Here is a 230,686-nt window from a genome sequence, read left to right on the forward strand (position 1 = left end):
CGCATATTACCTGCCCCAGCGTGCTTAATATGTGCCCGCCTGTCATTCGTGTGCCGGTCGCGCTGCTAGCCGAGGCTATCACCATCGGTTTCTTTATCTTCCTTGGCTTAGCAAGCTATCAGGTGATGCTGATTCTTGATGGCGTCAATATGGTCAGCCTCCCCGCCATCTCAATGCAGATAACTCAGTCGGCTATTCCCGTTGCTTCCGTACTGTTCATTATTGCTGAACTGCTGCGGCTCCCCGACGTGATCAAAAGTGCTCGAGGTAAAGGCTTTATTGATCATGAACTTGAAGAAGCAGGCCTTGACGCAGATGCCGTCGAAGCCGTCAGCACACAGCAGCGAGGGTAAGCAGACACCATGGTCATACTGTATATCTTTATCGCATTAATTCTGCTGATTCTTATCAATGTGCCTGTTGCGGTGGCATTAGCATTGGTGGGAACCGTTGCAACGTTCATGTCGTATGGCAGCTTGGCAATGCCGACGGTCGGCATGACGATGTTTGAGGGCGCCACCAACTTTCCGCTGATTGCGATTCCGCTGTTTATTCTCGCCGGTGCCATTATGAACGCCTCGAGTATATCGCGGCGCTTGATTGACTTAGCCATGGCAATGGTAGGGTTTATTAAAGGCGGTTTAGCGATGGTTACCATCGGCGCTTCGGTGTTTTTCGCTGAAATTTCAGGATCTTCCGTTGCAGGCGTATCGGCCATAGGCAGTATTTTGATTCCCGCGATGCGCAAGCGGGGCTACACCAAAGAATTTGCCGCTTCAATTTCCTCTTCGGCTGCCAGCCTGGCCATCATCCTGCCGCCTTCTATTCCGATGATTCTGTATGCGGTCATGTCGGGTGAATCGGTGGTACAAATGTTTGTTGCCGGTATCTTCCCAGGACTTTTAGGTGCAATGGGCTTGGCGGGGATGTGCTACTACCTGGCACGCAAATATAACTTCCCCTCTGAAGGGCGCTTTCGGGTCTCGCAGCTATGGATCGCTTTCAAAGAAGCGATCTGGGCACTGTTGATTCCGATCATCATTCTAGGCGGTATCTTTGGTGGGTTCGTTACTGCGACCGAAGGCGCAGCGCTGGCGGTATGTGTCGCTATCTTTATCAGTGCGGTGATCTATCGCGAATTCACCTTTAGAAATTTCATCGACTCTTGTAAGAGTGCCGGCGTGCAAACCGCGGTGGTGATGCTACTGGTGGCAGCGTCAGCGGTCGTCGGTGGGTATCTGACTGAAACGCGTATTCCCCAGCAGATTGCGATGCAGATTAGCGAGCTTACCAGCAACAAGTACATGATTTTGGCACTACTCAACATCATCTTCTTGATTTTGGGTATTTTCCTGCACTCTGCCGCGGCGATTATTTTGGTCGTGCCCATTGTTTTACCGCTAGTGCTTGAAGTGGGTATCGATCCGCTGCACTTCGGCCTGATCGTGACGTTAAACTTAGCGATCGGCCAGCAAACACCTCCGGTGGCCAGCGTGCTCATTGCGGCGTGCTCCATTGCTAAATCGGACATATGGGCAACCTCGAAAACCAACCTGTGGTTCATTGCCGTGCTGTTTACGATCCTGATGATTAATACCTATATTCCGGCGTTTGCGCTGGCATTAGTGAATTTTGTCTACGGATAACGTGACCGTTGGTCGAGAGCTGAAAGGTAATACTCGAACACGACATGCCTAACAGGAGTAGCAGATGAGCAACGTAAACGAACCCAATCACGTCGATAGCGTTCGCTTTGAGCAGCGTAACGGGGTGGCTTGGATTGGCTTTAATCGGCCCCAGAGCCGCAATGCCATGACCTGGGAGATGTACGACGCCCTGGAAAAGCACTGCGATCAGCTGGTCGACAACGACGATATTCATGCGATTGTCTTGCACGGCGTAGGCGGTGAAGCGTTTGTAGCCGGCACCGATATCGGTCAGTTTGCAACCTTTAACAAGGCGAGCGATGCCATTGACTACGAGCGGCGTATTGATCGTGTTGTCGGCAAACTTGAGGCCTTTCCCAAGCCCACGCTGGCGCTGATAGAAGGTGCCTGTGTGGGGGGCGGGGCGGCACTGGCGCTAGTGTGCGATTTTCGCTACGCCACCTCGACGCTCAAGTTTGGCGTACCCATTGCTAAAACGCTGGGCAATACGCTGTCGATTAATAACGTTTCGCGCATGATCGATATGCTCGGCGTTGCGCGGACAAAAGAGGCGCTGATGATGGCGCGCCTGTTTGGTGCCGATGAGGCACTCGCGACGGGATTAATCAATCAGCAGTTCGGCGCAGGCACCATCTATGCCGACGTGGCGATACTCGCAGAGGCCTTTGCTCAGCGTGCGCCGCTAACGCTTAAGGCCAGTAAGGCGTTGATTGGACGTGCGCTGGAGCAGCGACGTCTTCCCGCCGACGCGAGTGATGACTGGGTAACCACCTGCTATATGAGCCAAGATTTTGCCTCGGCAGTGGATAAATTCGTCAATAAAACGCCGTTTAAGTGGTCTGGCCATTAGTTTTCGGCCAGAGCTTACATCGACTAACTAGGAGGAAAGCCCGTGCTTCCCCTACAAGACATAAAAGTGCTGGATGTATCGCAAATTATGGCCGGTCCCTACTGCACCATGGTGTTGGCTGACATGGGCGCTGAGGTGATTAAGGTGGAGAAGCTCAATGGCGGTGATGACAGCCGCCAAATGGGGCCTTACGTCAACGGCGAATCGACCTGCTTTTCACAGATTAATCGTAATAAAAAGAGCATATCGCTTAATCTAAAAGATGAACGCGCTAGAGAAATTTTCTATCGCTTAGCCGCTGATGCCGATGTGATTGTCGAAAACTACCGGCCTGGCGTCACAAAATCGCTGGCCATTGATTACGACACGATTAAGGCCATCAACCCTGGCATCGTGTACTGCTCCATTTCAGGCTACGGACAAACCGGGCCGTATAGCCACAAAGGTGGATTCGACCTGGTGGCGCAAGGCATGACGGGATTGATGTCGATGACCGGTGAGCAGGGCAAACGCCCGCTGAAAACCGGCATTGCTGTTTACGACATTGGGGCGGGACTCACCGCGATTTATTCAATCCTGGCGGCATGCATTCACAAGATGAAGACGGGCGCCGGCCAGTATATTGATATCGCCATTACCGAGTGTGGCTTGCCCTGGTTTACCTGGGAGGCGGCAGCGTATTTTTCTGAAGGCACCGTGCCTAAGCCAACGGGGTGGCGCCATCGCGTGTCTGCGCCTTATCAGGCCGTCAAAGCCAGCGATGGCTATTTGATGCTCGGCTGTGCCAATCAACGAACCTGGGAACGCTTTTGTCAGGATGTCTTAAAACGCGAGGAGTTAATGGCAGACCCGCGTTTTATCACTAACCAGACGCGCGGTCAGCACGTTGAAGAGCTGGAAGCGTTGCTTGAAGAGCTGATGGCCGACCAAAGTGTGAATGAGTGGCTAACGCTTTGTGACCGCGCGGGTGTACCGGCAGGGCCTATTAACGATTTCGCTCAAGCCATGCAGGATGAGCACTACGTAGCGCGAGGCATGGTGCAGGAGATGGATCACCCGGTGATAGGCAAAATGAAGACGATAGGCTTTCCCAGTAAGTTTTCGGAAACGCCCTCGCAAATTCGTAGCCCTGCACCTTTGTTTGCTCAGCATACTGATGAAGTACTTGATAGCCTAGGTATTTCTGGTGAAGAGCTTGATGCTTTACGCGCTGAAGGATGCATCAAGTAACGCTTTTTTGATGTGATAAATTGCATTCATTATCCATTTTGAATAACGCTAAGCGGCAGATCCAGCCGCGAGCCGTACAACAACAAACAGGAGCGTCATCATGTTAAAACTTAATTTTCACCCATCCGGTCGTCATTTTTTGCAAATTCCTGGCCCATCACCGGTGCCAGACCGCATCTTACGCGCGATGAGCCTGCCCACCATTGACCACCGTGGGCCGGAGTTCGGCGCGCTGGGTCTCGAACTGCTGAGCAAGGTTAAAAAAATATTCAAGACCGAGAACCCGGTAATTATTTACCCAGCGTCAGGTACCGGTGCCTGGGAGGCCGCGTTAGCCAATACCATGTCACCTGGCGACCGTGTGCTGATGTTTGAAACCGGCCACTTTGCCACGCTATGGCAAAAAATGGCTCTGCGTCTGGACATTCAGCCCGAATTTCTGAGCCTGCCTGGCTATGAAGGCTGGCGCCAGGGTGTGCAGGCAGACATGATCGAAGCGCGCTTAAAAGAAGATACCGGTCACGAGCTGAAAGCGGTGTGCGTTGTACATAACGAAACCTCTACCGGCGTCACCAGTGACATTGCGGCCGTGCGTAAGGCTATTGATGCGGCGGGCCACCCTGCATTGCTGATTGTCGATACTATTTCAGGCTTGGCCAGCGCCGACTTCCGTCACGATGAATGGGGCGTAGATGTTACTGTTTCCGGCTCCCAAAAGGGCCTGATGCTGCCGCCAGGCATCAGTTTTAACGCGCTCTCACCTAAAGCAATCGAAGCGAGTAAGCAGTCGACATTGCCAAAAAGTTTTTGGGCTTGGGATGAAATTCTAGAGGCCAATAAGAACGGCTACTGGCCCTACACGCCAAGCACTAACCTGCTTTACGGCCTGAATGAAGCGCTGGATATGCTGTTGGACGAAGGTCTCGACAATGTGCTGGCTCGCCATCAGCGCTGGGGAGCCGGCGTGCGCGCAGCGGTAGCAGCGTGGGGGCTAGAAATTCAGTGCCAGGACTCTGCGGTGTATTCGCCGGTACTGACGGGTGTGGTGATGCCCGAAGGCGTTGATTCGGATGCGGTGCGCAAGATCATTTATGAGCGATTTGATCTTTCACTTGGCATGGGGCTGGGTAAGGCCAAGGGCAAGATGTTCCGGATTGGCCATTTAGGCGACTGCAACGATCTAACCCTGATTGCCACCCTGGGCGGCTGTGAGGCGGGCATGAAGCTTGCTGGCGTGAAGCTGAAGGGAAGCGGTGTGCTTGCCGCGCTGGATTACTTTGCAGCTAATCCGCTCAATGCAGGCGCAGCAGAGCGCTAAATGACGGGGGAGAGCCACATGACGTCTCTGACCAATCATCGCCTGCCCGGTGATGCCAAGATTCGACCGCTCGGCGAGTTTGCCGAGCGGCTATCCCGCGAAATGGAAGGTGAAGTACGGTTTGATCGGGCAACGCGGGGGCGCTATTCAACCGATGCCTCTATTTATCAGGTGACGCCGGTAGGCGTGGTCATCCCGCGCCACCAGCAGGATTTGAAAATAGCGCTGGATATCGCCCGAGATGCTAGCGTGCCGATATTGGCGCGGGGAGCGGGGACTAGCCAGTGTGGCCAAACCGTTGGCGAGGCGCTGGTGATTGATACTACGCGCTGGCTCAATCAGATCGTCGATTTCGACGCCGAGGCACTCACCGTGGTGGTCGAGCCAGGCATTGTGCTTGACCACCTGAATGCGTGGCTTAAGCCGCATGGGCTATGGTATCCGGTGGATGTTTCTACCAGCGCGCAGTGCACGATTGGCGGAATGACGGGCAATAACTCATGTGGGTCTCGCTCGATTTACTACGGCAATATGGTGCATAACGTGCTGGGCGTCGAGGCGCTTTTAGCCGACGGCAGCGCGGCCAACTTCGGTTTCGTGGACAGTGTCGCTCAAGGCTCCCAGGAGCAGCGCATTGCTGAGCAGATCAAGGCCATCGCGCAGCGTGTCGCGCCTGAAATACGTGACCACTTCCCCAAGGTGTTGCGGCGGGTAGGTGGTTATAATCTGGATCTGTTCGATTGCCAAAATCCTATTCCCTATGATCTTGACGGGCGTGCGAACCTCGCCCACTTATTGGTGGGCTCTGAAGGGACGCTAGGCGTTAGCCAGCGTATTAAGCTCAGGCTGTCACCGCTGCCCGAGCAAAAAGTCCTGGGCGTGGTGAATTTCCCGACGTTTTATCAGGCGATGGACTTCACTCAACATATCGTCAAGCTTGGCCCCACGGCGGTTGAGCTGGTTGATCGCACGATGATTGAGCTATCGCTGGAAAATCCTGCGTTTCGGCCTGTCATTGAAAAGGCGCTAATTGGTAAGCCTGAAGCGATTTTGCTCGTGGAGTTTGCCGGCCAAGACCACGCGGCACAGATGGAGGTACTGCGTGGCCTTAGTGAGCTGATGGCTGATTTAGGCCTGCCTGGCAGCGTGGTCGACATGCCAGGAGCCGCTGAGCAGAAAGCATTGTGGAACGTGCGTAAAGCTGGGCTCAACATCATGATGAGTATGAAGGGCGACGGTAAGCCGGTTTCCTTCATTGAAGACTGCGCGGTGCCGCTAGAGCATTTGGCGGAGTACACCGAAAAGCTGACCGACGTGTTTAACCGCTACGGCACGGAAGGCACCTGGTATGCCCACGCAGGCGTCGGCACGTTGCACGTGCGCCCGATTCTCGACATGCGCCGGGATGGCGCAGAGAAAATGCGTGAAATCGCCGAGCTAGCCTCCGCGCTAGTGCGCGAATATAAAGGCGCCTACTCCGGTGAGCATGGCGATGGTATCTGCCGTGGCGAATGGGTGGCGTGGCAGTTCGGTGAGACGATCAACGACGCCTTTCGTGAAATAAAGCAACTGTTTGATCCTAACAATCTGTTCAATCCGGGCAAGATTGTCGATACTCCCAAAATGGACGACGAACGCTACTTTCGTTTTCCTAAAGCCTATAAAACCATCCCGCTAACCCCGGTGTTTGACTGGTCCGCTTGGAATGTAAAGCGTGACCCGCTCACCGGCGAGCAAACGTCGCCAGGCAGCGGCGGCGATGCCACCCATGGCTTGGCTATGGCCGTGGAGATGTGCAACAACAACGGCCACTGCCGTAAGTTTGACGCGGGAACCATGTGTCCAAGTTTTCGCATTACCAAGGACGAACAACATTTAACCCGGGGCCGTGCTAATACGCTGCGTTTGGTGCTTTCCGGTCAATTGGGTGATGGAGGGCTCGCCAGCGACGATGTCAAAGAGGCGCTGGATCTATGCGTTTCGTGTAAGGGCTGTAAACGCGACTGCCCTACGGGCGTGGATATGGCCAAATTCAAAATAGAGGCACGTACTGCCCGCGCGCGTCTTAAAGGGATCTCTTTACGTGACCGTATGGTGGGGGAAATGCCGCGCTACGCCCCGTGGGCCAGCAAGTTTTCCGTATTGGTCAACGGCGTTGAGCGAGTGCCTTTTTTAGCCAAGCAAATCAAACAGGCGCTTAAGCTTGCGCCCCAGCGTTCGCTGCCTCTATTTAACGGCAACTTCCTTGCCAGTGCCGAGGCGTCCCCGCACGCTGCGCGGGAAGTGCTGCTGTTCGTTGATACCTTTAATAACTATATGGAAGGCGATAATGCCAAGGCGGCCAAACGGGTGCTGGAAGCTGCGGGCTACCGCGTTCATCTGAATGTTACGAAAGGGCAGCGCCCCCTTTGCTGCGGGCGAACCTATCTATCGTCGGGCCAGTTCGATAAGGCCAAAGCAGAAGCCAAGCGCACCCTTGAGCATCTGATGCCCTTTGTGGAGCGTGGTGTGGCCGTCGTGGGGCTAGAACCTTCTTGCTTACTCAGCATGCGCGATGAGTTTCTGCAGTACGGCTTTGGTGAAGAAGCGAAAGCACTGTCGTCATCGGCGTATTTGTTTGAAGAGTTTTTGGTCAACGCGCGTGCGGCGGATCAGCTTCCGCTGGAACTTAAAGCGCTGCCATACGGGCACGCTATGCTGCACGGCCACTGCCACCAAAAGGCGTTTGATGCACTGCGCCCCGTCGAGCAAGTGCTAGGCTGGATTCCCGGCCTTGAGGTCAAAACAATTGAGTCCTCGTGCTGCGGTATGGCGGGCAGCTTTGGCTATGAAGCGGAGCACTATGAGGCATCGCTAAAAATGGCCGAGCTCTCGCTGTTGCCCGCTATTCGCAGCGCTGATAAAGATGCTGTACTCATTGCTGACGGCACAAGCTGTCGCCATCAAATTCATGATGGCAGCGGTCGTGAAGCAATACACGTTGCTCGATTGCTGGAACAAGCGCTAGCCTGAATGCTGTACATCAATAAAAACCTAGGAGGTCTAAGTGGCCATTTATCAATATGGCGAGCATCGCCCGGATATTCACGACGACGTATACGTTGCCGAAACGGCAGATGTTATCGGCCAAGTGACCTTAAAAGCGCATTCAAGCGTGTGGTATCAGGCGGTATTGCGCGGTGATTCGGATCACCTTGAGGTTGGCGAAGAGAGCAATATTCAGGATGGCGCAGTGCTGCATGCAGACCCAGGCTTTCCGCTTAAAGTAGGTAAAGGCGTAACGGTAGGGCACCAGGCCATGCTGCACGGCTGCACGGTTGGCGATGGCTGCCTAATCGGTATCCAGGCGGTGGTGCTCAATGGCGCGGTGATTGGTGAAAATAGCTTAGTAGGTGCCGGTGCCTTTATTAAGGAAGGCGCGGTGTTCCCAGCTAACTCCTTAATTGTTGGTTCACCTGCTCGCGTGGTGCGAACGCTTTCCGAGGAAGCGGTGGCGGGTCTGAAGAAAAATGCTCAGGGCTACGTAGAGCGTAGCAAGCGCCATCGCCAAGAACTCAAGCGAATAGACTGACTGCACTTGTCCCGCTCCAAACGTAAACCCCCAGGCCAAGGCCTGGGGGTTTGCGTTTCTGCTACAACAACCGCCACTTTTACATTAACGGGTCGGTCACGCCGATCACGTAGAACGCAACCAGTGCGATGATGCCGGTAAAAATCAGATAGTAAATGGTGGGTAGGATCGTCTTGCGGATCGTCGTGCCTTCTCGGCCCAATAGCCCGACCGTTGCCGACGCTGCGACCACGTTATGGATAGCGATCATATTACCCGCCGCCGCACCTACCGCTTGCAGTGCAATCATCATCGCCGTCGAAAGGCCAAGGGATTGCGCGACGCTGAACTGGAACTCTGCCAGCATTAGGTTAGACACGGTGTTGGAGCCTGCAATGAAGGCGCCCATTGCCCCGACAGCGGGTGCAAAGAAGGGGTAAATGCCACCTACGCCATCGGCCACCGCTTGCGCCATCATCACCGGCATAGACACAAGGTCTGCGCCATTAACACCCGAGTTGATCAGGATACGTACCATCGGCACGGTGAAGACCAACACGAAGCCCGCACCAAAAATCGTTTTGGTGGACTCTGAGACGGCGGCGCTAATTTTTTGTGGATTCATGCGGTGCAAGAAGTAGGTAATGATCACCACTGCTACAATAATTCCACCGGGTAGATACAGCGGCTGCACGCCGCCGCTAACGCCCGCTTCGCCAAGAATGTTGTTCCAGTCCAGGCTGATTGACGTTAACGCGACGCGCAGCGGCTCAATGGTCCGTGATGCGACTAAGAACAGCGCCAGCAATACGTAAGGTACCCAGCCTTTAAAGGTCGACATAGGCGCTTTGCCCGCAACGTCTTCCAGCTTGATTTGTAGATTGCCAATCCACTCATCGGGCCAAGACGAAGATTCAGGAAAGTCCCAGGTATCTTTAGGCAGCAAGAAGCCTCGCTTGGCGGCAGGCACCACAATCGCTAAGCCCACCATAGCGCCTATCATAGACGGGAACTCAGGCCCTAGCAGCACGCCGACTAGCATGTAAGGCACGACGAAGCAGATGCCGGTAAAAATAGCGAAAGGGGTAATCGACAACCCCTCTTTCCAGGAGCGGTTGGCGCCGAAGAAACGCACCATTACCAGCACTAGGATCAGTGGCATTAAAATGCCCACGATGCCGTGAGTAATGGCGACCGAACTAGTGATTTGTTGAAAAAATACGTCCCAGCTAGAGCCGACCGAATCAAGCTGAGCGGTAATGCCCACGCGATCCACACCGCTACCAACGCCCACCACAATAGGTGTACCGACGGCGCCGAAAGAGACGGGCGTTGACTGAATCATCATACCCACAACGACCGCGGCAAGCGCCGGGAAGCCGAGAGCCACCATCAGCGGTGCCGCAACGGCGGCTGGCGTACCGAAGCCAGAAGCGCCTTCGATGAAGCAGCCGAATAGCCAGGCCACAATCAACGCCTGAACGCGCCGGTCAGGACTAATGCCCGAGAATCCGTTGCGAATCGCGGTAATGCCCCCGGAGTGCTTGAGGGTATTAAGCAGCAGGATAGCGCCAAAGATGATCCATAGAAGGCCTGCTGTCTGAATCAAGCCTTGAATAGTCGATGCCACGACGCGGGTAAAGGACATATTCCAAACGGTTAGGCCAATAATGGCAGCCGTTAGGAAAACGAGAGGCATCGCTATCTTAGCGGGTACTTTAAAGCCTACGAGTAGAATGCCGGCCAGCAGCAGCGGCAAGAAGGCCAGAAGTGCAAGTGTCGTTTCATTCATGAGAGGAACTGCCCCTTGTTATTGATTTGGTACGCTCCGCGAAAACCGCCTGGATTGTGTGTTACCAGCCGGGTGTAAGTGAAAGATACGGTTAGGTTAACAAGATGACTACATTGGAAAATTGGTCTTACCTGTTAAAGCCATTTTTAAAGGCGAGTTAAGTGTTGGTTTTTTTGCCTAACATGATGTTTTTAATGTGTTTTTTAATAATCTGTAAAGTGAGGGGTATAGCGCTCTCGTTAGACTAATAGACACCGTTTAGCGGTGCCTATTGCACGCATAGTTTCTTAAGCTCATTGTTGAACCACGCCAAGCGCATTCGCACGTTTGATAACCACTCGTTTCCTCACCATGGGGCAGTACTGATGGCACTAAAACTCTATGATTTATGTGGTCGAGATGAACAGCTTCGTTTCTCACCTTACTGCTGGCGCGTACGCATGACGCTTGCCCATAAAGGTTTGGAATTTACCACCGTGGCGTGGCGCTTTCTCGATAAAAAGGCGCTGGAGTTTGCCGACTACGACAAAGTACCCGTACTTTGCGACGGCGATAAAATCGTCACCGATAGCTTCGAAATCATGCGTTATTTGGATCAAGCGTATCCCGACGCGCCCGTGCTGGGTGACGGCGTCAGCTATCAGCGCGTGCTGCTGTTCAAATACTTTGTTGAGCGCAGTGTTACACCAGCGTTATTTCGTATCGTGGGTCTGGATTTACTCGCGGCGGTACACCCGGATGATCGCGCTTACTTTCGCGAAACGCGTGAAGCGCGGTTCGGCTGCACGCTAGAAGAATTCAGCCAGCCAGAGCAGGGTAAACAACAGCTCAAGCAGGTGTTGGCACCGGTGCGCGATTTACTGCGTGAAAGCGCATTTCTCGACGGTGACTCCCCCAGTGGTTCAGACTATTTGCTGTTTGGCAGCATGATGTGGGCTTACATCGTATCAACACAGGCGATTGTAGAACCGGGCGATCCGGTCGACGAATGGTTCCAGCGCATGCTTAGCGTTCACGATGGGGTGGCAAGTAATGCCCTGACCGTACGCGACATATAACGCACAGGGCGGTGCAGCCACGGCCGCCTGATGCATTAAGAAAGCCTTAATTTGCTCAGTGAGTGAATCAACGCTTTCATTAAGGAGATGGCAATGATTGATCTGTATTACTGGACAACCCCTAACGGCCACAAAATCTCCATCATGCTCGAAGAGGCCAAGCTTGCGTATCGAGTGAAGCCGATCAACATTGGGCGGGGCGAGCAGTTTGACCCTGAATTTCTCGCGATCGCGCCCAATAATCGCATCCCCGCCATTGTCGATCACTCCCCGCAGGACGGTGGCCAGCCGCTATCGATATTTGAATCTGGCGCGATACTTGAGTACCTCGCCGATAAAAGTGGGCAGTTCCTGCCCTCGGAAGGCCGCGAGCGCTATATCGTCTTGCAGTGGCTGCACTGGCAAATGGGCGGCTTAGGCCCGATGGCCGGCCAAAATCATCACTTCTGCAACTATGCGCCGCAAAAAATTGAGTACGCCATTGAACGTTACGTGCTCGAAACCAATCGGCTCTATAGCGTGCTGGACCAGCGTCTAGCGCACCATACGTTCGTAGGTGGTGATGACTACTCGATTGCGGATATGGCGATCTACCCTTGGATTGTTCCCTGGGAAAAACAGCGCCAAACGCTAGAAGAGTTTCCTGACTTGGAGCGCTGGTTCGATATGGTGAAAGCGCGCCCAGCCGTGCGCCGCGCTTACGCGTTGGTCGAAGATGTTAATCCACAGGCGGGCGTTGAAATGGATGAGCAAGCGCGTAAGCACTTGTTCAATAACCGCTAGTCGCGGGTTATCGGCGGTAATAAAAATACGCTATAAGTGAGCAGGCGCAGCATGAGATAAAATCATGTTGCGCTGCACAAAAAGCACTGTTAACTTTATAGTCAGCAGAGGCAAATGCCTAGCTTAGATCCGCCTAATCAAGGCATGTTGATGTGCTAGCTCACTTATGGGGATATGAAGATGGCTACTAAATCGAGTACTGATCAAACCGCGCAACAGCTTGAATCTGTGTTTGTATCGCCAATGCGCTCTTACACGCTGACCGCACTTGATTACTATGAACAGCTATTCAGTGCGCAGGTGGATGCTGCCCGCGCTTACTCCGATATGGCTATTTCACAAGCGCGGACTTGGCTTGATGTAAAAGACACTGACAGTTTCAAAAAAGCGCTCGAAAGCCAGCAGAAAACAGCCAGTGATTTCATGGAGCGTGTTAAAGGTGACACTGAAAAAGTGACGTCCATCAGTCAAAGCTTTGCTGAAGATAGCAAAAAGCAGGCTGAAGAAACCACCAAGAAAGCGGTAGAAACGGCTAAGCAGTAAGTTAGCTGATCTGGCTCAAAGCGCCGCTCCCTATGGGGTCGGCGCTTTTTTTTACGCTTTGCTGGCACGATCGATTAAGCGCAGGCAGGCAATACGGATAATGTGTTCAATGGCCGTTTGCCGTTCGGCTGCCGCAGCGTTGTTCAAGCGTTCTTCAAAGGCGGCTAAAATTGCGCCACGATCTAACCCCTTAACGGCAATCACAAAAGGAAAACCAAATTTCTTTTTATAAGCCTCATTAAGAGATTCAAACTGAGCGAACTCATCGGCACTGCAATGATGTAGACCTGCTCCGGCCTGTTCGCTGGTGGAATCCTGCGTTAATTCGCCTGAGATAGCGGCTTTGCCAGCCAAATCGGGGTGGGCACGAATGACATTGATTTGCTGCTCGCTGCTGGCCTGCTGCAGCATTAGGCCCATAAGCTGTGCCAGCCCATCAGGGGCGTCATGCTCTTCATTTAGGCCGTGATGCCAGGCGGCTTCTGCGACCCAAGGCGAGTGCTCATACACGTCCCCATAGTGAAGCGTCAGCATTTCAAGGCTGCATCGGCTAGGCGCTGGTGAAAGTACTAATGGGCGGTGGGTCGACACTGAAATTCTCCTAGGCATGCAGTTTTTCAAAGCGTAAAGCGATAGACTTAATGTATACAATAAAGAACGGCAGCGGTACTCCTTGACCGATAGGCTCAACGGTACAACGGCATGGATGTCGATCAAGTATCGCCAATAACCTTATAAAATAGGAGCGGCTATGGGGCGTTTAACTACCCACGTACTGGATACCGCCACGGGACAGCCCGGGCAGGGGATTACTATTGAGGTGTTTCGCTTGACCCGCAGTGAACGCCAGCATCTAAGCACCGTCATCACTAACAGTGACGGGCGCTGTGATGCACCTCTTTTAGAGGGCGATGCGTTGACTGCAGCTGAATATGAGCTGGTTTTTCATGCCGGTGACTACCTGAGAGCCCAGGGCGTAGAGGCTAATGAGCCCCGCTTTTTAGATATGATTCCACTGCGCTTTGGTGTTGCTGATGTCAGCCAGCACTATCATGTGCCGCTGCTGCTATCGCCCTATGGCTACTCAACTTACCGCGGTAGCTAAAATCTCCGATTAACTATTACGTGATAACCAACATGCGCGATGAAGAGCACGATATCATTGCGGCTTGGAAGGAATGATCAGAGAGGCTAGCTATGAGTGATGCGCAGGCACCGGTAAAGCGGCGCGCTTCCGTTAATAAAAATAGCAAAGAGGGCGATGAGCGCCACGAAGTGATTTACCGGTCTATCAGCGATGCGATTGTGGAGCAACGTTTAAAGCCTGGTGCCCGGCTGCGTGAAGATGCGTTGTCGGAAGTATTTGGTATTAGCCGTACCGGGATTCGTAAAATCTTACAGCGCTTAGCGCTGGAGCAATTAGTCACACTCACGCCACGCCGCGGCGCTAGTGTTACCCGGCCAACCGCTGATGAAGCCAAAGACGTTTTCGATGCTCGTCAGTTAATCGAGTGCGGGTTAATGCCCGATGTGGCAAGACACATGAGCGACAAAGAAGCCGCTGAGCTTCGCGAAATGGCCCGCCAAGAGCGCCAAGCGCTGCGCAGTGGCCAGCAAAGTGTGGCTATTCGTCTCTCGGCGGATTTTCACGTGCGCTTAGCGCAGCTTTCAGGCAACGCCACCCTGGCGGAGTTTGTTGAGCGCCTGTGCTCGCGCTCTTCGCTGATACTCGCCGTTTACGGTCATCGCGGCCACCTGGGCTGCGAATCCCATGACCACGATGACCTAATCGGGCATTTAGAATCAGGCAACGGAGAGCGCGCTAAAGCCTTTATGAGCCGCCACCTAAAAGCCATCGAAGCTTCGCTTTCCATGGTTGAAGAGCAAGAGAGCGCACCGGATTTGCAGCAGATATTTGGGGGTTAGGTTAGGTGCGCTTCATCAGTTAAAAACATCCCAGCCGCAGTAATTAATGGCAACTCTCATAAAGCCGTCGGTGATTTCACGCAGACTCCAGATGATTAGAGCACCCTGACGCGTTATGTCCTAAACAAACGCCACCGGCTCTGGCCGATGGCGTTTGTTCTAGCAGTTAAAATTTCTCAACTTACCGTATGCTCAGCAAACGCAGACGCTGCCTTAAATTGACGCATTAAGCCGTAGTAGAATAGCCCGCCTAAGCCCGCGCCTATCAGCCAGCCGTAGCCGCCTAGGCTTGATAGTGCGGGAGCTAGAACGGTAGAAAGAGAGAACATCGCAGCGGCGCCAAAGGCGATAAGGGCGCGGATGTTCCAACCATTCACGTAATAGTAGGCGCCGCCCGGCGCTGATGAGAACAGCTCCTGCATATTCAAATGCTGGCGCTTGATCAGGTAGTAATCGACCACGATGATGCCGTAGAACGGCGCGACGATTGCACCAAGTGCGTTTACGAATCCGGGAATGCCTATTTGACTGATCACGGAGATCCAAAGCGCGCCGACAAAGAAAGCAATAATGGCGGTAATCAGGCCGCCTGTCTTAAAGCTGATTTTGCTGGGAAACAGGTTGGCCAGGTCATAGGCGGGCGGAATAAAGTTGGCCACTAAGTTAATGCCTACCGTAGCGGCGAAGAAGGTGAGGGCAGCGACAATCGTCAGCGGCAGCGAATCAACCCGCTCAACGATATCGGCGGGGTTGGTCAGTGCCTCGCCAAACAGCACCAGTGTGCCTGCCGTAATAATTAGTGCAATAAAAGAGAAGAAAGCCACGTTAAGCGGTAAGCCTAGCAGGTTGCCAAGCTTCATCTGGCGCTCGGTTTTCACAAATCGCGTGAAGTCGCCAAAGTTGATTACCACCGCTGCGAAATACGCCACCATGGTCCCGACAATGGCCATAAAGGCGGCAATCGAACTGCCACTGGCTTCACCATCGCCGCTAAAAATAGTGCCAATAGCAGGTAGTAATTCGCTGCCCGCCTGATACCAAACAACCGCCATTAACACCAGCATCACCACATAGACCAGTGGGCCTGCCAAGTTTAGAAAGTGTTTGATGCGCTCAATGCCCTGCCAGAAAATCGCGATTTGGAACAGCCAAACAATCACAAACGACACCCACGCCACGCCGGAAAGGCCGAGGAAAGTACTCCCGCTGCCCGCACCAATAAAGGCGGTAATAAGCAGCGTTACCGCGGTTGATGCGAAGTAGGTTTGTACGCCGTACCAGAAGATACCGACGATGGCACGTAGTATGGCGGGCAAATTCGCGCCGCGAACACCCATGCTGGCACGTACCATCACTGGAAACGGAATGCCGTATTTAACGCTGGGCTTACCGGTAAGGTTGACCAAAAACATCACGATCACGCCCGCCAGTATAATGGCAGCCATTACCGCCCAGCCGTTCAGGCCATAACTCAAAAATAACGAAGCGGCTAGGGTATAGCCAAATAGGCTTTGGATATCGTTCGACCAGACGTTAAAGATCTCAAACGCGCCCCAGTTACGATCTTGAGGTTTAAGCGGCGCAAGGTCCTCGTTATACAGCGTCGGGTCGATGTGCCTAATGTCTAAATCACTCACGTCGTTGCTCTCTTTCATTTTATTGGCTCAAGGTTGGCGCGTGGGTTACTGACTAAAGCGCTGGCAGGGTGCCCAGTACTTCATCAGCAGGTAATAGCTAATGCCTGCAGGGATAAGGCTGGCGTACCAGGAGATCGCCGAGAAAGAAAGCGCCGCCACAATGCCAATCGCCGTGGCAATCAGTGCCGCCGCGTTAACGCCTTTATAAGGCCCCTCCGGGTCATACAGCTTGCTGATATCTAGAGTGCGACGGCGAATGATGTAGTAGTCGACGACGAGGATGGCAAAGATGGGGCCGAGGAATGCTGAATAGGTCTGCACAAACATCTGTAGGCCCGCTGCAGAGCCTGGCTGGACAAGCTTCCAAGGGAATGTGGCAAACGCCAGTAGCCCAACGATGATCGTGGCGATCGGAAACTTGATCTTAAAGACGTCCATCAATACGTAGGTCGGCGGCACCACGTTATTGAGTACGTTGGTGGTGACCTGCGCGAAGGCGATGAATAGTAGGGTGGTCATCAACAGCGGCGTATTGTCGACGGCGTTAGCAAATACTTGGATAGGGTCTGCAGTGCCGGTGGCTTGCGAAACCATGTAGCCAATCAAACCCATAAATAGCGTGCAGGGCAGAATCGACATGGCATAAATGGTCGTCAGCAGGCTTTGGGCCGTGCCTTTTTTATGCTCACGTGAGTAGTCGCTAACGTTGAGCATCATGGTGCTGTATATGCCAAGAAATAGCATGGTCGCACCCCAGAAGGGCATGCCCCATGAGCCTTCCATGGTTAGCAGGCTGGCTGAAAGCTCATCGCCATAGCGCTGCACCGTGGCGTAAAACATGTACATCAGTGAGGCTAGGATAAAAACGCTGCCGATGTTTTCTAGCCATTTGATGCCCTGGAACCCCATGACCGATAGGCCGATTTGCAAAAACTGGAAGGTAATAAAGTAGAAAATAAGGTTGTCAAAACCGAACAGCGTAGCCGACACCATATTCAGTGCCCCTGCGCCAATCCAGCTTTGAAAGCCGTACCACACTACCGCAGGCACCGCGCGAACTAATCCAGGCAACCGCGTGCCGGTAAAGCCGAACGCACTACGTGCTTGAACCATGAACGGTATGCCGTACTTGTAGCCTGCGGCCCCGTTAATGGCCAGGGCAATGCCGATGACAAAGCATCCGATGGCAATGGCCAGCGTAGCTTGTAGCAGGTTTAACGTGCCGACAACGCTTGAACCCATGGCAAAGGTGCCAATGGAAACGCAGCCGCCGAACCACGCCAGAAAGTAGGAGCTACGCCCCATTATTCGGGTGTCTTGAGGGGCCAGGCTTTCAGCCCCCATGCTTTTTATTCCCACCGTGTCGTTCGCAGTAGATTGATTCTTTGACGCAAGAGCCGAAGTTGAAGTGCTCATGATGTAGTTCTCGCAAGATTATCGGTTTTATTGGTAGCTTGAGTATTTTCATACCCAAGCAACGCTTGCGGCGTGGCGTGCTAATGGACGTGTTGCTTATCTTGTATAATATTAATTATTATTAGCAATATTGCGAGCGTTGTCAGTTAGTGATGTCTGTCAGTTAAGGCGCTGCCCGTCATATCGGAAGACTATGAGTTAAGCGGCAGTGAAAGATCAGAAAGCGCCGCAAACTTACCCGTGAATGCTTTTGGTCGTGGGTAGGCAAGGTCGCCATGCTTACTGGTGTGCAGCCCTAAGCTAACCAGTGATTCAGCTAGTTTCAGCGCTGCGCTGACGCCTTCAATCACCGGCAGACCTACTTCGCGACTAATCTGTTGGGTCAAATTAGCCATGCCGCCGCAGCCTAAAACGATGGCGCCGATATCATCTTTATCCCGCGCACGGCAGCACTCTTCGACGATGCGGGCAAATGCAGCCTCAGGATGATGCTCAAGGTCTAAAACCGGAATTTCAGCTGCGCGAATGCGCCGACAGTGGTGGCTGAAACCATACTGCTGAAGCAAGTGCTCGGCGATAATGCCGGTACGCCCCAGCGTGGTGACAATCGAAAAGCGAGTGCTGATCAGCGTGGCAAGATGAAAGGCCGCTTCGGCAATGCCAATGACCGGCGCACGGGTCAGCTCCCTTGCGGCAAGTAGGCCCGGATCGCCAAAACAAGCCACCACGTAGGCATCAATACCGCCTTCGCGCTCGCCTTTAAGAACCTCTTCCGCCACGCCAACAGCGCTAATAACTTCGTCAAAGTGGCTTTCAATTGAAACGGGCCCCGCATCCGGCTGCGAGGCGCTAACCTGAGTGCCTGCGCCTGCCTGCTGCAGCGCTGCATGATAAATAGCAGCGGTCATGGAGGCCGTGGTGTTGGGATTGATAATTCGTATATGCATGATAAGTAATCCGCATGTAAACAATATTTCTTTTCTTGTATACAAAAATAGGGCGATTATCAGCGTAGCGCAAGTAACTAAAATGAGCTGGCCATAAAAAAGGCAATCAGGGTCAGCGGCTAGTGGCTATGAATGTGACTGCTAGATTCATTATTAGCGTGAAAAAGGCCCGTGGATTCCAGTGTACTAACCTGTGGGCGCGTTGCGGTTGTTCGTTAATGTCGCTATTTTGTATACAAACGTTTTACGGGTTCGCTAAGCACGTTATCTCGGCTATGTTTTACTCAACGATAGCCAAGAATTGGAATCAAGGAGCTATGCATGTCGTCATCACCTTCGAACCTCTACGCTCGTGACCTAATCGGTTACGGACGAAATCCGCCCCACGCTAACTGGCCTGGAAAGGCAAAGATTGCCGTCCAATTCGTGCTCAACTACGAAGAGGGCGGCGAAAATTCCGTACTGCATGGTGATTCAGGCTCAGAGCAGTTTTTATCTGAGATTATCGGCGCACCAGCCTATCCTGATCGTCACCTGAGCATGGAGTCGATTTACGAATATGGTTCGCGGGCCGGGGTGTGGCGCATTCTGCGCGAATTTGAAAAACGTGATTTACCGCTCACAATATTTGGCGTGGCGATGGCGCTGGAGCGTAATCCTGACGTCGCTCAGGCATTTAAAGAGCTAGGCCACGAAATTGCCTGCCATGGCTATCGCTGGATTCACTATCAAGAAGTCTCGGAGCACGTTGAGCGGGCGCATCTTCAGCAGGCCATGGAGATTTTTCAGCGGCTTTATGGTGAGAAGCCGCAAGGCTGGTACACCGGCCGCGATAGCCCTAATACGCGCAAGCTAGTGCTGGACGAGGGCGGCTTCCTTTACGATAGCGACTATTACGGCGATGATTTACCCTTCTGGACTCGTGTCACCGATAGTCAGGGCAGTGATCATAATCATTTAATTGTGCCTTACACGCTCGACACTAATGATATGCGCTTTGCCGCCCCGCAGGGGTTCAATACCGCAGATCACTTCTTTACTTATCTACGTGATGCCTTTGATGTGCTTTACGCAGAAGGGGAAGAGGCGCCGAAAATGCTCTCTATTGGAATGCACTGTCGTTTACTTGGGCGGCCTGGGCGTTTTCGAGCATTGCAGCGCTTTTTAGATTATATCGAAAGCCATGACCGCGTTTGGGTTGCGCGGCGAGTTGATATCGCCCGCCATTGGGCCGAGCATCATCCCGCATCAACGTGACATTAAACTAGTTTATTAGGATGTTATGACGCCGCATATCGGACAGCGTATTACCGCTCAGTTTGACGAGTTAAGTGCCCAGGAGCAGCGCGTCGCGAGCTTCATTCTCGACCACTTTGACGATCTGGCGGTGTATAGCGGGGCCGATTTGGCGCGCTTAACCGGGGTATCTAAATCCACGGTCAGCCGTCTGTTCAAACGGCTGGGGTTTGAGAGCTATCGTACCGTTAAAGACCATGCCCGCCAGCTGCGCAATTTAGGCGTGCCGCTAGTGATCGACGCAAATGCCATGCAGGAAGAGGCCGGCGCGCCGTTCCAGCGTCATTTGCAGCGTGAGCAGGATAATCTGCAGCGCTGCTTAAGCGGCATCGCGGTGGACCAGTTTACTGCGCTTGTAGAGCGCCTGGATCGCGCGCGCCATGTGGTCGTGATCGGATTTCGTAACAGCTACCCGCTAGCACTACATTTTCGTCAGCAGTTGATTCAAGCGCGCACCCAGGTGCGGGTGGTTCCACACCCTAACCAGTCGTTAGCGGAAGAAATTGTCGATCTCTCCGAGCAGGATGTGGTGGTGCTGTTTGGGTTTCGCCGCCGCCCCGCGGCGTTTGCTGCGCTGGTGGATGCGCTTGAGCGCTCGTCGGCCAAGGTCGCATTAATTGCTGATCCAACCGCGGTGAATTTCGCCTCTCAAGTCACCTGGTTTATGGAAACGCCGCTTGAAAGCCTCTCGGCATTTGATAGTTACGCCGCAGCCAATAGCCTGATTTGTTTGCTGGCGAACGGCGTTTTACACCGTCGCCTGGCAGAGGGACGAGAGCGGATCAGCGCGATCAGCGATATGTACGTTGAGCTCAGTGAACTTGAAACACCGATCATGAGTATCGATTAGCACATACGTTAGAAATCGTTGGCGTTTCAACGTGAGGCGAAGATGTCCGCTAGCGCCCTAGCCTCACGCTGATTCTTGCTATTCGGCGTTCAGAAAGTCTGCCACATCAAGCAGTATCATCTCATTATCATCAGCCTGCCCTTGCTCGCGACCAATCGAGAACGGATAGTTATTGTCGTTGGCGACCACGATAGTTCTTTCATCGACTCTATCCACGTTCTCAATAGTCACAAAGGGAAAATTAAACGTGCCGTCGATCGTGCCTCGCGGTGCGATGCCGTTGGGATCTTGAATGTCCATGAGGTCTATATAGGCGATTTTCTCAAGCACACCTTGCTCGTTCGTGCGATCGAGGTCGATAAGATAGATACGCTTGAACTCGGCGGGATCGTTCGCCCACTCTGCTCTAGGGTCTCCTTGGCGGCTATCACGCTCGATAATCAGGCCGCGGGTGCCCTCAATAAGATTGAAGTCGCCAATGGCATGATCCGCTGACGCGAGTGGGTAATAGCGAGTTGTATCGCCCCATTCGCCTGTGTCAGTGCTGAGTTCGAACATTCTTAAGACGGGAGTGCCATCAATGGTTTCCGGGGCATTATCATTACTGTCCCATACAGGCTTTTCCAACAATGGATAGAGCGTTGTGTGGTCTTCGGAGAGCGCCATACCCTCATAGCCACCGGAGCGAAAAACGACAACATCATCTGAAAGTGGTGCGCCGGGGTTTGGGGTCAGGGCAAAGGCATTGTCGGGCGAGCGCATCATCGTGCCGCCTGGGTTTGTGGCTATCACTTGCAACACTTCACCCTCCTTATTGACCTGGATAATCCAGGGGCCGAATTCATCACCAATCCAGTAGGTATCACCCACCGGCTGGATCGATTCGATGTCGAAATCAGCACCGGTCAAAAATCGCCCGGGGGTGGCTTCATTCATAATAGGGAAGGGTACCTTGCGGTTTGGGTCCGAGAGTTGAACGGTCTCCTCAATAGTGACGCGTCCGGTTTTCCAGTCGGGGTTTATGATGTTAAACATCAGTATGATATCGGAAGAGTTCGCCTTAGAGCCAAAGCCGTTATCGGTTAAGACCAGAAAACGATCGTCGCCAAGCGAGCGTATACCTGAAAACCCTTGCAGCGGCTGGCTGGGAAAAGGGAGCGCTAAACCAGTGGCTTGTACGTTAGTGTATAACTGCTCAATACGTCCTTCTTCTCCAGTAAAGCGGCCTGAGGTGTTGTAGTGTTCAGCGGCGCCGGATGGGGCCGCTACAAACGTGCTGCCGGGCAGTTGAGCATGACTGGACAAGGTGGCAGGAAAGGCCTGCTGAGAATAAGCTGAATCCGTAAATACAAAGGCGAGTAAGGCTGTGGCGAGTATCGGTTTCATCATCACTATTTAACCTTTGCAAAGAAGATAAGATGTAGCTGAGCAGGGTCAGCTACATCTATCTTCTTCAACAAAGGTGATAGTTGAATGACAGAAAGCAGATCTTTTAATTTCTGGCCGTTTTGACTATTTTGGCTAACGTTTTTTGTTTACTGGTTAACCATTCCACTGAGTCGCCTGAGCGAACACAAGAAACGCCAACGCAATCAGCACCCATATGCAAAAGAGGGGGAAGAAGAACTTGACCCATTTTTGCCACGTCACCCCAGCCAGTGCCAGCGTGGCCATAAAGTAGCCTGACGTTGGGTAAAGAATATTGCCAATGCCGTCGCCGAGCTGGAAAGCCAGCACCGCGGTTTGTCGTGTGACGCCAATAATATCGGAAAGCGGTGCCATCAGCGGCATAGTCACCAGGGCCTGACCGCTACCGGAAGGAATGATGAAGTTAAAGCCTAGCTGGGCGAAGAACATGCCAATAGCCGACAGTAACGTGGGCAGGCCGCCAACCAGATTGCCCAGTCCAAACACCAGCGTATCCATGATCTGACCATCTTCCAGCATCACGGCGACACCGCGAGCAACCCCTGCGATCATCGCTCCCACGAGCACATCACGGAAGCCCTGGTTAAAGCCTGCGCATATTTCGTCGGTGTTAAGCCCCGCGATCAGCCCCACCACAATCCCCATAATGATGAAAAGCCCGGCCATCTCCATCATGAACCAGCCTTGCTGTAACACGCCGTAAATTAGCACGCCGAAGAAGGCAAAGGCCGCGATTGCAGCTAGCTTTTGACGACCGTTGGCCACCAGTGCGCGGCCATTATCGGCATGCTGATAGAGCGAACGCTTTTCAGACTCGCCCGGGTCACTGCTGAGCAGGCTAAAGGATGGTTCGTTATGCACTTTGCGGGCGTAGCGCATGACAAAGAAAATGGCCGCCGCCAGCATGACAATAAACGCCAAGATGCGCAGCCCGTAGCCTGAATAAAGCGGGAGTGCTGAAAGCTGCTGGCCCAGGCCGGTATTGATGGGGTTGAGTACGCCAGTAGTGAAGCCGACAGTAGTGGCACATAAAGCCACCGCCGCCGCCGTCACTGAGTCAAAGCGTAATGCAATCATCAGTGGCAGGATTACCGGGACGTAAACCAGCGCCAGCTCCTGAGTGCCAATAACGGTCGCGATGAGGGCAAATACTGTCATCAGCACTGGAATGGTCAGCAGGCTTTGTCGGGCAAAGCGCCTAGTCAGCTTATCGACACCAATCTCGATAATGCCGGTATGCCTCAATACCATGAACATGCCGCCAATCATGAAGGTAAAAAAGACAACTTCCCCGGCACTCATCAAGCCGTTGGGAATCGCCAGCATGAAATCGACAATGCCCACCGGAGAGGGGGCTATTTGTTCATAAGAGGTCGGGTCGATGGTGATACGACCAGCCGGGCCTGGAACGCGCTCGAACTGCCCTGCGGGCACAAAGTGCGTGGCGATCGCCGCTAGCGCAATAAATATGAACAAAACGGCGTAGATATCAGGGATTCTACACCAGCTTTTCTTAGGCACTGGGCGTTCAGGGGAGGGCGAAGGGGGGATTTGTTGGGACATGCGTTGCCTCGCGTTATTTAAAGCCACCCTTGAGGGCAGCCGTTGTTATAAATGCCTAGTTATAAATGCTTAGTTATAAATGCCTAGTGTGAGCCGAGCAATGACATCGTCTAGCCACTAGATCAACAAGGGCCAAACGGTGAAGCACTGTCATTTGAGACACTGTCATTTGAAACATTGCCATTTGAAGCATGGTTCGTATGGTTTTAGAATTATGAAACGAAAGTTTCTAAAGAAGTTACTATTGGGAGGAGTGTTTCACAAGGGCTTTGCGAAAGATCGCTTTAATGTGGGTCGCAGATCTTGTATACAAGATGTTTTCTTTATTTTAATAAAATCAGATAGGACCAATCATGCCAGCTACTTACTACGCTCCCACGGGCGGTCATCCGCCGCAAACGCAGTTAACCGCTGACCGCGCTGTTTTTACCGAAGCCTATGCGCTGATTCCTAAAGGCGTGATGCGTGACATAGTGACAAGCAATTTACCGTTCTGGGAAGGCACGCGCCTGTGGGTGCTCGCGCGGCCGCTATCAGGCTTTGCTGAAACATTCTCACAGTACATTATGGAAGTGCAGCCCAACGGCGGTAGCGATAAGCCTGAGCTGGACCCTCAAGCTGAAGGCGTTCTGTTTGTGGTGGAGGGTGAGTTAACGCTTACATTAGCGGGCGAGCGCCATACCATGGTGCCCGGTGGCTATGCGTTTATACCGCCTGGCAGTGATTGGCAGGTACGTAACGAATCAGCAGCAGCAGTGCGCTTTCATTGGGTTCGTAAGTCCTTTGAGTTTGTCGAAGGGCTCGACGTGCCCAAAGCGTTTGTGGTCAATGAGCAAGACATTGCCCCTGTTGAAATGCCGGGCACCAACGGAAGCTGGGCGACGACACGCTTCGTTGATCCTAATGACGTGCGCCACGATATGCATGTGACCATTGTAACGTTCCAGCCGGGCGGCGTTATTCCCTTCGATGAAACCCACGTGATGGAACATGGCCTTTACGTGCTGGAAGGTAAGGCGGTTTATCACCTTAATCAGCAGTGGGTTGAAGTAGAGGCCGGCGACTTTATGTGGCTGCGCGCATTCTGCCCCCAAGCCTGTTACGCCGGTGGGCCAGGGCCGTTCCGCTATCTGCTATATAAAGACGTTAATCGTCATCCCGCCCTTCGTCTGAAATAACGTGTAAGGACAACGCAATGCTTAAACTCACTGCCACACCGCTAACGGCAGAGGCGTTTGCTCCCTTTGGCGATGTGATTGATGCGCGCAACGCCGCATCGTTCCCTATCAACGCTGGTCGTACCCAGCGCCATCATGACCTCGCTAAGGTGGAAACGCTGGGTGAAAACGGCCACACGCTGATCAACATTTTTATCAGTCAGCCGATCACACTGCCGCTTGAACTGACGTTTTTAGAGCGCCACCCTCAAGGCAGCCAGGCGTTTATGCCGCTGCATGAAGAGCGCTTTATCGTGGTGGTGGCCACTCCCGGCGAGCATATTAACTCAGGTGACGTGCGTGCCTTTGTGACCGACGGCCATCAAGGCGTCAACTACCGTGCAGGCACCTGGCATGCCGTTCAATCGGTGCTGGAACGAGAAGGCGAGTTTTTGGTGGTAGATCGAGGCGGTGACGGCAATAACTGCGAAGAGTTTCCCATGGCGATAACCGTGACCTTGGAATAATCCGTGCCTGTGAGTGGTACCGCTGTCATATAGAGCGCGTTAAACTGATAAGCTAGTGTTATTCAATAGAGTCTCGTTATCCAATAGCGTCACTACAGGCTAATTCGCATGGTGGGAATATTATGAGCGCACTGCACTTTTCTTCGATCCGTCGTACCAAAATTGTCGCCACTCTTGGCCCTGCCAGTGATCGTGAGGGCGTATTGGAGGCCATGCTTGCTGCGGGCGTGGATGTGGTGCGTTTAAATTTCTCTCATGGTACCGCCGATGATCACCGTCGACGCTTAATGCAGGTACGTGAAATCGCCGCGAAGCTAGGCCGTAGCGTTGCCGCTTTGGGCGACCTTCAAGGTCCCAAAATCCGTATTGCCCGTTTTCGTGATGGCGCGGTGGTGCTCAAAGAAGGCCAGCCGTTTATTCTCGATATGGCGCTAGATGGCGATGCAGGTGATATTCACCAGGTGGGCTGCGACTACACAACGCTGTCGCAAGATGTCGTAGCAGGTGATCGCCTGTTGCTGGATGATGGTCGCGTCGTTCTAGACGTTGTTCGCGTCAGCGGCCAGCAGGTGTATACCGTTGTGGTCGTGGGCGGCAAGCTTTCCAACCATAAAGGCATCAACAAGCAGGGCGGTGGGCTTTCTGCCCCAGCGTTGACTGAAAAAGATAAAGAAGATCTGAAAACTGCCGTCGAGATTGGCGTGGACTACTTGGCCATTTCTTTCCCCCGCCACGCCGAAGATATGCTGGAGGCGCGCCGCTTGCTGGGCGAGGCGGGCAAAGATATTGGCTTAGTCGCGAAGGTTGAGCGTGCTGAGGCCGTGGCGGATGACGCCACCCTCGACGGTATTATTGAAGCATCGGAAGCGGTGATGGTGGCGCGGGGTGATCTCGGCGTTGAAATTGGCGATGCGAAGCTAGTCGGCGTTCAAAAACGCATGATCAAGCGTGCTCGCTCACTTAATCGCGCGGTGATCACTGCTACACAGATGATGGAAAGCATGATTTCGGCGCCGCTGCCCACACGGGCAGAAGTGTTCGATGTGGCTAACGCCGTGCTGGATGGCAGCGATGCAGTGATGCTCTCAGCGGAGACCGCCGCAGGCGACTACCCGCTTGAAACCGTAGAAGCCATGGCGCGGGTTTGTTTAGGCGCTGAGCGTGAAAAATCAGCCCAAGAATCCGGCCACCGTATTCATGAAGGTTTTGCTCGCCCTGATGAAACCATTGCGCTTTCAGCGATGTATGCCGCGAATCATATGACCGGCGTTAGCGCGATTGCCTGCATGACGTCTTCTGGCTACACGCCGCTGATTGCATCGCGTATTCGTTCTGGTTTGCCGATCGTGGGTCTGGCACACAACCCTATCGCACAGCGCCGCATGGCACTGTATCGCGGGGTGGTGTCGCTACCTTTTGATACGTCTGAAATGTCACCCACCGAGCTAAATGAACGTGCGCTTGAACTGCTGGTGAAAACCGGTATCTCAAAAGCCGGAGATCACGTGATTCTGACCCGCGGCGATCACATGAACGCTCATGGGGGCACTAATACGATGAAAGTGATGGAGATTACCGACCAGCACGCTGAGCATAACGGCTAATAGACGACGTGGCTGGATGCTGGCCTGCTGCTGATAGGTTCCCCATATGCTGGGGAGTTACGCGCATCATAAAAGGAAGTACGCATGAACTCTACGCGTCGCACGCTGCTTAAGGCGTCGTTACTGTTACCGCTGGCGGCACTGTTGCCGATGTCGTTACTTAGTGCTGTGGCGTGGGGGCAGGCGAAGCCAGCCGGCCTGCAAACGCTGGCGCTTGCTATTCATAGCGAGGATGGCCCGCATCGTGTAGACGTTGAAGTGGCGGAAACGATTGCTCAGCGTCAGCGTGGTTTGATGGAGCGTGAGAGCATGCCAGCAAGCAGTGGCATGCTGTTTCGGTTTGAGAGAGAACAGTCGGCTAACAATGCCTTTTGGATGTATCACACGCTAATTCCCCTCGATATTGCCTTTATCGATGGCAATGGGCAGATTGTCGCCATCAATACCATGCCGCCTTGCGAGTCCTCTGAGCCCAGTCGTTGCCCTTCTTATCCGGCCGGTGCCGCGTATTACTCGGCGCTAGAGGTTAACGGCGGATACTTTGCCGAGCGCGGTATTAAAGTGGGCGACTGTGTATCGGTCCCTGATGATGCAGGTTTCTGCCAGCCCGCACCCTAAGCTAGACGGGGTGCGCGGCGGAATTTAATTACAATCAGCGCGATACCTGAGACCACCAATCCTCCACCTATCAGCTTGTGAATGCCTAGGCTGTCGCCCATCAGCAGCGCGCCTAGGCCCACCGCAAATACGGGCGTTAGAAGCGTCATGGGAATGACGCGATTGATCGGATGGCGCCGCAAAAGTGTGTACCAAATCCCGTAAGCGACAATCGATGACATGACAGCGGTGTAAATGATTGCTCCCCAGCCCACCCAGCTTGCCTGCTTAATTGCCTGCCATTGACCACTTTCAAATAGCCACGACCCTAGCGCTACCTGAGGTACTGCAAACAGCGCCACCCAGCCTGCGAGTGCCAGTGGGGCAATCGGTGGGCCGCGCTTAATTAACAGCTGCGAGATTGCCCAGCCTAATGCGCTCAGCAGCAAGATAGTTAATGGCAAAGGCGACGGCAGCGTTGGCCCTCCCGCAATGACGGCTATGCCGGCAAAGGAGAGCAGCAGCCCGACGATACGCTTAGGCCACAGCCGTTCCTTAAAAAACACCACGGCCAATAACGTGGCAAACGGTGTACCCATTTGCACGAGCAGCGCGCCGGTACCCGCTTCCGCGTGCTCTAAACCAATGAATAGCAGTGCAAAGTGAAGACTGCCGAACGTCACTGATAGTAGCAGTAAAAACGGCAGCTGCGCGCGTGCGACGGGATAGAAGGGTACTAGCAACGCTGCGACCAGCATAAAGCGAATGGTGGTTATCAATAGCGGCGGTAGTTCTTCCACGCCTACCTTGATAACAATGATGTTTAACGCCCATATAGCGATAACGAAGAGGCCGAGCAGCAGGTCGCGTAGGGGCACGTTGATGTCCATGGCAGGAAGGAAACAGATAGCCATTGTAACAGCTTGAGAGAGCGCCAAAATAATACAGCGATAGAGACTATCTTTGCCATGCCGACCTTAGGCGTCTTTCTTTCGCGCGCTAAGTGAATACAATAAGTGTGGCTTCAACGAAAAGCCTCGCCACGGCTATCCGCACGCATCCTAAATGTACATCATAAAAATAGATAAAAAGGAATCACCATGACGCTGACACGCTCAATGGCTCGTTTGACTGCCGGCTTGGCCGGTGCGGCACTACTTTCTGCCTCCCTTTCTGCTCAAGCCCGCGAACTTTCGGTTTCTACCGTGTTGTCTGACGCGTTTCCCTGGGGGCAGGCCGCCGAGAAGTGGGCTGAGTTAGTAGAAGAGCGCAGCGACGGTGAGCTGACGCTGCGTGTGTATCCCAACTCCCAGCTGGTTTCTGGCGATCAGACGCGCGAATTTTCCGCCATGCGCTCGGGTTTAATCGACGCCGCGGTGGGCTCGACGATTAACTGGTCGCCTCAGGTGCCAGAACTTAACCTCTTTTCTTTGCCGTTTTTCATTCCAGATGAAGCCGCGGTCGATGCGGTGACCGGTGGTGAAGCGGGCGACTTGGTGTTTGCAGCGATCGAATCGCGTGGTGTTATTCCATTAGCGTGGGGCGAGAATGGCTTCCGCCAAGTCTCGAACTCACGCGAGGCGATTACTCAGCCCGATGATTTAGACGGCTTGAAGATTCGCGTGGTGGGTTCGCCGCTGTTCCAGGATACGTTCTCGGCACTCGGTGCGGACCCCACGCAAATGAGCTGGACCGACGCGCAGCCGGCGTTAACTACCGGGGCTGTCGACGGTCAAGAAAACCCGCTGTCTGTATTTGACGTGGCGCGTATAGACCAAGTTGGCCAGGCGCATTTAACGCTTTGGAACTATATGAATGATCCGCTGATTTTTGCGGTGAATCAGCAGGTATGGGCGTCGCTGAGCGAAGAGCAGCAAACCATGCTGCGCGAAACTGCGTTAGAAGCTGGTGAGTGGGAAATCGCGATGACCCGTGAAGAAGAGAGCGAACGCTTGGCCGCCATCGAGGAGCGCGGCGTGACGGTAACCGAGCTTACCGATGAGCAGTATCAGGCGTTTGTTGAGGCCACGCAGTCGGTCTATGAGAAATGGGTGCCACGGATTGGTGAAGACGTCGTCAACGCTGCTCAAGCGGCCATTGATGCCCGCTAAGCGATCTCTATGACCGTTTACTACCGGCCCCAACGGCCGGTAGCTTTGTTGCTGTGAGGCTGCCATGAAAGGCTTTCCTGATGCCCGCCTTGAACGCTGGTTGGGCGCGCTGGCATTAAGTATTATCTCTTTGATTAGTCTTGGAAATGTTGTTACTCGCTACTTAACCGGCGGCTCTTTTTCGTTCACCGAAGAGTTTTCCGTTTTTTTGCTAGTGATTCTGACCTTTGCCGGCGCCTCGGTGGCGCTGCGGCGTAACCGGCACATCCGCATTAGCTTTTTAGAGCGCGCATTGCCGCCGAAGTACCGCCGCGGACTGATCGTATTGCAAGCGCTGTGCGTTGCCATTGTGCTGGGTTTGATCTCTTGGTATGGCGGTAAATTAGCCTGGCAAGAGTATCAGTGGGAGTCACTTTCGCCAGGGCTTGGGTTGCCCCAGTGGTGGTATTTAGTATGGCTACCGGTCCTGACAGCCGCCATGCTCTGGCGGTTGGTACAGCAGACGCATGACCGTTTGACGGGGAGACTCTCCGATGAGCCCTGATGTATGGATGATTCTGGCCTTTGCAGGGTTATTGATTGCTGGCGTGCCGGTGGCATTTTCATTGGCGCTTTCCGGCGCGGTGGGCATCGTAATTGGACTGTCGCCGGATATGCTTGCCACGTTAGGCACTAATACCTACAACAGCATCGCTAAATATCCCCTGATTGCGATTCCGCTGTTCATTTTAACCGGGCTTATTTTTGAACGCTCAGGCGTGGCACTGCGGCTTGTGCGCTTTGCTCAGGCGTTGATTGGCCCCCGCCATGGTGGCTTGGCGTTAGTGGCGGTACTGGTATGCATGATTATGGGGGGCATGAGCGGTTCAGGGCCCGCCGATGCGGCGGCTGTCGCGATGGTGATGCTACCCAGTATGACCAAAGCCGGTTATCCCAAACCTTTCTCAGCCACGCTGATCGCAGCATCGGCTTCTACCGCGATTCTTATTCCACCCTCAGTGGCGCTGATTCTTTACTCGATTGTCGTGCCCGGCGTTGATCTACGTGCTCTTTTTGCGGCGGGTTTGTTTCCAGGGATTTTGGCGGGCATCGCGCTGTTAGTCCCTGCGATGATTGTTTCCAAACGCTATGGCTGGGAAGGCGGAACACCGGTGGAAGGCGCTGAGCAGCTCAGCGTGCGCACCACGTTTAAGCAGGCGATACCGGCGCTATTTGCACCGGTGCTGATTCTAGGCGGCCTGCGCTCGGGCCTATTTACACCGACAGAAGCCGCCGTTGTCGCGGTTGCATATGGGGCACTAGTTGGGCTGTTTTTCACCCGCGAGCTATCGCTTCGCGATTTGTGGGAGCTGCTCGGCGAAGCGGCGATTATTTCCGGTGTGGTGATGTTAATTATCGCCCTGGCGGGTATTTTTGCCTGGGCGGGGACAATGCTGGGCACCTTCCGTCATTTAGCGGAATGGGTGATTGGCCTGACCGACAACGGCGTATTACTGCTTGTTTTGGTGATGCTGGCGGTGTTGGTGGCGGGCATGTTGCTGGATGCCATCTCGATTTACTTAATCATGATGCCCATTCTGATTCCCGTGATGCAGCACTTTGAGTGGAATCCGGTATGGTTTGGCATTCTCTTAGCGATGAATATTGCGATCGGGCAGTTTACGCCGCCGGTTGCGGTCAATTTAATGGTGACCACCGAAGTGGCAAAAATTCGCTTGGAACAAACGATTGGGTGGGCGCTGCTGTTTGTGGTCGCGATGGGCTGTGCGCTGGCGCTGGTCGCACTGTTCCCCGCAATCGCGCTGTGGCTACCCACTGTACTGGGCTATAACGTTTAATAAGCGCTTAGTCCCTGGCACATAAGAACCCTGGAGGTCGAGCAAACTGCGAAAATCATTATTCCCTATGCGAAAACGGTATGGGGTTTAACGCTTACTAAACGTTACCGGCCGTTAAACTACTATCTTCCGCGGTCATATGCGCTTTAAATGGACGATGAGGCGACGACTCATTGCCAAGCGTGCTTTTTCGTTAAGCATTTTGTTTTTCGCCAAACGTTTTGTTTTTCGCTAAAGTAGTAATAACAGGTAGCCATGCCGGTGCCTGTCACAGATTGTCTAAGCAATAGATTATCTGCAGATATAGCACGCCTTTAGAACAGGAGGCTTGCAGAGCAGAATGTCTTGAAATCGTTTTGGGGCACGAACACCTTAGGGAACGGTTCACAGGGTGAAACCAAAACGCGCGATGTTCACAACATAAACTACGCTAATAACATCAAGATAAAGAGGTATGTTCATGAAACGCCATGCATTTTCCACTGCCGCCTTCTCGGGTGCGCTCATTGCTGCAGCGACCTTCGCGTCACCTGCGGTGGCACAAGAGCGCTACATCACTATCGGTACAGGCGGCCAAACCGGTGTTTACTACGTCGTCGGCCAGTCTGTTTGCCGTATGGTTAACCGTGGCAGCGACGAGCACAACATTCGCTGTAACGCACCGTCTACCGGTGGTTCGGTTGCTAACGTTAACGGCATGAAGAGCGGCGAGTTGGACATGGGCGTTGTTCAGTCTGATGTTCAATACCGCGCTTACAATGGCGAAGCCAACTTCGAAGAAGAAGGACCTTGGGAAGAGATGCGCTCGGTATTCACCATGCATGGTGAGCCGCTAACCGTGGTTGCTCGTGCTGATTCCGGCATTGAGACCATCAGCGATTTCCCTGGCAAGCGTGTCAACATCGGTAACCCGGGTTCTGGTCAGCGTAATACCATGGATGTGGTCATGGAGGCGTTTGGCTGGGACGAAGACACCTTTGCGCTGGCGTCTCAGCTAGATGCCGCCGAGCAGTCTGCAGCCCTGTCAGATAACAACATCGATGCGATGGTCTATGTTGTTGGTCACCCGAACGGTTCTATCCAAGAAGCCACGACTACCATCGATGCGCGCTTAGTGCCGGTGACCGGTGATGAAATCGACGCGCTGATTGAAGAGTACCCGTACTACACCCGCTCTGTGATTCCGGGTGGCCTGTACCGTGGTAACGACGAAGACGTTGAAACCTTTGGCGTTGCCGCTACCTTCGTTTCGTCAGCCGATGTTGATGAAGACATTGTCTATGAAACAGTGAAAGCAGTATTTGAAAACTTTGATCGCTTCAAGCGTCTGCACCCAGCGTTTGAAAATCTTAACGAAGAAGACATGATCTCTGACGGCTTAACCGCCCCGTTGCATGACGGCGCAGCGCGTTATTACCGTGAGCGTGGCTGGATCGAGTAAGTTTAAGCACCAGCGTAAAGATAGGTCGGTGAGTAGTATTCACCTCGAGTAGTAAAGCGCGGGCACCCTGGGTGTCCGCGCTTCTTGTTGAAAGCGCTGATTGTCAGCGCTGACCATAGGCAGGGCAAGCGTATGCGTGATGACAAACAACCTTCGGCGGTCGCTGAAAGTGACCTAGAGGATATGGTTGCTTCCAGCGACTCGGGGGCAAGAAAGCCCGCAGGCGTGCCGGGGAAACTGTTGGTAAGCATTGCAGCGATATGGTCGCTGTTTCAACTTTGGATAGCTTCACCGCTGCCGTATATGGTGGGGGTCGGTATATTTAATGCCACTGAATCACGCTCGATTCATTTGGCGTTCGCGCTGTTTCTTGCCTTTATGGCTTACCCCGCATTTAAGCGCTCACCGCGTGACCGCATTCCGCTTCAAGACTGGGCGTTGGCAGCGGTAGCTGCTTTTTGCGGTTTGTACTTATTTATTTTTTATGCCGATTTAGCACAGCGCCCTGGGCGTCCTATCACTCAAGATATCGTGATTGGCGTGCTTGGCATCATTATGTTGTTAGAAGCCACCCGGCGTGCGCTGGGGCCGCCGTTAATGATCGTGGCGGGATTGTTTATTGCCTACTCGCTGTTTGGCCCTTACATGCCGGGCATTTTGGCCCACCGCGGTGTGAGTTTGGGCGGTTTGATTAATCACCAGTGGCTGGGCACCCAGGGGGTGTTTGGTATTGCGCTGGGCGTTTCTACCAGTTTTGTTTTCCTATTTGTTCTGTTTGGCGCACTGCTTGAGAAAGCCGGTGCGGGTAACTATTTCATTAAAGTCGCTTTTTCCATGCTGGGCCATTTGAAAGGCGGGCCAGCCAAAGCCGCCGTCGTGGCGTCAGGGTTGACTGGCTTGATCTCAGGATCGTCGATTGCCAATACAGTAACCACGGGTACGTTTACGATCCCGATGATGAAGCGCGTTGGCTTCAGTGCAGAAAAAGCGGGCGCTGTTGAAGTTGCCTCCTCAGTGAATGGCCAAATCATGCCGCCGGTCATGGGCGCCGCTGCGTTCTTGATGGTCGAGTACGTGGGCATTTCGTACGTCGAAGTTATTAAGCATGCCTTTTTGCCTGCGATCATTTCCTATATTGCCCTTATCTATATTGTTCACCTTGAAGCCTTAAAGGCGGATATGAAGGGGCTGCCTTCAAGCAATCCTAAACGCCCTTTGCTGAACAAGATTCTTGGCTTTATGACCGGCCTGATTTTGTTGATGGCGCTATCGTTTGTCGTTTATTACGGCCTTGGCTGGCTCAAGCCGGTATTAGGTGATGCGGCCCCCTGGGTCGTGTCTGTGGGTTTGGCGGTCATTTATGTCGGGCTATTGAAAGTTAGTTCGAACTACCCAGAACTTGAGATGGATGACCCGAATACTGCGGTGTTAACGCTGCCACAAACGCGGCCGACGGTCATGGTGGGGCTGCATTACATCCTGCCGGTTGTCGTACTGGTGTGGTGTTTGATGGTTGAGCGCATGTCTCCAGGGCTGTCAGCATTTTGGGCAACCATGTTTATGATCTTTATTATGCTCACTCAGCGGCCCGTGATCGCTTTTTTCCGTGGCCACAGCAAGTTCGCGGCGGATGTCAAAGAGGGCTTTAAAGACCTTTGGGACGGTCTTGTGGCCGGTGCGCGCAACATGATTGGTATTGGTATTGCCACCGCTACCGCCGGTATTGTGGTAGGCGCCGTGTCTCAGACCGGCGTGGGCTTAGTGCTAGCAGACGTCGTGGAGATTCTTTCCGGCGGCAACTTGATGATGATTTTGCTGCTTACCGCGCTGTTAAGCCTGATTTTGGGCATGGGCTTACCGACCACGGCCAACTACATTGTAGTTTCCGCGCTCATGGCGCCGGTGATTGTATTGTTGGGTCAGCAGAATGGACTGATTGTACCGCTGATTGCCGTGCATCTATTCGTGTTCTACTTCGGCATCATGGCGGACGTAACGCCCCCGGTGGGGTTAGCCTCATTCGCTGCGGCCGCGGTGTCAGGAGGCGACCCCTTGCGCACCGGTTTCCAGGCGTTTTACTACAGCCTACGCACGGCGGCACTGCCGTTCCTGTTCATCTTCAATACCGATTTGTTGCTGATCGATGTCACGGTGATGCAAGGCATTTTGGTGTTTATTGTCGCGACCAGCGCCATGTTGATATTTGCGGCGGGTACGCAAGGCTACATGCTTGTTCGTAGCCGCTGGTATGAATCGCTGTTACTGCTGCTAGTGGCCTTTACGCTGTTCCGCCCAGGTTTCTGGATGGACAGAATTCACAATCCTTACGAGTCAATTCCGCCAACTCAGTTTGCCGAAGCGCTAGGCAACGTCGAGGATGGCAGTAACCTGCGCGTGCAAATCGCCGGCGTCAATGATTACGGTGATCCAATGACGACCTACGTTCTGGTTCCTGTTCCTAGCGGTGATTCGGGTGAAGAACGTATGGAGGCACTGGGCATGGAGCTCGTCGCGGATGGCGATAAAGCCATGGTCGACTTCATTGAGTTTGGCAGCCAGGCGGCTGAGTTAGGCTTTGATTTTGATCAAGAGATCATTGAAGTGCTGGCGCCCGTGAATCGTTGGACCAAAGAGTGGCTGTGGATTCCGGCGCTCATTATCTTTGGCCTGGTGGTATTGCTTCAGCGCCGTCGGCGAGTAAAACAAACCGACGAGCCTGATAGTAAACCAGCAGCAACGGTCTAAAGGAGGTCATCATGTATCAGAAAATTCTACTGCCTGTGGATCTCAACGAAGAGGCTTCATGGAAGAAAGCATTGCCGACAGCGATTACGTTGTGTGAAACCTTTGGAGCATCGCTACATGTAATAACGGTGTTGCCGGAATTTAAGCTGCCTATGGTTGGCGCTTATTTCCCCAAAGACTTTTCGAAAAAAGCGCATGAAGCCATGACAGAAACCCAGCATGCTTTCATTCAGGCCAATGTTCCTGAAGGTATTAAAACGCAGAGCATCATCGTAGATGGATCTCCCTGGGAGGCCATCATCAAGGTGGGTAAAAAACTCAACGTTGATCTGATTGTGATGGCATCTCACACCAAGCGAAAGTTTGTCGACTATGTGCTAGGCCCTAACGCCGAACATGTTGTCCATCACGCCAAAGTGTCGGTCATGATTGTGCGCTAGAAAGGTGCGGATGAACTGCGCGCCTTGAAGGCACAGATCTGAAGACATAGATCTTGAAGACATAGATCTTGAAGACATTGACCTTGAAGACATAGATAAAGTGGTACATCTTATAAACTCCGGGCGAATAGCTCGGAGTTTTTTTGTCACAAGATAACGCGATGTTACAACGGTATTGAATTCATGTCTCATTGCGCGCTGACGGCTTATTTACACAGTAATCAGATTGAGGTGACGGCGGTGAAAGCATCTTTAATAGGTTGGGCAATACTGATGCTTGGCGTACCTCTTGTGGGGTGGGCTAGCGCGTCAGAGCCGCTGAATTTGTCGAATGCCCCCGTGCTTCTGACGGTGAGTGGCAATATTGCGTTTGAGAACGCGGGGCATGAAGTGCAGCTTGATCTCGCTACGTTAGAGGCACTACCGCAGTATGAGTTTGCAACGAATACGCCATGGACTGCCGAGGTTAATCATTATCGTGGACCGTTAATGCGTGATCTTCTATCACATTTAAACGCCGATACCGATACGGTGCACGTCGCAGCGCTGGATGGCTATGAAGCCGATATACCAGTCAGTGATTTTGAGAAATACGAGGTTATTTTGGCATTAACAAAAGACGGCGCCGCTATTCCGGTTCGCGAGCTCGGCCCGCTGTGGATACTTTATCCTTTTGACCAGGATGATGCGCTGCTAAGCGAAAAAATGCGCTTTAGATCGGTATGGCAGGTTATGCACATCAATGTCCGTTAGCGGTTTAACCACGCAGGTATCAAGCCTACTGCGCTACCCGCGGCGCCTTAAGTTCGCAGCAATCATTGCCGTACTATTATTCGCCGGTGCATTAGTGGTGGCCACGCTGGCAGCCTGGCGACAGGATAATCTTACCCAAAGTTTGCGCGAAGATACTGCTTGGGTTGTTTATAAGCTGGACCGTGATGCGGTTCAACTGGTCAATCATGTACTGACATTGGATCATCAACCGCTAACGCCAGCGGAGCGCTATGCGCTTACCCTTCGCTTTGAACTGCTGTATAGCCGAATTACGTTACTCAACGAGGGAGACGTCAGCGCGTTATTACAAAATATCACGACTGCACGCGAGCTGTTTAGCCAGATCCAAACGCAGGTAGATGGGCTGGATATGATGTTCAGGGCTTTTGGGGTGCCTGACCACCGAGGCGTGTCACAGCCACTCCCGCTGGCGGCATTGGGAGATAAACTTCAGACACTGACGCGAAGTACCGAGCGTCTTGTTATTGCTATTAACGGCTACTTAGCGGAGTCGGCGACGGCAGAGCGAGAACAGCTCAGCCTGCTCTACAGACTTCTTATGACGTTGATCGTCGCAATGAGTTTAGCGGCCTTTTTGGTGGTCGCTTTTTTAGTGCGTGAAACACGCGAAAGTGCAGCGATAAGGCGCGAGCAGGCACAGCTTGCTCTACAGTTGGAAGTGACCGCTAAACAGGCGCAGGCGGCGAACCAAGCAAAATCGGATTTTTTAGCGATCGTTAGCCATGAAATTCGCACGCCTTTGAACGGTGTCATTGGTATGAGCGAGCTATTGCGTGAATCTGTAAGTCCTGCACAGGTAGAAGACTACGCCTATACGATCCACGATAGCGCTAATCAGCTGCTATCAATGATCAATGAAATTCTCGATTTCTCGAAAATTGAGGCCGGGCACTTAGCCCTTCAAACATCGCCCACGGCTATTCGTTTACTGGTCGACAGCGTGGTGGAACTATTTACGCCGCGGATAAAAATGAAGGAATTAACCTTTAGCGTTGACGTGGACACGCGGGTACCCGCTTGGGTGATGGTCGATGCAGGGCGGCTCAGGCAAATATTACTTAATCTTATCGCCAATGCGATTAAATTCACCGACTACGGTGGGATCAGCGTTCAAGTCTCCACTAAGTTCGATCAGCTAGTATTTGAAATTAGCGACACGGGATGTGGGCTGAGTGAACATCAGCAGGCCCGCCTTTTTGAGCCTTTTCAGCAGGCCGATGAGTCCGTGACTCGGCGTTTTGGTGGAACCGGATTGGGCCTGGCGATTTGCAAACGCCTAAGCGAGGCGATGCAAGGACGAATAGTCGTGTCGAGCCATCTTGGCCAAGGCAGTATCTTTCGGTGTGAGCTGCCCTTGGTGGAGGCGGATCCGGTGTCAGTGTCATTGCCCAGCGCACCTCAACAGGACTTTACTGGCATAACGTTGCTGCTAGTCGAAGATAACGCGGTGAATCGCAAAGTGGCGATTGGTTTATTATCCCGTTTAGGTTGCGATGTCGTGTGGGCTGAAAATGGCCAGGATGCACTTGCCATGGCTCAGTCTCAACAGGTGCATCTTATCTTTATGGATATCCAGCTGCCCGATATGGATGGCCTTACGGTCGCACAGCTTATGCGCGAGCAGGGTGGCTGGCTTGACAGTGTGCCTATCGTCGCTATGACGGCGGGTGGCGCGGAGGATGACCGCCAACGCTGTCTTGCGGCGGGCATGAGCGATTACCTTACCAAACCGCTGTCGCTATCTGCGCTAAGTAGCCTGCTGGCATCGCAGCTTTTTGCCACGCCCGACGCGGCTTCTCTGCCAGCGCTGCCGGTCTTGCAAACGCAGCTCGGCGCGCAGTCATTACTCAATACCGACACGCTGAACATGCTAAAAGCGACCCTAGGCGATGTGAGCTTGACGCAGCTGATCACGCTTTATCACCAGCAAGTAAGTGATTACTGCGAGCAGCTAACGGCCTGCCTAGCGCAGGCCCCTCTCAGCAATGAGCAGCAACAGCAGGTCGTACGTTTGGCGCACCAGCTGCGCGGCGAATCTGTGAGTATGGGAGCCGACAAGCTGGCCGACCAGGCGCAGCAGCTGGAAACATTAATGACAACGGATCCGTTCACGCAAAGCAAACGAGATGAGATATTTAGCGCGTTACGCTTAACGGCGTCGCACACTCATGCAGCGATGGAGAAATGGTGTCGTGAGCACCTATCAGGCTGAGCCTGTAACAGTGAGGGCTAGTACTGCCATTGTTGTATATCGCTACGGGCCATACTGAATAACACTGTAAGCGTGTTTTGAATAATCATAATGCTCAGGAGCCTTTCAATGATCTACGCCAACCCTAGTGACACTGGTTCAGTGGTGTCATTTGAAAAACGCTACGGCAACTATATCGGCGGTGAGTTTGTCGCCCCGGTGAAAGGCCAGTACTTCGATAATATTAGCCCCGTCAACGGCAAGGTGTTTTGCGAAATTCCTCGCTCTACTGCAGAAGATATTGATAAAGCGCTTGATGCGGCCCATAAAGCGGCGCCTGCATGGGGGAAAACGTCTGCCCAAGAGCGCAGTAACATTTTGCTGAAAATCGCCGATCGCATTGAGCAAAATCTTGAAATGCTGGCGGTGGCCGAAACTTGGGATAATGGTAAGGCCGTCCGGGAAACGCTCAATGCCGATATTCCTCTGGCCGTTGATCATTTTCGCTACTTTGCAGGCTGTATTCGCGCCCAGGAAGGCTCGGCAGCAGACATTGATGCCAATACTGTTTCCTATCATTTCCACGAGCCACTAGGCGTTGTAGGGCAAATTATCCCCTGGAACTTCCCAATTCTAATGGCTGTTTGGAAACTGGCGCCCGCACTCGCCGCAGGTAACTGCGTGGTATTGAAGCCCGCGGAGCAAACGCCTGCGTCGATTTTGAAAGTGGCGGAGTTGATTGGCGACCTGCTGCCCGCCGGTGTGTTGAACATTGTTAACGGCTTTGGTGCAGAGGCAGGGCAGGCGCTGGCGAGCAGTAAGCGTATCGCTAAAATTGCCTTTACCGGCTCTACCCCCGTTGGCTCACATATTCTTAAATGCGCGGCAGAAAATATTATTCCCTCTACCGTAGAGCTGGGCGGCAAGTCACCGAATATTTATTTTGCCGATATCATGAATGCCGAACCGACGTTTATTGATAAGGCGGTAGAAGGGCTAGTGCTGGCATTCTTCAACCAAGGCGAAGTGTGTACCTGCCCGTCACGTGCGCTTATCCAAGAGAGTATGTACGACGAGTTCATGGCCAAGGTGCTGGAACGCACCAAGCTTATTAAGCGCGGCAATCCGCTGGATACCGATGTACAGGTAGGTGCGCAGGCTTCTCAAGAGCAGTTCGACAAGATCATGTCGTACATGGATATTGCTCGCGATGAAGGCGCCGAGTTCCTCACCGGCGGTGAGAAAGAAGTTCTTGATGACAGCATCAACAGCGGTTACTACATTCAGCCCACGTTGTTGAAAGGCAATAACCAGATGCGCGTCTTCCAAGAAGAGATTTTTGGGCCGGTGGTGGCGGTCACCACGTTTAAAGATGAAGCAGAGGCGTTAGCGATTGCCAACGATACCGAGTTTGGTCTGGGCGCGGGCGTGTGGAGCCGCGATATTAACGTTGCCTTTCGTATGGGCCGTGGTATCCAAGCCGGTCGCGTATGGACCAACTGCTACCATCAGTATCCTGCTCACGCGGCTTTCGGTGGCTACAAGAAATCTGGCGTTGGCCGCGAAACGCATAAGGTGGCGCTTGAGCACTATCAGCAAACCAAAAACCTGCTGATTAGCTACGATATAAACCCGTTAGGCTTTTTCTAACGCTTAGACGCTAGCGACGCGCGTATGCGTGCAAAAAATCCCGACCATGTGTGGTCGGGATTTTTGTTTTGGCTGACTTACATCTGAGAGTCTTCAGGCGGCTCGCCTATCGTGCCGGGCATCGGTTGTACGTGGCCCATCTGCTTACCCGTCAGGGTAAGGAAATGCAGGTGACGCTCATACTCTGCTACCAAATCGCCAATCACTTGTCCACGGGTATAGCCGTTAAGGTCTTTATCCTGCCCCCCTTCCGCTAGGTACACGTCCAGGCGAACATAGAAGTCATCATCCGCTTGGATAAAGCTAGGGGTGCGCATGCGGTGAGGGCATACTTGGTAGACAAAGCTAGTGGCGTCGCCAAAGTCGACCTGCAACATCAGGTTGGGAAGCGTTTCCCCCTCAATCGCTTCTTCACTTACGTTGGCAGTTTGGCCACGGCGCTCAAGCTCCTGAGCAAACTGTGTCATCGCTGGGCGAATTGCATGTTCAATGGTGGCGGCTGCACCGGCGCGATTAGAGGTGTCAAGGGCACGGTCTAAGCGTTCTTTCCAATCGCCGCCAGGCGCACTACCGGCAATCATGCGACGTGCATCTGCCTTGCTACCTTCTAATTTCAAGGCTTTGTACATGCCCACCATCACCGCAAAAATAACCAGCGAGAAGGGCAGAGCGGTGATGACCACGGCGCTTTGCAGTGCATTTAAGCCGCCGGCCATCAGCAGAGCAATGGTGATTAAACCGATCATGGCTGACCAGAAAATACGCAGCTTCACCGGCGCATCGTGGTTCACGTCGCTCAGAATAGACGTGAAGTTGGCCAGCACCAGCGCTCCAGAATCCGCTGAGGTAATAAAGAACACAATACCCAGAACGGTGACGACTGCCGCGGTAATGCCGACATAAGGGAAGTACTCAAGCAGCGTGTAGATCGTGGTTTGGGGGGTGTTGAGCGCCTGCTCACCTAGCTCGACAACGCCTTGATTAGCGACCAGTTCTATACCGCTATTCCCGAATATCGACATCCAAACCATCATAAAGGCGAGGGGGATAAACAGTGCACCGGCGACGAACTCACGAATGGTACGACCACGGGAAATACGTGCCAGGAATAGGCCCACGAACGGGGTCCAGGCAATCCACCAGCCCCAGAAGAAAATCGTCCACCACATTTTCCACTCTTGAGCCCCCTCGTCGGCGAAGGCGTAAGTGTCAAAGCTGGCACCTACAAAGCCCGATAGATAATCGCCAGCGTTGTTGACCACTTTATCCAGCAACATCAGCGTGTCCCCTGAGAAGAGTACAAACAGCAACAGCGCCAATGCCAGTAACATATTAAACTCTGACAGCCGGCGAATGCCTTTCTCAACGCCTGTAACCACGGAAATCGTCGCTAATATGACCACCAAGACAATCAAGATCACCTGCACGGTGAGGTTTTCCGGCACCCCGAACATGTAGGTGAGGCCGTAGTTAAGCTGTATTACCCCAATCCCGAGGCTCGTAGCAATGCCGAAGACGGTGGAGATCACTGCGGTAATATCCACCGCGTTGCCAATCGGGCCGTGGATACGTTTGCCTAGGATCGGATAGAGCGCACTACGGATCGCCAGCGGCAAGCGATGGCGGTAGCTGAAGTAGGCCAGCGCCATACCCATCAACACGTACAGCCCCCAGCCGGAGAGCCCCCAGTGCAGATAGGTTTGAACGACGGCGTTACGCATCGCTGCTTGGCTTTCCGGGGTTAAATCCGGTGGTGCCAAATAGTGGGCGACAGGCTCGGCAACGCTGAAGAACAGCAGGTCAATGCCGATCCCTGCAGCAAACAGCATGGCCGACCAAGAGAGTAGTGAAAATTCTGGTCGTGAGTGGTCAGGCCCCAGGCGAATACTGCCAAAGCGCGACATACCAATAGCCACCACAAATACCAAATAGGCCACTATGGCCAGCATGTAATACCAGCCAAACGTTTTGCTTACCCAGGCGAGTCCGGCATCAAAGAAGGCGCCAGCTTGCTCGGTGAATAACATGGTAAGCACCAGAAAGATCAGGATGCCAGCCACACTGCCGTGAAAAACGACGGGATTGAGGCGGTCTCGGGAGGGATGAATAGGGTTGTCTTTCGCCATGCAGGCGTACTCCTGTGGTTGAAAGGTGGAGGTAAGATTTTATTTTGAATGAACGTTCAAATAAAATACGTGAATAACTGCTACCCTTCAAGTTTACGAGTGCCTGAAACTGCTTGAGTTAGTGCGGATTGGGTAACTTGCAGACGTGAAAACGCCCGGAAAACCGGGCGTTGTCAAGAAAGTAGCGACGCGGCGAATGTTTATTCGCTATCGGCACGTTCGTCGCTATTATCGTGGTGGCCGCGTTTGCCCCGATGTTCTTCATGCGCTTCACGCATGGCGTTGTGAAGTGCTTCTTGCTCTTCTTCGGTGAGAATGCCAGCGACTCGCTCTTTATGCTCTTCACGCAGCGCATGTATTGCTTCGCGATGTTCAGCGTGTGCTTCATTGAGCTCAGCCTGCTTATCAGCTGAGATTTCGGCGCGCTGATACACCTCTTGGCGACGCTCTTCCATACGTTCTTCCATGCGCTGACGATCAGCACCGGAAGCCTCATGGTCACCGTGGCTGTCTGCTTGGGCCGTTAATGTGATCGATGCTAACGCAGCAGCGAGTAATGCCGGGGCAAACAGTTGGCGAATTGACATTTTCTGAGTACCTGAAATGTTCATAGCATCTCTCCTGGTAAGTTGACGATGTCATTATCGCTAGGTGCAGTGCAAACTGCTTGCAGTTAGTGTGCAACAATCATGGTCTTATTGGCTTGCTGCAGATCGTAGCTAAGGGTAGTTCGTCAATAGTAGACAGGGACGCTATTCATTAAGGAGAAACATAATGTCGCGAATCGAGCTATCTCGCGTGTGGCAGCCGCGCTGCGCGTTCACCACTTTGCGCCGAGTAACCGGATTGGGTGCTCTTGCTTTGATGCTGAGTGGCTGTAGCGCCGCTCAGTATGTGGGCCAAAATGAGTCCGCGGTTAAGAGTGGTACGTTGCATGAACCCCAGCCCTTTACGCGCTTGGCGCCACGGACCTACACGCCTGATGATTGGCCGCAGGCGCTAAAGGCCGATGTCTATTTGCCTGATGAGTCGACTAGCGCCCTACGCCCTGCTGCCTTATTGGTTCACGGTGGAGGCTGGCGAAACCGTACGCCAGAAGACATGCAGAGCATTGCCGAACAGTTGGCAGGGCAAGGCTACGTGGCGGTTAATATTGAGCATCGTTTTGTGCCGGAGTATCGCTTTCCTACCCAGCTGCATGATTTGCAGCAGGCCATGGCGTGGATCCATGCCAATGCTGAAGAGTGGCAGATAGATACTAACCGCATCGTAGGCGTTGGATATTCATCGGGGGCGCACTTGGTGAGCCTGCTGGCACTGGCTGGCGTCGAAGGGCCGCTGGCCGAGCCTTACGGCGGCGAGCAGAGCCGACTAGCGGCGGTGTTGGCGGGTGGGTTGCCAAGTGATCTGCTTAAATTCGATGACGGGCCCTTAGTGGTCGACTTTATCGGCGGCACGCGAGCTGAAGAAACCGAGGCATATCGCCTAGCGTCGCCCATTTACCATATTACCCCGCAGTCTCCGCCGTTTTTTATATTCCACGGCAAGTGGGATCGCCTCGTGCCGGTAGACCATGCCAAGGACTTCTATCAAGCGCTGCAGGATAACAACGTCGAGAGCGAGCTTTATCTGCAAAGCTTTAGAGGCCACATTGCCAGCTTCTTACTGCGTGGCGGCGCGATTGATGCAGGCATTAAGTTTCTTAATCGTCAGGTAAACCCTTAACCTTCTGGCTGATACTTATAACCGACGCCATAGACTGAACGAATAATTTCTAGCTCTGGCAGCGCTTCGTGGATTTTCTTACGCAGCTTCTTGATGTGGCTGTCCACGGTGCGCTCTGAGACGATGCGGTTATCGCGGTACATGTGATCCATTAACTGCTCGCGGCTGAAAATACGTCCCGGTGCCTGCATCATCACGCGCAGTAATTGAAATTCCACCGCGGTGAGTCCTAGGTCTTTGCCGTAAGCGAGCGCTTGCCAGCCATCTTCATTTAATACGACCGGTGCATGCTGAACGTCGGCAGGGGCGTTTGCTGCTGCCTGGCTACGGCGAAGCACGGCTTTGACACGGGCGACCACTTCACGGGGGCTAAAAGGCTTGCAGATATAGTCGTCAGCGCCTAACTCTAAGCCTAACAAGCGGTCGACCTCTTCTACCTTGGCGGTCACCATAATGATCGCAATAGTTGGCCAATGCTGGCGAATCTCACGGCTAAGCGTCAGGCCGTCTTTGCCTGGCAGCATAATGTCGAGCAGCACAAGTGCCGGGGAGTGCTGTGCTAGCCACGGCATAACCTCATCGCCGTGGGCTAACGTCGTGACCGAAAAGCCATGTGTGGTTAAGTAATCCGCCATCAGGCGAGCAATTTTTGGTTCATCCTCAACAATCAGCAAAGAGGCCGCGTGAGACGCATCGTGAGACATAAGGAACTCGCTTAGCAGTGAGGGTGAAAGCCTATTAATGAGATGTCAGCAGAGGAAAGCGCAGCGTCCAGCGCAGCCCGCCCAGCGTAGAAACTGAGGGCGCTAGCGTTGCTCCGTGCGCATTGATTAGCGCACTGGCAATTGACAGACCTAAGCCGCTACCGCCACTGGACCGGCTACGTGAACCCTCTACACGGTACAGCCGCTCGGTTAAGCGCGCCAGTTCTCCCTCGGGCACCCCGGGCGAGCTGTCTTCCCAGGTAACGACTGCAAAGCCCTGCTGCGCGGTAAGCGTAACGCGCAGCTCTCCCGGTGGTTGGGTGTAGGCGCAGCTATTATCCAACAAGTTGTTCCATAGCTGATGCAGGCGCTGGGCATCGCCACGTACCATTATGCCAGGAGCGATCTGCTCCGTCAGCGTTAAGCCGCTGTCCATTAACCAGCGGTCTGCGTCGGCGAGGCGGCTGACAAGACAGTCGCTAAGGTCCATCGGTGCAAGTTGGATATCCAGCGCACCTGCATCGCTTTGTGACAGCAGGCGTAAGTCAGTGACTAGGCGTTCCAACTGGCTAACTTCTTGAGCAAGCGAGCTGAGGTTCTCCTGGTTGAGAGGGCGGATGCCATCTTGCATCGCTTCAATTTCCCCACGTAGAACGGCCAACGGCGTGCGCAGCTCGTGCGCCGTGTCGGACACCCAGCGTGCTCGGGCATCGCGGCTAGCTTCGAGCGTTGCGGCAAGTACGTTGAAATCTCGCGCCAAACGCGACAGCTCGTCGCGGCCACGCTCAGGCAATCGAGTCGTATAGTCACCTTCTGTCAGTCGCAGCGTGGCGCCCGCGAGTGCCCGTGTACGCCGCCCTAACCACCAGGACAAGCCGCCCGCGAGCAGGAGAGAAGCCACACATAGCGATATTACGATCAGGGTAAGATTGCGCTGTTGGCGCTCAAGGAAGCGGCTTTCCATACGCTCCATCATCTCGCGAGGAGGTCGAAAGCCCAGCGAACCGATCGTTTCCTCGGCGCTGTGCAGGTTCAGCCAATGCCAGTTGCCTGAGCCTGCCTGGCTGCCATTGGCAGGCACTAAAAAACGGCCCTCAGCATCACGTAGCGCAAAATCCCGCGCTTCACCTAGTGGAGAGGGGCGGTCTTGATGCTCTTGGCCCAGTTCAAACCGCACAATAGATGCCCAGCGTTCCGGGGATTGCTCCAACCACTCCCAGCTCTCTTGGGTCTCCCAGCGTGTTATGAGGCCATCTGCCAGCAGTGTTGCCCGACGCTCTTGCGCTTGGTTGAGATAATCGTAAAAGCCGCGGTCAATGCTGTAGGAAACCGCCATAAACATGCTTACTGAGATGGCCACATTGACGCTCAGGATAATCGCAAATAGTTTGAGCCCCAGCCGGGAAGGGCGCCATTGACGTAGTGGCCCATGCAACGCCATCACTGTGTGCTTCCTGCTTGGCTAGGCTGACGCGGCGCGCTCAGCCGTTCTCGAACATTTTCCATGCCTAAGTAGAGGCAGGGCACCAGAATTAGCAAAATAGCGGTGGCAAACAGCATGCCAAAGCCTAGTGAAATCGCCATCGGAATCATGAAGCGCGCCTGTCGTGACGTCTCTAGAATCATCGGTGCCAGCCCTAGAAATGTCGTCAGCGTGGTCATCATAATGGGGCGGAGTCGACGCGTGGCTGCGGCCACAATGGCTTCTCTGGCTGCCATTCCCTCGCGGCGTTTGCGGTTGGCGTAGTCGATCAGCACCAGCGCATCGTTGATGACCACGCCGGAAAGCGCGAGCATTCCCAGCAGGCTGATAATGGAAAGCCCAAAACCCATGATCATATGACCGGCCACCGCGCCGACGATACCGAAGGGGATCGCTGCCAGTACCAGCAGCGGCTGCGAATAACTTCTAAACGGGATAGCCAGCAGCGCATAGAGCGCGGCAATCATTAACCACATGGAGGTTTTTAACGTGGCTAAGTTGTCGGCGGTGTCCTGCTGGCGACCGCCCATGCTGACCTCTAGCCCCGGCCAGGTCGCTTCCAGCGTGGGGAACACCTCGTCTTGTAACGTGGCGAGTACCTGGTTAATGGCAAGGTCGTTTTCAGAGTCCGCAGTGACGGTAATAATACGTCGCCCGTTAATGCGCTCAAGACTGCTGGAGGCTTGGCTAATGGTGATATCCGCAACGCGAGACAGGGGCACGCTCAGCCCGTCAGGGGTGCGTACCGGCATGCGGTAGAGGGCGTTCAAACTGTCGCGATTATTGTTAGGCAAGCGTACCTCAACGCTAATTTCGCTACGCCCTACGTATTGCTCTAGAGCGGTCGCGCCCTGTAAGGGGCCGCGCAGCGCCTGTGCTAAGTTGTTGCCGGTTAGGCCCAGCGAGCGTCCTTCTGATGAAAGGCGTATTTCTAACTGGGGTTTACCGTCGCCCAGGCCGCTATCGATATCGGTAAGCCCATAGCCGCTCAGCGTTTCGGCTAACCGTTCAGCGGCGGCTTCAAGCACCTGTGTATTGGGGTGTGAAAGTCGCAGACTCAGTGCCGCACCGCTGCCGGGGCCGCCTACATCGGCTTCAAAGCGCACTGATTGGGCGCCTAATAAATCGCCGGTTAGGTCGCGCCACTCGCGGGCAATTCGCGATGGCGGCCATGCTTCCAGGCTTTCGCTGGCAATGTCGAGGCGAACCTCTAGGCTTTCACCATCCAGGCGGCTGCGCGAGCTGCCAAAACTGAGCGTTTCTTCGCGTTCGCTAAGCTGCTCTGCGGCGTCAAGAAGCTGTTGGCTGAGTTCACGACTGATGCTGATATTGCTACCAATCGGCAGTGTGACCGTCGCCTGCACCTGGTCTGATTCGACGCGGGGCATGAGGGAAAACCCCAAGCGCCCGCTCATTGCCCAGGAAAGGGCGACCAACAGCACCGCAATGCCCAGCGCAATGCTGAGCAAACGCTGGTTAAGGGCACGCTGTAGGAATGGCTCAAACTGATGGTATGTGAAATGGTGTAAACCACCTTGAAGGCGTTGGCGAAGTGCTTCTAATGGGCGCTGCCACGCAGGCGTATTGCGCGGCTTGCGACTATGTGCGAGGTGGGCGGGAAGAATCACCAGTGCCTCCAGCCAGGAAATTAAAAATACCGTGACCACAACGACCGGTACCGTCGCAAAAATAAGCCCCAGAAAGCCGGGTAAAAACAGTAGTGGCAGGAACGCGACGATATTAGAAAGAATGGCGAACGTCAGCGGCGTGGCAATTTCGCTAGCCCCTTTAACCGCTGCATCGCGCAGTGAATAGCCTTCTTCACGGTAGCTATAGATATTCTCGCCGACGATGATGGCGTCATCCACCACAATGCCCAGGGCGATGATAAAGGCAAACATCGACATCATATTCAGCGACACGCCAATCCAGGGCAGAAACAGCATTGCGCCTAGGAACGCTGTTGGGATGCCCAGCGTGACCCAGAATGCCAGACGGGCTTCCAAAAACAGCGCCATGAGTACTAATACCAGCGCTAGCCCCATCCAGGCATTTTTCAACAACAGGCTAAGGCGGGCTTCATATACCTCTGAACTGTCTCGGGAGATATCAAGGCTAACGCCCTCTGGCAGGCCTGAGCGTAACCGCTCAAGCTCACCGTTGACCGCTTCAGAGATGCTGGTCGGGGTTTGGTCGCCAATTTGATAAACATCCACTGAGAGCCCGGGTTGACCGTTATAAAACTCTTCGCGGTCGGTCTCGGCGAAGCCGTCGCTGACTGTCGCGATGTCGCCCAGCATAATGGGCGATCCTTGTGCGCTGGTCAGAATGGGTAGCTCGGCGAAGGCCTCGGCACTGTTACGCCGGCCCTGATAGCGAATAAGCCATTCGCCTTCTGCCGTCGTCAGCTGACCACTGGCAAGGTCAAGCGCCTCTTCGCCAATGCGAGTAGCCAGCTGCTGATGATCCAAGCCATAGCGCTCGATAGCTTCTTCATCCAGATGAACTTGAATCTCTCGTTCGCGGTTACCCGATAGCTCTGCGCGAGATATGCCGTCGGTCGCCTGGAGCTCACCGCGTATTTCTTCAGCGGCGTCGTGTAGCGCCTCTAGGCCTACTTGGCCATATACCTGCAGGCTCAGTACGCTTCGCGAGCGCCCCGCAAGTGTAAAGCGGGGTGGATCGGCGGCACTGGGCAAAGTGGTGATAGCATTTACCGCCTGCTGGATATCCTGATAGGCGCGCATCACGTCAACGCCATCAATCAGCGAGGCGCTGACGTTGGCGCGCCCTTCACTGGCCGTCGCGGTCAGCTCATCAATGCCTTCTACATTGGCAATCGCGGCTTCCATCGGCAGCAGCAGGCTCTGTTCAACGTCTTCAGGCGTCGCACCCGGGTAGCTGATAGACACTTGCACCACTTCAATATCAAACTCAGGAAAGACTTCTTTCTTAATCGCCAGCGAGGCCATTAAGCCGCCCACAATAAACAGCACCATGAGTAGGTTAGGTGCTACCCCGTGATCGACCATCCATGCCAGTGGGCCACGCGGTGTCTTCATGACCCGTCTCCCTCTTGAGCCGGTGTATCGCTGGGGCGTCGGATGCGCACGAGCTGGCCTTCGCGGGGCTGGGTTAAGCCTGCGGTAACGACCCGCTGACCTGCGGTCAGGCCGCTGCGGATCAAGGCATCATCTTCTCCGCGATAAGCCAGGGTCACCGGCGTACGGCGCAGGCGATTCTCCTCATCTACCTGCCAAACGATGTCGCCTGGGCGCAGCGCGGCAGAGGGTACTGAAATGAGCTGGTGCTGAATGGTTGGTTGGAATGAAACACGCAGAACATCACCCAGGCGCAGGGCAGGGCCATCGCTTTCTAGTGCGAGCGGGTCGCTAACGGCGATTAACAGCTGTGCCTGTAAACCGTTTTCTTCCAGGCTGGGTAACATCGATACCAGCGTGCCTTCACGCGTCGCGTCTTCAGACCAGCCGCGGCTGGTTAAGGTAATCTGGCTGCCCATTTCCAACCACTCGGTCCACTCGCTGGGCAGGGAGGCGCGTACCCAAAATTGCTCAACGCCCACTAAGTGCACTACTTCCGTTCCCTGGCTAAGCAGGCTGCCAGCACCCACTAAGCGCGCTTGTACCATGGCGCGCCATGGAGCCACCAGGGTGGCGCGTTCAACGTTAAGCGCTGCCTGATCTCGGGCCACTCGCGCCTGGGTCACTTGGGCCTGGGCTTGGCGCAACTGCGGTTCTCGCAGAACCAGCGCACGGCGCTCGGCAGAAAGCTGGCGGCCAAAAGACTCGTATTCGCTGCGTGCGCGCTGCTGCTCTGCCTGCTCTAGTGCCAGCAGGGCTTGGGCATTGGCTAGCTGCGCCTGCGCATCCTCAAGAGTAAGCGCGAGATCGGCCTGGTCAATATAGGCGACCGGCGCCTGCTGCTCGACGACTTGTCCCGGCACAACGCCTGGTGCAAAGCGCTCAAGCTGGCCCGCCACACGGCTGGCCAGCATAGTTTCTTGCTCTGCCTCGACGCGGCCAAATCCATATAGATGGGGCGCCTGGGTGCTCGCAGAAATGCTCATCACGTCTACCATGCTGGGCAGTGGTTCTGGTGGTGCAGTACGCTCAATGCGGGGTGGCTGAGTCATAATCCACCAGGCGAGCATGCACGTGCCGATAAGAATCAATAACGCAACTACTGCACCCAGACGAATACGGCCTTGCTGATAAGAGGAGTGAGACGACGAGAAGGAGCGTATTGAGGTCATTACCGCGCGTTATCCATGTGCTAAGAGCGAAAATTCCAGAAAAATGAGCGTATGATGCTAGCATCACGCATTGTTACGCAGCGATTAGTCAAGCAATGTGCAAATACCATGCAATTGATATCTAATTCATATTCATTTGGTATCAATAGACTCACTGGTCTACTTTAAACGTATGAAAAATACCGCAACGCGCGACAAGCTGATTGATAGTGGCGCCCAACTGATCAGCCAGCAAGGCTACAACGCAACGGGCATCAATGCTGTTTTAAAAACGTGCGGCGTGCCTAAGGGCTCTTTTTACCATTACTTCTCTAGTAAAGAAGATTTTGGGCTGGCAGTGATTGAACGCTTTGCCACCACGTATGACGCCTCGCTAGTGACGCTGTTGGAAGATAGCAACACGCCGCCTTTAGAGCGCCTGAGGCGCTATTTTGCATCAGGTCGTGACTATATGCATGAGTGTGATCACGCCACTGGCTGTTTGATTGGTAATCTTGGACAAGAGCTTTCAGGCCAAAGCGATACCTTCCGTGATGCGCTAAACCTTGTATTTCAGCGCTGGGAACAGCGGCTGGTGAACTGCTTGCAGGACGCTCAAACGCGGGGTGATATTGCTACTCACACTGCTCCAGAAGCGCTTGCTAGCTTTATTTTAACCGGCTGGGAAGGTGCTATTTTACGCGCCAAAACGTTGAAATCTGTCGAGCCCATGGATCATTTTGAAACTATTTTGTTTAAGCAGGTGCTGGTGCCGTCCTAATGGCGGGCACGAAAGTGGTGCTCATCAGCGGCCACATCGTTTTGAGTCGCGGCTATTAGAGCATCATCAATGGACGGATCATCCAGCGCTATTAAGCCACACTGCGTTAGTGCTTCGCGAAGACTCACCTGTTCATCCAAACGCTGATATACCACCCGCACACAGCAGGGCATACGTTCGCTGTTATCAGCTACGCCCATTTTTAACCCCGTTAAACGCGTCACCTGGCTCTGAAAGCTTGGAAACAGGATGGTCTGTGTGATTTCATGACCGTTAAGCGTTTCATGATCGACCAAGAATAGCCGGTCAGCCAGTTTAACTGCGGTGCCTACATAGCGATTGTGGCATGAGCGGTTGCCGAGCATGGCCTGCATCCGCTCGGTGCGCTGATAGACTACGCCACCCTCCCGTGCTTCTAAGCAAACTAAGGTACGCATTAACTGGCCTGGTCGAGACATTGAATGATAAAGCTCAAAGTAGCGGCCAATGTAGCGTTCCATGGTTTCACTGCCCCGCTGCACCAATGCGTTAGGCCAGGGTAAGGTTGCTGGGCTTGCTTCTGACGTTAGTTGGCCGGTTTGAACCAGTGTACGAAAGTCATGATGGGGAAGGGCGATATCCTCAGTAGTGACGCCGAAAAAGTGGCAAATGCGCTGCAGTGCTGCGTGATTGGGTCGATAACGTCCACTCAGGTAACGATTAAACTGGGCGCGATTGATCGTTAAACGCCGACATATCTCTGCAATAGACGGATAGTAACTGCAGAGCAGGCGCAGGTTGGCCACAAAGTCGTCATGCATGGGCAGCTCGGCTTCCTCTCTTGGTTTCGTGACTGCCTAATGTGATGCCTAACGCGTGATAGTGCAATGGCTTCCTCCCGCCAGGAAGCCTTCAACGTAGCGGCTTTCTGGTGAATAAGGTTATGCTAGCACTATATACAGCCAGCCGAATACAGCCAGCCGACTTTTGCAGTAAATCAGGAGCGTGTTATGTTTCATGGGTTTGAAAAAACGAAGCGTCGCGTTAACGGCATCGAAATGACTTTTCGCATGGGCGGCAGTGGCCCTGCGCTGCTGTTGCTGCACGGTCATCCGCAGACCCACGTGATTTGGCATAAAGTAGCGGCGTCGCTTGCCGAGCATTTTACGGTGATAGCGGCTGATCTGCGTGGTTACGGCGATAGCAGTAAACCTGACGATGATACCGAGCATCTCAACTATGCCAAACGCACCATGGCGAACGACATGGCGGAGCTCATGACGGCATTGGGTTTTGAGCGCTTTAAAGTGCTGGCCCACGATCGAGGCGCCCGCGTTGCTCACCGGCTAGGCGTTGACCATGCTCGGCGAGTAACGCGGATGGTGCTGCTGGATATTGCGCCTACGCTGGCCATGTATCGTGGCACGTCAGAGGCTTTTGCACGCTCTTACTGGCACTGGTTCTTTCTTATTCGCCCGCAGCCGCTGCCAGAAATGCTGATCAGCAGCGATCCTGCCCAGTATCTAAAGAGCGTCATGGGAGCGCGTAGCGCCGGTATGGCGCCTTTTTCAGCCGAAGCGCTGGCGGAATACGAACGCTGTTTGTCACTGCCCGGTACCGCCTCCGGCATTTGCGGCGACTACCGCGCCAGCGCCACGATCGATTTAGTGCACGACCAGGCGGACATTGATTCAGGCATTAAGCTGAGCTGCCCATTGAAAGTGATGTGGGGAGCTGAAGGGGCAATCGAAGCTTGCTTCGATGCCTTGGGTGAATGGCGCAAAGTGGCCTCTCACGTTGAAGGCAAGTCGCTTCCCTGCGGCCATTATATTGCTGAAGAACTTCCCGAGCAGCTGTTAGAAGAAGCATTACCGTTTTTGCTCAAGGCATAGCCCTTCAAAACTGGGCTCTGCAAAACTGAGCCCTTCAAAACCTAGCCCTTAATCTTGCTGATAATCAGCGCCGCGTTAACGCCTCCAAAACCAAATCCATTGCATAGCACATGCTGGGTGTCGTGATCGAGTGGGCTGGCGGTGACAAAATTTAAGTCCTGCATCCCGTCGTCGCAGTGCTCAAGGTTAATGGTCGGCGGCAGTTGGTCAGTCATCGCGGCCATGACAGAAAAAATGCTTTCTATACCTCCGGCGGCCCCTAACAGGTGGCCTGTAGACGACTTAGTGGCTGAAATCGGTATGTTGGGCAGCAGGGGACCAAACACGTTGCGTAACGAGGCGATTTCAGCGCGGTCGCCAACCGGCGTGGACGTCGCGTGGGCATTGATATGACTAATGGCATCTTTGGAAAGACCTGCCATGCCAAGAGCTGCTTGAATTGCTAGGGCTGCCCCTGCGCCATCTTCTGGCCCGGCGGTAATGTGATGTGCATCCGCGCTGGTGCCGTAGCCGCTAATGACTGCCAGCGGGGTTGCGCCACGCGCAAGGGCATGATCAAGCGTTTCTATCACTATAACGCCCGCCCCTTCACCCATCACAAAGCCGTTACGGTCCTTGTCGAACGGCCTAGAGGCGCGCTCAGGTGTGATAGATTCAGTGGAAAGTGCTTTTAACGCGTTGAAGCTGGCCAGCGAAAGCGGGTCGATGCATGCTTCTGCGCCGCCGACGAGTGCCACATCGGCTTCACCGCTGCGGATAATGCGCATGCCATCGCCAATGGCTTGCAAGCCTGCCGCACAGGCCGTTACCGGGCAACCTAACGGGCCTTGAAAGCCATAGCGGATCGACAGGTTGCCGGCTGCCAGATTGGCTAAAAAAGCGGGTACGGTGAAGGGCGATATTTTACGATAGCCGCGTTCCACCAGCGTTTTTTGCGCTTGAGTTATGGTTGGGAAGCCGCCGATGCCCGAGCCAATAATCGTAGCTGTTCGGCGCTTTTGAGCGTGTTCCGATGGCTGCCAGTTGGCCTGTTGCAATGCTTCTTGAGCGGCGGCTAGTGCGTACAGGCTAAACAGATCCATTTTGCGGCGTTCTTTCGGGTCGGCAATGCTATCCAGATCAACCCCGCCAGCCGGGTCATTGAGGTGTTCAGGAACGACGCCGGCAATTTTGATGGGAATATCGCTGGTATCGAAGCGGCTGATCGTACTGATGCCGGACTGGCCTTCTAACAGTCGTTCCCAGCTTGTATTAACGTTGTTTCCTAACGGGCTGACCATGCCCATGCCGGTAATAACAATAGGTGATTGCATAGCGATTCCAGAGTTATTGATGTCGCCACCCTAGCACCAGACAAGATATGATCAAGATCATATTTTATTGGTATACGACGAGGTAACTATGCCTTATCCCCAAAGCCATAAATCGAAAACGAAAGCGCGTATTTTGGCCTCCGCTGCGGAGTTATTCAGCCGTAAAGGCTTTCAGAAGGTATCTATTGGGCAAATTATGACGCTCGCAAAGATGACCCATGGCGCCTTTTATACGCATTTTGCTTCAAAAGAAGCGCTCTACAACGAGTCAGTACGCCTTACGCTGGATAAAAGCCGGGCGGCAAGGTTGGTGAAAGGACCGCTATCGGTGCAACACTTGACTGATCTGGTCGCCAATTACTGCAACCTTCAAGAATTGGTCAGTAAGCATGAACCAGGACCGGAAGCTGTACTCTTCAATGAGATTGGCAGCGAAAAAGAAGAAATCCGTACCCTGTTTGAAGCATCTTATTCACGTATGAAAAAGATGCTCGAAACCCGCCTCATGGCGCTAGGGAAGTTGAAGAAACTGCCCTTCGCCAATGACCGTAACGTGATTGCTGATAAGGCTAGGGTCATATTGGCATCGTTGATAGGCGCTGTGGCCATTGCCAAAAGTTTGCCTGGAGAAGCCGAGAGCAAACAGGTGCTGACGGCAACGCAGCGTCAAATTTTACTAATGATGGGCGTTAGTGAAAACGAAGCAGAAAACATGCTGCATGGGTAATAACCCGCCTCGCAGATGATTTTTTAAACGCTTCTTAATATTTTATGGGCAAGTTGAGCGGGAGTTAACGCATACAAGACGAAGCAGGGTAAAAACTGGATAATGGCAGCCAATCAGCCTACGGCCCTGTTTATTCAAATGCCTAGCCAAATTCATTACCCCCGGATGCTCGTACATGGAAATTAAAGTTAACTATCTCGATAACCTCCGGCTAGAGGCTAAGTTCGACGACTTTACGGTCATTTCTGACCAGCCTATCCGCTATAAAGGTGATGGTTCGGCGCCGGGTCCTTTCGACTATTTCCTGGCGTCATCCGCCATGTGCGCGGCCTATTTTGTGAAGGTGTACTGCAACGCGCGGGATATTCCTACCGAGAATATTCGCCTCTCGCAGAACAACATCGTCGATCCAGAAGATCGCTATAATCAGATCTTTAAAATTCAAGTCGAACTTCCGGAAAATATTTCTGAGAAAGATCGTCAGGGCATCCTGCGGTCTATTGACCGCTGCACGGTTAAAAAAGTGGTGCAAGCCGGTCCTGATTTTCAAATCGAAACGGTCGAAAACATCGATGAAGATGCCCAGGCGCTACTGATGGGCGCGCCGGAAAGTGGCAGTACTTACATTGAAGGCAAAGACTTACCGCTAGAGCAAACCATCGCCAATATGAGCGCGATGCTGGCGGAACTGGGCATGAAGATTGAAATCGCCTCTTGGCGCAATATCGTGCCTCATGTTTGGTCGCTGCATATTCGCGATGCCGCCTCTCCCATGTGCTTTACCAACGGTAAAGGGGCGACCAAAGAGAGCGCACTTTGCTCGGCACTGGGTGAGTTTATTGAGCGCTTAAGCTGTAATTTTTTCTACAACGATCAGTTTTTTGGCGATGAGATTGCCAACAGTGAGTTTGTTCACTACCCCAATGAAAAGTGGTTCCTGCCGGGGCCGGGTGACGAACTGCCCGCTGAGATTCTCGATGATCACTGCCTAGCTATCTACAATCCCGAAGGCGAGCTGTGCGGTTCCAACCTGATTGATACCAACTCCGGTAACGAGGCGCGGGGCGTTGTTTCGCTGCCCTTTGTCCGCCGCTCTGACGGCGAGACAATCTACTTCCCCTCGAACCTGATCGAAAACCTGTTCCTGAGCAACGGCATGAGTGCCGGTAATACGCTGGTAGAAGCGCAGGTGCAGTGTCTTTCCGAAATTTTCGAGCGAGCGGTAAAGCGTGAAATTCTCGAACAGGAATTAAGCCTGCCGGATGTGCCGCAAGACGTGCTGGCGAAATATCCGAGCATTGTGGAAGGCGTTAACGCACTGGAGGCTCAAGGCTTTCCTGTGCTCATTAAAGATGCCTCTATGGGTGGGCAATTCCCCGTGATGTGCGTCACGCTGATGAATCCGCGTACCGGTGGTGTGTTTGCCTCTTTCGGAGCGCATCCAAGTTTTGAAGTGGCGCTTGAGCGCAGCCTAACCGAGCTGCTGCAGGGCCGCAGCTTCGAGGGATTGAATGACCTTCCTCACCCCACCTTCAACTCCCAGACCGTGTCCGAGCCCAACAACTTTGTAGAGCACTTTATCGACTCTGTGGGCGTGGTTTCCTGGCGTTTCTTTAGCGCTAAGCCCGATTTCGAGTTCTGCGAGTGGGATTTCTCTGGCAGCAATGAGGAAGAAGCCGAAACGCTATTTGGGATTTTCGAAGAGCTGGGTGCTGAAGTCTACATGGCGGTGCACGAAGACTTGGGCGCTCCTGTTTGCCGTATTCTAGTGCCGGGCTACTCAGAGGTGTATCCGATCGAAGATTTGATTTGGGATAACACCAATAAAGCGCTGGATTATCGGGAAGACATTCTTAATCTGCACCGTCTTGATGATAAACAGCTCAATGGTTTAGTGGAACGGCTGGAAGAAAGTCAGATAGATGATCATACGGACATCATTACGCTGATTGGCGTGGAGTTTGATGAAAACACCGTATGGGGGCAGCTTACTATTCTGGAATTGAAGCTGTTGACGAACTTGGCACTTCAGCAATATGACGACGCCTTAGAGCGCGTTGAAATGTTCTTGCAGTACAACGATAACACCGTCGAGCGAGGGCTTTTCTACCGTGCGATTAACGCGGTATTGGAAATCGTGTTGGATGATGAGCTGGCGCTTGACGACTACCTGCCTAACCTCACGCGCATGTTCGGTGCAGAGGCGATGGCGGCCGTGGTTGGCTCAGTCAATGGCGATGTGCGGTTTTACGGTTTAACGCCGACCAACATGCAGCTAGACGGCCTAGATCGCCACCTGCGCTTGATTGAAAGCTATAAAAAACTTCACGCTGCTCGGGCGGCTAACGTTGCTATGTAAACATTACCGGGCGTGCGAGTATCGCGATTGATTGGCTAGCGCTATACCGCTAGCCATTTCATTCTGCCGCATGAAACCAGCTTTGATGGCTGAGGAATTCTATTAGCTCTGTCCGGAAAAGCATGGCACGCGCAGAAAGGCTGCGGCGGTGGGGCCATACCAAGCAGATTTCTCTATGTTGACCCTGCCAGCTAGGCAGCACACGCACCAACGAGCCCATTTGTAGGCTGTTAGCCACCATGCTGGCGGGCATCAACGCGATGCCCGCGCCTGATTGGGTGAGATTTAGGACAACATTCATATCATTACTGATATGGAAATGATGTTTGTGGCAAGCGTGGTGATTGCCTTCGCTATCCATCAGTTGCCAATCGCTAAACATGTTGGCCGCAACACTAGGGCAGGCCGCAAGTTCACTAATCGTGGCCGGTAGAGGGTGCTGCATCGCTGGGGATGCCACCAAAATGGGCTCTATATAGCCTAGGTATTTTTGGATCAGAGTAGTATCTTTCTGAGGGCCTGATCGCAGCGCAATATCGGCTTGCTGATCGCGAATGTCGATGATGTTGTTATCTAGTTCGATGCTCAGCGAAATGTCCGGATAGCGGTGCGTAAAATGCCGCCAAAACGCATCCAGCGGCCCGCTGCCCAAGTTGACCGGGGCCATTACTTTTAACGGACCGCTTAGGCTATGCAGTGCTTGATCCAGGTTTAAAATGCGTTGATCGAGTGCTACCACTAGCTCTTCGCACTCGCGATAATAAGACTCCCCATGCGGCGTTAACGTTAAGCCTTTGGTTGAGCGATACAGCAACTCTACACCGAGCGTTGCCTCTAACGCGCTGATGCGCCGCGAAACGGTGGCAATTGTCATATTAAGCTGAGCAGCTGCCGCCGTCAGGCTGTGCTGGTTGGCAGCGACGATAAATATTTTGAGATCATCAAGAGAAGGTGTTTTCATTTTGCATTTATGTAAAATTGGTTTTCATATATTGCCATATATTACATTTATAGATGTTTGTTAGCCTATCCGCACTCAAACACTCGTAATAGGGCCGCCCATGAAACACCGAATTATCTTCGCTATTCTTATGTCATTCACACTATCGCTGATTATGTCCGCCTGGGTCACCTACGTGAATATCGGTGCCCATACTGATTTTGTGGGTATTTGGATGCATGCGTGGCTATTAGCATGGCCGGCCGCTGGTATCATCGCTTTTATCTGCGGCCCCTTTCTGCATAAAGTCGCCCACCGCATAGCCAATAATCTCTAAAAACTCGCTTGATGCACTATGATGCACTCGTTGGTGCAGTCAGTGCATACAACTGCATCTGTGCGCCAAGTTTAATTCTGCTCCACGCTTGGTAAAACGTTCTTCGCGCTTGATGATAGTAAAGCGACGCGCTTTCAAACATAACGCTAATACAAAAACGCGGAGAGAATCCCATGCTCGATATGCTCAATGACCTCCTGTGGGGGAAGATTCTACTAGTGCTGCTGGTGGGCGTTGGCGTCGGTTTTACCTTCGCTTCACGCTTTGTGCAGTTTCGCTATTTCGGTGAGATGTTTCGTATCCTAGGTTCGGGGCAAGTCTTTAAACGTAGCCAACACGGCCATTTAAGCTCGTTTCAGGCATTGGTGCTTTCGGTGGCGGGGCGTGTAGGTGGTGGTAATATCGCAGGTGTTGCGGTGGCCATTACTTTAGGTGGCCCAGGCGCGATTTTTTGGATGTGGCTGGTGGGTTTAATGGGCATGGCCACCAGTTTCTTGGAATGCACCCTGGCGCAAACATATAAAGAGGCCGAAGGCGATGGCACATATCGCGGTGGCCCGGCGTATTACATCGTTAAAGGGTTGGGTAAACAGTGGCGTTGGCTGGCAGCGTTTTACTCGGTGCTGTTGCTGTTGACCTTCGGCTTTGCCTTTACTGCACTTCAATCCTACGCAGTAGCGACTTCATTTGGAGACGCTTTCGGTGTGCCTGTGCTGTATACCGGGATTGCTCTGGCGATGCTGGTAGGCCTGATTATCTTCGGTGGCATTAAGCGTATTGCGCGTATTTCCGAGATTTTAGTGCCCTTTATGGCGATCAGTTATATTGCTATCGCACTACTGGTTATCGCCATGAACATTGGGGAAATTCCAGGTGTGATTGCGCTCATTGTAAAGAGTGCTTTCGGCCTTGAACCACTGATCGGTGGTGGAATTGGTGCGGCTATTATGATGGGTTTGAAGCGCGGCCTGTTCTCTAACGAAGCGGGCCTGGGTAGTGCGCCCAATGTGGCGGCAGTCGCCTACGTGCCGCACCCGGCCAACCAAGGTATCGTGCAGGCATTTTCGGTATTTATCGATACCGTCATTATTTGTTCTGCCACGGCGTTCCTGATTCTGCTCAGTGGCGTATACGATCCTGCGGCGGGCGCAGGTGTTGAGGGCATTGCCCTCACCCAGGCAGCGCTGGCCGAACACGTAGGTGAGTGGGGCCGCACTTTTGTTAGCCTGGCGCTATTGCTGTTTGCTTTCAGCACGATTTTGTACAATTACTACCTAGGCGAAAATAGCCTCAATTTTTTCAGTCGTGACAATCAGAACCTATTCAACGCCTTCCGCGTGGCGATCGTGCTTTTAGTGTGTTGGGGCGCGACCACTGATTTGGGCACCGTGTTTGGCTTTGCTGATGTCACTATGGGCCTTCTGGCCGTGGTCAACCTAATTGCGCTGATCCTGTTGTTCAAGTGCGGCTTGCGCATTCTCAAAGACTTCGATAGTCAGCGTCGGCAGGGCATCAAACAGCCGATTTTTGACGCTAACCAGCATCCGGACCTCGACCTGGATCCAAAAGCCTGGGAGCTAGAACCTGAAGAGGCTGAAGCATTAAAGCAGCGTCTAACAAGCGCGTCTGCCGAGTAAGGACTCGCTCAGCACGTATTAACTCAATCAGGAGTGCCCATGCCCCGTGTGCTAATACTCTATACCGGAGGGACTATTGGTATGCAGCCATCACCTCAAGGCTACGTACCCTGCGCGGGGCTGGCGGAACGCCTAGCGGCGCATTTGGCCCTGAGTGACCCTTACCGACTGCCAGCATTTGATGTAATTGAAATGCAGCCTTTGATTGATAGCGCAGAGCTAATGCCCGAGGCCTGGAATCGGCTGGTGGCACAGTTGGAATGCCACTGGGAGGCTTACGACGCTTTTGTAGTGTTGCACGGTACCGATACCATGGCGTATAGCGCCGCAGCACTTTCGTTTATGCTCGATGCGCTGAACAAGCCGGTGGTTTTCACCGGCTCTCAAATTCCGTTGGGCGAGCCCCGCAGTGATGCGCTGAATAATCTCATCAGCGCGCTGCAATTGGCGGTGCATCCAGACACGCCCCGTGAGGTTAGTCTGTCTTTTCACGACAGACTACTGCGTGGCAACCGTGCCCGCAAAGTACGCAGCCTGGGCCTAGATGCGTTTGATTCACCAAATTTTCCTTGGCTAGGAGCATTAGGCATTGGCATAACGCTGAATGTTGATGCCGCCCTTCCCAGCGGCATGCCAAGTTTTGTACCTATCGACCTTGACCCTGATGCGGTGGCTGTCCTATCGCTGCATCCGGGCATGTCGTTGCGCCGTGCCAAGGCGCTACTGGCCGATGCCTCCTTAAGGGGACTGGTGCTCTACAGCTACGGTGTTGGTAACCCGCCCAGTTTTGAAGGTGAGCTGCTGAGCGCCCTAACGGATGCCAACGAACGAGGTGTAGCATTAATTAACGTGACACAGTGCGATCAAGGTGGGGTAGTGCAGGGAGCTTACGCTACTGGTTCTGAGCTAAATAAATCAGGGGTAATCGCTGGAAGAGATATCACCTTGGAAGCCGCCGTAGCGAAGCTAATCGTACTATTGGGGCGTGGGTTAGCGGGATGCGCCTTGCAGAAAGCGCTGAAGAGCGACTTGCGGGGTGAGTCTCGCACGATACGCTAGATCCGCCTTTATTAATTACCCAAAGAACCAGTAGCACACCGCTATAGCCGTGATAATACCTGCCGCATCGGCCACTAATGCACAGCCTAAGCCGTGGCGGATACGGTGATGCAACGGAGTTAACATCCAGCTCCTAGACGACGCGAAATATCGTTGCCTGCAACAACTAAATTATGCCCTAAATCTTTAATTGCTTCGGTGGTTGCTTCGCTGCGGGTCAGCGATATGGCCATGCCGGCAACTGTATCGCCAGTATGGTTATGCAGCGATGTGCCCAAGCAAATCATACCTTCGCGAACCTGCCCGTCATCAATTGAAAAACCACGTTGACGGGTTTCATCAAGTTCACTGCGTAATTTCGTCAAATTGCGCACACTACGCGAAGTCAGTGGCCCAGGAAATTGATTAGAAAAAAGTTCGTGCAGGGCTGATGTGTCAAGTGCGGCCAGTAAGACTTTACCGGTCGCTGTAAAGGCCGCGGGCAGTCGCATGCCTATCCGAAATGTTGTGCCTAACGGTAAGTGGGCGTTGGAACAGGCAATATAGACAACGTCGCTTCCATCAAGCACCGTCATCGTCATTGTGTATTGGCCAAGGCTGTGGGCATCGGCAAAATAGCTTTTAAAAATGTCTACCAGATCATTTTGGGCCAAAAAACCATTGGCCCAGCGCATAGGGTGTGGCCCGGTACTGAAGGTTCCATCGAAGCCTTTGGTTAAAAGCCCAACTTCGACCATCGTCAGCAGAAGCCCATGAAGAGTGCTTTTCGGTAATGATAAAGCATGCCCTATTTCAGAAGCCTTGGGCTTCCTTGGTGATGCTGAAACAAAATCCATAATCGCAACCGCGCGGCGCAGAGCGGGCACCTTTGTCGTTCCTGCTTTGGGTGCTTCACCACCTTTCACCTCATTTCTCCTTATTGACTTTACGCGATACTTAGATGCATTGTTGAGTTCACTTTGCTGATTCAAGTTCATTATGATGAACTTTGTAGAAAGAACAAAGATAAATTAACGTCATCCACACCTTTTTAAAACGGCATACTTCATCTTAGATAAATGAGAACTCGCTTCAAAGCTAATCTCTTACGATGCTAACAGCTGTCATGGCGGCAAGACGTTGGTGCCTGTGTTAAGCGCTTTTAGAACGGGCATCGCTATTCGACAATTCCTAAAACGTTCATCCGATACATAAACACAAGATGGAGGAAACGATGACCACAACACCTTTTGGTTTCACCACTGTTGCCGACATTTATGTCGAATGGGGCGGTGCTGCTCGCCTAGGTGAATTGCTCGGCGAGCGCTTTAGTGAACGCAAAGCATTGCTTGTCACGGATCGTGGGCTGATTGATGCGGGGCTTATTGCGCCAGTTGAAAAGACATTAAAAACACTGGGCTTTGATGTTTCGATTTTTGATGAAGTCGTTGCCGACCCGCCCGAGGCCGTCGTGCTTGAATGCGCTGAGAAGGCTCGCGCACAAAATATTGATATTGTGATTGGCCTTGGTGGGGGATCATCGCTTGATATTGCCAAGCTTGTGGCGGTTATGGTCGGTAGTGAACAACCGCTGTCTGACATGTATGGAATCGGCAATGTCATCGGTAAACGTTTACCGCTGGCCCTAATCCCTACAACCGCGGGCACAGGCTCCGAAGTTACCAATATTTCCATCATCACTACTGGCGAAACCACTAAAATGGGTGTTGTTTCGCGGCAACTTTTCGCAGATTTTGTCCTTCTCGATGCCGAACTAACGATTGGCCTGCCCCAAATACATACCGCAGCAACCGGGATTGACGCGATGGTGCATGCCATCGAAGCTTATACATCCAAAATCAAGAAAAACCCATTGTCAGATGCCCTTGCTCGCGAAGCTCTGCGTCTGCTGGGCAGTAACCTGATTGCGGCATGTAAAGATGGTACTAACCGCAAAGCACGTGAAAACATGCTGCTGGGCGCCATGCTGGCGGGGCAGGCCTTTGCCAACTCCCCGGTGGCAGCGGTTCATGCTTTAGCTTATCCGCTGGGCGGACATTACCACCTGCCACATGGCTTGACAAACGCCCTGATGCTAGGGCCGGTCTTGCGTTATAACGCTAAAGTGGCGGCACCACTTTATGCCGAACTGGCTGATGTCATGAGCGTGCCGGGCGAGGGTGGCGATATTAGTACACGTTCAGAAGACTTCGTAAGTCATATGCTGGCTCTGATGGATGAAAGCGGCGCTCCACGCCGTTTGCGCGATGTCAATGTCACTGAAGACAGTTTGGCTATGCTGGCAAAAGATGCCATGAAACAGCTCCGTCTTTTGGTGAACAACCCGGTGGAAGTGACCGAAGAGGACGCATTAGCACTTTATCGCGAAGCCTATTAGGGCTTCATAAATTGCCTGTTAAAAAATCTGGTCTCAACCAGCAACACAACAAGAAAGGTGAAAACCATGACTGACATTCGACTTTACATGTTTCAAACCGGCTCGCTGAAATGCAAAGTGCACAATATCAAAATGAATGAAGGTGCTGGTGCCGATTATGAAATTCCGGTTCCATTTTTTCTGATCACCCATCCTGAGGGGCATACCATTATTGATGGTGGGAATGCCGTTGAAGTGGCCACTGATCCGGTTGGGCATTGGGGTGGAATTACCGACGTGTATTGGCCTGTGATGGAAGAGTCTGAGGGTTGCGTCGCCCAGCTTAAAAAAATGGGGATCCAACCGGAAGATATTCGCTATGTGGTGCAATCACATTTGCACCTGGACCATACAGGAGCGGTTGGCCGCTTCCCGAATGCGACGCATATCGTGCAACGTGAAGAGTATGAATATGCCTTTACCCCTGATTGGTTCGCAGCAGGTGGGTATATTCGCAAGGATTTCGACAAGCCAGATTTGAAATGGCAGTTCCTCAATGGAACTGAAGATGATCATTACGATATATATGGAGATGGCACACTGATCACCGTCTTCTCGCCTGGTCACGCGCCGGGACATATGTCGTTTAAGGTAAATCTGCCTAATAGCGGCCCCATGATTTTGACAATTGATGCGGCTTACACTACTGATCACTGGGAAGAAAAAGCATTGCCGGGATTTTTGGCATCGACTGTGGATACCGTCCGTTCTGTTCAAAAACTACGTGCACTCGCTGATAAAACCAATGCAACCGTTGTTACCGGTCACGATCCGGATGCCTGGGCTACTTTTAAGCATGCCCCAGAATATTATGATTAATACCAACGGATCATGCCAGCCCGTGCTTTCGGGCTGGCATGTGCACTTCAGGTGATCGGTTTTTATCATGAAAGCTGTGTTCATCGTGGTGGATTTTCTTCTTGAGATGTTCGCGGCTACTGGGCAGGAGAACCTACCCAAAAAACCAGTAGCACACCGCTATAGCCGTGATAATACCTGCCGCATCGGCCACTAATGCACAGCCTAAGCCGTGGCGGATACGGGTAATGCCTATCGCGCCGAAGTAAACTGCCAGTACGTAGAACGTTGTTTCGGTACTGCCTTGCAGGGTAGCCGCTAAGAGTCCTGCAAAACTGTCTACGCCAAAGGTGTCCATGGTTTCAATCATCATGGCACGCGCGCCGCCCCCTGAAAGCGGCTTCACAAAGGCGGTGGGCAGGGCGTCTACAAAGCGGGTGTCCCAGCCAAACCCTTCGACGATCCAGCGTATGCCGCTTAGCCCAGCATCCAATACGCCGCTGGCGCGAAGTACGCCCACGGCGACCAGCATGGCAATCAGGTAGGGCAGCAGCGTAACAGTGAAGCTTAAGCCTTCTTTAGCCCCTTCAATAAAAGCGTCGTAAACCTTCACTCCGCGTAGCGCCCCTACCACTAGGAACATGATTACAATACTAAAGAGCGTAAGGTTGCCCACTAACGTGGAAGCGGCCGCCAGCGCCTGAGCCGACATCCCCGCAAGTGTCGTGAGTAATAAGCCTAAACAGAGCGCTGCCACGACGAGATACCCCAGCACCACCGGCTGCCAAAGCTTTATGCGCTGAACAATGGCCACCGCTAAAAGCCCCGCCAGACTAGAAGCCGTCGTCGCTAGCAGGATAGGAAGAAATACCAGCGTGGGATCAGCGGCGCCTTGCTGGGCGCGGTACATGAAAATGGTGACCGGTAGCAGCGTTAGCGATGAAGTATTAAGCACTAAAAATAGAATTTGCGCGTTGCTGGCGGTTTCAGAGCTGGGGTTCAGGCTTTGCAGCGAGTGCATGGCCTTGATGCCGATAGGCGTAGCGGCGTTATCCAGGCCTAGAATGTTGGCTGCAAAGTTCATGCTGATCAGCCCCATGGCGGGATGCCCGCGAGGCACTTCAGGCATTAAGCGACAAAAAAGCGGGTCCAGCACTCGTCCCAGCAGACGAATCAGCCCTGCCTTTTCGGCAATCGAAAGAAATCCCAACCATAGCGTCATCGTGCCGAGCAGCACCAGAATGATGTCGACACTTACCCGGGCCATGTCGAAAAGCGACTGGACTAAGCGGGCGAACACTTCGCCGTCGCCACCCACCAACCACTGCCACATTGACGCTACAAACGCAGCGATAAAGAAGCTTAACCAAATTCCGTTGAGCATGGCGAGCGGGCATCCTGGATTACGGTAAGGAAGATGACGCTAATCCTACCGAATTCAGGGCGCGGCAACACTCTTGTAATCAAAGATCTAGGCGACTCCATCACGAATTGACATGAAATAGTTTTCGCTGCCTATCTGACCGCCTTTCAAGGCAACCTCCAAACCATCGAACGCTGGAAGGTCGCTATGAGCAGTGCAGAGCGGAGACCCCGGCGTTTCTGGTAGAGGCAGCCGGGTGGTCAAAGCATGTACCGCAAGCTGGTTGAGAGCATGACTTGATGTGTCACCGCCTGCGATCACTACGCGCTCAAGCCCGTGCGCGTACACCATCTGGCGCAATAGCTGGCCCAGCGAACGGCCAATAAGGTGGCGCGCTCTTTCTCCTCCCTGATGCACGGCCTCTGCATCACTGTTGGGGCCCATTGCGGTATATACAATGACGCTTTTGCCTTGGCTGAGCGCCTCATTAGCGGCTTCCTGAGCCAGGTACATGGCCTCTGCATGTGTACGTTCGTTGATCAGCTGGACGACATCGAGGGCAATAACGCGAAAGCCATTGGCTTCTGCGCTGCGAATTTGCCGTGCCGTCACTTCTGAGCAACTGCCGGATACTACTGCTAACTGCTCAACTGCCCCAGGTGAAGAGAAGCGCGGCGGGTTTTCGGGGATCAACATCTGCCTACGCCAAGTGCTTACTAGAGAGTACTCCACGGCAGAGGAGCCGACCACGAAGCTTCCTTTAGGGGAACACGTTCGCCATAGCTGTGTACCAACCTCAGCCTGTTGGTCGTGGGTCAGCGTATCGAACAATACTACGTCATTTTCTTGCATGAGCTGATCGACGCGAGTGTCGGTATCGGTTGAGTCGAGACAAAGAACATCTGCTAGACCGATGGAGAGCAGGGTCTGTTGCGCCAGATGATGCCTCAAGTCTGCCTCTTTCATAGGTGTTACAGGGTGCCTGCACATCACAGGATGACGATCAATTCGATGTATTTCGCTATCGAAGGCAGCGAAATGTTGTCCGAATACGGTGTAGCGTTTGAGCTGCGGTGCGCCAATCGCCAGAGGCACCGAGCGCTGCTTGAATAGCGATTTTCCTATTTCCAGCGCTTTCCCGATGCTGCCAATCGTCGGGGCGCTGTCGAACGTTGAGCACACCTTATAGTGACAAATCGTTGCACCGAGTGATTTCAACCAGGTGAGCGCACTATGGAGGTGCGACTCCATCCACTCGGGAGATTCACTGCGGCTAGTGCCCGCCAAGCCTACGGCAGTATAGCTGGCGAAAGGAGCCAGCTGCTGCGCCGTGGGAGGTGCCAGAAAAAGCACAGTTTTTACTCCGTGGAGGCTCAGTGCTTCCATCACATCGGTGGAGCCTGTGAGATCATCGCCATAGTAGGAGAGAAGTAGAGAGGTGCTCATTGGCCAAAAGCCTCTATGGCTTGGGCAAGTTCGCGGTGTTCGCGGGCATAGGTCGCCATGGGAATGTCCGTCATGGCCGCTTGCCATGCTTGGCGCAGACTGGCTACTCCGCCTGCAATGCCACCGGGATGAGCCATGATGCCGCCTCCGCAACAGTAAATAAGGTCGCTATTTCCGAGCGCTTGATAAGTATCAGTGACTTGGGCAGCGCTTTGTCCTGAAGAGAACACCGGCATGATCTGATAGCCGGCGTCTGGAGTCTCGAACATGGGGGTTTGGCAGGCACGAGCACTAGTAATGACGCTATCGTCCTCTTCGCTAAACTTGTTGCGCAGGCCATTCACATGGATATGATCGACCCCCGCTAAGCGCCATAATTTATGGTAGGCCGTAAAAGCCATTCCTACATGTGGAGATCGGCTGAACATGCCCCAGCCTGCACGATGGCCATGCAGGGCTACTTCGCAATGACGGCGGAGGTATGTCACACCTGCTAAACCGACGCTGTTCACTGCCACCATGACACAGGTGCCACCGGCAGCCACCACATAGTCGTGCTGGGCGCGCATTTCGTCGATATCGCCACTGATATTGAAGGCGTACATGACCTTTTTACCGGTACGCTCCGCATGGGCGTTGATGATTGGCATGACGGCATCGACACGTGCCCGCAGCGGGTTATGGGGTCCGTTGGCCTGTAACTCATCGTCCTTGATGAAATCGATGCCACCCACCACGAGTTGCTCCACCATATTGGCAGTTTCAGCGACGGAGAGGCCCACACTGGGTTTGATTATCGTGCCGATCATAGGGCCGCTGGAAATGCCGGAGAGTTGCCGGGTACCCGTTATTCCGAACTGAGGGCCGGGGTAAACGCTTGCGAAGGAATCGGGCAACTCGATATCGAGTAATTTCAGCGCAGAAAACTCTTTCAGCTCAAACAGGTTGCCGGCCACGGTTGATACTAGGTTCGGCAGTGAAGGCCCCATATTTTCCAGTGGCCATGAGAGCTTTACTCGAGCGCGTTGGAAAAGGGTATGACCTTGAGGCGCTAGGTCAGCACGCATGGGTAGCGAGGGGGCATCGAGCGCGTCCAACATCTCGATACTCTCGACGATTGCACCATGAGCTTCACGTAAGGCATCTGTTTCGTTGGCAAGGCGGGTGAAAGTGCCTGAGGACTGCTCTCCTGCCATCACGTTTGCGGCATGCTCAACGTGATAAGGAGTTTCAATCATGTAGTGGGCGTAAATGCGTGTGCTCATCAATAAGGCTCCGGCAGATCAAAACAGAAGGTCGCGTATAAAGAGCGAAATCATCGGTACATAGGTAATCAGCATCAGGCAGGTGATCATGGTAAATACTGGGGGAAGCAAAAATCGGAACAGTTGCTCAACGGGCAATTTAGCTACCTGGGCAGCGGCAAATAAATTGACCCCCAATGGCGGAGTGAACATTCCCAAGGCCAAATTCACCACGACTACTATCCCAAAGTGCACTGGGTCGATGCCGAAACCAATCGCGATCGGAGCCAAGATGGGAGCAAGAATCAAAATGGCCGCAGAGGTCTCGATAAACATGCCAACCAGTAACAGCAGCATGTTGATAGCCAATAGGAAGGTGTAGCGGTTATCAAAGGTGCTCTGTGCCCAGGCACCAATATCACTGGCCAATCCTGAACGTCCAATCACAAAACTGAGAATGGAAGCCGCGGCGATAATCAGCATGATCGACCCTGCAGAAAGAGCACTCTCGCGAAAAATACGCGGTAGGTCGCCAAGCTTTATAGTTCGGTATACCACCATTCCTAGAAACAGACCGTACAACACTGCAACCGCCGAGGCCTCTGTGGGGGTAAATATGCCACCGTAGATGCCGCCGATAATAATCACCGGCATCAATAGAGCAAGAAAGGCTCTCTTGAAGGCGGGCCAGGCGGGCGAGCGTAAATCGCCATCGTGGGTGCCGTAGCCTTTGATGCGGCACCAAATGATGACCATCATTATCAGAGCAAGGCCGATCAATAGGCCTGGCCCAAAACCAGCAAGAAATAGCTGAGTAATAGAGGTTTCTGTGCTGACACCGTAGAGAATCAATGGCACTGATGGAGGAATGATAATGCCCAGCTCAGCAGAAGAGGCTTGGATAGAGGCGGCCATAGGTGCCGGATAGCCCCTAGCTACCATGGCAGGAATCAAGATGGCTCCAATCGCAAAAGTGGTTGCCACGCTGGAGCCTGAGATAGCTGCAAACATCATGCAGGTCACTACACAGGTACAGGCGAGACCACCTTGAATACCACCAACCAGCGAGCGGGCAAATTCCACCATCCTGGCGGCGATGCCGCCATTGCTCATGATATGGCCGGCCAAGATAAAAAATGGAACTGCCATAAGCGGAAAGCTATCTAATCCCACAAACATACGTTGGGGAACGACCAGGAGGGGAACGCTGCTGAAGAAGTAAAGACCAATCACTGCGGTTAAGGCGATGGCAACCGCAATAGGTATCGACAGCGCAAACAGCGCGATCAACGCTGAGCCGATCGCCAGATTCATGGGGTTTCTCCTGCATCAGAACAGATAGGCTTTGCTTGGTGTTGGCCTAGATGATGCTGATATTCGGCGCAAAGCTGGCGTGTCACCACAGCGACGATGGCGACGGCACAGCCAGTGGGGATCGCGGCATAAAACCATGACATGGGGATTGCAAGCATGGCGATTTGTTGACCAGAAACACGCAGCGTAATCAGATAGCCTTGCCAGACCAGAATCGTCAGCAGCGTTAGGACGGCAGTACATACCAGACGCTGGCCAAAGATACGTAAGCGCGGCGGCAGGCGGTCCAGAAAAAGATCAATAGAGATCATGGCGCCATACCAAAATGCAGCTGCGCTGACCAGAAAAACGCTCCAGATGATGAAACCGCGTGCCAGGATTTCTGACCAGGCGGCCGGATCGCCGAGAATAAAGCGAGTAAACACCTGGTACGCGACTAATGCGACTGCCAGGGCGAGAAGGAGCGCGGCAAGATTATGGGCTAGCTTAATGAGGCCCAGGGTCAAGGTGTTCAGAAACGACAACATAAGCGATAACCTCATCGTTGGAGAAGAGGTGCCTCCCCGTGAGGAGGCACGCGGCAGAGGGCTACTCATTCGGTTGCGCGAATACGCTCTAGAAGCTCACTACCATACTGCTCGGCATAGCGCTCGTAGGCAGGCTCAACAGCCTCCCGGAACTGCGCGTAATCAATCTCGGTGACGACTTCCATGCCATTACTACGCAGCAACTCCACACCTTCCTCCTCAATGCGCTGGACGGCATCGCGTGAGGTTTGGGCAGCTACTTGTGCGGCTTGGCGAAACCAGCCCTGCTGCTCTTCATTGAGATCATCCCAATATATTTTCGACATCACTAATGCTGTGGGGGAGTAAACATGGCCTGTGAGCGTTAGGTAGTCCTGGATCTCCCACATGCTGTTTACCGTTAGAATGGGAATCGGATTTTCCTGGCCGTCGATGGTGCCCTGCTGAAGGGCTGTAATGACTTCTGTCCAGGAGATAGGTGTTGGTGCAGCGCCTAGCGCCTTGAAGGTTTCAAGATGCACCTGATTTTCCATGGTGCGGATCTTCATGCCTTCCATATCTCCAGGTGTTTCAACCGGGCGCCTGCTATTGGTCAAGTGCCGAAAGCCGTTTTCGGCCCATGCCAGGCCAATCAAGCCTTCGTCTTCAAACTCGTCCAACAACGACTGGCCAATCTCGCCATCGAGTACTTTGTGGGCGTGGTCGTAATCGCGAAACAGGAAAGGAAAATCGAGGGCGTAAACAGAGGGTACGAAATTGCCGATAGGACCGGTTGAGGTCAGTGTCAGCTCAACAGAGCCGATTTGCAGCCCTTCCAGGACGTCTCGTTCACCGCCTAAGGCGCTGGCAGGGCGCAGATTGATTTTAAACTCTCCGTCGCTAAGCCGGTCTACCTCGTCAGCAAACGCTTGGCCGGCTTCGCCATAATGGGAGTTAAGCGGGGGTGTGAACGCAAGGTTCATCTCTTGTACCGCAAAAGACGAAGTACTAGCAGCCAGAGCAATGGTGGCGGCGATGGCGGCAGAGACTTGGTTGAGTCGGAAGGTCATCATCTTATACTCCAAATTGTTGTAATTAGTGTTGGTGTGATGTTGCTAAAGCGTTGTTAAGCAAACAGGGTCAGGTGATACGGCGAATGCTTTCGGCAATTTCTTCAGGCTCAAATACGCGCTTCCAGTCATCACGCATCAATTGCGGTTTACCATTCTCAATTGCCTTGTTGCAGGCATCGGAGAAAACGCCTGGCTGCTCATCGAAAATAACGGCAGCCAGAATATTCATGTGGCCTAGCAAGAAGTCGCGTGCGCACTGCTGGTCAACGCCGCGGGCGACGACTTCGTCCATTGCTTCCCGCATGACCACCAGTAGCGTGGCGCATACCGTTTCCGAAAGACCAGGTTCAAGAAGTGCCATCTGTTCGACTGTGACACGGTGAGAGCGAACAACCGGTGCATAGATGGTCTTAGCAATCGCTTCGCCCAGTGGATAGAGTTCTTCAGGTCCTTGCATCAGCGCATTGACAATGTGTTGCTTAGCCTTGGCCCCGCCAAAGTAATCGCGCTTGGCATCTAGATCTGTTTCATCATTGAAGATCGGTGGGTGGCAAGGGTGCGTGACGAAGTAGACCAGATCGTCACGGTTGGGCAGGTGGCCAGCAAAAGGGGCGGCGGCATCGAGTGTAATGACCATAGTGCCGCTGGCCATCAGTGGCGATAGTTCTTCAGCAACGCGCCCGACCAGCGTATCTGGAACCGCTAGTATCACCACCTGAGCATCAGGCACAGCCTGTTGGGCATCTACGCAACTGATACCTAGGCCTTCTGATAGGCGCTGGCGACCAGCGTCACTCAATTCCACATGGCTGACGGTGTAACCTGACTGTTTTAAGTTGCTCGACAGGCGGTAACCCATTTTTCCGCCTGCGCCGATAAGGGCAATGTTGGTCATAGAAGACTCCAGTGAAGGTTTTGTATGGCGCTAGCGATAAGTTCGCTGAGGTTTAAAAGGGTAAGTTTTTTGCTCAGCAACTGGTATGATGACATAATATCTATATCAGTCTGTCAAATGCTGCTTTGGTCGTATTTAAGTAAATTTTGCCAATTTTCAGCACAACAGCGCTAGACTGTTGACGTTCATTGGATAACCAAGTCGCTGTGTGGCTTGTGAGGAGAAATTGCCGTGCAACCAGCCCCTAAAATTACTCGTCGCAAGCTGTCAGATGAGGTGTTTGATCGGCTTTATGAAATGGTAGAGTCGGGCCAATACAAGCCTGGAGATACGCTACCTTCTGAGCGCGAGCTGATGGACCGCTACGGTGTGGGAAGACCGGCAATTCGTGAGGCGATGCAAACGCTTGAACGTATTGGGCTTGTCGAAATTAATCACGGCCAGCGCCCTAAAGTACTGCAGCCGACGGCGATGGGACTGATGTCGCAGATTGATTTAACCGCTCGTCATATGCTCGCTAGCTCGTCTCAGTCGCTTGAACAACTGAAAGAGGCGCGCACATTCTTTGAGCTGGGTATGGTGGAGAAGGCGATAGGACAGGCCTCTGTGGCAGACATTGCTCATTTGAGAGAGTTGTTAGAGCAACAATGCGGGCATTTAAATGGAGATGCTCAAGCCTTTATCGAGATCGATATGGCGTTTCATACCGCCATTGCCGGAATTACTCGTAATCCTATTTTTATAGCAACTAGCCAATCCATGCTGGGTTGGCTAGCGCGCTTTCATGCTAGTTTGCTGCACTGGGAAGGCAACGAGGACATTACCTTGCTTGAGCACGCCAAAATTATTGACTGTATCGAGCAGGGGGATAAGGCGGCTGCCGTAGAGGAAATGCGCAAACACTTAGAACGCGCGCGGCTGCTCTATTGCTTGAATAGCTAACCCGAGAGCGAAAGAAAGAACAGAATAAGCGGTGGGGAGAGCAGCGAGAGGATAAACCCGCTGACCACGGCAATGGGCACGCAGGCTACGCCGCCGTGCTGCTGGATCACGGGCAGCGTGAAGTCCATCGAGGTTGCACCGCCGTAGCCGATAGCAAGTGCGGTGTGGCGATGAATCACCAGCGGAATCAAGATAAAGGCGAGGAGCTCGCGAGTGAGGTCGTTGAAAAACGCCACGCCGCCCATTAGCGGGCCTAGCTGGTCACCGATAAGAATGGCGGAAAGTGAATACCAGCCAAAGCCTGATGCCATGGCAAGGCCTTCATTCCAACTCAGCGACAGCAGCGGGGCGGCGACTAAGCCGGCTAGCAATGAGCTGAGCGCTAGCGTGACGGCAATCGCCAGCCCCATCTTGTTAAGCAGTATCTGTTTTAGCGGCATGCCGGAATTGCGCAGCTGACAGCCAATCAATATCAGCAGCACATAGAGCACCCACTCGGCTAGTAAATCAGCGGTGTTGAACAGCGTTTCGCCAACGTAGGGGCCTGCCAATAGGCCAGCGGTAACGCCACCGGCCACCACCGCGACCAGCCATAGTGAGCCCTGCATCGCCGCTAGCTTGCTGGTGGGGGCATTTTTTACCACCGGTGAATTAGCGGTATGCAGAGGCAAGCGCTGCGATAGCCACCAAAGCGCCGATAGGTTAAATAGCGTGGTAATGCTAAACAGCAGCAGCGCATTGCCGCCTAAGCGAGAAAGCTGGCTGATGAGATTTTCAAGACCCGCCAAGCTAATACCCATAAACAGCAGAATCAAATAAACCGAGCCGCTAACGGCCCGGTTTATTTGGTTCTGTACGCGGGTAGAACGAACCGGAACCAGGTAGCCCAGTACCAGCGGGAGTAAAACAATCAGTAAACCCGAAAGCATTTAGGGTGCCGTGCCTCCGTTTGGGTTGAAGTTTGTTAACGTTAGCTGTGTTTCGCGGCTACCCTCTTTTTGGTATACGGCTGAGAGAATCAGGCCGGGCCAGTCAGGGTGAAAGCTAAGTTTTAGAAGGCGATCAGGCTTCTCAATATCAATCAGAGAGACTTCCAGTGCCTCAAACTCACCGTCAGGTAATCCCATGCTAGTAGGTTCGGTAATGAGTTGCTTCTCAACATAGTACTGAAAATGCTCATCGCGCCCTTTGTTATCCACAAACTCAATCTCGCAGGGCGTGCTTTCGGTGCAGTTTTCGTGACCCGCACGTCTTGACAGGTCAAACAGCGCCGTTTGACGGTCCAAGGTGGGTATCTCACTCTCGTTTAGCTGATAGCTATCGCCCATGCCCAGCAGGGAATAGCTGCTGCTATAAAGCAGTGAGTGAGCGGTGTCGTCGCGGAGTGAAAAGCGACTGAGTTCCTGGCCGCGCACGACGGCAATCGAAAAGCGCATATCGCTTAACCAATGACTACCTTCGTTAGACAGCCGATGCGTAATAGTGGCGCCAGGCCAGCCGCGAACTTCAAGCCGGTACTGGGCTTCAAAGGGCTGCGGATCCTTAAATGTTGGCTCGTTTTGCGCTAGCGCCACAGCGCTTGAAAAAAGCCCAATCAGGCTGAGTGTCGCTCCTGCCAACCGTTGGGCAGCGGATCGTGCTAAGACATTGACCAAAGGCCCTTCCTCCAAAAAAACGTACCGTCTTAAGAGCCTTTCGCTAGTACTTGGTTCATCGAGCGCCAGTATATCGGGGCTGGGGGCTTGCGTCAGTAGCCCGCATCAGGATTAACCGTTGTAAGGTGATCGCCCGCTTCAAAGGCATGTAAATAGGAAATCACCTGATCGATAGCATCGTTAAGCGGCGTAGGACCCGCCATATGAGGCGTGATGATAACGTTAGGATGCTGCCAAAGCGGATTAGTGGCGGGCAGCGGTTCTTCGTGGAACACGTCCAGGAGTGCCCCCCGGATGTGGCCCGGCTGGCCAGCGTGCCCCAGCGCTTCGAGCAGTGCCTGTTCATCAATCAAGCTGCCGCGGCCGGGGTTAATAATGCTGGCCCCTTTAGGCAGCAGGGCCAGCCGCTCGGCGTTGAGAATGTTTTTCGTGGCGGCGGTGTCAGGCAAAATAGTGATGAGGCTTTGCACCTGGCCAAGCAGCTCAGTTAGCCCGTCATCGTCGTGAAAACAGTGCACGCCGCTGATTTTTTTGGGCGAACGGCTCCAGCCCAGTACCGGAAAACCTGCCTGCTGTAGCGCGCTGGCGACGAAGCTACCAATCGCGCCGAGACCTAACACCCCCACGGGCCACTGAGATTTTTCCACGACCCCTTGTGGTTGCCACGTGGCGCTTTGCTGCTGCTCTGCGTAGCGGTCCATGCTGCGATAGAAATGTAGCACGCCATACAGCGCATAGTCCGCGATCAGGTCGCCCATGCCTGCATCGCGCAGCTTTACAATCGGTACGTTGCTGGGAAGCCCGGGCGTTTTAAGCAGATGGTCCACTCCCGCGCCTAAATTAATGATGCCTTTGAGCTGGGTCTGCTCCTGCAGTAAATGAGCAGGCGCTTTCCAAATGGCGAGGTAGTCTGCGTGTTTGCGCTCTTCCGCTGGCGCCTCGCTGGTCAGTACGGTGGCCTGGGGTAACGCTTCAGAAAGCGCTGCTTGCCACTGCGCAGCCTCATCAATGTGTACGACAATTTTCATCTCGTCTCCCGTTATCTAAGCATGTGATGACTCAGGCTATCATGGTGAGCGATCAATACCGTTGCAAGCTCGCATAGCCCGAAGAGTGCGCATAGTCCGAAGAGTGCGAAGAGTACGAATAATGTGATCATATGCACTTTTTGTCATAAAGCCTTTGACCGCCAACCAAGGGTGGGTGCTAGTATCGGGTCAAGACGACATTGGCGGGGCTGCTGCGGCGGTAGTCAGGTCGATCCTGTGGCTCAGCGTTGCATGCCTTTTAGGCCCAGCGCTGGTTCTTGGTGATCTTTAATGGCGAGTTGCCCGATGACTCAGGTTTCCCTGCCTTTCGCGCGCGAAGAGTACGCTAGTCGCCTGTGGAAAGTGCGCGCCGAAATGGCCAGTCGTGGTATTGACGTATTAATCGTCAGTGACCCTTCTAATATGGCTTGGCTGACCGGCTACGACGGCTGGTCGTTTTATGTGCATCAGTGTGTGCTGGTGGGCCTTGAGGGCGAGCCTGTATGGTTCGGGCGGCGCATGGATGCTAACGGCGCCCTGCGTACCTGCTGGATCGATCCTGACAACATTACTTACTACCCGGATTACTATGTACAAAATCCGGATATGCACCCCATGGAGTATTTGGCGCAGTCGATCATGCCTGATCGCGGCTGGCATCTGGGTGTAGTGGGTATGGAGATGGATAACTACTACTTCTCCGCCAAGGCCTATTTAAGTCTGCTCAAAGAGCTTCCTCACGCGCGCTTTATGGATGCCAATGCGCTGGTGAACTGGTGCCGAGCGATAAAATCGCCCCAGGAAGTGGCTTACATGCGCATTGCCGCCAAGATTGTGGAAGGCATGCACTCACGTATTTTAGAAGTCATCGAGCCTGGCCTGCCGAAAAGCAAACTGGTGTCAGAGATTTATCGCGTCGGCATTGAAGGTTTTGTGGATGAAAACGGCAAAGTATTTGGCGGTGATTATCCCGCCATTGTTCCTATGCTGCCCACCGGCAAGGACGCCGCGGCGCCTCATTTAACCTGGGATGACACACCCTTTCGTAAAGGCGAAGGCACCTTCTTCGAGATTGCCGGGGTGTTTAAACGCTACCACGCGCCTATGTCACGCACGGTATTTTTGGGTACACCGCCCACCGATTTTATCCGCGCTGAATCGGCGCTGTTAGAAGGCATTGAGAAAGGTCTCGCCGTCGCTAAACCGGGTAACCGCACCGCAGATATCGCCATGGCGCTGGGGGCTGCGATGGATAAATACGGCTTTGACCGCGGCGGCGCCCGCTGTGGTTATCCCATCGGTATCTCGTATCCGCCTGATTGGGGCGAGCGCACCATGAGCCTGCGCCCCTCGGATGACACTATCCTGCAGCCCGGCATGACATTTCACTTTATGCCGGGGCTTTGGGTAGAGGACTGGGGTCTAGAAATTACCGAGAGTATTTTAATTACCGACGATGGTTGTGAAACGCTGGCCAATTTTCCGCGCCAGCTATTTGTGAAGTAGTTATTAATGAGCGTCGCGGTTAAGTAAATCGTAGCCCGCCACCAAAAGGAATGTTTCATGACGATGCGACCAAGCCCTATTGCCGCCACCGTTGATTTTGATGCCGATGGCGTACAGCACGGTTTTTTAAAGCTCCCGATTTCCACCGACGAGTCCGCCTGGGGCGCGGTGATGATCCCCATCACGGTGGTGAAAAATGGTGAAGGCCCGACGGCGCTGCTGACCGGTGGCAACCACGGCGATGAGTACGAAGGCATTACCTCGCTGCTGAAGCTCTCTTCATCGTTGCAGGCGCAAGACGTAACGGGTCGCGTGATTATCGTTCCGTGCATGAACACGCCCGCGGTTATGGCGGGTAAGCGCACTTCCCCGATGGACAAAGGTAACCTGAATCGCAGCTTTCCCGGCGACCCTAACGGTAGCGTTACGCCGCAAATTGCCGACTACTTCACGCGCGTACTGGTGCCGATGGCGGACGTAGTGCTTGATCTGCACTCCGGCGGCCGCACGCTGGATATTCTACCGTTTGGCGCCTCTCACGTGCTGGATAATAAGGCCCAGCAGCAGTCCGCTTTGGAAGGCGCAAAAGCCTTCGGCGCTCCGTACGCAATGGTGATGTTTGAGCTGGATGCGGAAAAACTTTTCGACACCGCCTGCGAGCGACAAGGCAAAGTGTTTGTGGCCACTGAGCTTGGCGGCGGCGGTACGTCTACGCCCCAAAGCATGGCGATTGCCGAGCGCGGCGTGCGTAATTTCTTAATTCACTATGGCCTGGTAGAGGGCACGGTTGATATGCCGGCAGAAGGGCAGGTCTACCTGGATATGCCCGATGCTAGCTGCTACGTACAGAGTCAGCACTCCGGTGTGTTAGAGCTGTTGGTCGCATTAGGGGATGACGTTAAGAAAGGCCAAACGATTGCGTACGTATACGATATGACCCGCAGCGGCACTGATCCGGTTGCTTATAAAGCAGAGCGCGACGGTATCTTAATGGCGCGTCGTGCGCCTTCGTTAATCAATATGGGGGACACCCTGGCGGTGATTGCCGATGTTGTTGAACGCCTGGAGGCGTAACGCCCGGCATGATGAAACTTGATCGTTTTGACCTGAAAATTCTCGACATTCTCTCCCAAGACGGGCGAATCACTAAGTCGAAGCTGGCCGAGGCGATTAATCTCTCGATCAGCCCCTGCTGGGAACGCGTAAAGCGCCTTGAAAAGGCTGGCATTATTGAAGGCTACAGCGCGCGTATCAATAGCGAGGTGCAGGGGCCTCGCAACCCGGTATGGGTTCAAATCGAACTGAAGCAGCATAACGCTGAAAGCTTTGCTCGCTTTGAAGCGCTGGTAATGGAGACGCCAGACGTAACGGAATGCGTGGCGGTTGGCGGCGGTGTGGATTACCTAGTGAAGTTTGAAGCCCGAACCATCGATAGTTATCAGCGTCTGATGGATAAGTGGCTAGTGTCTGAAGCAGGTATAGAACGCTATTTTACGTATATTGTGACTAAAACCGTCAAGCACGCGCCTATTGGTATCGATACTGACGGTGTCATTTAATAAAGCGCTTACTTTTTATTGCGAACCACCAAAAAAAACCTCTGTTAAGAGCCCGCTGACAAAAAAAGTCGCGTGATAAGCCTTGGTTTTCAAAAACACTTCGTGGCTACTCTCCGTTAACCTCTATGCATTCGATGGCAAGGCTGATGAGCGCTTGCTGACAATGCCACACAGCTATTGCAGTGCTCGGTTAGCCAGGCTGCATGAGGAGAGGTTTCCATGACCACACTATCGACCACGCTTGCCAAGCGCCTGGAAGATTCGCGACTGTTTCGGCAGTACGCCTATGTGAACGGTAAATGGACCCACGGCGAAGGCGGTCGAGAAGAAGCGGTTTATGACCCTGCTACCAATGACACTATTGGCCATATCCCACTGCTTGAAGCCGCGCAGATTACGGCCGCTGTTGATGCTGCTGACGCTGCTTTCGTGCAGTGGCGGGCGCTACGAGCCGACGAGCGCTGCGAGCGTTTGCTAGCTTGGTATGACCTGATTCAAGCCAACCGTGAAGACCTCGCTACGATCATGACGCTGGAGCAGGGCAAGCCTTTGCCCGATGCTCGCGGTGAGGTCGAGTACGGCGCAAGCTTTGTGCGCTGGTTTGCTGAAGAGGGCAAGCGCACCTACGGTGAAACCATCCCCAGCCATATTCCGAATGCGTCGTTGGGCACTATTAAAGAGCCTGTCGGCATCGTGGCGATGATTACGCCCTGGAACTTTCCGCTGGCGATGATTACGCGTAAAGCCGCGGCGGCGCTGGCGGCTGGCTGCCCTGTGATCGTCAAGCCTGCCAATGAAACGCCGTTCTCGGCGCTGGCGTTGGCGGAGCTGGCTGAGCGCGCGGGGATTCCGGCCGGCATTTTTAACGTTGTACTGGGTGACCCTGCGGAAGTCTCGAAAATCCTCTGCGCCGAGTCACGTATTCGCGCGCTCTCATTCACCGGTTCCACTCGGGTGGGGCGGCTGTTGATCGAACAGAGTGCGCATACCGTTAAGCGGCTTTCTTTGGAGCTGGGTGGCAACGCACCGTTTATTGTTGGTCCAGATATGGATCCAAAGCAGGCTGCCTACGCGGCGATTGACGCCAAGTTCCAAACGGCAGGGCAAGACTGCCTGGCGGCCAATCGCATTCTGGTACACGAGTCGATCCATGATGAGTTCGTAGAGCAGTTCAGCCAGCGTATGGCGGCACTCACCGTAGGCAATGGCCTGCACGGCGAGATAGATCTTGGCCCACTAATTCACCGTCAGGCGGTGGAAAAAGCCGCTGCGATTGTTGATGACGCTGTTTCTAAAGGCGCCACCATGATTGGCGGTGATCAAAGCAAAGCGCCAGGTGAGAACTTCTTTATGCCGGTACTGCTAACCGGCGTCACGGCGAAGATGAAGGTGTGGCGAGAAGAAAACTTTGCCCCCGTGGCAGGCATTACCGCCTACAGCACGGACGATGAAGTCATTGAAATGGCCAACGACACTGAGTACGGGCTTGCCGCCTATGTCTACACCCATGATATACGCCGTATATGGAAGCTGATGCGGGCGCTGGAGTACGGCATGGTCAGCGTTAATTCAGTAAAAATGACCGGCCCGCCGGTGCCCTTTGGCGGTGTAAAACAGTCAGGCCTAGGGCGCGAAGGCGGCGCCACGGGTATCGATGAATATCTGGAAACGAAATATTACTGCCTAGGCGCGCTGGGTTCAGCGTCTGGCAGCTAGTCGCCAAGTTGAAAACAATTTAAAAATACCTTCCCCGTCATGCGGGGAGGCTTACTGTACAGAGAGAACGCTATGAGCTTGCATCAGGATTTAATCGAACGCGACCGTAAAGTTACCTTCCATGCGTCTACCCACCTGCGTGACTTTGCTCACGGTGATTTGCCGGGCCGTGTGATTACCGGCGGTAAAGGCATCAATATTGTCGATAAAGATGGCCGCGAGTTTATCGACGGCTTTGCGGGCCTCTACTGCGTGAACATTGGCTATGGCCGCACCGAAGTTGCCGAAGCGATCTATAAGCAGGCTTTAGAGCTTTCTTACTATCACACCTACGTGGGCCACTCTAACGAGCCTCAGATCGAGCTTTCCGAGCGCATTATTAAAATCGCGGGCATGAACATGTCCAAGGTTTACTACGGTATGTCCGGAAGCGATGCCAACGAAACCCAGCTTAAAATTGTGCGTTACTACAACAACGTGTTGGGTCGCCCACAGAAGAAAAAAGTCATCTCGCGCATGCGTGGCTACCATGGTTCGGGTATCGCATCGGGTTCGTTGACTGGCCTGAAAGCGTTTCATGATCACTTCGATTTACCGATTGACACGATTCGGCACACCGAAGCGCCGCATTACTATCTGCGCGCCGCCGAACAGCACGGCATGACGGAGCTAGAGTTTTCGGCCTACTGTGCTGACAAACTAGAAACAATGATTCTGGAAGAAGGCCCGAATACCGTCGCTGCCTTTATTGGCGAGCCGGTGCTGGGTACGGGTGGGATCGTGCCGCCGCCGGAAGGTTATTGGGATGCGATTCAAACCGTGCTGAATAAGTACGACGTGCTGTTGATTGCCGATGAAGTGGTATGTGGCTTTGGCCGTACCGGCTCTGACTTTGGCAGCCATCACTATAATATGAAGCCGGATCTAGTCACTATCGCTAAGGGCTTGACTAGCGCCTATCAGCCGCTTTCTGGCGTGATTGTCGGTGAGAAAGTGTGGCAAGTGCTTGAACAGGGCACCGGTGAATACGGCCCGATCGGCCACGGCTGGACCTACTCTGGCCATGCGTTAGGCTGTGCTGCCGCGCTTGCCAATCTGGATATCATCGAGCGTGAGAACTTGGTGGGTAACGCCGCTGAAACTGGCGCTTATTTTCAGCAACAGCTAAAAGCTAACTTCGAAGGCCACCCGTTGCTGGGTGACGTGCGCGGTGTTGGCCTAATGGCCGCGCTAGAGTTCTCGCCTGATGCTAGCCAGCGCCTGCATTTCGAGCCAGCGCTCAAAGTCGGCCCGCGCGTTGCCGCTGCTGCCATGGAAGAGAACCTGATAGCTCGGGCGATGCCGCAAGGGGATATTCTTGGCTTTGCGCCGCCGCTAACCATTAACCGTGGCGAAGTAGACGAGATGATTGGTCGTGCCAAGCGCGCCATCGACCGCGTTACCGATGAGCTTACGCGCTCAGGTGATCTTAAAACCGGCAAACAAGAAGCTGCGTTTACGGTTTGATAACCTGCTTTAGCCGCTTAAACGCCGCAGCCCAGCGCTGCGGCGTTTTTATTTTTGAAGGGGGCGGCTATGCTTAATACTCTTAATGTTGAATTCAGCCGTAAGGTAAGCCATTCGATAGTGAAGGAGTAGCCAACGATGCAACCGGTATTAGCCTTTGATGTATACGGCACGCTGATCGATACCCAGGGAGTCACAGTTGAGCTAGAAAGGCGCTTGAAGGATGCTGCTAAAGTAGATGAGTTTGCCCGCCGTTGGCGCGACAAACAGCTTGAATACAGCTTTCGCCATGGCCTGATGGGGGCCTATGTGCCGTTCTCCGAATGTACGCGCGAAGCGCTAGTGTTCGTTGATCGTGCGCTGCATACCGGTCTTTCTGATAATGACCACGATCACCTAATGGCCGTATATGGAGAGTTGCCCGCTTTCGACGATGTAGTGCCAGCGTTGGATCAACTTCACAGTGCGGGCATTCGCTGTGTGGCATTTTCGAACGGCACTGCAGACGCCGTATCTAAACTGCTCACCCGCGCAGGCGTTGAGAACCACATGGACGATGTCATTAGTGCCGACGAGGTGAAGCGCTTTAAGCCCGACCCCGCCGTGTATGCGCATTTGCGTAGCCGTTTAGAAACCAGGCCCGAGCAAACGTGGCTGATTTCCAGTAATCCGTTTGACGTGATTGGAGCAACCCATGCGGGGTTGCGCAGTGCCTGGATCCGCCGCCGCTCCGATGCGCCTTTCGACCCATGGGGAATAGAGCCGGATATGACAGTCACTGATTTAGAAACACTGGCTGATCGACTTATTGGTTAGGTTGGTAACCCGCTTCAACAAGTCGCATAATGACGCCCAATTAATGCCTTAGGATACGAACATGTCAGAGAAAATTTACTGCGTTGCTGGCTTTAAGCCTAAGCCGGGCAAAGAAGAAGCGGTATTCAAAGCGCTTCAGTCATTAGAGCCGAATACGCACCGTGAAGACGCCTGCATTCACTACACAGTGACGCGTCAGATCGACAACCCCTTCGCTCAGGGCGCCGGCTACCCGATCGTTTTTCATGAAATTTGGGCCAGCCGTGAAGAGTTTGAAGCCCACTGTCAGCGTAAAGAGATTCAGGATTTCTTTGCTAAGCACGTTGAATCGCCGGATGGTGATATTGAAGATGCCAACGTGTGCGTCTATACCGATGAACCCTTGAATTTTGACGCGCCGAAGGTTTAATTTTAGCGTGTAGATTAGGCCTAACAGCAACGCTGAAAAGGAGCCAAAATGACTGAGAAAAAAATGAACGTCGAGAGCTTTAACCTGGATCATACCAAGGTGAAAGCCCCGTACGTGCGGCTAGCGGATATTAAAGAAGGCCAGAACGGCGACCGTATCCATAAATACGATTTGCGGATCTGCCAGCCTAATAAAGAGCACATGGAGATGCCCGCGCTGCACTCTCTTGAGCATTTAATGGCTGAGTTATCACGCAATCACACGGATAAAGTGGTCGATATCAGCCCGATGGGCTGCCAAACCGGCTTCTATATCGCGATGATTAATCACGATGATTACGACGGCGTACTGGCCATCATCGAACAAACGCTGAACGATGTGCTCGTCGCGACCGACGTACCCGCCTGCAACGAAATGCAGTGCGGCTGGGCCGCTAGCCATAGCTTGGAAGGCGCCCAGGAGCTTGCGCGTAACCTGCTGGCCAAACGCAGCGAATGGACCGAAGTGTTTGCTTGATCAGCGGTTGGTCGTGCAAACTAGAACGCCTCTCTTGCAGAGGCGTTTTTCTAGCTTTAGCAATGCGCATTATCGGCGGGTGAAATAACCGTTGACTTCCTAATATGTTGGTCTTATAAACGCCAGACAACCCCTTGCTTTAGGCCCCCATGTTCCTCCTGATCTCGATTGCCACGCTTTCGATTGCCCTCTCTTTTCTATGTTCCATCCTTGAAGCAGCGCTACTCTCTATTACGCCTAGCCATATCGCTAAGCTAAAAGAAGATAATCCGAAATTACACGCCTCGCTGACGAAGCTAAAAACGAATATTGACCGGCCACTGGCGGCTATTTTGACGCTCAACACGATTGCCCATACCGTTGGCGCAACGGCGGTGGGTGCCCAGGCCGCGGTGGTGTTCGGTGAAGCCTCAATCGCCCTGGTGTCTGCGGTGATGACGATGCTGATTCTGGTGCTTTCGGAGATCATTCCGAAGACCATTGGCGCGACTTACTGGCGTGGTTTATCGCCTTTTCTACCGCGCTTTTTGAAGCCGATGATTCTCTGCTTGCTACCCTTTATATGGATGTCGGAGCAGATTACGCGCCGGCTAGGTAAGTCAGAGCACGACGTTGATCTACGCGATGAAATTAAAGTGTTGGCCCGGGTAGGTCTTGAAGAAAATGTTCTGGATGCGGACGAGTCGCGCACCATTATTAATGTGCTTAACTTGCACGATATTGTTGTAAACAACGCCATGACCCCGCGCACGGTGTGTCAAACGGTGCTGCCGAACATGACGGTTGAAGTGTTTGACGAGCAGTATGGTAAAGCGCCGTTTACCCGCTTCCCGGTGATGGATAACGGCGAGCAGGCCTTTGGCTATGTGCATAAATCAGACATGTACCATGCCGATGACACTAAAACCATGCGCGAACTGATGCACCCGATTGGCAGCGTGGATGTATCGCAGAATGTAGAGCAAGTATTTACATCGATGTTGAAAGATCACCTGCACATGCGCGTGGTTTACGATGAGCACGGCACCTTTGTCGGTTTGATTACCTTAGAGGATATTATTGAAACGATCCTCGGCCGGGACATTGTGGATGAGACCGACCACGTCGATAACCTGCGCCAGTATGCCAAACAGCGCTGGCTAAAGCGCATTAAAACTGAAGATAAAAGTAAAAAATAACCAAATAAACAGACGGTTACATGTGTGGTGTTTGTAATGACGGTGCTTTCGAGCACCGTTTTTCTATGCTGGATACGGTGATTGAGAGCCGAGGTATGCGCGCTAGTCGAAAACATCAGGAACCCTGTAAAGATATTGACTGTCTTAGCGCTAAATGTTCTATATTAGGTGTGTTGAAAGATCTATAAAGAATTAAGGTGCTAAATACCCCTAAGCTAAATGTCTACTAAGGAGTAGCGCATGTCATTACGTATCAATGCAGTTGTCCCGGATTTTAAAGCGGACTCTAGCCAAGGCCCGATCAGCTTCCATGAGTGGATTGGCGACAGCTGGGCGATCTTGTTTTCACACCCTAAAGATTTTACGCCAGTGTGCACCACCGAGTTTGGCGCCGTTGCGCAGCTAAGCGCTGAGTGGGAAAAGCGCGGTACGAAAGTAATCGGTGTCTCGGTGGATGGCGTTGAAGATCATAAGCGTTGGGCGACAGATATTGAGACCTACAGCGGCAGTAAAGTCGGCTTTCCGATCATCGCCGACGATAGCCTGAACGTTTCCAAACTGTTCGATATGCTGCCAGCAGAAGCCTATTTGCCCGATGGCCGTACGCCAGCAGATAGCGCCACGGTGCGCTCAGTATTTATCATCGGCCCGGATAAGCAACTAAAGCTGTCAATGACTTATCCGATGTCAGTGGGGCGTAACTTCGCAGAAATTCTGCGTGCGCTAGATGCATTGCAGGCCACAGCGAAACATGGTGTTGCTACGCCAGCCGATTGGACCGTGGGCCAAGATGTCATTATTCCGCCGAGCGTTTCGGATGAAGATGCCAAGCAAAAGTTTGGTGAGTTTAGTGCCGTGCTGCCGTATTTGCGTAAGACTACTCTGCGATAACGAGTTGCGGCGCTGTGTTAACTATAACGGTGGTACTGCGTTAAACGACAACGTATTGTGCGCGTCTACTTCTTTATTGATCGCTCACCGGGCTTGTGCTGTCCATGGAAAATACGTTGTTGTTAGGATTTTTAGGTAGCTTAGTCGCCGGCCTTTTAACCGCCGTAGGGGCACTGCCGGTGCTGCTTGGCAAAACGCCTAGTCGCGGCTTTCGTGACCTGGCGTTGGGCTTTGCCGCCGGTGTTATGCTGGCGGCGTCGTTCTTTTCGCTGATTATTCCCGCACTGGATGCTGCCGAGATCTATTATTCCGGCGGCCCGGTGCCGGCGGCGATTGTCTGTATCGCTATCTTGCTCGGTATGGGCGCTATCGCGCTGCTGAACGAGCATTTACCTCACGAGCATTTTGCCCAAGGTCGAGAAGGGCCAGAAGCTGCATCGCTGCGCCGGGTCTGGCTGTTTGTATTCGCTATTACTATCCACAACTTGCCAGAAGGTATGGCGGTAGGGGTTGGTTTTGGTGCTAATGGGCTGGAAGGCGGTATGCCGCTGGCCATCGGTATTGGGCTCCAAAATATGCCGGAAGGCCTTGCCGTCGCGGTGGCCTTAATGGGGGAGGGTTACTCGAAGTGGCGCTCCTGGTCGATTGCCGCGCTGACCGGTCTAATCGAGCCCATTGGCGGCCTTTTCGGCGCGAGTATCATCAGCGTTTCTCAAATTCTGCTGCCCTGGGGCCTAGCGTTTGCCGCCGGCGCCATGCTGTACGTCATCAGCCATGAAATCATTCCTGAAACGCACCGTTGCGGCCATCAGAAAAAAGCCACCTTTGGATTGGCAATGGGCCTCGTCATTATGCTGTTTTTGGATGTATGGCTGGGCTAGTTAAGCGTTAGCGTAAAACATCGGCACCGCCGTGTGGTCCCGCTTGGTGGCATAGGCGGTGGTCGCTGAGTACATCAATAATATGGCAATGGCCAATATTGCCTCCTTCGCACTGATGAATCATGCGAGTGAGCTCATCGCGTACCGCGGTCAGCCTCGCGAGCCGCGCCTCAACCTCGGCTAAGTGGCGCTTTGCCAGGGTGTCCACTTCCTCGCATGGCATCGTGGGATGGTCTGCCATTTGTAATAACTCGCGTACCGCCTCAACTGAAAAACCAAAGTCACGGGCGTGACGAATGAACGTCAGCCGGCGGATGGCGGTGGCTGTATAGCGGCGCTGATTGCCTTCATTACGAGGCGCTGAAGGCAGCAGCCCGATACCTTCGTAATAGCGCACCGTTTCGGGCTTACAGCCTGACTGGCGTGCCAGCTCACCAATACCAATATATTGCTCTGCATTCGCTGGTGGTGGATTTTGATCTGCCATTGCTTGACCCTCTAGTCGCTATAGGTATTAAGCTCTTAAGATAGACGAATCTGGAGCACCATGCGATGAGCGACATTCCACTAGCTAAAAATCAACCGTTCACCTTACGCGTGCAAGGCATGGACTGCGGTGGCTGCGAGCGTAAAGTGGAGTCAGCATTAAAGCGCTTACGTTACGTTGAGTCGGTCTCAGCGAGCGCCGTGGCGGGATCGGTTCAGTTGACCGCTCAAGACGGCGACGTTTTATTGCGCCAAGAGATTGAGTCTACGATTACGGCCTTGGGCTACCGCATTATTGACGAAACGAGTGCGGCTCATGACGCTGGGGAAGCTACTCCTTGGTGGCAGTCGCCCAAAGGGCGTTTAGTGATCGTTAGTGGTGCCTTGCTGACGCTGGCTTGGGTGCTGAAGTTTGTGTGGCCTGATTTAGGCACATGGCCCTTTGTAGCGGCGACTATTGTCGGCCTTGTGCCGATTGTGCAGCGCGCGTGGCAAGCGCTCAGATTAGGCAATCCTTTCACTATTGAAATGCTAATGAGCATTGCCGCGCTGGGGGCATTGGCGATCAACGCCGCCGCCGAAGCCGCAGTAGTGGTGTTTTTGTTTGCGGTGGGCGAGATGCTGGAGGGTGTTGCCGCTGCCCAGGCGCGGCGCAGTATTTCTGCGCTCTCAAAGCTGACCCCTTCTACCGCGCGCCTATTAGAGCAAGGTGAAGCGCGTGAGGTCTCCGCTGCCTCTCTTGTGCCCGGCCAGCGGGTGCAAGTCCGCCCTGGCGACCGGCTGCCCTGCGATGGAACAATTGTCGATGGCCGTTCGCATATCGATGAGTCGCCGGTGAATGGAGAGTCGATGCCGCGAGAGCGGGAGCAGGGCGAGTCAGTGTTTGCCGGCACCGTAAACCTTGATGGCGTGCTAGAAGTTGAGGTAACCCGCAGCGCTGAAAATAACACTATCGCCCGCGTGATTAAGCTAGTGGAAGAAGCTCAGGCGGCTAAAGCGCCGGTCGCGCGCTTTATTGATCGCTTTGCCTTTTTCTATATGCCCGCTGTCGTTGCCGTGGCGCTGCTGGTTGCGATTGTGCCGCCGCTTGTCTCGTCGATGCTCTGGTCAGAGTCTATTTATCGTGCGCTAGCCCTGCTGCTAATAGCTTGCCCGTGCGCGCTGGTGATTTCGACGCCTGCGGCGATTGCTGCGGGGCTGTCGGTGGGCGCAAGAAACGGCCTACTAATGAAAGGCGGCGCGGTACTGGAACAGCTAGGCAAGCTCAAGCGGGTGGCGTTGGATAAAACTGGCACGCTTACCGCAGGAATGCCCACTGTCACTGATGTGGAAGGGCTTGAGGCTGACAGTAGTGGTGCCGATGTTCTACGCCTAGCCGCCGCGCTTGAGCAAGGGTCGAGCCATCCGCTCGCCGTTGCGATTGGTAACTATGCTCGGCATCAAGGTGTACAGGTGCCCGCGGTTCAGGCGGGGCATGCCCTATCAGGGCAGGGCGTTGCCGGGCAGGTAGAAGGGCGAGAATTAATGCTGGTTAGCCCGCGCTATCTGCAGCGTTTTGCTGCCCGCCCCAGTGGTTGGGATGCGCGTATTGAGGCGCTGGAAACCCAGGGCAAAAGTCTTGCCGTACTGCTGGAGAATGAGCAGCCCTTAGGCTTAATCGCCTTGCGTGACGAGCCTCGCGAAGATGCACGCAGCGGCCTTCAAGCGTTAGAGCGCCTGGGCGTGTCTGTCGTTATGCTCAGTGGTGACAATGCCCGCACGGTGGCCGCCATCGGTGAGCAGCTGGGAATTGAGGCCGAAGGCGAGCTGATGCCTGAAGATAAGGCTCAGCGAGTGCGTCAGTGGCAGGCCCAAGGGCTGGGGCCGGTCGGTAAAGTAGGCGATGGTATTAACGATGCGCCGGCGCTCGCCGCGGCTGAGGTGGGCATTGCCATGGGCAGTGGCACCGATGTGGCGCTTGAAACCGCCGATGCGGCGCTGCTTAAAAACCGTGTAAGAGGGATTGCTGAAATGATCTCACTCTCACGGGCGACCATGCGTAATGTCAAAACCAATGTGGTGCTAGCACTGGGTTTTAAAGCATTTTTTCTAGTCTCTACCGCGCTGGGTATCACCGGTATGTGGATTGCCGTTATGGCTGACACCGGGGCAACTGTTCTGGTTACGCTCAACGCGCTGTACTTATTGCGTTATCGTTTTAACGACATTAGCTAGCGCTAACATACTCCGCTAGCGCTTGGGCGAGGGAGTAGGTGGCGCTGCTTGCTCGCCAATGTTTGCCTTGGGTGCAGTGAGTGGGAATTGCTGGTAAGATTTCGCGGTCTATCCATAGGTACCCACAAGTACCATGGACAGGGGATAGGCGTTTTCTTAGCAGCCAGGCATAACGGTAATGACCCGCTCAAACATGACCCGCCTAAAGATAGTATTGGCGCTACCTACATCAGGGCTGATGACTCCGCCCTAGGTTTCCCTCCCCATGCGATACGCCCCGGCAAATCTTGCTGTTACGGCGTTGCGGCAAGCTATTGTTTTTTTTCCGCCTAATGGGCGGGTTTCAGTATTCGATTCCGTCGTTAATGACGTTGTAACCCCAGCGAGCGACGTTTGTTGTGCGCATATTGCGGCGTCACTTCGGCCAGCGGATCGGCTTATCTAGTATTTCAACGGTGGACTCCCATGGCTCTTTTTCGTAAGCAAGAATGGTTTTCCAATATCAAAGGCGACACGCTTTCGGGCATCGTGGTCGCTCTCGCGCTTATTCCTGAGGCAATTGCTTTTTCCATTATTGCCGGCGTCGATCCTAAAGTGGGTCTTTACGCTTCTTTCTGTATCGCGGTGGTGATTGCATTTGCCGGCGGTCGGCCGGGGATGATTTCAGCGGCTACCGGCGCCATGGCGCTTTTAATGGTAACGCTGGTGAAAGAGCATGGGCTTGAATATCTGCTGGCGGCAACGCTGCTAACCGGCGTGCTGCAAATTGTGGCAGGCTACCTAAAGCTTGCCGATCTAATGCGCTTTGTATCGCGCTCGGTGGTCACCGGGTTCGTCAACGCGCTGGCCATTCTCATTTTTATGGCGCAGCTGCCTGAGCTGACTAACGTGACGTGGCATGTCTACGTCATGACTGCCGCGGGCTTGGGCATTATCTATCTGTTCCCTTACTTGCCGATGATCGGCAAAGCAATCCCGTCTCCGCTGGTATGTATTGTGGTACTTACCATCGTTTATATGCTGACTGGCATGGATATTCGCAGCGTTGGTGATATGGGTGAACTGCCGGACACCTTGCCCATATTCCTGTGGCCAGACGTGCCGCTAACGCTAGACACGCTGTGGATTATTTTACCTTACGCGCTAATGCTGAGCGTGGTGGGCTTATTGGAGTCGATGATGACCGCCACTATTGTCGATGATTTGACCGATACGCCAAGTAATAAAAATCGCGAGTGTAAGGGGCAAGGGCTAGCCAATATTGGTGCCGGCTTGATGGGCGGAATGGCCGGCTGTGCGATGATTGGTCAGTCGGTGATTAACATTAAATCCGGCGGTCGGACTCGGCTGTCTACGCTGATTGCTGGCGTTGTGCTGTTAATGATGGTGGTGTTTCTAGCGGACTGGGTCTCGCAAATTCCCATGGCCGCGTTAGTCGCGGTCATGATTATGGTCTCTATCGGAACCTTTAGCTGGGAATCGATTCGCGATCTTAGCAAGAATCCGATAAGCACCAATATCGTTATGCTGGCGACCGTTGCCGTTACGGTCAGTACGCATAATCTAGCTATCGGCGTATTTGTGGGCGTACTGCTGGCTGCGCTGTTCTTTGCTAATAAAGTCGGCAATATTCTGTATGTCGGTTCCAAAGAAACGAAGGTCGGCAGGTCGCGCGAGTATCAGGTCGTGGGCCAGGTGTTCTTTGCTTCTTCAGAGCGCTTTACAAATGCATTCGATCTCAAGGAAAGCATTGATAGCGTTACGATTGATCTTTCTAGAGCGCATTTTTGGGATGTGACCGCTGTGCAGGCGCTTGATCGGGTTGTCATTAAGTTTCGCCGAGAGGGTACAGACGTCGCGCTTGTTGGGTTGTCTGAAGCAAGTGCAACCGTCGTTGACCGCTATGCTATTCACAACGATCCGGTAGCCGTTGAGAAGCTGATGGGCGGCCACTAAGCCAACAGGGAGAACACAATGACTGATCAAGTAATGGCCGCCATTGACGGCTCGTCGTTTTCCGAGGGCGTTTGCGACTATGCCGTTTGGGCGAGCCAAGCGCTGGCATCGCCTTTGAACCTGCTACACGTAGTCGACAATCATTCCCCGGTGACCGGCAGCAAGGATTTCTCAGGTAATTTACATCTTGGCGACCGCGAGCGATTGCTGGAAGAGCTTTCGGCGGTTGATGAGCAGCGCGCTAAAGTGAATCGTGAGCTGGGTCAACAAATGTTAGCGAGCGCCAAAGCGCGGGCGATTGACGGTGGCGCGGCGGAGCCCGTTACTCGGCAGTTGAACGGTACGCTGGTCGACACTCTCGTCGGCCTGGAACAAGAGATGCGCCTACTCGTGATAGGTAAATGCGGCGCAGCGGGCCATTCTGCGAGCGGGCACTTAGGCGCTAATCTGGAGCAAGTAGTGCGTGAAATGCACCGACCAATTCTGATGGTGCCGAAAACCTATCAGCGGCCCGAAAAGATATTGATGGCGTTTGACGGCAGCAAAACGGCTCGTAAGGGTATCGAGATGCTGGCGAAAAGTCCGCTATTTAACGGCATTGCCTGCCATATTTTGATTGTTGGCGCAGACACCGCAGAAAATCGCGCTCAGTTAACCTGGGCGCAGGCTACGCTGCGTGACGCGGGCCATGAAGCGCAAGGGGCGATCCGCCCGGGTGAAGTGAATAAAACCCTGCAGGGCTATGAAAAAGAGCACGGCATTGATCTGCTCGTCATGGGCGCCTACGGCCATTCACGCCTTCGACATTTGTTGATAGGCAGCACCACAACGGCCATGCTGCGTGGCAGCCGCATTCCCATTTTAATACTGCGTTAAAGCATTCTTTTTAAGCCGGCCTTCGTATGCGTTGGCTGGTTTTTTTATGCCCGCTATTTGGTGTCCGGCAACAGTTTACTAGGCACCCAGCGTAGGTAGGCCACCATGCCAAACAGTTCTACCAACGATTGAAATACAATTACCACGACCGCGGCCTGCCAAGCATTAGGCAGCGACAGCGCGATAGGTAGCATGACAAAAGAGTTGCGCGTACCGAAGCTAAAGACCAGCGTTCTGGCGCTCGCGATTGGCAGTCTAAATAGGCGGCCAAGCCCTTTACCCAGCAGTGCCGCAAAGGTTAAAAAGCCTATAAAAATAAACACAACCTGCAATAGCACTGAGCTTAGTCCAATCACCGTATTAATCTGCGAGGCCGCGATAATAAACACCACGAGCGCCAGAAGCGGCACCGGCAGCAGCCCAAGATATTGAACGGCACGTTTGGCGATAGGGTGGCGCTGGGCGATATGCCCGGTTAGCCAGGCTAGCACTAACGGTAGGAGGATAAGACCGAAAAAGGCACTGAGCAGCGGTTTAGAAAGTGCTAGCTGGCACCACTCACGGCCTAAAAAAAGCCACAGATACGCAGGCAATGCGATCATTTGCACCAGCAGCAACAGCGGCGTGGCGGCGACCGCTTTAGCGGTATCGCCCTTGCCTAAATGTGTGAAGGTAATAAACCAATCGGTGCAGGGCACCAGTAGCACCAGCAGCATGCCCGCCAGCACGGCGGGAGAGAGCGGAATCCACATCACGATAAGGGCTAAAAAAGCGGGAATAGCAACAAAATTACCGATCATCAGCGCTGTCATAAAGCGCTTATCTTTTATACTGCGGGAAATGTGCAGCAGCGGGATTTGCGTGAAGGTGGCGTAAAGCAGTGTTCCTAACAAGGGCCACAGCAATGGCTCAAGGGGCCTGGCCGTGTTTGGCGCGGCGATGCCAAGTGCTAATCCTAAGCCAATAAATAACAGATATAGCCAGGACTGGTGCCTTTCCATCTGGTCGCGCATTACGAGCGGCGCCCTTGTGATGACATACGCTCGCCCAGTAGCGCCGCCCCGAGCCAAAGCGGAACGCTCACCGCTACATAAAGCAAGGCCAACGTAACATGGTGTGTTTGGATAAGATGAAGGGTTTCCAAACTGAACAGTGAAAAGGTTGTGAATCCGCCGCAAAAACCCGCAATAAGAAAGGGTTGCCAGCGTGCAATACGTCCATGTGAACGCCGAGTAGCGGTCGCTGCCAGCCAGCCGATTAACCAAGAACCCGCAACATTAACCACCAGTGTACCCAGTGGAAAGTAACTGCCCAAGGTGGCCAGCGCGCTGAGTGAGACAGCGTAGCGCAACGCACAGCCAAGGCTACAGCCTAGCCCAACCGCTAAATAACGCATCAGCATGGCATTCATATGCTGCCTCCGGCTAGCTGCCAGCCGACGTACACCCCGGCTAACCCCAGTAGCACTGTAGCCACAATATTAACGGCGGCTTGAGCTACGTTGCCGCGCTGCCAAAGCTCAAGCGTTTGCAGACTAAAAGAGGATACCGTGGTATAGCCGCCCAGTACGCCGACCACTACGACCAGCCATAGCGAGTTGTCGGCTGCAGCGTCCGGCAAGCCAAGCGTGCCGAGTAGCCAGCCAGCGGCGATTGAGCCACTCAGGTTGACGGCCAGTGTGCCCCATGCGCTGCCTAAATGCTTAGCGAGAAAGCTGGAAATAGCAAAACGCCCCATGCCGCCAACGGCACCGCCCAGTGCCACCAGCAGCATGTTTACGATTGCCTGCCCCATACTGCCTCCTTAGCCACCTAAACTGTTAGATGGCTAAGTTTAGCATGCGCATACCGCTATATATGCAACGGCTGATATAGAGCATGGCGCTAACGCCTGCAGGTGAAAAATAACTAAGCCAATTCACGCTCAGCTTTATGAGAGGCGGCCGTATTGGCTGGATTGGCCGCTAGATTGATACCTGAAATCAGTGCTTTCAGCGAGGCGCTGACCGTATCGCTATCTTCGGCAACGGCGCAGACCCGCTGACCATCGATATTCAGTTGTACAAAGGCAATGGCGTTAGCCTCACTGCTGGCGCCCAGCGAGTGTTCGCTGTAATCAAGAATACTCACGCTGCTACCCGAGTGGGTTTGCCACGCATCGGTGAAGGCCGACATGGCACCATTGCCTTTGCCAGAAAGGCGTAGCGGCTTGTCACCCTCGCGCAGCGTGACTTCAATGCCTTCTTGTTGGCCTTTAGAAAGGCGATAATCGCCCAGCGAGAGCGGCGCTTCCTGGGTGAATTGATCGAACATTACTTGGCGAATCATGGCGCTTGATAGCTCACTGGCGCGCTGTTCACTTTCCTGCTGCACATAGGGAGCCAAGGCCAACATCATCCAGCGTGGCAGGTTAATGCCATAATCGCGCTCAAGCAGGAACGCCATGCCGCCTTTACCTGACTGGCTGTTGACGCGAATGACCGCCTGATAATCGCGGCCAATGTCGTGAGGGTCGATGGGCAGGTAGGCCACTTGCCACGGCTCGTCGGGCTTTTGGTGCTTTAAGGATTTGCGGATCGCATCCTGATGACTGCCTGAAAAGGCGGTGTAAACCATCTCACCCACCCAGGGGTGGCGTGGGTGTATCGCAATGCCCGTACATTCGTTGACTACCTGAATGATTTCATCAGGGTTAGACAAGTCAAGCTCAGGGTCAATGCCCTGGCTGTAAAGGTTCATCGCCAGCGTGACGATATCCATGTTGCCCGTGCGCTCGCCGTTACCCAACAGCGTGCCTTCTACACGTTCAGCACCGGCTAGCAGGGCGAGTTCGGCGGAGGCCGCTGCACCGCCGCGGTCATTGTGAGTATGTACAGATATGATCACGCTGTCGCGACGACTGATGTTCTGGCAGAAATACTCAATCTGATCGGCATGGTGATGAGGGCCCGCCACCTCCACCGTGGTGGGAAGATTGAGAATGCACTTGTTATCAGGCGTTGGCTGCCATACATCCATTACCGCTTCGCAGATCGCCAGCGAGAAATCGATCTCAGTGCTGGAGAAGCTTTCCGGGGTATATTCAAAACACCACTGAATATCAGGGTAGCGATCGGCATAGGTTTTAACCCACGTAGCTCCCTGAACGGCGATATCGACAATGCCCGCGCGATCCATTTCAAATACGCGTTCGCGCTGAATAGTCGAGGTCGAATTATACAGGTGAACAATGGCGCGTTTTGCGCCCACCAGTGAAGCAAACGTCTTTTCAATTAAGTGTTCACGACACTGAACCAGTACCGCAATAGTGACATCGTCAGGAATTTGGTCTTCATCGATTAGCCAGCGCACGAAGTCGTAGTCGGGCTGGCTAGCCGAAGGAAAACCTACCATGACCTCTTTGATGCCTACTTTTACGATCTGGTGCCAGAGGCGTTGCTTCTGCTCAACGGTCATCGGTTCAAGCAGCGCCTGGTTCCCGTCGCGTAGATCTTCACTCACCCAAATCGGCGCATGGTCAAGATCACGATCTGGCCATTGGCGATTGAAGGCGGGAACGCGGGGGGCAGGGCGATATTTGCGATGATCGAAAGCAGACATAGTGATCTTCCTGAAAGTAACCGTTAAATGGATATCGGCTGCGGGTAACGTAAGCCGTTGTTCATCAGTGCTAAGCATCACGGGGGTACTGAAAAGCCGCACTGACGTCGTGACTGCTTTTGGCAGCATACACAGTGTAAATGATCTGCGCCGATAGTTTGTTGCGAAGATGTGTACGTAGAGAGGATAATTGGCAGCTTATATCTTTAAATAATGCTTATTTGGCAGGAGATGCTGGTTATGGCCGTGACGCCGCTTGCTCTGGATCGTTTTGACCGACATATATTAAATATTGTTCAGCAGGAGGGGCGTATCAGTAATCAGGAATTAGCCGATCGTATCGGACTTTCGCCCTCGCCCTGTTTACGCCGGGTGCGTGCGCTGGAAGAAAACGGTTTGATACGCCAGTATCGCGCAGAAGTCGATGCGCGTCAGCTTGGCTACCAGCTAATGGCGCTCTTACATATTTCCATGGACCAACACACGCCTGAACGCTTTGATAACTTCGAACGCCACATCCGTGAGGTTCCTAACGTCATTGAATGTTTGATCATTACCGGTCAAGCCGCTGACTTTCAGCTCAAGTTATTAGTGCGCGATATGGACGATTATCAGCACCTGCTGCTGCACGTGATTAACCGTATTGAGGGCGTGACGGGCGCGCATACCAGCTTTGTGTTGCGACGTGTCTTTGAGCATCGGCCGGTGCCGACGGACCATCTTGGGTAATAAACCATGGTCAATGACAAGCGCATCGGTTTAAACTGCTTTTTTTCAACCGGTTAGGAGTTTGCACTATGACTATTCAACGTCACGATACAAAAGCCCGCATGAGCCGTGCCGTTATTCACCAGGGTGTTGCATATCTGTGTGGCCAAGTATGTGGCCCCGAGGTTCGCAATGGCGATATTACGGCCCAAACAGAAAGCATGCTGGCGCGTGTAGACGCACTGTTGAAAGAGATTAAGAGCAGTCGTGAGCAGCTGCTGAGCGCCACCATTTATCTAAAAGAGGGCAGTGACTTTTCCGCCATGAACGACGTGTGGGATGCCTGGGTGCCAGAAGGTTACGCACCGGCCCGCACTTGCGTGTGCGCACGGATGCCGGCCGATGAACTGAAAGTTGAAATTACCGTTACCGTCGCTGTGAGCTGATAACGGCCACCGCTCACTTTTATTTGGCCGCTTTTTCGATTGGAAAGCGGGTGTCTCGCAGGCTGTCTTTGATTTTTTTGAGATGTGGCAAAAAGTCTTCCCCACGCCTTAACGTCACGCCGGTGGCTAGTGCGTCAATCAGCGTTAATTGAATAACCCGCGAGGTCATCGGCATGTAGTGGTCGGTGTCCTCTGGGGTAGCGACGTCCAGTGTGGCCGTGCATTCTTGAGCCAGCGGCGATTTGGGGGCCGTAATGCCAAGAACGACTGCCCCTGCTTCGCGGGCCAGGCGAGCAATGTCGACCAGTTCCCGAGTGCGTCCGGTGTAGGAAATAATCACCACCACGTCACCAGTATGGCAGGCAGCAGCCACCATGCGCTGCATGAGCACGTCTATGTAGGCCATTACCGGCAGGTTAAAGCGGAAGAACTTGTGCTGCGCATCTTGGGCAACTGCGCCAGAAGCACCTAAACCAAAAAAATGAATTTGCTTAGCCTGGGTGAGATAGTCAACCATGCGCTCAACGGCGGTGATGTCGATCTCGCGCTGGGCTTCATCGAGCGCTGCAATCGTGGCGCCAAAAATCTTATGCGTGTACTGGGTCGCAGAGTCGCCGGGCTCGACTGCACGGGTGACATAAGGTGTACCGCCTGCAAGGCTCTGAGCGAGCTTGATTTTGAAATCGGGATAGCCTTTGGCACCAAAGTTGCGGCAAAAACGATTAACCGTAGGCTCACTGACGCTGGCTGACTGAGCTAAGCTTGCGATGCTAAGACTGGTCGCTAGCGTAGGATCTTCAAGAATGACATTCGCGACTTTGCGCTCCGAGCGGTTGAGTTCTTCCAGTCGTTCGCGTAGGCGGTCCAGCAAGTCATGAGCCATTAACGGTCTCCGTGTCAGTAGTGGAAAAAGGCGGCTTCCATTCGGAACACCAGGTGACAAATTCTTTAGCAGGTAGCGGGCGGGCGTAAAAGTAACCCTGTGCGGCTTCACAGCCCATAGCACGCAAATACGCCGCTTGATCTGCCGTTTCAATGCCTTCTGCTACCACGTCGCAGCCCACGCTGTGGGCAAGCTGCGTGATAGTGCGCGCTAATAGGCGATCCTTCTCACTGGTGGCCAAGTCCATCACAAAAGCGCGATCAATTTTTAATGTTGAGAAGGGCAAGGTCTTAATGTAGGCCAGCGATGAATATCCCGTACCAAAGTCGTCGATAGCAACGGCAATATTGACCTCTGAGAGTTTCGAAAGCTGCGCTTTGGCGTTGTGTATGTCACTCATTAAGCCTGATTCGGTCACCTCCAGCGCGATAAAACGCTCGGGGATATCGTGTTTGGCCAGCTGCGCTAGCAGGCGCTCGGTAAAATCTTTGCGCGCCAGCTGCCTAGCCGCCACATTGACCGCAATATGAAAATCGTCGCTTAACAGGTCGCGTGCGCGCCATGCCACTATGTACTGCATGGTTTCTTCAAGTACCCACTCGCCAATCGCGAGGATATCACCGCTGGCTTCAGCGAGCGGAATAAAGTCTGCCGGTGAAATATGACCTAGTTCAGGATGGTGCCAGCGCAATAGAGCTTCAGCCCCGATAATTTGCTGGGTGGTTAATGCAATTTTCGGCTGAAAGAGCAGTGACATCTCGCCGCGCTGAGGGGCGCCGCGCAGCGCTTGCTGCAGGTACAAGCGGTGGCGTTGCTGGGCTTCCAGCGCTTCGCAGTAATGCTGGATAGGAGGGCAGTCTTTCTGGGGTAGCGCCAGTGCGGCCATGCGTACAAGCCGCTCCGTTTTAAAGCGGGCCTGCGAACAGCTAATGCCAATACGCGCATTCAGCGGTATTAATAAGTGGTTGAAAGACTGATCATACTCAAAGCAACCCAATAGGCGTTCTGCAAGCTGTTGAAGGCACGCCGGTTCGCTACTGTTCACGATCACCAGTAGCTCGCTGCCACCCCATAAGCCTAGCTCGCTGCCTTGCTCGAGGCAGTCGGCAAGCTGGTGGCTAATATGCATCATTAGCTGGTCAGCAACACTGTAACCATGCAGCCGTACAACGTCGTCAAGCTGGTCAACGGCTACAAATAATAGCCCCGTATCGCCCCCGCCCATTGATGCTTCTCTGAGTCGCTGAGTTAGGGCGCGGCGATTAGGGAGCTGAGTAGTAGGGTCGGTAAGCGATTGGCGGTTGAGTTCTTTGGTGCGCTTTGCGACCATCCGCTCAAGCGTTTCCGCCTGCTGGTCGCGTACTTGGTAGCGCTGTTCAAGGCTGAGCGTGTTGCGGATCCGCTGCAGTACCTCGTCGTGCTTAAGCGGCTTGGTAATAAAGTCTCGCACGCCTAGGTTTAATGCGCGATGACGCGTTTGATCGTCAACTTGAGCAGTTAACACGATTACCGGCGGCATGCGGTGGGCAAAGTGCTCGTGCAATTGATTAATCACTGCATAGCCATCCAAATGCGGCATGCGGATATCAAGTAAAATGAGATCAGGAAGCTGTTGCTGACAGTGCGCAAGTACTAGGCGTGGGTCACTGATACCATGCGTATTTTCAAAGCCATGCTCATCCAGCAGGTCAAGCAGTAGCTCAACATTAACGCTGCTGTCATCTACGATGAGTAGATGTTTATGAACGAGTGTCATGGTGCCTTCCAGGGCTTAGTAGCGGCAGTATAAAGAAAATGATTAAGTGTGAGCGTCAGTTTTTCTATATCAATCGGTTTGGTTAAATAGTCGTTGAAGCCTGCGGCTAGGCCATAACTACGGTCGCGCTCCATGGCATTAGCGGATAATGCAATAACTTTAATATGCTTAAGCTGCGGATCTTTCTGCATGATATCTAGCGCTTGAAAGCCGTTCATGCCGGGTAAATGGATATCCATTAGCACTAAATCGGGCGGAGCGTGGCGCATTATTTCAAGCCCTAGCTCAGCGCTGACAACGGTTTGAAGGCGTATATGGCTGAACTCTTCAATAATGTCGTCCATCAGCCGCTGGTTAGCCGGGTTGTCTTCAATATAAAGCAGCTGAAATTGATGCTGGTGGCTGGCGTTGGCGCCTGCATTCTGAAAGGCAGAGGGCTGTTCTTCTGAGGCGTCTCGTTCGGTTATCGGCAGTGTAAACCAGAACGTTGAGCCGACGTCGGAATGGCTAGTCATACCAATGCGCCCTTGCATACGTTCTACCAGCTCGCGCGTAATAGCGAGGCCGATGCCGGTGCCCTCGATAGAACCATGTTCTGCATCTAAGCGATTGAATGGTTCAAAAAGCTCGTGTTGACGCTCGATGGCTATGCCAGTGCCCGAATCGATAATGCTGATGCGCAGCTCATCATCAAGCGGTTCGGCTGCAATCCTGATCGTGCCGTGCTGGTGGTTGTATTTGATGGCATTAGAAAGCAGGTTGAGTAGTACCTGCTTCGTGCGCGTGTAGTCAGCGGCTACGTACCACGGTTCTGAGAACGGCATGGAGGTGAGCGTAATCCCCGCTGCTTCGATTGTCGCTTCAAGCGTACTGCACACGTCATCAAGCACGTTCTGCATCAATATAGGCTCAATTGAAAACTGTACATGACCCGCTTCAATTCGAGCTAAATCCAGCACTTCATTGATTAAACTGAGCAGGTGCTGGCCGCTTTTTTCTATTTGGCCCACTTGGCGCTGCTGCTTGTCGCTGAGAGGATCGCGGCGCGCCTTACCGAGCAGTTGGGAAAAACCAATAATGGCATTGAGCGGGGTGCGTAGCTCGTGGCTCATCGATGACAGAAATTCGCTTTTAGCTTGATTGGCTTTTTCAGCAAGATCGCGGGCGCTGGCTAGGTCGCTCGTTACCTGTTCGCGTTCGGCCATTTGCCGGTAGAGATTGATCAATAGCGCGCAGGTGTCGGTAAACGGTTGAAGCCAGTCGAGCAACGCCTGATTAAGTGGCTGCTTACTGTTGGCAATGGCGAACATGCCAATCAATTGATCGCCGCTAACAATAGGTACGCCTAAGTAATTGTTAATACGCGGGTGTCCGGCAGGAAAACCGCCGCGTTTGGTATGACGATAAACGTCGTTGGTCATAATCACCTCGCCCGAGGCAAATACCCTGCCTAATAGCGAGTTAGGGTTGGTCAGCGTCATATCGCCGCTGCGCAACTTCTCCATTAGATGCTTAGACTCTTCACTCCATGAAAGGTCGGTCATCGCGTGAATTTTGAGGGCATTAGTGGTGTCGGTGGGCATCACTTCGCCAATCAATGCGTAGTCACTGTCGGTAAGCTCGCGCAGCGCTTCCATGAGAAATGTCCACAGACGCTCGCCCGACATGAGGGCTTGATAATCGGTAATGCCCTGATGGAGTATCTTGAGCAGATTTTCCTCTTTACGAATTCTACGATTAGCGTCGTAAATTTCAGTGAGGTCTGTCAATACGCCCAGGAATTCAACGACACGGCCTTGATCGTTGTGAATGGCGTTAATCGCAAGGTGGACGGGGATGCGGCGGCCGTCTTTGTGCAGCGCTTCGACTTCACGCCCTCGACCAATAACTTTGGGCTCGCCACCGGCAAGGTAGTCAGCAATAAACCTGTCATGATGGATCGAAATGTCAGGCGGTGTGAGCACTGCAATGTTTTGCCCGATTAGCTCATTTTCTGTATAGCCAAGCAGGTTTAGCGCAAAAGGATTAATCGCCGCAATATGGCCAGAGCGATCAATCCGTATTTTGGCCGTCGCGCTTTTAGTAAAAAGCGCTTCAAAACTACGCGCTATACGAGTGAGTTCCACCTGTCGCTTGTGTTGACGAAGTAGCTCTTCTACCTGTGCTGCCAAGCTGCCAAGCAGCATTAAATCACGTTCGCTGAAAGCGCGAGGCTGACTGTCGATGAGGCACAGCGTGCCTACTGCCATGCCGTTTAACGGCCGTAACGGATAGCCTGCGTAAAATCGGATATGAGGGGCGTCGTTGACCAGAGGATTATCGAAAAAGCGCTTATCTTTAAGCGTGTCTTCAATTACCAGCGGCGTTTCATGATAAATCGCGTGCGCACAGAAAGACAGTTCACGGCTGGTTTCACAGGCGTCGAGCCCCTGATGCGATTTAAACCATTGGCGCTCTTTATCGACTAACGAGACCAGCGCGATAGGAACGTCAAACAGGTCGCGGGCCAGTTGTGTCATGCGCTCAAATGCCTGGTCTTTAGGCGTGTCGAGTACATGAAGAGCATGCAAAGCCGCCAAACGCTGTGTTTCATTATGAGGGGTGTCGGGGGCTTGCATGATGATTCCGCGGCAGTGAATGAGTAAAAATACCACAAGGTCGCTATACCAATAGCCTATTACCTATCGGTCATTAACGCATAAGCTTTAGCCTAGCCCAATGAGTTTCATGAGCCAGCGCCGATACGGCGGATAGAGCATGTGACTAGGTGTGCGTTTAGCTTGATAAAATACGCCGCGTAAATGACTAAAGCGCTCAAAGCCGTGACGGCCATGATAAGCACCCATACCGCTTTCGCCTACGCCGCCAAACGGCAGGGAAGGCACCGCGTGATGAAGGAGCGTTGCGTTAAACACCAGAGCACCGGAATGAGTGGTGCGCAATAGCTGCTGTTGCAAGCCCTTATCGTGTGTGAATGCATACAGCGCCAGCGGGTGTGGGCGAGCATTCACGTAGCTTACTGCCGCGGCCATATCGCTAACGCCAATGATGGGTAGGCAGCGGCCAAAAATTTCTTCGCGCATGACCTGCAGTTCTTGATGAGGATCAATAATCAGTGTAGGTGCATGGGCACCATGATCAATGATTCTGCAGCCGTGGTCGCGGGCTTCTTGCAGCATATGGTCGAGGCGGTCTTGGTGAGTCGTATTGATCGCATGCGTGACGGCATGATCATTAGGACGCTGCTGCACAATCGCATTGCTTAACGCCGTCACCAAGGCGCTAAGGTGGCGGCTTTCAACCAGCACGTAATCAGGGGCGATACAGGTTTGCCCAGCATTCATGCCTTTGCCGAAGATAATCGCGGCGGCGGCTTGGTCCAGATCCACATCGCTGGCCACCATTGCTGGCGATTTACCGCCTAGCTCCAGCGTCGTTGGAGTTAAATTTCGCGCGGCCGCTTGGGCTACCTGGCGCCCAACGGCGCCGGAGCCGGTAAACACCAGGTGGTCAAACGGCAGTTCGCTAAAGCGACGCGCCATCTCGACGCCGCCTTCTACCACGCACAGCTCTTCGGGTGTGAAGTATTGCGGGACTAAGCGCTTGAGCAGAGCGCTGGTGTTGGCAGTGTGCTCGCTGGGCTTGAGCATGGCGACGTTGCCAGCGGCAAACGCATCCACGATGGGCATTAACGCTAAGCTCCAAGGATAGTTCCAGGGCGACATCACGCCAATCACGCCCAGCGGCTGAGGCGCAATGCGTGCGCGAGCGGGTAGCAGTCGCAATGGCATGCTTGCCATGCCTGGCCGCATCCAGCGCCATAAGTGGCGCCTGGCATAGCGAATCGCATGCAGCACCGCGCTGATTTCAGCTATACGTATTTCAACGTCACTGCGTTGGCCGAAATCCGTTTGAATTGCTCGTATAATGTCTAGCTGATGGTGCTTAGTCATACGGGCTAAGCGCGCTAGCCGGTCACGCCGAATCTTTAGAGTCGGGTAGGGCTGTTGGTCCGCAGCTTGGCGCTGCGTTTGAAAATCTCCCGTTAGATCGCGCGTCATGGCCCCTCCTTGTGCGCCGTTTTCGGCGTAGGGTGATTAAACCGTTCATATAAAGCGTCTATCTAAACAGTTAGTGTAAAGTGGCACAGGCAAGGGCTTGCAGAGTGGACTGTGCGCTAGCCCTGTGCGCTCTGTAAGCCCTGCACTCACCGGAGATGCTATGTCGTCACGTCCACTTTCGCTCACCATTCTACCCACTATGGCGGCCGTAACGGCAAGCCAATGGGATTCACTGGTAGACGACGACCAGCCATTTTTACGCCACGCTTTTTTGCATGCTTTAGAGGCCAGTGGCTCCGTCAGCATGGCGACTGGTTGGGAGCCTTGCCATCTGAGTGTCTGGCAAGATGAGCAGCTAGTTGCGGCGATGCCGATGTACCGTAAACATCATTCCTACGGTGAGTATGTATTTGATTGGGGCTGGGCGGAAGCCTTAGAGCGTGCCGGTGGCCGCTACTATCCTAAAGCACTCAGTGCCGTGCCGTTCACGCCAGTGCCGGGAGTGCGCACGCTGATCGCAAAGCGGGCCGATACCGGGGCCGTGCGTGATTGTTTGGCGCAGGCGTGGCGGGAGCAGTGCGAGAGTCAGGCGCTTTCCAGCTGGCATTTGTTATTCGCCAACGAGGCTGACGTCGCTGCCTGGCAGGCGCAGTGTCCTGATCTCATCACCCGTGAAGGCGTGCAGTTTCAGTGGCGTGACCGCGGTTTTGGTGACTTTGATGGCTTTCTTGCGACGCTAACCTCTAAGCGTCGCAAGATGATCAAGCGTGAGCGCCGCCTGGTCGCAGACCAGGGCTTAAGCGTGTTACGGCTAGAGGGTGATGCCATTACGTCAGCGGCGATGGCGCATTTCTTTCGCTGCTATACGATGACCTACCATGAGCGTGGACGCGCGCCGTATCTCAACCATGATTTTTTTGAGCGCCTGCGCCAAAGCATGCCGGAGGCGTTGGTATTGGTTCAAGCGCACAGTGAGGGGCGCCCGGTCGCAGCGGCGCTCTATTTTCGTGGCACCGATTCGCTTTACGGGCGCTACTGGGGAAGCGAAGTCGTCGCTGACTGCCTGCATTTTGAAGCCTGTTATTACCAGGGCATCGAGTACTGTTTGCAGCATGGCCTGACGCTGTTTGATCCCGGTACGCAGGGTGAGCACAAATTGGTGCGCGGCTTTACACCGCAGCGAGTGCGCTCACTGCATTACATCAGCCACCCTGGGCTTGCCGCCGGCGTTGGGCAGTTTTGCCACGAAGAGAGTGAGCACGTGCGAGCCTATCGCGCGTCGGCGCATGATGCGCTTCCCTTTAAATAAACGGCGGCTCGCTGGTGTTGCGCCTTAATGGCATAATGCGTTTTTAAATTTAGCGGACCTACAGGAGAGAGCAGCGATGCGTAAATGGCTAGTGATGGCGCTGCTCGCGGTGGTCGCACTGCTTCAGTATGAGCTATGGTTGGGCAACGGCGGCTGGCGAGATTTGCAGAATGTAGAGCACCGAGTCGCGGTACAGGAAGCGAACAATCTGCCTATGCGTGAGCGCAACGCGCGGCTTGCGGCTGAGGTGATGGATTTGAAAACCGGTCTGGATGCGATCGAAGAGCGGGCGCGCAGCGATATGGGAATGGTGCGTACCGACGAGCAGTTTTTCTGGGTGCCCGGTGTGGCGATCAAAAATGAGCTGATCGGCATTAATGCTGGCTTAATCGCTCCGCAAGAGCCGCCGCCGTGAGTCAGACGTGGCTGATAGTGCCTGCCGCGGGTCAGGGTCGCCGCATGGGCGCCAGTAAACCCAAGCAGTATTTAACCCTGTCCGGCCAGCCGATACTGGCTCATACGTTAAAGCGCCTACATGGCGCGTTTCCAAGCGCTCGGCTGGTGCTGTGCCTGGATAATGACGACCATTGGTTTGCCCCTGACTGGGTGCCGTTTGCCCATTGGCAGCGGGTGTCGGGTGGCAGTGAGCGGATGGACAGCGTACTGAATGCGCTGCATGCCATGGAAGCTCAGGATGACGATATCGTGATGGTGCACGACGTGGCGCGGCCCTGCATCACGCACGGTGACTTACTGGCACTTTATCGTGCCGCGGCCAATCACCCCGGCGGTGCGCTGCTAGCAATGCCCGTTGCCGACACTATGAAGCGTGGTAATGATCAAGGCCTGAGCGTGCGCACGGAGTCTCGCGATGGGCTGTGGCATGCGCTAACGCCTCAAGGGTTTCGCTATGCCTTGCTGCGTCGTGCCTTGGAAACGGCTCGCCGCCAGAACACGGTAGTGACCGATGAAGCCTCGGCGGTTGAAGCGCTGGGTGAAAGCCCTCAATTAGTCAGCGGCCGGCGTGATAATTTGAAAATAACGCATCCAGATGATTTAGCCCTGGCTACCGCGATTATTGCGTCCCAGGCGCTTGTCTCCCAAATCGATGAAACGTCAGAAAGGTGCCTGTAATGCGTATTGGCCATGGATTTGATGTACACCGCTTCGGCCCCGGCGACCACCTAATGATAGGCGGCGTCAAACTGCCGTTTGAGCAGGGTTTTGTTGCCCACTCAGATGGCGACGTGCTGCTGCACGCCATTAGCGATGCACTTCTAGGCGCGTGCGCACTGGGTGATATTGGTCGCCACTTTCCAGATACCGACCCCGCCTGGGCGGGGGCTGATAGTCGTGACTTGCTGCGTCATGTGGTGAGCCTTGTGAGAGGGCAGGGCTATGACGTGGTTAACCTTGATGCCACGCTGATGGCGCAGGCGCCCAAAATGGCGCCGCATATCGAAGCAATGCGCGCCGTTATCGCTAACGATATTAATATTGCGCTTGGCCAGGTTAACGTTAAAGCCACCACCACCGAACGGCTGGGTTTTACCGGGCGCGGCGAAGGCATCGCTGCGGAAGCCGTGGTGCTGCTAAACCGAATAGAGACGCTTAATGATTAATATGCCGACATGGCAGCGCTATCTTGATGCTCAGTTCGGCCCTCCACAGCCAGGTCAGTACCGCGCTCAGCCAGAAGATTTCTGGGTGGATGAGCAGCTTGATTTTATTCCAGAAGCCCATGGCGAGCATCTGTGGCTGAGAGTAGAAAAGCGTAATCAAACGACATTAGACGTCGTCAATACGCTGAGTCGGCTGTGCGGCGTTACGCCCCGCGATATTGGTTATTCCGGTATGAAAGACCGCATCGCCGTGACGCGCCAGTGGCTAAGCGTGCATCTGCCGGGTCGCGATGCGCCGGCGGATCTGGAGCAATCGCTTAAATCGCTGGGCGTTACGGTCGTCGAGCAGGTGCGCCATCCGCGTAAACTCAAACGTGGCGTTCACCGCACCAATAGATTCGTGCTGCGGATCAGCGGTGAGGCGATTCATCAAGAGGGCTTTATCCGTCGCTGGGAAACGCTTTGCCAGCATGGCGTGCCTAACTATTTTGGCCCCCAGCGCTTTGGCCCCGATGGGCGCAACCTTCAGCGCGCCGAAGCGTTACTTAACCGAGGTTGGCGAAAGCGCGACGACCGGCAGGGTATGATGCTGTCTACCGCTCGCAGCTTCTTATTTAATGAGCTGCTCAGCGAACGCTTGGCGGATGGCACCTGGTGTCAGCCCCTTGCAGGCGACACCCTGATGCTGGACGGTACGCAAAGCGTGTTTAACATTGAGCAAGCCGATGACACGTTGAGTGCCCGTGCTGCCGCGTTAGATATTCATCCCACTGGGATTTTGTGGGGCGTTGGCGAGCCGAGTCAGGGCGAGATCGCCGGCTATGAGTCACGGCTGTTGCAACAATATGCGGCGCTGTGTGAAGGGTTGGAGCGCAGTGGCGTAAAGCAAGCTCGCCGTGCGCTGCGTATGCGTTTATTAGAGCCGCAGCTTACGTGGGAAGCCGAAGCCGTTCGGCTTTCCTTTGCCTTGCCGCGGGGTAGTTTTGCTACTGCCGTCCTGAGTGAACTGATCGCGGTCAGCTGACGGCGATGACTGAACGGCGGCCATTGCCGGTATATCGAGGAGAGCTACAATGCGGCGACTGCTGCTTTCAAATGATGACGGTGTCCATGCCCCCGGTCTGCGTGCGTTGCATGATGCGCTGTTGGCTCACGCTAATATTCGCGTCGTGGCACCTGATCGCGACCGAAGTGGCGCTAGTAATTCGCTTACGCTGTCGCGGCCGCTCTCATTGACGGCGCTGGATAATGGCTTTTATAGCGTCGATGGCACCCCCGCAGACTGTGTTTATTTAGGTGTTCACGGCGTATGGGAGCAAAAGCCTGATTTAGTGATTGCAGGGATTAATCACGGTAGTAATCTTGGCGACGACGTGCTTTATTCAGGAACGGTCGCGGCCGCCATGGAAGGGCGTAACTTGGGTATGACGGCGTTTGCGATATCGCTATGCGGCGAACGCCATTTCGCCACGGCCGCAAGAGTCGCCTCCACGCTGATAGGCGCGGCGGAGCAGCTTTCGCTGCCACCCCGTACGCTGCTCAACGTTAATGTGCCCGACATACCCTGGGAAGATATTAAAGGCGTGAAGGTGACGCGCCTTGGGTATCGCGGGCCGGCAGATAAGCCGTTAGAAGTAAAGGATCCGCGTGGGCGGACGCGTTACTGGATCGCACCCGTGGCGGCGAATGCGGATGACGGTGAAGATACCGACTTTGCTGCAATCGAGGCGGGCTATGTGTCGATTACGCCGCTGCAAACCGATCTTACGCGTCATCCTGCGTTAAACGATGTTCAAAATTGGTTGAATGTTTTTGCCTAACTTATTGCCCGATGAGCTGCGCGGTCGTGGAATGACTTCTCAGCGCACGCGTGACCGCATGGTTGAGCGCCTCATGCAGCAGGGGATCAATGATGCCCGGGTGCTGGATGTGATGGCGAATGAACCGCGTCATTTGTTTGTTGATGAGGCGCTGGCTCACCGCGCTTATGAAGACACTGCCCTGCCTATTGGCTACGGGCAAACGTTGTCGCAGCCATGGATTGTGGCGCGCATGACGGAGCTTGTGCTGCGTACAGCACCGCGCCGCGTATTGGAACTGGGCACTGGCTCTGGCTACCAAACATTAATCTTATCGCGCTTAGTGGAGCAGCTGTATTCCATCGAGCGGATTAATGCACTGCATGAACGTGCCGTGGAGCGTTTGCGTCGGCTAGCAGCACCGGCAATATTAGCGGTTGCCGACGGTGGTTACGGCTGGCCTGAGGTTGCGCCATTTGACGTTATTTTGCTCACCGCCTGCGCGCAAACGTTGCCCGCTTCATTGTTAGAACAGTTGACTCACGACGGCGTACTGATTGCGCCGTTGGAAGAACCCGATGGCAGCCAGTGGCTTACCCAGGTAAAGCGAATTGGTGGTGCCTTTGAAAAACGTCGGCTTGAACCCGTTCGTTTTGTACCTTTACTGCAAGGAGTAGTGGATTGAAGCGGCGACCCTTGGGGATATTTTTGCGTGGTGCTGGAATGGGCGCCGCCGACGCGGTTCCCGGCGTATCGGGAGGCACGATTGCCTTTATTAGCGGAATTTATGAAGAGCTGATTGAAACGATTAAGCGGTTTAGCCCAAGCGCTATCGGCGTGTGGCGGCGAGGGGGCTGGCGAGCCCTAAGTGTGCATTTGAATCTGGCCTTTCTAGTGCCACTCTTGGCCGGCGTTGGGATCAGCCTGTTTAGCGTCGCACATTTAGCGCTATGGTTGATGGAAGCGCACCCACTGCTATTAGACGGCTTCTTTTTTGGCTTAGTGGCGGCATCGGCATTAGTGGTGGGGCAAGCGAGCAGTGGCTGGAAGCTATGGTACGTATTGCCACTATTGGTTGGCCTATTGTTGGCCCAGGCCTTGCCAGGCATGATGCCGCTGGTCTTGCTTATTGGCAATGAGGCAGTGGTAGTGATGGTCGCAGGCTGCATCGCCATCAGCGCTATGCTGTTGCCGGGCGTGTCAGGTAGCTTTCTATTGCTGACAATGGGACTCTACGGCACCATTATGGGGGCGATACGTAGCCTGGATCTCGGTATTATTGTGCTGTTTGGAATGGGATGTGTGGTCGGGCTGGCGCTTTTTTCGCGGCTGTTGTCATGGCTTCTGCGGCGCCATCACACCTCAACCATGCAGCTGCTACTGGGCTTTATAGTCGGCTCGTTACCGGTGCTTTGGCCATGGCGCGAACTGCTGCGCTATCAAATAGGTCCTGAAGGACAAATGATCCCTCTTGAACACCGCTATTTATTACCCGCTGACTATGCCGTATTGACCGGTGCTTCGGCACAAGTAGTTGGCGTTGTCGCGTTAATGGCTTTTGGTGCACTGATCGTGGTGTTACTCAACCGACATGCAGACCGCCAGCCAATCGATAACAAGCCTGGCGCTGAAAAGGAGTAAGACCTACATGCGTAAAGATTATATACATAAAGTGCTTATGCTATCGGCGCTGACCCTGGCCATTGCCGGTTGCGCTAGCCAGCAGGGTGGTTCGCCTCAAGTGCGTGATTTGAGCGACGCGCGTAATGCAGTAGAAAGTTCGCCTCAATACACGGTGAAGGCGGGCGATACGCTGTACGGCATTGCATGGCAACATAATTTAGACTATCGCCAGCTGGCGGCGATGAATAATATCGCCGCGCCCTACCAAATTCGCCCAGGGCAAACAATTGCTCTGCGTGAAGGGGCTGCTCAGTCAGCATCCGTGGCCAGCAGCCAGCCAGCGGCGACGCCCTCAAGTGGCGGCGGTGCTGTCGCGACCGGCTTGAGCCCACAGACTGCCTCCGTCGCTCGCGATGACCAGGAGCTAGATTGGCTGCTGCCCGATGAGTCTGCGATTCAGCGCAATCAGCGACTGACCGCTGAGCGCAATGCCGTAGACGCGGCAGAGCAAGTCGCTGAAGGATCGACAGGCACCTCGCCAGCAGTTGCCTCTACACCTGAACCGGAAGTCGTCGCCGCTGTTGCTGTTGCTGAGCCGGAGCCATCACCTGCACCCGCTGAACAGCCGGCACCTCAACCTGAGGCTAAGCCAGAGCCCAAGCCAGAAGCTGCGCCGGCCACGCAAGCCGCGAGTGTCGATCGTTCCTCACGGACCTATACGCCTGCCGAAAACATAGCATGGCAATGGCCCACGAATGGCAATGTGGTAGGAGAGTTTGGGCAGGGCGATAGCATCACCGCCGGGATTGATATCCGAGGCGAAAAGGGGCAACCTGTCAAAGCAGCGGGTCCCGGCATTGTGGTCTATGCGGGCAGTGGCGTCAGGGGCTACGGTAACCTCATTCTTCTCAAGCATAACGATCAGTTCCTAAGCGCCTATGCGCATAACGATAGTCTACGCGTCAGCGAAAACGACGTCGTGGAAGCCGGTGAGGTGATCGCCGCCATGGGGGATAGCGACGCCGAAAATGTCAGGCTGCATTTCGAAGTGCGCCGTGACGGGCAACCGCAAAATCCTTTGGACTTTTTACCTTCTCGCTAACCCTCTCGCGGGCAACGTGAGACACAAGTGTTTTGCTTGAAAGTTACCCGAATGGCTGTATTCGAGCGTCATATAACAATTGTCACATAACAATATAGTGAGCGCATTCGTGCGTTCACCTTTGGTCTTCTAAATGGCGGGTAGGCGACATCAGGGGGTAGGGCCATGAGTGTGTTGGAGAAAGATCTACAGGAGGTTGACCTGGATGCTGCGGAAGAAGCGCTTGACGATACCGATAATGAGATTGCGGTAGAAGAAGATGCTTTTGAAAAAGCGCTAGGGCGTGAGGATCGTCAATCGACCCAAAGCTTGGATGCTACGCAAATCTATCTCAACGAAATCGGTTTTTCGCCATTATTGACGCCTGAAGAAGAAGTTTATTATGGCCGCTTAGCGCGTAAGGATGACCCGATGGGGCGCTCACGAATGATTGAGTCCAATCTGCGGCTGGTGGTCAAAATTGCACGTCGCTATCTCAATCGTGGCCTAACGTTGCTGGATCTGATTGAAGAGGGCAACTTAGGCCTGATTCGCGCGGTAGAAAAGTTTGACCCTGAGCGCGGCTTTCGGTTTTCGACCTATGCCACCTGGTGGATTCGTCAAACCATCGAGCGTGCGCTGATGAACCAGACGCGCACGATTCGCTTGCCGATTCATGTCGTCAAAGAACTGAATATTTACCTGCGGGCGGCGCGTGAGTTAACGCAGAAATTTGACCATGAAGCCACTGCGGAAGAAATCGCCGACCATCTTGATAAGCCTGTCGAGGCGGTGAAGAAAATGCTCGGCCTCAATGAGCGCGTGTCATCGGTTGATTACCCAATGGGCGGTGAAAGCGATAAACCTCTTATTGATACGTTGGCCGATGATGAGGTGCAAGGGCCGGAAGCCTGCCTAGTTGACGGCGATGTTAAAGAGCATGTCGATCTTTGGCTGGATGAGCTTAGCGAAAAGCAGCGTGAAGTGGTCGTGCGTCGCTTTGGGCTGCGTGGTCATGAGTCGGCAACCCTTGAAGAGGTGGGGGCTGAAATTGGCCTAACCCGCGAACGCGTGCGCCAGATTCAAGTGGAGGCGCTCAAGAAGCTGCGCCGTTCGCTAGAAAAACAAGGTCTTTCTCTGGAAGCTCTGTTCGAGACTTAAGCTGGCTAACCACAGACTAATAATGTTATTTCGCTAAGCCGGGCAAGTGCCATTAGGTGCTTGCTCGGCTTTTTAGTGCTGAATTTTTTACAATGAAGTCACGTCAGAGAGAAAACACATGCGCCCACTCGTCGCTGAGATTGATCTGGATGCATTACGCCATAACTATCAGCTGGCATGTCGCTGTGCGCCTCACAGTCGCTCAGTGGCAGTTATTAAAGCCGATGCCTACGGTCATGGCGCATTAGAGTGCGCCCGTGCACTGGAGAGCCTTGCTCCTGCATTTGCGGTCGCCTGCATCGAAGAAGCCTTGACGCTGCGCGAAGGCGGTATTACGCAGCCGATCGTGCTACTTGAAGGAATATTCACTGCTAATGAGCTGGCCCTGGTGGACGCTCATGGCTTTTGGATTGCTGTTCACAGTCAATGGCAGGTCGATGCGCTGCTAGCGGCTCGCCCCGATCAGCCGATTCCTGTGTGGTTGAAAGTTGACTCAGGTATGCACCGTTTGGGCTTTGCGCCGCATGAAGCCGAGAATATTTGGCGTCAACTTAAGGCCGCACCTAGCGTAGCGGCGCTGCATTTGATGAGCCATTTCGCCAGCGCGGATGCCCTCGATAATCGCTGCTTCAACCAGCAGATGGAGCAGATACAGGCGCTAGCCAGTGCGCTGGATGCGCCACTGTGTTTAGCCAACTCACCGGCCACGTTGGCCTGGCCGGTTGCGCATGGTGACTGGAACCGGCCTGGCGTGATGCTTTACGGCAGCGATCCCTTAGAAGTCGCCAATGAGGTCACCCAGCAGCTGCAGCCGGTAATGACCCTGCGTTCAAAAATCATTGCCCTGCGGGAGCTTGAAGAGGGTGAGCCGGTAGGCTATGGCGGTAGATGGCGGGCGCAGCGGCGCTCGCGAATTGCCGTTGTCGCCTGCGGCTATGGCGATGGCTACGACCGCCATGCGGTAGACGGTACGCCGGTGTTGGTGAACGGTCAGCGCTGCCCCATTGCCGGAAAAGTCTCTATGGATATGCTCACCGTTGATGTCACCGACGTTCCGGATGCGGCGATTGGCAGTGACGTGGTGCTGTGGGGCCGCGCCCAAAATGGTGAAGTGCTGCGGGTTGATGAAGTTGCCCGCTACTGCGATACGATTAGCTATACGTTGCTAACGGGCGTGCTGCCCCGAGCGCCGCGACGTTATCATGAGTGCTCTGTTTAAACGGTTATTTCTATGTCCCAAACACGTTATCCGCGCTCTTTCGCGCACCCCTATTACTGGCCCACCTGGTTGGCCATTGGCGCTATGTACTTTGTCTCCTGGCTTCCATGGCGGCTAAAAATGGCGATTGGCAAAGCGCTTGGGCTTATCGTATGGCGCGTTGCTAAGCGGCGAAGACATATTACCCGTACCAATATCAAACTGTGTTTTCCTGAAAAAAGTGCTGACGAGCAGCACCAGCTGGTTAAAGACACGTTTATCGCGAACGGTGTGGGTCTGATTGAAACGGCGACCGGCTGGTGTCGCGATGCAGAAGGCTTGCGGCACCGTGTGGCCTATATCGGCCAAGAGAATCTTGCGCGCGCTCAATCTCAAGGGAAAGGGGTGCTGGTCATCGGTATTCATTTCTCGACGCTGGATTTAGGCGGTGCGCTGCACTCGCTATTTTTCCCCGCTGACGTGGTGTATCGCCCGCATAACAATCCGCTTTTTGAGCGGTTTATGACGCGTGCTCGCTCGCGTATTTTTGGCCAGGCGATTGATCGTCATGACCTGCGAGGCGTGGTAAGGCGTATTAGGGCCGGGCACACTGTATGGTATTCGCCGGACCAAGATTTTGGCCGTGATGTCAGCGTATTTGCGCCATTATTTGGGCAGCAGGCATCGACCATTCGTCTTACTGCAAAAATTGCGCGCATGACCGGTGCGCCCGTGGTACCGCTGATGTTTCACCGTAATCCGGATAACCGGACCTACACTATTGAGTGCCTGCCCGCCTTTGATGGTTTTCCAAGCGGCGATGAGCAAGTAGATGCAGCAAGGGTTAATCAGTTTATCGAGCTTGCTATCCGCAAGCATCCGGAGCAGTACCTTTGGTTGCATCGGCGGTTTAAGACGCGCCCTGAGGGCGAGCCCAGCCTTTACTAATCAGCAAGTCACGCGAAAAAAGCCGGCGAAAGCCGGCTTTTGACGTTTGGTCGCCGCGTTTAATCCAGATTGCGGGAGTAAAAGATTTCCAGCATTTCTTTACGCAGGCGGCTCTCAATATCACGCGCTTCTTCAAACGTGATATCACGGCGCGAGGTGCCGAACAGGTAATTGTCCAGCTCAAAGTCTTTGAGCAGCATTTTGGTATGGAACATATTTTCTTGATACACATTAACGTCCATCATCTGATACGCATGCTTCGTGTCTTCAGCAAGGTAGTCTTGAATGGAAGTAATCGCATGATCAATAAACAATTTTTTGCCATCTACGTCGCGCGTAAAGCCACGTACACGGTAGTCCATAGTAACAATATCTGAATCAAAGCTATGGATTAGGTAGTTAAGCGCCTTTAGCGGGCTGATATGGCCACAGGTGGAAACATCGATATCTAGGCGAAAGGTGCTGATGCCGTTATCAGGATGCGACTCAGGGTAGCTGTGAACCGTGACGTGGCTCTTGTCCAGATGGCCGACCACTGTTTCTGGCAGCGGGCCAGGGCCGGGCTTGATCTGATCCGGAGCGGCTTCGTCTAGCTCATGCTCGGCAATCAGAATCGTCACGCTAGCGCCGTGAGGCTCATAGTCTTGGCGGGCAATATTCAGCACGTGAGCGCCGATAATATTGGTGACATCCTTGAGAATCTGCGTCAAACGTTCAGCGTTATAGAGCTCATCGATATAGTCGATGTAGGCTTCTCGCTGCTCTTCAGTTTTGGCATAGCAGATGTCATAAATGTTGAAGCTCAGCGAACTGGTCAGGTTGTTAAACCCGTGGAGTCGGAGACTGTCGGTCATGCCCGAACCTCCTCAATAATCTCAAAAGAGTGAGTGATGTCGACGCCGCCATTGCTCAACATGATCGACGCGCTGCAGTATTTTTCAGCGGAGAGCCCAACAGCACGCTCAACTTGTTTCTCTTTCAGGCCGCGCCCGGTCACCACAAAATGCACGTGGATCTTGGTAAATACGGCGGGCACGTCATCAGCGCGTTCAGCGTCAAGTTCCGCTACGCAGTCAGTGACATCAGCACGTGCCTTATCAAGAATATTAAGCACATCAAAGGCAGTGCAACTGCCCATGCCCATTAGCAACATTTCCATGGGGCGAGGGCCGGTGTCGCGGCCGCCGTGATCCGGCGGGCCGTCGATCACAACGCTATGGCCACTGCCGGATTCCGCCACAAATTGTCGCCCGTCGGTCCATTTTACCCGTGCTTTCACGTGGCTCTCCTCATCTAGGCGCGAAAGGTAAGTCGCGCAGCATAACATTTCTTGGCCTGCGCGCCTCTCTTCACCGTTTCTCTGAATTATTGCCTTCGCGATAGCCGTTTAACGATAGTCGCTTCACGACGTTGGGATATGGCGGCTAGCAGCGTGTAATTGATTTTCCAGCGCTGCAAGTCGCTCCGGTGTTCCTACATCGACCCAATGGCCTGTGTAATGCTCACCGCTCACGCGCCCGCCATTGATAGCGTCTTTAAGCAGCGGGGCTAAAGCAAAGGCGCCCGGTACGTGCCCGGCCAGCAGCGCTGGATGAATCACGCTAATGCCGGCGAAGGTTAAGCGCGGGTGGCTGGTTTGATTGACGCGCCCGGCCAAAATCCCAAAATCCCCATCAATGTGATGAGTAGGATTGTCCACGAGCACTAGGTGCGCCAAGTCGTTGCCCTTTAGCGCTTGCGGGCGAGGAAGTGCTTCACACCATACGTCGCCATTGACCAGCAGAAAAGGCGCCTCGCCAAGCAGCGGCAGGGCCTGCTGGATACCGCCACCGGTTTCTAAGGGCGACGTTTCGCGGCTCCAATGAATGCGCAGTCCATAAGAGTCACCGTCGCCCAGTGCCGCAATGATTTGCTCGGCACGATAGCTCACATTGATAACAACGTCTTGAATGCCAGCGCTACGAAGACGCTCAAGATGATAAGCAATCAGCGGTTTGCCTGCGATCGGCAGCAGCGGCTTGGGGCAGTGATCGGTCAGTGGGCGCATGCGCTTACCGAGCCCTGCGGCTAAAATCATTGCTTTCATGCGGCTATTTTCATCTGTATTTGCATCCATTGCTATTAATGAGCTTCCGCTAGCCGCTGAATAATCGCAGGGCGCAGGGTGGTATTTACCCAGTGAGCAAAGGCCGCCTGCTCCGGCAGAGCTAAAAGGCTATCTTCAAGATGATCCAAAAAGTGAGGTAGGCGCTCAAGGTAGCCACTTTTTTGATCGCGTAGCGTTAACCGGCAAAAAATGCCCAGTACTTTCAGTGAGCGCTGGGCAGCCATCGCGTGGCACTGGGTCAAAAACAAGGCCGAGTCTACGCTGCTTGAAAGCCTGCCGTCGCGACGCGCTTGGTGATAAAATTCATCTACGAAGCTTGCAAACTGCTCGCCCGTGAAGCGGCAATAGCGTCCTCTAAGGAGAGAAATAAGATCGTAGCTGAGCGGGCCAGCCACAGCGTCCTGAAAATCGATCATATAAAGACGCTGCTGGTGTACCATCAGGTTCATCGCGTCAAAGTCACGGTGTACGCTTACCACTGGCTGCGCCAGAGCATGCTGTATAAGCTGCTCACGAACTGCCTGCCAGCTTTCTGGCGGTGGTATCGCTAGCCAGGTGCTGAGACACCATTGCGGAAACAAATCGAGCTCGCGGGCGAGTAGCGCCGTATCATAGGCGGGTAATAACGCTGAGTTAGCGCGATTTTGCAGCTTGGCGATGAGCATCAGGGCCTGCGAATGGTAAGCCTGTGTAGTCGCATCGTCGGTAAACAAGTCTTGTAGCGGCGTGTTGCCCAAGTCGTCTAGCAGCAGAAAGCCCTCGGCTAGATTAGCCGCGTGTACTTGGGGCACCGGCAGCCCGGCGCTGTGCCAGCGCTTAGCAATGCTGACAAAAGACTGCGAGTCTTCTTGCTCAGGAGGGGCATCCATAAGCACTTGGGTGCTGCCGTCGGGTAGCGTTAGGCGAAAATAGCGCCTAAAACTCGCATCTCCTACGGCAGAGGAGAGAGAAATATCGGCCTTAGAAAGGCCGTTTTGTTGGGCAGCCCACGTGGTGAGGGCGTTAATCCGATATGAGGACATGCAAGCTCCTTGCTGGTCGGGCATCATGCGGGCTGTATAATACCGATTCTGGATGCCAAGGATAACGAACATGGGCAAGCGATTTTCGCGCACGTTGCCGGTTGCGCATACGTTAGTGGGCAGTTTGCTCGCTGGCGCCTCGTTTACGGCGGTGGCTCAAGGTCAAACCATGCCCGCTGAAGCGCTGGATTGGCAAGCCTGGGGAGACGCTGAAGCGTCTACCCAGCTTTGCCGTGGGCGTTACGTGATGCCAAATTACCGCTTGCCAGCCGACGATAACCCCGAAGCACTGTCTCTTGAAGCCAGTGATGTCGATTACGCTGCCAACGGCGAATCGCTGCTGCGCGGTGACGTGGTTTTACGGCGCGGTAATGAAGAACTACAGGCCGAGCAAATCTTTTTGCCTGCCGACCGTCAACAGGTCGATGCTGAGGGCAATATTGCGCTGCGCGACGGGCAAGCCCTGATACGCGGCGAAAAGGCCATGTTAAGGCTAAATGAAGATCGGGCGACGCTGAATAACAGCCAATATGTGCTCTATGATCAGCACTTACGTGGAGAAGCTAGCCAGCTGGAGCAGACGGGCGAGGGGCTGTATCGCTTGCAAGACGCAAGCTTTACGACCTGCGACCCGGGTGAAAATAGCTGGCAACTGGTGAGTAGCAATATTGTTCTTGATCAAGCCCAAGGCTTTGGCACCGCGCGCAATGCGCGTTTAGAAGTTAAAGATATTCCTATCTTTTATTGGCCCTGGCTGCGCTTTCCTATCGATGACCGCCGTCATACCGGGCTGCTGTCGCCCTCCATTGGTTTTTCAGCGGACGGTTTTGACTACGCTCAGCCATTTTATTGGAACATTGCACCTAATCATGATGCCACCATCACGCCGCGCTGGATGACCGATCGCGGACTGCTGATGAATGGCGAATATCGCTACCTGTTTTCTGAAAGCGCAGGCACCGTGGAAGGCGGCTACTTAAACAGTGATAACGGCGGCTCGGGTGGTGACGCTAACCGCTTTGAAGGTGATGACCGCTGGTATATTGATGCGCGTCATGCTGGGCGGGTTAACGAACGTAGTAATTATCAGTTACGCTACGGTGCGGCCAGCGACGGGCGCTATTTTGATGACTTTGGCGGTGAGTTTGGTAACAGTGATCGCGTGAGCATGGAGCGATTAGCCCAGGTAGATTACCGCGGCCAGCGCTGGCAGTTAGACGCTCGTGCACAAGGGTTTCAGCGCTTGGAAGACCCGCTTAGCGATAGTGACAAGCCGTTTTATCGGTTGCCTAGCTTAAGCGCTAACGCTGATTGGCAGTTTAACAGCGGGCTGTATACGGAATGGCGCTCTAACGCGACGTATTTCTGGCGTGATGTAGATGAGCGTCGCGTGCCCGAACGCGAAGCGGCAATTGGTAGCCGACTGCATCTAACCCCAGCAGTAGGCTGGCGGTTTGAGCAGCCGTGGGGCTATGTCGAGCCGCGTACAGAGTTTTGGAACACGGCCTACGAGTTGGACTACGGCGAGCGCGAAACGGATCGTGGTACAACGCCTACGCGCAGCATCGCGCTGACGTCTATCGACAGCGGGCTGGTTTTTGAACGTGAGCTTGCCCTCGGTGGACGAGAGTATCGTCAAACGCTAGAGCCACGGCTCAACTATGCCTATGTGCCGCGTACCGATCAGGCCGAACTGCCAGACTTTGATAGTCGTGAGCGTGCATTCTCTTGGGATCAACTGTGGTCAGCGAAGCGCTTTTCCGGCGCCGACCGCGTAGGCGACTTGAATCGGCTGTCTTATGGGGTTCAGTCGCGGCTGCTGGAAGATGCCTCCGGGCGTGACCGGCTCTCGTTTGGCATAGGGCAAAGCGCTTATTTTGATGAGCGCCGTATCGACAGCGACGGCGATCCCAATTCGCTGCCGGATCGGCCTGAAGATAATCCCAACGTTAACCCTGAAAGCCGCTATCAGGCCACGCGGGATCGCTCGCCGGTGGTCTCTCGGCTAGATTGGCAAATCAATGATCGCTGGAGCAGTGGCTATGAATGGCTCTACGATGATCATCGTGAACGTACCGAACGCTCAAGTGTGGATGTGCGTTATCGCCATCCTGAAGGGCACGTAGTGAACCTTGGCTACCGTTGGGAGATCGAAGGGTTCGACCCCGGCGTTTTGCCTGATGATGACGGCTTTCGCGACTACAGTCGTGAAGAGTGGGATTTGTCGTTTGCCTGGAAAGCCAGCCCTAGCATTGATTTGATTGGCAGCTACCTGCACGATCAGACCAATAATCGCCCGCTTGAGCAATTGGCAGGCGTCCAGTGGAATAATTGCTGCTATGGCCTTCAGGTCGTCTGGCGCGAATGGATAGACGACGATGACACCGCCCGCATTGACGACGATTTTAAAGATCGCGGCTTGTTTTTACGCTTCGTATTCCGTGGTTTAGGCGGCGTTGGACAGGACGCAGATAGCTATTTTGAACAGACCATTCCTGGCTACCGTCCGACTGCACTATAACGACATCCATCGATTGGCTAATGAAAGAGACGTTTGTTATGAAAATGAAAAAGCCCCTGCTAGGCCGTATGAAACAGCTCTCTGCCGGCAGCGTACTGGCGCTGTGTGTGGGTGCAGGCGTTGCGCTCGCTCCGCTTACAGTGAATGCGCAAAATTTCCAGTCTACTCAGCGGCAAGCGTTAGATAGCGTGGTCGCGGTGGTAAATAATGACGTCATTATGCGCAGCAATTTAAATGGACGGATGGCACAAGTTGAGCAGCAGGCTCAGGCTCGCGGTGGCAATCTTCCTCCGCGTTCTCAGTTAGAGAGGCAGGTGCTCGAGCGCATGGTGATGGAAGAAATTCAGATGCAGATGGCGGAAGATGCCAATCTCAGCATTAACGATACCGAGCTAAATGCGCAGGTACGTTCGATTGCTGAATCTAACGACATGACGCTAGATGAGTTTGCCGATGCGGTAGAGGCCGATGGCATCACATTAGCTAGCGTGCGCGATGAGGTGCGCCGTGAAATGCTTATGCGCCAAGTGCAGCAGCGTCAAATCAGCAATCGCGTAACGGTAAGTGATCGCGACGTTGACCGCTTCTTAAGCCAGCAGCCTAGCCAGCCGGGCAGCCAGAACTTTATTGAGGAAAGTCGTGCCCGCCATGTGCTGGTTGCACTGACCCCAACGCGCGATGAAAACCAGGCGCGTGCACGGGCTGAAGACGTTCGCGAGCGCTTATCAGGCGGTGCTGATTTTGCTTCATTAGCGCGCGAATATAGTGACGACAGCGGCAGCGCGCTTAATGGCGGTGAGCTTGGCTGGGTTCGCCCCGGTCAGACTGTACCCGCGTTTGAAGAAGCCATGCGCGGTCTTGATATTAATCAAGTATCTGCGCCTGTGCGCTCGCAGTTTGGTTATCACGTGATCCAGGTTGAGGAGCGCCGCCGTCAGGACGTTACCCAAGAAAGCCAGCGTGAGCAGGTGCGCCAAGCGATTTTCCAACGCCGTGCTAATGAAGAGCTGGAAACGTGGCAGCAGGAAATTCGCTCTCAGGCCTTTGTCGATATTCGCCTCTGATGCCTGCTAGTGCATTGACGAAAGCTAGCGCTGCGCCGGTGGTCATCACCACCGGCGAACCGGCGGGCATTGGTCCCGAGCTAACGCTAATGCTGGCGGCGCAGGGCCTGCTGCCCGCCAATGTTGTGGCCATTGGCGACCCGGAGATGCTGCGCCAGCGTGCCGCCTCGCTGGGGTTGGACATCCCGATTGTTGAATGTTCGCCCGGTGAATGCCCGTTGGGCAATCATCGCTTGCCCGTTTGGCCGGTGGCGCTTAGCGCGCCTGTAACGCCTGGCGTGCTCAACCCTGCCAATGCTGACTACGTGTTAGCCACCTTGGCGCTTGCAGTCGATGCCTGCCAGCAAGGCCAGGCGTCGGCAATGGTAACGGCGCCGCTGCACAAAGGCGTGATCATTGAAGGCGGGCACGTTGGTTTTACCGGCCATACCGAATGGCTGCGCGATGCCTGCGGTGTTGATGAGGTAGTCATGATGCTCGCTACTGACGCGGCGCTGCATGCAACGTCGCCAAGCTGGCAGGGCAGTGGTGATCTACGCGTTGCGTTAGTGACCACGCATTTGCCTTTACGCAACGTTGCCGATGCCATCACCTATGAGCGAGTTATTCGCATTAGCCATTTGCTCGCGGCGGATTTGCAGCGTCAGTTTAACATTGCTAAACCGCGTATCGCGGTGTGTGGCTTAAATCCCCATGCCGGTGAGGATGGGCACTTAGGGCGCGAAGAGCTCGATATTATTATTCCAGCGCTTGATGCGCTGCGCGCAGAGGGAATGGATATTCACGGCCCGCTGCCTGCCGATACGCTATTTACGCCTAGGCATTTGGCGGGTGTTGACGCCGTGCTGGCGATGTATCATGACCAAGGGTTGGCCGTGCTCAAATACGCAGGCTTTGGCCAAGCTGCCAACATTACCCTGGGTTTGCCGCTAGTGCGCACCTCTGTTGATCATGGCACTGCGTTAGGGTTGGCAGGCAAAGGCTTGGCAGACCCCAGTAGCTTAAAGGTGGCGATTACGCTGGCGCGCCGTTTAGCCGCGCAGCGCGGTGGGGCCAGATAGTTAAGATCGTGCCTCGGCTGCTACCCATACTCCTGATTGAAACTGCTTTCCAAGGAACACCGCTTGATGTCTCATGTGCCCCAGCACCGCGCTCGTAAACGCTTTGGTCAAAATTTTTTACGTGATCTTGGTATTATTTCGCGGATTGTACGCGCCGTTGGCCCTCGCTCAACGGACCGTTTAGTTGAAATTGGCCCAGGGCAGGGTGCGCTGACCGAACCGCTGCTTGAAGCCGCCGGGCACCTGGAGGTCATTGAGCTTGACCGTGATCTAATTCCCGGTTTGCGCGTACAGTTTTTTAACTATCCCGATTTTGTTATCCATGAAGGCGATGCGCTCAAGTTTGATTTTGCTGCGCTAAAAGGCGATGGGCCTGCGCTGCGGGTAGTGGGTAATCTCCCTTACAATATTTCCACACCGTTGATTGTGCACTTGCTAGCGGCTGGCGATGCTATTGCCGATATGCACTTTATGCTACAAAAAGAGGTGGTTGAGCGTTTAGCGGCAGAGCCAGGCGGCACCGATTGGGGGCGCCTTTCGGTTATGGCGCAATACTATTGCCACGTTGAACAGCTATTTATTGTTCCGCCTGAAGCATTTGTTCCGCAGCCTAAGGTTGATTCGGCGATTGTGCGCTTAACGCCTCACGAGGCGCTTCCTCACACCGCCGATGATCCGGCGCTATTATTTGAGTTGGTCAAGCTTGCTTTCGGCCAGCGGCGCAAAACGCTGCGCAATAACTTCAAAGGGCGCGTCAGCCCCGCGACACTGGAAGATCTTGGTATTGATCCGGTGCGCCGGCCGCAGACCTTAACGGTGGCCGAGTACGCTGCCATTGCCAATCGTGTGGCTGCGGATGAGCACGCGAGCGGCGACCAGGGCAGCGAAGGGTGAGTGGTCTAGCGATTGAGGTGGGCGTTGATCCGAGCTACCGCGCCGATGAGTCTAATGATGGGGAGCTGCGCTACGTCTTTAGTTATACCGTCACGGTACATAACCAAAGCCCTCACAGCGTTCAGCTTATGGCGCGCTACTGGAAGATTACTCAGGGCGGCGGAGACTGCCAAGAAGTGCGCGGCAAAGGCGTAGTTGGCCAGCAGCCGTTAATAGGTCCTGGGCAGAGTTTTCGCTATACCAGTCGCGCTATTCTGCAAACCCCGGTAGGGGTGATGGAAGGTGCTTACACATTGTTAGACACCTCCACACAGCGAGTCTTTGAAGTGCCTATTACACCTTTTAGGCTGGCAGCTCCCCTTCAGCTGCATTAATCGTGGCTCGCTGCTGCGAGCGCTTTAGGCGCTCGTCAATCGGCTGTCTAGATGATCGCAAAGGCGGAGTGCCAGTTGAACCAGCGTCAGCGTAGGGTTGGCGTGCCCGACACTGGCAAACACGCTGGACCCCGCGACATAGACGTTATCCTGAGCAAACAGGCGGCAATCAGGGTTGACGATGCCTTGCTCTGCATCCAGGCTCATGCGCGTGCCGCCCATGTGGTGGCGCCCGGCGAGCTCTCCGTCTGAGGGGAGTTGTACTGGCGTCTCTGCTAGCCAATCTGCCAATTGCAGCCGGCCGAGATCATTCTCTCGCAGATATTCCCCCAGCATCAGCATACTTTCGCGAATCGTGTGGCGATCAAGGTCAGACTGCTGCCATACCAACCGGCTGCGCGGTACGCCCAGGCTATCAACATCATCACTCAGCTCAATATGATTGTCATAGCGAGGCTCTTGTTCCCAGGCGGCTCTTAACACTGCGCCGTGCATCACGCGCCCTTGAGCTTGCCAGGTATGTAGTCGCCCAGCTAGCGTCGGTGCTTGCTCAGCAAGCTCATCCACTAATGTTTGAGTGGCCTCAGTGTTCATGCGGTGCAAGCGCAGCCCGCAGTTTAGTATCTGGCGTGAGGCGATGGCCTGTGCATCCGGAGAAAGAAACACATTGTACTCGTCTTCCAAGCCCAGAGCCGCAGGCTCGAACATGAGTGCCTTGCCCACCGTGGCATGCGGGTGCTCCATCCAGTAGCGGCCTAGCGTAGCATCTTGAGGGATTAGCTGACCGTTTGCCTGTTGATTGCACCACAGCAGTAGGCGAGAATTTTCTATGCCACCGCAGGCCATTACAAAGTAGCGCGCCCGCACTTGGCGAGAGTCGCCGGCGTAGTTTTTAAACGTTGCGCTAGTGACTGCGCCGTCAAGCGTTTCCAGCGCTACCAAGTTGGCCGTTAGGCAGCACTGAAGAGTGGCTGATTCGCTAAGCGTGGCGGCATATTTTTCTTTTAGGCGCGTTGGATTGCCGAGCGAAAAGTAGATGCGTTTAAATCCTGACCCAGCGATGGGCTGGTCGGCAGGCAGCGGTGCTAAATCCAGTATGCTGGCAGCGGTGCTGTAATAAGGCGAGATTGCGTCGCGCGCAATTGGCCAAGCTGTCTCGCTGGAAGCCGACTTAGCGGTAAAATCGTAGCGATCAAGCGGGCGACAAACGCCGCCCCAGTGGTTGGTTGACCCGCCTAAATAGCGTAAGCGCGCGCCATAAAGAGGAATATAAGCGTCGCCGACCGTTTCGCCTCGATAGCTGTCCTGGGAGCGCTCGCTGTAGTCGGCATCGCCACCCTCGCAGAGCAGAACGCGGTGCCCGCGTTCTGCCAGCGTGACTGCCATTGCAATGCCCGCTGCGCCAGCGCCAATAATGCACACGTCGATTGCGTCACCGTGCTCGCTAATGTCCTCAAAATCAATATACATTAGCGATCACTGTCATTAAGAAGCCAGCCTTTCACCATCATCGGCGTGGGGCGCGCAGACGTTTTAGCGGCAGCGTTGGCGGCAGGCAGTAGTGTGGTGCCGGGTAGCAGTGCCGCACCAATGCCAGCCAAAGTGGCAGCGCGTAGTAGTCCGCGGCGAGTATAGTCCAGGGTCATTTGAGTATCGTTTTCCTTAACGGTCGCTGCGTGTAATGACGATAAGTTTACTATGGCTATATAGTGGCGCAGGTGCCGCTTTTTCACCAGTTCATTTGATCAATGCTTAGCCAAAAGAGTGAGCGAGCGTCGCATGCAAGCAGCAGGTGAGATGGTAGTATTTAGGGTAGTATTTAGCCCACTTATTTCATAAAAGGCCTCCCGCATGAGCACCTATGCGATCGGCGATTTACACGGCTGCCACGTTGAATTCGTGACGCTACTAGAACGCATCAGCTTTAATCCCGCGCGCGATACACTTTGGTTAGTGGGTGATTTGATTAATCGTGGCCCCGGATCACTAGAATGCTTGCGCGAAGTACGGGCGCTGGGCAATGCCGCGCGAAGCGTATTGGGTAATCACGACTTTCATTTGTTAGTGCTAGCTCGCGGTGGCGGTAAGCTTAAAAAAAACGACACCTTTAGCCAATTGCTGGACGCCCCTGATCGCGAGGCGCTGTTGGACTGGCTGCAAAGCCTGCCGCTTAGCGTTTGTGAAAACAATACGCTGATGACGCACGCCGGCGTGCTGCCCCAATGGAGCGTGGCACAAACCGAGTTGCGAGGGCTAGAGGTCCAGGCCGTGCTAGCGAGTGAAGCATCTGGCCAGTTCTTGGCGGCGCTATTTGGCAATCAGCCGGATACGTGGCAAGACGACATCGATGGCATCGATCGACTTCGTTTGATTGTTAATGTGTTAACAAGAATGCGCTTTATCGATGCTCAGGGGCGCTTGGACTTCGCCGCTAAAGAAGGGCTAGACAGCGCTCCGCCAGGGTTTTTACCCTGGTTTCAGTACCCGAGAGACGATGATGCGCAGCTACTTTTTGGCCACTGGGCAGCGCTAGAAGGTAAAACGCCACAGGCGAAAATTTCCGTTGAGGCGCTTGATACCGGTTGCGTATGGGGAGGACGCTTGACCGCGCTTAATCTAGACAGCGGCGAGCGAACTAGCGTGGCATGCGCCGCAGCCCTCGCATGCTCAGACCGTGCACAGAGCAAGCCGAGGTGGTGATGAAAGAGCAGCATGCCGACCCGCGCTTGGCGGGCCTAAACGTATATCGCGTCGGTGGCGCGGTGCGTGATGCACTGCTGGGTTGGCCGGTGGTTGATAATGACTGGGTGGTTGTCGGTGCAACGCCCGATGACATGCGCAAACGCGGTTTTAAGCCGGTGGGGCGAGACTTTCCAGTGTTCTTACACCCGGAGAGCGCTGAGGAGTACGCCCTGGCGCGCACCGAGCGTAAGTCTGGTCATGGCTATGCTGGCTTTGAAGTGCATGCAAGCCCCGATGTTACGCTGGAAGAAGATCTATTGCGGCGCGATTTAACCATTAATGCCATCGCGCAAAGTCGCCAAGGTGAATTGACCGATCCGTTTAATGGTCAGGGCGATATTGAGCAACGGCTACTGCGGCATGTTTCGCCAGCGTTTAGCGAAGACCCGCTGAGAGTGCTGCGCACGGCGCGCTTTTTGGCCCGCTATTGCTTGCTTGGCTTCACTATTGCTCGCGATACGCTGGCGCTGATGCGTCAAGTGAGCCTAAGTGGCGAGCTTGAGCACCTTGCCGCTGAGCGCGTATGGGTGGAAACCGAAAAAGCGCTGGGTGAGCCAAGCCCTGATATTTATTTCACAGCGCTTGAGCGCTGTGCGGCGCTAGCTGTTTGGTGGCCCGAGCTATCCGGCCAAGCGTTAGAGAAGGGCCTTGCGGCACTGGCTCATACTCCCGCAGGGAGTGCATTAGCCGTGGCCCACTGGCGCTATGCCCAGCTGGTGTCGCCCCTTAGCGTTAATGATCGTGAGGCTCTGGCCGTACGGCTAAAGCTGCCTAACGCGGTGGCCCAGCTGGCCCGCCATACGGCGCTTACCCATGGAATGCTTGGCGATAGATTGGATGGCCCGGGCGTGCTGCACTGGCTGGAGCGCTTGGACGCCTGGCGCAAGCCTTCTCAGGTTGAAGAACAGCTGGCGCTGGTTGCTTTGCTAGCGCCAGAGCACCAGGCGCAGCTTGAGCGCGCTTGGCAAGCTGCTTGCAAGGTAAGCCCGCAGTCGCTCATCGCCCAAGGCTATCAGGGGGCGGCGCTTGGTGGCGCCTTGCGAGAGCACCGCGGCCAGGCTGTGTCGCTAGCCATCACTGCGTGATATGACCCGGCCTCGCCAGGTGAAGTTGATCGGCCACAGGCGCTGCTCACCTAGCTCAAAGGCTTTCCATAGCGCTGCATAAGGGGTGCCGCAGAGAGGGTGGCATTCATTCGGAATTAGCTCAGCAAGCGGCTGCAAAACAAAGGCGCTATTGGTGATCTCGCTTCGTGGGAGCGATACGCTATCGACAATGCCGCAGGCGTCACCAACGGTCAGCAGATCAATATCGAGCGTTCGAGGGCTCAGTTTAACGGTGCTAGGCAGGCGGCCATGCTCAGTTTCAAGCTGTTTGCCCCACGCCTGCAATTTGCCTGGTGTCCAGTCGCTGTAAAAGGCCACTACCGCGTTATAGAAATGGCGGCTGTCGGCAAAGCCGACCGGCTCACTCTCAAATACACGTGAGATGGTAAGTGGGCCGAAGGTGTCAGTCAGTGCATCAAGGCAGCCGCGAATATGCCGAGTTGGGCTAATGTTGCTGCCTAAGCTGACGGTCACCAAGTTCATGCGCGTGGCTCCTGCGTTACCTCTGGCAGGCTGCCGCGAGTAATTTCCAAGCCGACGCTGGCGGCGTTGGGAACGGCGCCGGGTTTACGTACCCTTAAACGTAGCCAGGTGATCGAAAACTCCGTTTGCAGGCACTCTGACAAGCGTTCGGCGAACGTTTCGACCAAGGCGAACTGATGCGCATCGGCAAACTGCTGAATACGCTGGCAGATAGCCGCGTAATCTAGCGTGAGCTGCAGATCATCGGTGGCGGCTGCCGCGCGAATATCGGTCGCCAGCGTCAGGTCTAGGCTCAGCGTTTGCTGAATAGAGCGCTCCCAGTCGTAGGCGCCAATGACGGTATCGACAGTTAACGCTTCAATTAAAATGCGGTCCATCTCACGATCCCCTGCTGCAACAAGCGAGCGATTGTACGTTAGGATGGGGTTTAACGACAGCGAGCCAGGCCACAAAGCGAGCACAGAGCGATGGGGTGGATTGTGGTGGGCTACTTAAGCGGCAGTTGGTTGGCAGCGCTAAGCGTTTGCCGCTGGGCGGGCGTGGGCGATCCCCGCCGACACGGCTCGTTTAACCCTGGATTCTCCAACGTACTGCGTCTGTACGGCCCCCGCTTAGCAACCGCTACATTGTTGCTGGATGCCCTGAAAAGCATGCCGGCGGTGCTGGGCGCGAAGCTGATGAGCTGCCCGGTGTGGCTGCAAGGATTAGTCGGGCTGGCGGTGCTGCTGGGCCACAGCTTTCCATTATGGCATGGTTTTCGCGGCGGAAAGGCCGTGGCGAGTGCGTTTGGCGTGCTGCTGGTATTGGTGCCCAGCGTTGCGTTATTGAGCGCCGTGCTGTGGTCATTATTAGCATGGCGGCTAAGAGCAGCCGCGCTGGCGTCACTCATAAGCGCGCTCATTGTGCCGCTCGCCTGCGGCTGGCTGGCGCCTGACTATGTGATGGTAGTGGGCGGTTTTAGCCTACTGGTGCTGGCCCGTCATGGCCTTAATATTCGACGCCTGAGGCGGGGCGAAGAGCCGCCTTTACGCGGCTCCTAACGCTATGGCTGACTAGCGGATGTCGTCGGTGGTGTCAGCTTATCCAGTGGCCAGCGGGGGGTTGCTTGCATCATTCCTTGGATATCATGCTCGCCTGCCGCCAGCCGCTGAGCACCGACGTAGGCAATCATGGCGCCATTGTCAGTACAGAATCGTCCACGTGGATAGTAGGCGCGCGCCTGGCGTTTTTCACACTCGGCTTGAAGCCGTTCACGCAGCCGCTGATTAGCACTCACACCGCCCGCCACTACTAGGCGCTTAAGGCCCGTTTGATCCAGCGCGCGGCGGCATTTAATGACCAGCGTATCAACAACGGCTTCTTCAAAGGCCCGGGCTACGTCGGCGCGCGCTTGATCATCGAGCTCGCTGGCGTCGTTTAACTGGCGAATGGCCGTCATGGTATGCGTTTTTAAGCCTGAAAAACTGAAGTCTAGCCCTGGGCGATCCGTCATTGGGCGCGGAAAGCGAAAGCGTTTGGGATTGCCCTTTTCCGCTAACTTGGCTACCTCGGGACCGCCAGGGTAGGTGAGGCCAAGCATTTTGGCCGCTTTGTCAAAGGCTTCACCGGCCGCATCATCTACTGACTCGCCAAGCAGTTGATAGCAACCTAGCCTCTGCACTTCGACCAGCTGGGTATGGCCGCCAGATACCAAGAGAGCGACGAATGGAAACTCGGGCGGGTGCTCCTCCAGCATCGGTGCCAGCAGGTGCCCCTCCATATGATGCACGCCAAGCACCGGAATATTTAAGGCGCGCGCCATGCCGTGAGCCGTGCTGGCACCGACCATCAGTGCGCCGACAAGGCCCGGGCCTGCGGTATAGGTGATACCGTCCAAATCATTGCGCGTCAGTTTGGCATCGCTCAGCACTTGCTCAATCAGCGGCAGCAGTTTGCGCGTGTGGTCTCTCGACGCGAGTTCGGGCACGACGCCACCAAACTCAGCGTGCATGGCAATCTGGCTATACAGCGCATCGGCGAGCAGCCCCTGGCCACCTGTTTTCGACGTGTCATATAGTGCGACGCCAGTTTCGTCGCAGGACGTTTCAATGCCCAGTACGCGCATAAAAAGGGACTCTTTGTCGGTATGAAGGTAAAAAATGATGAGAGCGCTAGTTTAGCATTGTCGCTGCGGACGGGCGTAAGCATTTGCAAAGATAGCCAGCGGCGACTAGACTACTGTGCGCTGTAAAACTGGGTCGTGCACTGTGTTCTTGATCGCGATGTAAATCGCTATTTTCGCTGTGTACGTACTATCCGAACTCAAAATTTTAAGGTAGGTGAGTGCTTAATGCCTTCTGTAAAAGTACGTGATAACGAGCCGTTTGACGTCGCCCTGCGTCGCTTCAAGCGTTCTTGCGAAAAAGCTGGCGTTCTTTCTGAAGTACGTCGTCGCGAGCAATATGAGAAGCCGACTGCTGAGCGTAAACGTAAAGCGGCAGCTGCCGTGAAGCGTCACGCTAAGAAAGTCCAGCGTGAAACTAAGCGTTTCGAACGGCTCTATTGATCCGTACCCGAGGGGGCCGGAGCAGTTAGCTGGTCGTCTCAAGAGGGATGCCAAGCGGCCGCCACTAGGTGGCCGTTTGTTTTTCGGCATATTTAATGCCGTTCAAGTCCAACGCTGTTTAAGGTGATCTGGCAGTGGGTCTGATGACCCTAAGCAGTGTCTTAAAAGCTCTGTCTGAAATGCTCTGTCTCTAATGTCAGCGAATCAGCGCGATGCGCGAGGATGCCCGTAGTTCATGGCAGGCCAAATTCCACAGCGTTTTATTGATGACCTGTTAGGCCGCGTCGATGTGGTCGAGGTGGTCGGTGAGCGTGTGCAGCTTAAAAAGGCCGGCCGTAACTATTCTGGGCTCTGTCCCTTCCATCAAGAGAAAACGCCATCCTTCACGGTCAGTGCGGATAAGCAGTTTTATCACTGCTTTGGCTGCGGAGCCAATGGTAATGCACTACGCTTCTTGATGGAGTACGACAAGTTACCGTTTCCCGAGGCCATAGAGCAGCTAGCGGGGCGTTTGGGTATTGAGGTGCCCCGCGAGGGGGCTGATGATCCGCATGCTCAGCAGCGTGAAAAAAAGCGTAAAGAGGGTGTTAACCTGCTTGAACTCGCCGCGAGTTTTTATCGCGAGCGATTGAAAATGCAGGAAGGTAAGTCGGCCCAGCGTTACTTGTTGGATCGTGGGCTCTCGGACGATGTAATCAAGACTTATGGTATTGGCTATGCCCCGGCGGGATGGGAGGCGCTCAAGCAGCACCTCAGCGAGCGTGGAATTGGTGAGCCTGTTCAGGTGGAATACGGCCTGCTGATTCATCGTGAAGATACTGGGCGTACCTACGATCGTTTCCGCGACCGGGTGATGTTCCCGATTAGGGATTTGCGCGGGCGAACCATTGCTTTCGGCGGCAGGGTCATGGGCGATGATCAGCCCAAGTACCTCAACTCGCCTGAAACGCCGGTGTTCCATAAAGGCCGCGAGCTGTACGGTTTGTTTGAGGCGCGTCAGGCATCGAACAAGCTCGAGCAGTTGGTGATCGTCGAGGGCTACATGGACGTGGTGGCGCTGGCGCAGTACGACATCCATAACGCCGTGGCAACGTTGGGCACTGCTACCACCGAAGATCATTTGACTCGCCTGTTTCGGCTGGTGAGCCGCGTGGTGTTTTGTTTCGATGGTGATCGCGCCGGCCGCCAGGCAGCTAGCCGGGCGTTGGAAACGGCGCTGCCGCAAATGCTCGATGGCCGTGAAGCGCGCTTTTTGTTTTTGCCAGAAGGTGATGACCCGGACTCGTTAGTACGTCGCGAAGGCACGCAGGCATTCCAAGATCGCGTGACCTGTGCCATGCCGCTGTCGGAGTTTTTGTTCGAACAGGCGGCTCAGGGGCGTGACTTAAATACGGTCGAAGGGCGCGAGCGATTTGCCAGTCAAGTGCTGGAAGCATTGAACAAAGTGCCCGAAGGGATGCTCAAATCGTTACTGCTTGAGTCGTTGGCCCAGCGCAGCGGGTTGGCCCAAGAGCAGCTGAAAGTGTTGCTCGAAAAGCGCGCTCAAGCGGCCCAGCAGCATGCGTTGCAGAAAGCACCGCCTGTTGATCCGTCGGAAGCCGAATCAGTGTCATCAGCTGTGCCGAATGTTTCACATGCTGCGCCTGATCGATCATCGCGCTCACGCTCTCAGGCGCTTTCGCCCGTGGGGCGTGTGGTGCAGCTGTTGCTGCACGAGCCTAGTTTGGTAGGCGCGTTACCGGATCATTTGGATTGGCTGCCTGACGATGATGATGCACCGCTATGCCAAGAGCTGATTACGCTGCTCAAGGCGGGGCGCTATCGCAGTCCGCAGGTGGTATTGGCACATTTTCAGGGTAGTCAGCAGGGGCAGGCGTTGGCTGCCTTCGCTAAGCGAGATTTGTTAATCGCAAAAGCGGATCGAGAGGCCGAGCTGAATGGCTTGGTAGAGCACTTGCAGTACGTTCATCGCCAGCGTTCTCCGCAGGAGGAGTACGAGGCGTTGCTGGCGCAGGAGCGCGCCGGGCAAAAGCTAGATAAGGAGCAGCGCCAGCGTTTGGCAAGCTTGATAATGGAGCTTGCGCAGCGCCAATAAGGCGGTGTTTTAAGCGATAGGGGTTGAATTCTTACCGTTTCAGCACCAGATATGAGGTCAGCCACTTAGCGCTGGCCTAACCAAACAACCTAACACACCTGAATGGTTGCGCAAATACGTTTTGCTGGAAAAAAACCGGCTATTTACGCTATACTACGTCGCTTGTTGAGTTTAATCGATTCAGCGCTCCAGGTGTTTCATTCTTCTTCGTCGAGATAGGGTTTCTATGGCTGGAAATGCGCAGCAGCAGACACGTCTGAAGGAGTTGATCGCACGCGGCAAGGAACAGGGTTACCTGACCTATGCCGAGGTCAACGACCATCTACCCGAGGATATTGCCGACCCGGATCAAGTGGAAGAAATCATTGGCATGATCAACGACATGGGTATAAGTGTCGCTGAAGAAGCGCCTGATGAAGACACCTTGATGATGTCGGATCATTCCGCAGACGAGTCCGCTGCGGAAGAAGCCGTAGCCGCGCTCGCCGCGGTGGATAGCGACGTGGGCCGCACCACTGACCCAGTGCGCATGTATATGCGCGAGATGGGTACGGTTGAGCTTTTGACCCGCGAGGGCGAAATTGCAATCGCCAAGCGGATCGAAGAGGGTACCCGTGAAGTGATGTCGTCCCTGGCATATTTGCCGGGTGCCGTCGCCTCTATTCTGAATGCCTACGATGCTACCCAGGATGAAGAAGCGCCTGGGCGACTTTCGGACCTGTTTTCTGGCTTCATCGACCCTGATGAAGGTATTCCTGGCGTTGCCGAAGCCGAAGTGCCTGAGCCTGAGCCCGAGCCCGAAATTGAAGAGGGTGCCGAAGGCGAGGATGAGGACGACGATTCTACGGCCAGCGAAGGCGGTCCGGACCCTGAAGAAGCGCGTGCGCGTTTTGAGCAGATCCGTGAGCAGAATGCCCTCGTTGAAGCCGCTTTTACTAAGCATGGCCGCGGTAGCGCCGAGCTGAAATCAGAGCAGACGCGTTTGGCAGTACTGTTTTCACCGATCAAGCTGGTACCTAAGCACTTTGAGCGCCTAGTGGGCCAAGTGCGTATCAGCGTTGAGCAGGTGCGCGCCCAAGAAAAAGCGGTGATGCAGCTGTGTGTGAAAAAAGCCAAGGTGCCGCGTAAAACGTTCATTAAGTCGTTTCCTGGTAACGAGTCGCGTAAGGCGTGGCTAGATGACTTTCAGGCAGCGCAGAGCAAGTACGCTGATCGCCTTGAGCCGCTGCGCGCCGATATCGCACGTGCTCAGCGCAAAATCGCCTTTGAAGAGGACATGGTGCAACTTTCCGTTGCCGACCTTAAAGAGGTGAACCGCAAGCTCTCTATTGGTGAGGCAAAAGCTCGTCGCGCTAAGAAAGAGATGGTTGAGGCCAACCTGCGCTTGGTGATCTCGATTGCTAAGAAGTATACCAACCGTGGTTTGCAGTTCTTGGATTTGATCCAAGAAGGCAATATCGGCTTGATGAAAGCGGTCGATAAGTTCGAATATCGCCGCGGTTATAAGTTCTCGACCTACGCCACGTGGTGGATTCGTCAGGCGATTACTCGTTCAATTGCCGACCAGGCACGCACTATTCGTATTCCGGTGCATATGATTGAAACGATTAACAAGCTTAATCGCGTGTCGCGTCAGATGCTGCAGGAAATGGGCCGTGAACCGACGCCGGAAGAGCTTGGCGAACGCTTAGAAATGCCGGAAGAGAAGGTGCGCAAGGTCCTGAAAATCGCTAAAGAGCCGATCTCCATGGAGACGCCGATTGGTGACGATGATGACTCGCATCTGGGCGACTTTATCGAAGACGGCACTATGCTGCTGCCTATCGATATGGCGACCGGTGAAGGCTTGATCGAAGCGACCCGCAACGTGCTAGGTGGCTTGACCGCCCGCGAAGCAAAAGTGCTGCGCATGCGTTTTGGTATTGATATGAATACCGATCATACGCTTGAAGAGGTTGGCAAACAGTTTGATGTAACGCGTGAGCGAATTCGTCAGATTGAGGCCAAGGCGCTGCGCAAGCTGCGCCATCCTAGCCGCTCTGAGCCGCTGCGTTCATTCCTCGATGAGTGAAGGTCAATAAGCGCTAAGTAGCTGTTAAGATAAAAAAGCCCGGCGTTCAATGAACGCTGGGCTTTTTGCGTTCTATCGTCTAAGCGCTTACAGCGTGTAATAGGTGGCTGAGCCGGGGCCAACGGGCAGGCCTAACAAGAACACCCAGACAAAGAACAGCAGACTCCAGCCAATCAGCATAAAGAGCGTATAGGGCAGCATGATGGCGATCAGTGTTCCGATACCTAAGTCTTTACGATAGCGTGCCGCAATCGCCATGATTAATCCGAAATAGCTCATCATGGGCGTAATCAGATTGGTGACTGAGTCGCCGATCCGATAGGCGGCTTGAATGACTTCTGGCGCGTAGCCCATCAGCATTAGCATGGGTACAAAAATCGGTGCCGTTACGGCCCACTGAGCAGATGCGCTACCAAGCGATAGGTTGATAATCGCGCACATCACAATGAACAAGGCAAATAAGCCCGGCCCGCTTAAGCCCAGCGATTCTAATAGGCCTGCTCCCGCGACGGCAGTGACGGTGCCAAAATTACTCCAGTTGAATAGCGCCACAAACTGAGCGGCAAAAAACACCAGGACAATATACAGACCTAGGCTGCTCATGCTCTTAGCCATGGCGTTTACGATATCGCGATCATTATGCATAGTGCCGGCAAGCCGGCCATATACGAAGCCGAGTACGGTGAATAAAACCGCCACAATAACCACAATGCCGCGTAAAAAAGGCGAGCCGCTGACAAGGCCTGTTTCCGGATCGCGTAGAATCCCGTTCTCAGGGGCTATAGTGGCAATGAGCAGCGCAACAATCACCAGCATCGCCAGGCCAGTCCCTTTCAAGGCTCGTTTTTCAGTGCTGGATAGCCCTTCCATACGCTGCTGGTTGATGTCATCTTCAGCGTAAGCAGGATCAAATTTGCCTAGTTTGGGCTCCACAATGTACTCGGTCACCAGCCCACCAATGATGGTGACAAAGAAGGTGCTGACGAACATAAAGAACCAGTTAGCCTCGGCGCCGACCATATAGCTCGGATCTAACAAATGCGCGGCTTCTTGCGTAATCCCAGATAGCAACGGATCAACCGTGCCGATGAGCAGGTTGGCACTATAGCCTCCGGACACGCCGCAGAATGCCGCTGCTAAGCCAGCCAGTGGGTGGCGTCCCAACGAGTGGAAAATCATGGCGGCCAGCGGGATTAGAACCACGTAGCCAAGCTCTGCGGCGGTGTTGGACATGATGCCTGCAAAGACCACCGCGTAGGTAACAAGGCGCGGTGAGCGGTTAAGCACTAGGGCGCGCATGCTGGCGGAAAGTAGCCCCGAGTGTTCGGCCACGCCAACGCCCAGCATGGCCACGAGTACCGTGCCCAGTGGGGCAAACCCGGTAAAGTTAGTTACCATCTCGGTGATTAGACGGCGCAAGCCTTCGGCATTCAGCAATGAGTTGACGGTAATCCATTCACCCGCGTTGGCGGGCCTCGGGTCGGCCACAGAGACGCCCAGCGCCGCGGCAATTCCGCTAGCCACTACGACCAATACGCACAGTATCGCAAAGAGCGTGACAGGGTGAGGCAGCAGGTTACCTAGCCACTCGATGCTATCTAAAAAACGCGTAAAAAAGCTTCGTTGCAGGTTGTTTCTATCATTTTCGGTTTTATTCATAAGGTTTATATCGTCAATGTGGGTTTTTTTAGTAAAGACGTGCCGAAATAGCCTAGCGAGCGACACTACGTTGAAGCGCCGCGGCTCGCAAATGGCTTTTTGCATGACGAGATTTGAAAAATGAAACGCCGCCTTGGAAAGCCCAAGGCGGCGTTTAGAAGCCTAGGAAGGAAACTGTTAGTTGGACACGTGGCGCGCTGTATAAATGCGGCGAGCAAGCAGTAGTAGCTCAAGCGTGGCAAATAAAATTAAGCTGTAACCTAGCAGCTCCACTACCTCTTCTGCTATGTCTTTGATGTCACGAAGGTAATTATCTTCGAGTACGGCGCGCCAAAAAATTTGCCGCCCATAGAGGCGTGAAAAAACGTAGGTGGTGAGTAACCCAGCGGCAAACAGCCCGAAGGAAAACGTGTTGCTGTAGTAAATGAACTCTTCCATAAAGCGGCGGCGTTGAATGACCACCCACGCAATAGAAGGTATGGCGATGAGCGATACCACAACTTTCCACGCATCTTGTCCAACGTATTCATCAAAAAAATAATCTTGCTCGCGCACCAGCGAAGCCGCAATAAATGCGAATAAAAGCAGTGTCACCGTTGGCCATACTTTTAACACCTGGCGTATGTAAAGCAGCATCAGGCAGCAGGTCGCCAAAATGATCGTTTGCGTAAACTCGGTGAATCCCAGCTCGGTAAAACGCACCGACGGCAGATAGATCGCCTCTAGATAAGAGCCTTGAGCGATGGCGCCAATAAACAACACATAAAGGATCGCACGTAGCAGGGTCGTACGAAAATCGATGGGCAAAGCGGGAAGGGAAGACATACGACATCCTTATCTAGAAGAAGCGCCTTTGCAAAACAAACATGCATAGTTGAATGTTCATTATATCGTCACACTTATTTGCTTGCACGTCGGTATTGCGGTTAATCACTCGACGTTTGGTGGTTTGCCCTGCACAGTACCTTACAGGTAAGCAATAACACCCTTGCGAGGCGTATCAGCTATGGCTATCAGTGTATTTGATCTTTTCCGAATTGGTATTGGTCCTTCAAGCTCACATACCGTAGGCCCTATGCGTGCAGCGCGAGATTTTGCCTTAGCACTGAGTGAACAAACCGTCGTGACTCGGCTCGTTGTTAGGCTGCACGGATCGCTGGCTGCTACCGGAATAGGCCATGGTACAGATCGCGCCGTTATTATGGGACTGATGGGCGAAGTGCCTGAAAGCATTGATCCTGACAGCATTGATGTGCGGCTTAATGCTATCGATGAAGGTGCGCTTCTGATACTTGCCAACGGGCAGCAGATCGCTTTCTCGCGCGCCGATGATGTGCAGTGGGATGAGGCCTGCCTGCCATTTCATCCTAACGCCATGATCTTAAGCGCTTACTGCGATGACGCGCTGGTAGCGACTAATACGTTTTATTCCCTAGGCGGCGGCTTTTATGTCGATCAGGCGAAAGCGGATCAAGGTGAGGTCGGTGAAGATAGTACGGTGCTGACTTATCCCTTTAATACAGCCGCTGAGTTGCTTAGCCTGTGTCATCAGCATCAACTGCGCATCAGCCAGCTAATGCTCGCGAACGAAAAAGCCTGGCGTAGCGAAGCTGCTATTCGTGAGGAGCTGCTCAGTATTTGGCACGCCATGAGTGACAGCATTGAGAATGGCTTACGCGCGACAGGACATTTGCCGGGTGGCCTAAATGTGCGCCGGCGCGCGCAGCTACTGCATCAGCAGTTGCTGCATCCGCCTGAAAACCAGCGCCTGATTGTATCGAGCTTTACGGTGATGGATTGGGTCAACGTCTTTGCGCTGGCGGTGAACGAAGAGAATGCCGCCGGGCGGCGTATGGTCACCGCGCCCACCAACGGTGCGGCAGGCATTGTGCCCGCTGTGTTGGCGTACTATTTGAAATTTGAGCCTGAGGCCAGCGAGGCTGACGTAGTGGACTTCCTGCTCACTGCCGGCGCCGTAGGTATTTTGTGCAAAAAGAACGCCTCTATTTCTGGTGCTGAGGTTGGCTGCCAAGGCGAAGTAGGCTCAGCCTGCGCAATGGCCGCTGCCGGGCTTGCTGAAGTGCTGGGTGGCTCCCCTGGGCAGGTGGAAAATGCCGCAGAGATCGGCTTGGAGCATAATCTTGGCTTAACCTGCGACCCGGTGGGTGGGTTGGTGCAAGTGCCCTGCATTGAGCGCAATGCGATAGCGTCCGTCAAGGCGATCAACGCTGCGCGTATGGCGATGCACGGCGATGGTGAGCACTTTATATCGCTCGATAAAGTGATCCGCACGATGCGCGATACGGGCCGTGATATGCAGGACAAATATAAAGAAACGTCTAAAGGTGGGCTCGCGGTTAACGCGATTGAGTGTTAAATAGCTGCATGGCGTTGCAGCGTAGTGTCGATATTGGCCACCAGATAATCAACCATTTGGCGGATCTTCGGCGATAGGTGACGATGGCGGGGATACACCGCCCATACCGCGGTATCGTGGTGTTGAAAAGGCTCAAGCACCGCTATCAGTTCGCCGCTGGCAAGGTAAGGTGCAACGTAATAGTCGGGTAGCTGGGCAAGCCCCAGTCCCTTGCGGGCAGCATCAAGTAGGGCGGGGCCGGAGTTGCCTGTCCAGCAGCCTTCTATGCGCACTTCGCGGCGCTGGCCGTTCATATCAAATAGCCAGTTAGGCCGCGAGCCAATCAGACAGCGGTGCTGACTTAGCTCCCCCAGTGTGTGAGGGCGAGGTGCTTGGCGAAAATATCCCTTAGAGCCGACGATATATTCGCGCCGGTCGCACAGGCGCCTAGCGATCAAGCTAGAGTCCTTTAATACCCCCATCCGAATCGCAATATCGTACCCCTCATCAATTAGCTCGACCGGGCGGTTAGTAAAGTGCATGTGAATGTCGAGCTGTGGATGTAGGCGTTGAAAATCATTGACGAGTGGGGCGATAAAGCGCTCGCCGAAGGTAGTGGCTGAGGTGAGTTTAAGTAGCCCGTTAGGCGTGGCCTGGAGTTCGCTAATCGCTTGCTCGGCATCGCGTAGCCCATCAAACAGATGACGACAGTGGTCAACGTAGATAGCCCCCGCATCGGTCAAGCGAATTTGCCGCGTGGTGCGATACAGTAGCTGTACGCCCAGCTGGTTTTCTAGCTGGCTGACTAAACGGCTGATGTGTGAGGTCGACACGTTTAGATACCGAGCAGCGGCAGAAAATGTGCCCAATCGCACTACTTCCACAAATGCTTCGATGCGATTCCAGTGCTGCATGCTATTTCCTTGCCGTAACGACGATTGTTGCTGTGTGGCAATAATCTTATGAGTATATCCCGGTTTATCAAGGCCTCCCAGCTGATCTACACTGCAATCACACCAATTACGTCAAGCAGGCGGGCTTTGTCTGCTGTTGGCGATGCATTAGGAGTTAGTCAATGAAGTCACGCGCAGCTGTTGCATTGGAAGCGGGCAAGCCGCTTGAGCTGGTTGAAATTGATGTACAAGGCCCGAAAGCGGGCGAAGTACTGGTGAAAATGGCTGCGACAAGCGTTTGCCACACCGATGCTTACACGCTTTCGGGTGCTGATCCGGAAGGTAATTTCCCCGCCGTGCTTGGCCACGAAGGTGCCGGCGTGGTTCAAGAAGTTGGCGAGGGCGTTACGAGCCTTAAGCCGGGCGATCATGTTATTCCGCTTTACACCGCCGAGTGCGGCAAGTGTAAATTCTGTTTGTCGGGTAAAACTAACCTGTGTGGCAGCGTACGCGCCACACAGGGTAAAGGCGTAATGCCTGACGGCACCTCGCGTTTTTCGCTAGATGGCAAGATGCTTCATCACTACATGGGCACCTCCACCTTTAGTGAATACACGGTGTTACCCGAGGTCTCTCTGGCGGTGGTATCTAAAGAAGCCCCCATGGATAAAATCTGCCTGCTGGGCTGTGGTGTGACTACTGGCATCGGTGCGGTACTGAATACCGCCAAGGTAGAACCGGGCGCTACGGTGGCGGTCTTTGGCTTGGGTGCTATCGGTTTAGCCGTTATTCAAGGTGCGGTGATGGCTAAAGCCGGGCGTATCATTGCTATTGACGTTAACGCTGACAAGTTTGAGCTGGCCAAGCAGTTTGGCGCCACCGACTGTGTGAATCCTAAAGATTACGCCGATTCTATTCAGCAGGTGATTGTCGATTTGACCGACGGCGGGGTCGACTACTCCTTTGAGTGTATCGGCAACGTCAATGTGATGCGTTCAGCGCTTGAATGCTGCCATAAAGGATGGGGTGAATCGATTGTGATTGGTGTTGCTGGGGCCGGTGAAGAGATCTCCACACGGCCGTTCCAGCTGGTGACGGGGCGTGTCTGGAAAGGTTCTGCCTTTGGTGGCGTTAAAGGTCGTAGTGAGCTGCCCGGTTATGTTGAGCGCTATATGAACGGCGAGATCAATATCGACGACTTTATTACCCACGATATGCCGTTCGAGAAAATCAACGAAGCATTTGATTTACTGCATGCGGGTAAGAGCATTCGTACCGTGTTGCATTACTGAGTATCATTACTGACACTATCGCTAGCATGTCTAAAACGCGGTGGGGGAGACCTCCCGCGTTTGCTGCATTTAGAGGAACCTGCCCATGAGCATGAGTGAAACTTTAGAACTGGTGTCCGCCAACCGTAGTTTCGGTGGCTGGCATAAGCGCTACCGCCACTACTCCCGCGCGCTGGACTGCGACATGATTTTTGCGGTTTACCTACCGCCTCAGGCCGAAAATGATCGTGTGCCTATGCTTTGGTGGCTCTCTGGGCTGACGTGCAATGATGAAAATTTCATGCAGAAGTCGGGCGCTCATCGCGTGGCAGCCGAACTAGGTATTGCTATTGTTTGCCCCGATACCAGCCCACGAGGCACTGATTTGCCCGGCGAACATGAAAGCTACGATTTAGGTTCAGGAGCGGGCTTTTACGTGAATGCAACCGAAGCGCCGTGGAAGCCTCACTATCGTATGTACGATTATTTAGTGGAAGAGCTGCCTTCTGTTGTACGCCAACATTTTCCGGTCAACGGGCGCGAATCGATTAGCGGCCATTCTATGGGTGGGCACGGGGCGCTAATTCTTGCGTTACGTCATCCTGGGCGCTTCCGTTCAGTCTCGGCGTTTTCTCCGATCGTTAATCCGATGAACTGCCCGTGGGGCCAGCAAGCGTTTACCGCCTATTTGGGCGAGGATCAGTCACGCTGGCGTCAGTATGATGCTTGCGAACTTGTGGCTAATGGCGCATCGCGCCAGCGTCTGTTTATCGACCAAGGTGAAGCGGATCAATTCCTGGAAGAGCAGCTGCAGCCAGAGCGTTTAGAGGCCGTTTGCGAGGAGCACGATCATCCTCTAACGCTGCGCCGTCAACCTGGCTATGATCACAGCTACTTCTTCATTGCCTCGTTTATTGAGGACCATCTGCGCTATCATGCAGACCACCTCATGAAGCGTTAAGGATACCTGGATGCTCAATCGCTCGCTGCGTCGTTTCATGCGTCTGCTATGGCGTTTTGTATGGCGCGGCCTGCTAGCGTTTGCGCTCTTATCAGTGGCGATTGTGCTGCTTTTTAGCGTGGTTCCCCCGCCGGGATCAATGGTCATGGTCGAACGCAAAGTGCAGAGTTGGATTAACAGCGAGCCAATTCGCATACAGCGGCAGTGGCGCAGCTGGGGTTCGCTTTCTGCGAATGCCAAGCTGGCCGTTATTGCCGCAGAAGATCAGCGTTTTCCTCATCACGGTGGGTTTGATTTAGTGGAGCTGCGGCGGGCATTGCAGGCTAGCCAAGACGGTGGGCGGCTGCGTGGCGCTAGTACGCTTAGCCAACAAACGGCCAAGAATGTTTTTCTATGGACGGGACGAAGCTGGGCGCGAAAAGGCTTAGAGGCTTGGTTTACGCTGCTGATTGAAACGCTATGGAGCAAGCAGCGTATTCTGGAGGTATATCTTAACGTGGCCGAATGGGATAGCGGTGTGTTTGGCTTAGAGGCGGCTTCTCAGCATTATTTTGGCGTTTCTGGCAACAGCCTTACTGAGCGCCAAGCAAGCCTGCTTGCCGCTATTTTACCCAGTCCTCGTACGCGTAGCGCTGCCCGCCCAGACGCCCAGGTTGAACGGCGCAGCCAGTGGATACGCCAGCAAATGCGTAATTTAGGTGGCCCAGGCTATCTAAATAATCTGTAAATGTTTTGCCGCTATGCCGTCTTGTCTCTGGGTTTTCGCACCACCATGACCACACCGACCAAAGCAATCAGCATGCCTCCCAGCCCTAGCAGTGGGAGGCGTTCGTCAAATAGCCACCACGCTTGAAGCGCCGTGACCGGTGGCACCAGGTAAAAAAGGCTCGCTACCCGCGAGGCTTCGCCCTTTTTTATCAATGCCATGAGCAGCAAAATAGCGGCGACTGAGAGAATCAGCACCAGCCATCCAAGCGTCAGTGCAAAGGTGATGGTCCATTCAACCTCGCGTGTTTCAAACAACAGTGCTCCACATCCCAGCAAAACCCCTGCTGCCAAATATTGAATAACAGCTCCTGACAGCAGCGGCATACTAGTGCAGTAGCGTTTTTGATACAGCGTGCCCACTGAAATACCTATTAAAGCGGTCGTCACACACAGCAGCGCGTTTATGCCGAAGCCATCGAAAAGCGATTCGCCAATCTCAAGCTTACTGCCCAGTACAAAGACGATGCCGATTAACCCCAGCATTAACCCTAGCCATTGGCGTCGAGTAAGCCGTTCGCCTAAGAGCGGCCCCGCAAACGCTGCGGTCAGTAGCGGCTGAAGGCCGACAAGAAGAGCCGCAAGGCCCGCAGGCATGCCTAGACTAATGCCATAAAAAACGCCGCCTAAATAGGCCCCGTGGACCAAGCAACCGGCTATCGCGATATGCACCCATAGCATCGGTGATGATGGCCAGGAAATACGCATCGCCACGACGAGGGGCGTTAGCAGCAACAGCGTTAGGACAAAACGAATCAACAAAAACGTAAAAGGTTCTGCATAGGGAAGGCCGAATTTCGCACCAATGAAGCCAGTACTCCATAGCAGCACAAAAAGAATAGGCATGGCCGCAAGCCCTAACGAGGTTCGGTATTTTTTGTGCAAGCTATTGAAATTAATCACTATAATTTTCCTGAAAAGAAGGGCGTAAGCGCGCATCAGTTACTTATTGTTCTTTTTGTTACTAACTTTTACATCATAAATTGAACCTGCTTGGATACGGCGCGTCACAGTTGGCACATCCATAACGTGTGAATGAGGTTTCTTATTATGCAACGTATAACTGCTCTGTTCTCTGCTGCCCTACTTGCCACTGGTCTGATGACGGCTACTGCCCACGCCCAGCAAGAGCAAGATCCAGCGCAAGATCCGATGGCTACACAGCAAGCAGCGCCAGCCCAGGATTTCTCTGATGATCAGCTCCAGCAGTTTGCCGATGCTTCTCAAGAAATTGCGGTAGTTTCGCAAGAGTACACTCAGCGTCTGCAGGAAGCGGAAGATGAATCATCGCAGCAGGAAGTGCGCACTGAAGCCAACGACCGAATGATTGAAGTGGTCGAAGACAGCGGCCTAGATGTTGATACCTTCAACGCTATCGGTCAATCCATTCAGCAAGATCCAGAGATGATGCAGCGCGTTCAAGAAATGGCCGGTCAATCATAAGGTCGATGAGCAAGATCCGCTGACATTATTTGACTTGATTCGCAAAAATTAATGCCAGTGTGGCCTTTGCCACTTAAAGCCCGGTGCTCTCAGCACCGGGCTTTTTGCTGTTAACTGCTTTTATTATGCGCACAGGGTTTACGTCCAGGGGCCATCCCTACACAATTCACCTTAACTTTTGAACGTTACGCTCTAGGAGATTCCATGGACGTTGAGCTGTTAGAAATACGCCAGCATATGGGGCGGTTCCCGCCTTTCGACGGCCTATCGGATGATCTTCTTGATACCATTGCCGAGCAGGTGGAAGTCAGCTACTTCAAAAATGGCAGCGCTATTTTAGTGCTTAACGAGACGCTCAATGATTTGTGCTATATCCGTAGCGGCGCTGTAGAAGTTTACCGTAGCAAAGGAGAGTTACATAACCGCCTGGGTGAAGGCGATATTTTTGGTCACTTTAGCCTGCTGCGTAATCACAAGGTGCGTTTCCCCGCAGAGGCTATAGAAGATACGTTAATCTATTTTATTCCTGATGTAGTGTTCCAGCGGCTGTGTGAAGAAGACGATCATTTTGCCGACTTTGTAGAGCTTGAGCGACCACGGTTAGAAACGATCGCTGAGCAGCAAAAAAAATCCAACGATATGATGGTCACGCGGATACGCAAGCTGCTTACCCGGAATCCGGTAATGGTTGAAACCTCGACCAGCGTTCAGCTTGCCGCACAGCAGATGAGTGAAGCACAGGCCTCTGCGCTACTCGTCATCAAAGAGGGCATTGGTGATAACCCACGCTTCAGCTTTCAAGATAGCGAAGGTCAAACCTGGCAAATGTGTGGCATTCTGACCGATAGCGATTTTCGTACCCGCGTGGTGGCTGAAGGCCTACCGCCGCAAACGCCAGTAGGCGAGGTGATTTCCTCACGGCTTATCACCGTTCAATCCGACGTTTCTGTCAATGAAGCGATGCTGACGATGCTGCGTAATAACGTGCACCACTTGCCTGTGCTGTATCGTCAGCGACCCGTAGGCGTCGTACATTTATCCGATATTATCCGCTATGAAACACACAGTGGCCTCTATTTGGTTAGCAATATCTTTAACCAGTCAAGCGTGCAGGGGCTTGCCCGTTTAGCGTCGGATGTCAGGGCCTCGTTTGTGCGTATGGTGCAAGAGGGTGCTAACTCTCAGATGGTCGGTAGCGCACTCTCAACGGTTGGGCGTAGTTTTACAAGACGACTGTTGGAAATGGCTGAAGCCGAGCTTGGACCTCCGCCCGTGCCCTATTGCTTTATGGTCAATGGCTCTATGGCGCGCAATGAACAGAGCATTGTCACGGATCAGGATAATGCGCTGATTCTTTCAGATGAGTTTAACCCTGAGCAGCATGATGCATATTTTCTCGCTATGGCAAACATTGTCAGCGATGGCCTAGATGCCTGTGGCTATACCTATTGCAAAGGCGATGTTATGGCCACCAATACGCAATGGCGTCAGCCGCTAAGTGTTTGGAAACGTTACTTCCAAGATTGGATGGCTAATCCAACGCCGGAAAGACTGCTACATAGCTCGATTTTCTTCGATCTGGATAGCTGCTATGGCGAGGATCACTATGTGGAAGCACTGCAAGATCAGATTGCTCTGACGGCGCCCAAATCGCCTCTCTTCTTAGCGGCTATGGCGCGTAATGCGTTAAACCGCACGCCGCCGTTGGGATTTTTTCGCACCTTTGTGATGGAGCAAGACGGTAAGCACAATAACTCCATCAATCTTAAGCGGCGAGGCACGGCGCCGATGGTAGATTTGGTGCGGATACACGCCTTGGCCTGTGGTTCTAAGGCACAAAACTCGTTTCAGCGTTTGAATGACATCAGTCACACGCAGCTATTGGCGACCGGCATGAGCGAAAAGCTGAGCTACGCATTTGAGTTTTTATGCATGTCGCGAATACGCCATCAGATGATTGATCTTCAAGAGGATCGTCTGCCTGATAACAATATCGAGCCAGAAAATGTTGAAGATAGCGAACGTCACACGTTGAAGGATGCTTTCCAAGTGCTCAGTAACGCACAGAAGTTTTTAAAATTCCGCTATCCGATGCCCGCCCAGCGGCAGGGGCGCTAGGATGCATGGAATACGCCCACGCCAAAAAATAACGCAGGCCGACTGGGCAGGTTATATGGCTCAGCGGCTGGAGAAAGCACGTAATCCAGCCATTCAAAATTTTTTTGGTACGTTACTTCCAGATCCTGAAACGCCTATTTCGCAGGTGCCTATGGTGGCGCTGGATATGGAAACCACTGGGCTTGATGAGCGGCGGCACGCGATCGTAAGTGTCGGCATTGTGCCGTTTACGCTAGACCGTATAAAACTCGCCGAACGGCGCTATTGGGTCGTTAACCCTTCGCGCCCATTGGCAGAAGCGTCCATTGCCTATCATCATATTACCCACTCCGAAATTGCGCAGGCACCGGACTTAGAGGCAATACTCGACGAGCTATTGATGCAGCTAGCCGGGCGCTTAGTCGTGGTGCATTTTCGCAATATTGAGCGACCCTTCTTAGATGCGGCCGTTAATGCGCGGCGAGGGGAAGGGGTGCTGTTTCCAATGATTGATACGATGTCTCTGGAAGCTAGGCTACACCGTCAAACGCTATGGGCCCGTTTTCGTCGCTGGCTGGGCCGCCCACCGGTTTCGATACGCCTGAATGCTAGCCGTGAGCGCTATGGGCTGCCTGTTTATCAAGGGCACCATGCGCTGGTGGATGCCTTGGCGACGGCAGAGTTGCTGCAGGCACAGATTGCTACTCACTATCGACCGGAAACGCCATTGAAAGATCTATGGTGCTGAGCGCATAAGATTGAAAGGCTAGAAAGCAAAACGGGCAACCCAGAGGGTTGCCCGTTTGCATTGCAGCGATAGTACTTAAGACAGTTCTTAGACCGCTTTAGGTTCGCTCATTAATCCTTTGATGATGGCATAACACGCCACCAGCAGGATAATAGTGAACGGGAAGCCGGTAGATACTGCCATGGTTTGCAGAGCGGTTAAGCCACCGCCTAGCAGCAGAGCAATCGCAATAGCGCCCTCAATGATCGCCCAGAACACGCGCTGAGGCGTGGGTGCATCTACTTTGCCGCCCGCTGTGATTGAGTCAATCACAAGAGAGCCTGAGTCGGATGAGGTCACAAAGAAGATAATCACCAGCAAAATAGCGATGAAAGAGGTGATTTGCGACAGCGGCAGCTGCTCCAACATGATAAAGAGCTGTAGATCGACACCTGCATCCCGCACGGCCGTAATACCCTGGCTCACAAATTGGTCAATAGCCGTGCCGCCAAAGGTGGTCATCCAGAGTACCGATACCAGCGAAGGTATTAGCAGCACTGAAATCAAAAACTCACGCACTGTACGGCCGCGTGATACCCGCGCGATAAACATGCCGACGTAAGGGGACCAGGAAATCCACCATGCCCAGTAGAAGGCCGTCCAGCCTTGGCTGAAGTTAGCGTCTTCGCGGCCAAACGGGTTTGACAGCGCTGGTAAGTGAACCGCATAGCTCCACAGGTTCTCAAAGAAGCCAGTTAAAATCAGCAGCGTCGGGCCGACAGCGATGACGAAGACAAGCAGCAGCGCCGCCATGGCGATGTTGATCTTGGAGAGCAGCTGCACACCCTTGTCGACGCCCGCCACAATTGAGCCAATGGCGATAATCGTAATCCCGATAATTAACAGAATCATCGTGACATCGCTTTCAGGCGCGCCGAACAGGTAGCTTAGGCCCGCGGCTGCTTGGCTAGCACCAAGGCCGAGCGAGGTAGCCAAACCAAACAGCGACGCAAATACCGCTAAAATATCGATGACATGACCTGGCCAGCCCCAAACGCGCTCACCCAAAATTGGGTAAAACACTGAGCGCATAGAAAGCGGCAGGCCCTTGTTAAAGGCGAACAGCGCTAGCGACAGTGCCACAATCGCGTAAATCGCCCAGGGGTGTAAGCCCCAGTGATAGATAGTCGCTGCCATGGCGAGCGATGCAGCGGCGGCAGGATCACCTTCGGCACCGCCTAATGGCGCCCAGTCACTGCCACTGAGTGAGGTGCCAAAATGTGTCAGCGGCTCATTGACGCCGAAGAACATCAGGCCAATGCCCATGCCTGCGGCAAACAGCATTGAGAACCAGCCCATGTAGGTGTAATCAGGCTTGGCATCAGCACCGCCAATACGGATTTTACCCAACGGTGAGAAAATCAGGCCAATACAGAGAATGACGAATATATTCGCCGCTGACATAAAGAACCACGCTAAATTACCGGTCAGAAAGCCGAAAATAGCGTCATAAATAGGCGCGATAGTGTCTTGTAGCGCCAGTGTTAGTACCACAAACAGCAGGACGACGATCGCCGAAATGCTGAACACCTTTCCATGTAGGTCCAGATTAAGACCCATGGTAGTGGTGGTAATGTTGTCCTGACCGATCACGTAATCCGTGTCGATTAGATTAGCCGCGCCATCTGGAGCGCGTATGCCCTCAGAGCTCGGCTCTTCAGGGGAGCGTTTATCGTCGTGGTTATCCACAGGAGCCTCTCTATGGCGATCAAAAAATAGGGTGTACAGAAACCAAAATGTGGTCGTCAACCAACATCGAATAGCGCATGGTTAGTCGCCCACAATAGCAAATCTGTTAGCAGAGCATTCAACGTATTATGCGTCGCCTTGCATAATAAATAGATTTACAACGACGGCAGAGGGCAAACGTCCTCTGCCGTCGTATCGACAAGCTTGTTTAGCTGTTTAGTCTTAGCTACCTAGCCACTGTTCGACTATGTCTTGGTTGTCTTCAATCCACTGTTTAGCATTTTCGTAAGGATCGCTTCCATCTTCCTGATTTAGCAGCATGACTTCGCCCATCTGCTCTGGTGTCCACTCGAAGGCATCGAGAATTGCATAGGCTTCGGGCATGTCGTCCTTCAGGCCTTGACGAACGACCGTGTGAATCTGCTCCGCACCACCGTAAACGTTTTTCGGATCATCTAGGTATTTAAGGTCAAAGCGCGCGAACATCCAGTGAGGGGTCCAGCCGGTGACAACGATATTTTCTTCGTTGTTGATGGCGCTAGAAAGTGCCGCTGTCATGGTGGCACCACTGCCACTACGCAGGTTCAGCCCAAGGTCATAGGTATCCACAACCTTTTCGGACAGCGCCATCAAGCCTGCACCGGGGTCAATACCGATGATCTCGCCATTAAAACTGTCGGCGTTATCGTTAAGATCAGCAATGGAGTCGATATCGGCGTACTCGGGCACGACGAGGCCCAGCTTAGTGCCGTCGAGATTAGCGCCTAGATCTTCAGTGCTGTCGCCTACGCGTTCCATGTATTCAGAGTGGGTGGTCGGCAGCCAAGCGGCAACGATAGCGTCCGCGTCACCCGTAGAAAGCGCCTGGAACATGGCCGCTGCTGAGAGAGAGGTAAGGTCAACCGCATAGCCCGCTTGTTCAAGCACGGCGGCGATAACGTTGGTGGAAGCAACTTCAGATGACCACTCCACGTAGGCCAGGTTAATCGAGCCTTTGTCTTCTTCGGCTTGCGCCGCGCTGCTAACCGCGATACCGGTTCCGGCTAATAGCGCCAGCGAGGCCATACGGATGCGGAGGTTCAATGTGCGATATTTCATTCACGTTCTCCCTTGGGTATAGATTTATTAATGTGTCGTTCTACTGCTATTTGCACTATTGCCGTGTTTTCCTGAGCGACTGTGTTAAGCGATCAAGCAACATCGCCAGAATCACGACCGCAATACCTGCTTCAAAACCATCACCAGGGCGCAGACGCTGAATGGCGCGCCACACCTCGCTGCCTAGCCCATCTGCACCAATCATCGCGGCAATCACCACCATGGAAAGGGCGAGCATAATGGTCTGGTTAATACCTGCCATCACCGTCGGTAACGAGAGTGGCAGCTGTACTTTGAATAGTTTCTGGCTCCGCGTTGCGCCATAGGCGTCGGCGGCTTCAATCAGCTCTACCGGGACTTGGCGAATACCTAGCGTTGTAAAACGTATCGCTGGCGGCATTGAAAAAATAACGGTCGCGAAAATAGCCGATACCGAGCCAATGCCGAAAAATGGAATCGCGGGAATCAAATACACGAAAGCCGGCATGGTCTGCATAAAATCTAGCGTCGGCATGATGAACCGATAAAGACGGTCCGATAAGGCCGCTGTGATGCCCACCGGTAGCGCAATAATCACGGCAACGAAGGTAGCAAAGACGACCAGAGTGAGCGTCTCAATCATAGGGTTCCACAGCCCCAGATTCCAAATCAACGCTAGGCCAGCAATAGCGCCAATGGCTAAGCGAGGGCCGGCCAGTTTCCAGCATAAGAGCGCAATCAGCGCCAGCAGCGCCCATTCAGGCAGCCACATTAAGCTATCGTTTAAGACATCAATGCCGGTTTGAGTGAAGCGCGAGATGCCCCGGGTTACCGATGAGTATTCGCTGGTCAACCAGGTCAGGCCCGTTTCGATCCAATTACCAAGCGGAATGCGAGGGATATCCATTATTGCTCTCCTGCTCGTGCCAGTTCATCGAGTACCGCGCCTTTTACCACCACGCCCAGCAGCTGCTGTTGCTGGTCAGTAACGGCGATGGGGAAGCTTTTTTCACTGAACATGGCAAACAGGTTATGCAGCGGTTCGTCCATGGGAACTTTGCGGAAATCTTGGGTTAAGTAGGGGATGATGGAGCTGGCACCTTCGTCAATTGCGCGGCTAGCCGCATCAGCCTCTAATAAACCGAGCAAGCGACGGTCACGGTCGACAACATAGATAGAGTCGATGCTATGGTCACGCATACGGTGTAGCGCAGTGCGGGGGCCATCGCTATCGCGAGCGGTCGAGCGCAACGGTCGCATAGCACTTTCAGCGGTTAATATGCGTGCGCGATCAACGCCTTGGATAAAGCGCCGTACGTAGTCATCTGCCGGCTGGGTGAGGATCTCTTCGGGCGTGCCAATTTGCACGACTTCGCCATCTTTCAGCAGCACGATCCGGTCGCCAATGTTGAGCGCCTCATCGAGATCGTGAGTAATGAATACCGTGGTCTTTTGCATTTTAGACTGCAGCTGCAAAAGCTCTTGCTGCATGTCTTTACGAATCAGCGGGTCGAGTGCCGAGAAGGCTTCGTCCATCAATAGCACCGTCGCATCGTTGGCCAGCGCGCGCGCTAAGCCAACGCGCTGCTGCATGCCGCCAGAAAGCTGATTAGGATAAGCATTTTCCCAGCCTTCAAGGCCAACCTGCTTGAGCGAACGGTGGGCAATTTCATGCCGTTCTGCCTTCTCAACGCCGCGGATCTCTAGGCCAAATTCAGCATTCTGTTGAACGGTACGATGAGGAAAGAGCGCAAAGTTCTGAAACACCATTGAAAAGTGGCGGCGACGGCACTCTAAAAGCGCCTTTTCTTTTAAGGTTGGAATGTTCTCACCGTCGATGATGATCTCACCTTCGGTGGTTTCAATAAGACGGTTGAGACAGCGAATCAGCGTTGATTTGCCAGATCCTGACAGCCCCATGATGACTAGCAGCTCTCCTTCATAGACATCAAAGGAGATATTGGAAAGCCCGAGTGTCTGGCCTGTTTTTTCCAAAATCTCTGGGCGCTTCATGCCTTGGTTGCGAAGCTCAATGGCTTTTTGGGGATGCTTGCCAAAGACTTTACTTAAACCGCGCACTTGAATTTTGACGGGTCGTGTTTGATCCATCGACGATGCCTTTTTGTTGAGCAGAGTAGCCGTGCAGCGTCACTCCGTTTAGACCACATGAATGAGAGGGATCATTGCAATGGAGGCAGCGATACACGCTATTCATAAAAAAAATAAGAGATTCAGCTGAGTGATTTATTATTAATTATTATACATGGGCGGGCTCAATGTGTCACAACGGCCCGTTCAACGCGGCAACTAACGCCACATGTGTCATTTTTTACCCATTTAAATATGAGTGGTAAATAATATAAGCAATGTTTTTTATTTATTAAGATATTGTTTTTAAAGCTATATTTTTTTCACAAAGATAAATGGCACGCGAAGTGTATGGAAGGCATATCAGTAATGTTTCAAGTTAAAGCTGTCTACCGGATAGCGAGCTTTATTAGTTTCAAGATTAGAGGTGGTAATTATGGACAAGCAATGTGACCGCGTTAATAACGATCTGGCTATGACCGATAACCAAACCACTTTAGATCAGCAGTCATCCAAGCGACCTCACTGGATGACCCTATGCATGATGGCAACGGCCGCCAGCGTTATCGTATTGGCTGGCTGTGGAGATAGCGGCGACGACGCAACTGTACCGCCGCCTGCTGAAGAGTCTGCTCCACTTGAGCAAGATACGACGGCTGAGCCCGCCGCTGGAATGAACGAAGAGCCTGCTATGGATATGGAACAGGACCCTGGGTTAAATGACGATCCTGCTGCTCAAGGTTCAATGAATCAGAGTACAGGGGCCGGGGCTGAAGGTTCTATGTCTTCTGAAGATCCTATGTCTACCGACGACACCATGCCCGGAGACACAATGGATGAGCCTGCTGAAGGCACCATGAACCCTGATGAAGATGAGGCGGGGTTCGGTGAAGGCACAGATCCAATGCCTGGTGACAGCAATGCAGACGATGATGAAACATCAAGTAATACGTAAGCTCTGTTTTCAGCTCAGCCTCAAGGATGAGGCCAGCACTTGAACAGGAAGTACCAGTCCCTACGATGATAAGTCGACTCAGCTGTCTGTTCCCTGCGGCTGCTCCACACGATTTATCATCTTTTTCGCCCCCGCGCCCGCGGGGGTTTTTTTTATGTCTCTTTTGTGGTTTTTAGTTTTGTATAGCGATTAACGTTCTGGCTGGCGCCATGCCTGCTATTCTTCGTTGTCTTCTAAGCGTCGGTACAGCGTTCTGCGAGCAATGCCCAGTACTTCGGCCGTGCGACGTTTATTGCCGCCAGTAGCTTCCAATACTTTGTTTATATAGCGTTTTTCAACTTCTTCTAAGCTGGGCCAGCGGGCGGTTGCGGGTGTTGATACCTGGCTTGCCGCGAGCACTTCGCCGCTAAGTGTTGCCACTAGCGGAGCGCTCGCATCAGAAACGGAGTTGACGCGCAGTCGCTCGGGTAGATCTTTATGGCTGAGTGAACCGTCTTCACTCAGCGTCACTGCGCGCATAATGGCGTTTTCTAACTCGCGGACGTTGCCTGGATAGGGGTAGTTAAGAAGGCTGTTGAGTGCTTCCGGCTCAAATTTTTCTATATGCTTACCCTGAGCTTCGGCATGCTTATCGATCAGTGTAAAAATGAGATGCTCAATATCAGTGCCGCGTTCGCGCAGCGGCGGGATGCGTAGCGAGAAAGTCTCTAGGCGGTAAAACAAGTCACTGCGGAAGTTTTCTTGCTCTATTTCTTTGCTTAAGTTGCGGTGCGTCGCTGCAATAATGCGAACATCGACCGGCTCTTCTCGCTCACCACCCACCGGGCGTACGGTTTTTTCTTGCAGTGCGCGCAGTAGCTTGGCTTGAAGGTTAATCGGCATTTCACCAATTTCGTCTAGAAATAGGCTACCACCTTGGGCGCTATGAAATAGGCCTTTACGCGCTTCGTTAGCACCGGTAAACGCGCCCTTAACATGCCCAAAAAATTCGCTTTCCATCAAGTCAGCCGGGATGCTTGCGCAGTTGACCGGTACAAACGGTTGGTCCTTGCGAGGGCTTTCCTGGTGAATAGCGCGGGCCAAAAGCTCTTTACCGGTACCGCTTTCGCCTAAAATCAGAATCGGAGCAGCGCTTTTTGCAAGGCGTGATGCATCGTGAAATAGCGCCTGCATCACCGAGCTCTTGCCCACTATGCCGTGGAAATGACTGATGTTGGTATCGGGGGAGACGGCCAAACGCTGCCTTTCCAATACGCGGAATACCGCATCGCGAATGGCATCAAGATCCAGCGGCTTGGTCAAAAAATCGTCGGCGCCCAGTTTTAGCGCTTCGACGGCTTGGTCAATGGTGCCGAATGCCGTAATGACAATAATACCCAGCTCACTGCCTGCTTGGCGTAGCTGTTGAAGCAGTTGAATGCCGGTCATGCCAGGTAGCCGCACGTCCGTGATGACTAGCGAAACCGTGGTATGGCTCAGTAAGGCAACTGCCTCTTCTGCGCTAGGGACGCCCAGCGTTGTGTAGCCGGCATCCTGCAGCTCTTCTTCTAATAACTCACGTATCGCGGTGTCGTCTTCCACCACTAGCAAAGGTAAAAGGTGTTCCTGATGGGTCACAAATGTTGTCCTCACGCGGATGCGGTTTCACCAAGGGGTAGCGTAATTTCAAATCCAGCGCCGCCAAGAGCACTATCAAATACGCCAATCGTACCGCCGTGGTCGTTAATAATGCGATGTACCATGGAAAGCCCCAAACCGCTGCCTTGGCCAACGGGCTTGGTGGTAAAAAATGGATCGAACACTTTAAGATGATGGGGAGTGGGGATGCCTGGGCCATCATCTTCTACCCATATGATTAGCTCGTGATCGTTCTGTTGGGCGTGTAGGCGAATGCAGCTGACGTCGGGTGCTTGTGCCGCATTGCGCAGTAAATTGGTAAGTACCTGAATAATTTGTTGGCCGTCCGCTAATAAGTTGGGTGTCGGCGATGGTAATTCAATGACCAGACGAATATTGCGTGGCTCTAGTTCATCCTCCACCAAGTCGCTAGCGCTCTTAATAAGTTTATCGAGCGCCTGTCTGCCTTTCTCAACATTATGCTGGCGGCCTAGTTCCATTAGCTGGCGCACGATCTCAACAATACGTTCCACCTCACCGCGAATTCGGCCCAGCCGGGCGCGCTCGTCATCGCCAATCACATCGCGTCGAGCAAGGCGCTGTGCCTGGCCATTAATGACCGTCAGCGGGGCGCCTATCTCATGGGCAACGCCCGCGGCCAGCACGCCTAATTCAGCGAGTTTTTTCGATTTTCGTAAGCGTTTCTCAAGCTCAATTTCGCGCCGCTGACGGTCTTCGATATCGTGATCCTTCCCAGCCATCGCATCCAGCATGCCGTTTAACCCCGATGCAAGGCGGCGATATTCGGTGGGGCCATCTTCGACCGCGCGCTGACTACGATCTCCGCCTTCTACCAGTAGCATAACGTGGAGTAATCGATTAAGGGGGCGCTCTATATAGCGGCGGAACCCCCACCAAATACTGAATACGATTCCCCCTGCACCCACCACAAATACCAACACGGCGACGATGCTAATAAAGCCCGTGTAGGTTTCGATGCCAGTATTAAGCCGGTTGACCTGGAGCACGCCGTACACGGTACCATTTTGGGCGCGTAATGGCGTTAAGGCAGAGTAATAGTTCCAGCCATCGTGCTCACGATAATTGCTATAAAGATCGTCGCGTTCAATGACCTGCTGGATTTCTTCACGGCTAAAAATGTCTTTGCCGAGACCCAGTCCATAAATATCGCGTCCATCGGTATCAAACACATAGGCACCGTAAATGCGGTGGAAAGAGAACGCTGACTGTAGGGCTTCTTCAAGTGATGTATCGCTGCCCGGCGTGATGGAATAGCTAAGTGAGGTGCTTAACGCCCGGGTAATAATTTCGACTTCGGTCTGTAGTTTGGAGCGTACGTTGTCTTCAAGCGACTTAATGGCGACTAAGCTAAAGACCACCAGGATCACAAACAGCGGCACAATCACCGTCAGAATAATTAAATTGCGTAGTCGCATGCGATATCCATGGTGGCCTTAATACTGCGTAGTGACGGGCAGCGTTGCTGGTTCGGCCCGCAAGTGAATGGGATGACTATTGATCGGTTGGCCGCAGGCGATATAAGCCACCCTGCGGGTCATCCGTCAGCACATAGATAGCGTCGTCCGGGCCTTGGCGCACATCTCGGATACGCCCTATCTGGCCTTCTAAAATCAGCTCCTCTTCGATGACGCTGCCGTTCTCTAAGCGCAGGCGCAGCAGTTTTTCGCTGCCTAATCCGCCAGCCAGTAAGCTGCCTTCCCAGTCACCAAACGCAGCACTGGTCACTTCAGCAAGCCCCGCGGGTGCAAAACGGCCTTCAAACACGTAGGCAGGGTCGGTCATGCCGGGCAGTGAGGGTTCACCAATAGGCTCATTCGTGGCGTAGTCATTGCCTTGGCTGACGTTGGGCCAGCCGTAGTTAAGGCCTGCTTCGATATGGTTGAGCTCGTCGCCAGTGCTCGGGCCATGCTCTGAGACCCAGGCTCCGCCGTTGCGCATTACCGTCATGCCCTGAATATTACGATTACCCATAGAGTAGATTTCATCTAGGGTTGCATCATCATCAACAAAGGGGTTGTCATCAGGAACGCCGCCTGTGTCGGTAAGGCGCAAGGTAGAGCCCGCATGGTCATCGCTTGCCTGGGCGCGAGAAGGGTCACTGCCGCGATCGCCGATACTCATTAATAGCGTGCCATCAGGCAGCCATGCTAGACGGGAGCCGTAGTGACGCCCAGGCCCTGAGGCGCGATCTTGTGCAAACAAATGTTCAACCTCACCCAGTTCATTGCCCTGCCATTTAACGCGGGAAAGTGCGGCCCGGCTGTTGCTACCATCGGCCTTGCTCCAGGTAAAGTAAATCCAGTCGTGGGTGCCATCGCCACTAGCCTTTCCAAAATCGGGATGCAGCACGATATCCAATAAGCCACCTTGACCTTGGTTATTCACCTCGGGCATGCCTTCCAGCGTGCTGATGTCACCACTTCCAGGGTCGACTAGCTTCAACTGCCCGCTCCGTTCGCTAACCAAGTAACGGCCATCGGGTAAAAATGCCACGGCCCAAGGGTGTTCAAAACCCTCGGCGATAAGCTCAATCGAAATATTGAGAGGATCGGTTTCCGATGAGCCTTGAATAGTTTCTGCATTCGCTGTGCTAATCATGCTCGCCAGCACTAGTCCACTAACGGCAGGGATTCGTAAGCGGGAGGTTAGACTCGTCTGGCTCACATCATGCATAGCGTGTCCTCTGGTGATGGTGTCAACGCAAATCAACATAATCGGTATGTCTAGCAGTGACTCTTCTTCAGTGCGGGGGTTCCGCTAAGCAGGCTTAAATGACCAGCTTACATGAGCAAGGCGAGTAGTACCGGCAGATAAATAAGCGCGAGTAGCGTAGAGCAAAAGACGAGGCTTGCCACATAAGCGGGTTCACGCTGGGCGCGCTGAGCAAATAGATAGTTGAACACCGCCACGGGCATGCACATCTGCACCACTAAAATGCTTTGTGCCAGCGGTGGTAGGCCGACCCAGCCGGCGATAAACCAAGCGGCTGCAGCGGCGAGCGGCACGCGCACCAGGCTAAAGCCCAAACCTGAACGTAGGTTTTTAACCTGAATGCTGGCCAGTGACACGCCCAGCGTAATCAGCATAAGCGGTACCGTGAACCCTGACATTAAGTCCACCGTGTTTGCCAGCCATGGCGGCAGTGAGGTGCCGGTCAGTAGCAGCGCCATAGAAATGATAATGGCGTAGACAGTGGGTGTCTTGATAAGGGTTTTGAACGGATTGCCCTGGCTATTAAGCGCAGCGCCTAGAGTAAACTGAAACAGTGACACGGTGACCATGACCGTGATGCCGTAAGCAAACCCTGCACTACCAAAGGCATAAAGCACTACGGGTAAACCCATATTGCCAGTATTGGGGTACATCATGGGAGAAAGCAATACGCGCCAGTTCCGGCGCAATAGTTTTGCTACCAGAAAGGTGGCCGCTCCCATGGTGATGATCACCAGCGCTGAGGCCAGCATTGTTTGGCCAAACGTAGCAGCATCAATGTCAGCACCCGCCAGCGAGGCTAGTACTAGCGATGGTGTGCCGATGTTAAACACTAGCCGGGTGATGAAGTCGACCGGGTAGGGCTGGCCTAAACGTATCCATAGAAAGCCAAGTCCTGCACCGGCTAGTACGGGCGCCATAACGGCAAAAAGTTCGGCAAGCATTTACGGTCCTTGGCAGTCGTCAGCTAGCTATTGTCGTTAATCAGTGGACTAGCTGGCAAGGCAAACACGCCAATGACATTAAATCGCGGCGGCGGAGGCTTTCCATTGTAGCGGTATCTGGCTACGCAAAAATGCTAGCAGTGCGTGGGTACGTCGCGTTTGATGACCGTACGCGTAAAGCAACGTAATGGGCAGCGGCACTGGTTCCCAGCCCGGCAGACAGTTAATCAGCTCGCCAGGATGATGCTGTTCACGCTTTTCGGTTAACCAGTGAGATAAAAGACCAATGCCCTGGCTACGCGCGATGGCATCAATGTGAAGACTCGTGAGGTCTACCTTTAGTCGCGAGCGAGGCGGGTGAAATGTATATTCGCCATGTTCAGGGTGAGCAAGCATTAACCCATCTGAGGTCGACCCTAGCAAATCTATCCATGCATGCTGGTTAAGTTCATCGGGACGTTGGGGTATGCCAGCGTTAGCTAAATACTGAGGGCTGGCATAAAGGCCTCGGCTTAAGTGCCCCAAATGCTCCTGATTTAGCCCGCACTCATGGGTTGGCCCGAGCCAGACATGCACGCGATTGCTGTCCATTTTCGTGGGTGGCGTCTCGCGGGTATGCAGCGTCAATTTTACTTTTGGATGACGATTTAAAAAGGTATGCATGGCGCTTGCCAGCCAGCTGCGGGCCAGCGCCCCGTGCACTTCTAGGGTCACTTCGCCGCTAATTTCCTCACGCAGCTCCGCAAGCGCTTCCTGACTGTGGGCAGCCATGGCCAGAAGCTCGGTGCAGTAGGTATGAAACAGCAGCCCGGCCTCTGTTGGAATTAGGCGGTTTGCTTGGCGCCTCAACAGCGGTTGATTGAGCCGCGCTTCTAGCTGGCTAATTCTACGACTTAAGGTCGACTTGGCTAACCCGAGCTTTTGAGCGCTGCGTGTCAAGCTGCCCGTCGTCATCACATCGGCAAAAGCAGACAGTTCGTGGAAGTCATACATTGTCAGGCCCGCAGCGATTAAGGGTTGTCTATTGTGCCATTTAAAAGATTGAATGCAAATAATTAGCATTCATTATTTAATGAAAGTGCTGCTTGTTATCGCTCTTAAATAAATACACAGCCGCTAATAAAAAGCCCCACCATGAGGTGGGGCGAAGGATCAAATCAGGGTAGTTCGTTAAGCAGGCACTAGAAGTTGAACGTTAAGCCCAGATTGTACTGGCGGCCATCTAATACGACGCCATAATCATCATTGGTCACCTCTTTGTTGGCGATATTATAGAGGCCTGCTTTCACCTGTGCGCGGTCAGTTAAATCATAAACGACACCGGCATCGACGAAGCCATACCCTGGCGTGCCATCACCCATGCTCGTCCGAGCTAAATAATCACTTGTGGAGCCACGGTAATTGCCTTGTGTCCATAGGCTTAACTCAGGAGTTGCCTGCCAGTTAACGGCAAGATTGAACATATGCTCAGGAATTTTATTCAGTGGCTCGCCAGCAAATTCGCCGGATTTTTGTTCTGAGTCGGTATAGGTATAGCTAGAGCTTAGGCGCACATCTTGGGTAAAGTCGTAGTCTAGTGTGAGCTCTACGCCCTGCATCTCGGCTTCGTCGATATTCCGATAAGTGCTAAGAAAAACATAATCATTGCCGGCGTATGGGCATTCCCATGTGGAAGGATCGTTGCGATCCGCGTTTGGTGTGTTGCAGTAGCGATCCTCTGCAATTTTATCGTCAAACTGCGTATGGAATAGCATCATGCTGGAGCTAAGGCGTCGGTCTGGGCTATTAAAGATAAAGCCGGCTTCATAGTTTGTGCTGGTTTCAGGCTTCAGCTCTTCGTTCCCAATAATGAGTGCGCGTGAATGGGGAGCGGGAGAGCCACCGCCGCCGGTGCCGCGGCCGAAGCCTTCTGAGGCGGCGGCAAGCCCAGGCTGGGAATAGCCGGTAGATACGCCGCCCTTCAACGTCCATTCAGGCGTTAGGTGGTAATTGGCATAAACGCGCGGCGAAACGTGGCCACCGAATAGTTCGTCGTCGTCGTAACGCATACCTGTGGTAACGCTAAAGGCATCCGTAAGGCTCCATTCCATTTCGATGAACAACGCGGCAATCCAACGTTCTACGTTACGCATAGCATTGGGGCTATTGCCAATAAGCCCATTGGTATCATCAACAAGCTCTTCCTCTCGGTACTGACCACCAAAGGTCAGCATATGATCGCCCCAGAAGTAAGTTGATTGGTTATTAAGGGTTGTGACTTCTTCACGCTTTTCATCAGGTGATGGGCTGACGCGTTCCGAAATATCGTGTTGCAGGTAGGTGTCCGTCATAAAGGCACCATAAGTGCCTTTATGACCAAGGGTGAATACATCCTTATCGTAGCGATAAGTACTCGAAGTTGCGGGGTTGCCACGGCTATCTATCGTGGCAATGCTTCGGCCAGGGTTGTGTGTGAATTCTTTAACCGATGATGTGTAGCCGAAACTGTACTCGTTCAGCTCGTCTGGTGTGAGTATTAACTCAGCACCGATCTGGCGTGTATCGCTGTCAGGGGTGCTTTCGGCGTTATCGCTACCGCCTAAGTAATCACTCTCTTCTGTTCCTTGCCAGCTACCATGAACGCGTAAACCCAGCAGTCCTTCTATTAGCGGGCCGCCTGTATAGAAGCTAACTTGCTGCGAGTCGTTGTTGATATCGTTGAGAGAGTGGGTGTACTCGGTGACAACTTGGCCTGACCATTCTTCTGGCACGCTTTTGGTAATAATGTTGATAACGCCGCCCATTGCTTGAGAGCCATATAGCGAGGACATAGGGCCGCGGATGACTTCAACACGCTCAATCATTGCAATGGGGGGAAGGCCGATTTGTTTGCCGCTATCCTGGCCGTTCGTATTGACGGACCGACCGGCGGAAATGGGGCGGCCATCAATCAAATACAAGGTATAGCTATCATCCATACCTCTGATGCTGATGTCTTGAGCTCCACCTCCACCAGTAACATAAACGCCTGGGATGTTTCTGACCGCATCCGTAATATCACTATAGGATTGGCGATTCAGCTCCTCCCCGCTAATCACCGAGATGCTGGCGGGAGCATCGGCAACGGACTGCTCGTACCCAGAGGCGGTAACAACCATCGGGTCGAGAGTGGCGTTTTCTTGTGCGACAGCAGCAGCAGCTATGGCCATAGAAGACAGGCCGATGGCATTTGCTAATGCACGACGAGAGAAGTGAGGCATTTGAGTTCCTTGGTATGATATTGCTTACAGATGCTCATGGTTTTTTTTATCATATGAGATGTATTGTCATATGGGATATTTATTCTATTGCTAATAGTTCCACTTTTCGAGGCAAAAAAAATGAACATCCTGTTCTGCTTTGGGCAACTGAGCGCAGCGATAGAGTTTTGATGCTGCGCTGTCTCCTGGCGATGGGTTTATAGGCATAAAAAAGCCCCGGCGAAGGCCGGGGCATCAAGTCAGCATTGAAACAGTAGCAAGTAGGAACGGGTTAGAACTCGTAGGTAGCCGAGACCCAGAGGCTGCGGCCATCTAGGGCAACGCCGTCGGTAGAGCGGCCCGTTTGGCTAAAGTTGTAGGCCCGCAACGTTTCACCGTTATGCTCGAAGGTATCGGAGCTGGTGAAATCTTTATCAAACAGATTATAAATAGTGCCGGTTAACCGCACGCTGTCAGACACACGATAAGAGCTACGCAGGTTGAACAGCTCATAGCCATTCAGTTTATTGCCTAGCTGCTCGTAGAGTGACAGCGTCTCGCCGGAGGTCGGAAGGCCTGCAGAGAAGCGCTCCCGGGAGGAGTAATACTCTCCTTCTAAGGTGGTGCTCCAGCGGTCATTAATGGCCCAGGTTAGGTCTGCGGTGAGTTTGTGGTCAGGCGTATTAGTGAGCACCATTCCTTCGTTGTCGCCGGAGGTGATTTCAGAATCTGTAAAGGTATAGCCGCCGCTAACACGCCAAGCCGGCGCAATTTGGTAGCTGGCGGTAAGCTCTACGCCACGCGTTTCAGCTTCGTCAATATTGGTTAATTGGCCAAAGCTTTCTTGCTGCGTAAAGTTACCCACGCTTAAGCAATTAGCAAGCCCTGCATTTGGGGTTTCGCCGTTACTCACGAACTGACAGTTGGGCAGGTCTGCCGCGCTGGCGATCCGGTCGGTAAAGCGGTTATAGAAAACGGTAGCACTGGTGGCAAAACCGCTTTGGTTGTCGTAAATAGCACCGATTTCGTAGTTGGTGCTTTTTTCCGGCTCTAGATCAGGGGAGCCGAGATTGACCGTGGTGCCTTGGCCGCCAAAGCCATTGATACCATCGTGAAGGTCGTTGAGTGATGGCGTCTTATAGCCGCGGCTCACGCCGCCTTTCAGCGTCCAGTTGGGCGTTGTGCTCCATACAAGGTAGCCGCGCGGGCTAAAGTGGCCGCCAAAGGCATCGTGATGTTCATAGCGCCCGCCGACTGTCAGGGCAAGATCATCTCGCAGCAGCCACTCGTCTTCGGCAAACAGTGCCCAGCTGGTTTGTTCGAAGGTGATATCGCCTGCTGTTCCATCCTCTAGTTCGGCGTCAATATACTGCCCGCCAATGGTGGCCATATGATCGCCGATGGGGGCAACAAACTTGGTATCGACAATAATGTCGCGGTTTTCAAGGATGCGATCTTCGCCGCCTTGGGCCTCGTAACCAAAGTCTGGGGCGCTACCGGCGGGTAGGGTACGACCAAAGGTTTCGGTAGTGCTATGGGTAATGCTGCTTTCCCAAGTGCCCGGCGCATAGCGCCCCGTGTGGCCAATAGCAATCTGGTCACGGTTAAAACGCAGCTCATCCTTATAGCCATTAAAGGTGCCTGGAGAAGGGTTGCCTCTGCGGTCGGTGCCGTCCTGAGTGCCTAAGCGATTATCGTCGTTTGAATAGGTTTGGCGAGCGCGCTCGGCATCGACCCATAATTCGTTGTTTTCATCTGGCGTTAAGTTTAAGCGGCCGCCAATGGAGTAAATACGTGCTTCAGACGGGCGTGGGTCACGCCCGGCGCTGTTTTCAATCATGCGTTCTGAACGGTCGCGGTCAAACAAACGGCCGCGCAGCTGCAATCCAAGCGTGTCCTTAACCAATGGGCCTGACGTATAGAGATTGATCGCGGAGCTATTGCCGGCATCGCGGTCTTCTTGAAAGGTATTTTCGACCGTCACCGAGCCAGCCCAGTCCTCGCCTATGCGGCGAGTAATAATGTTGACTACCCCGCCCATGGCGTCGGAGCCGTAGAGTGTCGACATCGGCCCGCGAATTACCTCAATGCGCTCAATAGCCGAGAGCGGGGGCATAAAGCCGGTCGAGGTTTCACCGAACCCGTTTGGCGTGACACTGCCCGATGTGTTCTGGCGGCGTCCATCAATCAAAATCAGCGTGTATTCGCTGGGCATGCCGCGAATGGAAATATTTAACCCGCCGGTTTTACCTGTTCCCGAGCGCACATCAACACCAGGAACATCAGCAATCGCTTCGGCAATGTTGGAAAACTGCTTAAGCTCCAGCTCTTCACGAGATATAACCGAAATACTGGCTGGCGCACTATTTACCGATTGCTCATAGCCAGCAGCCGTTACCACCATATTATTGAGCTGAGCGGTTTCTTGGCCATAAGCGGCTGAGGAGATAGCGGCAAGTGCGATGGCACTGGTTAATGTAAGGCGAGTAAATTGTTGCATGACGAACCCCGTGATAATACGATTTGCTTGCTAATGATATTTATTATCAAATAGGGTTTGGATTCTAAGAAGAAAAGTTCCCATTTGCGACGCAAAAGTATGGAACGATGCGTTGCGTAAATTGCAACTTTGGCGCGACTAACGCTGTTGCCAAATATGGAACATGGCATTCAGGGAAATAGTAGTGCAAGTGATTTTGAGAATCGTTACTATTCGCTATCTGGATTGTTATTTGCCAATCAATTTATAGCGATATTTAAAAGTAGGGGACCTCAATGCTGCGTTCGGTACTGCGTCATGGTTTAACAGGTGTGCTATTCACGAGCCTTATCGCCAATGCCCAAGCGCGTGAGCTGGATACCGCCTTTGGTAAAGTGGAGGTGCCTGATTCACCGGCGCGCGTGGTGACACTTTACGAAGGTGCCTTGGACGCCTCGGTCGCGGTTGGAGTGACGCCGATTGGTGCGATCGCCACGCGGGGCGGCAATGAGGTGGCGACCTATATGAGTGAACATATTGATACTCGCCAGTTGGAAATGGTGGGCGTTGCGCGCGAAACCAATATTGAAGCGGTGCTTCGCTTACAGCCGGATCTCATTCTGGCTACCCCGCAGCTTCCCGAAGAGCAGTATCGATTGCTTTCGCGCATTGCGCCCACCGTTGTGCCTGAATCAAACGGCCTGTCGCGTGAAAACTGGAAGGCCGAGTCACGCCTTTATGGGCAGGCCCTGGGTAAAGAAGCCGAGGTGGATGAAGCGCTTGAAAGCGTTGAGCAGCGTGCGGCTGAGCTTAACCAGCGCCTAAGCGAAGCCCAGGTGAGCGGTACGGCCTACTTGGCTCGCTGGATGCCCGCAGGGCCCATGGTGATGTCGTCTGAACTGTTTGCAACCGGTGTGCTGGCTTCGACCGGTATCAGCGTAGAAGACGAAGGGCTAGTTAAAGAAGGCAGTGCGCATAGCGATATTCTGAGCCTTGAAAACCTGTCTATGATCGACGGCGACTGGCTGTTTCTCGCCACGCTTAACGACGAAGGCCAGCAGGCACTGGATGCCGCTGAGCAAAGCAGCGCCTTTACGCGTCTCAACGTTGTCCAGCAAGGTCACGTGGTGCCTGTTAATGGCCAGGTTTGGAGCAGCGCCTCTGGCCCGTTAGCCGCCCAAGCCATTTTGGACGATATCGAAGAGGCGTTGTTGCCTTAGGTCCTCTTGCTACCAGCGCTCTTGCTATTGAAGCGCTGGGTAACAATATGCGTGGCACAACAGTTTTCGGTGCAAAGATTCTTGTTATAAACGTCTTTGGTATACAGATACGCTCGTGAAGGAATGGCCATGAAAGTCTTCGCGCGTGCGAAACGCCTTAATCAGCGCACGCTATTGTTATGCCTACTCACCGCCCTTGTGGCGGTGAGTCTCGTTAGTTTACTGGTAGGGGCGGGCAACGTTTCGCCGTCTCAAGCACTCTCGATGCTGCTGGGCGGCGAGGACAGCGAGGCGTATTTCGTGGTCTGGGAGCTGCGTGCGCCGCGTACATTAATCGGTATTGCGGTGGGCATGGCGCTGGGCGTTTCGGGGGCACTTTTACAAGCGGTGGCCCGCAATCCCCTTGCCGAACCTGGCTTGCTGGGTGTCAGCGCTGGCGCCGCTTTTGCCGTGGCGCTAGCGTTGGTGCTGGGAGCCAGTGCGGCAACGCTGCGCATTTCAGTGGCGCAGCTGGGGGCGCTGATCGGTTGCATGTGCGTATTAGGCGTTGCTCGCTGGCGCGGGGTCGGCAATGATCCCATTCGCCTGGTACTTGCAGGGGCTGCTTTTTCAGCATTGCTCGGGGCCATGACCTCGTTAATGCTGCTATTTGATCAGCGCTCGGCCGATGAGGTGCGCTTTTGGGTGATTGGCAGCTTGGCAGGACGCCGTTTGGAAGACCTGTTGGCCGTGTTGCCATCGGCGGTGGTGTGTAGCGTATTGATAGCCCTCATTGCGCGTCCGCTTTCGGCGCTGGCGCTTGGTGAGCGTATGGCGTCGGGGCTTGGACATCATCCTCAGCTCATCCGCGCTTTGGTGGTACTTTGCGTGGCGCTGCTGGTGGGGGCGGCAACGGCGATTGCCGGACCCATTATCTTCGTTGGATTGGTGGTACCTTTTATCGCCCGTGCTTTTGCCGGGCCTGATATTCGCCGCACGCTGTGGTTTTGCTTGCCGATTGGCCCTTTGATTATTCTAACGGCTGATATTATTTCGCGTGTGGTCGTAGCGCCTTCTGAGCTTCCGCTGGGGGTTCTTACGGCACTCTGCGGCGCGCCGGTGCTGATCGCCGCCGTGCGTGCCCGCCGCCTGCCTACGTTATGAGCTTTTTTATGAGTTTTTTTATGAGGCCACGCTGGTTGAAATCTGATCTCAGAAAACTCAGGAAAAATAGCGCCGCTGCGCTGGTGTCTATCGCGCCCACGATGAAAATAGCCTCGAATGACGATGAATCCGTTAAGCCGCCTACCGGCTACTGGCGGTGGGGCGAGCGCCGAGCTAATGGTGCCAGTGTTCTGATTGAACGCCGCGCCGTTTGGGTCAACAGTGCACTGATGGTCGCGTTAGTATTCGCCGCTATTGCCTACCTGTCCCTTGGCAGCCTGACGCTTATGCCTCGTGAGGTGATCATGGCGCTGGCGGGGCAGGGCGACATGATGACTGGATTTATGGTTCAGGAGTTGCGCCTGCCGCGCTTGGTCGCGGCTTGCCTGACCGGCGGGGCATTCGCCCTGGCCGGTATTCTTATGCAGACACTGGCCCGTAATCGCCTGGCGACGCCGGGCATTATTGGCATTGATAACGGTGCCACGGCGTTTGCGGTAGCCTCGATTGTGGGTATGAGTGTCTCTATAGCACCTTCGACCATGGCCTTGACCGGTGCGGTGACCGCCGCGGTGCTGACATTTGGACTCGCGGCGGGGAGCGGTACTCAGGGTTATCGCTTTATCGTCGCCGGTATCGGTGTTGGCGCTGTTTTCGGGGCGATCACGCAGCTGCTGCTGGCGCGGGTCGCGATTGATACCGCCAATGCCGCTTACCCGTGGACGGTCGGGTCACTGAATGCGCGTTCAGGTGGTTCCGTTCACCTATTGGGCGTCGGCCTAGCGGTGGGTTTTGTGACGGCACTGGCGTTAGCCCGCTCGCTGACGATCCTACGTTTTTCCGAAGCGACGGCTAACGGGCTTGGGGTGAACGCCAAAGTAAGACGTATCCAAATACTGCTGTTATCGGTGGTATTAACGGCGCTTGCCGTTGCCGTTGCCGGGCCGGTTGGCATGGTGGGGTTGATCGGGCCTGAAATTGCGCGCGCGCTTTCTACCCCACGCCATGTGCCGGTGGTCGCGGCAACGCTTGCCGGTGCCCTGGTGATGGTGCTGGCCGATTTAATGGGGCGCACCCTGCTGGCGCCGATTGAGCTTCCGGTAGGTATTGTCACCGCTATTATTGGCGGCCCCTGGCTTTTATGGATTTTGATGCGGCCGCAACGGAGTCACGCATGAACAATTTTGAAACGCCGCCGACGCTAGCTACCGATGCGCTGAGCATGGGCTACGGCGCGCGGCGGGTCATTGATGGTCTGGATATACACTTGCCTAGCGCAAAGGTAACGGCCATTGTCGGGCCGAACGGCTGTGGTAAGTCAACATTGCTGGCGGGGCTGGCTCGCCTGCATAAGCCCGATGGCGGTTGCGTATTGTTGAACGGTGAGGATATTCAGCGATTGCCTTCTCGCCAGCTGGCCACTCAGCTGGCGCTGCTGCCTCAGGAAGCCGTCGCGCCGGAAGGCTTAACCGTGACCGAGCTAATACGCTTTGGCCGCCAGCCGCATCAAGGCTGGCTGCGCCAGTGGTCGGCAGAAGACCAGCGCGTTGTGCAGCATGCGCTTGAAGCGGCAGGGCTAGAAGATCTGGCTGATCGGCCCATTGAGGCGCTTTCCGGCGGCCAGCGCCAGCGTGCCTGGATTGCCATGACCATCGCTCAGCAAACGCCGCTATTGCTGTTAGATGAGCCCACGTCTGCATTGGATCTTGGTCATCAAATCGAAGTCTTCGAACTGGTAAAAGAGCTCGCCCATCACGGCCGCACCGTCGTGATGGTGCTGCATGATCTTGCCAGCGCGTGCCGCTATGCTGATCATCTAGTGGCCATGCGGGAAGGGCAGATAATCGCGCAAGGGCCGCCCGCTTCAGTGGTGACACCAGAGTTAGTTCGCACGCTTTATCAAGTAGAATGCACGCTAATAACTGATCCCGCGACCGGAAGCCCCCTGTTGGCCAATGTGCGGCGCTCGCCTGCGACGGTTTAATAGGCTGTCAGTTAAGTGGTTGTCTCGTCGCTTTAACCGCACGCTAACAATCTCAAATAAGGAACACTTGTGTCCTCCCCTGCACACAGTTTTCAGGCTTTAGTTCGGCTGCTGCGCTACGCCAAAGGCTATCGGCGGCGCATTATTGCCGCGACCACCTGTTCAGTTATCAACAAGCTGTTTGATATTGCGCCAGAGATTTTGATTGGTGTCGCCATTGATGTGGTGGTGAACCAAGAGCAAAGCTTTGTGGCGAGCCTGGGCTTTGAGACGCCTCACCAGCAGATCACCATGCTGGCGATACTGACTTTTGTTATTTGGGCAGGGGAGTCGCTGTTTGAGTATTTGTTTCAAATCCTCTGGCGCAACTTAGCCCAGCGCCTGCAGGCGGATATGCGCCAAGACACCTACGAGCATGCCCAGCGGCTCGATATGGCGTTCTTCGAATCGAAAAACTCAGGCCAGCTTGTGGCCACCATGAACGACGACGTTAACCAGCTTGAGCGTTTTCTAGATGGAGGTGCCAATGCGCTTATTCAGGTGGTCGTCACCGTGGTGGCGGTGGGCGCGGTGTTCTTTGTGCTTTCGCCGCTGATTGCACTGTTAGCCTTTACGCCTATTCCGCTAATTATCTGGGGCGCGTTCTTCTTCCAGCGTAAAGCCGGGCCGCTTTATAGCGATGTGCGTGAGAAGGTGGGTGACCTAGCCAGCCGGCTGTCTAACAACCTTAGCGGCATTGCGACGATCAAAAGCTTTACCAGTGAAGACCGCGAAGCGGAACGTCTGCGCCAAGCCAGCGAAGCGTATGTCGAGGCTAACCGCCGGGCGATTAAGGTCAGCTCAGCGTTTATTCCGGTGATTCGTATGGCGATTCTAGCGGGCTTTCTGGCCACCTTTACCGTGGGTGGCATGATGGCGCTCAACGGCTCTCTGAACGTCGGTGCGTATGGCGTGCTGGTCTTTCTGACCCAGCGGCTGCTTTGGCCGCTAACCGGCCTGGCCCAGGTGATCGACCTGTTTGAGCGCGCCATGGCCAGCACACGCCGGATTCTTGACCTGCTCGAAGTGCCCATCACGGTTAAAGATGCCAGCACCACTCCGCTCACCCAGCCGGTGCGTGGCGACGTCACGATTGAAAATGTGAGTTTTCATTACGCGACCAGCCGCGTGGGCGTTGATGGAATTGATCTGCATGTGCCCGCCGGCAATACCCTGGCGCTGGTGGGGGCCACTGGGTCGGGTAAATCGACGCTGATCAAGCTGCTGCTACGTTTTTACGACCCAGAAGCCGGACGCGTACTGATCGACGGCCAACCTATTATTGACGTGAGTATGAAGTCACTGCGCCAGTCCATTGGCTTAGTCAGCCAGGACGTGTATCTCTTTGAAGGCAGTATTCGAGACAATATCACCTATGGCAAGCCGCAGGCCGATGAAGCCGAGATTATCGACGCGGCCAAAACCGCCGAGGCTTGGAGCTTTATCGAAACATTGCCTCAGGGGCTAGATACACCCGTTGGGGAGCGCGGAGTGCTGCTTTCTGGCGGCCAGCGCCAACGGCTTTCACTCGCGCGGGCACTGCTTAAAGACCCGCCGATCTTGGTGTTGGATGAAGCCACTAGTGCAGTGGACAACGAAACCGAAGCGGCCATCCAGCGTTCCCTAAAGCGCATTGCTCATGGGCGTACGGTGATTATGATTGCCCACCGGCTTTCTACCATCGTTCACGCTGATGAAATCGTGGTAATCGAGAAAGGCCGTGTCGCTGAGCGGGGCAGCCACGCCAGTTTGCTTGCCACCAACGGGCACTATGCCGCTCAGTGGCGCGTACAAACCGGCGAGGCTCTGGCGGGAGATGTAGAAGTGCTAAGGTCTTAAACGCTTTGTGTCATCGTTATCGATTCACTAACAGCGCGTTAAGCGTCACCGGCACGTTCTCATCAATTTCTTGATAACCCAGCATCGACAGCACGGTACGCACCGTGCTGTTTTCCATTAGAACCTTACCATCTATGGCCATCGGTTCAGCGTGAGTAACGCGTATTTCATTCAGGCCTTCGCGGGTAAAGCGCAGCGGCACCGACTCCTGCTGATTAACCATATCGGATTCAACCCTAAACTCCAGGGTCTCGACCAGGGATTCGCCAATGTCCAAATTGTCTAGCTGCTCAGGGGGCATTTGCGCCACCAGCGTGACCAATGTGGTGTTTGCCAGCAAGCCAATCCAAGGCGGCAGTTCGCTAAAGCGCTCAAGTACATCCGTTTGGCTCAGCTTTAATGGCAGCCGCAGCGTACCGTCGCTGGATACAGTGCCCTGTAGGTCGCGTATTTGGTGGTGATGCGTTTGCGGCGCTGCGCCGTTTAGCTGAGTAATCGACGCCTGTACCTGAGACTGAGCAGGATCAAGCTGCCAATCAGCGTGTACCGGTAGGGCTAACAATAAAGGAAATAGAGCAATCAATGCTTTCACAGCGCGCCTCCGCATAAAAACTGTCCACAAGTACGTTGAGCTACCCGCAAAATTAAGAGCCACTCAAATGATTAAACACTACCCACAAGACCCCCCAAACCGTATAAAGTGCCACAGCAGCATGAAGATAGCGCAATGGGGCTAGCCTCAACCCGTCACATTCGCTATGATATGCACGCTTTTCGGGCCTATAGCTCAGTTGGTTAGAGCAGGGGACTCATAATCCCTTGGTCGTCCGTTCAAGTCGGACTGGGCCCACCATTTAAATCAGTAACTAGCAATTATCTCTGGTGAGTCCCCTAGTCCAAGGGTACAGTTTCGGTACAGTGCCGATCTTTCAGACCCTGGAGCTTTTTTGTGGCCACCATCGTCAAGACCCCTTCTGCAACCTGGAAAGCCGTCATCCGCAAGTCGGGTTGGCCAACCATCGCAAAGACCTTCCGCACCAAACGTGACGCCCAAGATTGGGCACGCCGCACTGCGACGTCCCCCCCCCTGATTGAGTAGCGCTACACTTTAGAGTCCGATCCTATGCGTAAGGAGATTGGACATGAAGAAGCGTTTCAGCGAAGAACAGATCATTGGTTTCCTGGGCGAAGCCGAAGCGGGACTGCCCATCAAGGAGCTATGCCGTCGGAATGGTTTCTCAGAAGCCAGTTATTATCTTTGGCGCAGCAAGTTCGGCGGAATGAGCGGACCTTACGCCAAGCGACTCAAAGAACTCGAAACCGAAAATACGCGATTAAAGAAGCTACTCGCCGAATCACTACTGGAGATGGAGGTCACTCGCGAGGCGCTGAGAAAAAAGTGGTAAGCGTCCCTGCACGCCGCGAGATGGTGCGTTTCATGGTCTCGCGTGGTTTGAGTGAGCGCCGTGCGCTCCGTGTCATCTGTATGAGTGCCAGCGCGTTGCGCTATCAAGCGGCCCCTGATCGCAATGAGGCACTGCGTGAACTGGCCCATCGGCATCGTCGTTATGGCGCTGGCATGATCTATCTGAAGCTGCGTCAAGCCGGTGAACGGGTCAATCATAAGCGCGTCGAGCGCCTCTATGCCGCGGCTCGATTGCAGGTGAAACGGTGCAAGCGCAAGAAGGTTCTCATGTCTGAGCGTAAGCCACTGGGCCGTCCTAATGCCGCCAAAGCGTGGCGACGGGAATACAACGAGGAAAGGCCAAAGAAGGGACTGGGCGGATTAACTCCTTCTGCTTAGGCTGAGCAGTTGGCTATCAAAAACGATAAAGTAACGTCTGACTCTAAACTCGGTTGCTACTGAAGAGGGGGTGACGTCGCACAATCTGTGTAATCAGCGACACAAAGACAATAATCCATAAATAGTGTACTTGATACACTGACTATGCGGTTAAAGTGTCCTTATTGTGCATTGGTTGAAGCGGGCAGGATCTGTAAATACTATACCGCCGCAAGCATCGGCACAGCATTTAACTGTAACTTACTCGCCCTGGTGGGCTCGACCTTATATTCCTGCTTAAGGAAAGGGGGAGAGGCGTTATAGTACTTATTTTGTATCAACATAATATATCACCATTTCTGATTCCCATTGATATAAGGTGGGTGCTCTAGCAGTTAAATGTTACGTAATGGGTGATAATAGGAATGGGAAAAATATTTCGGAATAAGAAGTTATTCAAATTGATAAAAACTTCTATTTTTCTTATTTCACATAAAAAGTTATTTTTAGTTGCTAGTTGCTAGTTGCTAGTTGATTTCTGATTTCTGATTTCTGATTTCTGATTTCTGATTTCTGATTTCTGATTTCTGATTTCTGATTTCTGATTTCTGATTTCTGATTTCTGATTTCTGATTTCTGATTTCTGATTTCTGATTTCTGATTTTGGAGGAGTTTCCTAGAAGTCGTGTATATATCTATTAGTTACTACCTTTATATATCTACTTTCTTTTTATCTCAGAGGTTTGTTGTGCCTATTCTGAAGATGAAGCGACTAGTCGCATAAATCATGCCTGCAAGTTCAGCTGCCCACATTGTGAATTTGATTATGTTGTTGACATTAGAGGATGTTGTGTGCTAATTTTATAATGCTCTTTAGCGTTTTAGGCTTACATGTATTGCTGTAAGCTTAGTCGGGCGTTTAGCCAGACTCAAAAAATTGCTTGCATTTATGCCCGCAGATGACTTCTGCGGATCTACAATCGCAAGCTCATTCCGATCCGCAGAAGCCATCTGCGGCCGTCTTAGGTAAAGAGCTTTTTCTAAAATCAATAAAGACATAGCTGAGGATAAATGTAATGATTTTTTATTTAAAAAAAACAGGAAATTTACCCAGCTTTTCGTTCTTTTAACTTCAATATCTCTCTCTAACTTTGTTAGTTTTTTGCAATATGAAACTCTTCTTAAGGTTTGATTCTCTATGGTTGAGTTAAACCAAACTGCAGAAGACTATCATTTAGATGTTCTAGCAGAAATCGACCTTAAAAAAACACGTTTTTCTCCTTCAGTTTTTCCTATTGTCCTTCTTTGTGGTGGGAGAGTAGCTGATTCTCAATTAGCTATCTCTTTTCGCCATGCTTTAACTATTCATACACCACAGCCGAGGTATGAGTTCTTTCGTCCAGAGGAAATTACTGACTGGAAAGATGATGGCGTATTTTACGATTTGCTTGATTTTGAAAAAGAGCTTGGTGCTATTTGTAATTTAATTGTGGTGATTCTTGAAAGCGAGGGAGCGTTTGCAGAGCTTGGAGCTTTTTCGCAGATGCCAGACTTAAAGGGAAAAGTATGTGCGATTAATTCTGAAGCGTTTAGTTCTTTAGATTCTTTTATAAATCTTGGCGTGCTCAGGCATATTGAGCAAAGCTCTGGCATTAAGGCAAGGGTTTATCCTTGGGATTCTAATCAGCCTGAAAAAATTGAAGCAAGTACAGTCCAAGATGCTATTGATGATATTAATGAACAATTAACAAGAACTCGTTCACAGCATGTGTTTAATGTTAATAACGATTCTCATATAATTACTCTTATTGTTGAGTTGATTAAATTTTTTGTTGCTCTAAAGGAATCTGATATATTGAGTTATCTTGATGCCTTAGGAATAAAAATGAAAAGAGATTTGCTTAGAAGAAAGCTTTTTTTATTAGAGAGGTTTAGGATTATAATAAATAAAAGATATAGTGACTCTTCCTTTTACTTAAGAGCTAGTCATCAGTTTAGTAGAATTAGATTTGGAGCAGACGATAATTTTCACTTCGATGATTTAAGAATTTCCATGAGATGTAAAGAATTATACATAAAAGAAAAAAAGCATAGGCATAGGGATAGGGTTATTAAGTCCTGGGAGAGCAATAATGGCTGAGTCAGTTTTTCAGGCACTGCTAAGAAAAGAGCTTGCTATTAATTCTTATGAATCCTCACGCTTAATTGCTAGAGCTCCTCATGCTTATAAAACGTATGGTATTAAAAAGGCAACCGGCGGTTTTAGAATTATATCTCAACCAGCCAGAGAGACTAAGTTTATTATGCACTGGCTTACTGGCAGCATATTTATGGAGTTGCCAGTTCATGACTGTGCCATGGCTTATCGAAAAGGAAGCAGCGTCAAAAAAAATGCCGCGGTTCACGCCAGAAATAAATATATGGCTAAATTCGACTTTAAGAATTTTTTTCCATCAATTAAGAAAGAAGATATCGAAAAGCATTTAAAAAGCTGTAAATTTAGTGGTATAGAGTTTGACGAAGAAAGCTTTAGTCAGATAGCTAGAGTATGTACTATATTGGGGAAGGATGGAGAGCTGGCGTTAAGTGTTGGTTCACCCGCTTCGCCGATCCTTTCCAATTCGATGATGTATGATTTCGACAGTAAAGTAACCGATTGGTGTATTGAGAATAAGGTGTTATATACCAGGTATGCAGATGACTTGGCATTTTCAACTAATGTTAAAGGTCTAAGCTTTTCAATTCTGGATGTTATTGAAAAAAATTTACACGAAATAGATTACCCAAGTGTTTCCGTTAACAAAGATAAAACTGTATATGCTTCGAAAAAAGGACATCGAAGGTTGACGGGCGTCGTGATTAACAATGCAGGAAAGCTTTCGCTTGGAAGAGATAAAAAAAGAAAAATTAGCTCTATGATACATAAAGCGTCTTTAGGAATTCTCGCTAAGGAAGAGCTTAGCTACCTTCAAGGAATACTAGGTTTCTCAAAAGACATTGAACCGTCTTTTATTTTAAGAATGGAAGCCAAGTATGGAAAAGAAATAATAAAAATAATATTTGAATATAAGGGCTAGTTTTTTAAGTAAATATCATAACATCACTGTCCAAGTGATAACGGTCCCTTCAGTAAAAGTACACCATAGGTACACACCTCAGCTTCACATGCTATCCTCTAATTTCGCTAAACTACTGATTCTAAACAACTGTACCTTTCGACAAATTATGGCTGCTTTTCTTTATTTGTCAGTAGCTTACTGCTATAGTGACCAACTCATAATCACTTGGTCATCCGTTCAAGTCGGACTGGGCCCACCATTTCTATACTTGTCTATTTCAAATAGCAGCTCATTCAAATAGCAGCTCATCTTACGTCCTGTGCTTTACCGCTCATTATTAGCAGAACCCGCATCCCCCTTTTCAGTAACTGCTAACAGCAGGTCCGTTAGGGCTGTTAACGCTCAAAATCTCTAGTTGCCCCGGTAATCCCTCCTCTCTGTTTCAATACCCTTAGTTGCTTTTATTAGCAGGTTATTAGCAGGCATCAATGACGCTCAAATAGTCAGCTATTTACGATTGGATTGGCGCAAGCCCGCGGGCAGGTTGCTTGCGCGGTACGCATACCGGGCTGCCGCTTTCGGGGTCGTGGAGCACGCGTGCCTCTAGGTCAAATACGCGCTTTAGGTTTGCGGCGGTAAAGATCTCGCTGGGCGGGCCGCTGGTGACTATGCGGCCATCACACATCATGACTAGATGGTCGGCGTAGGCGGCGGCCAGGTTCAGGTCGTGAAGCACTAATAACAGGGTGCGACCATGTTCGTGGGCGAGGCGAGATAGCAGCTCTAGAAGATCGACCTGCACCTTTAGATCAAGAAAGGTGGTGGGCTCATCGAGCAGAATTAAATCGGTTTTCTGCGCTAGCACCATGGCAATCCAGCAGCGTTGGCGCTGCCCACCAGAAAGCGCATCCACGTTGCGGTCGGCGAACTCGGTAACGTTGGTGTAAGCCATTGCCTCGCGAATGGCTTCGGCATCCTGCTTAGTGTCCTGGCGCCACAGCGTCTGATGGGGAAAACGCCCCATACCAACCAACTGTTTAACGGTTAGCCCTTCAGGGGCGATGGGCCCTTGGGGAAGTATGCCAAGCCGTTTCGCCACGTCTCGCGTATTGCTGTGGTGAATGTCCTTACCATCTAAATACACGTGGCCGGCGCTAGGCTTAAGCGTTCGTGCAAGCGTTTTTAAAAGCGTCGATTTGCCACTGCCATTAGGCCCTAAAAGCACCGTTAACTTGCCTTGCGCTATGGCGATATCCACGCCTTTTAATACGGGGCGAGTCTCGTAGCCAGCCGATATGGCTTCGCCGGTTAATCGAGGCTGTTGGTCTGAAAGGTCGGTCACAGGTGGGCTCATTGCATGGCCTAGGCAGGCAGCACCGTAAGGTAAAACATTCTCATTTTCAATATTTAACACTTTACGTTAGTGGATGCTTACTAGGTAGTGCCATCGTCTACAGAGTAGCGAATCATAAACGCAAGCAGGATGATTGCAAAAAAGTGAACGGTGCGTTCGGGTTTGGTAGACCTGAATACGTTTATATGCATAATACAATCATTATCATTTGTATATGTATTACGCTTTCTCTCGATCGTTCACTCTAAAGGTATAAAAAGAACATGCGCATTAAGAATCGTCCAGTGTTTTGGCCAACGGTAACACTCGCTGGTTTGGTGGCTATGGGTCAGGCCCACGCGCAGAATACGGCTGTATCAGATTCACAACGTAGCCGTGGTGACGCCGATCAAACAATGGTCGTGACCGCCTCACGGACTAATGCCACGAAAGACGATTCTCCCCAAACGGTGCGCATTATCACTAAAGAGGAAATCGACCAGCAGCTGCAGATTTCCAGCGATTCATCGCAAGTATTAAGCAACCTGCTGCCGTCCTATTCGCCTAGCCGCCAGAAGATGAGTGGCAGCGGCGAGACGCTACGCGGACGCACCCCGCTGATTTTGATTGACGGTATTCCCCAGTCTAATCCGCTACGTCCCACAGGGCGTGAAGCACATACCATCGATTTTTCCATGGTTGAGCAAATTGAGGTCATTCAAGGTGCCAACGCCACCAATGGCGTTGGGGCGGCTGGCGGCGTGATTAACCTGATTACCAAGCGCCCGGAGCCAGGCTCTTACAACCAGCATGCAGAAATCAGGGTGACAACCCCTACCAGCGAGCTGGATAGCGACACGCTGAGCTATGAAACGAATTATGGCGTGAGTGGTAATACCGGCGATATCGATTATCTCTTCTCGGCGAGCGTCGAGAGGCAGGGGCTTTTCCTCGACGGTAGCGGTGATGCTGTCGGCGTCGATAACACGCAGGGCGATCTGATGGACTCTCGCTCCTATGACTTTTTGGGCAAGGTGGCCTACTGGATCGATGATAACCAGCGCCTGCAATTGACCCTGAATCATTTTGATATTGAAGGGCAAAATAATTACGTCAGCGTGACGGGTGACCGTGCCAACGGTGTGGTAACCACCTCTGAGCGCGGAACCCCAGAGGGCGATGTGCCTTATAATCGCGTGTGGACGACGGGGCTGAGTTACGATCACTACGATCTTGCCGGGATGCGCTTAAGTGCTCAGGTGTTCTACCAGGACTATGAGGCACTGTTTGGCGCGACCAACTCCGGGACCTTCCAAGACCCTGCTATTGCGCCAGTGGGTAGTTTTTATGATCAAACGTTGGCGACGACTAGCAAATTTGGTACCAAAGTATCGCTGACTAAAGATGATCTATTTAGCGACCGGCTCACGCTGACCGGCGGCTTTGATACGCTATTTGATGAAACGGAGCAGTACCTGTATCAATCTGACCGTACCTATGTGCCGTCGACAGAGTACACCGATCTTTCGCCTTTCATTCAAGCCGAGTTTAGGCCCATCGATTCGCTGCTTTTATCCGCTGGCGCCCGCTATGAATATGCCAAGCTGGATATCGGTGGCTACCAGACCGTCGCGGCTAACAATGGCGTTGAGGTTGAAGGTGGCGCCCCCAGCTTCAATGAAACGCTGTATAACGCCGGGGTTGTGTGGAAACCCGTTGATAACTGGAGCCTCTTCGCCAACTACTCTGAAGGATTTTCGATTCCGGATGTAGGGCGTGCACTGCGTGGTATTTCGACACCCGGACAGTCGGTCAATAGCATTGATAACCTTCGCCCCATCGTCACCGATAATATTGAGACTGGCGTACGTTTTGAAAACGGACGCTTAGCAGCTGAGCTAAGCTATTACGAATCGTCCTCTGAGTTCGGCAGCCGCCTGACGGAAATCGATGATGTCTTCTTTTTGAGCCGCGAGGAAACCGAGATTAAAGGGCTGGAAGCCTCGGTGGATTATCAATTTACCGAGCAGCATTCCGGCCGCGTGGCCTACTCACGTATGGAAGGGCGTTTTGACAGTAATGAGGACGGTAGCCTAGATTCCCAACTGTCAGGGCTTGATGTGTCGCCGGATCGCCTGGTCGCCAGCTGGTCAGCGAACTGGACGGATGAGCTCTCGACGTTTGTACAGGCAAACTATGCCTTTGATGAAACCTTTGACGAGGAAGATCGTGAGTTTGATGGCTATCTGTTAATGGATGCGGCGCTGGGATATAAACTGCCGGTCGGGCAGGTCAGCGTGGGCGTTGCCAACCTGTTAGACGAGCAGTACGTCACCTACTATTCGCAAAGCGCGCTGGTTAACGACGAGCGTTATTTTGCAGGGCGTGGCAGAACCGTTACCTTCGGCTATCGTTTGGATTTCTAACGCTGTCGGCGCGTTCTATGCAGTAGATAGACAAAGAAGGGCGCGCCGATGCCTGCTACGAAAATACCCGCAGGCAGGTCTTTCGGTAAGAAGGCCACTCTGCCAAGCAAGTCGGCGTACAGTACGATCAGCGCGCCGACCAGCGCAGAGGCGGGCACTAGCCGTGCCATATTACGCCCCACCAGCCTAGCCGCTAGGTGGGGCGCAATCAGGCCCACAAAGCTTAAGCCACCGGCGAAGGCCACCGCGGCACCGGCTAGCGCTACGCTACAGGCGAGTAATATCATCCGACTGCGCAAAATCGGCACTCCTAGCCCTTCGGCAACGCTGTCACCCAATGCCATGGCATCCGCATGACGCGCAAAGGCCAAGCAGATGGGCACAGGCACCAATAGCCACGGCAATATTCCTTCTACATCCTTCCATTGCGCGGCATACAGGCTGCCGGTTAGCCATACGTAGGCGGTCATGGCGGCGGCGTCATCGCTGATAACAATCAACAGCGTGGTACCTGCGCCAGTGGCTGCTGCAAGGCCGATACCGACCAGCACCAAGCGTGATGGGTTGATGCCGTTTTTCCAACTGAGGCTAATCACCAGCAGCGCTGATATCAGTGCGCCTAGCATGGCCGCGAAAGGCAGCCAGTGAAGACTAAAATGGGTACTCAGTAACGCTAAAAAAAGCACTGCCGCTAACGCCGCGCCGCTGGTAATGCCAATCACATCCGGAGACGCCAGCGGGTTGCGCACAATGCTTTGCAGAATAGCTCCCGCCATCGCCAGGGCAGCACCAACGAGTATTGCCAGCGCAATGCGAGGCAGCCTCAATTCCCAAATGATAAAGGTAATGTCGCTATTTTGCGGCGCGGTCAGGGCGCCCAGTACCTCGAGCGGCGGCGTTGGAAAGCTACCTAAGCATAGCGAAAGACCGGCGCTAGCCGCTAGTAACAGGCTTAGCAAAAGCACGGTGGATTTAGTCATTGGCTAGTCATCTTGCGTCGCGCCAAATAAATAAAGAAGGGCGTGCCAATGAGGGCCGTCATCACACCCACCGGCACTTCTTGCGGCGGCATTAAAAACCGTGAAGCCACGTCGGCCAGCAGCAGCAAGCAAGCGCCGAGTAACGCGCAGCTGGGCAACAGCCAGCGATGGTCAATACCAAAGATGCCTCGCGCCATGTGGGGTACGATCAGGCCCACAAAACCAATCATGCCTGCTAATGCAACAGAGCTGCCTGCCAATACAATCACGATAAGCCCTAACAGCAGTTTGATCGTGGTTGCCTGCATGCCCAGTGCCGTAACCATGTCGTCGCCTAGCATTAATGCGTTTGCGTGGCGCACTAACAGCGCGCTCAGCAGCATTGCAGCGCCGAAAAGAGGCAATAGCGGCGTGACTAGCGAAAGGTCGCGCCCTGACACCGACCCCGCCAGCCAGTAAAGGACGCTTTCAAAACTTTGCTGATCCATCACCAGCAGCCCTTGGCTGAACGAGACAAACATAGCGGTGACGGCAACGCCCGCTAACACAACGCGAAGAGGCGAAAGCTCGCCGTGACGGCCTCTGCTGAGAATGACCACGAGCGCCGCGGCGACAAGCGCGCCTAGCAGTGCGGCCCACACATAGTCAGCGGGTGTACGCAGCGGTAGGAAGGAAACCGCGACCACCACAAAAAACATTGCACCTGCGTTGATCCCCAAAATCCCCGGTGATGCCAGCGGGTTGCGTGTCATGGTCTGCATGAGCGCCCCGGCAATAGCTAAGCTGGCGCCGACCAGCGTGGCAATCACCGCGCGGGGTAAGCGCTCGGTGAATAAAATGATGTGATCGATTTGGGTGGGGTCATAGTGATGAACTGCGGCCGCTAATGATGCCAGCGGAATGTCGGTGGTGCCGAGCATAACGCTAGCGAAAAAGGCCGCAAGTGCCGTCAAGGCTGCTAGTAAAAGCCCCAGGCTTTTTGCAGTGCGGCTGTTCAGCATGTCGTTTGCTCCACGCTAGTGGCGGCAAGAGCGCGGCAGGCTTGGCGGGGCAGCGGTTGCGTCAACCCATAATGGCTATAGAGTTCATCTAGCATGGCATTTGCGGCCAGTATGCCGCCGCCCATCATCCAGCTCACGGGTTCGACTTCATACACGCGCTGGTTTTGAACGGCGCTTAATTGTTGCCATAACGGGTGAGAAGACCAGTGGCGGTAATTATTAGCAATGGCGGCATCGTCTGGCTCTAGCAGTACAAAGATGACGTCGGCATCCAGTGCCGGAATATTTTCAGTGCTGGAAAGCTTCATACCCCAGCCCTGGGTTTGTAGGGTATCGGGTTGCTCAAAGCCCAGTTCATCTAAAATGGAGCCCGCAAAACCACTGGTATAAATGCGAACGTGGTCGCTCTTGAAGCGAATGACGGCAACCTTTTGCGGCCATTCATTGCCCATTTGGGCGGCTATCTGCTGGCGAAAATCAGCAACCCGAGCGTCCCAGCGTTGCAGTAGCTCGCTTGCCTGTGCCTCTCGCCCGGTGGCATTGGCGATCATGGTAAGCGTTGTTCTGAAGCCGAACACGTTAGGCGCCGTCACCGTGGTGGCGATAGCGCTCAATAGCGGCGCTACGCGGGCATGACGAAAATCGCTGGCAACCACTAAATCAGGCGCGAGCCAGGCAATTTTTTCTAGGTTGGGCTGAGTTTCTAAGCCTACGTGCTCTACGTTAGTAAGCGCGTCACGCAGGTAGTGATACATGGGTTTTTCTAGCCAGGAATCGACCACACCAATGGGCGTAATACCTAGGGCGACGGCACTATCGGTCGCGCCCTGATACAGCGTGACGATGCGGGCTGGCGTAGTGGGCTGCTCTTCGCTAGCCTCGGCAATGGCGTAAGCCAGCGTTGCACAGGCCGCCAGTAGCACGCACCGTAACATTTTGCGGTAATGGCGGTGAGCGTTCAGGTTGAAGATCACTTTCAGACCGGCGGAAATTAGAGAGCCGCGATGATGTCATGCAGCAAAAGTCAATGCAACGCATTATCAAATGTGAGCAGCTATTTGCACTAGGCCAAAAACGGCCACCCCAGCGGCCACGGGCCAGCCTAATGAGCGTAGCCGCGACCATACTGCCAGCGTGACGGAAAGCCCAATGGCCGTTGCGATCCAGGCAATAGCACTGGGATTAACCGGCATAATCGAAACGCCCAGTACAGCGGCAATCATCAGTGGGCCGAGAATACCCAGCCACTGAGGCATATTATTGATGCCGGTATCGCTATTGAGGCGGCGCTGCATCCATAGGAAAGGGACGACGCGCATTAACAGCGTGCCGATGGCGCACGCTATAACGGCGATCCATAGCTCGGTGCTCATAGCGTGCGTCCTCCCGCCTGGAACTCCACGATATAGAAACACAGCGCGCCGCAGGCAGCGGCCAGCGGAATAGCCACATTGCTCCAGCCATAAAGCGTGAATAACAGTGCTGAAAGAATGGTGCAGCCCATCGCCAGTGCCCAGCGCTTATCGGTGAAGCGCGGCGCCACCATGGTCAGAAATAGTGCGGGCAGAGCAAACGGCATAACCTCGCCAAGCAGCGGCCAGCGTGCGGTTAACGTTTCTCCTGCGGTGGCGCCTACTACCGTGCCCACTATCCACACGCCCCATGCCAGCAAAGAGGCCCCCATAAACCAGCTAAAACGCTCGGGCGCAGACAGCTGAGGCAGCCGAGTCAGGGCGAGGGCAAAGACCTGGTCGGTTAAACCATGCATTAACCAAGGCCAGTGGCGGCTGGGTGGCAGCCATGACGCTAAATTAGGACCGTAAACGACATGTCGTACGTTGATGAGCAGGGTCATTGCCACCACTAGCCATAGCGGTGAACCCGCCGCCACCATGCCTACAAATAGAAACTGCGATGCACCGGCGTAAACAAGCGCTGAAATCGCGGCGGCTTCCCAGGTGCTAAAGCCTGCTTGAGTCGCCACCAGGCCAAAGGAGAGTGAGACCGGTATATAGCCTCCCAGCAACGGAATGGCTTCCCGGACACCTTGTACGGTTGAGCGAATAGGTGTGTGACGAGCAGGCTGGCTCATGGCGTATTGCCTTTTTCACCATAGGTGATGGTCATTATTAAAGTGGCCTCCACGGCCTGGGTGCGATAAAGATGCGGCTGGTCGGCGGAGAATGTCACCGTCTGCCCTGGGGTAAGCGCTATCGTCGCGCCATCTGGCCCCGCTTCCAGGCAGCCGCTAATCAGCGTTAGCGACTCTCGGGTTCCAGGCGTATGAGGTTCGGCGTGGCGAAGCGTATGGGGCGCACAGCGCATCCAGTAGGCATCCACTTGCGGGATGCCTTTGCCTTGATCAATCAGGCGCACCTGAACGCCATCCTCGCCTAGCGGCACGGTAATTGGGGCTACCAGCGTGCCGAAGGGGACATTGAGCTGTACCGCCAGCCGCCAGATAGTATCCAGCGTGGGGTTGCCGTTACCCTGCTCAAGGCGGCACAGGTTAGATTTAGCGATGCCTGCGTCATTGGCCAGCTGCGAAAGCGACCAGCCCCGCTCCATGCGCAGCGTCTGCAGGTGTTGACCTAGGGTACTGAGTGAAAGCTTATCCATGACGTACCGCCCAGCTGTTCTTTATATAGAACGTTCTATATAAAGAACGGTAGCCTGTCAACGATTAGTGCGCCGGTCAGGAGAGCCAGTGCGGTAATCGTGTGCCAGATCTGGGCAGGCCTGGTGTATAGATAATGGCGAGTATCATTGATAGGCAGCTGCCTGCTTTCGAATTTTCATCCGAGAAACAGGCAACTGTGAGGGGCAAGGAGTGCAAGCGAGGAGGAAGAGCAAACGTTAAAAAGTGCCGGGGTAGCTACCGCCATCCAGCAAGAAGTTTTGCCCCGTCATGTAGCCGGCATGCTGGCTGCAAATAAATGCGCAAAATGCGCCAAACTCTTCTGCCGTGCCAAACCGACCGGCAGGCACACCGCTTAGACGCTTTTCAGTCACGTCTTTCAGGCTGTGGCCAGAAATGTTGGCTTCAGATGCTAAGGCGCTTTCAAGGCGTTCTGTCTCAAACGGGCCAGGCAAAAGATTATTGATGGTGACGTTGCGACTCACCAATTGAGGCTGACGCGATAATCCTGCAATAAACCCCGTCAGCCCACTGCGAGCGCCATTAGACAGCCCAAGTACTTCGATTGGGGCTTTTACGGCACCGGAGGTAATATTCACCACGCGTCCAAAGCCGCGTTCCGACATGCCGTCAACGGTGGCTTTGATAAGCTCGATGGGTGTGATCATGTTGGCTTCTAATGCCTTGAGCCAGTCAGACCGGCTCCAATCACGAAAATCCCCCGGCGGCGGCCCGCCATTATTATTGATAAGGATATCGACCTGGGGGCAGGCCGCTAACATCGCCGCACGCACCTGCGCATCACCAATGTCGCCAGCAACGGTGACGACGTCTATACTCGGGTTCAGCGCTTTTAACTGTTGTGCCGTGGTCGCCAAGGTTTCGCTATTGCGGGCATTGATGACCAGATTCACTCCCTCTTGGGCAAGTGCCATGGCGCACCCTTTACCCAGACCCTTGCTCGCGGCACAAACCACTGCCCAGCGACCTTTAATTCCTAATTCCATCGTGGCTCTCCTGATAAAGATTGTTTAACGAGCGGCGTAGCCACCGTCCACCGGCAGAATGACGCCGGTCACAAATTTTGCTCCGGGTGATGCCAGAAACAAGGCGGGCCCTATCAAATCATCGGGTGCTCCCCAGCGACCCATAGGCGTCCGGTCTATAAGCTCCGCCGAACGCTCTTTGTCTTGAACTAACGCTGACGTTAATTCTGTCGCTATCCAGCCAGGTGCTAGCGCATTGACACGGATACCTTCGGGCGCCCAAGCAATTGCCAGTGAGCGCGTCAGCTGGGCGATGCCTCCTTTAGATGCGGAGTAGGCGGGAACAAATCCGCTGCCAAAAAATGACAGCATCGACGCCGTATTGACAATACAGCCACCTGCGTTCTTAAGCGCTTCAAAGGCCGCCTGACAGCAACGCTGGGTCCCGTTTAGATTAATATCCACGACATCGGCGAAACCTTGAGGCGTAAATTCCTTACCACCGCGTAGGATGACGCCCGCACAGTTAACCAGCACATCAATGCGAGTGAATTGAGCAAAGAACGTCGTCACGGCATCGTCATTGCGAACATCAAGCTGATATTGAAGGGCGCCGAAATCAGTGACGCCGTTGTCTGACGCCTCAACGCCCGTTATATGAACGCTGGCCTGTTCTGCAAAGGCGGAGGCGATTGCCCGGCCAATGCCGCTGCTGCCTCCAATTACGACCACGGTTTTCATGTGTTTTCCTTGTTAGCTACGTTGGGCCGGCTGCGAGCGGCTGACATGAGCGCAGACGCAATAATCGCGACCCAAACCAGCACGGCAAGGGTGCCTAGCGTGGCCGCAATCGGGCGGTCAAATAGCATCAGCAGATCACCGTTTGCTTTGATCATAGAGCGCAGGAAATTGCCTTCAACCACAGGCCCTAAAATGACCGCAAGAATCATTGGCCCGATAGGGAAGTCGTGCTCGACCATGACATAAGCAAATAAGCCTAAAATCAGCATAATCCAGATATCGAGCATGCTGTTATTAGCCGCATAGGCGCCGACGATGCAGAACAGCAAGATAAGGGGATACAGCACGCCGTGAGGTACGGACAAAATATGCCGCGCGCTTCGTATGGCGAGTAGACCCAGTGGGATCAGCAAAATATTGGCGAGAATAAAGACAATAAAAATCGCGTTAACTAACACCGCATCGGTGGTGAATACGTCCGGCCCTGGGGTAATGCCTTTCATCATCAGTACGCCGATAATGATGGCGGTGATAGTGTCGCCGGGGATGCCGAACACAAGGGCCGGTATATAGGCGCCTGAAAGCGCAGCGTTATTGGCTGAGCTAGCGGATACCAAGCCCTCTGGATGCCCAGTGCCGAATTTCTCCGGTGTGCGCGAGAGCTTGCGAGCCAAGGCATAGCTTATCCACGATGCTATATCCGCACCGGCTCCCGGCAGCGCGCCGATCAGCGTGCCCAGCAGGCTGCTGCGCGCCACCCCACCTTTGTATTTCCACAGCAGCCCGCCGACGCCTTCAAAAGGCTTCTTAACAAGCGGCATCTTAGATAGCGATATCGTGCCAATTTCAGGCAGCCGCCGCAGTAGCTCCGCTATCGCGAATAAGCCAATTAACACCGGTAAAATCGCAATGCCGTTGAGCAGTTCAGGCACCCCAAAGATAAACCGCATCTGCCCGGACACTGAACTCATGCCCACCATCGAAATCAGCAGGCCAAGCAGCATCGAGATTGCCCCTTTCACAGGATCGGTTCCTGACACGAGCACCGCACAGGAAAGACCCAGCAGGGCTAGCCAGAAATACTCATCACTGGTGAACTGGATGGCAAATTCTGCAACCAATGGCGCAAAAAAAGCCAGAATCGCAACGCCAATGACGCCGCCCACGACAGAGCAGGCCAAGTTGACGCCCAACGCCTGACCCACTTTCCCCTGGCGACCCATGAGATACGCTTCGTCAGTATACGCGGCTGATGCGGGGGTTCCCGGTATGCGAAGCAATGCGCCCGGTATATCCCCTGCGACAATCGCCATCGCAGTGGCCGACACAATGGCACCAATGGCGGGAAGAGGGTCCATGAAAAATGTGAGAGGGACTAACAACGCTGTTGCCATGGTGGCGGTCAGTCCAGGGATCGCGCCAATGAAGAGCCCGAAGATTGAGGCCCCTAGAATCACTAGCAGCACCTGCCAATCAAATACCATTGCTAATGATTGCTGTAGTTCCATCATTAGTAGATCACCTCTTCTAGGATGCCTAATGACAGTGGAACGAGCAGTAGTTCGGCAAAGGTTAGCCAAATGATGAGCGTCGCCACGGCAGCCACGCTAATCGCCAGCCACCATCTTCCCTTAGTGAAGACGCCGATGAGCACAGTCAGCATGATGAGTGAGACAATGGGAAAGCCAAGAGCCGGCGTTAGGAGTATGTAGCCAGCCACGGCTGCCACCACGGCCATGATACAGAACAGCACATGGCCGATAGGAATAGCGTCTTGCCAAACAATTAACGGCCCTTTTTGAATCCAACCGCGTAGACAAAGTATCAAGCCCATCGCTATTAATAAGACCGCTACCAGCGTCGGGAAGGTTCCCGCGCCATAGTCCTGGCGCGGAAGAGAGGGAAAGTCTTTTGAGAGCCAAACGGTAATAGTGCCGAGTAGAACGGTTAAAAGCCCCAGGATAAAATCGTGAATACGCATGGTCTTCCGGCCTTACTGGGCCAGCCCCAGCGTTTCGATGATCTCGGCATTATTAGCATCTGATTCGGTCATGAACTGAAGGAACTCTTCTGGTCCACGCCACTCGGTTCCAAAGCCACGCTGCTGCATGAAAGACTGGAAGTCATCGGATTCGTAAACTTTCTGAGCAGCTTCGGCAAGCGTTGCGACGATATCCTCAGGTAGCCCTTTGGGGCCCGCTAGCCCGCGCCATGTGCCGGCTGTCCAAGGCTGGCCGGTCTGCTCTGCGGCGGTAAGAATGTCTGGAAAGGTCGACAGCCGCTCATCTGAGAATACGGCGAGCGTATCAATACGGTCTGCTTGGCGCATGGACTCAGATTCCGGCAGTGACGAGAATACGAAGTCCACGCCGCCGGCCGCTAACTCTTGTAGTCCAGGCGCGGCACCTTCACTCGGAACAAGGGCGACAGAGTTGGGATCAATACCCTGCTGGTTAAGCAGGCCAGCAAAGGCCAAGTGGTAAGCCGCCCCCGGGGCCGAACCCGAAACAGTGTACTGATTAGGGTTTGCTTTGATGTCGTCAAGTGCGGCCTCTAACGAATCCCAGCCAGAGTCCGCATTGACACTGAAAGCAGCAGAATCAAAGTTGACTAGCGCGATGGGGGTAAGGTCTTCATATGAAATGGCTGACGTGCCGATATGCCGATACGTCGTGATTTCAGCCGTCGGCAGGCCAAGCGTGTAGCCATCAGGCTTGCTCATGGTGATCGCCGTATGGCCGATAACGCCAGCACCGCCGGTTCGGTTGACCACGTTGACCTGCTGCCCAAGCTCTTTCTGTAAGCCACTTGCTAACTGGCGCGCAACGGCGTCCGTACCACCGCCAGCGGACCAAGGCACAATCAGTTGGATAGGCTTCTCCGGGTAGTCGGCTTGAGCAGCCCCAGCCGATAGAGCGATGGCCAGGAAACCGGCGCCGAGAACGAGGGGAGACGAGGTTATTTTCATGGATACATCCCTTATTACTTGTTGTTTGTGGAGAGTTGTTTGCATAAATGAAGCCGCGGTAATGGGCTTAGCGAATGAACTGGTCGACGTAATCGCTGCCCAGACCACACTCTGAGTAGTGTTTGCGGCACATATCAATTTTAGAGAAAACATCCTCATACCCCAGATGCTTGCCCCACGGGTCGACGTAGTACATCACGCCGTTTACCTGAAATAGCGTGATCATTTCCTCAACATCGTCATCGACCACCAAGGTGTGTGTTTCCCCTGGAGGCTCATAAACGTAGCTGCCCTCCGTGGCCTCCCAGTCGTGTTCGAGGTAGCGCCACCTGCCTTTGAGCACTACACCATGTACGGGATTGGGATGACGATGGCGACTCAGAACGCCGGATTTACGCACCCGCAGCAAGTTCACCCAGTAACCCTGTGAAACGTTGAGGCATAAGGGGCGAAAATGGACGTTTTCAGCCTGGGGTACCCAAATACGTTCGTCTGTGGGAATAGCGTGCGGCACGACAATATCCGCAGCAGCTTCCGCTGGCTGGGCGTATTGATAAGGCATCCGTTTATGTTGTTCTTGAATATCGGTCATCTTATCTCCGTCCATAATGTGGACATTTAAATCATAATGTGGACAATTGAAATCTAAGACACCCAGGTCACTTCGTCAATGATGGTTAAGTCGCACGATATTAGACATTCGTCTTGGAGGACGTATGAGCGAGAGGATTGAGTCCATTACCCAGCGGCCACCGGTACAAGGAGCCGCAGCGCTCGTCAAAGGTTTACGTGTGCTGCAAGTGATTCCCGAGTTAGGGCCACAGGCGCATGCAAAAAATATTCAGGAGCGCCTCGGCTTGCCGCGTCCTACCGTGTATCGACTGCTCAATACACTTGAGCAGGAGGGCTTTATTGAGCGCAATCCAATAAGCGATGAATACGCTCTTGGTCGTCAGTTGATTCACCTGGCACATCAATCGCTGACTCGCAGTGATTTGCGCGAGAGGGTGCGGGGAGTGATGCACGAGATCAGCCAGCAGACAGGGGAGACCGTGCATCTGGCGATTCCGTATGGTTATCACATGACGTTTATCGATAAGGTCGAATCGGCCGACGCCGTGCGTATGGCCTCTTATATCGGTATGCCGGTGCCTATGCACTCAACCGCGGTGGGTAAAGCCTACTTGGCCGCACTGAGCGAAGAAGCCTGCGAACAATACCTAGCGCGGCTAACGCTGGAACCGATCACGGTACAAACATTGACGAGCCTGGAGGATTTACGAGGGGCACTGGCAGTGACGCGCAAGCAGGGCTATGCCATTGACGATGAAGAAAATGAGCTAGGTATTATCTGCTTCGGTCAAGCGGTGAATGGCGTCGATGGGCGCGTTTCGGGGGCGATCAGCGTTAGCGTGCCGCGCTACCGTTTTCAGGAGGGGACCGCCCACCATATCGTGACGACCATCCAAGAGCACCTTAGCGCGCTGCACTGAGGGCTCTTGCAGCGCTTATGATGAAAACAAGCCATTCCTCTAGATTGGCGGTTAAGAGTGCATCTTTTCTCTCGCCTGACAGGCCGCTGCGGTGAACAGTACATCAGTCGAGGAGTTAAGCGCGGTTTCGGTTGAGTCCTGCACCACGCTGATCACAAACCCAATAGCTACTGCTTGCATGGCCACTTCCGTCGGGATGCCGAACAGGTTAGCAGCCATGGGAATCAGCATTAGTGATCCGCCCGCCACGCCTGAAACGCCGCAGGCCGCTAGCGCTGAAACCATGCACAGCAGCAGCGCTGTGGGGAAGTCAACGTTAATGCCCAGCGTATGGGTAGTGGCCAGCGTTATCACTGTAATGGTGATAGCCGCACCACACATATTGATCGTCGCTCCCAGCGGAATCGAAATAGAGTAGGTATCGGCATCTAACTTCAGGCGGCGGCACAGCTCCAAGTTAACCGGAATATTTGCGGCCGAGCTACGAGTGAAAAAAGCGGTAATCGCGCTGCCACGCAGACAAGTAAATACCAGTGGGTAAGGGTTTTTTCGGGTAGTTAAGTAAACCAACAGCGGGTTGGTTACTAGTGCGACAAATAGCATGCAGCCCACAATTACGCCCAGCAGCTGGGCGTAATTGAGTAGAGCCTCAACGCCAGATTCTGCCAGCGTACCGGCCACTAAACCAAAGATACCCAGCGGCGCTAAGCGAATCACCAGCGTTACAATGCGGGTTATCGCCGTGGATAAATCACTTAAGGCTTGCCGGGTGGTATCGCTAGCTTGGCGAAGCGTTAAGCCAAGGCCGATTGCCCACGCTAGGATAGCGATAAAGTTCGACTCCATCAGCGCGCCAACGGGATTGGTAACCGCATTTAACAACAGGTCGCGTAGAACGTTAACGATGTTCCCAGGCGGGTTGCCATCCACTTGCACTGCGCTCAAGGCAAGTTCAGTGGGAAATAGAAAGCTTGCTGCTACCGCAATTAACGCAGCGATTAGAGTGCCTACCACATATAGCACCAGCACGGGACGAATATGGGTTGGCTGACCTTTTTGATGAGCAGAGATGGCAGCGGCGACCAGTACAAACACCAAAATGGGAGCCACCGCCTGCAACGCGGCAATAAATAGCTGGCCAAATAGTGCCACATTGCCAGCCATGCCCGGTGCAAACAGGGCTAGCAGTACTCCAGCAACGATACCCATTAAAATCTGTGGGATAAGACCTAGCCGTAAAAATGGCCGAAAAACGGCTTGGACAGTAGCGATCATTGCGCAACTCTTAGATAGTGGGAAGTGAGTGGCGTTGCGGCAAGGGGCCGCTAACGCGCTTGAATCGGGCGGTATTCTATCAGTTGCGGGTATGCCATGGGCGGCTGTGTCAAAATCTTGGCGCACATCTCCTAAAAGAGAAACAGGATATATAATGCGTTGGACGTTGAGTTTTAACATTCAGTGATGCATAAAGCGTAACTTGCTACTTTCTATAACAATTCAGGCAAATTTCTAATGCTTATCAAAACGTTGTTGGTTGCACTTGTAGCGCGAATGATTTCATCATTCGCGCTAGCTGCTGACTACTATGTGGATATTACTAACCGCACTGGCTATACCATCATACCGCGCTGTCTGGCGCTATGAACATCTCAAGCTGATGGCGCTCGCCGTCCAGCGGGATACGAACATCGCCCTGTGGTCGTGTCAGTGAATGGCCATCTAGTAACGCATAAGCTTCCTCGCTAGTTGTGGCTATGGTGACGGCATAGTGCGTGGCGCCGATGCTGAAGGCGGCACTAAAGCCTGGCCAGTCGCTAGGTAAGCAGGGGGCGATAACCAGCCATCCACCTTCTCGGCGGATACCCAAGATGCCCTCAATACCCGCTCGGTACATCCAGCCTGCTGACCCCGTGTACCATGTCCAGCCACCGCGCCCTGTGTGCGGCGCAACGGAGTACACGTCCGCGGCCACAACATAGGGTTCAACGCGATAACGAGCCGCGTCATCGGCCGTTAGAGCATGGTTAATCGGGTTGAGAAGTGAAAAGAGCGCGTGTGCCTTGTCGCCTTCGCCGAGCTTCGCAAAGGCTAATATCGCCCACATAGCCGCATGGCTATACTGCCCGCCGTTTTCACGCATACCGGGTGGATAGCCGCCAATATAGCCAGGATCGCGCTGGGGTTGGTCGAATGGAGGCCAGAACAATAGCGCAAGCTGTTCGTCTTGCAGGATGAGTTCGCGTTCAAGCGAACCCATGGCAAGCGCCGCCCGGTGCGGCTCTGCTGCCTCCGAAAGTACTGCCCAGGACTGGGCAATCGAATCAATCCGGCACGCATCGCTTGTCTTGCTGCCCAGCCAGCTACCGTCATCAAAGGTGGCGCGCCGATACCACTGACCATCCCAGGCGTTACTTTCCAACGCTAAACGCAGGGCCGTTGCGTGGGCGCGCCATCGCTTGGCTCGGCTAGCCTCGCGCTGCTCTGCAAAGGGTAAAAAAAGCTCAAGGGTATGTAGCAGCAGCCAGCCTAACCAGACACTTTCGCCTTTGCCCGCTTCGCCAACACGGTTCATGCCGTCGTTCCAGTCGCCTCCGCCGATCAGCGGCAGGCCGTGTTCACCCGTTAATGTCATGCTCTGGTCTAAGCCGCGGGCGCAGTGCTCAAATAACGAGGCGCTTTCTGCCGCGACCATCGGCTGGAAGAAACAGTCGGGCTCGTCAGGCGCGAGCAGAGCGCCTTCAAGAAAGCTTACCGGCTGGTCGAGCACATCTTCGTCATGGGATGTCGCGATATATCGGGCGCAGGCATAGGCTAGCCATACTCGGTCGTCGGAAATGCGCGTGCGCACGCCTTGGCCAGAGTGTGGTAGCCACCAGTGCTGCACATCACCTTCAACAAACTGGCGCGATGCGGCCCGCAGCAGGTGCTGTCGAGTGGTTTCGGGGCTGGAAAAGGTTAGCGCCATACCGTCTTGCAGCTGGTCGCGAAAACCGTACGCGCCGCTGGCTTGATAGAACCCAGAGCGAGCGGTGATCCGACAGGCAATGGTTTGATAAAGCAACCAGCCGTTAAGCATGATATCCGTGGCGCGGTCGGGCGTGGTTACCTGCACGGCATTGAGCTGGGCTTGCCAGTGTGCGTGAACCGCGGCGAGTTCAGCATCAATGTCGGCCTGGCGATAACGCGCAATCAGCGCCTGTGCCTCCGCGGTTGATTTCCCCTGGCCCATCAAAATGACCACATCCACGCTTTCGCCCACCGCTAGCGTCACGCTGCGCTGTAGCGCGGCACACGGATCTAATCCCGCACCGTGAGCGCCAGAAAGCGGCGCCTTAGTGCGTAGCCCCGCAGGCGCTGACAGACTGCCGCCAAGGCCAATGAATTCGCCGCGGTCGGCTGTCCAGCAGGCAGGCTGAGAACCGACATCGACAAACGCGACTCGGCCTGGAAAGGCAATGTTCCAAGGTTTTTCGACCATCAATGCACCGCTTTCAGCATCCGGATGCGAAACTAGCAACGGTGCCGAGGCGCTGCGCGATGTGCCCAGCACCCACTCTGCATAGGCGGTTACCGATAGCTTGCGTGGCCGGTCTGAATGATTGCTCAGTCTTAATCGTGAAATCCTAAGCGGTGCATCTAAGGGAACAAAGTGTAGTAACGCTAGCGCGATACCATCGGTTTGATGCTCAAACTGGCTATAGCCGAAACCGTGCCGCGCCAGGTAGCGGCCCTGATCCCGCACCGGGCGGGCGGTGGCGGTATAAAGTGCCAGCGATTCTTCATCACGGACATAGATAACGTCGCCACAGGGGTCTGCCACCGGGTCGTTTGACCACGGCGTTAACTGGTTTTCGCGGCTATTATCCGCCCATAGATAGCCCGCGCCCTCTGCCGATACTTGGAAGCCAAAGCCCTCATTAGCGATAACGTTAATCCAAGGGGCGGGTGTTGAGCTGCCTTCATCAAGTACTGTGACGTACTCGCGGCCATTGTCGGCAAAGCCGCCTAGGCCGTTAAAAAACTCAAGCGCTGGAAGCGGCTCAGGTGCAGGATCGCTGGCCTTAATGGGGCTGTGCTTGGGCAATAAGGTGCGCTGTAAGTCTGGCAGCACCGATTTAGCGGGATGGGCGGGCAGCGTCAACGCTAATTGATGGGCAATGTTGCCTCGCTGAGCCATTAATGCAACGCAGGCCACCGACTGCAGCTGCATGCGTACTTCCAAGCTTATGAGATCAGCACGCAGCGCTACGATGCTGCCGTGGACATGGCCAGAGCGCAAATGTGGCCGCGCCTGGCTGCTGAGTACCGCGGTCTCGATGGCTTGCTGCAAATCTTGAATATAGGAGGAGGCTCGCTCGTTGATAATCACTAGGTCCACGACTAAGCGTTTCATGCACCAGTATTCATGCGCGCGCAGCAGCTGATGCACCTGGGCAAGATCATCAATCGTGTCGATACGCAGCAGCACAATGGGCCGATCACCGGAAATCCCATGTTGCCAAAGCCGTGACTGTGGCCCGGCGCCTCGCTCTATGGCATCCGCAGGCGCTCTAAAACGCGCGTCTGGATATAAAATCGGCGCGGCTAAGCGTTGAAAATCAGCGGCTTCCTCCGGTTGAATGGCTAAGTGGCGAAGCTGAACCTGAGCCTGAGTCCAGGCCAGTGTTTTGGCGCGTTCAAAGGCGCTGTGATGATGGTGCTTATCTATTAAGTCGATAAGTGCTTCGCGCGAGGAAGCCACCACGGTCCAGTAAGCGATCCGAGCGGCTTTGCCTGGTGCTAGGCGAAGGCGGTAACGCAGCGCAAATATTGGGTCCAGAACGCTGCCGACCGTACTTGACAGAGGCTGCCCATCGCTAAGCGCGGCGGCGCTTAACATACTTTCACCACGGCCTAAGAACCGAGCGCGGTCGGTCTCAAACTGCAGCTCGCCCACAGTGTCGCCTTCCACGACGGCAAAGTGGGCCGCCCATACCGGCTCTTCGTCAGGCGTGCGCTTTCTGCGTGTGGCCACTAGCGCGCTGAAAGCTTCCAAATACTCGGTCATCACAAACATTTTAGCGAAGGCCGGATGAGCATTGTCGGCATCCGGCGTGGTCAGCACTAATTCTAAATAAGAAGTAATGTCTATATCGCGGGCGCGCCGACCGCTGTTAGTCAGCGAGAGGTGGCGTACTTCGCTATCGTCCTCGCCGGATACCAACACTTCCATATGCGTGGTGATATCGTTGTGACGATGCGTGTAACGCGCGTAATCCTCGGCAAAGGTTACCTGGCTATGCTGGTCGGTGATGTCGGCCGCGTGCCTAGCCATTTGTCCTGTCGCGGTCCATATGCTGGGAGATTGGCTGTCGCGTAGAAAGATAAAGCTTCCCAGGTGGTCGCGGGTGGCGTCCGGCTGCCAGCGGCTAATCGCGATGTTGCGCCACCGACTGTAGCCGCCACCGCTGGCCGTTAGCATCACTGAGTAGCAGCCGTTAGAGAGTAAATGAGTCACCGGCGCGGCGCTGGCCACCGTGGAAACGTGGCGCATCGTTTGCGCCTCGTTAATACTCTGGCTGGCGGTTGATTTCACCTCTTCAGCGCGGGGATGAATGATGGCTACATCGCGGGGAACACGCTCTTGCAGTAACAGCTCGCTGGCCTGAATCATTGGCTCGCGGTGAAAGCGCGCGCGCATTTGACCATGATTCAAGGTATTGGCAATCGCCACGATAGTCATGCCCTGATGATGGGCCATAAAGCTGCGCACAATGACCACCGTTTCGTCAGCCGGCAGCCTTGAACGGGTAAAGTCGAGCGCTTCATAGAAACCGTAGCGGCCTAATGCGCCCATCTCCGCTAGGCGGTTAAAGTTTCGACAGGCGCCGCTGGGGTCAACCATGGTGGCTAAACCGGTGGCATATGGTGCGATTACTAGGTCCGCAGAGAGCCCGCGCTTGAGGCCCAGGCCCGGCACGCCGAAGTTGGAGTATTGATAGGTGAATTCCAAATCTCGGGCGCTGTAGGCTGATTCGGAAATGCCCCAGGGGGCGGAGCGCTGAGCGGCATAAATTTCTTGGCGTTTCACTACCAGTCGATTGGTTTGTTCGAGTAGGCTGCCGCCGGGGGCGCGCATCACCAGTGACGGCATCAGGTATTCGAACATTGAGCCTGACCACGAGATCAGCGCAGAGCCGAACGTTAATGGGGTTGCCGCACGGCCAAGCCTAAACCAGTGGCGAGTAGGAATATCGCCTTTGGCAATGGCAAACAGGCTGGCTAGTCGCGCCTCGGAAGCCAGCAGGTCATAACAGCTGGTATCCAGGCAGTGATCATCCAGCGAGTAGCCAATCGATAGCAGCTGGCGCTCAGTATTGAACAGAAAGGCAAAATTCATCCCCATGGCAAGGCGTCTAGTAGATTCAGCCAGTTGCTTCAGGCGCATGACGAGTTGACTGTCTTCCTGATGGGACTGTTCCTCTTGGTTTTCTCTGTCCTGGCGGTGCTGCGTCACGGTGGCATGCAGTGTTTGTATCCAGAACAGCAGGTCATCGCTATTGCTTACCAAACTGAGGGTTTTGTCGATGAGTAGTGCGGTATTCGCCAGGCATTCTGGCCCCATTGCATCGCCTTTGAGCAGACCTTCAATGGCATCAAAGTGCACCGTGAGCTGAACCACGTCTTTTTCTGGAAGCGTTGAGGCCTGTGCAAGTGCCTGACGAGCAAGATATAAAGTGTCGGCGATACCTGCGCGTGGGTCGGGTAGGTAGGTGGCTTGCTGCCAGGTTTCGCAGGCGTTAGCGATGACGATGAGATGGCCTGCCAGGTTGCCGCTATCAACCGTTGAGACATAGCGTGGGTTCAGCGGGCGTAGGTCGTGAGTCGCATACCAGTTATAGAAGTGCCCTCGGTAGCGTGGCAGCGTCAGCATAACGTTAAGCGTCGCTTCGAGGCGCTCTAGCGCTTGATGGGTACCTATCCAACCAAAATCTCGGGCGGCCAGTGTGGAAAGAAGATACAGCCCCATATTCGTAGGCGAGGTACGTTGAGCCAGTACGGGCTGTGGGTCTTCTTGAAAGTTATCCGGCGGTAAACGGTTATCGGTGGCGGTGACAAAGGTTTCAAAGTAGCGCCACGTGCGCCGTGCAATCACGCGTAGCTCAAGGGCTTCATCGGCCGAAATAGAGGGCTGAACCACGGCACTTTTATTGCTGCTTAGCCACCAGGCAGCGGCCGGTGCCGCCAACCAAAGTAGCGCCATAGGAACGGCGATTGGCCACACATCGCCTGCTGACCAAAGCGCACTAATGGCCACCGCTAGCCCAAGCGCAGTGCCCGGTGCCATGCGTTGGTAAAACCCTAAGATGCTCAGTGCCGGGCTTTTCATCGACTGCGCCGCCGAGGTCCATTCAAGCAGGTGCCGGTGAGTGATTAATACACGGTTTAAGGTTCTAGCAATGGCATCCAGCATGCGCCATGCCTGATCGGGTAAAAAAACCACCTGCAGCAACACCTGACTGCTACCCAGCGTTAGTTCGTCAAACCAAAGATGATAATGATGGCGTAGCTTGGCTTTCGCTCGGAAAGGGATAAACGATGTGGCTAACGAAAGCAGCACCGGGGCTCCCATAACGACCAACAGCAATAGCGTGCTGATGATGGCCATGCTGAGCGGTAGCTGCCAACTGACGGCAAAGCCTGCAAGCATCAGGGGGGGCAATAGTGAGCGGCGCAGATTGCCCAGCATTTTCATCCGCCCGGTAAGCGGCAGGGCTGAGGTCTTTAGCCATGGTAGTAGCTGCCAGTCGCCGCGGGTCCAGCGGTGCTGTCGCTTAGCGGCAACGTCATATCTTGCCGGAAAATCTTCAATTACCTCGATGTCAGAAGCGAGCCCCGCGCGGGCAAAGACGCCTTCAAACAAATCATGGCTGAGTAGGCTATTGTCGGGTACTCGACCCGCCAACGATGCTTCAAAAGCATCAATGGCATAGATGCCTTTACCCGCAAACGAGCCTTCGCCGACTAAGTCCTGATAAAGATCTGAAATAGTGGCGGCATAGGGGTCAATGCCGCCGGGGGATGAGAAGAGCCGCTGATAGATAGAGCCTTCGCCCCCGGTAGGTAACGATGGGGTGACACGAGGCTGTAAAATCGCGTAACCCTCTACTACTCGCTGTTTTCGCTGATGAAGGCGCGGCTGGTTTAACGGGTGTGCCATTTTGCCGATCAGCCGGCTTGCCGCACCGCGAGGCAGGCGCGTATCCGCATCGAGGGTGATCACATAGCGAATATCACCAGGCACTGCGGGTGGATTGATAAAAGTGGTGTCGGTGGCTCCGCGCAGTAGACGATTAAGTTCATGCAGCTTGCCGCGTTTACGCTCCCAGCCCATCCAGGTGTTTTCAGTACGGTTGAATACCCGTCGCCGATGCAGTAAGAAAAAGCGCTTATCGCTGCCAGTGACGCGGGAGCTGGCTGACGTTTGAGCGCTACCCGCCAGGCCATAACGTTCATTTAACTGCTCGATCAGCCTGTGGCCCGTGGTTAATAGCACTGTCTCTGCTGGAGAATCCGCTTGATGAGCATCAATGCCGTCAGTCAATAGCGCGTAGGTTAGTGCCCCGTCACCGCTAGATAAATGATGTACTTCCAGACGCTCAATCTGTTCACGCAGCTCCTCTTCACTGGTGAGCAGCGTTGGCACGACCACCAGCGTACGACAGTGGGCAGGAACACCTTTGGAGAAATCGAGGCTGGGCAGCGGCTGGGCATCGATGCAGTTAATAAACAAGCGATTAACGATCAGTGTGGCCACTTCAACAATAGGCAGTAGTGCGAGTACGCCGAGTAGGAGTAGCCAAGCTAGCGAAGCATCGCTTATCGCCAATGGCAGGGCGGCTAGTGTACTGCCGGCCAGCACTATTAAACACAGTGTCACCGCCGCCACTGTCACGATATAGCTGCTAATCCCGTAGTGAATAAGTGTGCGGCGCAGCCGTTGACGAGGGGAGGGGGCAAATCCCACCGTTTGTTCGAGAGTAGTGCGCCCCGAGCCAATTAAAAAGTAGCCAGGATCGCCCATGCGGGCAGCTTCTATTGAGTCATCGGTGCTTGCCACTGTCTTGTGCGATAGAGCAAGCGCTGCATCCACAATCTCAAGCTCTGAGTGCTTAGAGCCACGCGCGAGTTGTTCTATTGCGCTGCGATACTGGTTGCGGGTGGGGAAATCTAACTGCTCAAAGCCGCTGTGTTGCCCCAGCCTTCTATCCACTAAGCTGACGCTTTCAAATAGCTCCGCCCAGTCGATGCTGGACACCAGCCGCATACTGGTGATGACATTGCGCACGCTAACGTTGGCAGCACCTTGGCGCTGTTGAGCGTGCTGAACCACTTCATCAATGGTTTCACCCTGAAGGCGGAGTTGTTCCTCTAGCCAGCCAATGAGCGGGCTGCTGCGCGGGTCTAAGCCGCGTACTCGTTTAGCGAGTTGAGCGATAAACGGCTCAGCCAGCGCTCCTTTGTGAGAGTTAAAGGTACGAATGCCTTCACTTAGAGTGTCAAGCGCCATTGCCGCTGGCTGATCGGACGGCGCTAGCCATTTAGCCGCGAGGTCATCGGCTGCGTCTCTCGCCGTTTGTTCGCTGATCATTTGATCGGCTAGCCGGCGCAGATTTTCCACCAGCACAATGCGCAGCGTGATAGCAACGGCCCATAGCTCGCCAATGGTGAGCGGTTGAACACGCTGATATGCGCTAATAAAGGTGTGTAGATTAGCCAGATCAACATGACTATCGGTGTGCGCCACAAATGCCCATGCGATGCCAAAAACTCTTGGATACCCGGCGAATGGGCCGCTTGCAAGCTTAGGTAGCTGGCGATAGTAGCCGGGGGGGAGATCGCTGCGAATCTCTCGAATTTGAGATTCAATCAGGTGGTAGTTATCAAGTAGCCAGGCGGCTGCGGGAACGATGTCGCGGTTGTTTGCGAGCGCTGATGCGCTAGCGCGATAAACGCTTAGCAGCGTTTGCGCGTTAGCATCGAGTCGTCGCGTTAGTGATACTACTTTGGGTGGGATGCTGGTTACTTTTTGAGCCAGTGCCAGGCTGCCAGCATGCTGTTCCAGGCGCTCTGCGCTGAAGAGTTCCTCTCTAACGGGGGTGGTAGAATCCCACGGCGCTGCAAACGCATGGTGCGGACGCACAAAACGGAGAAATTGTTTCACAGGTTCCATCCTGGTGAGAGTGCGCTTCAAGAGCCACACAAACGATACTTCCTTACCAGGACAGTGGTCGTGCCGCGCGCCTTCGTCCGTGCGCTAGCGCACATAGCATGGATTAATTGCGCTTTGTTTAGATGTTTAAGCCTTGTTAGTTATTAATTATCAGTGATTGGTTATTTTGGATTGGTTTTTTACAACCCGTTTATTTAAAGCTATAAGCGCGTTGATAGGGCATTAAACGATCGCTCTCTGCTTTTACGACGGCATAGCACTCACAGCTAAGCTGTTCCAGTAATGCTCTGTTTAGAACGGTAATATGCCCGCGTCGATAGTCAATGGCACCGCGTTTATGCAGTTTTCCGGCCGCCTCGGTGACGCCTTCACGCCGCACGCCAAGCATATTGGCAATGAGTTCTTGCGTCATGACGAGCTCGTTGCCGGGCAGTCGGTCTAGCGATAGCAGCAGCCAGCGACACAGCTGTTGGTCAATCGAGTGGTGGCGATTGCACACCGCCGTTTGCGCCATTTGAGTAATCAGCGCTTGGGTATAGCGCAAGAGCAAGTGGAGCATTGCTTCATGGCGGCCGAACTCTTCGCGTAAGCTCGCCGCGGGTAAGCGCAGCGCGTGCCCGGCACTTTGCACGATAGCGCGATTCGTTGTGCTTTCCCCACCCATAAACACGGCAATGCCAACCAACCCTTCGTTACCGACGACCGATATTTCCGCCGAGTCACCGTTTTCGGTAACATACAGCAGCGAAACAATTGCGTTAATTGGAAAGTAAACGTGCGCAAGCGTAACACCTGGCTCGTAAAGCACCTGGCCTAACGACAAGTGGAGCGGTTCAATTAGCGGAGTAAGCCGCCGCTGAGCGTCAGCCGGCAAGGCTGCGAATAAATGATTCTGTGCCGTTAAATCACGATCTTTCATCTGTCATCATCCCTGAGAGAGCGTGTCATCCTGCGTTTGAGCATACGCTATCGTTCGTTGGCTTCATGCCTGCGCAGTGTCCAGTAGCCTCCCCATAGACGTGTTGCCGTGGTGACAAGACATGCACTGGCAAAAAGGGTCGCCAGGGTCGAAAAGTGACCAGGGAAAAGGCAAAAAACCACCAGGGCGAGTACGGTTTCAGTGCCCTCGGTTAATCCTTCTAAATAATAGAACGCTTTGTTAGGAAAGTTGGGGCGAGTAAGGGATTTTTGTTTAGCGGCAATGGCGAATGCCAGAAACGACGTGCCGGTACCGATAAAGGCAAACAGCAGCAGGGTCGCTGCAAGCGCATTTTGGGCTGGATTAGCCAGCGCAAAACCAAGCACGACAGCCGCGTAGAAAACAAAGTCTAGCCCGATATCAAGAAACCCGCCTGCCTCGCTGGTGCGACCACTTATGCGTGCTAATGCACCGTCCACGCCGTCGCCGATGCGATTGAGCACAATGGCGAGTAAGGCGAGACCATAATGCTCCCAAGCTAACAGTGGCAGGGTGGTCATGCCGATCAAGAAAGCCCAGAGCGTGGCCTGGTCCGGCGTTATACGCCATTTGTGCAACGCGTTGGCGAATCGCTTGAGAGGGCGCTGAGCCAGCGGCATCGTCCATCGGTCTAGCATACGCGGCTCCTTACTCTGCATATAATAAATTAATTAATCATGGCAGTAGCTTGCGAGCTAATAAAGCCGTTTTAATAGCTAGCGATAGCTAATGATTAGAACTAAAGGCTGTTAGACTTTGGTGGTAAATTCGGGTAAATGACTGGACTGAATACCTATTGCAGTGAAATAAAGGGCGCCATAGGAATACCCGCAACGCGTGTTAGTAGGCTAACCGACTACGCGTGCATCCTCGACATCCAATCACTAATATCTCGAAAGCGACGCTAATTGTATGCATAAAACTGCCCTGATGACGGTGTGGGATCAGCTATGGAATTCCCATTACCAAGCCAAAAACCTATTGATGTGCGCACTGCCCACCGGTGGTGCCGCGAAGGCAGCGGCTTCCAATGCCAAGCGCGAGCCATCCCCTGACCCTAAACCACCGGCCTACACGCCGCCGCAGAAGGTGGGGTTACTGCTTGGGCCTTTGCTATTTGCTTTTGTCGTGATGTTTTTTCATCCCGAAGGCTTAAGCTTTGAAGGGCGTATGGTGCTTGCGACCACGCTGTGGGTGGCCGTATGGTGGATCACGGAAGCCATCCCTATTCCCGTTACCTCGCTATTGCCCATCATCTTACTGCCGATTACCGGCGCGCTTGAAGGCAGTAAGGTCACCGCTGCGTACGGTAATCCGATCATATTCCTATTCCTAGGCGGCTTTATGATCGCGCTGGCCATGGAAAAGTGGGATTTGCACAAGCGTATAGCGCTGTCGATTATTGCCGTATTGGGTACCAGCATTAATAACATCGTGTTTGGCTTTATGGCCGCCACGGGCTTTTTATCGATGTGGGTATCCAATACGGCGGCAGTCATGATGATGCTGCCGATCGGGTCGGCTATTGTTTACCAAGTGAGCCAAGAGCTGAAAAAAAGTGATGAGGATCACAGCGGCGAAATTGATAAATTTAGCAAAGCGTTGATTTTTGGTATTGGCTATGGCGGTACTATCGGTGGCCTGGGTACGCTGATTGGCACGCCGCCGAATATTATTCTCGCGGCAATTGTTAACGAGCTTTTCGGTATCGAGATCTCTTTTGCTGGCTGGTTAATGTTTGCTTTTCCCGTTGTCGTGGTACTGCTATTCGCCACATGGCTGCTGCTGACTCGCGTATTTTTCCGAATCAAATTTAACCATTTGCCGGGCGGACGTGAACTCATCCACAAAGAAAAGGCTGCCTTAGGCACTACTAGCTTTGAAGAAAAAGCGGTGCTGGCGGTATTCCTGCTGGCCGCCTTTTTGTGGATCACCCGCTCATTTTTATGGCAAGGGCAGATCATCAATATTCCGGGTATCAGTGACACGATGATCGCGATTTTTGCTGCAATTCTGCTGTTTTTGATTCCCTCCAAAAACAAAGGCGGCTGCCTGCTAGGTTGGGACGTTGCTAAAGACGTACCTTGGGGCATTTTGCTGCTGTTCGGTGGAGGCTTGGCCATTGCCGCAGGCTTTGGTTCTTCAGGCTTAGCAGAGTGGATCGGCGGACAGATGAGCGTGCTGGAAGGTGCTAACTTCCTGCTAGTGATCCTGCTGGCAACCGGTATGGTACTGTTCTTAACCGAAATCACTTCGAATACCGCAACGGCGACGATGATTCTTCCGGTGCTGGCGTCACTGGCATTGGCGCTGGATATTCATCCCTTCGTACTGATGGTGCCTGCTGCCATGGCGGCTAACTGCGCCTTTATGTTGCCGGTGGGTACTCCACCAAACGCGATTATCTTCGCCACCGGTAAGCTTAAAATTATTGAAATGGTGCGTACCGGCTTCTGGATCAACATCATTGCCATGCTTTTAATCGTGGCAGCGGTTTACTTCCTGCTACCCGTGATGTGGAACGTTGACTTAACCAGCTACCCAGATGCCTTCCGTCGCTAATATGCCATGCTAGTGTCTGAAAGCCCTGCCTCGAGCGGGGCTTTTTGTTATTGGGAGATTGTGTGGGTTGATTGTTATGATGCCGCTACACCCTTTGCAATTGAGCCTGTTATGCGACTACTTCACACCGCTGATTGGCACCTGGGACGGCTATTTCACAACCTTTCGTTGCTGGATGATCAGCGCCATGTGCTCAGCCAACTCCTTGAGATCATTGATCGTGAAAAGGTCGAGGCGGTATTGATCGCGGGTGATATTTACGATCGTTCGGTGCCTCCTTCCGCCGCGGTAACGCTGCTGGATGAGGTGCTTCACGCGCTGTGTGAGGTGCGCAAACTTCCGGTCATCATGATTTCAGGCAATCACGATGGCGCTGAACGGCTGCGGTTTGGCGCACGCCACTTGCGTCAAGCCGGGCTGCATATTCTCTCTGACCTAGCTGACTTCGCGACCCCCGTGACGCTCACTATTGATGGCGTTGAGGTAGATGTTTTCGGTATTCCCTACGCTGATCCTGAGCATGTGCGCAGTCACTTTAAGGTCGACGTGCACGATTTTGACGGTGCCCATCGTTATTTGGTCGAGCGAATTAGCGAGCAGCGTCACCCAACGCGCCGCTGCATATTGATGAGCCACTGCTTTGTTGCTGGCGGCAGCGCGTCAGATTCAGAGCGCCCGCTGACTTTAGGCGGTGCCGAAAGCGTTGCCTGGGAGCCGATGCAAGGCTTTGACTATGTGGCGCTTGGCCACCTGCATGGCCCGCAGTATCGCGGTGGCGAGCACATTCGCTACAGCGGCTCAATACTCAAGTACAGCTTTTCTGAAGCCCGCCAGCACAAAGGCGTTACGCTGGTGGATTTAGACGCAGGTGGCGTCACGAAGATTGAACAGATTCCGCTGGTGCCAAGCCGAGAAGTCCGCGTGCTGGAAGGCGAGATTGACGCCTTGATCGCCCAGGGCCGAACCGATAAGAACGCAGACGATTACCTGCTGGTGCGGTTAACCGATCGTCACGCCATTCTCGATCCGATGGGTAAGCTGCGCGAGGTTTATCCTAACGTGCTGCATCTCGAAAAGCCGGGCATGTTAGAAACCCGCGGGGGGCAGCAGCTTGATCGGGAGCGTTTACGTTTTGATGCGCTGGATATGTTTGGTGATTTTTTCAATCAGACTAGCGGAGAGGCGATGAGCGAAGAGCAGGCGCGGGCCATGGCAGAACTCATTAACCAGCTACAGCGCGATGAGGCTCAAGGATGACGCCATTAACCCTGACCATGCAGGCATTTGGCCCTTTCGCAGGGACTGAAAACATTGATTTTACTGCGCTAGGCACCAGCCCGCTGTTTCTTATTAACGGCCCGACTGGGGCGGGCAAAAGCTCGATTCTGGATGCCATTTGCTTCGCACTATACGGCCAGACCACCGGCAATGACCGCGATCCAACGCAGATGCGCTGTGATCAGGCGTCCGATACGCTGTTAACGGAAGTAACGCTGAGTTTTCGCCTGCGCGGTGTGGACTACCGGGTAAGGCGTGTACCTCAGCAAGAGCGCCCCAAAGCGCGCGGTGAAGGTACCACCACCCATAGTGCTGAAGCGCAGCTATGGCGGCTAACCACGGGTGGCGAGATAGATACCTGCCTAGTGGCGCGTAAGGTCAACGATGCGACCGCTGAGCTGCAGGCGTTAATCGGGCTAAATGCCGACCAGTTCCGCCAAGTGATGGTGCTGCCGCAGGGCAAGTTTCGCGAACTGCTAATCGCAGATTCTGCCAAGCGGGAAAGCATTTTTTCTCAGCTGTTCCAAACGCAAATTTTTCAGCGCATTGAAGAACGTTTGCGTACCCAGGCTAATCAAATCGTGCGGGACGTTAATGATCATCAGCATCGGGTAAAAGGCATCTTAGAAGCCAGCGATGTTGAAAGCGAAGCGGCGCTGAGTGAACTGCTGGAATCGCTCATGCCAGATCAGCAGGTCGCCAACGATGCGTTAGCCGCCGCTAAGCAGCAGCGTGAAAACGCGCAGGCGGCCGAGCGTCAGGGGCAAGAGCATCAGGCGTTGTTTGATCGCCAGACGGCGCTGATTGAAGAGCATCGCCTGCTGCTACAGCAACAGCCTGAGGTCAATCACGCCCAAGAGCGTTTAAGCGCACATGAGCAAACGCAGGAGCTGGCGGCGCCGTTTCACAGCCTCCACATGGCGCAACAAGCGTCGCAGACTACTCAGCAAGAGTATGGGCAGGCTCAGGCGAGCGTCGAAAAACAGCGCACGGCCTACCATCAGGCTCAGCAAGTGCTGCAGCAGGCGCAAGCTCATTATCACCAGCTGCCTGAACGGCGAGAGCAGGTCGGCCGATTACAGCAAGCCCTTGAGCAGTTTCAAGCGTTAAACCGTGTCGAAAAGACGTTGCATCAAGCCCGTGAGGCGTGGCAGGCGTTAGATCAGACCGTCGGCCAGCAATTACACCAGCGCGATACCATCGCTCAGCAAGGGGAGGCGCTAGCCGCGCAGTTGAAAGCGGAGCAGGCGGAGCGCAATAGCTTGGCAGGCAGTGAAGCAGTGCTGCAAGGCCGCCAGACCCTGCGCGACCAGCGGCACACGTTGGCGGGACTTGAGACTCAGCGCAGTGTGCTCAGCGAACAGGTAGCTCAGGCGAGTAGCCAAGTAGCAAGTCACCAGCAAACCCTCGAGCGCTGTCAGCAGCGTGCCACTGAGCAAGAAATGCATTGGCACCAGGGTCAGGCAGCGCTCCTGGCAGCTCGGTTGGAGATTCACCAGCCTTGCCCAGTTTGCGGCAGCTGCGAGCATCCCGCGCCTGCCCCGCGAGACCAAGCGCCCGTGACCCAGGCGGATGTAAAGCGTGCGCGCGTGGACTACGAGCAAGCCCAGCAGGCGTTGGTGAAAGCCCAGCAGCTGCAGCAGCGGCTAGCCCAGCAGCTTAGCTATAGCGATGAGCAGAGTGAGCAATTACGCCGCACGCTAGGCGAGTGGAGTAGTGAGCCTCTCACGGCATTGGAGGCCGCCTGCCAAGAGAGCCAGCGCGCTTTGGAACGCCATCAAGCGCTTGTTCAACACATACAGACGCAGGAGCTTACCCTTGAGCAGCGGCGTAGCGAGTGGAAAACGCTGGATGCTCAGATAAAGTCTCAACAGCCTGGGGTAGAGAGTGCTCAAAAGCGCTGCCACCAGTTAGAGGCTCAGTGTGAGCAGCTGCGCGCGTCGCTGCCTGAAGCATACTCATCGTTGGAGGCCTTACAGGCAGAGCTGACCCGCTTGCAGGGTGAAATTCAGCAGGGCGAGACGGCATGGCAATCGGCTCAGCAGACTGCCCATCAGGTACAAACAGCGCTTGCCCAGGCTGACACTACGCTGGCGGGTAGCGCCCAGCGTGCAACAGCAACGAGCGAGGCATTAACGACCGCCCAGCAAGAGTGGCGTAGCGCGCTTGAACGTAGTGTGTTTGAAAATGATGCAGGTTTTTTGCAGGCCCGTTTGGAAACATCGGCGCGCCAAGCGCTGGTTGAAACCGTTATGCACTTTCAGCAAGAGCTTGCCAAGCTAGAGGGCCAGCTTGAAGCCAGCAAGGCGCGTCTTGAGGGGCTGGCAGCGCCTGACGTAAAGGCACTCGCTGAACGGGTGGCCGTAGCGCAGGCCCGCGAGCAAACCTGCGATGAAACCTATCAACGCCTGGCGGCACGCATAGCCCAGTTAACCAATACCCAGCAGAAGCTTAAGACGGCCCACACGGCTCAGGCGGCGCTTGAAGCCCAGTACCAGCTGTGGGGCACGCTAAGCGAGGTTGCTAATGGCCGCACCGGGCATCGTATTAGCCTGCAACGCTTTGTGCTTGGTGTGCTGCTCGATGACGTGCTGATTCAAGCCTCAGCGCGGCTGGTACGCATGAGTCGCGGACGCTACCAGCTAGTGCGTCGAGAAGACCCGTCAAAAGGCAACAAAGCGTCAGGCCTTGAGCTAGATGTAGCGGACACCTATACCGGCAAAAATCGTTCGGTAGCGACACTTTCCGGCGGTGAATCATTTATGGCCGCGTTAGCACTGGCGCTGGGGCTTTCGGACGTTGTGCAGGCTTACGCTGGCGGTATTCAGCTGGATACACTATTCATTGACGAGGGATTTGGCAGCCTGGATCAAGATGCCTTGGATCAGGCCATTGCCATGCTTAGCGAGCTGCAAATGGGCGGGCGCATGATTGGTGTTATCTCACACGTCAGCGAACTCAAAGAGCAAATGCCCGTCCGTATAGACGTGCGTGCCAGCCGCCACGGTAGTTCGGTGGAAATAAAGGGCGCACTTCTTTGATGTCTAAGCTTTTTAATGCCTCAGTCTTTAATGCCTCAGTCTTTGCTGTCTGAGCCAGCGTTAGTTCACGCTGCGTTCATACAGTATGTTTTATAACGTGAGTTAATCTTTAAACGGGCCTAAAGATAATATCGACCTAGGAGTACAAGGATGAACGCAAGCAAAATTTTGCAGCAGTTGATGCAGCAAGCCGGCGGTAGCCAGAAGGGCGGTAGTGGCAGCGGTGTCGATGTTAAGGGAATGCTGAGCGGGCTTTCTAAGCACTTAGGCGGCGGTGGCGGCAGTAGTCAAGGCAACGGATCCTCCGGTGGTTTTGACGTAAAGAGCCTGCTGGGCGGCGGTGCTATGGGCATGCTAGTAGGCTCCAAGCGTGGCCGCAGCATGGGCGGCAAAGCGCTTAAGTATGGCGCTATTGCAGGTGTGGGCATGCTAGCTTGGAAAGCGTGGCAGAGTTCACAAACTGCTAAGGACGGCGGCGCGCAGCCCTCCGCTGAACAGGCGAGTGCGGCAGAGGGCGAGCGGGTAGAAGTGCTCAGCGGTGAATTCCAAGAGCGGCGTAGTCTTGAACTGCTGCAGGCGATGATCATGGCCGCACGCGCCGATGGCCACATTGACGAGCAAGAGCAGGCGCTGATTACCGAACAAATTGATGCGCTAGGGGCCGACCAGGAGATGCACAACTGGGTAGAGCAGCAGCTAAAAGCACCGCTGGATGCCCAGGCGTTGGCTCGCGAAGCAGACTCCCCACAGGCCGCGCGTGAGATGTACTTGATCAGCGTGGCGGTCACTGACGATCAAAACCCGATGGAACGTGCTTGGCTAGACCAGCTGGCCAGTGCTCTTAATCTATCCAAAGAGATGACGACTGAGCTCGAGCACCAAGCTCAGCAGGCTGGTTAATGCTCGAAACGTTCAATCTATGGCTGGCCACTGGCTTTGGGCTAGGGCTGGCGCCAATAGCGCCGGGTACGTTTGGCTCGTTGCTGGGTGTTCCACTGGCATGGTGGCTGCTGGGCAGGCCGACGTCTCATCAGGCGGCGATCATAGCGGTATTGATAGCCATTGCGATACCGGTTTGCCATGTCGCTTCGCTGCATTTTGCCGGCTTGGATCATGGCAGCATTGTGGCCGATGAGTACGTAGCTTTTCCTCTCGCCGTAATTGGTTTGCAAGCGGCCCGCCACCCGCTGGTAATGGCACTGGCATTCGGCGTTTATCGTTTTTTCGACGCGTTAAAACCACCGCCGATACATTTAGCAGAGGCGGTGCCGGGTGGTTTAGGTATTGTGCTGGATGATGTTATCGCTGCACTAATCACCTGGCTTATCGTGGCGGCTGCATTGGGGCTTTGGCAGCGTCGAGCCAGCACTATCTAATACGTGATCGCAATAAAAAACCTCGCAGGCAATGGCCTGCGAGGTTCTAGTTTTAGCAGCTTAGTGGTCTTGTCTGATGACTTACTCCTTAACCACAATCACCGACTTGGCATTGACGAACTCAAGCATGCCGAAGCCGCCATGCTCGCGTCCATAGCCAGAGTCTTTTACACCGCCGAAGGGCATTTCTGGTGTTGCGACGCCAAAGCCATTGATAAATACCATGCCGGTATCAAAGTACTTGCTGGCAAGCTCTGTCGCGCGCTTAACGTCTTTAGAGATGATCCCGCCCCCCAGACCATAACGGCTGTCGTTGGCGATACGCATGGCGTCTTCATCGTCTTTGGCGCGAATCAGTGCCGCCACCGGGCCAAACAGTTCGTCATCATAAGCGGGCTGCCCAGGGGTCACGTTGTCTAGCACGGTGACCGGGTAAAACGCGCCTTTACCTGAGGGCTTTTCACCGCCGCAGAGAATTTTTGCGCCTTTGCTTACGCTCTCTTCTACCTGCTTATGAAGAGCATCGCGCAGATCAACGCGGGCCATGGGGCCAAGGTCGCTACCTTTTTGGTTGGGATCGCCTGCGGTCAGTGCCTGCATACGAGCCACGTAGCGTTGTTTAAACGCATCATAGTTCTTTTCAGTCACCACAAAGCGTTTAGCCGCAACGCACGTTTGGCCACCGTTATAGACACGCCCTTGAACACAGGTTTCTACCGCGAGATCGAGGTCGGCATCGTCAAGCACAAGATAAGCATCGTTGGAGCCTAGTTCTAACACGGTCTTTTTCAAATGTTCGGCGGCTTTAGCGGCGACTTTGCGGCCTGCACCGTCACTGCCGGTAAGCGTGACGCCGCGAACCGCAGAATGACCAATGACTTCATCAGACACGTCGTGAGATATCACAAGCGTGCGGAAAACGTTCTCGGGAAGGCCCGCTTCGCGATAGATTTTTTCCAGTAACAGGCCGCTTCCGGTCACGTTCTCGGCGTGCTTAAGCAATACGCCATTACCCGCCATTAGATTGGCGATTGAGTAGCGCACGACTTGATAAGCCGGGAAGTTCCAAGGCTGAATGCCGTAGATGACGCCCATCGGCGAATAGGTAACAAAGCCGCGCTCACCGTTTCCAGGCTGGCGCTCTTCGTCAGCTAATTTTTTAGGGCCATGTTCAGCGGTGTAATCACAAATGCCAGTACACAGGTCAACTTCTTGGCGCGCCTGGTCAGGCAGTTTGCCCATTTCTTTGACCATCAGATCGGCCAGTGCTTCTTTATGCTTTTGAAGCGCTTGGCCAATCGCTTTAACCGTTTTAGCGCGACTTTCAAGAGACTCAAGACGCCATTCCAGAAACGCCTCGTAACAAGCATCCACTACCTGCTTGGCTTCACCGCTGCTCATTAGCGCATAGGTATCGAGGGTTTCGCCGTTAGTCGGATTAATCGTCGTGATATTGTTGCTCATAAGATCTCCTATCTTTAGGTCAACGTGTTGGCCAAATCGCCCAGCTCCTGAGCGCTTAATCGACCGGTCTATTTCTAATGTAGGGTCACTTTAGTACAAACTGAGTGCTTATGCACAATGAAGCACTTATTGTCGGGCAATGAATTATGGGAGTGGTTCCATACGCTTGTTAAAAGCGCTTTGCATTACTGATGATTTTTTTCATCGATCAAGTATTTTTTGATGATTTTTTTCTTTTCCTAATCAGTGTTTTATTTTTTTTATTCAGTTATTTTAATTAAATCATAAACTTATGATTATTATATTATTGGCATGGCATTTGCTTTGAATTTGTTATCCGGTGAAATCGCCTTCGTATTAGCAGCGCTGGTAGAACAATCAATAACATTTCTATAGGAAACGTCACATGCAGTTAAGTCCTTTTAATCAAGTAAGTAGCTTTAAAAGCGCGGGTAAGCTGGTCACTGGTCACGGAGCTGCCCAGCAGTTGCAGCTCTATGTGCAGTCGCTGGGGATGCAACGACCGTTGATCGTGACCGATAGGGGGGTGGTGGCTTCAGGCACGCTGGATATCATCACCGAGCAGCTCATGGCGCTAAATGTGCCCTATGCAGTATTTGATCAGATTGCGCCCGAGCCTGAAGTGGAAATAGTTGAAAATTGCACGCGTGCTTTTAATGGTGGTCAGCATGATAGCGTTATCGCCGTAGGCGGCGGAAGTGCGATGGACATCGCCAAGTGCGTGGCGGTATATGCACACTATGAAGGCCCGCTTGAGGGATTGTTTGGTGAAAATAAAGTTGCCCAACGTGAGGTGCCTTTAATCGCCATGCCAACCACGGCGGGCACAGGATCTGAAGTAACCAATATCGCAATTTTGTCGGATAAAGTTCAGAAGATGAAAAAGGGCATAGTAAGTGATTGCCTACTACCTGACGTAGCTATTGTAGCGCCGGAGTTGACGCTGAGCTGCCCGCGTTCAGTAACGGCGGCCAGCGGGGTCGATGCGTTGGTGCATGCGATAGAAGCCTACCTTTCTAACTTCGCAACGCCGATTACCGATGCCTTAGCGGTTAAAGCCATGAACTTGATCATCCATGCGCTACCCAAGGCATTTGCTAACCCTAACCACCTTCAAGCCCGTGAAGACATGGCTACTGGCAGTCTCTTGGCGGGATTGGCGTTTGGTAATGCTGGTGTGGGGGCGGTGCATGCCTTGGCATATCCATTAGGTGGTCGTTACCACTTGGCTCATGGAGTAACCAATGCACTCTTATTGCCATTTGTGATGGAGTGGAACAAGTTGGCCTGCGTCGAGCGCTTTCGTGGCATTGCGGTGGCCTTTGATGAACCCGTGGCTGGGCTTTCGGATGATGCCGTTGCCGATGCGGTTATCAAGCGCATGCATAAGCTGTGTGCTGATGTGGAGATTCCTGCCGGTTTACGCTCTTTTGATATTCCTGAATCCGCCATTCCCGAGTTGGCCGCCGAGGCCATTAAGGTGGAACGTTTGCTACGTAATAACCCGCGGGTATTAACGCTTGCGGATATTGAGGCGATTTACCACGACGCTTATTAATGCGCCGCTAATTAAAACGCCATAACGACAAAACGTTTATTAAAAAAATACTAACAATTTTAAAATAGGAGCCCATGCCATGAGTGCTTGGAAACATCGCGTTGACGGTGAAGAGAGCCCGTACACCCCGTTAGGGCCATTTAAGCTACGCCTGCCGTTTTATCATTACCGTTTTGAACTGCCCGATTACCTGCAGGGCCTATTAATGTGTGCGGTGGATCTTGCCGCCATTCCATTGATGATGCAGTTACTAGGCATGCCGTTTGAAGCAGCGTTGGCCATTGTAATTTTAAATGGCTTGCTCTATTTGATGCATCATCTGCTGGGTGATCCGGTTATCCCAGGTTGGATTACCCCCGCTATTCCTCTGTTGATGGCTTATGTGTCGACCTTTCCTGAGGGGGTAGACAGAGTTCATGCGCTGATTGCCTTTCAGATGCTATTGGGGATTATTGCGCTTGGGCTTGGGGTAACGGGTATGGCTAGCAAGGTGGTGCGGCTAATCCCTTCTGCTATTAAAGCGGGTGTCATTATGGGCGCTGGGCTGGCGGCCATTGTCGTGGTGTTTGATGAGGGTGGTCGCTTTGAGCAGTATCCTTTTACCATTGCGATTGCGGTAGGCGTTGCGTTCTATCTGATTTTTTCTAAGCACTTTAATAAGTTGAAAGCGCAGGGCGGGCTTTGGGGCGCGATCGGTAAGTTGGGTATTTTTCCCATTATTGTACTGGCCATCGTGGTGGCACCACTGTTTGGTGAAGCACCGTGGCCTGATGTGGAGTGGGGGTTTAGCCAGCCTGATTTCGCGCTGATGTTTAGTGAATACACGGTGTTTGGTGTTGGCTTGCCGCCGTTGACGATGTTTTTGACCGCGTTACCTACAGTTATCGCCGCTTACATTGTGCTGTTTGGCGATGTGCTTCAAAGCAAGGCGTTACTGGAAGAGGCTGATGAGAAACGCCAGGACGAAAAAATCGACTATAACCCTAATCGTGCACACATGATTTTTGGTGGGCGTAACTTCGGAATGAGTATCTTTGGTCCCGATGTGGTGATGTGTGGCCCGCTGTGGGCAGCGATGCATGTAGTAACGGTGGAGCGTTACAAGCAGGGCAAAGCAGCGATGAACTCTATCTTCGGCGGCTCCGGCTCATTCCGCTGGGGCACGAATACCGGTTTGTTGCTGTTGCCAATTGTTAGCTTGGTGGAGCCCATCCTGGGGATTGCATTGGCGCTGACGTTGTTAATTCAGGGCTACGTGAGTGTACGTATTGGCATTATGGAAGCGCGCAGCCAGCGAGACTTAGGTATCGCGGGAATTATTGCTGCCATGCTGGTCATTAAAGGCGCTACCTGGGCTTTTGCGGTGGGTATCTTGCTCTGCGCGTTAATTTACGGCAAACGCTTCTTCTCAGGTGAGGTGGATAAAACCTTCGTGAAGGACTGGGACGAGGCATTGTTACCGGAGGCTGATCCCGAGCCGGAGGTGCCATTGCGCAAATAACAGACACTGCCTCTATAGTGGCTTAAACGCTATTAGGTAGAAAATCAATGTCCACCGCGAAAGCGGTGGGCGTGGTCTATCAGGGGGAGCTGTTATGCAACGTATCGACGAGTGCCTTTCGTTGGAAGCCGCGCTGCCGTTATTTGACTTGCACGGTACTGATGCAGTGGAGGTATTTGATATCCAGGGCCAGGTGATTGGAGTATTAACCCGCACCGATATTGAAGAGGCGCAGTGCAATAAGGCGCCAGGTCGATTGGTGGGTGAGTGTATGCGTTATCGTGTAACGGGCATTACCCCCCCTAGCGAGGCCCAAAGCGTTGATGCTTTTGGTTTTGATCAGGAGCCGTTGAGTTCTTTGTTGGATGCCTTGCACGATGGTGTCTATATCACCGATGCCAGCGGGATTACGGTCACGATCAATAAGGCTTATGAGCGTATCACCGGAATTTCTCGGGCAGAGGTGGTGGGCTTTCATATGGCCGACTTGGTGAAAGCGGGGTTTATCTCTAAATCGGCCTCGTTGGAAGTTATTCGTGAGCGTCGTCCGATTACACTGGTGCAGACTATTCATGATAGCCGGAAAATCGTGGTAACCGGCACGCCCATGTTCAAAGCCGATGGCTCGATTGCGTATGTGGTCACTAGTGTGCGTGATATTACCGAGTTGCTGTTGGCGAAACACGCTCAGGAGCAGTTAGAACAGATTCAGCGCATGCGTGAGACGTTTAAGGTGCCGGAAGTAACGGCGCTAAGTGCGTCTGGGGTGATTATCAGCCGACAAACGGAGCCTTGCTTTGAACTGGCCAGGCGAGTAGCAAAAACGTCCGCGAAGATACTTATTCGAGGCGAGACGGGCACCGGTAAAACGCTATTGGCACGCTATATTCATCAGCACAGTGATCGCGCGGATGGGCCGTTTATGGAACTTAACTGTACAGCGTTCCCTGAAGGGCTGCTGGAGGCAGAGCTGTTTGGTTATACCGCTGGTGCCTTTACCGGAGCGGCACCAAAAGGCAAGCAGGGGCTGCTGGATGTTGCCCATGGTGGCACGCTATTTCTGGATGAAATTGGAGACCTGTCGCTCGCGTTACAAGTGAAACTGCTCAAAGTAGTGGAGGAAAATCGCTATTTGCCGGTCGGTGGAACGGCGTTTCGTCAAACCGATGTGCGCTTGATTACTGCTACTCATCAGGATTTACATGACCGGGTAAAAGAAGGCTGCTTTCGCGAGGATCTATTTTATCGCATTAGTGTGGTGCCTTTGTGGTTATCGCCTTTACGACAGCGACGCGATGAGATTATTCCACTACTTAGCTATTATTTGAGTCATTTTAATAAGCTGCATGGGCTGTGTCGGCGATGGGATCCGGAGGCCTTGGAACTACTTTCCAGCTATCCATGGCCTGGCAATATTCGTGAGCTGATTAATTTAACCGAGCGTTTAGCCGTTACGGTGTTAGAAGACCTAATAACCGCTACGTCGTTGCCGAACGAGGTATTTCCCTGTGCCACGCTTTGTGTAAAGCATGTTAGTGGCGACCTCCGCCAACAGGTCATGCACTTCGAACAGCAGTTAATTCACCAAGCACTTGCTAGCCATGGCTCTACCCGCGCTGCAGCCACTGCATTGGGGGTCGACCAGTCGACTCTGGTAAAGAAGCAGCGGCGCTGGCGTCAGGCGAGCATCTGATAATAAGTGGTGTTATATGGCAAGGTTTTTAGAACTCTGGCCCACCAGCTTCTTCGCCCCACACCTCGTCTAAACGTCCATCGCGCCCACAGCTGAAGCGATAGAACTTATAGCGCACCGGGTTTTTCTGGTAATAATCCTGGTGGTACTCCTCCGCAGGCCAGAATGCTGTGGCGGGTACTATTTGGGTGGCGATATCCTTGTCAAAGCGAGCCTCCATGTCGGTTTTGGACGCTTCAGCCAGTTCTCGCTGCTCTTCATTATGATAAAAAATCGCCGAGCGGTATTGATCGCCCACGTCGCAGAACTGTCGGTCTACCGCGAAGGGGTCGATGTTGCGCCAGAATATGTCTAATAGCTGCGAATAGCTGATTTCTTCCGGGTCGTATTCAACTTGGACAGCTTCAGCGTGGCTAGTGCCGCCCCGCGAAATATCCTCGTAGCTAGGATTCTCTAGCTCGCCGCCGATGTAGCCAGAAATGGTGGCGCTGACCCCTGGCTGCTTATCGTAAGGTGGTTCCATACACCAAAAACAGCCGCCGGCAAACGTAGCTTCAACGGTCGCCTGGGCTTGAAGTGACGGGCTGGCGAGGCCTGCAGCGGCCACTACGCAAAGTGCTAATGGACGAAAAAGGGGAAGTCGGGTCATTCAAAGCACTCCAGTGGCGGTAGTGATACGGTTCGAGCTTAAGCCTATTAATGGCTTGGGACTTGGGGCTTAGCTTGCGACAGCGGCATTAAACTAACGCCTAGGCTCCCTTGGCTAGCTCAGTAGGCTAGTCTCTAGTTATACGTTTATCAGCAGCCTTTTCAAAACACGTTTTTTATTAAAGGTAGGCCCATGACAACAACAATCCAATTAATTAATGCGCTTTTTAGCCACAACGCCCAGGTGGCAAAGGTTGGCACGCACGCGAGTACAGCGCTACTGATGGCGAAGTAGCGCCTTAACGTTACCGGAGTCCGTGATGCCAGAACTAGCTAATAACCACTATGATTATATTGTTATCGGCGCAGGCACCGCCGGGTGCCTGCTGGCCAATCGTTTGAGCGCAAACCCCAAACATCGCGTGCTGCTGATAGAAGCGGGAGGGCGGGATAACTACTACTGGATTCATATTCCCGTAGGGTATCTCTACTGCATCAATAACCCGCGTACCGATTGGCTGTTTCGCACCGAGCCCGACAAAGGGCTCAACGGCCGTTCATTGATTTATCCACGCGGCAAAACCCTGGGCGGCTGTTCCAGCATCAATGGGATGATTTACATGCGCGGCCAGGCGCGAGACTACGACCACTGGGCTGAGGTGGCGGGAGACGATGCTTGGCGTTGGGAAAACTGCTTGCCCGATTTTATCAAACACGAAGACCACTATCGATTAGATGCGGGCGGCGATGGCGACGCTAAACATCGCCACTTTCATGGGCATGGCGGCGAATGGCGGGTCGAAAAACAGCGCCTGAAATGGCCCGTGTTAGACGATTTTGCCGAAGCTGCCGTGCAGGCGGGTATCCCGCGAACCGACGATTTTAACCGCGGTTCAAACGAGGGCGTGGCCTACTTCGACGTCAATCAGCGCTCGGGCTTTCGGTGGAATACCGCTAAAGCATTTTTACGCCCGGCACTTAAGCGCGACAACTTAACGCTATGGCATTCCACGCAGGTTAATCGGCTGTGCTTTAACGATGAGGGAGGTATGCCGCGGTGTTCGGGCGTTGAAGTTGAGCGCAATGGCAGTGTCCAGCGAGCGACAGTGAGTGGGGAAGTGGTGCTATGTGCCGGTGCCATTGGTACGCCGCACTTGCTGCAGCTTTCCGGCGTGGGGCCTGCCGAGCTGTTACGCAAACACGGCGTTACCTTGGTACATGAGCTGCCGGGCGTCGGCGAGAATCTGCAGGACCACCTGCAGATTCGCTCAGTCTATAAAATTACCAATGGCAAAACATTAAACGCCATGGCCAGTACGCTATGGGGAAAGGCCGGTATCGGGCTTGAATATTTACTCAAACGTTCTGGGCCTATGAGCATGGCGCCTTCGCAGCTGGGGGCATTTACTCGCAGCTCGCCAGAGCACGCGCACCCCAATATTCAATACCATGTGCAGCCGCTGAGCCTTGAGGCTTTTGGCCAACCGCTGCACGCATACCCAGCCATTACCGCAAGCGTGTGTAATTTGAACCCCACCAGCCGAGGGACAGTGCGTCTAAAAAGCAGTGACCCGCATCAAGCGCCGGCCATTTCGCCTAACTATCTGAGTACGCCTGAAGACCGTAAGGTGGCAGCGGACTCACTGCGCGTCACTCGGCATATTGCCGAGCAGCCTGCTTTTAACAAATATGCGCCTGAAGAAGTGAAGCCGGGCGCTGAGTATCAAAGTGATGATGAGCTTGCCCGGTTGGCGGGCGATATAGGAACGACCATTTTTCACCCCGTTGGCACTGCGCGCATGGGTCGCAAAGACGATGTTATGGCGGTGGTGGATGCCCGGCTTAGAGTGCGCGGTATCAACGGTTTGCGAGTCGCTGATGCCAGCATCATGCCCACCATTACCAGTGGCAATACGAACTCTCCAACCTTAATGATTGCCGAGAAGGCTGCCGATTGGATCTTAGCGCCACATAGCTGAAATTCAGCGAAAGTCCAGGGATTTAGGGGCTTTTAGCTAGGTATTATAGTAGTGTTGACGGGTGCATGGGTTAGGCGCAAAATACGCTCAGTTGGTTAGCAAGTCGAACGTTGTCAGCAGTATAGAAACGCCTCAAGCGTTAATTCTGGTGAAAGTTTCTTGTTCTACCCACTGTAATTCGGGTATTTCCCGGTTTTGATTAGCTACATCGAGGATTTCGATCATGGCAACTGGTACCGTTAAGTGGTTCAACGACACTAAAGGCTTCGGCTTCATTTCTCCTGACGACAATGGCGACGACCTGTTCGCACATTTCTCTGAAATTCAGTCTGAAGGTTTCAAATCTCTGCAGGACGGCCAGAAGGTTTCCTTCGACGTCACTCAGGGTAAAAAAGGCCTTCAGGCTTCTAACATCAAAGTTGTTTAAGTTAATTCTTAAACCATGAGATGTTAACAATTAGCGCTTAGCGTTGATTGATCGTAAAGCCCTGCCAAGCGCGGGGCTTTTTGTTGCCCGTCATTTAGAGAGTGCTCTAAGCCGCGATATTGACGCCACTATGGCTACTCTTATATTCTTTTTTGTTCTTTAGGTGTTTCTAAAAATAACTTTTTAGAATATGCGGTTGGCGTCACAATAGCCCATGCTTGTGGATTAAGAATGGGGTGGGTATGTCGCTGGATGCATGGATTGCGGTAGCAGTGGTGGTTACGATCTTTCCGCTCATGGCTTTTTCACGCCTCGGGCCCGACATTATTTTGCTGGGTGCGGTTATCGTGCTGATGACGCTGGGAGTCATTGATCCTCAGCAGGCGTTAGGCGGCTTTTCCAATAGCGGTTTATTCACCGTCGCGTTTATGTACGTGCTGGTGGCTAGCATTCGTGAAACCGGTGGGATTGATCTCATTATTCGCTATGTGTTGGGGCGCCCTGCGAGCGAAAGAGGCGCCCTGACGCGCCTGCTATTACCCGTGGCGATGCTCAGTGGTTTTGTCAATAATACCCCGGTAGTGGCTACCTATATCCCCGCGGTGATGAGCTGGAGCCGGCGGCTGCGTTTATCTCCACAGCGGCTGCTCATGCCGCTCAGCTTTGCTTCTATCCTGGGTGGCACCATTACCCTGTTCGGCACCAGTACTAACTTGGTCGTGCATGGACTGTTACTTGACCGTTATCCCGAGCGCGGCATGGGCCTTTTAGATCTCGCTTGGGTCGGGATTCCCGTGGCCATAGCGGGCCTAGTCTATCTGATTGCACTAGGGCCGCGGTTGCTACCGGCGCGTTCCGGGGTGGCCAGTGCGTTTGCCAATCCGCGTGAGTTCACGATTGAAATGGAGGTAGACCCAGCTGGTGTACTGGTCGACCGTAGCGTGGAGGAAGCCGGGCTGCGCCATCTACAGGAGCTGTTCCTGGTGGAGATTGAGCGTGCAGGCAATATTGTCAGCGTTGTCGGGCCGGGGGAGCAGCTTAAAGGTGGCGACCGTCTAGTGTTTGCCGGAACCAGCGATGCAGCGGTAGAGCTCCAGCAAATCCGTGGCCTCATTCCTTCTCGAGACGACACTTCCAGTTTAGAGAAAGAGTTTAAAGAGCGCCGTTTGGTCGAGGCCGTTGTGTCTGACCAGTGCCAGTTTATTGGCCAGCGTATTCGCGATGGACGGTTTAGAACGCTGTATGGCGCAGCGGTGCTGGCGATATGCCGTGGCGGTGAGCGGGTAAAAGGGAATTTAGGTCAAGTGCGCTTGCAGTCAGCGGATGTGCTGCTGCTAGAAGCACGCCCACCGTTTATTGAACGTCATCGTCAGTCCAGAGACTTTTTGCTGATAAGCGAGCTTAATGGGTCAGCACGGCCGATCCATGAAAAGGCGCCGCTTGCGTGGGGGATCTTACTGGGTGCCGTGGTGCTTGCAGCGCTGGGCGTGCTTAGCATGCTCAATGCCGCCATGTTAGGGGCTGCGCTAGTGCTACTCACCGGCTGTTGTTCGGTGGGGGCGGCTAAGCGAGGCCTTGATACCCAGGTGCTGCTAACTATTGCCGCCTCGTTTGGCGTCGGGGCCGCGCTACAAAGCTCCGGTGCGGCGGAAGTGATTGCCGGTGGTTTGCTGGCGCTAGTGGCGGGTAATCCTCTACTCTTGCTGATAGGGACCTACTGTGTCGTAGCGCTTCTCACAGAGCTAGTCACTAACAACGCTGCGGCAGTGATTATTTTCCCGGTCGTGATGAGCGCTGCAGAAAGTTTAGGCGTTAGTCCGATGCCTTACGTCGTGGCCGTTATGTTTGCTGCCTCGGCCAGTTTCTTAACGCCTATCGGCTATCAAACGAACTTGATGGTGTATGGCCCCGGCGGCTATCGGGTGAGTGACTTTCTGCGCTTAGGCAGTGGTTTAAATGTGTTAACCGGTGCGATAGCGCTGGTGTTGATTCCTCAGGTATGGCCTTTTTAAAATAGCTTTTGGCGGTGTCTTGGCTCCTTTAGGCGCGCCACTACTCGCGGTTAGCACTGGTTTGCGCTAGGGTTGCTTTTTTTGCACAAGGAATGAGAGTCGATGACTGATCCTGGCGAACTGATTATTGAGCCGAAAAACGGTCAACCTGCCGATGCGTGTGTCTTTATTATTCACGGTTTAGGTGCTGACGGGCACGATTTTGAGCCGCTAGTGCCCGCGTTAGCACTGCATAAAAACTCGCAGGTTCGTTTTATCATGCCCCATGCGCCGCGCCTGGCCGTGACGATTAATGGCGGCATGGTGATGCCCGCGTGGTATGACATTCTCGCCATGGATTTGGGGCGCCGGGTGGATAAAAGCCAGCTCAAAAAATCGGCTGAGCGATTACAGGGGCTGATGCAAGAGCAAATTGATCAAGGAATCGATAGTCGGCGCATTATTGTGGCGGGTTTTTCGCAAGGCGGCGCCGTTGCCTACGAAGCCGCGCTCACTTTTCCCGCGCCCTTGGGCGGCTTGTTAGCGATGTCGACCTATTTTGCCACTGCCGACAATATCGTTCTGAGCGATGCAAATCGACAAATGCCTATTGAAGTACAGCACGGTAACTTTGATCCTATCGTGCCCGAAAGCCTGGGGCGCAGCGGCGTAGACCGCCTGAAAGAGATGGGTTACACGGTCAATTACCGCCAGTACCCAATGGCCCACGCGCTCTGTCCACAGCAGGTTAATGACATCGGCAAATGGCTGGGCACACGTCTAAGCTAGCATTTGCCTAAACTCAGCGCCTATTCGTGCCCGATGCAAGGACGTAGCGAAAACGAATGATAGCTTCCATTGATGTGGTAGAAGTAGCGCTAGCGCTGTGCCTTACGGGGACGGCGCTGGTGTGCTTGTTTGATCGCCATCTTCTGCGCGCCTGCCGCTTCTTTGTGGCTTTTGCTATCGCTATGGCATTGGCATGGTGGCAACTAGGTGCCATTTGGTTAGCAAGCGCAGAGCTACTGCTAGGAGCAGTGCTGACAGGGCTCTGCTGTTTTTATGCTCTTGGCCACGTTGGGTCTAGCGGCTCATCTGTTTTAGCGCACGATCATTTTAGCGAGCCGTGGACACGAATTGCCATGCGAGTGGTGTTAGCGCTGGTTTGGTTTGTCATGGTCGCTGTGGCGATTGGCTATGTACTAACCGATATGCAGCACTCGCCTGCTGAACATCCGCTTTTGTTGGCTGGTGTGGTGATTGCTGCCAGCGCCATGGCCTCCTTTGCACTACACCGTCATCTGTTAAGACGTTTGCTGGCGTTTAATCTACTCGGTTCTGGCGTATTTATGTTGCTTGCCGGCGTGGCGGGTACTACTCCGACTGCCCAGGTTTTAATCAGCGTGGGGCTGCTAGTGGCGGCGCTTGGGTCGATGCTCGGTGTCTTACTGATAAGACAGCTTTTACATTTGCAAGGCGTTAATGCCTTGGACCACGACAGCGGGCCCAAAGAGAGTGCGACATGATCTGGCGCTTTGGTCTCTTCGATAGCACCTTTACGCCGCTTGCCACAACCCACTGGGCGCTGTTGACGGTGCTTTGCCTACCGCTGCTAATGGGGCTGTTGGCGGCATTATTCCCCCCTAAGCGAGCATGGCCCGTGCTACTTGCCAGCGCGCCGATAGTGGCGGCTGGTTTAATGCTGCTGTTCGCCTTTAACGATGCGGGGCTACTGCGCTGGCAGTGGGCGGTGGCGGATATCCAGCTGTCGCTACGTTTGAACGGGCTCAGCGTACTGCTGCTATTAACGACCCAGTGGATTGGCGTTGCCGCAGCGCTATATACGCCGGGCTATTTGCGCTTAAGCGACCCCGGCCCGATGTCACGCTGGCTGTGGCCGCTGATGGGGACGTTGATAAGCGCGCTTTCATTAATGTGGCTAGCCACTGATCTGCTCACACTCTATGTTGCGTTGGAGCTGATGGGCTTGGCGGCGGTCGGCATGCTGCTACTATCGGGGAAAGCGCCTGCCCTTAAGGCGGGGATGCGCTATTTGCTGCTAGCGCTGGTGGGGTCATTGGCTTATCTGCTGGGCGTTGCTTTGATTCTAGGCCACTGGGGCCGGTTAGATTTACAGGGTTTAGCCGAGATAATCGAGCCCGGCCCCGTGGCATGGTTCGCGGCGGCGCTGATGGGCGCGGGGCTTGCGTTGAAAGCTGCGCTGTTTCCGCTGCATGCCTGGCTGTCGCCTGTCCATGAAAATGCCTGGACGCCGGTGAGCGCATTGCATGCCGGGCTGGTGATCAAAGCTTCACTTTTTATGCTGGTGCTGCTGTGGAGCATTCTACTGCCGGATGCTTTCTATGCATCGCGTGTTATTGCCTGGCTAGGCATGCTGGCGATTGTATGGGGTGGCCTATTAGCATGGCGAACTGACTCACTGAAAACGTTGGTCGCCTCATCAACCGTCGCGCAGCTGGGTTATTTGATGGTTATTTTCCCGCTGCTACTGGGAGCAGACGTTGCCCCGCTGCCACGCGCCTTAGCGTGGGAAGGCTTTTGGCTACAGCTAATGGGGCACGCTTTTGCTAAGGCTGCGATGTTTATGGCTGCCGGAAACCTGATTCTGGCGACCGGTGAAAGTACCTTAAAAGGCCTTGCAGGCACTAGCCGGCGCTTGCCGCTTTCGCTGTTAGTGTTTGGCATTGCTTCCATCACGTTAATGGGCCTGCCACCCAGCGCTGGCTTTACCGCAAAATGGCTGCTCTTTGAGGCCATGATTATCACGCAGCAGTGGTGGGCGGTGGCGGCACTGCTTGTCGGTACGTTACTAACTGCAGCCTATATATTCCGCATGTTTCGCTATTCATTTGACGAGTCGGCACCTCGCCAGCGTTACCAGCCTCTTGCGTCAGGGATGGACTTAATCGCCCTGACGCTGGCGCTAGCCGCTTTCGCACTGGGGCTTTTCGCGCATTATCCATTGGGATTGATGCATGGAGGTGGCGTATGACTGCTGAGTGGCTACCCATCACCGCGTTGGCTATCGCGCTGTTAGTCACCGGGATTATTTTTGTGCTGCCGGAAGAGTCCCATCGTCTACGCACCACGATTAATCTGCTGGCGGCGGTCACCAATATTGTTCTGGTCACCTTGATGGTCAGGCGAGTAGCCGCTGGGTATGAAGATATTTTCAGCTTCCAGGTTGTCGGCGGTGTTGATTTCGTATTGCGCACGGATGCGCTTGGGGTGATGTTCGCCGGGTTATCGTCACTGCTTTGGCTGTGTACGACGATTTACGCGATTGGTTACTTGGAAGGGTCTGCCAACAGGAAGCGCTTTTTTGGCTTTTTTAGCCTCTGCGTGGCCAGCACCATCGGCATTGCGCTGGCTGATAACTTGTTTACCTTTTTGATTTTCTACGAAATGTTGACGCTCTCCACGTACCCGCTAGTGGTGCACCGGGGTACGGAGCAAGCGCTCAACGCGGGCCGCATTTATTTGCGCTATACCCTCACGGCTGGCGTGGTGCTGCTCCTGGGCGCGGTGCTGCTTTATAGCCTGACTGGGGACCAGTCGTTTTCTTCCGAAGCAGGCTTGGGCGATTATTTAAACGATAACCGTGGCTTGCTAACGCTAATATTTGCGCTGCTGGTGGGCGGGTTTGCGGTTAAGGCTGCTATGGTGCCGCTGCACGGCTGGCTACCAAGAGCAATGGTTGCGCCAGCGCCGGTGAGTGCGCTGCTGCACGCCGTCGCAGTCGTGAAGGCTGGCGCGTTTGGCATCTTGCGAGTGGTTTATGATCTTTATGGCATTGAGCTTAGCGTGGAGCTTGGTGTCATTACCGCGCTGGCGGTGACGGCATCTATTACGATTATTTATGGGTCGTTGAGAGCCATCGCGCAAGAGGAGCTGAAACCACGCTTGGCGTTTTCTACCATCAGCCAAGTTTCCTACGTTATTCTCGGCATCGGCTTATTTGGGCCTTTCGGCACTATTGGTGCGTTAGCGCACTTGCTGCACCAGGGTTTAATGAAGGTCACGTTATTCTTCTGTGCGGGTAACTATGCAGAAGAGCTGGGGATTCACCGCATTGACGAGATGGACGGTGCCGGTAAGCGCATGCCGTTAACCAGTATTGCATTCACGATCGGCGCGCTAGGCATGATCGGCCTCCCGCCCTTTGCTGGTTTTATTACCAAATGGTACCTCGGTATCGGCGCGATCCAGGCTGAAATGTACTGGGTGGTGGCCGTGTTGGTGATCAGCAGCACGCTCAACGCGATGTATTTTTTACCGATTGTGCATCGTCTGTGGTTCCGTTTAGGGCCTTCTCATGGCAAAGGCAGTTGGCCCGACGAACAGCGTTTAGGCCGCTTTGAAACCCATGGCTGGTTGCTTTTACCGATGGTGTTTACCGCGCTGGTGAGCCTCGCTGCTGGTTTGTTGGCAGGCTTGCCGTTTAGTCCGCTGGACTGGGCAACCCGCGTCGCAAACGGGGAGTACTTGCTATGATGACGCTGCTGCTGGCGCTGTCACTGCTATGGCCGCTGTGCGTCGCCGGGTGTTCAGCTTGGCACGCCTATTGCACACCAAGCTCACGGCGCGACTATTTTTCCCTGCTGTGGGTGAGCGCTGCTTGGCCTGCCTTACTGTTAGCGTACGGTGGCGAAGCGCAGTGGACTATCGATGCCTGGATGCTGGGCGGGGAGTGGGCGTTAAACTCGCTCAGCCGCCCATGGCTGGCGTTTACCGCGCTGCTGTGGAGTTTAGCAGCCGTGCACGCGCGAGGTTATTTTGCGGCGGAACAGAAGCAGGCTCAGGCGGGCGATCAAGATGCTCAGCGCCGCCTGCAACGTTTGTCCCTGCTGTGGCCAATGACCTTATTAGGCAACGTGTTATTGGTTGTCGCCCAGGATATTGCCAGCTTCTATTTAGGCTTTGCGCTGATGACGTTTGCCGCTTATGCCCTCGTAGTGCACACCGGTACACAAGAGGCGCGGCTGGGCGCGCGGGTATATTTAATACTGGCCGTGGTCGGCGAAGGCCTTATTTTAGCCGGCTTTTTGTGGGCCGCCGGTGAGGCCGACACGCTAACGCTGCAAGGTGTGCGTGAGGGTATTTTGATCGCAGAGCAGGGCGCATGGATGGCCGCCTTGCTGTGCTTAGGCTTCGGGGTAAAAGCCGGCGTTATCGGATTGCACGTATGGCTGCCGTTGGCGCATCCGGTAGCGCCCGCACCGGCCAGTGCGGTGCTCAGCGGGGTGATGATTAAAGCCGGCCTGCTCGGCTGGATAAGCGTGCTGCCGCTGGGTCATGACGAGGTATCTGGTGCCTTAGCCCAGTTTGGCCACGTTATGCTGATAGCCGGGTTGGCAGCCGCCTTTGCCGCTGCGCTTTACGGTGTGTTTCAGCGCCATCCAAAAGCCGTGCTAGCGTATTCAAGTATTAGTCAAATGGGCATGATGACCGCGCTGGTGGCAATGGGGCTAGTGGCGCCGGATGTTTGGCCACTGCTGTGGCCGGGCTTGGTGCTGTTTGCCGCTCATCACGCGCTGGCCAAAGGCAGTCTATTTATGGGCACCAGTATTAGTGAGCACCTGCCACGCTGGCCGTTGCCTCTGGTGTGGGCGTTGATGGCGCTGCCGGGCATATCGCTGGCTGGTGCTATTGGCGCAGGTATGATCAGCAAATGGGGCGTCAAAAGCCCGCTTTATGAGATGCATCATGAATCGTTAATTAAGCTGCTGAGTTGGGCCGCCGTTGGCACCGCGGCGCTAGTCAGTGTTGCGCTTTGGCGCCAGTGGCAGCAGCGCGAGCAAGGCGGCAGCAATCCGTGGCAGTGGGGTGCTTGGCTTGCAGGCATTATGGCGGCGCTCGTAACGCCGCTGTGGTTACCGCTACCTACGGGCAGTATTGAAATGCCGCCTCTTAGAGAGTGGTTGGGGATTATATGGCCATTTCCGGCAGGTGTTCTGCTCGCTGTAGTGGGCTGGCTATTAACTCGCTCCTTTAAGGGTAAATCGCCCCCCGCAGGTGATCTATGGTGGCTGTATGCCTTTATAGCCAACGCTGCGCTAGTGCCTATACGTTTGATAGGCCACGCCTGTGGCAAGATTAAAGCGGCCAGCGTGACTGCCGCGCAAAGTATGGAAAAGAGATTCATGGTTTCTTTATCACGCGGATTGGCCGGGGAGAGCTGGTTGCGGCATCATTCAAGTGGTTTGATGATGGTGCTTGCCGCAGTGCTTGCGGCGCTACTTATGTGGGAAGGCCAAGGATGATGAGAATGCCGCAACCGTGTTGGGCTTTGACGCGCTATGAGTAATCTTGAGCGTGGCCGGCATGCCGAGGTGCCGGGCGAGATTCCCGCTCGTGGCTGGCATGATATTGTCTGGCGAGTAGTGCGCGCCGCGCGGCGGGACCGCATTACTATGCTGGCGGCCGGTGTCGCTTTTTACGCATTGCTCGCATTGTTTCCCACTATTGCCGCGGTTATTTCGCTCTGGGGGCTGCTGTTTGACCCCTATGAGGCGGGCCAGCAGCTGTACGAAATTAGCCGTTTTATGCCACCCGATGCGGCCAAGTTAATTGATCAGCAGGCCCAGAAGGTAGTGGAAAGTGCTGAATCAAGTAACGTGATGGCCACGCTAGTCGGTCTATTGATTGCCATGTTTGTTGCCTCAAAAAGCGTGGCGGTATTAGTGATTGGATTAAACGTGGTGTATGGGGAAACGGAAAAACGCTCACTATTTCATCGCAGCACGGTGTTGGTGTCGCTGACGTTTGGTTTGATTATTATGACCTTGGTATCACTGGGTTTTATCGCCATCGTACCCATGCTGGTTGATGCGCTAGCCATTGATCCACCCCTGGATAAGCTGCTGAAATGGTTACGTTGGCCTGCGCTCTTAGTGCTAATGAGCGTGCTGATCGCGTTACTTTATCGTTTCGCACCCTATCGGCGTTCAGCGCAGTGGCGGTGGTTAAGCTATGGAACGCTACTCGCCACTTTTATGTGGCTATTAGGTTCTGGCGGGCTTTCGCTGTACGTACGCTATTTCGCAACCTTTAGTGAGCTCTATGGATCACTGGGGGCCGTCATAGCGTTAATGATATGGTTTTGGCTCTCTGCCTTCGTGGTGCTGTTTGGCGCAGAAGTGAACAGTGAAATGGAGCGTCAGACTTACCGCGATACAACTGTCGGTTATCCGCGCCCTCTTGGCGAACGCGAGGCGTTTGCCGCAGATACTATTGGCAGCCCTCAGCCGTGGCGGGCATCAGATGCTGAGTAGCCGATTCAGCCCTCGTGCGCATGGCTTCTTGGATCAGCTTTCTTGGTTAACGTTACTTGGCTACATCATCCCTCACCCGGTCCCAGCGTGAGGGATGGTGTTTAACAATCGCTAGTCTTATAACAGCTCTTCAGCGGCAAGTGCTAAGCGAGAACGTTCAACGCTTTTCAAGGTGATATGGCCGGCGTGAGGCCAGTCTCTAAAACGCTCAACGACGGCCGCCATGCCGCAGGTATTGGCGGTTAGGTAGGGGGTGTCGATCTGACCAACGTTGCCCAGGCAGACAATCTTGGTATTGCGCCCCGCCCGTGTCACCAGCGATTTTAGCTGTTTGGGGGTAAAATTTTGCGCCTCATCAATGATTAGAAACGTGTCATTTAAGGTGCGGCCGCGCATAAAGCTTGGCGAGCGAATTTGTACGCGTGAGCCAATCAGTTGGCGAGTAGCACCATTATCCCAGCTGGACTCTCCCTCCTCATTGCGCAGCAGGTTATCCATGTTGTCGTGGAAAGCCCCCATCCACGGTGACATTTTCTCCTCTTCGGTACCGGGTAGAAAGCCGATGTCTTCCCCCATAGGGATCGGCGCGCGGGTAAATACAATGCGCTCAAATAGCTTGGCATCCAACGTTTGTTGAAAGGCGGCGGCCAGCGTCATAAACGTCTTACCGGTACCGGCGTTACCGGCCACCGTCACCAGGTCAATATCCGGGTCCATCAGCAAGTTTAAGGTGAAGTTTTGCCGGCTGTCATGTGCATGAACGCCCCACACGCCGGCATGATGGCGGTAGTTGGTCAGTAGCTGAAGGCGGGCTGTGGAGGGGCTCAGTTCGCGAACGATCGCCTCGAACTCTGCGCCATTCTCACTATCCGACACCAGCATGCCAACGTGCCAATGCCGGGGCATCACGCCATTGAGCTGATAGAACGTGTGATGACCAACGCGCTCGACGGTGACATCGACATTGAGGCCTTCCCATAGCGTGGCGCCATCTTGCCCTGCTGAGGCATAAACCTGTGCGCCTTCAATCATGGCATCGCTATCAGAGAATGCGCGGTCGTTTAGATAATCCTCAACCGGTACCTTTAGCGCGGCGGCTTTAACGCGCAGGTTGATATCTTTGGTGATCAGAATCACCGAGGCATCGGGGCGTTCATCGCGCAGGCGGCAGGTCTCCGCCAATATGCGGTTATCGGGGCTGTCATCAATGGCGTCGAGGAGTTTTAAATCGTTGTAGCATAAAAAGTGCAGGCGACCTGATTCGCCGCTAATTCGGGGGATTGGAATGCCGAGCTGAATTTCATCAAAGGTGACTTGGCTAGTAAGGTCAGAAAGCGTACGGCTAATTTGGCGGGCCGTGCGGGCGATTTCACGAATACCGTTTTTGTGCTTATCCAGTTCCTCCAGAACTGTCATCGGGATAACAACATCGTGCTCATCGAAGTGATAGAGCGCGGCAGGATCATGAATGAGGACATTAGTGTCCAGCACGTACAGCCGAGTGGCTTTCTTATCGAGTCGTACCATCGGTGGAATCACTCCTTGGTTGACGGCAACTTCGACACTGGCAGGTGCGTATTACGCCCAGATGACACTTGCCTGTGTCCCTCACATGGCGTGTCCTGGCATCTCCTTCGTTTTTTAATGGCTAAGCACTTTGTAATAGCGTGGAAGGCTTTGGCATTTTTTGCCAATTAAATTATTTCAACGCTGTGTCAGTCTGCTTGAGCAGCGGTTAAGAAAACTCGGATTGGCGCAGCGTGGCTAAAAAGTGTGCCACCTTGTTCAGCAGCGCTGCGGCCACTACGCCACGGTTATCGCTTTCTACATAGCGATAATGGTGGCTGTCTAAGACGAGATCGTGATTGAGCGTACATAAAGTGCCTGCCTCCAGGGCACTTTTGACCAGCGGATAAGGGAGTAGCGCCCAGCCGGTGGCATTAATCACAGCGTCGCGTATGACTTCAAACATGGTGAGCCCAAGATAATTGCCTGAAAACAGCGCCTCGCTGATCAGTTTGTCGTCTTGTACGTGGGTTAAGCACACCTGCGTGTACTGGGCTAAGTCATCGCGATTGACGCTAGGAAGGCGGCTGAGAGGATGCTGCGGCGCGGCCACCAAACGCATCGTGACCGGGGCAAGGTTGGCCGCGTTAGCATCAATGCCTTCAGCGGTGTAAAGGCCAAAAGCGATATCTACCGTTTGGCGCTGTACAAACTGGGCATGTTCCTGGGGAGGCACCAGATATACCGATATCGCCG

General features: G+C 53.8%; 194 protein-coding genes, 1 tRNA gene and 1 pseudogene (2 of these 196 cut by a window edge). 113 read left to right on the plus strand and 83 right to left on the minus strand.

Annotation, left to right across the window (positions count from 1 at the left end):
- The 7 genes from ACT3TF_RS00770 to ACT3TF_RS00800 all read left to right on the plus strand — a co-directional run.
- Positions 1 to 353, plus strand: partial view of a TRAP transporter small permease gene (locus ACT3TF_RS00770; protein WP_096278277.1) — the 3' portion only. The gene continues 208 nt to the left of window position 1, outside the view; only the last 353 of its 561 coding nucleotides appear in the window; its start codon lies off the left edge, out of view; it ends in the stop codon at positions 351 to 353.
- A 9-nt stretch (positions 354 to 362) separates the two neighbouring features.
- Positions 363 to 1,646: a TRAP transporter large permease gene (locus ACT3TF_RS00775; RefSeq protein ID WP_176483373.1), complete on the plus strand. Its 1,284-nt coding sequence runs from the start codon at positions 363 to 365 to the stop codon at positions 1,644 to 1,646.
- Between the two features lie 64 nt (positions 1,647 to 1,710).
- Entirely contained in the window at positions 1,711 to 2,517 is an 807-nt protein-coding gene (locus ACT3TF_RS00780; protein WP_441686231.1) for an enoyl-CoA hydratase, read from the plus strand.
- Between the two features lie 42 nt (positions 2,518 to 2,559).
- Complete coding sequence (locus ACT3TF_RS00785) at positions 2,560 to 3,747, plus strand: CaiB/BaiF CoA transferase family protein (protein WP_441686233.1); 1,188 nt, start codon at positions 2,560 to 2,562, stop codon at positions 3,745 to 3,747.
- 100 nt (positions 3,748 to 3,847) lie between these two features.
- Positions 3,848 to 5,065 carry a pyridoxal-phosphate-dependent aminotransferase family protein gene (locus ACT3TF_RS00790; protein ID WP_444671380.1) on the plus strand — a complete coding sequence of 406 codons (1,218 nt, stop codon included), beginning with the start codon at positions 3,848 to 3,850 and terminating at the stop codon, positions 5,063 to 5,065.
- A gap of 18 nt (positions 5,066 to 5,083) precedes the next feature.
- Positions 5,084 to 8,077, plus strand: coding sequence for an FAD-binding and (Fe-S)-binding domain-containing protein (locus ACT3TF_RS00795; protein ID WP_441686235.1), 2,994 nt, complete (start codon positions 5,084 to 5,086; stop codon positions 8,075 to 8,077).
- 34 nt (positions 8,078 to 8,111) lie between these two features.
- On the plus strand, positions 8,112 to 8,636 hold the full coding sequence (locus ACT3TF_RS00800) for a gamma carbonic anhydrase family protein (protein WP_096278286.1): 525 nt from the start codon (positions 8,112 to 8,114) through the stop codon (positions 8,634 to 8,636).
- A 79-nt stretch (positions 8,637 to 8,715) separates the two neighbouring features.
- Here the strand turns inward: ACT3TF_RS00800 and ACT3TF_RS00805 are convergent, their stop codons facing one another.
- Entirely contained in the window at positions 8,716 to 10,407 is a 1,692-nt protein-coding gene (locus ACT3TF_RS00805; RefSeq protein ID WP_192536295.1) for an L-lactate permease, read from the minus strand.
- A gap of 365 nt (positions 10,408 to 10,772) precedes the next feature.
- Here ACT3TF_RS00805 and ACT3TF_RS00810 point away from each other — a divergent pair, with 365 nt between their 5' ends.
- From ACT3TF_RS00810 to ACT3TF_RS00820, 3 genes are all read left to right on the plus strand, one after another.
- A complete protein-coding gene (locus ACT3TF_RS00810) occupies positions 10,773 to 11,465 on the plus strand; it encodes a glutathione S-transferase N-terminal domain-containing protein (protein WP_441686237.1) in 693 nt (230 codons plus the stop codon).
- 93 nt (positions 11,466 to 11,558) lie between these two features.
- Positions 11,559 to 12,248, plus strand: a complete 690-nt coding sequence (locus ACT3TF_RS00815; protein ID WP_096278292.1) for a glutathione S-transferase N-terminal domain-containing protein — start codon at positions 11,559 to 11,561, stop codon at positions 12,246 to 12,248.
- A gap of 180 nt (positions 12,249 to 12,428) precedes the next feature.
- A complete protein-coding gene (locus ACT3TF_RS00820; protein WP_096278294.1) occupies positions 12,429 to 12,791 on the plus strand; it encodes a phasin family protein in 363 nt (120 codons plus the stop codon).
- A gap of 51 nt (positions 12,792 to 12,842) precedes the next feature.
- Here the strand turns inward: ACT3TF_RS00820 and uraD are convergent, their stop codons facing one another.
- Entirely contained in the window at positions 12,843 to 13,382 is a 540-nt protein-coding gene (gene uraD, locus ACT3TF_RS00825) for a 2-oxo-4-hydroxy-4-carboxy-5-ureidoimidazoline decarboxylase (RefSeq protein ID WP_441686239.1), read from the minus strand.
- A gap of 160 nt (positions 13,383 to 13,542) precedes the next feature.
- On the opposite strand from uraD, the gene uraH reads away from it, so the two are divergent.
- Both uraH and ACT3TF_RS00835 read left to right on the plus strand, forming a co-directional pair.
- On the plus strand, positions 13,543 to 13,896 hold the full coding sequence (gene uraH, locus ACT3TF_RS00830) for a hydroxyisourate hydrolase (protein WP_096278298.1): 354 nt from the start codon (positions 13,543 to 13,545) through the stop codon (positions 13,894 to 13,896).
- Positions 13,897 to 13,988: 92 nt separating this feature from the next.
- Complete coding sequence (locus ACT3TF_RS00835) at positions 13,989 to 14,717, plus strand: GntR family transcriptional regulator (protein ID WP_441686241.1); 729 nt, start codon at positions 13,989 to 13,991, stop codon at positions 14,715 to 14,717.
- A 176-nt stretch (positions 14,718 to 14,893) separates the two neighbouring features.
- On the opposite strand, the gene ACT3TF_RS00840 is transcribed toward ACT3TF_RS00835, so the two are convergent.
- The 3 genes from ACT3TF_RS00840 to ACT3TF_RS00850 all read right to left on the minus strand — a co-directional run bounded on the left by ACT3TF_RS00840 (position 14,894) and on the right by ACT3TF_RS00850 (position 18,717).
- On the minus strand, positions 14,894 to 16,372 hold the full coding sequence (locus ACT3TF_RS00840) for an NCS1 family nucleobase:cation symporter-1 (RefSeq protein WP_096278302.1): 1,479 nt from the start codon (positions 16,370 to 16,372) through the stop codon (positions 14,894 to 14,896).
- Positions 16,373 to 16,399: 27 nt separating this feature from the next.
- On the minus strand, positions 16,400 to 17,770 hold the full coding sequence (locus ACT3TF_RS00845; RefSeq protein ID WP_441686243.1) for an NCS1 family transporter: 1,371 nt from the start codon (positions 17,768 to 17,770) through the stop codon (positions 16,400 to 16,402).
- Positions 17,771 to 17,961: 191 nt separating this feature from the next.
- Positions 17,962 to 18,717, minus strand: coding sequence for an aspartate/glutamate racemase family protein (locus tag ACT3TF_RS00850; RefSeq protein WP_441686245.1), 756 nt, complete (start codon positions 18,715 to 18,717; stop codon positions 17,962 to 17,964).
- Positions 18,718 to 19,038: 321 nt separating this feature from the next.
- Between ACT3TF_RS00850 and puuE the strand changes: the two genes are divergently transcribed.
- A complete protein-coding gene (puuE, locus tag ACT3TF_RS00855; protein WP_096278309.1) occupies positions 19,039 to 19,974 on the plus strand; it encodes an allantoinase PuuE in 936 nt (311 codons plus the stop codon).
- A gap of 25 nt (positions 19,975 to 19,999) precedes the next feature.
- The gene (locus tag ACT3TF_RS00860; RefSeq protein ID WP_444671381.1) at positions 20,000 to 20,863 is read left to right on the plus strand and encodes a MurR/RpiR family transcriptional regulator; all 864 of its coding nucleotides are present in this window, start codon (positions 20,000 to 20,002) and stop codon (positions 20,861 to 20,863) included.
- A gap of 78 nt (positions 20,864 to 20,941) precedes the next feature.
- On the opposite strand, the gene ACT3TF_RS00865 is transcribed toward ACT3TF_RS00860, so the two are convergent.
- Both ACT3TF_RS00865 and ACT3TF_RS00870 read right to left on the minus strand, forming a co-directional pair.
- Positions 20,942 to 22,252, minus strand: coding sequence for an esterase-like activity of phytase family protein (locus tag ACT3TF_RS00865; RefSeq protein WP_441686474.1), 1,311 nt, complete (start codon positions 22,250 to 22,252; stop codon positions 20,942 to 20,944).
- Positions 22,253 to 22,405: 153 nt separating this feature from the next.
- Positions 22,406 to 23,854 carry a YfcC family protein gene (locus tag ACT3TF_RS00870; protein WP_096278315.1) on the minus strand — a complete coding sequence of 483 codons (1,449 nt, stop codon included), beginning with the start codon at positions 23,852 to 23,854 and terminating at the stop codon, positions 22,406 to 22,408.
- A gap of 353 nt (positions 23,855 to 24,207) precedes the next feature.
- Here ACT3TF_RS00870 and ACT3TF_RS00875 point away from each other — a divergent pair, with 353 nt between their 5' ends.
- The 4 genes from ACT3TF_RS00875 to ACT3TF_RS00890 all read left to right on the plus strand — a co-directional run bounded on the left by ACT3TF_RS00875 (position 24,208) and on the right by ACT3TF_RS00890 (position 27,760).
- Positions 24,208 to 25,032 (plus strand): bifunctional allantoicase/(S)-ureidoglycine aminohydrolase, encoded by an 825-nt coding sequence (locus ACT3TF_RS00875; protein ID WP_441686476.1) that lies wholly within the window; start codon positions 24,208 to 24,210, stop codon positions 25,030 to 25,032.
- 17 nt (positions 25,033 to 25,049) lie between these two features.
- On the plus strand, positions 25,050 to 25,538 hold the full coding sequence (locus tag ACT3TF_RS00880) for an ureidoglycolate lyase (protein ID WP_096278320.1): 489 nt from the start codon (positions 25,050 to 25,052) through the stop codon (positions 25,536 to 25,538).
- Between the two features lie 122 nt (positions 25,539 to 25,660).
- Entirely contained in the window at positions 25,661 to 27,142 is a 1,482-nt protein-coding gene (gene pyk / locus ACT3TF_RS00885) for a pyruvate kinase (RefSeq protein ID WP_441686477.1), read from the plus strand.
- Positions 27,143 to 27,226: 84 nt separating this feature from the next.
- A complete protein-coding gene (locus tag ACT3TF_RS00890) occupies positions 27,227 to 27,760 on the plus strand; it encodes a DUF192 domain-containing protein (protein WP_096278324.1) in 534 nt (177 codons plus the stop codon).
- Here the strand turns inward: ACT3TF_RS00890 and ACT3TF_RS00895 are convergent.
- Positions 27,757 to 28,617, minus strand: a complete 861-nt coding sequence (locus ACT3TF_RS00895) for a DMT family transporter (protein WP_441686487.1) — start codon at positions 28,615 to 28,617, stop codon at positions 27,757 to 27,759. The genes ACT3TF_RS00890 and ACT3TF_RS00895 overlap by 4 nt on opposite strands.
- A gap of 222 nt (positions 28,618 to 28,839) precedes the next feature.
- Here ACT3TF_RS00895 and ACT3TF_RS00900 point away from each other — a divergent pair, with 222 nt between their 5' ends.
- The 9 genes from ACT3TF_RS00900 (at position 28,840) to exaC (ending at position 40,950) form a co-directional block, all read left to right on the plus strand.
- Complete coding sequence (locus tag ACT3TF_RS00900; protein ID WP_441686478.1) at positions 28,840 to 29,850, plus strand: DctP family TRAP transporter solute-binding subunit; 1,011 nt, start codon at positions 28,840 to 28,842, stop codon at positions 29,848 to 29,850.
- A gap of 64 nt (positions 29,851 to 29,914) precedes the next feature.
- Positions 29,915 to 30,394 (plus strand): TRAP transporter small permease, encoded by a 480-nt coding sequence (locus ACT3TF_RS00905; RefSeq protein ID WP_096278328.1) that lies wholly within the window; start codon positions 29,915 to 29,917, stop codon positions 30,392 to 30,394.
- Complete coding sequence (locus ACT3TF_RS00910) at positions 30,384 to 31,688, plus strand: TRAP transporter large permease (RefSeq protein WP_096278330.1); 1,305 nt, start codon at positions 30,384 to 30,386, stop codon at positions 31,686 to 31,688. Before ACT3TF_RS00905 ends, ACT3TF_RS00910 begins: the two co-directional genes overlap by 11 nt.
- A 460-nt stretch (positions 31,689 to 32,148) precedes the next feature.
- Complete coding sequence (locus tag ACT3TF_RS00915) at positions 32,149 to 33,129, plus strand: TAXI family TRAP transporter solute-binding subunit (protein ID WP_096278333.1); 981 nt, start codon at positions 32,149 to 32,151, stop codon at positions 33,127 to 33,129.
- A gap of 132 nt (positions 33,130 to 33,261) precedes the next feature.
- The gene (locus tag ACT3TF_RS00920; protein WP_441686481.1) at positions 33,262 to 35,874 is read left to right on the plus strand and encodes a TRAP transporter permease; all 2,613 of its coding nucleotides are present in this window, start codon (positions 33,262 to 33,264) and stop codon (positions 35,872 to 35,874) included.
- Between the two features lie 11 nt (positions 35,875 to 35,885).
- Entirely contained in the window at positions 35,886 to 36,314 is a 429-nt protein-coding gene (locus ACT3TF_RS00925) for a universal stress protein (protein WP_096278335.1), read from the plus strand.
- A gap of 240 nt (positions 36,315 to 36,554) precedes the next feature.
- On the plus strand, positions 36,555 to 37,067 hold the full coding sequence (locus ACT3TF_RS00930) for a molybdopterin-dependent oxidoreductase (RefSeq protein WP_441686484.1): 513 nt from the start codon (positions 36,555 to 36,557) through the stop codon (positions 37,065 to 37,067).
- Positions 37,057 to 39,321 carry an ATP-binding protein gene (locus ACT3TF_RS00935; protein WP_444671384.1) on the plus strand — a complete coding sequence of 755 codons (2,265 nt, stop codon included), beginning with the start codon at positions 37,057 to 37,059 and terminating at the stop codon, positions 39,319 to 39,321. Before ACT3TF_RS00930 ends, ACT3TF_RS00935 begins: the two co-directional genes overlap by 11 nt.
- 108 nt (positions 39,322 to 39,429) lie before the next feature.
- On the plus strand, positions 39,430 to 40,950 hold the full coding sequence (gene exaC / locus ACT3TF_RS00940) for an acetaldehyde dehydrogenase ExaC (protein WP_096278342.1): 1,521 nt from the start codon (positions 39,430 to 39,432) through the stop codon (positions 40,948 to 40,950).
- Positions 40,951 to 41,027: 77 nt separating this feature from the next.
- On the opposite strand, the gene betT is transcribed toward exaC, so the two are convergent.
- On the minus strand, positions 41,028 to 43,076 hold the full coding sequence (gene betT / locus ACT3TF_RS00945) for a choline BCCT transporter BetT (RefSeq protein WP_096278344.1): 2,049 nt from the start codon (positions 43,074 to 43,076) through the stop codon (positions 41,028 to 41,030).
- A 200-nt stretch (positions 43,077 to 43,276) separates the two neighbouring features.
- Complete coding sequence (locus tag ACT3TF_RS00950; protein ID WP_096278346.1) at positions 43,277 to 43,687, minus strand: hypothetical protein; 411 nt, start codon at positions 43,685 to 43,687, stop codon at positions 43,277 to 43,279.
- 163 nt (positions 43,688 to 43,850) lie between these two features.
- Here ACT3TF_RS00950 and ACT3TF_RS00955 point away from each other — a divergent pair, with 163 nt between their 5' ends.
- The gene (locus tag ACT3TF_RS00955) at positions 43,851 to 44,801 is read left to right on the plus strand and encodes an alpha/beta fold hydrolase (RefSeq protein ID WP_444671386.1); all 951 of its coding nucleotides are present in this window, start codon (positions 43,851 to 43,853) and stop codon (positions 44,799 to 44,801) included.
- Here ACT3TF_RS00955 and ACT3TF_RS00960 read toward each other — a convergent pair.
- Genes ACT3TF_RS00960 through ACT3TF_RS00975 form a run of 4 tightly spaced genes read right to left on the minus strand, consistent with a single transcriptional unit; the run spans position 44,798 to position 51,261 of the window.
- Positions 44,798 to 45,505 carry a response regulator gene (locus tag ACT3TF_RS00960; protein ID WP_096278361.1) on the minus strand — a complete coding sequence of 236 codons (708 nt, stop codon included), beginning with the start codon at positions 45,503 to 45,505 and terminating at the stop codon, positions 44,798 to 44,800. The two genes, ACT3TF_RS00955 and ACT3TF_RS00960, sit on opposite strands and share 4 nt — an antisense overlap.
- A gap of 34 nt (positions 45,506 to 45,539) precedes the next feature.
- A complete protein-coding gene (locus ACT3TF_RS00965) occupies positions 45,540 to 46,946 on the minus strand; it encodes an ATP-binding protein (protein ID WP_441685752.1) in 1,407 nt (468 codons plus the stop codon).
- The gene (locus tag ACT3TF_RS00970) at positions 46,946 to 50,050 is read right to left on the minus strand and encodes an efflux RND transporter permease subunit (protein ID WP_096278365.1); all 3,105 of its coding nucleotides are present in this window, start codon (positions 50,048 to 50,050) and stop codon (positions 46,946 to 46,948) included. The genes ACT3TF_RS00965 and ACT3TF_RS00970 overlap by 1 nt, the downstream gene beginning before the upstream one ends.
- On the minus strand, positions 50,047 to 51,261 hold the full coding sequence (locus ACT3TF_RS00975; RefSeq protein ID WP_096278367.1) for an efflux RND transporter periplasmic adaptor subunit: 1,215 nt from the start codon (positions 51,259 to 51,261) through the stop codon (positions 50,047 to 50,049). The genes ACT3TF_RS00970 and ACT3TF_RS00975 overlap by 4 nt, the downstream gene beginning before the upstream one ends.
- A 172-nt stretch (positions 51,262 to 51,433) precedes the next feature.
- On the opposite strand from ACT3TF_RS00975, the gene ACT3TF_RS00980 reads away from it, so the two are divergent.
- The gene (locus ACT3TF_RS00980) at positions 51,434 to 52,021 is read left to right on the plus strand and encodes a TetR/AcrR family transcriptional regulator (protein WP_096278369.1); all 588 of its coding nucleotides are present in this window, start codon (positions 51,434 to 51,436) and stop codon (positions 52,019 to 52,021) included.
- Here the strand turns inward: ACT3TF_RS00980 and ACT3TF_RS00985 are convergent.
- Positions 52,018 to 52,821, minus strand: coding sequence for a helix-turn-helix domain-containing protein (locus ACT3TF_RS00985; RefSeq protein WP_096278371.1), 804 nt, complete (start codon positions 52,819 to 52,821; stop codon positions 52,018 to 52,020). The genes ACT3TF_RS00980 and ACT3TF_RS00985 overlap by 4 nt on opposite strands.
- Positions 52,822 to 53,010: 189 nt before the next feature.
- Here ACT3TF_RS00985 and ACT3TF_RS00990 point away from each other — a divergent pair, with 189 nt between their 5' ends.
- A complete protein-coding gene (locus tag ACT3TF_RS00990; protein WP_441685749.1) occupies positions 53,011 to 53,892 on the plus strand; it encodes an alpha/beta fold hydrolase in 882 nt (293 codons plus the stop codon).
- A 41-nt stretch (positions 53,893 to 53,933) separates the two neighbouring features.
- On the opposite strand, the gene fabF is transcribed toward ACT3TF_RS00990, so the two are convergent.
- The gene (gene fabF / locus ACT3TF_RS00995; RefSeq protein WP_441685747.1) at positions 53,934 to 55,205 is read right to left on the minus strand and encodes a beta-ketoacyl-ACP synthase II; all 1,272 of its coding nucleotides are present in this window, start codon (positions 55,203 to 55,205) and stop codon (positions 53,934 to 53,936) included.
- 67 nt (positions 55,206 to 55,272) lie between these two features.
- Between fabF and ACT3TF_RS01000 the strand changes: the two genes are divergently transcribed.
- Both ACT3TF_RS01000 and ACT3TF_RS01005 read left to right on the plus strand, forming a co-directional pair.
- Positions 55,273 to 55,932: a TetR/AcrR family transcriptional regulator gene (locus tag ACT3TF_RS01000; protein ID WP_444671388.1), complete on the plus strand. Its 660-nt coding sequence runs from the start codon at positions 55,273 to 55,275 to the stop codon at positions 55,930 to 55,932.
- Positions 55,933 to 56,107: 175 nt separating this feature from the next.
- A complete protein-coding gene (locus ACT3TF_RS01005) occupies positions 56,108 to 58,291 on the plus strand; it encodes an OsmC domain/YcaO domain-containing protein (RefSeq protein WP_441685743.1) in 2,184 nt (727 codons plus the stop codon).
- 58 nt (positions 58,292 to 58,349) lie between these two features.
- On the opposite strand, the gene ACT3TF_RS01010 is transcribed toward ACT3TF_RS01005, so the two are convergent.
- Positions 58,350 to 59,252, minus strand: a complete 903-nt coding sequence (locus tag ACT3TF_RS01010) for a LysR family transcriptional regulator (RefSeq protein ID WP_441685741.1) — start codon at positions 59,250 to 59,252, stop codon at positions 58,350 to 58,352.
- A 100-nt stretch (positions 59,253 to 59,352) separates the two neighbouring features.
- Between ACT3TF_RS01010 and ACT3TF_RS01015 the strand changes: the two genes are divergently transcribed.
- From ACT3TF_RS01015 to ACT3TF_RS01025, 3 genes are all read left to right on the plus strand, one after another.
- Positions 59,353 to 59,568, plus strand: coding sequence for a DUF2798 domain-containing protein (locus tag ACT3TF_RS01015; protein ID WP_441685739.1), 216 nt, complete (start codon positions 59,353 to 59,355; stop codon positions 59,566 to 59,568).
- A 173-nt stretch (positions 59,569 to 59,741) separates the two neighbouring features.
- On the plus strand, positions 59,742 to 61,205 hold the full coding sequence (locus ACT3TF_RS01020; RefSeq protein WP_096278390.1) for an alanine/glycine:cation symporter family protein: 1,464 nt from the start codon (positions 59,742 to 59,744) through the stop codon (positions 61,203 to 61,205).
- A 39-nt stretch (positions 61,206 to 61,244) separates the two neighbouring features.
- Positions 61,245 to 62,264 (plus strand): asparaginase, encoded by a 1,020-nt coding sequence (locus ACT3TF_RS01025; RefSeq protein WP_441685737.1) that lies wholly within the window; start codon positions 61,245 to 61,247, stop codon positions 62,262 to 62,264.
- Positions 62,265 to 62,383: 119 nt separating this feature from the next.
- On the opposite strand, the gene ACT3TF_RS01030 is transcribed toward ACT3TF_RS01025, so the two are convergent.
- Positions 62,384 to 63,169 (minus strand): IclR family transcriptional regulator, encoded by a 786-nt coding sequence (locus ACT3TF_RS01030; protein WP_444671392.1) that lies wholly within the window; start codon positions 63,167 to 63,169, stop codon positions 62,384 to 62,386.
- Positions 63,170 to 63,465: 296 nt separating this feature from the next.
- Between ACT3TF_RS01030 and ACT3TF_RS01035 the strand changes: the two genes are divergently transcribed.
- Together ACT3TF_RS01035 and attM are read left to right on the plus strand one after the other, a co-directional pair.
- Entirely contained in the window at positions 63,466 to 64,641 is a 1,176-nt protein-coding gene (locus ACT3TF_RS01035) for an iron-containing alcohol dehydrogenase (RefSeq protein WP_441685733.1), read from the plus strand.
- A 66-nt stretch (positions 64,642 to 64,707) separates the two neighbouring features.
- The gene (attM, locus tag ACT3TF_RS01040; RefSeq protein ID WP_176483374.1) at positions 64,708 to 65,499 is read left to right on the plus strand and encodes an AttM family quorum-quenching N-acyl homoserine lactonase; all 792 of its coding nucleotides are present in this window, start codon (positions 64,708 to 64,710) and stop codon (positions 65,497 to 65,499) included.
- A 133-nt stretch (positions 65,500 to 65,632) separates the two neighbouring features.
- Here the strand turns inward: attM and ACT3TF_RS01045 are convergent, their stop codons facing one another.
- The 7 genes from ACT3TF_RS01045 to ACT3TF_RS01075 form a co-directional block, all read right to left on the minus strand.
- The gene (locus ACT3TF_RS01045) at positions 65,633 to 66,862 is read right to left on the minus strand and encodes a nucleoside recognition domain-containing protein (RefSeq protein WP_441685731.1); all 1,230 of its coding nucleotides are present in this window, start codon (positions 66,860 to 66,862) and stop codon (positions 65,633 to 65,635) included.
- Positions 66,863 to 66,949: 87 nt separating this feature from the next.
- On the minus strand, positions 66,950 to 68,287 hold the full coding sequence (locus tag ACT3TF_RS01050; protein WP_441685729.1) for a four-carbon acid sugar kinase family protein: 1,338 nt from the start codon (positions 68,285 to 68,287) through the stop codon (positions 66,950 to 66,952).
- Positions 68,284 to 69,552: a ribulose-bisphosphate carboxylase large subunit family protein gene (locus tag ACT3TF_RS01055; RefSeq protein WP_096278400.1), complete on the minus strand. Its 1,269-nt coding sequence runs from the start codon at positions 69,550 to 69,552 to the stop codon at positions 68,284 to 68,286. Before ACT3TF_RS01055 ends, ACT3TF_RS01050 begins: the two co-directional genes overlap by 4 nt.
- 18 nt (positions 69,553 to 69,570) lie before the next feature.
- The gene (locus ACT3TF_RS01060) at positions 69,571 to 70,845 is read right to left on the minus strand and encodes a TRAP transporter large permease (RefSeq protein ID WP_441685726.1); all 1,275 of its coding nucleotides are present in this window, start codon (positions 70,843 to 70,845) and stop codon (positions 69,571 to 69,573) included.
- Positions 70,842 to 71,372, minus strand: a complete 531-nt coding sequence (locus ACT3TF_RS01065) for a TRAP transporter small permease (protein WP_441685724.1) — start codon at positions 71,370 to 71,372, stop codon at positions 70,842 to 70,844. The genes ACT3TF_RS01060 and ACT3TF_RS01065 overlap by 4 nt, the downstream gene beginning before the upstream one ends.
- A gap of 65 nt (positions 71,373 to 71,437) precedes the next feature.
- The gene (locus ACT3TF_RS01070; RefSeq protein ID WP_441685723.1) at positions 71,438 to 72,424 is read right to left on the minus strand and encodes a TRAP transporter substrate-binding protein; all 987 of its coding nucleotides are present in this window, start codon (positions 72,422 to 72,424) and stop codon (positions 71,438 to 71,440) included.
- 67 nt (positions 72,425 to 72,491) lie between these two features.
- On the minus strand, positions 72,492 to 73,319 hold the full coding sequence (locus ACT3TF_RS01075) for a phosphogluconate dehydrogenase C-terminal domain-containing protein (protein ID WP_217990275.1): 828 nt from the start codon (positions 73,317 to 73,319) through the stop codon (positions 72,492 to 72,494).
- Between the two features lie 231 nt (positions 73,320 to 73,550).
- On the opposite strand from ACT3TF_RS01075, the gene nanR reads away from it, so the two are divergent.
- Complete coding sequence (gene nanR, locus ACT3TF_RS01080; RefSeq protein WP_096278410.1) at positions 73,551 to 74,261, plus strand: transcriptional regulator NanR; 711 nt, start codon at positions 73,551 to 73,553, stop codon at positions 74,259 to 74,261.
- Here the strand turns inward: nanR and ACT3TF_RS01085 are convergent.
- The 3 genes from ACT3TF_RS01085 to ACT3TF_RS01095 all read right to left on the minus strand — a co-directional run bounded on the left by ACT3TF_RS01085 (position 74,258) and on the right by ACT3TF_RS01095 (position 76,944).
- Complete coding sequence (locus ACT3TF_RS01085; protein WP_441685720.1) at positions 74,258 to 75,190, minus strand: lysine exporter LysO family protein; 933 nt, start codon at positions 75,188 to 75,190, stop codon at positions 74,258 to 74,260. The genes nanR and ACT3TF_RS01085 overlap by 4 nt on opposite strands.
- On the minus strand, positions 75,191 to 75,916 hold the full coding sequence (locus ACT3TF_RS01090; protein ID WP_441685718.1) for a hypothetical protein: 726 nt from the start codon (positions 75,914 to 75,916) through the stop codon (positions 75,191 to 75,193).
- Positions 75,917 to 76,008: 92 nt separating this feature from the next.
- Positions 76,009 to 76,944 carry a 2-hydroxyacid dehydrogenase gene (locus ACT3TF_RS01095; RefSeq protein ID WP_096278414.1) on the minus strand — a complete coding sequence of 312 codons (936 nt, stop codon included), beginning with the start codon at positions 76,942 to 76,944 and terminating at the stop codon, positions 76,009 to 76,011.
- 306 nt (positions 76,945 to 77,250) lie between these two features.
- On the opposite strand from ACT3TF_RS01095, the gene doeA reads away from it, so the two are divergent.
- The 11 genes from doeA (at position 77,251) to ACT3TF_RS01150 (ending at position 87,922) form a co-directional block, all read left to right on the plus strand.
- Positions 77,251 to 78,450: an ectoine hydrolase DoeA gene (doeA, locus tag ACT3TF_RS01100; protein WP_096278416.1), complete on the plus strand. Its 1,200-nt coding sequence runs from the start codon at positions 77,251 to 77,253 to the stop codon at positions 78,448 to 78,450.
- A gap of 57 nt (positions 78,451 to 78,507) precedes the next feature.
- Positions 78,508 to 79,524 (plus strand): N(2)-acetyl-L-2,4-diaminobutanoate deacetylase DoeB, encoded by a 1,017-nt coding sequence (doeB, locus tag ACT3TF_RS01105; protein WP_441685716.1) that lies wholly within the window; start codon positions 78,508 to 78,510, stop codon positions 79,522 to 79,524.
- 8 nt (positions 79,525 to 79,532) lie between these two features.
- Positions 79,533 to 80,009 (plus strand): Lrp/AsnC family transcriptional regulator, encoded by a 477-nt coding sequence (locus tag ACT3TF_RS01110; protein ID WP_096278420.1) that lies wholly within the window; start codon positions 79,533 to 79,535, stop codon positions 80,007 to 80,009.
- Positions 80,010 to 80,228: 219 nt separating this feature from the next.
- Positions 80,229 to 81,725, plus strand: coding sequence for an NAD-dependent succinate-semialdehyde dehydrogenase (locus tag ACT3TF_RS01115; protein WP_096278422.1), 1,497 nt, complete (start codon positions 80,229 to 80,231; stop codon positions 81,723 to 81,725).
- A gap of 72 nt (positions 81,726 to 81,797) precedes the next feature.
- Positions 81,798 to 83,231: an aspartate aminotransferase family protein gene (locus tag ACT3TF_RS01120; protein WP_096278424.1), complete on the plus strand. Its 1,434-nt coding sequence runs from the start codon at positions 81,798 to 81,800 to the stop codon at positions 83,229 to 83,231.
- A 138-nt stretch (positions 83,232 to 83,369) separates the two neighbouring features.
- A complete protein-coding gene (locus tag ACT3TF_RS01125; protein ID WP_441684283.1) occupies positions 83,370 to 84,047 on the plus strand; it encodes a haloacid dehalogenase type II in 678 nt (225 codons plus the stop codon).
- 61 nt (positions 84,048 to 84,108) lie between these two features.
- Positions 84,109 to 84,456, plus strand: a complete 348-nt coding sequence (locus ACT3TF_RS01130; protein WP_096278429.1) for a putative quinol monooxygenase — start codon at positions 84,109 to 84,111, stop codon at positions 84,454 to 84,456.
- Between the two features lie 48 nt (positions 84,457 to 84,504).
- Complete coding sequence (locus ACT3TF_RS01135; protein WP_096278431.1) at positions 84,505 to 84,972, plus strand: S-ribosylhomocysteine lyase; 468 nt, start codon at positions 84,505 to 84,507, stop codon at positions 84,970 to 84,972.
- 149 nt (positions 84,973 to 85,121) lie between these two features.
- Positions 85,122 to 86,150: a CNNM domain-containing protein gene (locus ACT3TF_RS01140; protein WP_096278439.1), complete on the plus strand. Its 1,029-nt coding sequence runs from the start codon at positions 85,122 to 85,124 to the stop codon at positions 86,148 to 86,150.
- 240 nt (positions 86,151 to 86,390) lie between these two features.
- Positions 86,391 to 87,041 (plus strand): peroxiredoxin, encoded by a 651-nt coding sequence (locus ACT3TF_RS01145; protein ID WP_441684282.1) that lies wholly within the window; start codon positions 86,391 to 86,393, stop codon positions 87,039 to 87,041.
- Positions 87,042 to 87,145: 104 nt separating this feature from the next.
- Positions 87,146 to 87,922, plus strand: a complete 777-nt coding sequence (locus ACT3TF_RS01150; protein WP_441684281.1) for a ZIP family metal transporter — start codon at positions 87,146 to 87,148, stop codon at positions 87,920 to 87,922.
- 7 nt (positions 87,923 to 87,929) lie between these two features.
- On the opposite strand, the gene ACT3TF_RS01155 is transcribed toward ACT3TF_RS01150, so the two are convergent.
- Entirely contained in the window at positions 87,930 to 88,409 is a 480-nt protein-coding gene (locus tag ACT3TF_RS01155) for a MerR family transcriptional regulator (RefSeq protein WP_096278445.1), read from the minus strand.
- Between the two features lie 65 nt (positions 88,410 to 88,474).
- Here ACT3TF_RS01155 and ACT3TF_RS01160 point away from each other — a divergent pair, with 65 nt between their 5' ends.
- The 3 genes from ACT3TF_RS01160 to ACT3TF_RS01170 all read left to right on the plus strand — a co-directional run bounded on the left by ACT3TF_RS01160 (position 88,475) and on the right by ACT3TF_RS01170 (position 93,454).
- Complete coding sequence (locus ACT3TF_RS01160) at positions 88,475 to 90,622, plus strand: heavy metal translocating P-type ATPase (RefSeq protein ID WP_441684280.1); 2,148 nt, start codon at positions 88,475 to 88,477, stop codon at positions 90,620 to 90,622.
- A 465-nt stretch (positions 90,623 to 91,087) separates the two neighbouring features.
- A complete protein-coding gene (locus tag ACT3TF_RS01165) occupies positions 91,088 to 92,578 on the plus strand; it encodes a SulP family inorganic anion transporter (protein ID WP_096278449.1) in 1,491 nt (496 codons plus the stop codon).
- An 18-nt stretch (positions 92,579 to 92,596) separates the two neighbouring features.
- Positions 92,597 to 93,454, plus strand: coding sequence for a universal stress protein (locus tag ACT3TF_RS01170; RefSeq protein ID WP_441684279.1), 858 nt, complete (start codon positions 92,597 to 92,599; stop codon positions 93,452 to 93,454).
- A 53-nt stretch (positions 93,455 to 93,507) separates the two neighbouring features.
- Here the strand turns inward: ACT3TF_RS01170 and ACT3TF_RS01175 are convergent, their stop codons facing one another.
- The 4 genes from ACT3TF_RS01175 to ACT3TF_RS01190 form a co-directional block, all read right to left on the minus strand.
- Positions 93,508 to 94,467, minus strand: a complete 960-nt coding sequence (locus tag ACT3TF_RS01175) for an arsenic resistance protein (protein WP_441684278.1) — start codon at positions 94,465 to 94,467, stop codon at positions 93,508 to 93,510.
- A complete protein-coding gene (locus ACT3TF_RS01180; RefSeq protein ID WP_441684277.1) occupies positions 94,467 to 94,865 on the minus strand; it encodes a fluoride efflux transporter FluC in 399 nt (132 codons plus the stop codon). The genes ACT3TF_RS01175 and ACT3TF_RS01180 overlap by 1 nt, the downstream gene beginning before the upstream one ends.
- On the minus strand, positions 94,862 to 95,248 hold the full coding sequence (gene crcB / locus ACT3TF_RS01185) for a fluoride efflux transporter CrcB (RefSeq protein WP_441684276.1): 387 nt from the start codon (positions 95,246 to 95,248) through the stop codon (positions 94,862 to 94,864). Before crcB ends, ACT3TF_RS01180 begins: the two co-directional genes overlap by 4 nt.
- Before the next feature lie 113 nt (positions 95,249 to 95,361).
- Entirely contained in the window at positions 95,362 to 97,053 is a 1,692-nt protein-coding gene (locus ACT3TF_RS01190) for a 2-isopropylmalate synthase (protein WP_441684275.1), read from the minus strand.
- A 240-nt stretch (positions 97,054 to 97,293) separates the two neighbouring features.
- On the opposite strand from ACT3TF_RS01190, the gene ACT3TF_RS01195 reads away from it, so the two are divergent.
- Together ACT3TF_RS01195 and ACT3TF_RS01200 are read left to right on the plus strand one after the other, a co-directional pair.
- Positions 97,294 to 97,782, plus strand: a complete 489-nt coding sequence (locus ACT3TF_RS01195; RefSeq protein WP_096282301.1) for an Lrp/AsnC family transcriptional regulator — start codon at positions 97,294 to 97,296, stop codon at positions 97,780 to 97,782.
- A gap of 68 nt (positions 97,783 to 97,850) precedes the next feature.
- A complete protein-coding gene (locus ACT3TF_RS01200) occupies positions 97,851 to 98,207 on the plus strand; it encodes a RidA family protein (RefSeq protein ID WP_441684274.1) in 357 nt (118 codons plus the stop codon).
- A gap of 19 nt (positions 98,208 to 98,226) precedes the next feature.
- Here the strand turns inward: ACT3TF_RS01200 and ACT3TF_RS01205 are convergent, their stop codons facing one another.
- From ACT3TF_RS01205 to ACT3TF_RS01220, 4 genes are all read right to left on the minus strand, one after another.
- Positions 98,227 to 99,090, minus strand: a complete 864-nt coding sequence (locus ACT3TF_RS01205) for a MurR/RpiR family transcriptional regulator (RefSeq protein ID WP_096278465.1) — start codon at positions 99,088 to 99,090, stop codon at positions 98,227 to 98,229.
- Positions 99,080 to 100,846 carry an EAL domain-containing response regulator gene (locus ACT3TF_RS01210; protein ID WP_444671400.1) on the minus strand — a complete coding sequence of 589 codons (1,767 nt, stop codon included), beginning with the start codon at positions 100,844 to 100,846 and terminating at the stop codon, positions 99,080 to 99,082. The genes ACT3TF_RS01205 and ACT3TF_RS01210 overlap by 11 nt, the downstream gene beginning before the upstream one ends.
- Positions 100,843 to 103,464: a GAF domain-containing protein gene (locus ACT3TF_RS01215; RefSeq protein ID WP_444671402.1), complete on the minus strand. Its 2,622-nt coding sequence runs from the start codon at positions 103,462 to 103,464 to the stop codon at positions 100,843 to 100,845. The genes ACT3TF_RS01210 and ACT3TF_RS01215 overlap by 4 nt, the downstream gene beginning before the upstream one ends.
- An 87-nt stretch (positions 103,465 to 103,551) precedes the next feature.
- Positions 103,552 to 104,907 carry an aldehyde dehydrogenase family protein gene (locus ACT3TF_RS01220; RefSeq protein WP_444671404.1) on the minus strand — a complete coding sequence of 452 codons (1,356 nt, stop codon included), beginning with the start codon at positions 104,905 to 104,907 and terminating at the stop codon, positions 103,552 to 103,554.
- A gap of 160 nt (positions 104,908 to 105,067) precedes the next feature.
- Here ACT3TF_RS01220 and ACT3TF_RS01225 point away from each other — a divergent pair, with 160 nt between their 5' ends.
- From ACT3TF_RS01225 to lpxL, 12 genes are all read left to right on the plus strand, one after another.
- The gene (locus tag ACT3TF_RS01225; RefSeq protein WP_096278473.1) at positions 105,068 to 106,216 is read left to right on the plus strand and encodes a GNAT family N-acetyltransferase; all 1,149 of its coding nucleotides are present in this window, start codon (positions 105,068 to 105,070) and stop codon (positions 106,214 to 106,216) included.
- Between the two features lie 76 nt (positions 106,217 to 106,292).
- Positions 106,293 to 106,631 carry a cell division protein FtsB gene (gene ftsB / locus ACT3TF_RS01230; RefSeq protein ID WP_096278475.1) on the plus strand — a complete coding sequence of 113 codons (339 nt, stop codon included), beginning with the start codon at positions 106,293 to 106,295 and terminating at the stop codon, positions 106,629 to 106,631.
- Positions 106,628 to 107,350, plus strand: coding sequence for a 2-C-methyl-D-erythritol 4-phosphate cytidylyltransferase (gene ispD / locus ACT3TF_RS01235; RefSeq protein ID WP_096278477.1), 723 nt, complete (start codon positions 106,628 to 106,630; stop codon positions 107,348 to 107,350). The genes ftsB and ispD overlap by 4 nt, the downstream gene beginning before the upstream one ends.
- Positions 107,350 to 107,838: a 2-C-methyl-D-erythritol 2,4-cyclodiphosphate synthase gene (ispF, locus tag ACT3TF_RS01240; protein ID WP_096278479.1), complete on the plus strand. Its 489-nt coding sequence runs from the start codon at positions 107,350 to 107,352 to the stop codon at positions 107,836 to 107,838. The genes ispD and ispF overlap by 1 nt, the downstream gene beginning before the upstream one ends.
- Complete coding sequence (truD, locus tag ACT3TF_RS01245) at positions 107,831 to 108,862, plus strand: tRNA pseudouridine(13) synthase TruD (protein ID WP_096278481.1); 1,032 nt, start codon at positions 107,831 to 107,833, stop codon at positions 108,860 to 108,862. Before ispF ends, truD begins: the two co-directional genes overlap by 8 nt.
- 49 nt (positions 108,863 to 108,911) lie before the next feature.
- Positions 108,912 to 109,658, plus strand: coding sequence for a 5'/3'-nucleotidase SurE (gene surE, locus ACT3TF_RS01250; protein ID WP_441684268.1), 747 nt, complete (start codon positions 108,912 to 108,914; stop codon positions 109,656 to 109,658).
- Entirely contained in the window at positions 109,645 to 110,322 is a 678-nt protein-coding gene (locus ACT3TF_RS01255; protein ID WP_096278485.1) for a protein-L-isoaspartate(D-aspartate) O-methyltransferase, read from the plus strand. Before surE ends, ACT3TF_RS01255 begins: the two co-directional genes overlap by 14 nt.
- The gene (locus ACT3TF_RS01260; RefSeq protein ID WP_444625158.1) at positions 110,319 to 111,278 is read left to right on the plus strand and encodes a DUF368 domain-containing protein; all 960 of its coding nucleotides are present in this window, start codon (positions 110,319 to 110,321) and stop codon (positions 111,276 to 111,278) included. The genes ACT3TF_RS01255 and ACT3TF_RS01260 overlap by 4 nt, the downstream gene beginning before the upstream one ends.
- Positions 111,279 to 111,285: 7 nt before the next feature.
- Positions 111,286 to 112,362, plus strand: a complete 1,077-nt coding sequence (locus ACT3TF_RS01265) for a peptidoglycan DD-metalloendopeptidase family protein (RefSeq protein ID WP_444625159.1) — start codon at positions 111,286 to 111,288, stop codon at positions 112,360 to 112,362.
- Positions 112,363 to 112,527: 165 nt separating this feature from the next.
- Positions 112,528 to 113,502 (plus strand): RNA polymerase sigma factor RpoS, encoded by a 975-nt coding sequence (gene rpoS, locus ACT3TF_RS01270; RefSeq protein ID WP_096278491.1) that lies wholly within the window; start codon positions 112,528 to 112,530, stop codon positions 113,500 to 113,502.
- Between the two features lie 118 nt (positions 113,503 to 113,620).
- Complete coding sequence (gene alr / locus ACT3TF_RS01275) at positions 113,621 to 114,721, plus strand: alanine racemase (protein WP_444625160.1); 1,101 nt, start codon at positions 113,621 to 113,623, stop codon at positions 114,719 to 114,721.
- Positions 114,722 to 114,733: 12 nt separating this feature from the next.
- On the plus strand, positions 114,734 to 115,648 hold the full coding sequence (gene lpxL / locus ACT3TF_RS01280; RefSeq protein WP_096278495.1) for an LpxL/LpxP family Kdo(2)-lipid IV(A) lauroyl/palmitoleoyl acyltransferase: 915 nt from the start codon (positions 114,734 to 114,736) through the stop codon (positions 115,646 to 115,648).
- A 59-nt stretch (positions 115,649 to 115,707) separates the two neighbouring features.
- Here the strand turns inward: lpxL and speD are convergent, their stop codons facing one another.
- The 4 genes from speD to ACT3TF_RS01300 all read right to left on the minus strand — a co-directional run bounded on the left by speD (position 115,708) and on the right by ACT3TF_RS01300 (position 118,777).
- Entirely contained in the window at positions 115,708 to 116,502 is a 795-nt protein-coding gene (speD, locus tag ACT3TF_RS01285; protein ID WP_096278497.1) for an adenosylmethionine decarboxylase, read from the minus strand.
- A complete protein-coding gene (locus ACT3TF_RS01290) occupies positions 116,499 to 116,927 on the minus strand; it encodes an OsmC family protein (RefSeq protein ID WP_096278500.1) in 429 nt (142 codons plus the stop codon). Before ACT3TF_RS01290 ends, speD begins: the two co-directional genes overlap by 4 nt.
- Before the next feature lie 123 nt (positions 116,928 to 117,050).
- On the minus strand, positions 117,051 to 117,734 hold the full coding sequence (gene murU / locus ACT3TF_RS01295; protein WP_096282302.1) for an N-acetylmuramate alpha-1-phosphate uridylyltransferase MurU: 684 nt from the start codon (positions 117,732 to 117,734) through the stop codon (positions 117,051 to 117,053).
- A 35-nt stretch (positions 117,735 to 117,769) separates the two neighbouring features.
- On the minus strand, positions 117,770 to 118,777 hold the full coding sequence (locus tag ACT3TF_RS01300) for an aminoglycoside phosphotransferase family protein (protein ID WP_444671406.1): 1,008 nt from the start codon (positions 118,775 to 118,777) through the stop codon (positions 117,770 to 117,772).
- A 70-nt stretch (positions 118,778 to 118,847) separates the two neighbouring features.
- Between ACT3TF_RS01300 and ACT3TF_RS01305 the strand changes: the two genes are divergently transcribed.
- The 5 genes from ACT3TF_RS01305 to apaG all read left to right on the plus strand — a co-directional run bounded on the left by ACT3TF_RS01305 (position 118,848) and on the right by apaG (position 124,691).
- Positions 118,848 to 121,298, plus strand: coding sequence for an LPS-assembly protein LptD (locus ACT3TF_RS01305; protein WP_444671407.1), 2,451 nt, complete (start codon positions 118,848 to 118,850; stop codon positions 121,296 to 121,298).
- Positions 121,299 to 121,336: 38 nt separating this feature from the next.
- Positions 121,337 to 122,362: a peptidylprolyl isomerase gene (locus ACT3TF_RS01310; protein WP_096278506.1), complete on the plus strand. Its 1,026-nt coding sequence runs from the start codon at positions 121,337 to 121,339 to the stop codon at positions 122,360 to 122,362.
- Complete coding sequence (gene pdxA, locus ACT3TF_RS01315) at positions 122,362 to 123,423, plus strand: 4-hydroxythreonine-4-phosphate dehydrogenase PdxA (RefSeq protein WP_444671563.1); 1,062 nt, start codon at positions 122,362 to 122,364, stop codon at positions 123,421 to 123,423. The genes ACT3TF_RS01310 and pdxA overlap by 1 nt, the downstream gene beginning before the upstream one ends.
- A gap of 66 nt (positions 123,424 to 123,489) precedes the next feature.
- On the plus strand, positions 123,490 to 124,317 hold the full coding sequence (gene rsmA / locus ACT3TF_RS01320) for a 16S rRNA (adenine(1518)-N(6)/adenine(1519)-N(6))-dimethyltransferase RsmA (protein WP_444671409.1): 828 nt from the start codon (positions 123,490 to 123,492) through the stop codon (positions 124,315 to 124,317).
- Positions 124,314 to 124,691 (plus strand): Co2+/Mg2+ efflux protein ApaG, encoded by a 378-nt coding sequence (gene apaG / locus ACT3TF_RS01325; RefSeq protein ID WP_441684259.1) that lies wholly within the window; start codon positions 124,314 to 124,316, stop codon positions 124,689 to 124,691. The genes rsmA and apaG overlap by 4 nt, the downstream gene beginning before the upstream one ends.
- 24 nt (positions 124,692 to 124,715) lie before the next feature.
- On the opposite strand, the gene ACT3TF_RS01330 is transcribed toward apaG, so the two are convergent.
- Positions 124,716 to 126,161: a GMC family oxidoreductase gene (locus tag ACT3TF_RS01330; RefSeq protein ID WP_444671410.1), complete on the minus strand. Its 1,446-nt coding sequence runs from the start codon at positions 126,159 to 126,161 to the stop codon at positions 124,716 to 124,718.
- Positions 126,161 to 126,337 carry a hypothetical protein gene (locus ACT3TF_RS01335; RefSeq protein WP_176483375.1) on the minus strand — a complete coding sequence of 59 codons (177 nt, stop codon included), beginning with the start codon at positions 126,335 to 126,337 and terminating at the stop codon, positions 126,161 to 126,163. The genes ACT3TF_RS01330 and ACT3TF_RS01335 overlap by 1 nt, the downstream gene beginning before the upstream one ends.
- Before the next feature lie 205 nt (positions 126,338 to 126,542).
- On the opposite strand from ACT3TF_RS01335, the gene ACT3TF_RS01340 reads away from it, so the two are divergent.
- Together ACT3TF_RS01340 and ACT3TF_RS01345 are read left to right on the plus strand one after the other, a co-directional pair.
- Positions 126,543 to 127,391: a symmetrical bis(5'-nucleosyl)-tetraphosphatase gene (locus ACT3TF_RS01340; RefSeq protein ID WP_444671411.1), complete on the plus strand. Its 849-nt coding sequence runs from the start codon at positions 126,543 to 126,545 to the stop codon at positions 127,389 to 127,391.
- Positions 127,391 to 128,518, plus strand: a complete 1,128-nt coding sequence (locus tag ACT3TF_RS01345) for a polynucleotide adenylyltransferase (RefSeq protein ID WP_096278516.1) — start codon at positions 127,391 to 127,393, stop codon at positions 128,516 to 128,518. The genes ACT3TF_RS01340 and ACT3TF_RS01345 overlap by 1 nt, the downstream gene beginning before the upstream one ends.
- Here ACT3TF_RS01345 and folK read toward each other — a convergent pair.
- Entirely contained in the window at positions 128,501 to 129,022 is a 522-nt protein-coding gene (gene folK / locus ACT3TF_RS01350; RefSeq protein ID WP_444671412.1) for a 2-amino-4-hydroxy-6-hydroxymethyldihydropteridine diphosphokinase, read from the minus strand. The genes ACT3TF_RS01345 and folK overlap by 18 nt on opposite strands.
- Positions 129,019 to 129,399: a dihydroneopterin aldolase gene (gene folB / locus ACT3TF_RS01355; protein WP_444671413.1), complete on the minus strand. Its 381-nt coding sequence runs from the start codon at positions 129,397 to 129,399 to the stop codon at positions 129,019 to 129,021. Before folB ends, folK begins: the two co-directional genes overlap by 4 nt.
- Positions 129,400 to 129,489: 90 nt before the next feature.
- On the opposite strand from folB, the gene plsY reads away from it, so the two are divergent.
- Positions 129,490 to 130,062, plus strand: a complete 573-nt coding sequence (gene plsY, locus ACT3TF_RS01360; RefSeq protein ID WP_444671414.1) for a glycerol-3-phosphate 1-O-acyltransferase PlsY — start codon at positions 129,490 to 129,492, stop codon at positions 130,060 to 130,062.
- A gap of 2 nt (positions 130,063 to 130,064) precedes the next feature.
- Here plsY and tsaD read toward each other — a convergent pair whose 3' ends face one another.
- A complete protein-coding gene (gene tsaD / locus ACT3TF_RS01365; RefSeq protein WP_444671416.1) occupies positions 130,065 to 131,126 on the minus strand; it encodes a tRNA (adenosine(37)-N6)-threonylcarbamoyltransferase complex transferase subunit TsaD in 1,062 nt (353 codons plus the stop codon).
- Positions 131,127 to 131,351: 225 nt separating this feature from the next.
- Here tsaD and rpsU point away from each other — a divergent pair, with 225 nt between their 5' ends.
- The 3 genes from rpsU to rpoD all read left to right on the plus strand — a co-directional run bounded on the left by rpsU (position 131,352) and on the right by rpoD (position 135,733).
- A complete protein-coding gene (gene rpsU, locus ACT3TF_RS01370; protein ID WP_096278527.1) occupies positions 131,352 to 131,567 on the plus strand; it encodes a 30S ribosomal protein S21 in 216 nt (71 codons plus the stop codon).
- Between the two features lie 235 nt (positions 131,568 to 131,802).
- Positions 131,803 to 133,662, plus strand: a complete 1,860-nt coding sequence (dnaG, locus tag ACT3TF_RS01375; RefSeq protein ID WP_441684255.1) for a DNA primase — start codon at positions 131,803 to 131,805, stop codon at positions 133,660 to 133,662.
- Between the two features lie 226 nt (positions 133,663 to 133,888).
- Positions 133,889 to 135,733: an RNA polymerase sigma factor RpoD gene (rpoD, locus tag ACT3TF_RS01380; protein ID WP_096278531.1), complete on the plus strand. Its 1,845-nt coding sequence runs from the start codon at positions 133,889 to 133,891 to the stop codon at positions 135,731 to 135,733.
- Between the two features lie 87 nt (positions 135,734 to 135,820).
- Here rpoD and ACT3TF_RS01385 read toward each other — a convergent pair whose 3' ends face one another.
- A complete protein-coding gene (locus ACT3TF_RS01385) occupies positions 135,821 to 137,392 on the minus strand; it encodes an AbgT family transporter (RefSeq protein ID WP_441684254.1) in 1,572 nt (523 codons plus the stop codon).
- A gap of 177 nt (positions 137,393 to 137,569) precedes the next feature.
- Positions 137,570 to 138,217 carry a hypothetical protein gene (locus ACT3TF_RS01390; RefSeq protein WP_444671417.1) on the minus strand — a complete coding sequence of 216 codons (648 nt, stop codon included), beginning with the start codon at positions 138,215 to 138,217 and terminating at the stop codon, positions 137,570 to 137,572.
- Between the two features lie 181 nt (positions 138,218 to 138,398).
- Here ACT3TF_RS01390 and ACT3TF_RS01395 point away from each other — a divergent pair, with 181 nt between their 5' ends.
- Positions 138,399 to 139,769, plus strand: a complete 1,371-nt coding sequence (locus ACT3TF_RS01395; RefSeq protein WP_444671418.1) for an L-serine ammonia-lyase — start codon at positions 138,399 to 138,401, stop codon at positions 139,767 to 139,769.
- Here the strand turns inward: ACT3TF_RS01395 and ACT3TF_RS01400 are convergent.
- Positions 139,766 to 140,662, minus strand: a complete 897-nt coding sequence (locus ACT3TF_RS01400; RefSeq protein ID WP_444625169.1) for a LysR family transcriptional regulator — start codon at positions 140,660 to 140,662, stop codon at positions 139,766 to 139,768. The two genes, ACT3TF_RS01395 and ACT3TF_RS01400, sit on opposite strands and share 4 nt — an antisense overlap.
- Before the next feature lie 161 nt (positions 140,663 to 140,823).
- Between ACT3TF_RS01400 and ACT3TF_RS01405 the strand changes: the two genes are divergently transcribed.
- The 3 genes from ACT3TF_RS01405 to mtgA all read left to right on the plus strand — a co-directional run bounded on the left by ACT3TF_RS01405 (position 140,824) and on the right by mtgA (position 143,600).
- Entirely contained in the window at positions 140,824 to 141,933 is a 1,110-nt protein-coding gene (locus ACT3TF_RS01405; RefSeq protein WP_096278539.1) for an S-(hydroxymethyl)glutathione dehydrogenase/class III alcohol dehydrogenase, read from the plus strand.
- Positions 141,934 to 142,018: 85 nt separating this feature from the next.
- Positions 142,019 to 142,873, plus strand: coding sequence for an S-formylglutathione hydrolase (gene fghA / locus ACT3TF_RS01410; RefSeq protein ID WP_096278541.1), 855 nt, complete (start codon positions 142,019 to 142,021; stop codon positions 142,871 to 142,873).
- Between the two features lie 10 nt (positions 142,874 to 142,883).
- On the plus strand, positions 142,884 to 143,600 hold the full coding sequence (mtgA, locus tag ACT3TF_RS01415; RefSeq protein WP_096278543.1) for a monofunctional biosynthetic peptidoglycan transglycosylase: 717 nt from the start codon (positions 142,884 to 142,886) through the stop codon (positions 143,598 to 143,600).
- Positions 143,601 to 143,611: 11 nt separating this feature from the next.
- On the opposite strand, the gene ACT3TF_RS01420 is transcribed toward mtgA, so the two are convergent.
- On the minus strand, positions 143,612 to 144,484 hold the full coding sequence (locus ACT3TF_RS01420) for a DMT family transporter (RefSeq protein ID WP_444671564.1): 873 nt from the start codon (positions 144,482 to 144,484) through the stop codon (positions 143,612 to 143,614).
- Between the two features lie 204 nt (positions 144,485 to 144,688).
- Between ACT3TF_RS01420 and ACT3TF_RS01425 the strand changes: the two genes are divergently transcribed.
- The 3 genes from ACT3TF_RS01425 (at position 144,689) to ACT3TF_RS01435 (ending at position 147,926) form a co-directional block, all read left to right on the plus strand.
- A complete protein-coding gene (locus ACT3TF_RS01425) occupies positions 144,689 to 145,081 on the plus strand; it encodes a DUF4168 domain-containing protein (protein WP_096278547.1) in 393 nt (130 codons plus the stop codon).
- 204 nt (positions 145,082 to 145,285) lie between these two features.
- Complete coding sequence (locus ACT3TF_RS01430) at positions 145,286 to 147,199, plus strand: DUF294 nucleotidyltransferase-like domain-containing protein (protein WP_444671419.1); 1,914 nt, start codon at positions 145,286 to 145,288, stop codon at positions 147,197 to 147,199.
- A gap of 1 nt (position 147,200) precedes the next feature.
- Positions 147,201 to 147,926: a 3'-5' exonuclease gene (locus ACT3TF_RS01435; RefSeq protein ID WP_096278551.1), complete on the plus strand. Its 726-nt coding sequence runs from the start codon at positions 147,201 to 147,203 to the stop codon at positions 147,924 to 147,926.
- A gap of 87 nt (positions 147,927 to 148,013) precedes the next feature.
- On the opposite strand, the gene ACT3TF_RS01440 is transcribed toward ACT3TF_RS01435, so the two are convergent.
- The 4 genes from ACT3TF_RS01440 to ACT3TF_RS01455 all read right to left on the minus strand — a co-directional run bounded on the left by ACT3TF_RS01440 (position 148,014) and on the right by ACT3TF_RS01455 (position 152,840).
- Entirely contained in the window at positions 148,014 to 149,654 is a 1,641-nt protein-coding gene (locus ACT3TF_RS01440) for a BCCT family transporter (RefSeq protein WP_444671420.1), read from the minus strand.
- A gap of 222 nt (positions 149,655 to 149,876) precedes the next feature.
- On the minus strand, positions 149,877 to 150,752 hold the full coding sequence (locus tag ACT3TF_RS01445) for a glycine betaine ABC transporter substrate-binding protein (protein WP_444671421.1): 876 nt from the start codon (positions 150,750 to 150,752) through the stop codon (positions 149,877 to 149,879).
- Positions 150,753 to 150,807: 55 nt separating this feature from the next.
- Complete coding sequence (locus ACT3TF_RS01450) at positions 150,808 to 151,638, minus strand: ABC transporter permease (RefSeq protein WP_096278557.1); 831 nt, start codon at positions 151,636 to 151,638, stop codon at positions 150,808 to 150,810.
- A complete protein-coding gene (locus ACT3TF_RS01455) occupies positions 151,638 to 152,840 on the minus strand; it encodes a quaternary amine ABC transporter ATP-binding protein (protein ID WP_096278559.1) in 1,203 nt (400 codons plus the stop codon). Before ACT3TF_RS01455 ends, ACT3TF_RS01450 begins: the two co-directional genes overlap by 1 nt.
- 415 nt (positions 152,841 to 153,255) lie before the next feature.
- On the opposite strand from ACT3TF_RS01455, the gene ACT3TF_RS01460 reads away from it, so the two are divergent.
- Entirely contained in the window at positions 153,256 to 153,774 is a 519-nt protein-coding gene (locus tag ACT3TF_RS01460) for a hypothetical protein (RefSeq protein ID WP_444671422.1), read from the plus strand.
- Between the two features lie 216 nt (positions 153,775 to 153,990).
- Here the strand turns inward: ACT3TF_RS01460 and ACT3TF_RS01465 are convergent, their stop codons facing one another.
- The 7 genes from ACT3TF_RS01465 to ACT3TF_RS01495 form a co-directional block, all read right to left on the minus strand.
- Positions 153,991 to 155,391, minus strand: a complete 1,401-nt coding sequence (locus ACT3TF_RS01465) for a sigma-54-dependent transcriptional regulator (RefSeq protein ID WP_096278560.1) — start codon at positions 155,389 to 155,391, stop codon at positions 153,991 to 153,993.
- Positions 155,392 to 155,402: 11 nt separating this feature from the next.
- Positions 155,403 to 156,848, minus strand: coding sequence for a sensor histidine kinase (locus ACT3TF_RS01470; protein ID WP_096278563.1), 1,446 nt, complete (start codon positions 156,846 to 156,848; stop codon positions 155,403 to 155,405).
- 76 nt (positions 156,849 to 156,924) lie between these two features.
- Positions 156,925 to 158,106, minus strand: a complete 1,182-nt coding sequence (locus tag ACT3TF_RS01475) for a PQQ-dependent sugar dehydrogenase (RefSeq protein ID WP_444671423.1) — start codon at positions 158,104 to 158,106, stop codon at positions 156,925 to 156,927.
- Positions 158,107 to 158,213: 107 nt separating this feature from the next.
- Entirely contained in the window at positions 158,214 to 159,089 is an 876-nt protein-coding gene (locus tag ACT3TF_RS01480; protein WP_096278567.1) for an AEC family transporter, read from the minus strand.
- A gap of 78 nt (positions 159,090 to 159,167) precedes the next feature.
- Complete coding sequence (locus ACT3TF_RS01485; protein WP_096282304.1) at positions 159,168 to 160,082, minus strand: LysR family transcriptional regulator; 915 nt, start codon at positions 160,080 to 160,082, stop codon at positions 159,168 to 159,170.
- Between the two features lie 188 nt (positions 160,083 to 160,270).
- Positions 160,271 to 162,328 (minus strand): TonB-dependent receptor domain-containing protein, encoded by a 2,058-nt coding sequence (locus ACT3TF_RS01490; protein WP_444671424.1) that lies wholly within the window; start codon positions 162,326 to 162,328, stop codon positions 160,271 to 160,273.
- 271 nt (positions 162,329 to 162,599) lie between these two features.
- Positions 162,600 to 164,807 (minus strand): TonB-dependent receptor domain-containing protein, encoded by a 2,208-nt coding sequence (locus ACT3TF_RS01495; protein ID WP_444671425.1) that lies wholly within the window; start codon positions 164,805 to 164,807, stop codon positions 162,600 to 162,602.
- Between the two features lie 275 nt (positions 164,808 to 165,082).
- On the opposite strand from ACT3TF_RS01495, the gene ACT3TF_RS01500 reads away from it, so the two are divergent.
- The 5 genes from ACT3TF_RS01500 (at position 165,083) to ACT3TF_RS01520 (ending at position 171,011) form a co-directional block, all read left to right on the plus strand.
- Positions 165,083 to 166,006 (plus strand): ABC transporter substrate-binding protein, encoded by a 924-nt coding sequence (locus ACT3TF_RS01500; RefSeq protein ID WP_444671426.1) that lies wholly within the window; start codon positions 165,083 to 165,085, stop codon positions 166,004 to 166,006.
- Between the two features lie 129 nt (positions 166,007 to 166,135).
- Positions 166,136 to 167,149 carry a FecCD family ABC transporter permease gene (locus tag ACT3TF_RS01505; protein WP_444671427.1) on the plus strand — a complete coding sequence of 338 codons (1,014 nt, stop codon included), beginning with the start codon at positions 166,136 to 166,138 and terminating at the stop codon, positions 167,147 to 167,149.
- Positions 167,150 to 167,250: 101 nt separating this feature from the next.
- Entirely contained in the window at positions 167,251 to 168,327 is a 1,077-nt protein-coding gene (locus ACT3TF_RS01510) for a FecCD family ABC transporter permease (RefSeq protein ID WP_444671565.1), read from the plus strand.
- Positions 168,324 to 169,133: an ABC transporter ATP-binding protein gene (locus tag ACT3TF_RS01515; protein WP_444671428.1), complete on the plus strand. Its 810-nt coding sequence runs from the start codon at positions 168,324 to 168,326 to the stop codon at positions 169,131 to 169,133. The genes ACT3TF_RS01510 and ACT3TF_RS01515 overlap by 4 nt, the downstream gene beginning before the upstream one ends.
- Before the next feature lie 69 nt (positions 169,134 to 169,202).
- Positions 169,203 to 171,011, plus strand: coding sequence for an ABC transporter ATP-binding protein (locus ACT3TF_RS01520; RefSeq protein ID WP_444671429.1), 1,809 nt, complete (start codon positions 169,203 to 169,205; stop codon positions 171,009 to 171,011).
- A 16-nt stretch (positions 171,012 to 171,027) separates the two neighbouring features.
- Here ACT3TF_RS01520 and ACT3TF_RS01525 read toward each other — a convergent pair whose 3' ends face one another.
- Positions 171,028 to 171,603 carry a hypothetical protein gene (locus ACT3TF_RS01525; RefSeq protein WP_255249092.1) on the minus strand — a complete coding sequence of 192 codons (576 nt, stop codon included), beginning with the start codon at positions 171,601 to 171,603 and terminating at the stop codon, positions 171,028 to 171,030.
- Between the two features lie 184 nt (positions 171,604 to 171,787).
- Here ACT3TF_RS01525 and ACT3TF_RS01530 point away from each other — a divergent pair.
- The 4 genes and pseudogenes from ACT3TF_RS01530 (at position 171,788) to ACT3TF_RS01545 (ending at position 175,871) form a co-directional block, all read left to right on the plus strand.
- A tRNA-Ile gene (locus ACT3TF_RS01530) sits at positions 171,788 to 171,864 on the plus strand.
- A 289-nt stretch (positions 171,865 to 172,153) separates the two neighbouring features.
- A pseudogene (locus tag ACT3TF_RS01535) lies at positions 172,154 to 172,788 on the plus strand (transposase); the annotation flags it as partial.
- 1,204 nt (positions 172,789 to 173,992) lie between these two features.
- Positions 173,993 to 174,934 carry a retron St85 family effector protein gene (locus ACT3TF_RS01540; protein WP_444671430.1) on the plus strand — a complete coding sequence of 314 codons (942 nt, stop codon included), beginning with the start codon at positions 173,993 to 173,995 and terminating at the stop codon, positions 174,932 to 174,934.
- The gene (locus ACT3TF_RS01545; RefSeq protein ID WP_444671432.1) at positions 174,927 to 175,871 is read left to right on the plus strand and encodes a retron St85 family RNA-directed DNA polymerase; all 945 of its coding nucleotides are present in this window, start codon (positions 174,927 to 174,929) and stop codon (positions 175,869 to 175,871) included. The genes ACT3TF_RS01540 and ACT3TF_RS01545 overlap by 8 nt, the downstream gene beginning before the upstream one ends.
- Before the next feature lie 493 nt (positions 175,872 to 176,364).
- On the opposite strand, the gene ACT3TF_RS01550 is transcribed toward ACT3TF_RS01545, so the two are convergent.
- Positions 176,365 to 177,195, minus strand: a complete 831-nt coding sequence (locus ACT3TF_RS01550) for an ABC transporter ATP-binding protein (RefSeq protein WP_444671433.1) — start codon at positions 177,193 to 177,195, stop codon at positions 176,365 to 176,367.
- Positions 177,196 to 177,470: 275 nt separating this feature from the next.
- On the opposite strand from ACT3TF_RS01550, the gene ACT3TF_RS01555 reads away from it, so the two are divergent.
- Positions 177,471 to 179,612 (plus strand): TonB-dependent receptor, encoded by a 2,142-nt coding sequence (locus tag ACT3TF_RS01555; protein WP_444671434.1) that lies wholly within the window; start codon positions 177,471 to 177,473, stop codon positions 179,610 to 179,612.
- On the opposite strand, the gene ACT3TF_RS01560 is transcribed toward ACT3TF_RS01555, so the two are convergent.
- The 12 genes from ACT3TF_RS01560 to ACT3TF_RS01615 form a co-directional block, all read right to left on the minus strand.
- Positions 179,609 to 180,592: a FecCD family ABC transporter permease gene (locus tag ACT3TF_RS01560; RefSeq protein WP_096278607.1), complete on the minus strand. Its 984-nt coding sequence runs from the start codon at positions 180,590 to 180,592 to the stop codon at positions 179,609 to 179,611. The two genes, ACT3TF_RS01555 and ACT3TF_RS01560, sit on opposite strands and share 4 nt — an antisense overlap.
- A complete protein-coding gene (locus ACT3TF_RS01565) occupies positions 180,589 to 181,593 on the minus strand; it encodes a FecCD family ABC transporter permease (RefSeq protein ID WP_096278609.1) in 1,005 nt (334 codons plus the stop codon). The genes ACT3TF_RS01560 and ACT3TF_RS01565 overlap by 4 nt, the downstream gene beginning before the upstream one ends.
- The gene (locus tag ACT3TF_RS01570) at positions 181,587 to 182,528 is read right to left on the minus strand and encodes an ABC transporter substrate-binding protein (protein WP_444671566.1); all 942 of its coding nucleotides are present in this window, start codon (positions 182,526 to 182,528) and stop codon (positions 181,587 to 181,589) included. The genes ACT3TF_RS01565 and ACT3TF_RS01570 overlap by 7 nt, the downstream gene beginning before the upstream one ends.
- 105 nt (positions 182,529 to 182,633) lie before the next feature.
- Positions 182,634 to 182,966 carry an AzlD domain-containing protein gene (locus tag ACT3TF_RS01575; RefSeq protein ID WP_096278612.1) on the minus strand — a complete coding sequence of 111 codons (333 nt, stop codon included), beginning with the start codon at positions 182,964 to 182,966 and terminating at the stop codon, positions 182,634 to 182,636.
- On the minus strand, positions 182,963 to 183,685 hold the full coding sequence (locus ACT3TF_RS01580) for an AzlC family ABC transporter permease (RefSeq protein ID WP_444671435.1): 723 nt from the start codon (positions 183,683 to 183,685) through the stop codon (positions 182,963 to 182,965). The genes ACT3TF_RS01575 and ACT3TF_RS01580 overlap by 4 nt, the downstream gene beginning before the upstream one ends.
- The gene (locus tag ACT3TF_RS01585) at positions 183,682 to 184,212 is read right to left on the minus strand and encodes a helix-turn-helix domain-containing protein (protein ID WP_441684515.1); all 531 of its coding nucleotides are present in this window, start codon (positions 184,210 to 184,212) and stop codon (positions 183,682 to 183,684) included. Before ACT3TF_RS01585 ends, ACT3TF_RS01580 begins: the two co-directional genes overlap by 4 nt.
- Before the next feature lie 237 nt (positions 184,213 to 184,449).
- Positions 184,450 to 185,238: an SDR family oxidoreductase gene (locus tag ACT3TF_RS01590; RefSeq protein ID WP_096278618.1), complete on the minus strand. Its 789-nt coding sequence runs from the start codon at positions 185,236 to 185,238 to the stop codon at positions 184,450 to 184,452.
- A 24-nt stretch (positions 185,239 to 185,262) separates the two neighbouring features.
- The gene (locus ACT3TF_RS01595; protein ID WP_096278620.1) at positions 185,263 to 185,958 is read right to left on the minus strand and encodes an SDR family NAD(P)-dependent oxidoreductase; all 696 of its coding nucleotides are present in this window, start codon (positions 185,956 to 185,958) and stop codon (positions 185,263 to 185,265) included.
- Positions 185,955 to 187,469, minus strand: coding sequence for a tripartite tricarboxylate transporter permease (locus tag ACT3TF_RS01600; protein ID WP_441684513.1), 1,515 nt, complete (start codon positions 187,467 to 187,469; stop codon positions 185,955 to 185,957). The genes ACT3TF_RS01595 and ACT3TF_RS01600 overlap by 4 nt, the downstream gene beginning before the upstream one ends.
- On the minus strand, positions 187,469 to 187,939 hold the full coding sequence (locus ACT3TF_RS01605) for a tripartite tricarboxylate transporter TctB family protein (protein ID WP_444671436.1): 471 nt from the start codon (positions 187,937 to 187,939) through the stop codon (positions 187,469 to 187,471). The genes ACT3TF_RS01600 and ACT3TF_RS01605 overlap by 1 nt, the downstream gene beginning before the upstream one ends.
- A gap of 12 nt (positions 187,940 to 187,951) precedes the next feature.
- On the minus strand, positions 187,952 to 188,926 hold the full coding sequence (locus ACT3TF_RS01610) for a Bug family tripartite tricarboxylate transporter substrate binding protein (RefSeq protein ID WP_441684511.1): 975 nt from the start codon (positions 188,924 to 188,926) through the stop codon (positions 187,952 to 187,954).
- 67 nt (positions 188,927 to 188,993) lie between these two features.
- A complete protein-coding gene (locus tag ACT3TF_RS01615; protein ID WP_096278628.1) occupies positions 188,994 to 189,518 on the minus strand; it encodes a 2,4'-dihydroxyacetophenone dioxygenase family protein in 525 nt (174 codons plus the stop codon).
- A 124-nt stretch (positions 189,519 to 189,642) separates the two neighbouring features.
- Between ACT3TF_RS01615 and ACT3TF_RS01620 the strand changes: the two genes are divergently transcribed.
- Positions 189,643 to 190,419 (plus strand): IclR family transcriptional regulator, encoded by a 777-nt coding sequence (locus ACT3TF_RS01620; RefSeq protein ID WP_096278630.1) that lies wholly within the window; start codon positions 189,643 to 189,645, stop codon positions 190,417 to 190,419.
- 51 nt (positions 190,420 to 190,470) lie between these two features.
- On the opposite strand, the gene sstT is transcribed toward ACT3TF_RS01620, so the two are convergent.
- From sstT to ACT3TF_RS01640, 4 genes are all read right to left on the minus strand, one after another.
- Positions 190,471 to 191,694: a serine/threonine transporter SstT gene (gene sstT / locus ACT3TF_RS01625; RefSeq protein ID WP_444671437.1), complete on the minus strand. Its 1,224-nt coding sequence runs from the start codon at positions 191,692 to 191,694 to the stop codon at positions 190,471 to 190,473.
- A 343-nt stretch (positions 191,695 to 192,037) separates the two neighbouring features.
- On the minus strand, positions 192,038 to 200,632 hold the full coding sequence (locus ACT3TF_RS01630) for a GH36-type glycosyl hydrolase domain-containing protein (RefSeq protein WP_444671438.1): 8,595 nt from the start codon (positions 200,630 to 200,632) through the stop codon (positions 192,038 to 192,040).
- Between the two features lie 190 nt (positions 200,633 to 200,822).
- Complete coding sequence (locus ACT3TF_RS01635; protein WP_444625206.1) at positions 200,823 to 201,551, minus strand: Crp/Fnr family transcriptional regulator; 729 nt, start codon at positions 201,549 to 201,551, stop codon at positions 200,823 to 200,825.
- Between the two features lie 47 nt (positions 201,552 to 201,598).
- The gene (locus ACT3TF_RS01640; RefSeq protein WP_444625207.1) at positions 201,599 to 202,228 is read right to left on the minus strand and encodes a CDP-alcohol phosphatidyltransferase family protein; all 630 of its coding nucleotides are present in this window, start codon (positions 202,226 to 202,228) and stop codon (positions 201,599 to 201,601) included.
- A 292-nt stretch (positions 202,229 to 202,520) separates the two neighbouring features.
- On the opposite strand from ACT3TF_RS01640, the gene ACT3TF_RS01645 reads away from it, so the two are divergent.
- The 5 genes from ACT3TF_RS01645 (at position 202,521) to ACT3TF_RS01665 (ending at position 209,847) form a co-directional block, all read left to right on the plus strand.
- Positions 202,521 to 204,152: an SLC13 family permease gene (locus ACT3TF_RS01645; RefSeq protein WP_096282311.1), complete on the plus strand. Its 1,632-nt coding sequence runs from the start codon at positions 202,521 to 202,523 to the stop codon at positions 204,150 to 204,152.
- Between the two features lie 111 nt (positions 204,153 to 204,263).
- Positions 204,264 to 205,409 (plus strand): exonuclease SbcCD subunit D, encoded by a 1,146-nt coding sequence (locus ACT3TF_RS01650; RefSeq protein WP_444671439.1) that lies wholly within the window; start codon positions 204,264 to 204,266, stop codon positions 205,407 to 205,409.
- Positions 205,406 to 208,471: an AAA family ATPase gene (locus ACT3TF_RS01655; protein ID WP_444671440.1), complete on the plus strand. Its 3,066-nt coding sequence runs from the start codon at positions 205,406 to 205,408 to the stop codon at positions 208,469 to 208,471. The genes ACT3TF_RS01650 and ACT3TF_RS01655 overlap by 4 nt, the downstream gene beginning before the upstream one ends.
- 150 nt (positions 208,472 to 208,621) lie before the next feature.
- The gene (locus ACT3TF_RS01660) at positions 208,622 to 209,371 is read left to right on the plus strand and encodes a tellurite resistance TerB family protein (protein WP_444671441.1); all 750 of its coding nucleotides are present in this window, start codon (positions 208,622 to 208,624) and stop codon (positions 209,369 to 209,371) included.
- Positions 209,371 to 209,847, plus strand: coding sequence for a phosphatidylglycerophosphatase A family protein (locus ACT3TF_RS01665; RefSeq protein ID WP_444671442.1), 477 nt, complete (start codon positions 209,371 to 209,373; stop codon positions 209,845 to 209,847). The genes ACT3TF_RS01660 and ACT3TF_RS01665 overlap by 1 nt, the downstream gene beginning before the upstream one ends.
- A gap of 81 nt (positions 209,848 to 209,928) precedes the next feature.
- On the opposite strand, the gene ACT3TF_RS01670 is transcribed toward ACT3TF_RS01665, so the two are convergent.
- Positions 209,929 to 211,311, minus strand: coding sequence for an NAD-dependent succinate-semialdehyde dehydrogenase (locus tag ACT3TF_RS01670; RefSeq protein ID WP_444671443.1), 1,383 nt, complete (start codon positions 211,309 to 211,311; stop codon positions 209,929 to 209,931).
- 406 nt (positions 211,312 to 211,717) lie between these two features.
- Here ACT3TF_RS01670 and ACT3TF_RS01675 point away from each other — a divergent pair, with 406 nt between their 5' ends.
- The 3 genes from ACT3TF_RS01675 (at position 211,718) to ACT3TF_RS01685 (ending at position 216,084) form a co-directional block, all read left to right on the plus strand.
- A complete protein-coding gene (locus ACT3TF_RS01675) occupies positions 211,718 to 212,890 on the plus strand; it encodes an iron-containing alcohol dehydrogenase (protein ID WP_441684504.1) in 1,173 nt (390 codons plus the stop codon).
- A 79-nt stretch (positions 212,891 to 212,969) separates the two neighbouring features.
- Positions 212,970 to 214,391 (plus strand): hypothetical protein, encoded by a 1,422-nt coding sequence (locus ACT3TF_RS01680; RefSeq protein WP_096278650.1) that lies wholly within the window; start codon positions 212,970 to 212,972, stop codon positions 214,389 to 214,391.
- Between the two features lie 94 nt (positions 214,392 to 214,485).
- A complete protein-coding gene (locus tag ACT3TF_RS01685; RefSeq protein ID WP_441684503.1) occupies positions 214,486 to 216,084 on the plus strand; it encodes a sigma 54-interacting transcriptional regulator in 1,599 nt (532 codons plus the stop codon).
- Positions 216,085 to 216,112: 28 nt separating this feature from the next.
- Here the strand turns inward: ACT3TF_RS01685 and msrA are convergent, their stop codons facing one another.
- On the minus strand, positions 216,113 to 216,733 hold the full coding sequence (gene msrA, locus ACT3TF_RS01690; RefSeq protein ID WP_444671444.1) for a peptide-methionine (S)-S-oxide reductase MsrA: 621 nt from the start codon (positions 216,731 to 216,733) through the stop codon (positions 216,113 to 216,115).
- 319 nt (positions 216,734 to 217,052) lie between these two features.
- Between msrA and ACT3TF_RS01695 the strand changes: the two genes are divergently transcribed.
- The 9 genes from ACT3TF_RS01695 to ACT3TF_RS01735 all read left to right on the plus strand — a co-directional run bounded on the left by ACT3TF_RS01695 (position 217,053) and on the right by ACT3TF_RS01735 (position 228,424).
- On the plus strand, positions 217,053 to 218,711 hold the full coding sequence (locus tag ACT3TF_RS01695) for a GMC family oxidoreductase (RefSeq protein ID WP_444671445.1): 1,659 nt from the start codon (positions 217,053 to 217,055) through the stop codon (positions 218,709 to 218,711).
- Between the two features lie 223 nt (positions 218,712 to 218,934).
- Entirely contained in the window at positions 218,935 to 219,138 is a 204-nt protein-coding gene (locus tag ACT3TF_RS01700; protein WP_008958127.1) for a cold-shock protein, read from the plus strand.
- A gap of 242 nt (positions 219,139 to 219,380) precedes the next feature.
- Positions 219,381 to 221,150, plus strand: a complete 1,770-nt coding sequence (locus tag ACT3TF_RS01705) for an SLC13 family permease (RefSeq protein ID WP_444625217.1) — start codon at positions 219,381 to 219,383, stop codon at positions 221,148 to 221,150.
- A 102-nt stretch (positions 221,151 to 221,252) separates the two neighbouring features.
- Positions 221,253 to 221,918 (plus strand): alpha/beta hydrolase, encoded by a 666-nt coding sequence (locus tag ACT3TF_RS01710; protein ID WP_096278661.1) that lies wholly within the window; start codon positions 221,253 to 221,255, stop codon positions 221,916 to 221,918.
- A gap of 56 nt (positions 221,919 to 221,974) precedes the next feature.
- Entirely contained in the window at positions 221,975 to 222,655 is a 681-nt protein-coding gene (locus tag ACT3TF_RS01715) for a hypothetical protein (RefSeq protein ID WP_096278663.1), read from the plus strand.
- Positions 222,652 to 224,142 carry a complex I subunit 5 family protein gene (locus tag ACT3TF_RS01720; RefSeq protein WP_444671446.1) on the plus strand — a complete coding sequence of 497 codons (1,491 nt, stop codon included), beginning with the start codon at positions 222,652 to 222,654 and terminating at the stop codon, positions 224,140 to 224,142. Before ACT3TF_RS01715 ends, ACT3TF_RS01720 begins: the two co-directional genes overlap by 4 nt.
- Entirely contained in the window at positions 224,139 to 225,644 is a 1,506-nt protein-coding gene (locus ACT3TF_RS01725) for a complex I subunit 5 family protein (protein ID WP_444671447.1), read from the plus strand. The genes ACT3TF_RS01720 and ACT3TF_RS01725 overlap by 4 nt, the downstream gene beginning before the upstream one ends.
- Entirely contained in the window at positions 225,641 to 227,413 is a 1,773-nt protein-coding gene (locus ACT3TF_RS01730) for a complex I subunit 5 family protein (RefSeq protein WP_444671448.1), read from the plus strand. Before ACT3TF_RS01725 ends, ACT3TF_RS01730 begins: the two co-directional genes overlap by 4 nt.
- 36 nt (positions 227,414 to 227,449) lie before the next feature.
- On the plus strand, positions 227,450 to 228,424 hold the full coding sequence (locus ACT3TF_RS01735) for a YihY/virulence factor BrkB family protein (RefSeq protein WP_096278671.1): 975 nt from the start codon (positions 227,450 to 227,452) through the stop codon (positions 228,422 to 228,424).
- Between the two features lie 117 nt (positions 228,425 to 228,541).
- Here the strand turns inward: ACT3TF_RS01735 and ACT3TF_RS01740 are convergent, their stop codons facing one another.
- Together ACT3TF_RS01740 and ACT3TF_RS01745 are read right to left on the minus strand one after the other, a co-directional pair.
- Positions 228,542 to 229,951: a PhoH family protein gene (locus ACT3TF_RS01740; protein ID WP_444671449.1), complete on the minus strand. Its 1,410-nt coding sequence runs from the start codon at positions 229,949 to 229,951 to the stop codon at positions 228,542 to 228,544.
- A 208-nt stretch (positions 229,952 to 230,159) separates the two neighbouring features.
- Positions 230,160 to 230,686: the 3' portion of a LysR family transcriptional regulator gene (locus ACT3TF_RS01745; protein WP_096278675.1), read on the minus strand. It continues 358 nt past the right edge of the window; 527 of the gene's 885 nt are visible here — the last part of the coding sequence; its start codon lies off the right edge, out of view; its stop codon occupies positions 230,160 to 230,162.

Origin of the sequence: Halomonas sp. AOP25-F1-15 (assembly GCF_052378675.1) — a bacterium.
Classification (GTDB): domain Bacteria; phylum Pseudomonadota; class Gammaproteobacteria; order Pseudomonadales; family Halomonadaceae; genus Vreelandella; species Vreelandella casei.

What these genes read in the sequence shown, in the direction of transcription:
- ACT3TF_RS00775 (WP_176483373.1), top strand. Translation starts at nt 363, where the DNA reads ATGGTCATACTGTATATCTTTATCGCATTAATTCTGCTGATTCTTATC.
- ACT3TF_RS00780 (WP_441686231.1), top strand. Translation starts at nt 1,711, where the DNA reads ATGAGCAACGTAAACGAACCCAATCACGTCGATAGCGTTCGCTTTGAG.
- ACT3TF_RS00790 (WP_444671380.1), top strand. Translation starts at nt 3,848, where the DNA reads ATGTTAAAACTTAATTTTCACCCATCCGGTCGTCATTTTTTGCAAATT.
- ACT3TF_RS00795 (WP_441686235.1), top strand. Translation starts at nt 5,084, where the DNA reads ATGACGTCTCTGACCAATCATCGCCTGCCCGGTGATGCCAAGATTCGA.
- ACT3TF_RS00805 (WP_192536295.1), bottom strand. Translation starts at nt 10,407, where the DNA reads ATGAATGAAACGACACTTGCACTTCTGGCCTTCTTGCCGCTGCTGCTG.
- ACT3TF_RS00810 (WP_441686237.1), top strand. Translation starts at nt 10,773, where the DNA reads ATGGCACTAAAACTCTATGATTTATGTGGTCGAGATGAACAGCTTCGT.
- ACT3TF_RS00815 (WP_096278292.1), top strand. Translation starts at nt 11,559, where the DNA reads ATGATTGATCTGTATTACTGGACAACCCCTAACGGCCACAAAATCTCC.
- ACT3TF_RS00820 (WP_096278294.1), top strand. Translation starts at nt 12,429, where the DNA reads ATGGCTACTAAATCGAGTACTGATCAAACCGCGCAACAGCTTGAATCT.
- uraH (WP_096278298.1), top strand. Translation starts at nt 13,543, where the DNA reads ATGGGGCGTTTAACTACCCACGTACTGGATACCGCCACGGGACAGCCC.
- ACT3TF_RS00835 (WP_441686241.1), top strand. Translation starts at nt 13,989, where the DNA reads ATGAGTGATGCGCAGGCACCGGTAAAGCGGCGCGCTTCCGTTAATAAA.
- ACT3TF_RS00840 (WP_096278302.1), bottom strand. Translation starts at nt 16,372, where the DNA reads ATGAAAGAGAGCAACGACGTGAGTGATTTAGACATTAGGCACATCGAC.
- ACT3TF_RS00845 (WP_441686243.1), bottom strand. Translation starts at nt 17,770, where the DNA reads ATGAGCACTTCAACTTCGGCTCTTGCGTCAAAGAATCAATCTACTGCG.
- ACT3TF_RS00850 (WP_441686245.1), bottom strand. Translation starts at nt 18,717, where the DNA reads ATGCATATACGAATTATCAATCCCAACACCACGGCCTCCATGACCGCT.
- puuE (WP_096278309.1), top strand. Translation starts at nt 19,039, where the DNA reads ATGTCGTCATCACCTTCGAACCTCTACGCTCGTGACCTAATCGGTTAC.
- ACT3TF_RS00860 (WP_444671381.1), top strand. Translation starts at nt 20,000, where the DNA reads ATGACGCCGCATATCGGACAGCGTATTACCGCTCAGTTTGACGAGTTA.
- ACT3TF_RS00865 (WP_441686474.1), bottom strand. Translation starts at nt 22,252, where the DNA reads ATGATGAAACCGATACTCGCCACAGCCTTACTCGCCTTTGTATTTACG.
- ACT3TF_RS00870 (WP_096278315.1), bottom strand. Translation starts at nt 23,854, where the DNA reads ATGTCCCAACAAATCCCCCCTTCGCCCTCCCCTGAACGCCCAGTGCCT.
- ACT3TF_RS00875 (WP_441686476.1), top strand. Translation starts at nt 24,208, where the DNA reads ATGCCAGCTACTTACTACGCTCCCACGGGCGGTCATCCGCCGCAAACG.
- ACT3TF_RS00880 (WP_096278320.1), top strand. Translation starts at nt 25,050, where the DNA reads ATGCTTAAACTCACTGCCACACCGCTAACGGCAGAGGCGTTTGCTCCC.
- pyk (WP_441686477.1), top strand. Translation starts at nt 25,661, where the DNA reads ATGAGCGCACTGCACTTTTCTTCGATCCGTCGTACCAAAATTGTCGCC.
- ACT3TF_RS00890 (WP_096278324.1), top strand. Translation starts at nt 27,227, where the DNA reads ATGAACTCTACGCGTCGCACGCTGCTTAAGGCGTCGTTACTGTTACCG.
- ACT3TF_RS00900 (WP_441686478.1), top strand. Translation starts at nt 28,840, where the DNA reads ATGACGCTGACACGCTCAATGGCTCGTTTGACTGCCGGCTTGGCCGGT.
- ACT3TF_RS00905 (WP_096278328.1), top strand. Translation starts at nt 29,915, where the DNA reads ATGAAAGGCTTTCCTGATGCCCGCCTTGAACGCTGGTTGGGCGCGCTG.
- ACT3TF_RS00910 (WP_096278330.1), top strand. Translation starts at nt 30,384, where the DNA reads ATGAGCCCTGATGTATGGATGATTCTGGCCTTTGCAGGGTTATTGATT.
- ACT3TF_RS00915 (WP_096278333.1), top strand. Translation starts at nt 32,149, where the DNA reads ATGAAACGCCATGCATTTTCCACTGCCGCCTTCTCGGGTGCGCTCATT.
- ACT3TF_RS00920 (WP_441686481.1), top strand. Translation starts at nt 33,262, where the DNA reads ATGCGTGATGACAAACAACCTTCGGCGGTCGCTGAAAGTGACCTAGAG.
- ACT3TF_RS00925 (WP_096278335.1), top strand. Translation starts at nt 35,886, where the DNA reads ATGTATCAGAAAATTCTACTGCCTGTGGATCTCAACGAAGAGGCTTCA.
- ACT3TF_RS00935 (WP_444671384.1), top strand. Translation starts at nt 37,057, where the DNA reads ATGTCCGTTAGCGGTTTAACCACGCAGGTATCAAGCCTACTGCGCTAC.
- exaC (WP_096278342.1), top strand. Translation starts at nt 39,430, where the DNA reads ATGATCTACGCCAACCCTAGTGACACTGGTTCAGTGGTGTCATTTGAA.
- betT (WP_096278344.1), bottom strand. Translation starts at nt 43,076, where the DNA reads ATGGCGAAAGACAACCCTATTCATCCCTCCCGAGACCGCCTCAATCCC.
- ACT3TF_RS00950 (WP_096278346.1), bottom strand. Translation starts at nt 43,687, where the DNA reads ATGAACATTTCAGGTACTCAGAAAATGTCAATTCGCCAACTGTTTGCC.
- ACT3TF_RS00955 (WP_444671386.1), top strand. Translation starts at nt 43,851, where the DNA reads ATGTCGCGAATCGAGCTATCTCGCGTGTGGCAGCCGCGCTGCGCGTTC.
- ACT3TF_RS00960 (WP_096278361.1), bottom strand. Translation starts at nt 45,505, where the DNA reads ATGTCTCACGATGCGTCTCACGCGGCCTCTTTGCTGATTGTTGAGGAT.
- ACT3TF_RS00965 (WP_441685752.1), bottom strand. Translation starts at nt 46,946, where the DNA reads ATGGCGTTGCATGGGCCACTACGTCAATGGCGCCCTTCCCGGCTGGGG.
- ACT3TF_RS00970 (WP_096278365.1), bottom strand. Translation starts at nt 50,050, where the DNA reads ATGAAGACACCGCGTGGCCCACTGGCATGGATGGTCGATCACGGGGTA.
- ACT3TF_RS00975 (WP_096278367.1), bottom strand. Translation starts at nt 51,261, where the DNA reads ATGACCTCAATACGCTCCTTCTCGTCGTCTCACTCCTCTTATCAGCAA.
- ACT3TF_RS00980 (WP_096278369.1), top strand. Translation starts at nt 51,434, where the DNA reads ATGAAAAATACCGCAACGCGCGACAAGCTGATTGATAGTGGCGCCCAA.
- ACT3TF_RS00985 (WP_096278371.1), bottom strand. Translation starts at nt 52,821, where the DNA reads ATGCATGACGACTTTGTGGCCAACCTGCGCCTGCTCTGCAGTTACTAT.
- ACT3TF_RS00990 (WP_441685749.1), top strand. Translation starts at nt 53,011, where the DNA reads ATGTTTCATGGGTTTGAAAAAACGAAGCGTCGCGTTAACGGCATCGAA.
- fabF (WP_441685747.1), bottom strand. Translation starts at nt 55,205, where the DNA reads ATGCAATCACCTATTGTTATTACCGGCATGGGCATGGTCAGCCCGTTA.
- ACT3TF_RS01005 (WP_441685743.1), top strand. Translation starts at nt 56,108, where the DNA reads ATGGAAATTAAAGTTAACTATCTCGATAACCTCCGGCTAGAGGCTAAG.
- ACT3TF_RS01010 (WP_441685741.1), bottom strand. Translation starts at nt 59,252, where the DNA reads ATGAAAACACCTTCTCTTGATGATCTCAAAATATTTATCGTCGCTGCC.
- ACT3TF_RS01015 (WP_441685739.1), top strand. Translation starts at nt 59,353, where the DNA reads ATGAAACACCGAATTATCTTCGCTATTCTTATGTCATTCACACTATCG.
- ACT3TF_RS01020 (WP_096278390.1), top strand. Translation starts at nt 59,742, where the DNA reads ATGCTCGATATGCTCAATGACCTCCTGTGGGGGAAGATTCTACTAGTG.
- ACT3TF_RS01025 (WP_441685737.1), top strand. Translation starts at nt 61,245, where the DNA reads ATGCCCCGTGTGCTAATACTCTATACCGGAGGGACTATTGGTATGCAG.
- ACT3TF_RS01035 (WP_441685733.1), top strand. Translation starts at nt 63,466, where the DNA reads ATGGAGGAAACGATGACCACAACACCTTTTGGTTTCACCACTGTTGCC.
- attM (WP_176483374.1), top strand. Translation starts at nt 64,708, where the DNA reads ATGACTGACATTCGACTTTACATGTTTCAAACCGGCTCGCTGAAATGC.
- ACT3TF_RS01045 (WP_441685731.1), bottom strand. Translation starts at nt 66,862, where the DNA reads ATGCTCAACGGAATTTGGTTAAGCTTCTTTATCGCTGCGTTTGTAGCG.
- ACT3TF_RS01050 (WP_441685729.1), bottom strand. Translation starts at nt 68,287, where the DNA reads ATGAGCACCTCTCTACTTCTCTCCTACTATGGCGATGATCTCACAGGC.
- ACT3TF_RS01055 (WP_096278400.1), bottom strand. Translation starts at nt 69,552, where the DNA reads ATGAGCACACGCATTTACGCCCACTACATGATTGAAACTCCTTATCAC.
- ACT3TF_RS01060 (WP_441685726.1), bottom strand. Translation starts at nt 70,845, where the DNA reads ATGAATCTGGCGATCGGCTCAGCGTTGATCGCGCTGTTTGCGCTGTCG.
- ACT3TF_RS01065 (WP_441685724.1), bottom strand. Translation starts at nt 71,372, where the DNA reads ATGTTGTCGTTTCTGAACACCTTGACCCTGGGCCTCATTAAGCTAGCC.
- ACT3TF_RS01070 (WP_441685723.1), bottom strand. Translation starts at nt 72,424, where the DNA reads ATGATGACCTTCCGACTCAACCAAGTCTCTGCCGCCATCGCCGCCACC.
- ACT3TF_RS01075 (WP_217990275.1), bottom strand. Translation starts at nt 73,319, where the DNA reads ATGACCAACATTGCCCTTATCGGCGCAGGCGGAAAAATGGGTTACCGC.
- ACT3TF_RS01085 (WP_441685720.1), bottom strand. Translation starts at nt 75,190, where the DNA reads ATGCTTTCGGGTTTACTGATTGTTTTACTCCCGCTGGTACTGGGCTAC.
- ACT3TF_RS01095 (WP_096278414.1), bottom strand. Translation starts at nt 76,944, where the DNA reads ATGAAAATTGTCGTACACATTGATGAGGCTGCGCAGTGGCAAGCAGCG.
- doeA (WP_096278416.1), top strand. Translation starts at nt 77,251, where the DNA reads ATGACTCAGGTTTCCCTGCCTTTCGCGCGCGAAGAGTACGCTAGTCGC.
- doeB (WP_441685716.1), top strand. Translation starts at nt 78,508, where the DNA reads ATGACGATGCGACCAAGCCCTATTGCCGCCACCGTTGATTTTGATGCC.
- ACT3TF_RS01110 (WP_096278420.1), top strand. Translation starts at nt 79,533, where the DNA reads ATGATGAAACTTGATCGTTTTGACCTGAAAATTCTCGACATTCTCTCC.
- ACT3TF_RS01115 (WP_096278422.1), top strand. Translation starts at nt 80,229, where the DNA reads ATGACCACACTATCGACCACGCTTGCCAAGCGCCTGGAAGATTCGCGA.
- ACT3TF_RS01120 (WP_096278424.1), top strand. Translation starts at nt 81,798, where the DNA reads ATGAGCTTGCATCAGGATTTAATCGAACGCGACCGTAAAGTTACCTTC.
- ACT3TF_RS01125 (WP_441684283.1), top strand. Translation starts at nt 83,370, where the DNA reads ATGCAACCGGTATTAGCCTTTGATGTATACGGCACGCTGATCGATACC.
- ACT3TF_RS01130 (WP_096278429.1), top strand. Translation starts at nt 84,109, where the DNA reads ATGTCAGAGAAAATTTACTGCGTTGCTGGCTTTAAGCCTAAGCCGGGC.
- ACT3TF_RS01135 (WP_096278431.1), top strand. Translation starts at nt 84,505, where the DNA reads ATGACTGAGAAAAAAATGAACGTCGAGAGCTTTAACCTGGATCATACC.
- ACT3TF_RS01140 (WP_096278439.1), top strand. Translation starts at nt 85,122, where the DNA reads ATGTTCCTCCTGATCTCGATTGCCACGCTTTCGATTGCCCTCTCTTTT.
- ACT3TF_RS01145 (WP_441684282.1), top strand. Translation starts at nt 86,391, where the DNA reads ATGTCATTACGTATCAATGCAGTTGTCCCGGATTTTAAAGCGGACTCT.
- ACT3TF_RS01150 (WP_441684281.1), top strand. Translation starts at nt 87,146, where the DNA reads ATGGAAAATACGTTGTTGTTAGGATTTTTAGGTAGCTTAGTCGCCGGC.
- ACT3TF_RS01155 (WP_096278445.1), bottom strand. Translation starts at nt 88,409, where the DNA reads ATGGCAGATCAAAATCCACCACCAGCGAATGCAGAGCAATATATTGGT.
- ACT3TF_RS01160 (WP_441684280.1), top strand. Translation starts at nt 88,475, where the DNA reads ATGAGCGACATTCCACTAGCTAAAAATCAACCGTTCACCTTACGCGTG.
- ACT3TF_RS01165 (WP_096278449.1), top strand. Translation starts at nt 91,088, where the DNA reads ATGGCTCTTTTTCGTAAGCAAGAATGGTTTTCCAATATCAAAGGCGAC.
- ACT3TF_RS01170 (WP_441684279.1), top strand. Translation starts at nt 92,597, where the DNA reads ATGACTGATCAAGTAATGGCCGCCATTGACGGCTCGTCGTTTTCCGAG.
- ACT3TF_RS01175 (WP_441684278.1), bottom strand. Translation starts at nt 94,467, where the DNA reads ATGCGCGACCAGATGGAAAGGCACCAGTCCTGGCTATATCTGTTATTT.
- ACT3TF_RS01180 (WP_441684277.1), bottom strand. Translation starts at nt 94,865, where the DNA reads ATGAATGCCATGCTGATGCGTTATTTAGCGGTTGGGCTAGGCTGTAGC.
- crcB (WP_441684276.1), bottom strand. Translation starts at nt 95,248, where the DNA reads ATGGGGCAGGCAATCGTAAACATGCTGCTGGTGGCACTGGGCGGTGCC.
- ACT3TF_RS01190 (WP_441684275.1), bottom strand. Translation starts at nt 97,053, where the DNA reads ATGTCTGCTTTCGATCATCGCAAATATCGCCCTGCCCCCCGCGTTCCC.
- ACT3TF_RS01195 (WP_096282301.1), top strand. Translation starts at nt 97,294, where the DNA reads ATGGCCGTGACGCCGCTTGCTCTGGATCGTTTTGACCGACATATATTA.
- ACT3TF_RS01200 (WP_441684274.1), top strand. Translation starts at nt 97,851, where the DNA reads ATGACTATTCAACGTCACGATACAAAAGCCCGCATGAGCCGTGCCGTT.
- ACT3TF_RS01205 (WP_096278465.1), bottom strand. Translation starts at nt 99,090, where the DNA reads ATGGCTCATGACTTGCTGGACCGCCTACGCGAACGACTGGAAGAACTC.
- ACT3TF_RS01210 (WP_444671400.1), bottom strand. Translation starts at nt 100,846, where the DNA reads ATGACACTCGTTCATAAACATCTACTCATCGTAGATGACAGCAGCGTT.
- ACT3TF_RS01215 (WP_444671402.1), bottom strand. Translation starts at nt 103,464, where the DNA reads ATGCAAGCCCCCGACACCCCTCATAATGAAACACAGCGTTTGGCGGCT.
- ACT3TF_RS01220 (WP_444671404.1), bottom strand. Translation starts at nt 104,907, where the DNA reads ATGACGCGCGATCTAACGGGAGATTTTCAAACGCAGCGCCAAGCTGCG.
- ACT3TF_RS01225 (WP_096278473.1), top strand. Translation starts at nt 105,068, where the DNA reads ATGTCGTCACGTCCACTTTCGCTCACCATTCTACCCACTATGGCGGCC.
- ftsB (WP_096278475.1), top strand. Translation starts at nt 106,293, where the DNA reads ATGCGTAAATGGCTAGTGATGGCGCTGCTCGCGGTGGTCGCACTGCTT.
- ispF (WP_096278479.1), top strand. Translation starts at nt 107,350, where the DNA reads ATGCGTATTGGCCATGGATTTGATGTACACCGCTTCGGCCCCGGCGAC.
- truD (WP_096278481.1), top strand. Translation starts at nt 107,831, where the DNA reads ATGATTAATATGCCGACATGGCAGCGCTATCTTGATGCTCAGTTCGGC.
- surE (WP_441684268.1), top strand. Translation starts at nt 108,912, where the DNA reads ATGCGGCGACTGCTGCTTTCAAATGATGACGGTGTCCATGCCCCCGGT.
- ACT3TF_RS01255 (WP_096278485.1), top strand. Translation starts at nt 109,645, where the DNA reads ATGTTTTTGCCTAACTTATTGCCCGATGAGCTGCGCGGTCGTGGAATG.
- ACT3TF_RS01265 (WP_444625159.1), top strand. Translation starts at nt 111,286, where the DNA reads ATGCGTAAAGATTATATACATAAAGTGCTTATGCTATCGGCGCTGACC.
- rpoS (WP_096278491.1), top strand. Translation starts at nt 112,528, where the DNA reads ATGAGTGTGTTGGAGAAAGATCTACAGGAGGTTGACCTGGATGCTGCG.
- alr (WP_444625160.1), top strand. Translation starts at nt 113,621, where the DNA reads ATGCGCCCACTCGTCGCTGAGATTGATCTGGATGCATTACGCCATAAC.
- lpxL (WP_096278495.1), top strand. Translation starts at nt 114,734, where the DNA reads ATGTCCCAAACACGTTATCCGCGCTCTTTCGCGCACCCCTATTACTGG.
- speD (WP_096278497.1), bottom strand. Translation starts at nt 116,502, where the DNA reads ATGACCGACAGTCTCCGACTCCACGGGTTTAACAACCTGACCAGTTCG.
- murU (WP_096282302.1), bottom strand. Translation starts at nt 117,734, where the DNA reads ATGAAAGCAATGATTTTAGCCGCAGGGCTCGGTAAGCGCATGCGCCCA.
- ACT3TF_RS01300 (WP_444671406.1), bottom strand. Translation starts at nt 118,777, where the DNA reads ATGTCCTCATATCGGATTAACGCCCTCACCACGTGGGCTGCCCAACAA.
- ACT3TF_RS01305 (WP_444671407.1), top strand. Translation starts at nt 118,848, where the DNA reads ATGGGCAAGCGATTTTCGCGCACGTTGCCGGTTGCGCATACGTTAGTG.
- ACT3TF_RS01310 (WP_096278506.1), top strand. Translation starts at nt 121,337, where the DNA reads ATGAAAATGAAAAAGCCCCTGCTAGGCCGTATGAAACAGCTCTCTGCC.
- pdxA (WP_444671563.1), top strand. Translation starts at nt 122,362, where the DNA reads ATGCCTGCTAGTGCATTGACGAAAGCTAGCGCTGCGCCGGTGGTCATC.
- rsmA (WP_444671409.1), top strand. Translation starts at nt 123,490, where the DNA reads ATGTCTCATGTGCCCCAGCACCGCGCTCGTAAACGCTTTGGTCAAAAT.
- ACT3TF_RS01330 (WP_444671410.1), bottom strand. Translation starts at nt 126,161, where the DNA reads ATGTATATTGATTTTGAGGACATTAGCGAGCACGGTGACGCAATCGAC.
- ACT3TF_RS01335 (WP_176483375.1), bottom strand. Translation starts at nt 126,337, where the DNA reads ATGACCCTGGACTATACTCGCCGCGGACTACTACGCGCTGCCACTTTG.
- ACT3TF_RS01340 (WP_444671411.1), top strand. Translation starts at nt 126,543, where the DNA reads ATGAGCACCTATGCGATCGGCGATTTACACGGCTGCCACGTTGAATTC.
- ACT3TF_RS01345 (WP_096278516.1), top strand. Translation starts at nt 127,391, where the DNA reads ATGAAAGAGCAGCATGCCGACCCGCGCTTGGCGGGCCTAAACGTATAT.
- folK (WP_444671412.1), bottom strand. Translation starts at nt 129,022, where the DNA reads ATGAACTTGGTGACCGTCAGCTTAGGCAGCAACATTAGCCCAACTCGG.
- folB (WP_444671413.1), bottom strand. Translation starts at nt 129,399, where the DNA reads ATGGACCGCATTTTAATTGAAGCGTTAACTGTCGATACCGTCATTGGC.
- plsY (WP_444671414.1), top strand. Translation starts at nt 129,490, where the DNA reads ATGGGGTGGATTGTGGTGGGCTACTTAAGCGGCAGTTGGTTGGCAGCG.
- tsaD (WP_444671416.1), bottom strand. Translation starts at nt 131,126, where the DNA reads ATGCGCGTACTGGGCATTGAAACGTCCTGCGACGAAACTGGCGTCGCA.
- rpsU (WP_096278527.1), top strand. Translation starts at nt 131,352, where the DNA reads ATGCCTTCTGTAAAAGTACGTGATAACGAGCCGTTTGACGTCGCCCTG.
- dnaG (WP_441684255.1), top strand. Translation starts at nt 131,803, where the DNA reads ATGGCAGGCCAAATTCCACAGCGTTTTATTGATGACCTGTTAGGCCGC.
- rpoD (WP_096278531.1), top strand. Translation starts at nt 133,889, where the DNA reads ATGGCTGGAAATGCGCAGCAGCAGACACGTCTGAAGGAGTTGATCGCA.
- ACT3TF_RS01385 (WP_441684254.1), bottom strand. Translation starts at nt 137,392, where the DNA reads ATGAATAAAACCGAAAATGATAGAAACAACCTGCAACGAAGCTTTTTT.
- ACT3TF_RS01390 (WP_444671417.1), bottom strand. Translation starts at nt 138,217, where the DNA reads ATGTCTTCCCTTCCCGCTTTGCCCATCGATTTTCGTACGACCCTGCTA.
- ACT3TF_RS01395 (WP_444671418.1), top strand. Translation starts at nt 138,399, where the DNA reads ATGGCTATCAGTGTATTTGATCTTTTCCGAATTGGTATTGGTCCTTCA.
- ACT3TF_RS01400 (WP_444625169.1), bottom strand. Translation starts at nt 140,662, where the DNA reads ATGCAGCACTGGAATCGCATCGAAGCATTTGTGGAAGTAGTGCGATTG.
- ACT3TF_RS01405 (WP_096278539.1), top strand. Translation starts at nt 140,824, where the DNA reads ATGAAGTCACGCGCAGCTGTTGCATTGGAAGCGGGCAAGCCGCTTGAG.
- fghA (WP_096278541.1), top strand. Translation starts at nt 142,019, where the DNA reads ATGAGCATGAGTGAAACTTTAGAACTGGTGTCCGCCAACCGTAGTTTC.
- mtgA (WP_096278543.1), top strand. Translation starts at nt 142,884, where the DNA reads ATGCTCAATCGCTCGCTGCGTCGTTTCATGCGTCTGCTATGGCGTTTT.
- ACT3TF_RS01420 (WP_444671564.1), bottom strand. Translation starts at nt 144,484, where the DNA reads ATGCCTATTCTTTTTGTGCTGCTATGGAGTACTGGCTTCATTGGTGCG.
- ACT3TF_RS01425 (WP_096278547.1), top strand. Translation starts at nt 144,689, where the DNA reads ATGCAACGTATAACTGCTCTGTTCTCTGCTGCCCTACTTGCCACTGGT.
- ACT3TF_RS01430 (WP_444671419.1), top strand. Translation starts at nt 145,286, where the DNA reads ATGGACGTTGAGCTGTTAGAAATACGCCAGCATATGGGGCGGTTCCCG.
- ACT3TF_RS01435 (WP_096278551.1), top strand. Translation starts at nt 147,201, where the DNA reads ATGCATGGAATACGCCCACGCCAAAAAATAACGCAGGCCGACTGGGCA.
- ACT3TF_RS01445 (WP_444671421.1), bottom strand. Translation starts at nt 150,752, where the DNA reads ATGAAATATCGCACATTGAACCTCCGCATCCGTATGGCCTCGCTGGCG.
- ACT3TF_RS01450 (WP_096278557.1), bottom strand. Translation starts at nt 151,638, where the DNA reads ATGGATATCCCTCGCATTCCGCTTGGTAATTGGATCGAAACGGGCCTG.
- ACT3TF_RS01455 (WP_096278559.1), bottom strand. Translation starts at nt 152,840, where the DNA reads ATGGATCAAACACGACCCGTCAAAATTCAAGTGCGCGGTTTAAGTAAA.
- ACT3TF_RS01460 (WP_444671422.1), top strand. Translation starts at nt 153,256, where the DNA reads ATGGACAAGCAATGTGACCGCGTTAATAACGATCTGGCTATGACCGAT.
- ACT3TF_RS01470 (WP_096278563.1), bottom strand. Translation starts at nt 156,848, where the DNA reads ATGCGACTACGCAATTTAATTATTCTGACGGTGATTGTGCCGCTGTTT.
- ACT3TF_RS01475 (WP_444671423.1), bottom strand. Translation starts at nt 158,106, where the DNA reads ATGCATGATGTGAGCCAGACGAGTCTAACCTCCCGCTTACGAATCCCT.
- ACT3TF_RS01480 (WP_096278567.1), bottom strand. Translation starts at nt 159,089, where the DNA reads ATGCTTGCCGAACTTTTTGCCGTTATGGCGCCCGTACTAGCCGGTGCA.
- ACT3TF_RS01485 (WP_096282304.1), bottom strand. Translation starts at nt 160,082, where the DNA reads ATGTATGACTTCCACGAACTGTCTGCTTTTGCCGATGTGATGACGACG.
- ACT3TF_RS01490 (WP_444671424.1), bottom strand. Translation starts at nt 162,328, where the DNA reads ATGCCTCACTTCTCTCGTCGTGCATTAGCAAATGCCATCGGCCTGTCT.
- ACT3TF_RS01495 (WP_444671425.1), bottom strand. Translation starts at nt 164,807, where the DNA reads ATGCAACAATTTACTCGCCTTACATTAACCAGTGCCATCGCACTTGCC.
- ACT3TF_RS01500 (WP_444671426.1), top strand. Translation starts at nt 165,083, where the DNA reads ATGCTGCGTTCGGTACTGCGTCATGGTTTAACAGGTGTGCTATTCACG.
- ACT3TF_RS01505 (WP_444671427.1), top strand. Translation starts at nt 166,136, where the DNA reads ATGAAAGTCTTCGCGCGTGCGAAACGCCTTAATCAGCGCACGCTATTG.
- ACT3TF_RS01510 (WP_444671565.1), top strand. Translation starts at nt 167,251, where the DNA reads ATGAAAATAGCCTCGAATGACGATGAATCCGTTAAGCCGCCTACCGGC.
- ACT3TF_RS01515 (WP_444671428.1), top strand. Translation starts at nt 168,324, where the DNA reads ATGAACAATTTTGAAACGCCGCCGACGCTAGCTACCGATGCGCTGAGC.
- ACT3TF_RS01540 (WP_444671430.1), top strand. Translation starts at nt 173,993, where the DNA reads ATGGTTGAGTTAAACCAAACTGCAGAAGACTATCATTTAGATGTTCTA.
- ACT3TF_RS01545 (WP_444671432.1), top strand. Translation starts at nt 174,927, where the DNA reads ATGGCTGAGTCAGTTTTTCAGGCACTGCTAAGAAAAGAGCTTGCTATT.
- ACT3TF_RS01555 (WP_444671434.1), top strand. Translation starts at nt 177,471, where the DNA reads ATGCGCATTAAGAATCGTCCAGTGTTTTGGCCAACGGTAACACTCGCT.
- ACT3TF_RS01560 (WP_096278607.1), bottom strand. Translation starts at nt 180,592, where the DNA reads ATGACTAAATCCACCGTGCTTTTGCTAAGCCTGTTACTAGCGGCTAGC.
- ACT3TF_RS01565 (WP_096278609.1), bottom strand. Translation starts at nt 181,593, where the DNA reads ATGCTGAACAGCCGCACTGCAAAAAGCCTGGGGCTTTTACTAGCAGCC.
- ACT3TF_RS01570 (WP_444671566.1), bottom strand. Translation starts at nt 182,528, where the DNA reads ATGTTACGGTGCGTGCTACTGGCGGCCTGTGCAACGCTGGCTTACGCC.
- ACT3TF_RS01575 (WP_096278612.1), bottom strand. Translation starts at nt 182,966, where the DNA reads ATGAGCACCGAGCTATGGATCGCCGTTATAGCGTGCGCCATCGGCACG.
- ACT3TF_RS01580 (WP_444671435.1), bottom strand. Translation starts at nt 183,685, where the DNA reads ATGAGCCAGCCTGCTCGTCACACACCTATTCGCTCAACCGTACAAGGT.
- ACT3TF_RS01585 (WP_441684515.1), bottom strand. Translation starts at nt 184,212, where the DNA reads ATGGATAAGCTTTCACTCAGTACCCTAGGTCAACACCTGCAGACGCTG.
- ACT3TF_RS01590 (WP_096278618.1), bottom strand. Translation starts at nt 185,238, where the DNA reads ATGGAATTAGGAATTAAAGGTCGCTGGGCAGTGGTTTGTGCCGCGAGC.
- ACT3TF_RS01595 (WP_096278620.1), bottom strand. Translation starts at nt 185,958, where the DNA reads ATGAAAACCGTGGTCGTAATTGGAGGCAGCAGCGGCATTGGCCGGGCA.
- ACT3TF_RS01600 (WP_441684513.1), bottom strand. Translation starts at nt 187,469, where the DNA reads ATGATGGAACTACAGCAATCATTAGCAATGGTATTTGATTGGCAGGTG.
- ACT3TF_RS01605 (WP_444671436.1), bottom strand. Translation starts at nt 187,939, where the DNA reads ATGCGTATTCACGATTTTATCCTGGGGCTTTTAACCGTTCTACTCGGC.
- ACT3TF_RS01610 (WP_441684511.1), bottom strand. Translation starts at nt 188,926, where the DNA reads ATGAAAATAACCTCGTCTCCCCTCGTTCTCGGCGCCGGTTTCCTGGCC.
- ACT3TF_RS01615 (WP_096278628.1), bottom strand. Translation starts at nt 189,518, where the DNA reads ATGACCGATATTCAAGAACAACATAAACGGATGCCTTATCAATACGCC.
- ACT3TF_RS01620 (WP_096278630.1), top strand. Translation starts at nt 189,643, where the DNA reads ATGAGCGAGAGGATTGAGTCCATTACCCAGCGGCCACCGGTACAAGGA.
- sstT (WP_444671437.1), bottom strand. Translation starts at nt 191,694, where the DNA reads ATGATCGCTACTGTCCAAGCCGTTTTTCGGCCATTTTTACGGCTAGGT.
- ACT3TF_RS01630 (WP_444671438.1), bottom strand. Translation starts at nt 200,632, where the DNA reads ATGGAACCTGTGAAACAATTTCTCCGTTTTGTGCGTCCGCACCATGCG.
- ACT3TF_RS01635 (WP_444625206.1), bottom strand. Translation starts at nt 201,551, where the DNA reads ATGAAAGATCGTGATTTAACGGCACAGAATCATTTATTCGCAGCCTTG.
- ACT3TF_RS01640 (WP_444625207.1), bottom strand. Translation starts at nt 202,228, where the DNA reads ATGCTAGACCGATGGACGATGCCGCTGGCTCAGCGCCCTCTCAAGCGA.
- ACT3TF_RS01645 (WP_096282311.1), top strand. Translation starts at nt 202,521, where the DNA reads ATGACGGTGTGGGATCAGCTATGGAATTCCCATTACCAAGCCAAAAAC.
- ACT3TF_RS01650 (WP_444671439.1), top strand. Translation starts at nt 204,264, where the DNA reads ATGCGACTACTTCACACCGCTGATTGGCACCTGGGACGGCTATTTCAC.
- ACT3TF_RS01655 (WP_444671440.1), top strand. Translation starts at nt 205,406, where the DNA reads ATGACGCCATTAACCCTGACCATGCAGGCATTTGGCCCTTTCGCAGGG.
- ACT3TF_RS01660 (WP_444671441.1), top strand. Translation starts at nt 208,622, where the DNA reads ATGAACGCAAGCAAAATTTTGCAGCAGTTGATGCAGCAAGCCGGCGGT.
- ACT3TF_RS01665 (WP_444671442.1), top strand. Translation starts at nt 209,371, where the DNA reads ATGCTCGAAACGTTCAATCTATGGCTGGCCACTGGCTTTGGGCTAGGG.
- ACT3TF_RS01670 (WP_444671443.1), bottom strand. Translation starts at nt 211,311, where the DNA reads ATGAGCAACAATATCACGACGATTAATCCGACTAACGGCGAAACCCTC.
- ACT3TF_RS01675 (WP_441684504.1), top strand. Translation starts at nt 211,718, where the DNA reads ATGCAGTTAAGTCCTTTTAATCAAGTAAGTAGCTTTAAAAGCGCGGGT.
- ACT3TF_RS01680 (WP_096278650.1), top strand. Translation starts at nt 212,970, where the DNA reads ATGAGTGCTTGGAAACATCGCGTTGACGGTGAAGAGAGCCCGTACACC.
- ACT3TF_RS01685 (WP_441684503.1), top strand. Translation starts at nt 214,486, where the DNA reads ATGCAACGTATCGACGAGTGCCTTTCGTTGGAAGCCGCGCTGCCGTTA.
- msrA (WP_444671444.1), bottom strand. Translation starts at nt 216,733, where the DNA reads ATGACCCGACTTCCCCTTTTTCGTCCATTAGCACTTTGCGTAGTGGCC.
- ACT3TF_RS01695 (WP_444671445.1), top strand. Translation starts at nt 217,053, where the DNA reads ATGCCAGAACTAGCTAATAACCACTATGATTATATTGTTATCGGCGCA.
- ACT3TF_RS01700 (WP_008958127.1), top strand. Translation starts at nt 218,935, where the DNA reads ATGGCAACTGGTACCGTTAAGTGGTTCAACGACACTAAAGGCTTCGGC.
- ACT3TF_RS01705 (WP_444625217.1), top strand. Translation starts at nt 219,381, where the DNA reads ATGTCGCTGGATGCATGGATTGCGGTAGCAGTGGTGGTTACGATCTTT.
- ACT3TF_RS01710 (WP_096278661.1), top strand. Translation starts at nt 221,253, where the DNA reads ATGACTGATCCTGGCGAACTGATTATTGAGCCGAAAAACGGTCAACCT.
- ACT3TF_RS01715 (WP_096278663.1), top strand. Translation starts at nt 221,975, where the DNA reads ATGATAGCTTCCATTGATGTGGTAGAAGTAGCGCTAGCGCTGTGCCTT.
- ACT3TF_RS01720 (WP_444671446.1), top strand. Translation starts at nt 222,652, where the DNA reads ATGATCTGGCGCTTTGGTCTCTTCGATAGCACCTTTACGCCGCTTGCC.
- ACT3TF_RS01725 (WP_444671447.1), top strand. Translation starts at nt 224,139, where the DNA reads ATGACTGCTGAGTGGCTACCCATCACCGCGTTGGCTATCGCGCTGTTA.
- ACT3TF_RS01730 (WP_444671448.1), top strand. Translation starts at nt 225,641, where the DNA reads ATGATGACGCTGCTGCTGGCGCTGTCACTGCTATGGCCGCTGTGCGTC.
- ACT3TF_RS01735 (WP_096278671.1), top strand. Translation starts at nt 227,450, where the DNA reads ATGAGTAATCTTGAGCGTGGCCGGCATGCCGAGGTGCCGGGCGAGATT.
- ACT3TF_RS01740 (WP_444671449.1), bottom strand. Translation starts at nt 229,951, where the DNA reads ATGGTACGACTCGATAAGAAAGCCACTCGGCTGTACGTGCTGGACACT.